Below are 178,703 nucleotides of genomic sequence, written 5' to 3'. Positions count from 1 at the left end.
TTTGTCCCAGCCTCTTTTTTATATTTAATTGTATTTCTTCCAACCCCTTCTATTACATCTTTAATTTCAAAAGAGATGAATCGTTTGATCAGTGCATAAGTATACTGGATTGATCTTCTCAATACTTCCTACTCGTCAGTGGACTTCTTAACTGTAATCACTCAACTAAGGATTTTATTCATACAAATGCAAATCATGATTTGCACTCTCTAAAAAGATATCACTCATTTAAATACTCTTTTCCTTAAATCCTATTTTACCAAAATATGCCCATGAATTCATACCAAAACAAAAAAAGAGAGCAGCAAACTGAGCTGCTCTCCATTTTGTTTATTTTTCTACCATTCCGCCCTTGATAAGACTGTCTTTCGTTACTGAATAACTAACTGTTTTGTCATCTAGGGGATTAAAGCCTGGGACGATTTCTTTTAATTTATTAAAATCGATTTTTGTGTAATCAATAGTATTGCGAATATAAAAGATTCCGTCTTTGTATTCTGATGTCAGTTCAAATCCATGGCCCATCAGATCTTTGAATTTTTCTTGGCTCTTAGCAACGGCTTCTTTCATGGTTTCAAGAGGGTTCTCACCAGGTACTTTTGAGACATCGTAATCATCAACTTTTTCTTGTACTAACAAGGTATCTCCCTTGTAATACAAGGTTACAGTGGTCTTACCTGCTTCATCACTCGTTTCAAGAACGGTTTTTTGTGCACCTGCTAGAGCATCTTCTTTTTTGCTTTCATCAGTTGATGACTCTTTTTTCTTTTCTTTAGCAGATGATTTGCTTGTTGCTTTACTGGTCGCTTTAGTGGACGATGGACTAGTAGATTTCGTACTCTCTTTTTGTCCGCAACCAGCTAAAAGAAGACCCGCTGTCAAGAAGACGGCTAACAATTTTGTGGTTTTATTCATTTTGAATCCCTCACTATTTTATGATGGTTAAGGAAATGACTGATTTCTGAAATGAGTCATTTAGCAAGATCAACTGTCGTTTTAGATGTTATTAGAAAAGCCTCAAAAATGATGTTCGCAGTCCCTCCTTATCGATCATTGTAGCCATCTGGGTGGCTGGAATGCCAAGCCCAGGCTGTTTGGATGATGGTTTCGATATTGTCAAATTTTGGTTGCCAGCCGAGAATTGCACGCGCCTTCTCAGAGGATGCGATCAGGGTATCTGGATCTCCTGGTCTGCGATCGGCCAGCTCAAGTGGGATCGGATGTCCTGTCACCTTGCGAGCTGCTTCAACAATCTGAAGATTGGAGAATCCGGTCGATGAGCCCAGATTAAAGGCAGTCGATGGGTTGCCATTTCGGAGGTACTCCACGGCTAAAAGATGGGCATCTGCCAAGTCAAATGGATGGACATAGTCCCGAACATTGGTGCCATCTGGTGTATTGTAGTCATCTCCAAAAATTGCGATCTTCTCGCGTTTGCCTTGGGCTACTTGCAAGACGATTGGCAAGAGATGGGTCTCTGGTCCGTGGTCTTCGCCAATCGAGCCGTCAGGTTTAGCACCCGCTACATTAAAGTAACGAAGGGGCACATACTTGATGCCGTATGCTTGATCGGCCCAGCGCATAATGGTTTCCATCATGAGCTTGCTTTCCCCATAGGGATTAATCGGTTTTTGTGGAGTGGTTTCAAGTATTGGAATTTCTTCTGGAATCCCGTAAGTGGCAGCAGTTGAAGAAAAGACGATGTAGTGCACCCCACATTCATGCATGACTTCCAAGAGTTTGACCATGCCAGCTGTATTGTTGTCAAAGTATTTCAATGGATCTGCCATGGACTCAGCGACCAGTGAGTAGGCCGCAAAGTGGATGACCGCATCGATATCTGCATGTTCCTTAAAAACAGTGCGCATAAAGTCTTGATCCGCCAGGTCTCCTTGGTAAAAGACGGCATCTGGATGCACCGCTGCACGGTGGCCTGTGACCAGACTATCGACCACGACGACTTTTTCCTGTCCTTCATTGACCAAACGGTCCACCATGTGGGAACCGATGTAACCAGCTCCTCCGAGTACGAGTATTGCCATTTGTTTTCCTTTCGCTTCTTGTCTTCTCTCTTATTGTACCAAATTTCTGCCACTTCTCCACACTTAAAGCGTCGCAACAAAGCGTCTAAAGGCAGCTTGTCCTTCTGCTGTTCTCTTGTAGACACCAGCATCTTCGAGCACACGCGCAAAGATCTGGCCAACTGATTCACGGACAAGGGCTTCTGCCTCTGCTTCGTCTGTGATGGCTGGGTGAGTGGCTTTCAAATCATCTGCCCAAGGCTGGTGGTAGGTCGCCACAGTATTCTCACGTCCAATCAAATAGTCTTGAACCTGCTTGAGCTCTTCCTTGAGGCGAGGTGGCAAAATGGCCAAGCCCATGACTTCGATCAGGCCGATATTTTCTTTTTTGATGTGTTGCACATCCGCATGTGGGTGATAAATGCCATCTGGATGCTCTGGTGAGGTTTGGTTGTCACGGAGCACCAAGTCCAATTCATAATGCCCATCACGAATCCGTGCAATGGGGGTAATGGTATGGTGGGGCTGACCGTCGGATGCTGCTAAGACTTGAACGGCTGGATCCGAGTAGCCTCGCCAGGCTGTGAGGATATGGTCTGCCAGGTCAATCAATTGCGCCTTGTTGTCCGATTGCAAGCGGAGAACCGACATGGGCCAATTGACAATTCCTACCGATACAGCCTCAAATCCCTCAACGCTAAAGCTTTCCTCAACAGGAGCTAGCTCCATAGGGAAGGTATGGCGTCCGCCTTGGTAATGGTCATGAGTCAGGATGGATCCCCCTACAATGGGCAGGTCTGCATTGGACCCTGCAAAATAGCCTGGGAAAGTCTCGACAATGGTCAAGAGTCGCTCAAAGGTCTTGCGGCTAATGGCCATAGGAACATGCTGGCTATCGAGGAAAATGCAGTGTTCATTGAAGTAGGCATAAGGGGAATACTGAAAGCCCCAGTCATGACCGTCCATGTCAAAACGGATAATCCGATGATTGGCCCGGGCTGGATGGTCTAGGCGACCTTGATAGCCTTCATTTTCAAAGCACAATTGGCAGGCTGGATAATGACTGGCTTTGGCAAGCTTGGTCGCTGCAATGTCTTTAGGATCTTTTTCAGGTTTTGACAGATTGATGGTGATTTCAAGAGAACCGTAGGGAGTTTGTGTCTCAAAGGCAATATTTTGCGCAATGGCTTTGACCTTGATGTAATCATTGCGCTTAGAGAGGGCATAGAAATCCGCAATCGCGTCTTCCTTGGACTGACGGTAGGTCTCCCAAAAGCGATGGTTGACTTGACTAGGACTAGGGGTGATCCAATCCATCAACTCCGCACCCAAACTGTCTTTTGCGGCCATACTATCCTGGATCTTGCTATTTGCAACAGCGATCTCTACCAGCTGATCTTTGAGTGCGATCAACTCTTCTTTTTGAGCTGGGGCGTCTAGCCCTTCTTCTCCAATGCGACTCATGATGCGATTTTTTAGATAAATCCGATCCATCTCTTCGTAGTCACTCGCCGCAATGACGGCTGTGACAAATGCATCTAATACCAGTTCTGTCATCCTATCTCCTTTTTAATCAAGTACCCGTGTCCCCGCCGCAACCTCTGCAATGTAGAAGCTTGGCGCATAGCCAACGACTTCCTCATAGCGTTTGCCGACAACTTCTTTAAATGCTTCAACCTTATCTTTGTTGACAAGGGCGATGGCGCAACCACCAAAGCCTGCTCCCGTCATACGAGCACCAAGCACTCCTTCTTGTTCCCAGGCTGTATGCACCAAGGTATCCAATTCTAGACCTGTCACTTCGTAGTCATGTTCCAAGGATACGTGGGAAGCATTCATGAGACGGCCAAAGCCTTCCAAATCCCCTGCTTCAAGGGCCTTACGAGCTTGGAGGGTCCGTTGGTTCTCAAGTACAGCATGGCGAGCTCGTTTGATGCGATTTTCATCCTTGATCAAGTAGCTGTAAGCATCAAAAGCCCAGAGATCCAATTCCCCTAAGGTTTGGATATCCAATTTTTCTTGGAGTTCAGAAACGGCAGTTTCACATTCTGCCCGACGTTCATTGTATTTTGAATCCGCTAATTCCCGGCGTTTGTTAGTATTCATGATGACTACGACATTGTCTTTGAGGTCCAGCGGTACCAGATCATATTCTAGGGTGTTGGTATCAAGATAAATAGCCCGTTGGTCAGCTCCCATACCGATGGCAAATTGGTCCATGATCCCAGAGTTGACTCCGATGAAGTGATTTTCGGTTTGTTTGCCGATCTTGACCAGATCTAGACGATCTAAGTGAAGATCATATAGTTTCTCAGCGATGACGCCAATCAAGAGCTCAAGGGAAGCTGAAGAAGAAAGACCAGATCCATTTGGAATATTACCGTAGACATAGACATCCATTCCGCTATCAATGACATGACCAGCTTCTTGCAAGAAGTGGAGCACGCCTTTTGGATAGTTGGTCCAGTTGTGCTCTTTTTCAAAGTGGAGATTTTCAAGTGGAACTTCAATGATCCCCTTGTCTTCAAAGTTTCCTGAGAAGAAACGCAAGACCTTATCCTCACGCTTTCTTGCCGCTCCGTAGGTACCAAGAGTGATGGCTGCTGGGAAGACATGCCCACCATTATAGTCAGTGTGTTCACCGATCAGATTGATCCGTCCTGGTGAAAAGAAAGTGTGGTCAGCCTTTTCCCCAAAGACAGCCTGGAATTTTGCTTGTAAATCTTGAGATGTGATTGTTGTCGTCATGAGAAACTCCTTTAGTTTTGTAAACGTTTTTATACTTGTATTATATCTGATCAGAAGTAAAACTTCAAGTGTTTTTAGTAAAATTTTATTAATTTTTTATTTTGTGTCCGAAAAGGCTATAACAAAGGGTTTTCCTCCGATTACAACTTCTATTCCACTCTTGCTATTTCGAGTTAATTTTAGTAAAAGTTTACCAAAAATCTCAATTGGGAAATCACCCAATTGAGATTCTTAATCCTTTAGTGTTTCTTTCTTGGATAGACAAAAGATCCAAGGAAGGTTAAGAGGCTGATGCCCATGAGGGAGAGGAGGTTCCCTGTTTGACCGGTTTTTGGCAATACCGATGATGCAGGACTTGCTGAAACACTTGCAGGAGCCTGATCAGTGGCTTGTTTCACAGCGATCGGAGTAACTTGTGGACCATCAAGAGTGCTAGCTTTTTCTTGCTTGCTAACAAGGACCTGTGTTCCTGTGTTACCAACCTCTACTGGTTGTGTCTGATGGGTTGGTTCTTGGACTGGTGAAGTTGGATCTTGGACTTCTGGTGTTGGCAATGGAGCAGGTGCTGGATAGAAGAGACCATGACCAATACGGTAAACGTACTCTGTTTCCGACATTTTTCCATCTACAATTTTTGGAATATCAACCGGTAAGGTACCTAGATGTTCCTTGCCATTGAAGATGACTTCCACTCCTGCAGGAATATTAGGACCAAATGCATTGTCTGGTTTGAGGGATTCCGTTGGATCCATTCCCTTATTTCCATAGACTGCTAAAATGGCTTTGGCTGCGGGATAGTTGGCTACATCATAAGGTTTAGAGATAGAAAGGACAGCTGCCTTCTTATGGTTGGTATTGGCATAATTGACGATTTCTGTTGGAATCTTGGTCCGCCAGAAATCTTTATCCAGTTGCCCTTCATAACCGATCTCTGAAATCACTACGATATGGGTGGCTTTTTCAAGGTCTTCTTTTAGACTATCAAGGGTGGATTCCTTAGTGAAGTTCTTGGCCACAAAGGAGGTATCTTTTGGAAGCACTCCATCCGCGATTAAGCGACGCATGCCCAAATTTAGTCCTGGGACTTCATTTTCAAAAGCTCCGAGTAGTAAGACATGGTCCCCTGTTTGCACCTTAAATGGCAAGGTATTGTCTTCATTTTTTACAACCGTCACCGCTGCTGCTGCAATCTTGCGTTCCAAGTCACGGTTGAGGCTAGATCCGACTGCTTCCTCTGCTTTTTCAGCTGTCCGAGCACTTGGATCAAAATTCAGGACCCCACGTTTTTCTTTGAGGGTCAGGATCCGACGAACCGACTCATTTAAGCGTTCTTCTGAGATGTCACCGGTTTGGACCGCATCTACCACTGCATTGACGATGGTATCAATCTTGGTCAAATCGGCTTTGCTGCGAAGGGTCGTTGGCATCAAAACCAGGTCAACTCCGGCTTTGATAGCCATCTTCACGGCTTCCACCTCACCGAAGTTCTTAGCGATAGCATCCATTCCCATGGCATCAGAGACAATCACGCCCTTATAGCCGTATTTCTTCCGTACCAAGCCCGTTAAAATATCATCAGAGAGAGTCGCTGGAACATAGATTTTCTCACCCGTTTCTTTTGACACGACCTGATCTTTTTCAATCTGCGGGTATTGGATATGAGCCGTCATCAAGAGGTCGACCCCTTCATCCATAGCTTTTTTGAATGGAAGGAGTTCCAATTTTTCAAGCTCAGCAAGAGATTTATCCACCAATGGCAGACCTGTATGGGAATCGACCGCTGTATCCCCATGACCTGGGAAATGCTTGGCTGCTACAGCCACATTGTAGTCCTGAATGCCTTTCATCATCGGAATACCCAAGTAGGCAACCCGGTTTGGATCAGATGAGAAGGAACGAAGCCCAATCACAGGATTTTGAGGATTGTTATTAGTATCTAGAACTGGAGCGAAGTCCACATTCAAGCCTAGCGCAGAAAGCTCTCGACCGATGATTTGACCGGCTTCTTTGGCTAGTTTGGGATCATTGGTAGCCCCAATGGCCATATTACCAGGAAGGGCTGTACCCGTACCCAAGCGGTAGACGATCCCCCCTTCTTGGTCGATGGCTAACAATAGCGGAATCTTCCCATTGTTGGCCTTGTTTTCAATTGCTGCCTTTTGCATATCTTGCGTCAGAGCTAGGGTTTGCTTGGTTTCTTTGACGTTTTCAGCAAAAAGAATGACGCCTCCAAAATCATATTTATCGATCACATCTGCTACTTCAGCATTGACCTTGGTGAGATCCTGTGGCGATTCCTGATTAGCCTCCTGCCACTTACGGAAGTCCGGCATGATCATTTGAGTCACTTTTTGTTTGAGTGGCATGTTTTCAATCAGTTTTTCCACTTCAGGAGATGCCGTCTCTGTCGATGTTACCGTTGGGGAGGCAGCAGGGACAGCTACACGGTCTGTTGTCGTCGGTGTTTCGGCCACTTCCCCCTGATTTTCTGTAGTGGTTTCTGGAGTTGGAGAAGCCACCACCTCTTCTACTGTTGCTGCCGGTTCATTGGCTTGATCCGACGCTTGAGCTGTGTCTGCTTTTGCTGTTTGAACTGATAATAGAGCAAAAGCCGTTAATAGGGCCGCAGATGGATAAATGATTTTTTTCATAAAGCGACCTCCTTTCTTTCAATAGATATTGTACCATTGTTTTATAGTTTTGTAAACGGTTGCAAGGCGCTTGGTTTAAAAAAGGATAAGCATTTTTTACTTATCCTTTAGTTCGTTCATATTTTTTTAAAACACCATTTCTTGACCATTTTCTGTCACTTGGTAAGTGCCCTCAGCAAGATCAATTCGGGCTACTGCTGTGACAGTCTGGTCTTTATTTTGGCGCGTAATGACAATGGTATGTTCATCTGGTGTTTCCACCTCAATGCTTCCTTCTAAGTCAAAAGCTTGCGAGTTGTTCCGGAAACTAAAGAGCTTGAGAAGGGATTGCACGACTGGTCGCTCTACTTCTTGAGCAATTTCTTCATTGCTGTAGTAATGACGGTTAATATTGCGGCCTTCTTTGGTGTTTTCTAAGAGTTCCAAATCATTCTTCCCAGCTAAGAATCCAACATAATAAACTTGTGGAATACCTGGTGCAAAGGCTTGAATCAAACGGGCTAGGAAGTACTTGCGATCATCATCTCCGAGCGCTGAATAGTAGGTCGAATTGATTTGGTAGATGTCCAAGTTGTTGTATTCTGCTGTTGAATATTTGCGTTTAACATTTGCTCCTACCTTATAGAGCTCATTTGAAGCATAGTCAATCTCTTCATCTGTCAAAATATCCTTGACATCGACCACGCCAATCCCGTCATGGGTATCCAGCGTCGTGAACTGCTTCATAGGACTCATCTTCAACCACTTGGCAAGGCGCTCCACTTTTGAACTATAGAGGCTATAGAGGGTTACCATGGGTAGCGCGAAGTCATAGACATAATAGTCGTGATCGGCAATCTTAAATTGGATGGAATAGTGTTCATGAATCTCTGGCAAGAGCTCAGCACCATAGCTGGCCGCCATATCGCGCACCTTATCCAACAAATCCCAAATATCTGGCTCCACGAAGAAATCATTAGTATCCAATTTCTTGACTGCATAGGCAAAGGCGTCCAAACGAATGAGGTCACAGCCATTGCTTGCCAGATGTTCGATGGTCTTGCGAATAAAGTCCATGGTCACTTCCTTGGTCACGTCTAGGTCAATCTGCTCTTCCCCAAAGGTATTCCATAGATGCTCGGTCGTCCCATCCGCAAAAGTGATAGCTTGTTTAGGAGCTCGGTCTTTCCGCTTATAAATCAAATCTACATCTGCTTGAGTCGGACGATTCTCCGGCCAGAACTTGTCCCAGTTGAGGAAGAGATCCTTGTAGGCACTTTGGTCGTGCTTTTCTTGGTAGTCTTTATAATACTTAGACTGGCGGGAAATATGATTGATCATAAAGTCAAACATGAGATAGTACTTGTCGCCCAAGCGTTTGACATCTTCCCAATCCCCAAAAGCTGGATCCACTTGGTCATAGTCTACAGGCGCAAAGCCTCGGTCACCAGTTGATGGGAAAAATGGCAAGAGGTGTACTCCACCTACTGCATCCCCAAAGTGCTTCTCCAGATTTTCATAGAGATCCTTCAGGTTATTTCCCAAGCTATCTGAGTAAGTAATTAACATGGTTTTGTTTTGAATTGGCATAATGGTCTCCTTTTCTTTATTTGAAAGCCAAGTCTGAAGAGACCTGGCTTTCTTGAGTTTATATATTTTAAGAATTGCTTCATAGGATACGATTTAAATCAGCAAGCTGAATCGTTACTTTGTGTACAGAATTGAACACGGGACTAATTTCTTAGGAAAAAAGATAAATCTTCTTGTGTGCAAGCACACTACGTCGATTTCCTATTTTTCTACAGAAATTTTCAGCAAGCTGAATCGTCCCTTTGTATCTTATTTCTTATTTCACTGCGCCGTTGCTCATTCCTGCGATGATATGGCGTTGGAAGAAGAGATAGACAATGGTGATACTGATAATGCCGACCACGTAAGAGGCAAAGCTTGGTCCGTAGTCGTTGAAATATTGGCCTGCGTAGTTGTATTGGAACAAAGGCAGGGTCCACATTTTTGAATCGCGGTTCAAAACAAGGAGTGGCAACATGAAGTCATTCCAGAACCAAAGGGCATTGATGATCATGGTTGTCGCATGCATCGGTTTCATCATTGGAAAGATGATACGGAAATAAGTTGTAAACTTATTAGCCCCATCGATCTCTGCTGCTTCATCCAGACTTTCTGGGATCGAGATTTTGATATACCCTACATAGAGAAAGAGTGTCTGTGGAATCGCATAGGTCAAGTAGAGCAAGATCAAACCAAAGGTGTTAGCCAAACCGAGTTTACTCATCATAACCGTAATCGGAATCATGATGACTTGGAAAGGTACAAAGATCCCAAGAATCAAGAGGGTGTACATGATAGTAAAGGCTTTTCTCTTACTCATATTACGTGCGATGGAGTAGGCTGCCATGGGGATAAATATCATTACTGCAAGTAAAGACAAAACAGTGATGACGACAGAGTTCCAATAATAACCACCGATTCCATCTGCCAAGAGTCGACTAAAGTTGTCCCATGTGAAATTCGTCGGGAATCCAAAGAAATTGTCTACGATATCCTTGGTGGGTTTGAAGGAACTAAAGAGGGTGGCAAGGAGCGGCACTAAAATCAGAACCGATCCTAGAATCAATAGAATGTATTTGCCAATCAAGGCTTTTCTTTCATCTTGTTTCATCGTGCTTCTCCTCTTAAATTTCAAATTTCTTAGATACTCTCAATTGGATGATCGAAATCACTACAATCAAGAAGAACAAGATTACGGCAATGGCATTGGCATAACCGAATTGGTTATTTTTAAAGGCATAGTTATAAACCAAGAGTCCAAGTGAGGTTGTGGCATTGTTTGGACCACCACCAGTCATGGCAAAGACTTGGTCAAAGGCGGTAAGCCCACCTTTTAGGGCTAGGATAAAGACCATAGAGACACTTGGTAGTAAGTAAGGCAATTCAACATTCCAGAAGACTTGCTTGCTAGTCGCGCCATCGATTCTTGCTGCTTCTGTAATTTCAGATGGGATAGATTGCAGACCAGCTAGGAAGATAATGATGGGCATAGCTACTCCTTGCCAAAGAAGGACAAAGACAGCCGCAAAGATCGCTCCCCACTTAGTCCCTAAAAGACTCGTTTGGAGAAACTCAATATGAAGGGCATTCCCAATGGCTGGTAGACCGTAGTTGAAGACTTGTTTGAAGATCAACGCCACTGTCAAACCAGACAAAACAGCTGGGAAGAAGAACCAAGCACGGAAGAAGGTTTGGCCTTTGATTTTAGAGTTCAAAACACGCGCAATGAAGATCCCAAGGGCAATCTCACCAACTACCATAGCAATCGTGATGATCGCAGTAAAGCCAATGGCATTCATGAATTTTGGATCCATAAAGAGGAGCTTAAAGTTGTTCAAGCCAACAAATTTGTAGTTATAGGTCAAACCTGTCCAGTTAGTAAAACTGTAAAAGGCTCCTTGGAACATTGGCACATAGAAGAAAATTGCTTGTAATAAGAGGGGAATGACCACAAAAGCCCATGCCCAATATTTTTGTAATACTTTTTTCATCGTCTCTCTACTCCTAATCCACATCCGCTTTCATCGGGTTAAAGAAGGCATTCAAATCATTGACCATTCCTTGTTTATCACCTGTCAAGACATAGTTCATCGTCAAGGTATGGAAGTCTGCTTCACTGGTCCAGTATTGTTGCAACCACACCAAGTGACGATCCGTAAAGGCATATTTGGTCATCCCAGCAAGCGGTGAATCCTCTCCTGCTTGTTTGACCCCTTCGATCGCTGTTGGAGATCCGTCCACATCATAGTACTTTTGCATGACTTCTGGACGGGTCATGTATTCCACAAAGGCATTGGCTTCTTTTGGATGTTTGGTAGTAGCTGAGATAGACCATGCTAAGTCTCCCGCACCAACGGTTAAGCTTTGTCCTTTTTCTTTCCCTGGAATCATGAAGGTCCCAATCTTAAATTTCGGTTTTTGTTCATTGATAGCTGTGATGGCCCAAGACCCATTTGGTGTCATGAGGACATCTCCACGCGCGAAGGCTCCGATAACGTCTGTATAACCTGCACCTTCCCAGTTCTTTTGCTTAGAACCTTTAATGCGAAGGATATCCATGACCTTGATGTCATCCTTCATAATCGGATCAGACAATTTAATGGAATTTGGCTGAGAATAACGAAGGTATTGGTTGGCTTCTTTTCCTCCACCTGCTGCTGTCGCAAAGGCTAATTGATTATACCCATTGAGCGTCCAAGCATCTGCTCCTGCAATCCCAAATGGAGTTTGTCCTTTGGCAACAATGTCTTTTACTAACTGTTCGAACTCGTCCCAAGTTTCAGGAACCTTCAAGCCCAATTCTTCGAATTTATCTTTGTTGTAGTAAATTCCATAAGCGTTGGCTGTAAAGGGAACGTTGTAGACTTTTCCATTTACAGCATATTTTTCAGCGTAGCCATTTTTCACACGTTTCAGATAGTCTTTATTGGACAAATCTTCGAAGACGCCTGCTTTTGCCCATTCTTGTAGTTCGATGGACTGTGGGTAAATATTGACCACATCTGGCACATCTCCTGCGAGGACACGTGTTTTCAATACTTCACCAGCGTTCGGTACATTGACGACTTTGACCTTGACCTTTGGGTTTTCCTTTTCAAAATCACGCGCGATTTCTTCCAAGGTTTTGGTCATTTCTTTTTTCTGGTTGAAATACTCGATAGTCACTGTGCCATCCGCAGATTTTCCATCGTTGGAGCAAGCGCCAAGCCCAAACAAGGCTAGGCCTGTAGTCGCAAGAAGTCCGATTTTTTTATACCATTTCATTTGGCTGTCTCCTTTTATTTTTTGACAAAAACATATTGTTTGCTGAGGAAATCTCCCTGAGGAAGAACGACGGTTAAGCCAGCATACATGAGCTCAGCTCCTGAATAGACTTGATCCGTCCCTTCTAAGCGATAGAGCGCATCTTCTTCCAATCCTTTGAGTTTCAGGGTCGGCTCGATCTCCTCAACCGTTGATAAGACCCGTACATAAGTTACAACCGTGCGATCTTGATAAGTGAACTGGACGGCTGCTTGATTGCTACCTTGGCTTGGATTGATCAAGCGGTAGTGTTTTCCGAATTGAACAAGTGGTCGAATCGTTTTGTAATGAGCGACTTGTGCTGCGATCCGATCCAACTCTTCTTGCGGAAGACTGGTTAAATCCAATTCATAGCCCAGATTTCCCATCATGGCCACATGACCACGCGTTTCAAGCGGTGTCATCCTTCCCATCTGGTGATTTGGAACCGCTGATACGTGAGCCCCCATAGAAATGGTAGGATAGAGGTAGCTAGAACCATACTGGATCGGAAGTCTGGCAATGGCATCCGTATTGTCACTTGCCCAGACCTGAGGGAAGTACCGCATCATACCAAGGTCGTTGCGGCCACCACCTCCAGAGCAGGACTCAAAGAGGATGTTCTCGTACTTCTCTGTTAAGTAAGAAACTACTTCATAGAGACCTAAGATATAAGCATGGGATTGCATCTTGGTTTCAAGGTAGGTTTTCCCATTTCCAAGTTTGGTGATATTACGGTTCATGTCCCATTTGATATAGTCGATCTCATGATTTCCAAGTAAGTCATCCAAGACCTGCTTGATATAAGCCACTACTTCTTTATTTGCGAAATCGAGTACTAGTTGATTCCGTGAATAAGTGTGTTCATAGCCTGGGACTTGAATAGCCCAGTCCGGATGAGCCCGATAGAGGTCGCTATCAACAGAAATCATTTCTGGCTCCACCCAAAGGCCAAATTGAAGTCCCTTGTCGTGGATGCCTTGGATCAATTCTGCTAGGCTGCCTCCTAATTTTTCTTCGTTGACAGTCCAGTCACCAAGGGCCCGATTGTCATCATAACGATTGCCAAACCAGCCATCATCCAGAACAAAGAGTTCGATCCCTACTTTTTGAGCCTCATCTGCTAGCTCCAATAATTTTTCTTTCTTGAAATCAAAGTAGGTTGCTTCCCAGTTGTTGATAAGAATTGGACGTTCTTTACGGGCAAACTGGCTAGGAATGATATGGTCTTGGACAAATGCTTGACTCTCTTGACTGAGACCGGTCAATCCCTTATGGGAGTAGCTGATCATGGCTACCGGCGTATCAAAGCTCTGATTTGGCGCTAATTCCCAGGAGAAGTTTTCTGGATTGATTCCCAATCCAACCCGAACTTCATTGAGTTGATTCTTTTGAACAAATCCTTCAAAATTTCCACTGTAGAGCAGTTGGAAGGCAAGGGCAGAACCGGCATCTTCTGTTACTTCATGGTCAGCAAGAATCAGGGCTGGAGTCTGGGCATGTCCGGAAGCACCACGGTTGGAGCTGATGGAGAAGATTCCTTGCTCTACTTGCTGACGGCGAACTGTTTTTTCTCTCGCATAGGCCCCTTGAAGGGTGATGACATCATAGTCACCTGCTGGGACATCTGCCATCACACTAAGGGCCTTGTGGATCACGACGGTTTCATCACTGCAGTTTTCAATCTTTGAAAAGCTAGTGATGGTTGCCCGGTCTTCGTAGGCTGTGTAATAGAGGGTCAAACGCAGTGCTGCTTGATCATCTTCAAAGACCAAGGCCAAGGTTTCAGCCTGATCTACTGAGTGAGGGTTCGGAAGAGCGGACGCCTCGACACTGCCAGAGTAGATATTGGCTCCGACATAGAGGAAATCCGTCACCTCTGTAACGCCGTGCTGGATTTGAATCGACGGCTTTCGGAAATCTCCAAGCCCGTGTTGTCCCAAGACCTGACGCTGGGTATCTAGACTAAAGATGCGATTGTCAGGTGTTGGATTCCCAGAGAAGGCATGATCTTTTTCATGCACAGTATTGGAAGAATGATAAGACGGGATCGGACGTCCCAAATGCTTAAGCATCAGGTAGCCATCACGATTTTCAAGGATGAGGCTCAATCCCTTACTTTCTACATAGAACAAATTTTGTTCAATACGAATTGCCATGTCTTCCTCCCATTGGATCCTAAAAATCTATTACTATGTATTTTTATTTCTAGTTCCCATATCTTTCTTTTTTAACATGTCTTTATTTTACATAATGTAAACGCTTCCGAAAATAGAATTTTGTTGGGCTTATATGGTAAAATGTTAGGTAGGAGGTTCAGCTTTGTTAGTCTTTTCTGAATACCAAACCGACACCATTGATCTATCCCTTGATTTTTACGGCTACGAAGATTGCCCCAAGAACTACGAATTCGGACCTAGCGTCCGTGACAATTTTGTTCTACATTTTATCACCAAGGGAAAAGGTGTCTTTCACATCAATAAAAATGAAATCCACTTAGAAGCTGGAGATCTCTTCCTCCTCCCTAAAAATATGGTGACCTACTACCGGGCAGATGCTGAAGATCCTTGGTCCTACTACTGGATTGGCATCAGTGGCACCAAGGTAAGTGATTTCATGCGCTTTTCAACCATACATGCCAAAGGTTTTCTAAAGAAAACAGAGGTGGACACAGAGCGGATCGGGCTGTTTATGGAGCAGCTTGTCCACAAGGCAGAGGACTCTAAGATGACCTCGCACTACCAACTCCACCTTCTCTCTCAGATCTATGAACTGCTATTTCTTATCAGTGAAGTGGCACCCGATATCCATCGGAGCCACCCATCTCCAACCTATCAACTCTACCTGACTTGCAAGCATGTGATTGAGACGCATTACGCTAAAGAACATCTCAGTATTCAAGAGATCGCTGATGACCTCAATGTCCATCGCTCCTACCTAACAACTGTTTTTAAGGAGTTTCACCAGATCTCTCCCAAGGAATTCTTGCACTCGGTCCGCATGCAACGTGCTCAGCAGTTACTGACCAATACAGACGAAAGCATCAAGATCGTGGCTTACTCGGTTGGCTTTTCAGATCCCCTCTATTTTTCAAAGGCCTTTAAGGCCTATAGCCACCTGACTCCTAGCCAATATCGCAGCAAACATAAAATTTAGTAAATATTTATTTCTTTTTACTAGTATTTAGAGTATACTGGAACTAGTAAGCAATAAAGGATGAACTATGGCAACGATTAAAGACATTGCAGAAAAAGCAGGCGTTTCTCAGGCAACGGTCTCTCGCGTCCTCAACCAAGATGTGACCTTATCGGTTGGTGAAGACACGCGCAGTCGGATTCTTCGCATCGCTGAGGACCTGCATTACCAAAAGAAAAGCCGCAAAACAGCGCCTCAACCAGTCGAAGATTCTCATAAAATCGTCATCTTTGAATGGTACACGCGCGAAGAAGAATTAGAGGACCTCTACTACTATGCCATTCGCATGGGCTTGGAGAAACAAGCCCAGGAATTAGGCTATGAGATCTTTCGTATCTTTAACAAGGACGATTGGTCTTTGATTCAGGAGGCAGACGGCATTATTGCTCTTGGAAAATTCAGTCCAAAGACCATTCAAGATCTAGAAAGCTACGGCAAACCCCTGATCTTTGTCGATAGCAATACCCTCTATCTAGGGCATTCTTGCGTGACGACAGATTTAGAAGATTCTGTTATCACCGCTCTCGAGCATTTCCTTGAGCATCATCACAAGGAGATCGGACTCTTGGTTGGTCAAGAAGAGACAGCAGATGCAACACCGCTTCAGATGGATCCTCGTCAACGAGTCTTTCAACAGTTTCTCACGGAAAAAGGGCTTTATGAGGAGCGCTTTGTCGCTGTCGGTCAGTTCTCAACTGAGTCAGGCTATCAGATGATGGAGCAGCTGATTCAAGCACTGGGCGACGACTTGCCAACTGCCTTTTTCATGGCCAGTGATGCCATAGCTGTTGGGGCCCTTCGGTCCCTTCAGGAGCACCAAATCGCTGTGCCCGATCGCGTCAGTCTCATTTCCTTCAATGATACTTCCATCGCTAAGTATGTTTTTCCTGCCCTCTCTACTGTGACCGTCTACACAGAAGAAATGGGCAAGCAAGCCATTCAGCTGTTGCGGCAGACCTTTCAGGGGGCTCAACCAAGTGTTCCCTGCATGGTCAAATTAGCCACCAAACTGACGATTCGAGACAGCAGTCGCTAGGAGGTCTTAGTCTTATGAAAACACACGAAATCCTCTTTCAAACCCTTTCTCAGGCAGATGATTACGTCAACGGGGAACAGTTGGCAAAAGAATTAGGTGTTTCTCGCACCTCCATCTGGAAGGCTATTCAGCGCCTGGAAAAAGATGGGGTCGTCATCGAATCCCTAAAAAAGAAGGGTTATAGACTGGTCTCAGGCGATATTTTGCTTCCTGAAGTCATTGCCAGCAATACCCAGTTGACCGTTACTTTGAATGAAGAATGTCATTCTACCCAATTGGACGCAAAATTAGGCATGGAAGCCCATAAAGAGGGCAGGGCTCTCTACCTGGCCAAGTCCCAATCTGCTGGAAAGGGCCGCTTTGGTCGCGACTACTACTCTCCCGATCAAGGCGGCATCTATATGTCTCTTCATCAAAAGCCCCAACTCCCACCTGCGGAGCTCCCCCCTTATACCCTCATGGTCGCAGGAGCCATCTATAAGGCTATTAAAAATCTGACCCTGATCGATGTCGATATCAAATGGGTCAATGATATTTACTATCGCCATAAAAAAATTGGAGGAATCCTAACCGAAGCTATCACATCCATCGAGACCGGCCTTGTCACGGATGTCATTATCGGAGTCGGTCTCAATTTGGCTATCTCTACTTTTCCAGATGAGCTAGAAAGCAAGGCTGGTTCCTTATTTGAAGGCCCTTGTCCCATCACCCGCAATGACCTCATCAGCGAGATTTGGAGGGAATTTCTTCATACGGATATCGATGAACTGGTCTACCTCTACAAAGAGCGCTCCCTGGTCTTAGGACGAACTGTCACCTTTGAGCAGAACCAGCATACCTATCAGGGCCTCGCCAAAGACATCTCCGATACCGGCCAACTCTTGGTCCAGTTAGAAAATCAAGAAGAAATCTGGCTCAATAGTGGCGAAATTTCCCTCAAGCAGTGGAATCTATAAAACAGAGCTCACAACTCACAAAAGAGTCTGGGACAAAACACTGTCTCAGACTCTTTTGTGTGAAGATACATCAAAACTTTTTAAACCAATTCTTGATATACTCTAAGCATATATCCAGTAAGAATTTGATAAATAATAATACAATTCCAATCTTCACAAACATGTAATATTTAAATGTGTCATCAAATGAATGCACACGGATCGGAAAGGTGAAGATATTAGACGGATTGATAAGAAAATATAGTGAGATACAAATAGATAAAACCAACGCCACTATAAAAATTTTTTTATGTATTTGCATTTTTTACCTTCCTTTTAAATGTCAGCTTTTTATAATACGATGTATATATAAAGTGCGATGATAAGGCTAATTAAGAGGATCAATAAGATGGAAATAATTATTTTTTTCATTGTTTGTACCAATAATTTTGTATTACTATTCCGTAACCGTTAGAGGCAAATACAGCATTTATAACGCCTAATTGTACGGATAACCGTCTTTAATCTATTTATAATAAGTCATATAATTTAAGGATAGCACTTCCGAATCCTAGAGAAGCTAGAATTAATAATGTGATATTGCGGAATGTGAAAGTAATATTTCTTAGTAATAGTATTAAGATTAGAAATACTATTGGATATATTATGTATTTAAGCCCACGCATTTCTTTTTTTCCTCTTTGCGATTTTTTGGTTAATAATGTTATTCAGAATTTGCGATTATCTCCATTCTAACCTAAACAACATAATCTTCATATCGTCGGACTAAACCCTCGCTTTAGCAGCCTTTATGATCGTCTTTTGAATAACCTTGATACCATGCGTTTTATTGTGGGGAGGTTTACTTTATTTTCTCCTGAAATTGAGTTTTTGCTCATCCTTGTTTTACTTCCGGCGAGAGATAATAAATTTATCAATGAATAGTAAGTGATATAATGCAAGTACAAATCCCCAGAAACTACCACGAAGAGAGAATTCTTGATGATTAAGAGGAAGCAAATCATGATTTCCTATATAGATGCATGTCAAAATCACAAATAGAATCCAAAATAAATCAGTCCATTTATATTTTGAAAAATATTTATTTAACATAATAACACCTTCTTTCTTTGCTACAATAACATTATACGATAAAATGTAAGCGAATACAAAAGAAAAGGAGAAAAGCTCATGAAAACTACTAAATTTTTTGCAGTTGTTGCTTCTGCAGGTATCTTAACTTTTAGTCTCGCTTCGCCGTCTCTTGCCTTTGCGCAAAGTGTAGCACACTCACCAAAATCTCATGATGCAAGACTCCAGACTAAGCGACTTGTTCTTGAAGAAAGTAATGAAAGAAGAGTTAGAAAGGTAGTTATAAATAAAATAAGTTTTTTCATAGCAGTTCTCCTTTATTTTTTGTATGATTATATCAGAATGTTTTTAAAAAGAAAGGGTTTTCTATGGAAAATGATGTGTTTTTTGATTATTTTTTAAGATCACTTAGGTTTCATTTTCGTGATAGGTGTAAGGATATTGGATTTATAGAGTTTTTTAAAGATGAAAATAATTGTTTTATTACTATAGAGGATTATGTTTTGGAATCATTTGTAATATTGTCAAATATTTTGAGTAAGGATAGGATTGTGTTTTCTTGTGGAATTATTTATAGTAAGGGGGAAGTTATTGGAGTAGAAGTATGTATGAATGTATTAGAGTTAGAAAGATTAAATAATTTGTACAAGATATAGTTTTGAAGAATATTAAAAAATATAATGGAAACTGTCTATGTAGGATGTGTGGAGTTTATAGCATCCTTTCTTGTTTTAATTCAGGAGAGTAGTAACGGTTTTTCCTTTTTTGACGAACTCTATTCCGTAACAATCAATCAATTTAATCATGTACCTAAGATTAGAATTGTTTATCCCAAATTTATTTGAAAGCTGCTCTAAGCTATATCCTTGTTTTCTAAGTTCATAGATCTGAACTTTATCTTTTTAAGTCAATTTCATAATAAAAACACCCCAAAAGTTAGATTTTTTTTGTCTAACTTTTGGGGTGCAGTTCATGTCTCAGACTCTTTTGTTTGAAGAGTTATCAATAATCTTTAAAACATTTCTTGATATACTCTAAGCATACATCTAGTAAGAATTTGATAAATAATAATACAATTCCAATCTTTACAAACATGTAATATTTAAATGTTATTTCATCAAATTCACTCACAAGAATCGGAAAGGTGAGAATTTTAGACGGACTGATAAGAAAATAAAGTGAGATACAAATGGATAAAACCAGCGCTACTATAAAAATTTTTTTATGTATTTGCATTTTTTACCTTTTCCTTTCTTGTTTTACAACATTAATTACCAATCACCAATTTTATATAGCCTGATTAATTCTTTCATTACCCTTTCTAACAGGCTATTTTATAGTTCTTACACCTTCATCATATACAAATTTCAAAATAATACAAGTCTGTTTTTCTAATTATTTTCATGATATAATAATAAAGTTTGCATATTAAACAAATCCGATCCTTTCATACTCTACCAAACACCATCCCCCTATTATCCCCCCACTTGTGGTATGATGGTAGAGTATGTTTAGGTGCTAGCAACCCTGCTCGAGCACCTCCGTGCTAAAAGGAGAACGAATATGAAAATCGCATGGAATGAAATGAAATACCAACCCAAGAAGTTTATCCTGATTGAACTCCTCATTACCATCCTCATGTTTATGGTGGTATTCTTGTCCGGTCTGACAAATGGACTGGGCCGGTCGGTATCGGCCCAAATCGATAACTATGGGTCGCTGCACTACATCCTTTCGACGGATTCAGAAGGGATTATCCCCTTTTCAACTATTAAGGTGAAGGATTTAGATGAGGTCCAAAAGATAGAGGGGATGGACTATTCGGGCTTGTCCATCCAGCGAGCAACCGTCTCAAAAACAGAGGATTCCAACACTCTGGATATCACCTACTTCGCGACCGATCACAATGAAGAAGAAATCCTCAATCCAATCATGGAAGATACAGACCTCAAGATCTCCGACTTAAAGAAAAACGAGGTCATTTTGGACAGTTCTTTCAAAGAGGATGAGGGAATCCAAGTCGGCGATCGCGTGATCGATAAAACCTCTAAGCAAAAACTCAAGGTCGTGGCCTTCGCGAAAAATGCCAAATACGGCTACAGCGAGATTGGCTTTATCAGCTCGGAAACCTACACAGGCATGCGACAAAAGACAGATCCAAGCTATCAATGGCAAGCCCAAACCCTTGTGACCAAGAAAAGTATCACTTCTAACGATCTAACCAGCAACTTAATGGTGGCGGATAAGAAGCAGGTGATTGATAAAATCCCTGGCTACAAGGCTCAAAACCTGACGCTAAGGATGATCACTTGGGTTCTCTTACTCGCTTCTTCTGCTATCCTTGGGGTCTTCTTCTATATCCTCACCCTGCAGAAGTTGAAACAGTTCGGCGTCTTGAAGGCCATTGGCATGTCCATGAGCCAGATTACCTATGTCCAACTATCCCAGCTCACCATCATCTCCCTCATCGGAGTACTGCTGGGGCTTGGCTTGGCAACTATGATGGCGCCATTTTTACCCAATAGCGTCCCTTCCTTTATGACCCTGAAGGACAATCTCACCATCTCGGTTAGCTTTATCCTGACCTCTATCTTGTGTGGTGCCTTGTCCCTTGTCAAAATCAAAAAAGTAGATCCAATCGAAGTCATTGGTGGAAATGGAGAATAAGATGGCCATTATCGAATTAGAAAATATCAGAAAATCCTACGCCGATGGTAGCCAGATGCACCATGTCCTCAACCAGCTTAATTTAAGCGTCGAACCCAACGAATTCGTCGCCATCTTGGGCCCTTCAGGATCTGGTAAGTCCACTCTTTTGGCCATTGCTGGCTTGCTTTTGTCAGCGGATGAGGGGCGGATTCGCATCGCTGGCCAAGACTTGACCGGTCTCAACCAAGGCCAGTGGACACAAAAACGGCTGGAATTACTCGGCTTTATCTTTCAAGATCACCAGCTCCTCTCCTATATGAAAATCGGTGACCAATTAGAACTGGTGGCCAAATTAAAAGGGGAAAAGGACAAGAAAAAACGCCAAGAGGAAGTCAAAGCCTTACTGGCAGATCTTGGCATCGAAGCTTGTTACCACCAGTATCCGAATCAGATGTCCGGTGGACAAAAACAACGGGCAGCCATCGCTCGCGCCTTCATCGGAAATCCACAGGTCATCTTAGCCGATGAACCAACCGCTAGCCTAGACCCAGATCGAGGGCAAGAAATCGCCCAATTGATCCAAAAAGAAGTCAAATCCAAAAACAAGAGCGCCATCATGGTCACCCATGACCGCTCCATCCTGACCTATGTGGATACCATTTATGAATTAAAACACGGCCAATTGCATAAGGTAGAAAAGGTTGATTAAATACAAAAAGAGGCTGGGACAAAAGTCCTAGCCTCTCAATTGTCTTTGCATTGTCGAGCAAGACGCAGTGGTTGAGTGGGCTCTACTACGCTGATTTCATCAGCTTTTACAGCCCTACTCAACTGTGCGGAGGTGGGACGACGAAATCGAATTCTAACGAATTACCGATTTCTGCCCCACTCTCTTTTTTTTATTCTTGTGGCTCCTTGGGCAGCTCCATACGGAAGCGCAAGCCCATAGCTGTTTTATCAAATTGGTAGGCCAGTTCTTCATGGTCTAGCAAGTGTTGGACCACGAAGAGTCCCAGACCTCCTTCCTTCTTCTGACGGCTAGCGGTCATTGGCAGCTCGGCGGTCTCTACCATTTCCTGGCTGGCATTTTCAATCGCCAAGTGCGTCCCTTCCTCTTCGAGACGGAGCTGGATCTCTCCACCCGCATCCGAATGCTTAACGGCATTACTGATGACATTTGAGAGAACCAATTTCAGAATCGCTGGGTCCATATAGACGGCTTTGTCAGGGATCTGATTGTCAATCGTGAGCGCGCGGGATTGAGCCAAGACCTTGTACTGGTCGAGGATCTGCTCTACGACCTGATCCAGCTGGATCCACTCCTTGTTACCGGCCAATTCTTGGACAGAGGACAGGGACAGGATTTCTAGGACGATCTGGTTCATCTCATCGACGATATCGAGGGAGACCGACAGGTAGCGGTCCCGATCCTTGTAGCGGCCAATCTTATCCCGCATATTTTCTAGGATAATCTTCAAGCTGGCTAGCGGCGTCTTGAGCTCATGCGAGGCCCCCCGTAGGAATTCGACCTTCATCTGCTCCAACTTCAGATTTTCCTGTTTCTGCTGCTCTAGATTGTCGATCACTTCTAGGAGATGGTGATAGAGGTCGTTGATCTGTTGCTTGAGGACGCCGATCTCATCCTGCGAATGAATGGGAAGACTGGCCGTCCGATCCAGTCGCTTCATCCGCTTGGTCATCTGCTTGATCTCAAGGATCGGAGCAGAAATCAGGCGGGCATAGAGATAGGAGGCAATCAGTGACAGAACAAAGGAAGCGAGGAGACTATAGGGAAGAAAGCCCAGACTGATGTCCCGCGCTTCCTTTTGGGAATCGACAGTTGCTAAGAATTGCAAGGTCAAGTCCTTCCCCTCTTTAGTCTGGATCTTTCGCTCCTCAATGACCAGGGAATTGTTCTGGCTATCCGGGTTCAGGAGCAAGTCATCCTTGACCTCTAGGGCATTTTGTTTTTCCTTGCCCTTGATCGAGACCTTGATATCATTGGTCTTAGAATAAAGGTCAATGACCGACTCAATGGTCCCTTCTTCCTGGCCTTGAAAACTTTTGGCCAAGGCCTGTGATTTCTTCAAAATCGTCTGGCGCTGAGACTCGATATAGGTCGATGGGAAAATAAAGTAAACCGAAGCGTGTAGAAGGATGACTAAGCCACTAAAAAGGGCAAAGGTGATCAGAAAGATCTTTGCAAAGATACTCCGTTTGGTCATGGTCTCTCCAATTTATAGCCGACATTGCGCACCGTAACGATACAGTCCAGCTCTAGTTTTTTTCGTAGTTCCTTGATATAGACATCGATCACCCGGTCAAAAGGAATCTCCTCTGTCTCCTTCCAGACGGCATCGAGGATCTGAGAGCGGGTCCGGGCCTTACCCTCATGCTGGAGCAAGTATTCCAAGATTTCCAACTCCTTGGCATTCATGGAGATGGCTTGCCCAGCTAGACTGGCTGTGTAGCTCTCAAAATCCACCCGTGCCTCTCCATAGGTGAAGATCCGTGAAGGCTGGAGCTTTTTAAAAATAGCTTCGATACGGACCTTCAAGAGGGACAAGGAAAAGGGTTTTTCCAGGTAGCCATCTGCCAACTCTCCAAAGGCTGTCAACTTATAGTCCTCATCATGGAAGGCCGTCAGCATGAGGACAGGGACTGAGCTGGTCTTCCGGATGGTCTTGAGCACTTCCAAGCCATTGAGGATAGGGAGCTGGATATCCAGCAAGACCAGATCTGGCGCCTCTCTGTGAAAGAGGTCCAGGGCCTCCTGCCCATCACCAGCTTCAAAGACCTCATAGCCACATTCCATGAGATAGTCGCTCATCCCTTCGCGAATCAGGACTTCATCTTCTACGATTAGTATCTTCATACACTTTCCTTTTATCTAAGAAACTTCTTCTACCTCCTATTATACCCTATTTCTATTTTAGGAAACAATCTCTTATTCGACATCCACCAAGAGATCTTTTGGTTTCTTATGCAAGAGCCATTGAGAAGAAAGGATGGATACGAGAATCAAGAGGAGGCCGCCAACCAAGACAATCACCAACAATTGGCTCGGTTGGATGTCCATATGGAGGTCTGTTAGGGTCTTACTGAAGCTTTCTGCCTCAGCTCCACCACCAAGGTTGGCTGCAGAGGATTCTTGAGCCATTTGTTTGGCAATGCCACTGGTTACGTTCTTGAGTACCGTATCTCCGACTGTTTTGGCAAGAAGTCCTGCAACTCCATAGGAGAGGAGGAAGGCGGGGATGGAAATCATGACCAATTCTGCCACGAATTGCCCTGCAATCTGCACCTTGGAGAGTCCCAGAGCTAGCAAGATACCCACTTCTCTGCGACGGGCATTGAGCCACAAGACGAGGAGAAGGGTGAGAAGCAAGCTAGCAAAGATGAGGCTGCCGATAAACAAATAGTCCGCCACTTGGAACATGCTGCTGATGGATTTTTGCAAGGCCGGGTAGTTGGACGAGCTCTTAACCAAGTCAAAGTAATTCCATGGGATATCCAAGGCTTTGATTTTTTCGATCAAGGCATCCAGGTCCTGATCCCCTTTGGCAAAGAAGGTCGCATCTTCATAGGTAGCTGTTTGAACAGTATTGCCATAGAGTTTGGCCGCTGTATCCAAGTCAGAGATCAGCGTATCTTCATACAATTCTTGGGCGTAAGTTAGAGGAGCTTGGTTTTTTCCTGAGAACAGACCCTTGATGGTCACTTCGACGGTTTCATTGGCCCCTTTTTCATTGTCAGCATCATATAGGTTGGACTTGAGGCGCACCTTATCGCCTACCTTGAGGCCATTCTTTTTCGCCAAATCTTCGTGCATGAGGATTTGGTTTTTGTCTTTATCCGTCAAATGCTCCCCTTGGACCAGCTTATAGGCTCCAGATACAAACTTATCTTCTTTTGAAGAGTCATTGACCCCTGTCACCATCAAGGTATTCTTGAAGTGCTTAGCCCGTTCTGGAGATTGATTTTGCAGGGTTTCTTCGGTCTCAATGATCTCGTGGTCTAGGATATCTGCGATGGCATTGATCCGCCTGATGGAGGAGGTGATCCCCTCTACCTGGCTGATTTTTTCGATATCTTCTCCTCTGAGATTCCCAGCTCCCCGTGGGGTTCCTGGATTGGTCCTGCGGTTGATCTGCATGGAGAAGCTATTGGTAATGGATCCCAGGCTTTCCGATGAAGCTTTTTGGGTCGCTCCCTTCATGGAGAGTCCGATCAAGCTCAAGGTCCCCATGAGGAGAATGATGGCAAAGAGCAAGAGAGACTTGGGCCATTTACGTGTGATATAAGCAAAAGCATTTCGCAACATAGCATTCCCTCCTTACTTGCTCTTCTCGACAAGGCTACGGCGACTCAATTCCAAGACCACATCGGAGGCCTCCGCCACTTCCTTACTGTGGGTGACGACGATGACACATTTTTGGCGTTCCTTGGCCAACTTCTTCAAAATGGCAATGATGTCACCGGCTGTCTGTTCGTCAAGGTTTCCTGTTGGCTCATCTGCCAAGATGACAGGTGCTTCTGAAACGAGCGCACGCGCAATGGCCACCCGCTGTTGCTGCCCTCCGGATAGTTGCAGGACATTGCGTTTGATTTGCGTTTCGTCCAATCCCAACTCCAAGAGAATGTCTTTCCCAGCTTGTTTGTTGACCAGGCGGACATTTTCCAGTGGCGTCAAATAATCAATCAGATTGTAATTCTGAAAGACCAGGGAGACATGGTGCTTGCGGTGGTAGCTAGACCCTTTGGTCTGGATGTCCTCCCCATCAAAGAGAACCTGCCCCTTCTTGGGATTGTCCAGACCAGCCAAGAGGGAGAGGAGGGTCGATTTCCCTGCTCCAGACTGACCGATAATGCTGTAAAATGTCCCATTTGCGAACTGATAGTTCACGTCTGAGAAGATCTCTTCTTGGTAGCTTTGGTAGCTATAGGATACATGTTTGAGTTCTAACATAGGTGTTATTTCTCCTTAACTCATTTTTGTTAATATTTCTTTTGGACTCTTGCGCCAGATCATGCTGGTCGTTACACCGAGTGACAGAAGGATCAAGCACAAGAGGCTAGCATAGGCGATTCCTAAGGAAAGGCCTTGAGGGATTTGGTTGAGTAATTCTAGGGTCTGCTGTTGACCGGTCTGTCCGACAAACTGCTCTAAGAAACGATGGCTGACCATCCGCCCGATGAGAAAGGCTGGGATCACCGCTAGTAAGGATACCAGCACCACTTCCAAGAGGAACTGTCTAAAGATCCGGCCCTTGCTCTTCCCAATGGATAAGAGGACGCCGATTTCATGGATCCGCTCCCGTGTCCAGAGACTCAGTAAGAGCGATAGAGCTCCGGCTCCCGTCACCAGGAGGACGATCATCATGATCCGTACCAGGCCTTCCAGGGTCTGAGAGGATTCTTTCATCTGGTCAAAGGCCTTGCGATCTTCGACCACGCGTAGCGATTGCCAGTCCAGATCCAAGCTTTTAACTTGCTTCAAGAGGGCATCGATTTTCTCAGGATCTTTGACGCCAAAGGTGACCTGGGTCACTTCTTGCTGACTGAGACCAAGGAGCTTGGTCGCATCCTCATAAGGGAGGTAGACTTGATTCTCACTCAGATCAGAGGTCATTCCTGTGAATTTTTCCTGTTTCTTACCTGAAAAGATCCCAACGATTTTAAAGGTTTGCTCTTTGGCAGGAGTCTCTCCCATCTGAAAGCTGGATAAGGTCAAGGAATCTCCGACCTTTAGCTTGTTCTTCTTAGCCAACTCTTGATGGATCAAGATCTGGCCGCGATCCTTGTCGGATAAGTGCTTGCCTTGCACCAGTTGGAAACTACCACTGCGGAAATCCAGGTGCTGGCCTGTCTTCTGGGTAAAGACAGCGCCAAGCGCTTGCTTGGCTTCCTGCCCCAGATCATCCCGCTCTACCGACTGCTGTCCCGTCACCGCTTCTTTTCCAAGAATGCGAACGGGACTTTCATATTGGGGAACCATGGATCCTATCCCAGAAAGCTGCTGCACCTTTTCAGCTTCCTTCAGTGCAAAGGGAGTAGCCCCCTGCTTACTGGTCAGGGCAAAGCTGGTCCCAGCCGACTGCTTGATATGGTCCTCCAGTCTCTCTCCCACTTGCATCAGTGAAAAACAGAAATACAAGCAAGAGAGGATCAAGAGGAGAATCAGAAAGAGAACCAGATTCCTCGTTCTTTTCCGAGAAATATAGGCGATTGCCTGTTGTAAGAGCATGAACTCACCCTCCATTTCAAGGTCCACGATAATACAATGTGGACGCTTTCATCATTTGTTATAGTTATTATAGAAAAGAAATGTGAAATGTTTATGAAATAGAAAAAGTTTCCTAGATTTTCTAGGAAACTTTATTCGATTTAAATAATATCAGTAAAACATACGTCCCACTTGCTTGACTTTATTTTTCAAAGATTCCTCCTTCTTGGATCCTTGCAAAGATCTGATCGGTCAGTCGGACATTCAAGAAGCTCCAAAGAGCGAAACCACCAAAGGTAAAGAGATAAATAGCAGTCAGCAACCGTTCAGGACTACTAAGACTGATATAAACTACTGCCAGATTGAAGAAGATAAGAAAGATGGTTTGAATAGGATTTAAGAGAGCAATGAGGAAACTATTCAAACAGACCTTTCTTGTAGGGTCTTCAAAGAGGCCAATATAAGGGAAGATCAAGGTCATCCCTCCACATAGAAGGACGATAAAGGGAAGCAAGATCCAAATCCCATACTCACTTAAGAAGGCCGTATTTGAAAAAAGACAGTAATCCAAATAAAGAAGGGATGATAAGCCTAGGCAAGTCAGCCAAATCACCGTCGCTTGCTTGAAATTAGCGCGAAAGAGACGGAAAAAATGAAAGACGAGATCCGTATCTTCCCCTTTCAACAAGCGGTGCCACATGGTTGCTAAAGCGGTAAGCGATGCACCGATCGTGAAAATTGGAAGGCAGCAAACGATAAACAAGGTGTTCAAGATAATGATGTCTGTCAACCGGGTCAAGGTCTTGACCAAGCGTCCATCCAATGAAAATAATTTTTGCATCTTCTTCTCCTTGTTCTTCATCTCAATTTCTGCTACTTCCTCCAAGGAAGCACTCAGGGGCTTTAGGCCCCTGAGTTACTTACTTGAATCCATTTAGACTCCTGTTACTTCACTTCTTTTTGGTAACGATCATAGGCATCCTGTTGAATCTTCATAAAGTCATCAATGCCCATCTTCTTCAAGGTTGCTTTGTAATCGTCCCAATCCTTTTCGACGCCCCCTTCGACTACCCATTTAGAAGCTTGTTGGGTAACATAGGAGTTGATATCGACATAAATAGAGGACAATTTGTTCAATTCTTCTTGAGAGTAGATGACATTTGGATATGCTGGCAAAGCGTACTGTTTCAATTCTTTGTCCATCTTCAATTTGAGGCCATCACCTTGCGTTTGGTCGATGTCGACATGACTATTGATATCATCTGACACATATTTTGGTCCAAAGTCACGAAGGGAATTGATCCAAGCCCATTCATCGGCAGATTTACCATCTTTTGGAGCCAAAACCTTGTACTTGTCACCATCTTTTTCAGTCGCAATGCCAAAGGATCCATAGAAGTTTTGAATGCTGGCATCATCCGTGTAGAATTTATCCAACCATTTGAGCAATTTTGCAGGGTCCTTGCACTTATTCGTGATCAAGATTTCATTGCGTCCATAGTTCAAATGATCTGGGTCAGAAATGACATATTGTTTGCCATCAGGGCCTTTCAATGCTGGAAGAGGAGCATATTCGCTGGCATGTTGGCCGAAGGTTGCATCTGCTGTCCAACCACTTGATACACCGACACGTGCCACTCCCTTGTCCATCCGTTTGGCAACAGACATGGAGGTATCTTCTGTAAAGAGTTCAGGGTCGATCAAGCCTTTCTTGTAGGCTTCATGCATCGCCGCTATTCCTTGTTTATAACTTTCTTCCGTCCGGAGGTAGACCGGTTTGCCATCTTTGACGGACATTTCATAGGTATTATCTCCACCCAGACGGTTGTTGAATGGCAAGATATAAGAGAAGGTCGGATCAAAGTTACCAGAGCCAAATGGAATTTCATCATTGACATCGCCATTGCCATTAGCATCCTTGTCCTTGAAGGCTTGTAAAACAGTCACCAATTCATCATAGGTTTCCGGCATCTTCAAGCCAAGGTTGTCCAACCATTTCTTATTAATAAAGAGCTGGTTGCCGACGATTGGCCGCATTGGCAATTTCTTAGGTAGGCTGTAAATATGACCATCTGGGTTGGTCACCATGGCTTTTAATTTCGGTTCTTTTTCAAAGGCCTTGTTCAAGTTTGGCATATTATCCTTGATCAAATCTTCCAATGGAATGAACATATTTTGGTTCTGAGCGATTTCAGAATCCGTGAAGGCATTGGATCCCAAGAAAGCGTCTGGTAAATCTCCACTGGCAACAAGAACAGATTTCTTATCAGACCAGTCTGCAGCTACCATGGTATCCCATTTGATCTTGATACCTGATTCCTTGGCTGAATCATCTAGAAAACCTTTGTGATAGTCTTCCCCCCAATCCGACCAACGAACGGTCGTGATTTTGAAGGTGTTTCCATCATTCTTGTCATTGCTTGATTTATTTGTGGAAGCTCCACAAGCCGTCAATCCAGCTAAAGCAGCTGCTCCCAGGAGCAGATAGGCAAATTTCCTGTTTTTCATGATCTTCTCCTATTCTTTCAAGGCCCCTATCATGACACCTTGATTAAAGTATTTTTGGACGAATGGATACAGCATCATAATCGGTGCTGTTGAGATAACGATGGCTGCATATTTCATCATATCAGCCTTAATACGGAGGTCAGAAGCTACCTCCCCTGTTGCTTGCGATTGCAACATTTGATTACTAATTAAGAGACGGCGCAGGATCAGTTGCAGGGGTTGAAGATTTTCATTGGTCAAATAAATCAGAGCATTGAACCAAGAATTCCAGATCCCTACTGCTGTCCAAAGTCCAATAACGGCAATAATAGCCTTGGACAAGGGGAGCACGATCTTTCTGAAGTAATGAATGGTTCCGCACCCATCGATCTGGGCAGCTTCCCACATCCCTTCTGGAATACTATTGTTAAAGAAAGTCCGAGCTACAACAATATTGTAAGGAGATACTGCAAACGGTACAACCATTACCCAGAAGGTGTCGACCAATCCCAATTGTTTCACTGTCAAATAAATGGGAATCAAGCCCCCAGAGACAAACATGGGAACGATAAAGAAGACACTGACCCATTTCTTAGCAAAGAGGTCCTTTCGCGACAAGGCGTAACCAGCTGGGATATTAATGACCAGGGCAACGATGGTCCCAACAACCGTGTAGAGGATAGTGTTGAGATAGCTCTTTAGAAACAAAGGCTGTTCAATCAAGCGTTGATAGCCATCTAGTCGCCATTCCCTCGGGATAAACCAAACCTTACCAGTTGCCACATCAGACGGATTACTAAAGGAGGCAATGATAACAAACCACAAAGGGTAGACAATCAAGAGAATCAAGCAAATCGCTAGACCATAGATAAAAACATCAAAGAGAATTTCTGACTTGGTCTTTCTCGCATGTTGAAACAATTTCACAATTTCTCCTCCTTTCTAGAACAATCCTGTCTTGGTATAGCGTTTCGCAAACCAGTTGACCGACAGTAAGATGATCAAGTTGACCAAGGTATTAAAGAGACCGATCGCTGTCGAATAACTATATTGGAAATTAATCATCCCCACTTTGTAGACATAGGTCGAAATGATTTCACTTCCTGCCAGATTAAGTGGATTTTGCAAGAGCAAGACCTTTTCAAAACCAACACTGAGTAGGCTTCCTGCTCTGAGAATCAAGAGAATCATCGCCGTTGGTAACAGTAAGGGTAAGTCAATATGACGGATCTTTTGCAATCGACTCGCCCCGTCCATAGTCGCCGCCTCATAAAAGGTCGGATCAATGGCCGATAGAGCGGCTAGATAGATGATACTATCCCAACCGATATGTTGCCAAACATCGCTCCAGACATAGACACCTGCAAAGCTACCCGGTTTGGATAAGAGGGCAGGCATCTTTAAGCCGACCAATTTGAGGACATTGGCTAACAGTCCACTACTTGGAGAGAGAAAGAGAATAATCATCCCACACATGACCATGGTCGAGATAAAATGAGGCAAATAAGTTGTTACTTGAAAGATTTTTTTGAACTTGCCCACACGAATCTGGTTGCAAATAATAGCTAGAACAATCGGCAATGGAAAACCAACCAGAATACTGTAAATAGAAATTTTCAAGGTATTCTTCATGGTTGTCGCAAATTGGAAGGATGAGAAGAACTGGTTAAAATACTTGAGACCAGCCCAAGGACTTCCAAATATCCCAGTAGCGGGAGAGTAATCTTTAAAAGCGATGACTAGACCCGCCATAGGGATATAGGCAAATAAAATTAATAAAATAATCGATGGCAGGAGCAGCACATATAAAGGAATATTTTTCTTCAATTTGCTCTGCTTCGCATTCACTTCGCTTTTCATAAGGCCCTCCTTTTCTTTCTCCTTTATTTTATAGGAATCTTTTCCATCTTTATAGAACTTTTTCGTGCATCTTCATTCACTTTTCCGTTTTCTCCACACAAAAACATGCACTATCCCGATTTTTTTTACTTTACTATCGGTTTTGTTCATGAATCCGTTTTCAAATAGTGCTATAATATATGTGAGGTGCTCATTATGAAAGCTATTCACAGAAGTACACGAGATCACTCGATTCAATTTTTTTCGCGCCTACTCTTTCTCCTCTTAGTCGTCAATACCTTGATCAACCTTTTGATTGGTGGGATTAGCCGAAATTTTATTAAACACCAAAATATGCTCCATTTAGAGGACTCGATTCATATCTATGCAGATTCCTTAAACACAGAGCTTCACTCCGTCGAGCGTTTTATGTACAGTACCATTAGTCACAATGACTATTTGACAGAGCTCAATAGCCCACTTGATTTCACGGATTTTCATGAAAATCTAAAAAAACTGCGAATTGATTTCACGGAGTTTCAGTACCAGATGGATAGCCCCATCACCTTTTTCATAGAGACAAGAGATATCCCCCATTTTTTCAATGCCTCCAGTCTTCAACTGCCCTACCTGGACTATGTACAATTGAAAGATCATCTTAAAACCTATGACAAAGAAACAGACAAGACCAATCAAAAATGGCAACGAATCAGCCTGAACCAGCATGATTATCTCTTAAAATCCCTCCATTACAAGGGCAAGGCTATCTATGCTATCATTTCTACCCAGGATATTTTAAAACCCTTGCAAAAGCTCAATATCGGGAAAAAAGGGCGCTTATCCATCGAACGCCCCAACCAGATCCATGCTACAGATTCCGTCATTCAAGCCGGTAGCAATCAAACCCACCTGCCTTTTGATCTGTATGTGACAGTTGATTACGGAGACGTTTTCCGTACAAATATCGTACTGGAAACCCTTCTTTCTTTGGTTCCTTTGATCATCGCCGTTCTCTCTACCATTCTGATCCTTTATATTCGTCAACGGATGATCCAACCGATCAAACGACTCACCCAACGCCTTTCTCAGCTAGACGCTGCTTCCACCAAGCTAGATGTGATCGAAGACCAAGGGATCTTAGAGATCGATCAAGCCAATCACAAGCTCAATCAGGTCCTGATCCATATGAAAGACCTTCAAATTCGAGCCTACCACGCGCAACTCAATCTCAAAAAAGTTGAACTCAATTACCTCAAAAATCAAATCCGACCCCATTTTTATCTCAACATGCTTTCCATGATTCACAGCATGCTCCAGACCAAGGACTATAAGGAAATCGAGGAATTGACCAAGGTGACTTCCAACTACTTGCGTCACCTCTTTCAAGCCAATCAAGATTTCAATCGCTTAGCAGATGAAATCCAACATATCCGAAATTACCTAGAAATCCAGAAAATCCGCTATGGGGACAGCATCCACTTTGATCTGGACTGGGATCCTGGTCTGAAAGATGCGGCTATTCCCCCTCTGCTGTTACAAACCTTTGTGGAAAATGCCATCAAACACGGCTTTTCTTTCCAAGATTCCTTCCACATCCAGCTTTCTATTCATGAAGAAGCAAACCAACACCTTGCCATTTGCCTTCAGGATAATGGTCCTGGTTTTAGCTCCGCTATCTTACAAGATCTAGCAGAGAAAAAATCCTTAGTCACAGAAGATGGCCACCACATTGGTTTGACCAATGCACGGGAACGACTAGATCTCCTCTATCCAGATCACTACATGCTTCAATTTTCAAATGGAACCCAGGGAGGGGCACGCATCCAACTGAGCCTTCCTTATGAACCCTACAAAGGAGACACACATGAATATCCTACTCGTTGACGATGATCGTTTTATCATTAAAGCCCTACAGGAAACCATCCATTGGGAAGCCTTGGGCATTGAGCAGGTATATACTGCCTCCAGTCTGAGCCAAGCCCAAGCCATCATTCAAAGTCACCCGATTGCCCTCATGATCAGTGATATCGAGATGCCACAAGGCAGTGGGTTAGATCTCCTAGCCTGGGTCCGGTCAGAAAAATATGACATTCAAACGATCTTCCTCACCAATTATGCTGATTTCAATTATGCCCAAAAAGCCATTGAACTCCAAAGTTTTGAATACTACCTCAAACCGATTGACCCCGACCGCTTAGAATTTATCATTCAAAAAGCCCTCAATAAGATCAAGCGCCACAAGAGTGCGACCCAATTAGCCCAGCAAGGGCAAAAAGAAGCTGAGTTTTGGCATGACTACTTGCGAAAACCGCGTCCATCTCAAGCAGAACAGCTCCTTCAAGAAGTAACAAAACTAGGCTATAGCCCCAAACCACATGAAGACTACCTCTTAGTCCTCATCACTCTCCACTTAGTTGAAGAAGACTTTCACCCCAGCGTCCCTTCTTGGCGCTTGCAGCTCCGCCATTGTATCAAGGAGCTCTCCCTGGATTTCCCTATCCACTACTGCGCCCTCAGTAAAATCGAAAGCCAGACCGATCGCTACCTCTGCCTCTTCAAAAAGAATCAGACTACAGAGTGTGCAGACTTCTTAAAAGCTATCCAGCAGAAGATCCAGCAAGACTTAGACCGATCCTCTATCCTTCTCTATTCAGACGCTATTTCCCTTGAGACGCTCTTGATGAAGGCTCTGCAACTCTGCCAATACAGTGAGGAACAAGTCTTCCATTGGGACAGTATCCAATCCTATGCTTCTTTGGCTCCACAACCTCAAAAGCCTGCTCATCGGACATCGCTCACTTTTACAAATCAGCTAGAGACAGAACAGCTCCTCCAAATCATCCATAGCTTAGAGAATCAAGATCGCATCCCGCTCTCAGCTCTGAGTGAACTCCAGCTAGACTGGACCCAGCAAATTGGGATTTATCTGGACAAGAACGGCATTCTCGCCCACAAGTTATTTCAAAACAAACACCATCAATTTCTCTTCGAACGGCGGTTTCATGCTATCGAAGCTTTTGAAGCCTATATTGGGGATTACTGGAGCTCTGCTCGCCATTATGTGATTGATCTAGAACACCAATCTAATCTCATCCAGCGGATCACCGACTACATCGACCACCATTACAAGGAGGATATCAGTCGCACCAAGCTGGCAGAGATGGTATTTCTTAGTCCAGATCATCTAGCACGGGTGTTTAAGCGCGATACCGGCGAAACCCTGGTGAAATACATCACTGATAAACGGATGGCCGCCGCAAAAGAGATGCTATCGCAAAGCGATACCCCTATTTACCAAGTTGCCCTCCAGGTGGGCTATGACAACTACTCCTACTTTACAAAGGCTTTTAAACAGAAGGTCGGCCTCTCCCCAGGAGATTACCGCAAGCAATGCCAAGAAGCCTTTTAAACAAGAAAAAAACCTTTGAAAAAGGATTTCTTTTCAAAGGTTTTATTTTCTTTTCTTTCTGATTTCTTTTTCAATGGCACTAGCAATTTTCTCCACCATATAGGCCGTCTGGAGATTGCGTAAGATCAAGAGGGCCCAAAAACATGCAAAGAGCATTTGACCCGCCATGGTCGCTTCATTGAAAAAATAAGTCTCCATAGCAGTAAAGACTGCTATCACTGCAAATTGTTTTCTATTCATAAAATTATTTTACCATGATTCAGTAAAAAATTCATGTATTAATCGTCTTGCAAAGTGATTTTATCGGATAAAAAGTGAAATTCCTCAGGAATGACACTTTCCTCTTCTTCTACCACTTCCGCTTTTTGCCCACGCGCCTTAGCCGAAAACTCTGCCCGGATTTGGGTCCATTCTTCCATCGAAACCGCTAAAATCTCTGGCGAGAAGCCAGCAGCATTGCTGAGGATATTTCCAAACATGGTATTGAGGTTGTCCCGCTTCATAGTCTGTTCAGCATTAAAGGCAGACTCAAAGGCTAAAATAGCGTGATTTTCATTGGCAGCGACCGGCTGAGATCCGATTAAGAGGGCCTTATCCGCACCTGCCAAGCTCTCGATGATTTCCCCCCAAGCGTTCTGAAGACGGATCAAGTTGGTCCGTGCCAACTCTGGGTTTTCAACCGCCTCTTGTAAAATGGCATTGACCTTGTTTCGATCTGCACGGTAGCCCTTGCTCGACTTGGTTGGACGAGTTACTGCCGGTTTTGAAGCAGGAAGACTACTACCTGATTGCGCTAACTGTTGCTTGAGTTGAGCGACTTCCTTCTTCAAGTCTTCCAGCTGAGCTAGCACATTGGAAGGAACCTCCACAGCTGCTGAGTTAGAAACTTGGTCCGTACTTTCAGCCAATTTAATGGTCATCATTTCAGTGTAAATGCGCGGTTGCAGACTATTTTTGATATCCGCTAGACTGGTTGTCGCCTGGTCAATCAGGGCAAAAAGACGGGCTTGATCGGCTTCAAGATTCGCTGCAAACAAGTCACTATTGTGGGTATTTTCTCCACCTGTCTGAACAATCAAGAGATCTCTCAAATATTGAAGTAAGTCCGTGACGAAACGGGCCATATTCTTACCGTTATCAAAGATAATCGCCAGCTGATCCAGCGCCGCTGTCGCATCATGAGCCAGGATGGCAGCCACGTACTGATCGAGCGCAGCTAGACTGATGGAACCGGTGATTTCTTCGGCGATCGCTGTCGTCAATTCACTACCCGCAGTCAGACTCAGGGCTTGGTCCAAAATGGACAAGGCATCCCGCATCCCACCTTCAGCGCGTCGAGCGATGATCTGCACAGCATCTGCTTCATAGGCAATCCCTTCTGTAGCTAGGATGCTTTCCAAATGGTGAACGATATCCGGCAGTTTGATGGATTTGAATTCAAAGCGTTGCACCCGTGACAGAATGGTCGCAGGAATCTTGTGTAACTCCGTTGTTGCAAGGATAAAGACCACATTCTCTGTCGGCTCTTCCAGCGTCTTCAACAAGGCATTAAAGGCCCCTGTTGAGAGCATATGGACCTCATCGATAATGTAGACCTTGTGCTTGGCTAGACTTGGAGCATAGGTCGACTTGTCGCGAATATCGCGAATTTCATCGACCCCATTGTTGGAGGCTGCATCGATCTCAATGACATCTTCTAGGCTCCCATTGGTAATGGATTCACAGATATAGCAGTCGTTACAAGGCTCCCCATTGACTTGATTAGGACAGTTCATAGCCTTAGCAAAGATCTTGGCCACACTGGTTTTCCCAGTACCACGAGGACCCGAAAAGAGATAGGCATGGCTGATCTTCTCCTGCTCCACTGCCTGTCTCAACGTCCGTGCCACCACTTGCTGGCCGACCAATTGGCCAAAGGTCTGGCTACGGTATTTCCGATATAAAGCTTGATACATTAGTTCTTAACTCCAAACATCTTAAAGTCCCAGTTTGTCTTATCGATCAAGATAGCGACAAACTTTTCCAAATACTCCTGATCCAGCTGATCATAGTCAGAGACACACTCCGAATCCAGATCTAAAACTCCAAGGAGCTGACCGTCCTTGACCATAGGCACCACAATCTCACTCATAGCCCGACTATCACAGGAAATATAGTTGGCATGCTGGCGCACATCATCGACAATAATGGTTTTCTGCTCTTGAGCTGCTTCTCCACAGACACCCTTTCCAAGAGCGATATGAACACAAGAAACACCTCCCTGAAAAGGTCCCAAGATCAATTCCGTTTGATCATACAAATAAAAACCTGCAAAGACCGAACGAGGCAGGGCTTGATTTAAAAGAGCACTGGCATTGGAAAGATTAGCCAAGGCATTGGTTTCTCCCATTAAGAGAGCATCTAATTGAGCCAGCAAGAGCTGGTATTGTGATTCTTTTTCCGAATGTTTCATACCTTTCATTATACCAAATCTTTGCTCAAAAATTAAGCTTCAAACAACGAAAGAAAAGAGAGTGGGACAGAAATCGATAATTCGTTAGAATTCGATTTCGTCGTCCCATCTCCGCAAAGTTGAGTAGGGCTGTAAAAGCTGATGAAATCAGCGTAGTAGAGCCCACTCAACCACTGCGTCTTGCTCGACAATCCAAAAATAATTGAGAGGCTAGGACTTTTGTCCCAGCCTCTGGAATATAGATAAAGTTATCTTAAAAACTTTCCTTAGGTGAGGACGGACGTCAGCGAACTTCAAAGAAGTTCCATGACTAATTATTGAGCCTAAGGTCTCAATAATTCCGAGTGCTAGAAACAATCGTGTTTCTAGCACTTTTCTCACGGCGGAAAGTTTCAATATATTCTTGATTCATTTTAAAAATGAAATCTCAGTTTTATTTCTTTGCAGAATCATTTAACTCATTCTTCTAAAAATGATTTTATCTATTCATGTCTCCGATTGAAGTGAAAGACCTCAAAATACTGAATGGCGCGATAGATTAAAAAGATAGTCAAGATGATGGACACCAGCCAAATGGTCTCTAACCCATAAAACTGGATCAAATAGGTCGAAAAAATGGCCCCAAAGACGAAACTCCCGATCAAGCAGGTCATAAAGATGGCTTCCCAGAGGAATTTCTTCTCCTTTTCTCTGACAAAATTCCCATAAGCCACCATGGTTTTCTTGAGATTTCCCGTCATGAAGGAATGATTATAGGCGTAGCCATCCACTTCTCCAAAAGAAGTCGCAACGATTCCTAAACTCAAGCCAAAAAAAGGCACGATGAAGACATTTTTTACCGATGCTGGCAAAAATCCTGTCACCAAGGTTGTGAGGATAAAGGGTACCAAGGTACTGAGACGCCAGACTGAATTGTCAATCAAGCGACGCAAAACCGTCATCAAAAAGATTCCCAGCATAAAGGCCAACATGGTCGCTAACTTTACTTCTACATCTGAGATCTGCTGGCCAATCAAACCAACCGATAGAAAGACCACATTTCCCGTCTGGCCTGCCGCCAAGGTCCCACCCCGACAAATAAAAGTATAAGCATCTGAAAAACCAGCACACATGGTCAATAAACAAGCGAACGCCTTGGTCCGCGAATGAAACTCCCTTTTCATTTCCACTCTCCCTAGGAAAAAGAGGGAGTGGTACAGAATGTTAAAAACCATTTCTCGTACCACCCCCGCAACATTGATTGAGAACTCTTTCGAGCTTTTAGACGAATGACGAGTCTCACCAACTACTGCGACATTCCGTAATTCCAACTATTGTTATTGGATTGGAGATCGATTTCCCTCTTTCTCCCTATTTTTATTTTCCCTCACGCGCTTCGTTGAGGATTTTTTCAATCTTGGTTGTGATCAAGTCAATCGCAACTGTGTTGGTCACTCCCTCAGGAATGATCACGTCCGCATAACGCTTGGTTGGCTCGATGAACTGGTGGTACATCGGTTTTACTACACCAAGGTATTGCTCAATGACACTATCCAGACTCCGGCCACGCTCCTCCATATCTCGCTTGATCCGGCGAATGATCCGCACATCATCATCCGTATCAACGAAAATCTTGATGTCCATCAAGTCCCGAAGACGCTTGTCTTCAAGAACTAAGATTCCTTCCACGATGAAAACATCTTGTGGTTCCTGACGATAGGTCTTGCTGCTGCGCGTATGTTCCGCATAGTCATAAGTTGGGATATCCACCGAACGACCCTCCAATAGTTCATTGATCTGCGCAATCATCAAGTCCGTATCAAAGGCAAAAGGATGGTCATAGTTGGTCTTGATCCGCTCCTCAAAGGTCAAATGACTCTGGTCCTTGTAATAAGAATCATGCTCAATCATGGCAATCTTTTCATTCGGGAAATTAGCCAAAATGGCACGAGACACACTGGTCTTTCCACCACCAGAACCACCAGTAACACCAATAATAATAGGTCTATTTTGCATTTTCTACTCCATTACCTGTAGTCGCCTGAGATATAATAGACATCTCAGACACATCTTATCCATTTTACCATATTTTTGCCTAGACATGAATAGTTTTTCAGTAAGAAGTTTGGAAACAAAAAGGACCTTGCGGTCCTTTCATTATTTCACTTTTTCTAATTTTGCGGCAAATTCATTACCACCACGTAAGACAAGTATATTTTTTCCACCGTTGACAGGTACGAAACAATAATTTGAATTAGCTTGTATATAGACTTCCTTAGCGCTCTTCACTTGATAGCCTTCTGATTTCACCGCTTCTTGAATGACTTCAAATGTGTGTTCAATTTCTTCTTTAGAAGTCGTGTCTCCATCATACTTTTCTGAATCAGCTAGAGAATAGAATGCGTAAGCCTTGCTATCGTAATACTTATCACTAATAATTCCATGATCTGAAATCTGAACAGTTGTATTATCTCCTTCTGTCACATTCTTCCATTTTCCAACCATGGCCTTAGGTGTTTCAACCTTGTGATAGACCAAATTATCTTCAAAGTTTCCTTGGTATGACTTATAAGTTTTCAAGTCGAATAAATCATTTCTTAAAATAATATTGCTTCCGTCTTTTTGGAGCAAGTTATAGCGTGTGTTCCCACCAGACTTAATAACAACTATTTCTGTCGTCTTCAGGTTAAATTTCTTATCGACATCCGCAAGTGAATGCAAGTCCGTCGCATTTAACAAAGAAAGTGCTGTATTAAATTCTTTTTTCGCTTCATTGCCTTTGAGAACCTTTTTGATGGTCTCGCCACCATTGACTTTTTGTTTCTTTCCACTTAGTTCATAAGTGACCGGACTAGAATCCGTATTTCTCAACCAAACCCCATCTAGACTTGGTCCACCTGAAAAGAAAAAGAACCAAGCAAGAGCAATTACTGCGACAAGTCCCGCAACTGCGACCCCAATCTTTGTTTGTTTATTGAAAGAAAATGTCAATTTTTTCGGTCTTGGAACAGGTTGCAAGGTTTTCGCCGATGGTTGTGGTTGTACAAAAGCCGTCGACTCTTGTGAAAGAGGTGCACTAGGTGCAACAGGCGCTTCCTGAGAAGGAGCCTGCGCTTCAGTTGCTGGAGCTGGTGCTTCTTTTCGCTCTACAACAAACTCCCCTTTTTCACGCGCTTCTTGAAATTCTTGCATACTTGGCTTGCGACCATTGACCGCTTCAAAGTATTCAACCCAATCTTTTTGATTCATCATATCCCCCTTATTGATTCATTATAAAAACTAACCATATTATACCATAAATCCATGGTAAATTTTGTGATTTTCAGAAAATAAAAGAAAAAGCCCAAGCAGTTTTTGAACTGCACCCCAAAAGTTAGACAGAAAAAAATCTAACTTTTGGGGTGTTTTTATTATGAAATTAACTTATGAAGATAAAGTTCAGATCTATGAACATAAAAAACAAGGGCGAAGCTTCAAAGAGCTTTCAAATCAATTTGGGATAAACATTTCTAATCTTAAGTACATGATTAAATTGATTGATCGTTATGGAATAGAAATCGTCAAAAAAGGAAAGAATTGTTACTATTCTCCCGAACTAAAACAAGAAATCATTGATAAAGTTCTGCTTGAAAGTCGTTCACAAATAAAGGTATCTCTAGATTATGCTCTTCCAAGTGTTGGAATGTTGCATAATTGGATAGCACAATATAAGAAAAACGGGTATACTATTGTTGAGAAAACAAGAGGAAGGATACCTAAAATGGGACGTAAGCCAAAGAAGAAACCCGAAGAGATGACAGAACTAGAACGTCTTCAAGCAGAAAATGAGTACTTGAGAGCGGAGAATGCGGTTCTAAAAAAGTTGAGAGAACTCCGATTGAGGGACGAAAAAGAGCAAGAAGAAAAACGGAAATTGTCCGAGGATTGGTAACAGAGTTTGCTTTAGAGATTCTTCTAAAGATTATTAAGCTTGCCCGTTCAACTTATTATTATCATTTAAAACAGCTCGATCAAAGCGATAAGGATTATGATGTTAAAGTTGAAATTCAATCTATTTTTACTGAGCATAAAGGGAATTACGGCTATCGTCGAATGACTCTTGAATTGAGGAATCGTGGTTTTGTAGTGAATCATAAGAAGGTCCAACGTCTGATGAAGGTCCTTGGTTTAAGTGCTCGTATTCGTCGTAAACGGAAGTATTCTTCATACCAAGGAGAGATTGGTAAGAAAGCAGATAATCTTATTCAACGCCAATTTGAAGCAACCAAGCCAATGGAAAAGTGCTACACAGATGTGACCGAGTTTGCCATTCCAGCAAGCAATCAAAAACTTTATTTATCGCCAGTTTTAGATGGTTTTAATAGCGAAATTATCGCCTATAATCTTTCGACTTCACCGAATTTAGAACAAGTGAAAGCTATGTTAGATCAGGCCTTTACTGAGAATCATTACACAAATACAATTCTTCATAGTGATCAAGGATGGCAGTATCAACACCAGTATTATCATCGTTTTTTAGAGGATAAAGGAATTCAACCGTCCATGTCACGTAAAGGAAACAGCCCAGACAACGGCATGATGGAATCCTTCTTTGGCATTTTGAAATCGGAAATGTTTTATGGTTACGAGAATACATTTAAGTCACTTAACCAATTGGAACAAGCTATTGTAAACTATATTGACTATTACAACAACAAACGAATTAAGGTAAAACTAAAAGGACTTAGTCCTGTGCAATACAGGACTAAATCCTTAACTTAAATTATTTGTCTAACTTTTTGGGGTCAGTACATTTCCACTTGGACTTTCTTTATTATTTCAAAACTTTTTGTGTTTTCGCGTAATTGGCTTCTACAGCTTCTTTTTCAGCTTTCCACCAGTCTTGGTTGTCTGTGTACCACTTGATGGTGTCTTCCAAACCTGCTTCGAAGTTTGTGAATTGTGGTTCCCAACCTAATTCTTCACGCAATTTGGTTGAATCGATGGCGTAACGCAAATCATGACCAGCACGGTCTGTTACACGGTCGTAGGCGTCTTTTGGTTGACCCATTTTTTCAAGGATCAATTCAAGCACTTCCTTATTGTTCTTTTCACCGTCAGCACCGATCAGGTAAGTTTCACCGATACGGCCTTTAGTGAGGATAGCCCAAACACCAGTTGAGTGGTCGTTGGTGTGGATCCAGTCACGGACGTTCTTCCCTTCACCATAAAGTTTTGGCTTGATGCCAGACAAGATGTTGGTGATTTGACGTGGGATGAACTTCTCGATGTGTTGGTATGGACCATAGTTGTTTGAACAGTTTGAAATCGTTGCTTTGACACCAAAGGAACGAACCCAAGCCTTCACGATCAAGTCTGAAGCAGCCTTGGTTGATGAATAAGGGGATGATGGGTTGTATTTGGTTTCTGCAGTGAATTTTTCACCAGGACCTTCCCCATGTCCAGGAAGATCTTCGCGCAATGGAAGGTCTCCATACACTTCATCTGTTGACACGTGGTGGAAACGAATATCGTACTTTCGAGCTGCTTCCAAGAGTGTGTATGTTCCAACAAAGTTTGTGTAGATAAATGGAGATGGGTCTTTGAGGGAGTTGTCATTGTGGCTTTCAGCCGCATAGTGAACAATCGCATCAGCCTTGGCAGCCAATTTGTCAACTAATTCAGCATCAGCGATGTCTCCCACAACCAACTCAACACGGTCCCCAAGGATTTCTTCGATATTGGCACGGTTTCCAGCATAAGTAAGTTTATCAAGGACAGTCACATGCACGTCTGGATGGTTGTTGTAGACATAGTGTACGAAGTTTGAACCGATGAAACCAGCTCCACCGGTTACGATGATATGTTTATATTCTGACATTTTTTCTCCAAATAATTTTTAGTTTTGATTGTTCCTTTAGCTAGTGGGGGATGCCAGCAACCCTTCGGTTTCATGGCTCAATCGGAAGCCGAAGTCTCCGGATTTCCCTACAAGATTCCCTACGGCAATCTTGTTTCCACTAGGGCAGGAACAATCCTACCAGGCTCCTTGCAGTCGCGATACTGCTCTGCAAGGTTCATTCTTACAAATCTTCTGCTTTTAGGGGTTTGACATCTTTGAGCAATGGGTGGTTCTTGTCTGCTTCTGAAACTTCTGCTTCTGCCAAGTTTTCCCATTGAATGTCTAGGCTTGGGTCTGCGTAGTTGACAAAAGCATATTTTGGCTTGAGCTCCAATGCCCAGTAGTCATTGACCAAATAGCTGTAGGCCACTTTGTCAGACAAGACTTGGAAGCCATTGGCTACGCCACGAGGTACGAAGATCCCTTTAGAGGCGTCAATCACAGTTTGGTAGGTGTTCCCAAAGCTATCGCCTTCGCGAAGGTCTACCCAAGTTCCAAGAACCTTGCCTTCATCTGCTACAGAGATGTACTTGTCCCAAGGTTCTGCATGCAGACCACGTAAGACATGCTTGCGTGAAAAAGAAACGTTGTTTTGTAACTTGCCTTCCGCAAAGAAGCTTTCAGGAAATCCAAGAGGAAGCATTTTTTCCTTTTGGAAGTTTTCCTTGAACCAACCACGGTTATCCCCATGAACTGGAATATCAAACTCCATCAAGCCTGGGATGGCTTCAATTTTGCGGGCTGCTAATTCTTTATCAAAAAATTGTTCCGTCATTATGCTTCTCCAATCAAACGGAGCAAATATTGTCCGTATTCGTTTTTCTTCAGTGATTGCGCTAATTCATGGACTTGTTCTTTGGTGATATAACCCATGCGATAGGCAATTTCCTCAAGGTTAGCTACTTGGACATTTTGCAAGCGTTGAACAGTTTCGATATATTGAGAAGCTTGCAAGAGGCTTTCGTGAGTCCCCGTATCCAACCAAGCAAAGCCACGGCCCATGAGCTCAACAGAGAGATCTCCACGCTCCAAATAAGCCTTGTTAACATCGGTGATTTCAAGCTCGCCACGAGGACTTGGTTTGATGTTTTTGGCAATCTCTACCACATCATTGTCATAGAAGTAAAGTCCTGTCACCGCAAAGTTGGATTTCGGATGTTCTGGTTTTTCTTCGATAGAGATAGCGTTCATATCCGCGTCAAACTCTACCACACCAAAGCGTTCTGGATCTTTGACTTGGTAACCAAAGACAGTCGCACCTTTTTCTTTGGCTTCTGCCCGTTGCAACATCTTGGTTAAGCCATTTCCGTGGAAGATATTATCCCCAAGGATGAGGGCAACGTGGTCGTCACCAATAAAGTCTTCTCCGATGATGAAGGCTTGCGCCAAACCATCAGGACTTGGTTGCTCTGCATAAGAGAGAGAAATTCCTAGCTCAGAACCATCTCCAAGAAGCTCTTCAAAACGAGGTAGGTCTTGAGGAGTCGAGATAATCAGGATATCTTTGATCCCAGCCAACATAAGGGTTGACAGCGGATAGTAGATCATTGGTTTGTCATAAATGGGCATCAATTGTTTAGAAGCCGCACGTGTCAATGGATACAAGCGAGTTCCTGAGCCCCCTGCTAAAATAATACCTTTCATAATGTTAGGCCTTTCTACGTAGTCATTACCCTTATTTTATCATGTTTATATAAAAAAGTCACCTTGCATTTGTGTTACAAGGTGATGACAGGATATGAGAGTTGTAGAATTGTTAGCATTGGTCTTACTCATGATTCAAATAGATTACTGCTCCTTGACTGAGCCGTCTGAAAATCTTACCTTGTAGTAGAGCCCACTCAACCACTGCGTCTTGCTCGACAATCCAAAGAAAATTGAGAGGCTAGGACTTCTGTCCCAGCCTACTTCTTCACATATTGTTCAACTGGATAATCCGCTGGATCTAAGCGCAGGTTTCCTCCTGCTACGAGTTGGGCTAGATGCCAACCAATGAGGGGACCAGTTGTGAGTCCGGACGAACCTAGTCCACTAGCGACATAGAGGCCTGCTTGATCAGGAACAGTTCCCCAGAATGGTGAAAAGTCACTGGTGTAGGCACGAGTTCCCACGCGCTCCCCGATAACTTCCGCTTGAGCGAGTTCTGGATAATAGGTCAAGGCCTCTGTTTCCATCTGATTTAGAAGAACTTGATCCACCGTCAGGTCAAAGCCCATCTCATTTTCATGGGTGGCTCCCATACTGATCTTGCCCTGCTGAAATGGAATGATATCCAGCTCTCCTTCAGGCATGACCACAGGATAATCATCAGTATCTAGGTCTAACTGATAATCCCTCAACTGTCCTTTTTGCGGACGGACATCAACCTGGTAGCCGAGTGGCTTGAGTACCTGCCCCAACCAGGCTCCTGTTGCCAGGATGACTTGTTCATAGCTTTCTCCTGCAATCTGATAGCCATCATCTGAGACTGAGAGAGCAACCTCTTCCTTGATCACTCTTGCCCCACTGGCTTTAAGAAGCGTTTCCGTTAGAAGGGCTCCCTCCACATGAGCACCACCTGATGCATAAAGGAGATTCTCAAAGCCTTGTAGACCTGGGAATTGCTGGGCTACTTCTTCCTTATTCAAAATCGCCAAGTCCCCGATTAAGGGAGATTCCTCCCGACGGCTCAGCGCCAACTGATAGAGTTCGTCTAATTTCTCCTCCTTTTTCTTGAGAAGATAGACACCCGTCTGCTGGTAAAAATCTGTATGAATACCGTCCTTGTCCAGGTCTTCTACCAATTCTTGGTAAAAATCTGCTCCCAGACGAGCCAGGCGATACCAGGCTTTATTTCTCCGCTTGGAAAACCAGGGACTGATAATGCCAGCAGCCGCCTTGGTTGCTTGGCCGACTCCATGGTCATAGACGGTCACATCCACTTGTGCTTCTTTGGATAAATAATAGGCGGCAGTGGATCCCACGATCCCTGCACCGATAATGGCAACTTTCATCATGACCCCTTAGATATGGTAAAAAGGATTGGTGCTGGCTTGACTGCCAATCACTTCAATCTCCCAGGCTTCCTCAGCCTTCCACTGATTGAGCTTTTCTACTAATTTTGACACAAAGAGAACTTCGATATGGTGACCTGGGTCCAAGGCCAAGAGGCCATCGCTCAGCATGTCCTGAGCCGTGTGGTAGTAAATATCTCCTGTGATATAGACCTCTGCTCCCTTAGCGAGAGCATCCTTGTAAAAGGACTGGCCACTTCCTCCACAGATAGCGACATGCTTGATAACCCGTTCCAAATCTGCCTGGTCATAACTGACTATGCGCAAAGCATCTAAGCCAAAGGTTTCTTTAACCTTGCTAGCCAACTGTCCAAAGGTTTGAGTAGCTACCCGACCGATGCGACCAATTCCGAGCCCTTCTCCCGTCATACTGAGGGGTTCTGTATCTTCAATGTCCAAGAGCTGGCAGAACCAATCGTTGAGACCATCTGGGACAATGTCAATATTAGTATGGCTGACGTAGACTGCTATATCATGCTTGATCAAATCGATATAAATCTGATTTTGGGCCCGATCGGCTACCAGATCCTTAATCGGACGGAAAATAGGCGCGTGCTTGACGATGATCAAGTCCACCCCATGGGCGATGGCTTCAGCCACCGTCTGCTCGCGGATATCTAAGGCAACCATGACCTTGTGGATGTCTTTTTGCAAGGTGCCGACCTGTAAGCCACGGACATCTCCCTCCATGGAAAGCTCCTGAGGACAATAGGCTTCATAGCGTTTGATGACTTCACTTGCTAACATGTAGAACCTCCTTGATTTGTGCGATGCGCTCTTCTAACGATGCTCTGGCAGATTGATTCTCAACAGGGACCTGCTCCAAGGCAAAGGCTAATTTCTCCACTTCCTTGGACCACTTTTGGACAAAGGCTGGAGCTTGTTCCCGCATCAAATAGGGACCAAAGCGTAGTTCCTTAGCTGATAACTCTTGAGAACCCTGTTCGACTACGAGGATCTCATAGAACTTCTCATTTTCTTCCAAGATGGCTTCATCGACAATACGGAAATTATGGTCTACTAACCAGCTCCGCAATTCATCCTCTCGATTATTGGGCTGGAGGACCAAGCGAGAGACATTGGCTAATTTTTCTAGACCTGCGGCTAGGATGTCTGCAATCAAGCGTCCTCCCATGCCAGCAATGGTGATACAGGAAATGCCATCTGTTGGTTCAAAGGCAGCCAAGCCATTGGCTAGGCGGACTTCAATCTTGTCCTCTAAGCCATTATCGGCGACATTTTGCAGGGCAGACTGATAGGGTCCCTCTACAACTTCACCAGCAATAGCAACCTCAATCTTACCTTCTTGTAATAGGGCGATTGGGAGATAAGCATGGTCACTCCCCACATCCAACAGACGCGCTCCAGCTGGGACGAAACTGGCCACCAAGTCCAAGCGATTTGATAATTTTGTAAATTCCATGTGCTACTTTCTAAACTTTTATTCCATCTTTTAGTATACCATGTTTGCACCATTAAAAAAAGGCGCAACGGCGCCCTTTTCTTATGCATTAATTTCCTTATACTCTACTTCCAAGCCACGTTTTACAGCTGGGCGATTGGCAATTTTCTCTGTCCAAGCTTGCAGATGCTTATATTCCTTCACATCTAAGAAAATTCCTGCACGGTCCCAGACCTTGTCTTGGGCTAGACGGCCATACCAAGACCAGATGGCAATATCTGCAATGGTATAGTCATCCCCTGCGATATAAGGTTTAGTGGCAAGTTCCTTGTCCAATAGGTCCAATTGCCGTTTGGCTTCCATGGCAAAGCGGTTGATGGCATACTCGATTTTCTCTGGTGCATAGTGGAAGAAATGACCAAAGCCTCCCCCTAAGAATGGTGCTGCACCTGTCTGCCAGAAGAGCCAGTTGAGCACCTCTGTCCGTTTAGACGGATCAGTCGGGATTAATTTGCCAAATTTCTCAGCTAGATACAAGAGAATATTAGCTGATTCAAAGACACGAATAGCTTGATCGCCTGATTGATCCAACATGGCTGGAATTTTCGAATTGGGATTGATGGCTACAAAGTCACTACCAAACTGATCTCCCTCACCAATCTTGATCCGATAAGCGTCATAGCCTGCATCCACTCCCAGATCTTTCAATTCCTCCAGCATAATGGTGGCCTTGATCCCATTGGGTGTTGGAAGGGTATAGAGTTGGAAATGCTGGTCGCCTTTTGGAAGGGTTTGTTCAAAGCGGGCACCTGCTGTTGGTTGGTTCAAGCCACCCCAGGCTCCTCCCATTTGGCTCGGTGCTTTCCATACTTCTGGTAATTGATAGTCTGACATCTTTCTTCTCCTTTATTTCGCTACTCTTAGCATATCAAATATCGGCCTCCCTTTCAAAGATCTGCTACGCGAACGCTACTTGACTTTTCTTGGCAAAATGATAGTATAGAAAAAATACAATTTTAAGGAGAAAACCATGTCCACGATCGATTTTCATAGTTTGGCAAAGACAGAACTCCACTGTCACTTAGACGGTTCCTTGTCGCTTCCGACTATTCGCCAATTGGCAGCCATGGCCAATATTGACCTCCCTGCTAGCGATGAAGAGCTCAAACACCATGTCTCTGCACCTGCCCACTGTGAGAATCTCTTGGACTATTTGGAGGCCTTTGACTACATTCGGCCGCTCCTCCAAACCAAGGAAGCCTTGACGCTTGCTGCTTACGATGTGGCCAAGCAAGCTGCTCTTGAAAATGTCGTCTACATCGAGGTCCGCTTTGCACCAGAATTGTCCATGAACCAAGGGCTAACCGTCCCAGAAACTATCGATGCTGTCTGTGAAGGACTGCGCCAAGCCAAGGAGGAATTTGGCATTGTTGCAAAAGCCTTGGTCTGTGGCATGCGACAGTCCGATCAAGAACTCACCTCTCGCATTCTAGCAGAAGCGAACCAAGTTAGTGATCAAGATTTTGTCGGTTTTGACTTTGCTGGAGATGAGCACAACTACTCTCCAGAAGATATTCGACCTTTAATCGAGCAAGTCAAAAGTTACCATCGCCCTATGACGCTTCACGCAGGTGAGTGTCATTGCCCACACTTTGTAGCCCAATCGATTGCTTTTGGCATCAAACGCAATGGCCACGTGACGGCTCTATCTCATGAACCGGCCTTACTCCAATCCTTTATTGACAACGGGGTCACTGGTGAACTCTGCTTGACCAGCAACCTCCAAACAAAAGCAGCGCCGACTATAGAAGATTTCCCTTATCTGAAGATGAAGGCAGCCGGTGCTCGGATCAGTATCAATACCGATAACCGGACAGTATCTGATACCGACCTCACCAAGGAATACACCCTCTACCATCAACATTTCCAAACCAAGGAAGCTGACTTTTACCAGCACAATGTTGATGCCATTCAGGCTTCCTTTGCCAGTGACGAGGAAAAACAAGAACTCCTTAGTAAACTAGAAAAAGCCTATGCTGATTATTTATAAACATTTTAGCTTGCATTTTAGCTTAAGATTGAAGACAGAAACTTATTAAAAACTTTCCTTATGTGAGTACGGACGTCTGCGAACTTCTCCGAAGTTCCAAGACTAATTATTGAGCCTAAGGTCTCAATAATTCCGAGCACCTGAAACAATAGTGTTTCAGGTGCTTTTCTCACAGCGGAAAGTTCCAATATTCGCTTGTCTGACGCTAAAAAAACATATATTTTTGCGCCATTTTATTTCGAAAAAATTTGTCTACATTCAAAAACTAGCACTTTTATAAAGTGCTAGTCTTTTTCTATTTAGAAACTGATTCATACAAGGCTACATCTTCAGGAGTCAACAAGCCAGTATAAAAACCGTCAACATTTACATTCGCATACTTAGTTAAATCATCATAAGTATGGATAGTATGAATGTAAATACGTTTTCCAAGTCGATGAACTGCATTTATAAAGTCTGGATTGAAGCGAGGATCAGCAAATGAAATCGTTACTGCCTCGATTTCATCATGTTTTGAAATGAAATCGATAACCTCTTCTGCACTATCTGGCGAAGAATACAAGGTATAGATAACATGCTGGAAAGGATAAATAGCTTCAATTTCTCCGAACATATCTTGATTATAGACTTGTGGAATCACACGATCCAATAGTTCCTTGTCTCGCTTTTTCGCTTCTGAAACAATATCTTGAAATTGAATGATCATATCTTCTTTGGGAATTTCCATAGATTTAGTATCTGTGATCAAAACCATATCTTTATTGATCACCATTTGATCCAAGACATCTCCCACTAACATCGTCGTGAAACGACTTGGTGTTTCTGGAGAACCATAAGCCTTAAATTTTTTCCATTCATCAGAAGAAAGAGCAACATCATTTTTGTTTCCAAACTGATTCCAATCATGAACAGCAGCCAATTTTTTATCACTTGTCAGATAAAAATCCATTTCAAACAAGCGATGTCCTAGACTATAATTCTGTTGCAAAGCTTCTAAGGAATTAGTATAAAAGGTGTTGTATTCTTTTTCTCGAATCGCACCACCCGCATGGGCTACCAATCTAGGAGAATCCTTTAGCCACTCCTTCTTTTTAGCTTTTGTGTAATGAACAAAGCCAAATTGATTCGATAATTGACCATTTGTTAGTGTTTCAAGTACTTCCTTATCAACATAATCTTTCGATAAGAAAGTCGTATCCTTGTCTACTTTAAAATGATAGTGATTCTTATCAAATTCTTTTGTTTTTTTATTCCATTTTATCTGGATCGTCACGTCAGCTTCTTTTTTTGTATAGCCATCTTTTGTTTTTGAATAGCCTGCCTGTACTAGGCTATCTTCAACCGGATACAGACCTGATGACAATATACTTGTACGCGCAAAACAATAGCTGACGACACTAAATAGTAAAATCAGCCCAACTAAAAGTATCGTAGGATATAACCATCTATATTTTCTTTTTTTATCTCCCCGTTTCATCCTTTAAGACATCTCCTCCTAATCCTTCCACAAATCCATGGCCTTCAAGAAATCGTCTGAAACTGTCACATTGCGTGGGTTGGCTTGTTCGCGTTCTTGTAGTTTCGCCTCTACTTGGGCTAGACTGTTGATGCCTTCACTGCGCCAGTTGCGTAAAATGGCTTGGATATATTTCCAGTGAGGCTTGCCGTTAAAGACAGCTTCTCGTAATGCTGCCTTGATCACATCTGGATCTGTCTGATCCTCGCGCACAGTCTTGGTCAGGTCTTCAATCTCAAAAGGTGTCAAGAGTCGTCCCAGTTCTTGTTGGAAGGTTTCCACCAAATCCTTGATGACATTTCCCTTAGCGGGCGCGCTCTGTGCCTTCCCTTGTAATTGGGATTCTAAAATCTCATCCAAGCGCTCCAGGGCAATGGTCGCATCAAAGATGGCTTCAATCTCGCCATTGAGCTCAATGGTCCGGTACTGAAGGAGTCCCTTGGTGGTCAGATTGGACATAATCCGATTGACCTCTGTCACCGTTTTTCCTAGATGACTAGCAATCTGATTGGGAGTTAAGGCCTCTTGGCCAGTCGTATTTTGAAGGAAGAAAAACTGCCAAACCAAGTAATCATCTGCTTGGTCAAACAATTCATGATAATGAAAAAGCAAGGCACTTGGAAGAACCAAGTTGCCATACTTAAATGCTTGTGAATATGTCATAATTCCCCTTTATAGGTAACCATAAAATGAAATATCTTTTTCCAATTCTTCCAAGCGGTAAGGTGTTTCTTGATAAACCGCATAGTTGATCCAATTACTAAAGAAAGTCGTCGCAGCTAGATTCCAACGAATGCGAGGTTCTGTATTGGCATCATTCTCATCAAAGTAATTTTTTGGAAGGGCTGGATCCAAGCCTGCCTTGACATCTCGGTGGTATTCTTTCGCCAGCGTATCGCGATCATACTCCAGATGGCCAAAGCTATACACCTCACGCATGTCCGGACTAGCAATGATGGACAACCCAACCTCATTTCCCTGAGCGATCACCTGAAGATTACTCTTTTCCAGAACTTCCTTCAAAGGAATATCGGTATAGCGGGAATGAGGGGCAAGGAAACGGTCGTCAAAGCCTCTCATGAGAAGACTCTCAGGACGCACCACTACCTGGTCATAGATGCCAGATAATTTGTCACAGAGCTCAACTTTTTGAATCCCGTAACGGTGGTACAGACCAGCCTGGGCTCCCCAACAGAGGTGCAGGGTAGAAAAAACATGACGCTTGGCCCATTCAAAGACCTGGGTCAACTCTTCCCAGTAGTCCACTTCCTCAAAGTCCATCTTTTCGACAGGCGCCCCCGTCACAATCAAGCCGTCATAGTAATTATCCTTGATATCCTCAAAAGTCTTGTAAAAACTCTCCATATGCTCGGCCGCTGTATTTTTAGACTTATGGCTCGCCATATAGAGGAAATCTACATTGATCTGCAAGGGCGTATTGGCCAGGAGGCGTAGCAGTTGAGTCTCAGTTGCTTCCTTAGTCGGCATGAGATTCAAAATCAGAACATTTATAGGACGAATATCCTGGTGAGTTGCTCGAACATCATCCATGACAAAAATATTTTCTGAACGAAGGATATCGACTGCTGGTAATTTTTTATCTAGAGTAATTGGCATAAAAAGCTCCCATCTTACAAGTTCTTAACTAACATTATATGATAGGAGCTTATAGTTTTCAATTATGGTTTTTCTGTAGCCAGTTATAGTATTAGACTATATTAGTAATGCATCAAGACTTTGTAGTCGTAATCGCCGATCGCTTCGCGGCCTTTAAGATCATCGAGCTCGATCAAGAAGGCACAACCTGCAACGACGCCACCGAGTTTTTCGATCATTTCGATGGTTGCTTTAACGGTACCACCCGTAGCCAAAAGGTCATCAACGATGAGGACGCGTTGGCCTGGTTTGATGGCATCTGCGTGCATGGTTAAGGTATCTACACCGTATTCTTTTTCGTAGTCAGCAGAGATGACTTCACGTGGCAATTTTCCAGGTTTACGAACAGGCGCAAATCCAATTCCCAACTCAAAAGCGACCGGACATCCAACGATGAAACCACGCGCTTCAGGACCAACGATCATGTCGATTTTCTTATCCGTCGCGTATTGAACGATTTCACGAATCGCATAACTATAAGCATTGCCATCTGCCATCAAAGGGCTGATATCACGGAAGGTAATTCCTTCTTGTGGATAGTTTTCAATGCTTGCAATGTAATCTTTTAAATTCATGGTTAACTTTCTTTCATAAAAAATTTTTACATTCCATTATACCATGAATTCTACTAACTTGCATCATTTTTGCCAAATCATTTTCCCAAGCTCTCGCGTCAAAAGCAAAAATCCCACATCCGAAAAATGATGTGGGATTGGAAACATGCTTACTATTCATCTATCAATTTATTGTACTCGATTTTCATATCACCTAGGTTCTTCAAGGAATAGCGAGAGCTTCCGTTTTTGAACCAAGTACCAAGAATATATTGTTCAGCAACCTTCTTGCTTTGGTTTCGAAGCCAAGCACGGTCTTTGCCATAGGCGGCAAGTTGATCAAGGAGTTGCTGGTCTTTATAGATTTTGTTATCTGTTTCTAGATATACTTTTTCTTGCACTATAGCTTTTTTATGAGAGTCATAAACAAATCCAAATCCAATCATGGTTTTACTATCCAACTCATGATCATACAAATATAACCAATCAGAAGTTCCCTTAAATACTGTTACAGAAAGATGTTGCTTATCATCAACAATATTTTTGGAAAAAGAGAAAGTTTTATGTCCTTCACCCTCTTGAAAAGTATCATCACTTCCAATGATCTGCGTATAAGGCTTGAACATCACGTAGCGTATCCACCCACCATTTTCAGAGTAGTTAATTTCTTCCATGGGGTTTTTGAGGCTCAGGTAGATTCCTAGCCAATAAAGAGCAAAAAGCAAGAAGGGGGTGAGCCAGAGAAACTGTTTTAGGTGTTTTTTCATGAGGCCTGACCTGTCAGATAGTCGTAGATTTCACGAACCGTTCCAAGGGCCATCAACTCCTGCTCTTTCACGGTTTGTTTGAGGTTTTGGTAGATGCTGCTTTCTGCGATTTCGCGTTTTTCTGCTTCTTTATTGACTTTCATGATGCCATTTTCAATAGTCACAAAGCCCAGCTCTTGGAAGATCTGAATCATTTTGACCAGGAGGATCTGCTGGATCTTGAGATAGGCTGCTAGGTCTTTGAGTTTATAGCGGACATCGAATTCCGGGTACTGGTAGATGGTCTTATAGAGTTTGGCATACTGGTCCCTGCTACCGTATCCTGTCAGATAGTAGGCTTTGGCGATCTCATTTTTGAAATAGACGGCTTGGAAATCATGCTCTTGGAAGATTTGCCGTAGTTGCTCTAAATCCTCAGGGATATTTCCAACTACAACAGCGGGCTCGCCTGTCAGATCTGGCAGTTCTTGGGTAAAATCAAGAACAGGAACACCTGCGGGGAGACTAGCATTTTTAGAGCGGATATTAAAGAGCTGCACGCCGTCCACACGCGCATCAACCAGCATGAGCTGCAAGGTTGTTTGGCCATTCCATTGGTTGACCGACAACTGCACAGCTAGCTCTAGGTCTTGCGCCTGTGCAAACTCTGCCTCTAAGCTTCCCAAGCCAAAGGCAACCACCTCAAAGGTCGCATCTTCTTGAGAGATCTTGAGTTTCAAGTGGGCATTGCCAGCTCCCATTGAGCGCGCCCCTTCTACCTTGAAGTTACGGACCAGAAAGACGGGCTTTTTATTGTCCATGCCAAATGGACTCAAGCGATCAAAGCTTTTCAAGGTTTCAAGCGTTAGCTCTGTTAGATGCAATTCCTCATCGATCGCTAAGCTAGACTTGCTGCTGAGATCAATCTCTTGTTCTGCAATGTAATCCGTAAGAGCCTGAGACAAGGCAGGGAGTTGGTCCACCTCGAGCGTCATCCCTGCTGCACCGGCATGTCCTCCAAAGGCGACAAAGAGCGACCGGTGAGGATCGAGGGCCTCAAAGATATTGACCGACTCAGGACTCCGAGCGCTTCCTTTAGCCCGTCCATCTTCGATACTTAAAACAACGACCGGCTGATGAAGCTCTTCTAATAGACGGCCAGCTACAATACCAAGGACCCCTGGATTCCAGCCTTCCTTGGCCAAGACTTGGGCGGACAAGCTCGGATCGACCATAGTTTTAGCTTCGTCATAGATGCTTTGGACAATTTCTTTACGTTCTTCATTCTTTTGATGAATCATGAGGGCAATCTCGTGCGCCTCTTCATCGTCAAAGCCAGTCAGTAGTTCAATGGCCGGATTGGGATCATCGAGGCGGCCAAGGGCATTGAGACGAGGAGCAATCTGAAAACCAACCGTTTCTTCATTGACATCCTCCGGACGAATCCCTGCGATCTCCAAGAGCTCCTGCAAGCCCATGCGCTGGGTATGTTGGAGAACACCCAGACCGTATTTGACCAGGATCCGATTCTCATCTGTCAGGCTGACCATGTCAGCAATGGTCCCAATTGCTACCAAGTCTAAGAGATCGACTGGTACTTCCTCTAAGAGGGCACAGGCCAACTTAAAGGCCACACCACATCCTGCTAGATAATGGAAGGGATAATCCGCATCTGGATGCTCCGGATGAATGATCGCATATGCATCCGGTAAAACCTCTGGCATAGAGTGGTGGTCGGTCACGATAACATCGACTCCCATCGCTTGGGCCATGGCAATGGCTTGATTGCCCGCGACCCCATTGTCCACCGTGACAATCAGGGAAATGCCTTGCTGCTCGATAAAGTATTTGTAGACACTCTCATTGGGACCGTAGCCGTCTGTAAAGCGGTTAGGTAAGTAGACTTGCACCTCTGCACCCATCTGCTCCAAGGTTTCCTTCATAATAGAGGCCGAGGTCATCCCGTCCGCGTCATAGTCTCCGTAGATGAGGATCTGCTCATAATCTTCGATGGCCCGTCGGATGCGCTCCACTGCCTTGTCCATATCATGGAGCAAATAAGGGTCGTGTAGCTTCTCCAGCTTGGGTTCTAAAAAGTCTTCTAAATCCTCTTTGGTCTGAATGCCACGCTCATACAGCAAGGTTGCTACGGACGCTTCCAGGCCTGCTTTTTTGGCAAGGGCTAAAAAGGCCTCATCTGCACTTGGCGAAGCTAACTGCCAATCGTATTTTGAAGTGATCATCTAGCTTTTGGTCTCCTCTTTTTCTTATCTGAATATTATAACATGAAAGGCTAAAATGGCGGGAAATAAAAGGTCGACTTATACAAAAACCAAAATCAACATTTTTCGTTATTTTTGTTGCATTTAACTTGACTTATCATACTAAAAGAATATAATAATGATGATAATAATCTTTTAAATATGCAATGGGATGATTATTCTGTTAAAATTTGCAACGTTTATTATCACTTTAACATTATGACGCTTGTCATTTCCCTTGTTTTTCTATCTAAACAAATGTAGTTAGAGGGTTTGAGCTGATTTTGTCGGTGGGTTTGTTTTCTTTTATTGCTTAAAAGGGAGCAAACATTTCATCAATCTATCTTAGACTGAGGCAGCTGGTTTCATGGAGTAGAAATTGGAAGCCTTTCTGTTTTAGGATATATCACTATATAGAAAAACCTCGGAACGGGCAGGCCGAAGAAAGGAAATGAGGCCAATTGAAATCTCTTTATAAAAAGATAGTTGCATTTGTAGCTATCATCGGTGTGGTAGCCTTGGGCTTGTCTGTGATCAAACCCGTAAGCGCGGCCACTGTTTCACCAACCGTCACCAACTTAAAGGCCCAAACAAATGGACAAAAGGTTACCTTTTCATTTGACTGGGATTTAACTGGTAAATCAGTTAAAGACGGTGATACGTTTACCATTGATGCTCCAGAAGGTGTCAATATCACTGAAGTTGCAACTCAATCACTCCAAGCAAATGGAGCTGAAGTCGCAACCATTTCGATGACAAACAAAAAGATTACTTTCACCTTTAAAAAAGCAATCGAATCCATGAACCAAAACGTTAAGGGTGGTTTCTCATACAAAGCAGAATGGGATAGCACACCAGGAAATCCTGGCAACAAAACTGCCACTTCTAAGGTTGGTTCCGAATCCGTTGTCATCACACGTCCTGATGGTCCTGGCGTATTTGAATCAGTTTTAAATAAATACAACCTTACAGGTGACTATGTAGCTAAGACATTCAAATTAGATGTATCTGAAAACTATGCTTGGATGAATGTTGGAGATGACTACTATCTAACAAAATGGTTCATCCGTATCAACGGGGATGGTAAGAAACAAGCCATCACAAACCCTGTTGTGTCAGATAAAATCCAAGCTCCAGCAGTCGATTACTCAAAAATCACTTTTGCTCCTGCTGCAAACCACGCTGCAAATGAATTCTTTGTGGGAACTTACTTGAAACCTTCCTTTACTTTGAGAAAAGGTGGACAAGTGGTTGCTTCTGGTTGGGACTTCTGGAAACATGTGAAATTCGATGCGGACGGCAATGGATTTACTGTGAATTTATCAGATGTCAGTGATGTCTTTAAAACAGCATCTAGCGATGAATTGATCGTTGAATACCAAACATTAATTCCTAAGACAACCATCCGTGTTGATAACAACGCTACATTGACAGCTGATGAAATCACAACACCTCAAACTGACCCAGCATTCTGGAACAACACTGAATTGAAATTCTGGGTGAGCGGTGACAAAACTATCACTGTTCAAAAAGAATGGGTTGGTGATGAGGAAGCTGACCGTAAAGATATTACGGTTCAATTGTATGCGGACGGCAAAGCCTTGGATGGGATGACACAAACCCTTACAAAAGCTTCTGGCTGGAAAGCAGCATTTACAAATTTGCCAGGTATCAAAGACGGTAAGAAGATTGAGTACTCAGTAGTGGAAACCAACACTCCAGAAGGTTACACTTCTAAAGTTGAGAAAATTGATGATGACAACGTGATTAAAGTGGTCAACACATCAAATAAACCAACTACAACTACAACTACAACTACAACCACAACCACTACGACTACTACAACTACGACTCAAGAGCCTACAACCACAACTACTACGACTCAAGAGCCTACAACCACTACAACTACGACTCAAGAGCCTACAACTACAACTACTACGACTCAAGAGCCTACAACTACAACTACTACGACTCAAGAGCCTACAACCACAACTACTACGACTCAAGAGCCTACAACCACAACTACTACGACTCAAGAGCCTACAACTACAACTACTACGACTCAAGAGCCTACAACCACAACTACTACGACTCAAGAGCCTACAACTACAACTACTACGACTCAAGAGCCTACAACTACAACTACTACGACTGAAGAGCCTAAGACTACTTCAACTACAACTGAAGAGCCTAAGACTACTTCAACTACAACTGAAGAGCCTAAGACTACAGTAACGACTACCGATGAACCTTCGACTACTTCAACTACTTCTGAAGAGCCTAAGACTACTTCAACTACGACTCCAGAGCCTAAGACTACTTCAACTACAACACCTGAGACTCCTCCTACTACAACACCAGAAGAACCACAAAACCAGAATAGTAGTGAAGAAGAAACAACAACAACTACTACAACTGTAGAACCTAAGACTTCTTCATCTACTACAGAAAATCCAAATAAACCTAGTCATTCTGGTACCACAACGACACCAAGTGCGCCAGGTTCAAATGGTGGAAACAATGGTGGACGTCGCAAATCGCTTCTTCCAAATACAGGGGAAGTTGTTGCATCTGGACTTGTCTTCTCAGGAATTCTTGTCTTAGCAGGTGCTGTTGGAATCAAACGGAAATTGACTGATAACTAATCGTATCATTAGGAACAGTCCTTACTTCTATCAACCCCCTAACGAAGAAACTTCTACTCTCATTCGTAGAAGTTGAAACAAATAAGAGAGAACCGAAAGGTTCTCTTTTTTATCCCGTTTTTCTTTAATAGATAACAAAAACAGCTCAGGGACCTTCATCCTGAGCTGTCGTTTTTTCTATTTTACCTTTTTTACTGATCCAATTTCACAACCTGTCCATCCTTAACGTTGAATTTATAAGTGATGGATTCATGATCTTTATTCTTGAAATCCAGATAATAGAAATCATAATCACCATCTGGAAGATCACTGGCATCCAACTTTTTAGCAGCAGCTTTTAAATCCTTTTCCTGGATGGCTTGGTCATCTTCTACTGAGATCATCATACGAACCATCCCCTTTTGAATAAGGGTGGCGTACGGAATCTGGTAATAACCCGCGAAATCATTCTTTCCTTCTTGCCTATTTTGAGCCGCCAGTTCTTCCAACTCTTCTGCAGACTCCTTTTGATAAGAAGAATCAACATTGGAGATAAAATGAAAATAAGAGAGAGTCAGGCCTAAATCCTGCTTTTTAAGCTTATCCAGTAGTTGGGCCTCTTTTTTCTGTACTATCTTCTGCTCTGTAAAAACTTCTTTATAACTTGGAGTGGTTTGTCCATAGGGATCAGACCAGTCATTTTGTAAGAAAGCATGCACCTCAAGAGGTACGGTTTGACCGTCATAGGTTTTCTCCGAATAAGTAAAATCGACATTATAACCTGGAATTTCTAAAGCCTGCCAGGAAAGACGATTAATTTTAACATTTCCATGAAGACCAACCTTAGCAAGCTCACTGCTGACAACTTCCTTCGCTTTTTTATAATCACTCGGTTTCATGATCTTACAACTGGAAAGAAATAGGCAACAAAGAATAAGTGGAATTCCTGCGAATAGTTTGAAATAGTTTGGCTTCATAGCCTGACCTCCTTGTTAAATCCGACCTAATCGATTAATTTTTTACATCATATGGGAACATTTTTTTAATATCTTCTTTCATCTTTTTATTAGGAATTTTCTCTAAATCCATATATTTGAAGAATTCTTCATCATTTTGAACGACATGAACCTTCCCATCTTTAGTATACTCATCTGGTATGGTCAGATTACCGAAGGACTGACCAAAATCTCTAGAGACCACGTAGTTCTGTACTTCATATAAGCGTCTCAGCAATGAGAACTCTGTAGTATCCTTACTTTGATTTAATTCCTTTTTAAAATATTGGAAAAATTCTTTTTTGTTATTCGCAAGATGTTCTTGCCCATCTTTTGAAAATTCTGCGGGAATAGTTAAATTTTTAAAAAGCTCTTTCCTTAGGTATCCTTCTGGGTGTTACTTCGTAAAATATATTCATAAGAGCTAACTCGAAATTAGTACTGTTTTTTTTGAGGCTGGGATTTGAAGTATCGAAGGAATTCTTCTTTATTCTGAACAAGGTGCTCTTGCTCATCTATTGAAAAATCAGCAGGAAGCGTGAAATTTTTAACGAAAGAACCATAGGAATCATGTAGTAATTCCAAAAAGGAGAGTTGAAACTCTACATCTTCCTCGCCTAAAAAATACAAAGTTGATCGATACTGATTTTTCATCATCTGATAGACCTTTGGGTAGGCTGAAGCTAAAGGTATGATATTCTTTTCAGTTTCCCTAAAACTTTGATTAAACCTAAGTTGTAAGCCTCTAGAACTTAAGTGATTTGCTCTGGGACCAAATAATCCAGTTCCTAGCATAAAGGCAAATGGATGTCTATTCTCAAATCTCTGTTTTGACTCCGTTTTAACTTCTTCAACACTTTTACCAGAGGAACTCTTTTTAGATATTTTTCCTGTTTTTGCATCGATCAGCCCCAGCTCAACCGGATACTGTGAAGTCTCGTTAAACCCCTCCGTAACAACTTTCATAGCTCCATTTTCAATCACTACGTTTGATTCCTTGGGTGCTAACATAGTAATAAGAAAGTAGGCTTCATTGTCCTCTGTTTCGTATATTTCTTCTGAAATATCGAGTGGGATATATTTCTTATTATAGTCACGTACCATTTTAAAGACATCATAGGTTTTAGGTTTTAGGTTTCGATCGTGCGTGTCGTATACATCAATCAACCAATACTCCCCTTCTTTGGGCTCATTGTAGCTTAGATAAGGCGCCGAATCTGGTGCAATTCTATAGGCTAAAAACTTATCACTACTCGCTTTTAACTTATAGCTTTCTTGCATGATATAGCGCTCACCACTTGCACCATTAGGTGTATTAAGTTGGTACGCAAATTTTGGTTTACCATTATTAACTTCTTCAATTAATTCTCTCTCATCAACATCGTCCCATTCGATGACTAGTGCTTCCCCGTTATGAATAAATTCATAGTCCTTAATTACTGGCCTCGGTTTCCATTGAACATACTGACGCAATTCTCTTTCACGAAGTTGTTCTTTGATAGAGGAGATAGAACCAATCATAACGACGAATAAAGTAAATAAAAATATCTTTGACTTAAATAACTTAGGCATAAACAGTTCCTCCTAATCACTAGCTCCTACAAACTATTTTACCATGATTCTTATAAAGTGTCAGTGGTTGAAAAAAAGGATTTCTACTCTTGGAAATCCTTGCATTATGTGAATACTGTCTGATAGAAAAACTCAAAGTAAACAAACATCAGACTAAACCTATCCTATCAAGAAGTATTCCTTATTTTGGAATCACCCATTTTGCATCACCATAAACAACCGTAAATGGTCCATCCCCATCTGTTAAATAGTTAATTTTATATATACCAGATTCTCCTGCTTCAAGGACTGTTGGCTGTTTGTAATTTAAAGTATTATTCAACATATAAGCAGATTTGCCATGGCCATCATAGAGATCTACATTTGTATAATCTGGAGTATTTTCAATACTGAGAGGTGTTGTATTCGATAGGGTGAATTCGACGATCAATCGATGTTGTTTTTTCCTTGTATCGATACGGTCTTGATCATCCTGAACATCCAAATTTGGATCGTCTGTTACACGATTCAGTGTAACTTCTAAGCCATTAGCAAATACAACTGGCTCTCCAATCGCATAGCTTTTAACAGGATTTTTTGGGTTAAAATTCTTTAATTTTTCTTTTACCTTTTGTCCATCACTATTATTTCCAGATGGGATGGTCCAAAAGATATTATTCTCATCTTGCTTACCATACTGATTATCCCCCTTCATTTGTTGAGGGATTTGTAAGAGAATAGCCAAGTTTTTTAAATCAATTCGAACATCACCTTGATTTGTCACTTCCATTTCAACCGTGAATTCCGTAGGCGAAGTTTTACTATCAGCATAACCGGATAATGAGGTTGCCTCGAAATTTTTGTTAACTAACTGTTGTAAAACTGTTGAAAGCATGATATAGGAAATATGATCATCACGATTTGTTTCTTTTTCAGCATACCTTTGATGGAATTCATCGAGCCAATCATAGAAGGCTTGATTGAAATCTGACTCATTAGGATTTTTATAATATTTATTCCCTCTCGATAAAAGCTCTGGGAAGTAAGTTGGTACCTGAATGCGAATGAATACTTTGTTTCCCTTAACTGCATAGCCCTTTAACTCATATTTTTTTCCAAAGCTCAATGCATTCGTCATGAGCTTCAAATACATCGGACCATATATTTTGAGGGGGTACTTCTCACCAAGATATTCCACATAAGTATTTGGATCAAAAGTACTACTGTTTTTTTCAATTTTAGGGATAATATAATCGTTCCAGAGTCGAGTATACATATCTTCTTGATTTTTTGCCCCATTGGCCTTGATTACTGTGTCTATTCTACTTTGATCTACATAGACTCCTTCAACGACCTGCAAAGCTTTTTGAACCCTTCCTTCCTCAGATAGAGAGGCTTCATTCGGTTGCTGTCCATATATTGAAATACCATCGCTATCATCTGACCTCATATATTGTGGAAGTTTTTCAAACGTTATGTATCTGATACTGTTCTTTGCATCCCAATCAAATGTTGCTGCAGGTCCTGTCTTGTCAAAATGAATGTTTTTTCGATCGATTTTCTTCTGTACTTCTTTATTCGAAGAACCTTGTTTTTCTACAGTTCCTTGTTTGCAGGCACTCAAACATACTGGTATAAGTACCGAACATAAGACAAGTCCCCATTTTATTTTCTTCTTCATTCCATCTCCTCCTAATCTCATCCTCATTTTACCATCAATCACCCCTTTTGTCAGTCAAATAGATAAGGCTGGGACAAAAGTCCTAGCCTCTCAATTGTTTTTGGATTGTCGAACAAGGCGCAGTGGTTGAGTGGGCTCTACTACGCTGATTTCATCAGCTTTTACAGCCCTACTCAACTGTGCGGAGGTGGGACGACGAAATCGAATTCTAACGAATTACCGATTTCTGTCCCACTCTCTATTTCATATAAATCATCCCTGTACAGGCTTGCTCTGAAAGTTCGACAAAGCCGAGAGACTGGTAAAAGGCTAGATTTTTCTCGCTACGTTCAGTGACGAGGAGCCGTTGATAGACAGTAGGGAAGGTCGCTAAAGCCTCTGTTAAGAGTTTCCTTCCGATACCTTGACGCTGGTAATCTGGTCTTACCAAAAGGTCCTGCACAAAAATAACCGAGTGGCCATCACCTACCAAGCGAATGTAGGCGACGAGCTCTTTCTCATCATAGACGGCCAACTGCCAGAGACTGGCTTTGACAGCTTGTTCCAGCATAGATGGGTTGTTGGTATAATTGGTCCAACCCACCGAGCTGTAGAGTTCGAGTAGGTCTGTCATCGCTGGAATTTCTTTTTTATAATCTAACATCTTAACTCCTTTTTAACCTATAGTGCTGGAAGAAGGCGATATCCCGGTAAGGGGACTCTTGGCAAACGGCCAGCTCCATCTTGAGCATAGACTCTCGCCAGCCTTCTTGGCCCTTGAAGCGATTGTCCTGCAAGGCATAAAAGATACGGATCCCTTGGTAGTCCTGAACTTCGAGGGCTAGATCGTCTACTGCTCTATCTAGATCATAGGCCTGTGCCAAACCCATGGAGTGGGTTTCCAGATCCTGACCTGCTAAGAGATCAAGCGCCTTTTGAGTATCATTTTCAAAAACGACGGTCTGCAGGACGCGGCCAACTTCATTGTGCTTAACGATAGAGAGCAAGCCTCCTGGTTTCAAGAGACGGATGAATTTCTTGAGAACCACCTTGCGATCCTCTACATACTCCAAGACATTATGGCAGAGGATGACATCAAAGCTGGCATCTTCAAAGCTCTCTATCTGGTCCAGACTCCCAACGAGTTGCTGGTAGGGATGGTCCTGGACCCGCAAGGCCACCATTTCCTCATTGGGTTCCACAGCAAGGACTTGATTGTCTTGCGCCAGGTGGTTGGCTACAAGGCCAAAACCACTGCCGAAATCAAGCACTCGCTTCCCCTTGATGTCCTGTAATTGTTCAAAAAGGATATCATAATAGATCTGTCCCCAGGGTTGCCGAAGGTTTTCTAAATAGGCTTGAATATTTGCGGCCATCGATCTCCTCCTATTTGAAATTGAACATCTTGCTAGCTATCTTATCCGAGATGCGTGGGAAAAGGGTATAGAGCTTGTGGGTCAGGTTCAAAAGCCAAGGAAGATTGAGCTCACGTTTTGGTTTTCCAAAGTTTTTAACAATCTTCTTAGCCACAAAGTCTGGTTCCAAAATGTAGCGATCCACAGCTTTGACATAGCTTCCGTCTGGGTCTGCCTGATCAAAGAAAGTGGTCCGGATGGGGCCTGGATTAACCGTCGTCACATGGACACCAAAAGGCATGAGTTCCAACCGCAGAGCATTGGAGAAGCCGATGGCCGCAAACTTGGTAGCCGAATAAAGGCTGGATTTGGCAGTTGCGACGAGACCCGCCATGCTGACGATGTTGACGATGTGCCCCTTTCCTGCTGCCTTCATGTGCGCACCCATCAAGCGTGAAAACTGCATGAGGGCAAAGGTATTGACCTCAAACATTTCCTGCACCTGCTGGTCAGAAATGCGATCAAAGGCCTCAAAAATCCCATAGCCTGCGTTGTTGACCAAGATATCAATCTGCCCGTAGCGCTGATAGAGCTCTTCTACCAAATCTTGGACGGCTGAGGAATCAGTGATATCAATCCCGATGCATTCAGCTTGAGGATGACTGGCATAGAGTTGTTCCAGTTTTTCTTGATTTCTACCTAGGAGAATCAGCCGATCTTCAGGGAGGAGCTTGACCATTTCTTGGGCCAAGCCTCCACTTGCTCCTGTTATGAGAATGGTTCGCATCTTAGATCTCCACTTCTTCCAAATCTTTGACGACATAGACATTTTCAAAAATGCTGGATGCATCCTTGCGCAATTGGCTGATGTCTTTTGATAAGAAGCGAGCACTGATGTGGTTCAAAAGAAGGCGCTTGGCTCCAGCTTCACGCGCCACTTCTGCCGCCTGCATATTGGTCGAGTGGCCGTGTTTCTTAGCAATCTTCTCATCGCCCTTGCCATAGGTAGACTCATGGACGAGGACATCCGCATTGACTCCAAGGCGGACGCTAGCATCAGTCTTTCTGGTATCTCCGAGGATCGTGATAATCTTACCAGGCCGAGGGGCTGAAATATAATCCGCTGCAATGATCTTAGTCCCATCTTCCAGGGTGACATCTTGGCCATTTTTAACCTGACCAAAGAGCGGCCCAAAGGGAACACCCGCTGCCTTCAGCTTATCTGCGTCCAGTGTTCCTTCGAGGTCTTTTTGCATGATCCGGTAACCCACACAGAAAATGGTGTGGTCCAAAGCCTCCGCATAAACCGTAAATTTATCGGTTTCTAAAATCTTGCCCAGAGAATGTTCATCGAATTCATGAAAATGAATGCGGTAAGGCAGGCGAGAGCCTGATACGCGAAGACTGGTCATCACAAAGGATTTGATGCCTACTGGTCCATAGATATCCAGATCCGTCTGCTCTTCATTGGCCTGAAAGGCCCGACTAGAGAGGAAACCTGGCAAACCAAAAATATGGTCTCCGTGTAGGTGAGTGATAAAGATCTTGCTAACCTTTCGCGGACGAATGGTCGTTTCTAAAATTTGATTCTGTGTCGCTTCGCCACAATCAAAGAGCCAGACTTCATTGATCTCATCCAGCAATTTGAGCGCTAGGCTCGATACATTACGGGCTTTTGAGGGTTGCCCAGCTCCCGTTCCTAAAAATTGAATGTCCATTGTCTACTTTCTATCTATATAAATCATGGCCGTCCGGTTCTCTGAACGGAAAGAAAGGTTGCCTGGGTAGGCTTGCGCTAACTCGAGGAGCTCTTCTTGGTTATATCCTGACAGTTTCAAGCGTCCATCTTCCAAGGTCATCAAGTCAGTCAGAGCTGAGAGGGCTTCTGTTTTTGTGACCACTTCTGGGCCGGCCTCTTGCAGACAGATCTTGCCATCTTTTTCAAAGACCAAACAATGTGGAAAGATCTCTGCGACTTCAAATAAAATGGCAGGGGTGATATCTTCTGCTGGATGTTCAGCAAAGACACAGGCTAGCTCTTCATTTACGTAAGCCAAGCCATAAGACTTCCCAGATAAGTTGAGGCGAATAAAGGGCTTTCGTTCATCAAAGCTTTGCTGAACTGTGAATAAGTCAAATACCCGACTTAAGTCCAAGAAATAATCCATGGCCTCCTTGGGGCTCTTCTTTTGATAGAGCTCAGCAAAATAGGCGTTGATCACACTTGGGGGAGGCGTAATCACACGGAGACGCAATTCCTCAGGGATCGTGCTTAAAAGATTGGTCAGATAGACCCGATCGAGGCTGGTATAGCCTCCATATTTTATTGCTAAATCAACGTAATCCGTCATAAAATTCTTCCAACTTCCACTTATTTTTCTCTGCGATATAGCCTTGAATGACCTCGACATCCTCTTCAAATTCCCGCTGGTCAATGATCGCAACCGTTTCTAGATCATGTGTCCGATAGGATTTTGAAAAGGGAACGCGAATGGTAAAGGGAACAAAGAGTTCTCTCAGTTTTTCTAGAAGCAAAGCCTGGAGATCTTCACGGGCTGTCTCAGAGCGTGCTGAAATCAAGCTAAAAGGTGTCTGGGTTGGTGTAAAGTCTGCTACTTTATCTGCTTTGTTGTAAAGCGTCAAGCGAGGGATCTCCAGCATATCCAGGTCCTTCATGATCGAAAGCACGGTCTTTTCATGCTCTTCAGGATTAGGATCAGACGCATCGATGACATGGACCAGGAGGTCTACATTCTTACTTTCTTCCAAGGTCGACTTAAAGCTTGATACCAACTCTGTTGGTAGATCTTGGATAAAGCCAACCGTATCGGTCAGCGTCACTTGCAGATTGCCTGTTAGATGGATGCTCTTGGTTGTGGCATCCAAGGTCGCAAAGAGTTCATCGGCTTCATACTGGCTCTTACTGGTCAGCTGATTCATAATGGTCGACTTTCCTGCATTGGTATAGCCGATCAAACCAATCTTGAAAACAGGTGATTCCAAACGTTTTTCACGAAGGGTTTCCCGGTTCTTTTCAACTGCCTTGAGCTGGCGCTCGATATCGGTGATTTGATTGCGAACGCTCCGGCGGTTCAACTCCAACTGACTTTCCCCTGGACCACGAGAACCAATTCCCCCAGCCTGACGGCTGAGCATGATTCCTTGACCGACAAGGCGTGGCAAAAGGTATTTGAGCTGGGCCAAGTGAACCTGCAGCTTCCCTTCATGACTCCTAGCCCGCATGGCAAAGATATCTAAAATCAGCTGCATCCGGTCAATGACCTTGACCCCAAGAATTTCTTCTAGGTTGACATTTTGACGGGGGGTTAGGCGATTATTGACCACCACGGTCGTAATCTCATCTGCTTCGACCATTTGAGCGATTTCTTCTAGTTTTCCTGAGCCGACAAAGGTCTTGGTGTCGTATTTCTCCCGCTTTTGTGTATAGGAACCCCGGACATCTCCACCGGCTGTTTTAGCCAGGCTCGCCAACTCCTCCATAGACATGTCAAAATTGTCCATGCCTTGAAGTTCCACACCGACCAAAAGGATGCGTTCTTGTTTTTTTTCTGTTTCAATCATGCTGTAAAAACTCCTTTACATCTGCAAGAACCTGCTCCTTGAAGTGGGGGGCAGAAATGGCGTAAAAGGTCACTTCCATTCGATTTCGAAACCAAGTCAGCTGGCGTTTGGCAAAACGACGCGTATTGCGCTTGAGGATCTCACTAGCTTCCTCTAGGCTCTGCACTCCCTTAAAGTAAGGAAAGAGTTCCTTGTAACCAATGCCTTTAGCTGCCTGAACCTCCGGATGGTCATCATAGAGCCACCGGGCTTCATCCAGCAAGCCTTCCTCTAGCATGCGATCTACTCGGCGATTGATGCGCTCATAGATCAAGGACCGTTCATCATCTAGACAGATGAGATAGGGTTCATAATCGGTCTCTTCGTTTGTGAGGTCCTGCCCAAAATGCGCAATTTCAAGAGCCCGCATGGCCCGACGGCGATTGAGCTGAGGAATCACAAGTCCTTGCTCCGCTACCCTTTGGTACAAGTCTTCGTCCGACAGCACGTCCAATTGACCACGATAGGCCAAAATCTCTTCATGAGGAACTTCACCACCTAGATGATAACCTTCGAGCAGACTTTGGATGTAAAGACCCGTCCCACCTGCAATGATAGGAAGCTTGCCTCGAGCTGTGATATCCTCAATCGCTGTCTTAGCTTCTCTTACAAAATCAAAAGCCGAGTAAGACTCGGTCACCTCCCGCACATCGATCAAATGATGGGGAGCTGCTGCTTGCTCTTCTGGTGTCGCCTTGGCTGTTCCAATATCTAGCTTGCGATAGACTTGTTGACTATCGCCACTGATAATTTCACCATTGAGGGCTTGCGCTAAATCGATCGCAAGAGCAGTTTTTCCAACAGCAGTCGGTCCCACAATCACAATTATCTTGGTTTTCATCGTTTTTCCTTGCAAAATTCACGTTTTTTCGTTACCATATATTATAACATAAATATTTAAAGTTCAGAAAAGGAGAAATTCTCATGGCTAAAGGATTTGGTAAAGGTTTTGTTACTGGTGTTGCTGGTACAGTTGCTGCTGTCGCAGGTGCAGTTTACACATTCAAGAAAAAAGTAATCGAACCAGAAGAACAAAAAGCAGCTTTCATCGAAGAAAACCGCAAAAAAGCAGCACGTCGCCGTGTCTCACACTAATCATTCAAAAAGCTCCGGGAAACCGGAGCTTTTTTTGCTGAAGAAAAAGTCCATTTTGGAAAATTTTCTCTTATTGGTAGGGTTTGTCACGATATGCTAACACAAGTAATGCTAAAAGAATTAGAATGATATATATTATGCTTATTCAAACATATACTGAAACTTTCTGCCGTGAGAAAAGTGCTAGAAACACTATGGTTTCTAGCACTCGGTAGTTTTGAGAGTAAAACAGTTCGGGGAACTGTTTTAGCCTGAGCTTAAAAATTAAAAAGCGAAGGGGTTCAAAACTAATTGAACACGGGCTGCGGATCGTGTCAAAAAGATAAGTTTTCCTAGAATCTAAAGTTTCTTCGTCAAACTTCCTATTTTGACTTTATCCGCAGGCGCCCTTTGTATCTTGATTTAGTCATGGAACTTCCTGGATTGCTGAAATCATCCACTGGATAATTTCACCTAACGTCCGTACTCACCTGAGGAAAGTTTCTATGATGACGTTTGTCTTCAATCTAAAAGCCTCGGGAAACCTGAGCTTTTAGATTGAAATTTCACCGTTCTTTGATCATTTTCGTTGCGATCTCCAAGAGTTCGACTCCCATCTGAAAATGCTCGTCTAATAAATCATAGACGGCATCTTCGGACAAGACACCACAAGGAAGATCTGCCGGAAAGTCAGCTTGATTGGACAAGTCCAAATCATCAAAATAGACCTGACTACTATAATAATCGCGCAGTTGGATATAGCTTTCCTGATGCTCTCTTAGCTGATCCACTGCTTTTTTGGTTTCTTCCAAAGTTTTGGCATAGTCATTCAAATAACCTTCCATTCTTTGGATCCGTTCGATGTTTTCCTGTGCAATTGCCATGATTTACTCCACTTTCACCACTTCTAGATGGGGGCCACCTAGAAGCACGAGGTATTTTTCTACTTGCTCTTTGCCATAAGAACGACGAAGAGCTTCTGCATAGAGATCGAGCTGATCCCGGTAGCGTTCGACCAATTGGCTAGGAACCTTGTAGTGATCCGTCTTATAATCAAAGAGCAGGATCCGGTCTTCTAGCACGATATACCCATCCAAGATTCCCCGCACGACAAAGTTCTCTCCACTAGCTGGATCTTTCTTCAACATGGCAAAGGGGGCTTCACGGTGAACACGAGGGGCTTCTCTTTGAAGCAAGGCCCCCAAAGGCGTCTCATAGAAAGCGAGAATGGCCTCTAGCTTGATGCGCGCTTTGACCGCTGGCTCTGCTTGGACTTGCTCCAAGGCTTGACGCAGTGTATCAAGAGTGATTTCTTCTTCAAGAGGCACGCGCTGCATGAGTTCATGGACAGCACTACCGACTTGTGCTCCCGTCACTGCTTTTTCTTGCCCAAAAGTCGGAAGCTCAAAGTCAGGCGTTACAGGATTTGCATCCATAATTTGAACGCCATTGGCATCCATGACCGGCTCGTAGAATTTCTTGATCTGGCTAGGGGTACGGACAATTGGCAAATGAATGGCCGGAGCATAAAGCTGATTGAGGCGATCAACATTTTCCAAGATATCCAAAGCCCGACGAATATCCTCTGACTGGCGGACATCCTTGAGCTGATCCAGGCGGGAATCCTTCTCCTTCTCTAGTGGCTCCAGCTGATCCGTTGTCAGGTCTTCGTCTGTCACAAAACGCGTGTCATAAGCCAGGGTATTCTTGGCAAACACATCTTGAATAGCAAAGAGCCAGTCCTGATAAGAGGTCCATTCTTTTCGTTTTTCCGGATCCAGCTTGCCATTGCGACTGGTCCCCCAATCGGTATCGCGCAGTTTGTCCTCACGGCCTTTTCCGACCAGATAGAGCTTGAGCTCGGCCCGTGTCATAGCAACATATAGAAGACGCATTTGCTCTGAAATCGTGGCTAATTTTGTTTCTTCCACATTGCCCTGGTAGCAAGGTGTTTCGATCTGCAGGCGGATGGTTTCAGGGGCGGCTGGATTTTCGGTCTTAACTGGCAGGTTGGCAATGTATTTAAAGCCAATCCCTTTTTGACGGCTGAGAATGATCGGTCCCGATTGATCCTTGCGGTTAAAAGCCTTGTCCATATTGAGAATAAAGACATACTTGAATTCCAGCCCCTTACTCTTATGAACCGTCATGAGCTGGACGGCATCTTTGGGTGCCGCCAGAGGAACGCTGGCCAAATCGTGTTCATTTTCGATCACCTTATCAATCATGGCAATGAAGCGCGACAAGCCCTTAAAGCTGGCCTTCTCGTAATCATTGGCCCGAAGCGTCAAGGCATAGAGGTTGGCCTGGCGCTGGGCGCCATTTGGAAGGGCGCCAACATAGTCGTAGTAATAGCGATCCTCATAGATTTTCCACAGCAAATCATAGAGCGAAGAAGTCTTGGCAGTAGCGCGCCAAGAAGATAAAACCTTGATGAAGTTCTCGATTTTAGCTAGGAGCTTGGCATCAATCAGATTGGCATGCTCTGCAGTCTGCTTAAGGGCTAACTGGACCTTGTGGTAGAAAGCCATTTGCTTTTGCTCTGGAAGCGACTGCAAGGAAATTCGTGCCAGCTCATCTTCGTCAAAGTCAAACATGGGTGATTTCATAAGGGCTACTAAGGAATAATCATGCAAGGGATTATTAATGGTCCGCAAGGTATCCAACATGACCATCACTTCCAGCGACTCTAGATAATGCGCTTGTCCGCTATCTGCCACAATCGGAATCTGGTACTGGTCAAAAGCTTCCAGAATCGCGTCATTTCGCGTTCGAGTCGCGGTCAAGAGCGTGATCTCTTTAAAAGGCACTTTTTCCACCCGATGGAGGCGTAAAATTTCTTTGATGACAAGGAGAATTTCTCCCTTGGAAACCGTCTCAAGTCCAAGGGTTGCTTCCTCATCTTCGGCCTTTTCTTCCTGGTCTTGGCTGCCATCATAGAGCAAAAATTCAGCCCGATGTTGTGGCAAGGCCATCCGCTGCTTGTCGCTTCCTGCAACTAGATAGTGGGTTTGATTGTAGTCAATCTCTCCTACCTCTTCGTCCATCAAATGGCGAAAGACATCATTGGTCGCATCCAACACTTCCACATGACTCCGGAAATTTTCCTTGAGGAGGATCAACCGCCCTTTCGCCCCTTCTTTTTGATAAGCCTTAAATTTGTCATTGAAAATCTGTGGATCTGCCTGACGGAAACGGTAAATCGATTGCTTGATATCCCCCACCATGAAGCGATTGTGACCATTTGATAGCAAGTCCAACATCCGCTCTTGGGTGTGGTTGGTATCTTGGTACTCATCGACCATGACCTCATGGTATCGCTCTTGAAAGGCTTGTCTCACCTCTGGGAATTGCTCTAAAATTTGAATCGCAAAATGACTGATGTCTCCAAATTCATAAGCCTTTTCTTGGATTTTTCGTTCCAGATAAGCGTGAGAAAAGTCTCTGATAAAGTCCCGTAGCAAGGAGAGCATGGGGCCTTCTTCTTGGTGGAAGGTTTGTTGAAATTCCAGCTGATAGAGCTGATTTTCCAAGTCTCTGAGGCGGTTGATATGTATGGTTTTATCCTGGTTATAAGCCGTGACTAACTCTTTCAACTCTTCCTTACGAGCTCTATTGGTCAAGGCTCCCCCATTTGAAGCCCGACTAATCGCCACGACTGCTTTTAGGACAGAGGTCAGTTGCTCTTTATTGGTGGGACCTGTCAGGCTTCCAATTTGATCGAGCACCTCTTCGACAGCTTCCAAATATTTGGCCTTGCCAAATGCTTGGCCCTCATTGGACAAATGAAAGGCAAAAAAGCTTTCTGCCTCATAAAGGGCCTGCTGGATGCTCTCCATCAGAGCACCTTCAACCTGTTCAAAATCAGTCTCCTCATAACCTTTTAGGAAATGCTCTTCCAGCCATTTCTCCGGATCACTGGTCGACTGAAGAAAGTCATAGATCTGGTAGATCTGTTCTTTAAACAAGGTTAAATTTTTGCGCTGTCCCGTGAAATTCTTGACCATCTGCACAAAGGCTTCTTGGTTTTCCCCCTGGTAATAGCGGTCAAAAACAGCCTGAAAGACTTCATTTTGTAAGAGGCGTTGCTCACTAGCGTTTTGTAAAATGCGAAACTGGGGTGCCAACCCAAGCAAATAGCCATAGCGCGTTAGGACCTTTTGGGTAAAAGAGTCCATGGTTCCGATATCGCTGGTGGCGACATCTGCGATTTGACGGGCCAGGTGTTGCTTGAGCTCTGGGTCATCGCTCGCTTGCAGGGCTTTTCCAAGTTCACTTTCCAAACGCTCCTTAAGCTCCCCTGCTGCCTTGACCGTAAAGGTTGAGATAAAGAGCTCCTTAATCGAAATGCCACGCTGCATCTGATCCAGTATCCGCTGCACCATGACAAAGGTCTTTCCTGATCCAGCAGAGGCCGACACCAGGATATTGGTCCCCGAACTATAGATGGCATCGATCTGTTCTGGCGTCCGCTTTTGCTCTTTGGTAGAAGCTGCCTCTTGGACCTGGAGGGCCTTGATTTCTTCTCTTGTCAAAAATGCTTGTTTGATCATTTGTTCAAGACCTCCTTCATCTTCTCGATCCAAGCGGCTTTCACCTTTTCACCGCGTATTCCTTTTTGGTCTAGTTTGGTCAAGAACCGTGCCTGACCTAGGTGACGATCCGCTTCAAATCCTGTGATGGATTTAAACTGCTCCACGAATGGTGCGATATTGCGCCCATTTTCACTATAGGGATTGATGGCAAATTGCCCCTTGAGGATCCCTTCTGCTGCTGTTTTATAGAGATAAGCGTTGTACAAGAGGAGCAAGTCCAGCTCTTCCTTACTCAGCATCATGGCCTTGTTTTTGTCATAGGCCTCGCCCAGATAAGGCGCCTGATCTGCCATAAAGAGCCCCTTGTACTGTTGACTTTTCATGGTTTGGTTGATGGCATCCTCTATTGTCTTGGTCTTTTTCAGATCCACTACAGGATCTCCCATTTCCAAATACATGGCTCCGAATATCCCTTGTTCTTCTTGGTATTCCTTCAAATCCTGAATCGCAGAAAGATAGGTCGGCAATTGAGAATTTAGTCCATTAAAGAACTTGTCATAGTGGAACTGCGTCAGACTGGACTTGTAGTCCACGACTCCGAGGGCTCCCCGATCCCTCAATTGATCAATGCGATCCACCTTGCCTCGTAGCTGCAGGAGACGGCCATCGGACAATGGATAAGAGGTGTGGGTACTTCCACCAAAGAGGGTCTCCTCACCGATGGTCTCGATACCATTTTGCTGGGCGAGGACACGCCCTGTTGTTTTCGCGGTATCAAGAAGCAAGTTGCGAATAAACTCGGTCTCTCCATTTTCTCCATACAATTGTTGGAACTCTGCTTCTTGGCTGGTTTCTCGAATCGCCTCGTTTAAACGCCGATCAAAAGCTTGATCGGAGCCATCTTTTAAGACTCGTTCAAAGGTCCGGTGCAAGAAATTCCCATGACTGCGGGCATCTGGCCGGATGGTTTCATCCTCTTGTAAGCCCAAGACATAGCGCAGATAAAAGGCATACTGGTGCTTGTAGTATTCATTCAAGGCAGAAGCGGATAAGGTCAAGGCTTTGCCCTCTGGATAGAGCGCTTGAAGCGTATCCGACTGAAGCTGACGGCTCTTTAATTCCGTTGAAATCTGAGGAATCTGGATACCTTCAGCGGCTAATTTCTTGCGCAAGACCCGTACCGCCACACCCCAAAAGCTGGCTTCTTCAGGAGACAACTCACTCGTAATTTCTTCTTGATGGAGTTCGATCACGCGCGCTAGGAGGGCCCGGTAGGTCCCGATATCATCACTCGAGGCTTGGGCTTGTTTGGTCGTCCACTCGATGGCAATAGGTTCCTTGGTCAATTCGACAAGGTAAGGAGAGACACTATCTTCCATTTCATTGACCAAGCTAGGGGCCGATAGGACCAGTTGGTTGGTCGCCGCATTGAGGAGCGAAACCGCCACAAAGCGATTCTTCTTGAGATTTTCGCTGGTCACCACCTGGAGCTCTGCTCCTTCTTGGGTGGCCTCATTCAGCTGCTGGCGCTCTTCTTCACTGAGTAGAGAGGTGTTCTGAGCGATCTTTGGAAAACGCTCCTGGGTCAGCCCGATCGCGTAAACAAAAGGCGCTGTCAAGGGTTCAATCAAGTCATAGGACTGAACCGTCACCACATCGACCGTAGCAGGAATTGTCCGGTATTGAGACAATTGCATCCCCGATAAGAGGAGAGCTAGAAAGTCATCAACTGTCAGCTCTTGGTCCTCAAAGACCACGTTCAACTCCTCTAAGACATGGAGAAAGGCCTTCCAGACCTGGTCATAGCGCTCCTGCTCCTCCAAGGCTAGATCCTTGATCAAAGCTTGGAGATTCTGAGAAAGTTGGGCCTCTTGCAGAAATTCTGTAAAGGCGGTTAAGAGATGGGTCACCTTTTGTTTGCGCTGTGAAAAGAAAGGAACTAGAGGTTCTACGACGCGTTCTCGGAGAGTATTGAGTTCTTCCAAATTAAACTTGCCCTGACGATTGCTAGTAAAAGGCTTGTGAAATTTTGTAGCACCTTTTACTTCCGCAAAACGAAGATATTGCTCAAAAGCATCGACTTCTGCTTGCGTCAGATCACTATACAGACCCGTTTTCAATAGATTGATGACATCTTCTGTCTGGTAATTGAACTGTTTGATCCGCCCTAGCGATTCAATGACCTGAATCAAGGGATGGTGGACCATAGCTTCACTTCGTCCCAAGTAAAAGGGGATCTGATACTGATCAAAAATGGTCTTGAGTTGCAGTTGATAAGCTTCCACATCGCCTAACAAGACCCGAATATCCCGATAGCGGGCCCCATCATGAAGACGCTGACGGATGGATTTGGCAACAAATTCCAACTCTTCTTTTTGCGTGTTGGTTTGCCAGAGTTGAACAGCGGTTCGATCTTGGTCCTCCAGCTCATCTTCTACTTGTGAAAAATCGTAGCGCGCTTCTAGCATGCGGGTAATGCGACTAAAAGAGTCTTCGATCGCTTGCCCACAATACTGAGGCTGTATCTCAAAAGTCTTTGCCAGCTGAAGGAGAAAGTCAACACTGGCTTGGTAAAGATTACCCTCTCTAAAGCTTGCCCGATAGGCTTTTTCACTGGCATAGACCCCGATGACAATCTCCACTCCTTTTCGGTGAAGGAGACCAATCAAGGCCTCTTCTTCTGCAGAAAAACGCGTGAAGCCATCGACAACGATCGCCACATCCTGTAATTGCTCTTCCAAGTGCCCTTCTTCGACCTGATTGAGGAAAAAGGCCATCTTGGACTGGGATTCATACTGGTGCTGGACCAGCATCTCTGAGACCGCTTCAAAAATAGCCAAGAGGTCCTCTCTTTTTTCAGCTTCCTCGAGCAACTCTAAATCGGTAAAATCCATCTGGGCCGTCTGCAATTCATGATAGAGCTGGACCAGTTGCTGGATAAACTGAGGATCCTTGCGCAGGGCCCCGTAAACTTTAAGATCCTGCTCCTTCATCTGGGAAAGAGCTTTAAAAAATAGCATGCCTAGACCGATGTCATCTAAGGGTTGCTCCTCAAATACCTGGTTCAGGATGAAATAACGGGCCATTTGGGCAAAGCGCGTTACGGTAATAGCAAAAGAAGCCTGACCTTCTAAATAGGACAAAACCTTGGCTTCTTTTTCAAAGGAAAGAGAGTTGGGCGCAATGTAAAACACACGCTTGCCCTGTTCTACTAACCCTACGGCTTCTTGTGTCAGGACCTGGGTCAAGGGGGTCCGAACATCCGTATAGAGTAATTTCATCCGATCCGTTCTCCTTTTGGCATTTTCTTGAGAGCTTGTTATCTTCTTATTATATCATTTTCACAGGAGGGACTAAAGCAAGAAGTCATGCTCCTCTAGGCCCAATATTAGGAGATTTATGCTACAATAAAAGCTGAAGAGACAGAAAGGATACCACCTATGACCAGCATTTATGATTTTTCTTTAGAAAACCAACAAGGAGAGGAGATTCCCCTTTCCCACTACCAAGGCAAGGTCCTCATCGTGGTCAATACAGCAACAGGCTGTGGCTTGACCCCGCAATACCAAGGACTGCAAGATCTCTACTTGCGCTACCAGGAAAAAGGGCTTGAAATCCTAGACATTCCCTGTAACCAATTCATGGGGCAGGCGCCAGGAACTGCAGAAGAAATCAATAGCTTCTGTAGCCTCAACTACCAGACCACCTTCCCACGATTCGCCAAAGCCAAGGTCAATGGCAAAGAAGCCCTTCCTCTCTATGACTGGCTCAAAAGTCAAGCAGCTGGACCACTGGGCAAACGCATCGAATGGAACTTCTCAAAATTTGTCATCGACCGACAAGGCCAAGTTGCCCAACGCTTCTCCTCCAAAACAGAACCAGCTGCCATGGAAGACTTGATCCAAGAATTACTTGAGAAATAAGCAAAAAAAGCCTGAGCTAATGCTCAAGCTTTTTTTCTTTAATCAATTTCAAGTCCACCGGTGTACAAGCGGTAATAGGTGCCACGTTCTGCCATCAAGGAAGCATGGTTGCCTCGCTCGATGATGCGTCCATGGTCCATGACCATGATGACATCGGAATTGACAATTGTCGACAGACGGTGGGCAATGACAAAGACAGTCCGACCTTCCATCAAGCGGTCCATCCCTTCTTGCACCATCTTCTCTGTCCGAGAGTCAATCGAAGACGTCGCTTCGTCCAGAATCAAGACTGGCGCATTGGCAAGGGCCGCACGGGCAATGGCGATCAATTGTCGTTGGCCGTTTGAAAGGCCAGCCCCATCATCCGTCAAGACCGTTTCATAGCCCTGATCCAAGTGCTTGACAAAGGAATCCACATTAGCAATTCGAGCTGCCTCAAGGATCTCCTCCCTCGTTGCATCAGCACGGCCATAAGCGATGTTTTCCGCAATCGTACCAGTGAATAAGTGGGTATCTTGAAGAACGATTCCAAGAGAACGACGAAGAGAATCTTTCTCGATCAATTTGATATCGATCCCATCATAAGTAATCATTCCGGATTGGATATCATAGAATCGGTTGATCAAGTTGGTGATGGTTGTCTTCCCTGCACCAGTCGCTCCGACAAAGGCCACTTTTTGCCCCTTATCCGCATAGAGATTGATGCCATGAAGAATTTGTTTCTTCCCATCATAAGAGAAATCAACATTATCAAAGACCACATTTCCGACCATCTTGACAAGCTGGTAATCTCCATTTGGACGAGGGTGTTTCCAAGCCCATTTGTTGGTTTTCTGATCGGTTTCGACCATTTCTCCATCGACTAGTTCATAATTGACCAGCGTCACTTTTCCTTGGTCGACTTCTTCTTCTTCGTCCAAGAGATCAAAGACACGATCTCCACCAGCCAAGGCCATGAGGACAAAGTTCAATTGTTGAGAAACTTGGGCAATGGGACCTGTGAAGGAACGGTTCAATTGCAGAAAGGCCATGAGACCACCAATGGTTAAACCACCGACGCCGTTTAGCGCAAAGAGGCCCCCGATCAAGGCTGTCAGAACAAAGGAAACATTTCCCAAGTTCCCAAGAATCGGCATGAGGACATTGGCATAGCGGTTGGCTTGGTAAGAGGATTCAAAGAGTTGATCATTGATCCGATCAAAATCCTCAATGCTTTCTCTTTCATGCACAAAGGCCTTAACCACTTTTTGACCAGACATCATTTCTTCAATAAAGCCGTTCTCAATCCCCAAGTTCTTTTGTTGGGCCCCGAAGTAACGACCTGACTTGCCAGAAACATCCTTGATGATAAAGACCATGACGATGACCATGAAAAGAACAATCAAGAACAAGAGTGGACTAACCGTCAGCATAGTAATCGTTACCCCAAGGATGGTAATCGCTGAGGATAAGAGTTGCGGAATGGATTGTTCAATCGCTTGGCGAAGGGCATCAATATCATTGGTATAGATAGACATGATGTCCCCGTGTTGGTGGGTATCAAAGTAACGAACGGGCAGTTTTTGCATGCGAGCAAACAACTGATTTCGAAGACTTCTAAGTGAGTCTTGTGAAACAGTTGCCATAATCAAGGTAAAGCCATAGTTGGCAAGGACCCCGATCAAACAGATCAAACCAACCCGTGTCAAGAAGGACAAGAGCGGTCCAAAATCATGGCTATTGCTTGTCAGCATGGGCTCCACATAGACATCGACCAAGGACTGAATCGAAGCTGTTACATTGACCGTCGCAAGAGACGATAGAATGATTAAGATAAAGGAAACAATCAAGGATACCTTGTAGTTTTTCCAAAGGAAGTCGAGCAGGCGAAGGATAGAGCCTAGATTTGCTTTTTTCTTAGTTTTCATCTGCTTCTCCTTTCCCTTGTGTTTGCATTTCATATACTTCTTGGTAGATGGCATTGGTCGCAAGCAATTCCTCGTGACGACCGATCGCATCGATTTGGCCATCATTCATCACAATAATACGATCTGCATCTTGAATAGAGGAAATCCGTTGACCAATGATGATTTTGGTCGTCTCTTTCAAGCTGGTTGCCAATCCTTGACGGATCAAACTATCTGTCTTGGTATCGACTGCCGAAGTCGAATCATCCAAGATCAAGATCTTCGGATTCATAAGAAGGGCACGCGCGATACAGAGACGCTGGCGTTGGCCACCAGAGACGTTGGATCCCCCACGCTCAATCATGGTGTCATAACCCTCTTTGAAATCTTGAATAAATTCATCGGCTTGGGCAATCTTACAAGCTGCGATGATCTCTTCATCTGTCGCATCCTTATTTCCCCAGCGCATATTTTCTTTAATCGTACCAGAGAAAAGGACATTGGTCTGAAGAACCATGGCCACTTGCTTACGAAGGGAATCAAGATCGTATTCTTTGACATCGTGGCCTGCTACTGTCACCCGACCAGACTCGACATCATAGAGACGAGGAATCAACTGCACCAAGCTTGATTTCCCTGATCCTGTTCCTCCCAAGATACCAATCACTTCTCCTGAACGAATGGAAAGATTAATCCCTTGTAAGACATGGGTCTTGTCGCCATTTTCATCGGTATAAGCAAAGGTCACATCCTCAAAGTTGATGGAGCCATCAGCAACTTCTTTGATCCCATTTTCTGGAGAGTCAATCGTCGTTTTGGACGTCAAGACTTCATTGATCCGCTCGACAGAGGCCATGGAAATCGACAACATGACAAAGATCATCATAAACATCATGAGCGACATGAGAATGGTCATGGTGTAGCTAAACATAGAAGTCAGATTCCCAGTGGAGAGTTGGCCACCAACGATCAGATGAGCCCCAATCCAAGAGATCAAAAGGAAAGAAGCATACATGGAAAGCATCATAGCTGGGCTACTCAAGACAACGACACGGATAGCCTTCATAAACATGTTATAAATTCGACGAGAAGCCTTCTTGAATTTAACCGTTTCATCTGCTTCCTTAACGTAAGACTTCACCACCCGCATATTGGTGATGTTTTCTTGGATACTGTTGTTGAGATTGTCATAAGCTTCAAATACTTCTGTGAAGAGCGGATACACAATCTTCATGATGATGCTTAAGACAGTTGCCAAAAAGATGGTCACATAGACAAAGATCATGGCCATTTCCGCATTGATCATGAAACAAGCCACAATAGCAAAGATCAAATTGAGAGGTGCCCGAACACAGATCCGAATTACCATTTGATAGGCATTTTGCACATTGGTCACATCCGTCATCATCCGAGTGACTAACCCACCTGATGAGAATTGATCAATATTCTCAAATGAGAAGGTTTGAACCTTTTTGAAAATAGCCCGACGAAGGTTTTTGGCAAAACCAGCCGATGCGTAGGCGCCATAACGGGCAGACTGCATCCCACAAAAGAGGGAGAGAAAGGCACAGACCAGCATGAGCCCACCGTAAAACAAAATATTGTTCATGTTTCTTTGTTGAACACCTTGGTCCAAAAGACTCGCCATGACAAAGGGAATCGAAATCTCAAACATGACTTCAAAGACCATGAACAAGGAAGCCAATATCGAGGGCTTCTTGAATTCTTTGATCTCGGAAATTAAGGATCGAATCATTATTACCTCCAATGTTATTCATACTTTTTCCTGCGGTAGAAGCAAAGCTTCTTTCCATCGAAAATAGGTCAAAACACACAAAATTCCCTGAGGGAAAGACCCTAGGGATTACGCGTTTTTTATAGTCTTCATTGTAACCTAAATTGCAAAAAAATGCAAGATTTTTAGACAGCATCCGTTTTTCTGTTGTTCCAGTACAAAAGAGGCTGGGACAAAAGTCCTAGCCTCACAATTATTTTTGGATTGTCGAGCAAGACGCAGTGGCTGAGTGGGCTCTACTACGCTGATTTTATCAGCTTTTACAGCCCTACTCAACTGTGCGGAGGTGGGACGACGAAATCGAATTCTAACGAATTACCGATTTCTGTCCCACTCTCTTTTCTATTTATTCAGCTAAGAGCACTTCTTTGATGGTTTGCTTTTGGAGTTTTCTGTTGGATAGATAAAAGAGGCTTTCATAAACCACAGCAAAGCCAAGCAAGGTCCAGAAGCACACATTCCCATCAAAGTGATGCTCAATCTTTTCAGGAACCGTATCTTTGATCACACCGATCAAAATTTCCATGATACCGTATTGGTAAACCGTCCCAAGAACAAATCCTAGATAAGCCCAGAAACGATAGGGAGCGAGAATATGACTTTGGCATTCACGATCGGTGTAGCCAAAAGCCTTCATAAGAGCCAAGGTTTCACGACTTTCTGAGACAACAATCCCCAATGACAAAAAGAGTACCGAGAAAGAAAGGATCAAGCCAATCATGATCATCATGGTTTGGATGATATCATCTGTGTAATCCCTGAGGCCAAAGGACAATTGAACCATGGCTGCAAAACACATAGAGCCAAAGACCACAAAAAACAAGATCGATTTTCTCCCCCAAATCAGTGACGAGGATAGCTCTTTTAGGAAGTCTTTCTCTTTCTTAGGAGCCTTCTTTCTCCTATTGACCTTGATCGGACTTGGGGACTTTTTCAATAAGCGAAGAGCCGGGGTTTGTAATTGTCTTCTAGCATAACCAATCGCGAGAAGCATAAAAAATGCCATTGGAAGGATCACCAAAGCAAGCAAGAGCTGCCAGTGAAAGTGAATGGTAATTTCTGGCAGGATCCCCTTCTCATTACGGAAGTCATAAAAATGTCCCATCATGAGAAATGAAGCAAAATAGCCAAGAAACGCTCCAACTCCAAAACTGAGTCCAAAGGCCCAAAACCGTTTCGCCAACTGGCCATTGCTGTAGCCCAAAGCCTTTAAAATTCCTAATTGTTCCTTGTGGTCATCGACAAATTGTTTGATATAAAAACACATGAGAAGGACCGACGTCAAGGACAAGACAACTCCACTGACCATGGCCACCATCCAGGAAAGCGAAACCTGGGCATCATAGTAGGTCTGAATCATGGGATTGGTTTTCGAAATCTCCAACTGCTCGATATCTAGGTAAAAATTCAAGAAGAGATTAGCCACAAAGACCGCACAGGCTCCAATGATACTGACGACAACTAATTTTCGAATATCTTTTACTGAAAACATGGCTTACCATCCAATCTCATAGGCAGTCTGAGGTTGATCATTGGTCACAACTTCGGTAATTTTGCCACTATTGACACGAATGATGGTTCTGGCCATATCCGCAATATTTTGGTTGTGCGTCACCATGATGAGGGTAAAGCCCAGCTTTTCCTTTAACTTCCAGATATAGTCGAGGATCTTGCGCCCTGTTTCTTCATCGAGAGCTCCCGTCGGCTCATCTAAGAAGAGAATCTCTGGCTTTTTGGCCAAGGCCCGAGCAATGGAGACTCTCTGCTGTTCTCCACCCGACAATTCACTCGGATATTTGTCCAGCTTATCGCCAAGTCCCAAATCCTCGATGATCTGCAAAAAATCATGATTGTCTGCCAGGTCAGCTCCCATCTTTACATTTTGTCTGACCGTTAGATTCGGCAATAGATAATACTGCTGGAAAATAAAGGCAATCTTCTCACGTCGAAAGGCTGTCAATTGAGGATCCGTGAGTTGTGATAAATCTTGTCCTTGAATGAGGATATGCCCCTCGTCTACCTTTTCTAAGCCTGATAACACATTTAAGAGAGTTGACTTTCCCGATCCAGAAGGGCCAAGGATAACCACATCATCCTGGTCTTGAATCTGCAAATCAATCCCTTTTAAAACCTTAGTTTGGCCGTAACTTTTGTGCACATTTTCTAGTTGAATCATTTCTTTCCTACCATTTCTTTGATGAGAGATTGACAAACCTCTGTCAGTAATCCAATCACCTCTTCCATGCCGAACTGATAAATACCAGAAGCAACCATAGAGGCCATCCCGTGTGAGTAAATAAATAGATGCTGGTACAAGCGACTAGCTTCCTCTACAGTCAAAGGATAGTCTGCAACAATCGAATCCAGAACCAATTGGTAACTATGATCCTTCATGGGAAGAAAATCTTGAAAGCGACGAATCGGATCTTTGCTAGGATTTTGGAAAAGCAATTGAAAGAGTTGTGGCTCTTTTGAGGCGAAAAGGATATAAGCAACCCCGACAGATCGAAAAGGTTTCTCATCTTCTAAGGCCTTGCGAATATACTCCACCACGACCATCTCCGCAGCACCAATAACCTCTGCTTGTAACTCAGCCATATTAGCAAATTGCCCAAAAATGACTCTCGGTGTAGCTCCCAGTTTCTCCGCTAAGGCTCTAGCCGTCAAACTAGCCATTCCCTCTTCTTTCACCAATTGTAAAGCTGTCCCAATGATAGCCTCTTTACTATATTTAACCTTGGGTGGCATAAGACTCCTTTCGCGCAACATCCGTTGCGCAACACTTGTTGCATAAAAGAATACCATAAAAAAGAAAGACTTGTCAAGAAAAATCTGAAAATCACAAAACAAAAAACCAGACCACCGATAAGAGTGAAATCTGGTTTACTAACAAGATTCTAAGGCAAATCATTTCCTGCAGCCAAGTAGATTTGGTACCATTCCTTGCGGGTCAAATTCACCTCTGCTGCTTTCCCTGCTTCAAGGACATGCTGTGGCTTGGTTGTTCCGATGACCGCCTGCATCTTACCAGGATAGCGGAGGACCCAGGCAAGGGCGATAGCTGTAGGTGTGACCTGGTATTTTTTCGCTAAGTCATTGAGGACATGATTGAGAGCTGCAAACTCTTCCTTGCCGACAAAATTCCCCTTGAAATAGCCATGCTGGAGGACAGACCAAGCTTGAATCACCGTATCAGTTAAACGACAATACTCAAAGACGCTGCCATCTCGCACGGCTGCTTTTGGCCCTTCCATGTTGACATGAAAACCAGCTTCAAAGCTCGGTGTAAAGGCTGCACTCAACTGCAGCTGGTTGACCTTGAGAGGTTGTTTGACAGCCGTCTTAAGCAATTCCATCATCATGGGATTTTGATTGGACACCCCAAAATGACGGACCTTGCCAGCTTGCTCCAAGTGATCAAAAGCTTCCGCTACTTCTTCCGGTTCCATGAGGGCATCCGGTCGGTGAAGGAGGAGACTATCTAAGCGCTCGATCTGCAGACGCTCGAGAATGCCATCAACTGAGTCCAAAATATAGTCCTTCGAAAAGTCAAAATAAGTAAAGCCGTCTTTGCGAATCCCGCACTTGGACTGGATCCACATCTGGTCCCGAAGATCCGGACGACGCTTGAGAACCTTACCTAGCAGTACCTCACACTGGCCATCGCCATAAATATCTGCTAGATCAAAGGTGTTGATCCCAATCGACAAGGCCGCCTCCACCAAGGCCTCCACCTCATCTTCACTCATCTGACTGATCCGCATCATCCCAAGGACAATCGTGGACAGACGCTCATTTTCATCAAACTCAATATAGTTCATGTCCGCCTCCTTTTCTGTAATTCTATTGTAGTGAAGAGGCTTGCAAAAGTCAATTTGCAATCAAAAAGCCCTCAGTTGTAACTGAGAGCTTATCTAATTAGCGATAGCTAAGAGCACGTTTAATGGTCTTCCATGGTCCGAGGTCATCGGTCTGAAGGATCAGGCTCGCATAGATACGAGCGATGAGAACTGTTCCCACGATGGTAAAGAGAACTGCAATTCCCAATGAACCCCAAGATTCAAGACCAGTCGCATAGCCATTGATGGTACGGAAAGGCATGAAGAAGGTTGAGAAGAAAGGAATGTAGGAACCGATTTTCAATAAGAAGACGTCACCGGCACTTCCCAAGGTGGTTACCCCAAGGAAGCTAAAGATAACTAACATCATCAGTGGTGAAATCGCTTTTCCTGAATCTTCTGGTCGTGCAACTGTGGAGCCTAAGAAGGCAGAGAGCACCACATACATAAAGATCCCAAGGATAATGAAGAAGACGGTATTAAGCGAGATCGCTTCTGCTAGGTGTTGGGTAATTGGAGAGTTTGGAGCAAGAATATCCTTGACAACTGGGATATCTGCTCTAAAGATCCAAACAGCTACTAGCCCAACTACATAGACAAAAATATGGGTAAAAATCACTCCGAAGAGTCCGAGCATGCGTGCGAAGAAATAGTCGGTTGCTTTAATACTAGAGAAGACCACTTCCATGATCTTAGTTCCCTTTTCACTAGCCACTTCTTGGGCTGTGATACTCGAGTAGAAGATCAAAATCATATAAAGCAACATTCCTAGACCACCTGCAACCATGGTTTGCACCATTTTCAAGCCTTCTTTTTTCTCATCAATTTTTTCTTTGAGAGAAACCTGTTGAGACAAGGCTGTCAGCTGCTCTTTGCTTAGATTGGCACGCGCTAGATTGATCCCTTGTTGGACCTGGCTTAATTTCGCAGTGACAAGCGATTTTAAATCTGTTTTCATGGCTTGGTCACCCACATAAGTCGCTTCTAGCTGGCCATCTTTTTCATCAACCATTAGGTAAGCAGCTGCTTTCTCATCCTTAATGGCTTTTTTAGCTGCAGCTTCATCCTTGTAGTCCAAGGTCAAGCCATCGGTTCCTTTGAGGCTTTCTTTGACAGCTGGCACTTCTGTCACCAAGGCCACTTGGTTTTTGGCATCTGTAGAAGAACCTGTCAGATAACCGATTCCAATGCTCAATCCTAAAAAGAGGAAGGGACCGAAGACCATGAAGAGGAAACTCCATGATTTCACTTGTCTGATATAGGTTTCTTTCATTACGACAAACATCTGTTTCATACTTCTACTCCTGATTCAAGTTTAAAGATCTCATCAATAGTTGGGGCTTGGTGGTCAAAGGTTGCAAGGTAGTGGCCCTTGGTCAAGCGGTCAAATAATTCTGGACCAGCTGATGCATCATCCAAGATCAGCTTCCAAGTCCCTTGCTTGGTCATGCTGACCTTGGTCACGTGTGGCAGAGCTTCTAACTCTTCTTTGCTAAAGTCGTTTGAGACAAAGAGGCGAGTCTTGCCATAGCTATTCCGAACCTCTTGGACAGGCCCTGAAAGGACAACCGAACCATCACGGATCATTAGGATATCATCACACAACTCTTCGACGTTGGTCATGACGTGGTCAGAAAAGATAATGGTTGCCCCACGCTCTTTTTCTTCAAAGATGACCTGCTTGAGCACTTCTGTATTGACCGGATCCAAGCCGCTAAAGGGTTCATCTAAAATGATCAATTTAGGCTCATGGATCAAGGTGATGATCAATTGCACCTTCTGTTGGTTCCCTTTTGAGAGACTCTTGATTTTATCGGTCAATTTCCCCTTCACTTGGAGTTTTTCCATCCAGGTCGGTAATTTTTCCTTGACCTCGGCGGTGCTCATTCCTTTTAAGGCAGCCAAATAGCGGACCTGCTCAAAAATCGTAAGTTTTGGCATAAGACTGCGCTCTTCAGGCAAATAGCCAATTTCCTTGTAAGTCTCTTGTGTAATGGGTTTGCCACCTAGGCGAATCTCGCCGCTGTAGTCCAAAAAGCGCAGGATGCTGTGGAAAATAGTTGTTTTCCCGGCACCATTTTTCCCAACTAAGCCAAGGATATGCCCTTGTTGAGCTGTCAGATCTACTCCGAAGAGAACCTGCTTATTCCCAAAGCTTTTTTCTAAATTTCTAATTTCTAACATGGATGACTCCTTTACTCTTTATAATAACGTTTGGTAATCTTGTATTGTGAGACCAAGATATAGAGATAAATCAGTGATACCACTACTAATGCTAACAAGATATCTGAATGGAAAGCAATGCCAACTAAGAATATCGCAATTAAGGAAATCGGTAAGATATAATTGCTTAACTTAATGATAATTTCATAGTTTTCCTCGTAGCTAATCTGCTTTTCTGCTTCATCCATCATACTCATCATAAATTCACGCACTTCCTTGGCATTGGCATTGCGGGGAATCGGTTTTCCATAAATCAGATGGAAGGTCTTGCGAAAGAAGATATCCGATAGGAAAAATAGGGCAATCAAGACAAGAAAGAGATAGAGCATGGTAAAGTCTCCAAAGATAAAAGCCATGTCCCCAGCGCCAGGTCTATCTAAGTCGACCAATTGACTATAAAAAATGACGAATAAAAAGTAGGGCAAGATCATGATGCCTTTAAAAATGGTCGCTAAGCCATATAGTTTTTTCTTTTGAATGTCATAGTGATAGGCTTCATCATCGTCTTCTATTTGGAGCATCTTTTGATGGACTTTTCTCGCGCACATCAGTAAGGTTATCGTGAGTATAAATGCGACTAAGAATAAAACTGCTGAGCCCAAAAGGAGTACTTCTTTACTAAAGAAGGATTGGATTTCTAGGGGCTTTTCGTATCCAAACATTTCTGTCAAAAATCCGATAACTCCTCCGATCAAGCCGGAAACTGTAATGATACCTACATTTCTCCAAAAACGGTAACGAGGGGTTCGTTCTTGTTGTTGCTTTTTCATTGTTATTCCTCTTCCTCCACTAGACTAAAGACATTTTCCACAGGTTCCTTGAAAATCTGGGCGATGGTGATGGCAATGATAACCGAAGGGGTGTATTCACCCCGCTCCAAGAGACTGATAGACTGGCGCGAGACTCCAGCTAGCTTGGCTAGCTCAGATTGGTTGAGACTATCACGCGCCCTCAGCTCTTTCAGTCGATTTTTTAAGATCATGGCTTTCGCCCCCTTATAGTTGAATATCTTGAATATCTTCGATACGGACTAATTTGGTTTCTTTTTGTTGTTTATTGGTCTCACGACTCAATTTGACCCAATCTTCATCAATATCCAAAATTTCATACTCGGCTCCAAAACCATCTACAGTAACAGTGGCCGTTTGGCCTTTTAATTCTTCTAAAAGTCTAGACATTTCTTGATTTCCTTTCACTTGTTTTTCTAATCTTTTAATACGTTTGTTCAACTTTTTTATCTTCTTTTCTGAGCTAGTATAAATGATAACCAGAAAAGGGATAAATAGAATCCATATAGCTCCCATAAGAAAACCTCTCCTTCTTTCAACTAAAAACATTGTAACACTTCTTTTTCTTTTTGACAAGTATATTTGTCAAATAAATAAAAATATTTGTCAATAATAGCAGGATGGTTGACATGGATATTTTGAGTACTTAAAGGAATTTCTTTATTTTTATAGGGTTTTAAGGCCTATAACTTGCAAATCCTGGAAGAAAAAAACAGTTGAGAAATTCTCAACTGTTTCATCTTTTTACATCTTAACGCACTTCTGCATTGACTTTTTCTTCAAGTGAAGCTTGGATTTTTTCCATGTAGCGTGCGACTTCTTCATCTGTCAAGCTATCTTCTGGATTTTGGAAGGTCAAGCTGTAGGCCATAGACTTCATGCCAAGTCCTAGTTTTTCACCTGAGAAAACGTCAAAGAGTTTGATATCTGTTAAGCGTTTCACGCCAGCAGCTTGAATCGCATCAACCACTTCTTGGTGGGTCACTTCTGCTTTGAGGAGAAGGGCGATATCACGGCTCACAGCTGGGAATTTGGTGATTTCCACAAAGGCTGCGGCTGGTTGAAGAGCTGCTTCAATAGCAGATAAGTTCAATTCTGCCACATAGGTTTCTGGAATGTCATAAGCCTTAGCTGTTACAGGGTGGACTTGTCCCAAGACCCCAATCACCTGGTCACCAAGTGAGAGCAAGGCTGTACGTCCTGGGTGGAGACTCTTGATTTCCTGTGTTGCTGTATAAGTCACTTCAAGACCCAAGCGAGTAAAGAGGACTTCCAAGATTCCCTTGGCATAGAAGAAGTCAACTGGAACAGCTGGAGTTTGGAAGTCTTTTTCAGCAACTAAGCCAGTCAAAGCAAAGGCAAAGCTATTGATTTCGTTTGGCAAGTCTTCTTTTGGATTGCCTGTCTGTTCAAAGACTTTTCCGATCTCATAGAGGGCCAAATCTTTGTTCTTACGAGCGACATTATAAGCTACAGTATCCAAGATTCCTGAGATCATATTTTGACGGAGGACCGAACGATCCACAGTCATTGGCCACATGAGCTCCGTTAAGTTGCTTGGTGCAGTCGTGAACTCCACTGCTTTTTCAGGAGTTGTCAGTGCATAAGTAATGATTTCAGTCAATCCAGCCCCTTCAGCGATAGTCCGAACTTGGCGACGCAATTTTTGAGTCGCTGTCAATTCACCTGCTGTCCCGTCATCTTTTGGAAGGGTTGCTGGTAATTTGTCATAACCATAAATTCGAGCAATTTCTTCAAAGAGGTCCGCTTCGATAGTGATGTCCCAACGGCGACGAGGAACGCTGACTGTGAAGCTTTCTGCATTTCCAGAAAGGCCAAAACCAAGACGACGGAAGACATCTTCGACATCCGCGTAGGAAAGTTCTGTTCCAAGGACACGGTTCACGTCTGCAAGAGTAGAAGAAACTTCTACATCAGAAGTGTCTAACTGGCCTGCTGAAACGATGCCCTTACGTACGGTTGCACCAGCCAATTCAGCAATCATACTTGCTGCGGCATCAAGGGCTTCATTAACAGTTGCCACATTGATGCCTTTTTCAAAGCGAGAAGATGATTCAGAGCGTAGGTTGAGGCGACCACTAGTCTTACGGATCGATTTGCCATTGAAAACAGCCGCTTCAAGAACTACACGAGTAGACTTTTCAGAGATTTCTGTAGCCTCTCCCCCCATGACACCTGCAAGGGCAACAGGTTTGTCAGCAACCGTAATCACGAGGTCACTTGTTTCCAACTCACGCTCTTCCCCATCCAAGGTCACTAATTTCTCACCTGCACGCGCTTCACGTACACGGATGTCATTTCCTTCAAAGGTATCCAAGTCAAAGGCATGCATGGGCTGACCAAAGTAAAGCAAGATATAGTTGGTCACGTCAACCACATTATTTATGGGACGGATGCCTTCATTCATGAGGAGGTTTTGCAACCATTGTGGACTTGGTGCGATGGTTACATTGTCCAAGATACGAGCTGCATAATAAGGAGCCTTATCTGTGTCGATGCTGACAGAAAGAGCATCCGCTGCAACTTGGTCTGTTTCTGTTAAAGTAAATTCTTTGAAGTTGACTGCCTTGTCATAGATGGCTGCTACTTCATGTGCTACCCCACGCATCGAAAGAGCATCTGCACGGTTTGGAGTGATAGAAAGCTCGATGATTTCATCATCCAAGTCTAGGTAAGAGAAGACTTCTTCTCCTGGAACAGCATCCTCTGGCAAGATTTGGATGCCATCCGCAAATTCTTTCGGTACAACTGAGTCAGAAATGCCTAACTCACCAAGTGAACAGATCATCCCAAGGGATTCCAAACCACGGATTTTCCCTTTTTTAATCTTGTAGTTATCTGCGATGCGAGCACCTGGAAGAGCCACCATCACCTTGATGCCTGCTCGCACATTTGGTGCTCCACAGACGATTTGACGCGCTTCTTCTTCCCCCACATTAACTTGGCAGACATGAAGGTGTGTCTCTGGCACATCTTCACAAGACAAGACTTCTCCGACGACAATTTTTGAGAGACCAGCAGCAGGAGATTCTACACCTTCTACTTCGATCCCTGTAGTTGACATTTTTTCAGCCAACTCTTCTGATGGCACATCCACGTCCACCAATTGTTTTAACCATTTATATGATACTAACATTATTCTGATCGTAAGATCCCACTTGGTGAGATCTTCTCAATTCCTTTCTCTCAATTTGGACCCACAATTAAGCTTGCGGATTCTCCTTCAAATGCTTGCGCAGCAACCAGTCGATATCCACAGCTTCCCCTGTGATAAAGTGGTGCTCGCTAAATCGTTCAAATCCGAATTGTTTGTAAAAGTTTTGGGCCTTAAAATTCCGTTCCCAGACACCCAGCCAGACCCAGTCAAATCCACGTTTTTGAGCCTCTTTTAAGGCAAAGGTAAACATTTCCTTGCCATAGCCCTTGCCATGATGTTCTTTTTTGACATAGATGCGCTGAATTTCAAAAGCATTGTCCATCTCTACTGGCTCCGTTTGTGCCTTGCCCCAGTTAAACTTGAGGAAACCACAAATTTCCTGATGGTGATCAAGGACAAAATAGGTCTCTGATTCCGGGTCTGCTAGGTCCTTTTGGATTTGCTCTAGCGATAAAACCATCTGGTAGTAATCTTCCATATCGGCATCAGAGTTGTAGGGACCAAAGGTATCCCCATAGGTTTCCACCTCTAATTCCCTTAAAATATGAAAATCTTTCGCCTTAACTTTTACTAACATAATTATTTAAATTGTTCTGAAAAACGGATATCCCCTTGATAGAAGCCACGGATATCATTGATTCCGTAACGAAGCATGGCCACACGCTCTTGACCAAGTCCAAAGGCAAATCCTGAATAGATTGTTGGATCAATCCCACTCATCTCAAGGACGCGTGGGTGAACCATACCGGCTCCCATGATTTCAATCCAACCAGTTTTCTTACATACGTTACATCCAGCACCACCACATTTGAAGCAAGAAACGTCCACCTCAACCGATGGCTCAGTGAATGGGAAGTAAGAAGGACGCAAACGGATTTGGCGTTCTGCACCAAACATCTTTTGCACGATCAATTGAAGCGTTCCTTGAAGATCGGCCATAGAAATGCTTTTCCCAACAACCAAACCTTCGATTTGATGGAATTGGTGGCTGTGGGTCGCATCATCCGTATCCCGACGGAAAACCCGCCCTGGAGAGATCATCTTCAATGGTCCTTTGCTAAAGTCATGCGCATCCATAGCCCGCGCCTGTACAGGTGAGGTATGGGTCCGAAGCAAGATTTCTTCTGTGATATAGAAGGTATCCTGCATATCCCGCGCTGGGTGATCTTTAGGCAGATTCATCCGTTCAAAGTTATAATAGTCTTGCTCCACTTCAAAGCCGTCTACGACTTGATAGCCCATCCCGATAAAGATATCTTCGATTTCTTCACTGGTTTGGGTCAAAATATGACGGTAACCACTAGCAACTGGACGACCTGGTAGGGTCACATCGATGCTTTCGCTAGCCAATTTGGCTTGGACTTTCTTTTCTTCCAAAAGTTTGGCCGTTTCTTCAAAGGCAGCCGTCAAGACATCACGCGCTTCATTGACGTGTTTCCCGATAACCGGACGCATCTCAGCAGAGACATCCTTCATCCCTTTAAGAATTTCCGTCAGAGATCCTTTTTTTCCAAGAACAGAGACCCGTAGTTCTTGCATCTCTTTTTTATTTTCAGCAGAAATCTGCTTCAAAGCTGCCAGCGTTTCTTCACGAAGCGCTTTTAATTGTTCTTCAATCGTTGACATATTTCCTCCATCATGGTCCCTCTACAGACATAGAAAAAACCACGCGCCAACACCCTCATTCGGAGCGTTGACACGCGGTACCATCCGTTTTTTATCCGTAAACCAGACCTTAATTTCTAAATCCTTTACGCAAGTGAATTCACTCAGCTTTCATGCAAAGAGCTTTCAGTCACGGCTCTTCTCCCTGTCGCACTTCCCTTGAGATACTAGTCTTGCAGATTTCTATTCGATTACTATCTAGTTTAGCAGATTTTTTGTTAAAAAACAAGTTAGATGAGACTAATTTCAATATACAAAGGAACAAGAGGCCGTGCATTATCTATTTGCCTTGTCTGTTTCATCTGATTGCCTTTTCAATAGAAGAGTGGCTGCTTGGTTAAAACCATCACACCAGTTATACCATTTTGCTTCATACTCATCTTGAGGTAAGATACGATGTTTTAAATCCAAAACAGAGGATATCTTTCTTTCCTCGCAAGCTTGCGCATAGAGAGCATACAATTCATCGCCACCATCTCTATCAAACTCAGCAGAAATCGTATCCCGACCTGCCAATAAAGCCTGATAAGCCCTGTGATGCCCGTCTGTAATCAAGAAGCGATTTCCAAATGCAAGAACACTAATTGGATCCACATTGATGATGTCTGCCGACTGATCCAGCATCTGGATAGCTTGTAACTTCTTTTCTGATAAATAAAGTTGGGTCGGATGAAGATCTGTTATCTTGACTTCCATTTCTTTCTCCTCTACCAAGAGTATAAAAGTTGGTTCTGGGCACTGGTAGACATTTTCAAAGGTCACGATTTAAAGACCTGCCAAAGCCAAATTCCCCCGCCATTCTTGTGATTCGTTTTCTTTTTATTTAATGACTTGTCCAGCATCTTTCAAGACAGATTCTGGAATAGTAATACCCAATTCATCTGCGACTTTTTTATTGATGACAGATTTTCCTTGGCTAAAGATTTCAACAGGTGTATCCGCAGGTTTTTGACCTTTCAAGATCTTCGCAGCCATTTTACCAGTTGCTACTCCAAGATCGTGTTGGTCGACAACGACTGAACCAAGACCACCAGCTTCTACCATAGCTGTCGCACTTGGGAAGATTGGTTTTTTAGCTGTTTTGTTGGCTTCGACAACTGTTGAGAAGGCTGAAGCGATGGTATTGTCGATTGGAACCCAGATGGCATCGACTTTGCCTGACATTACAGACACAGTGGAAGCAATTTCGTTTGTAGAAGGAACAGAATAAGGAACGACCTTGTAGCCTGCTTTTTCAGCCAATTTTGTAAATTCTTCTACTTGAGATTTTGAGTTATCTTCACTGGTTGAGTACAGGATCCCAATTGTTTTCACGTTCGGAGTCAATTCTTTGATTAATTTCAACTGTTGCACAGTTGGATTGTGGTCAGATACCCCAGTGATATTGCCACCTGGTTTTTTCAAATCTTTGACCAAGTTTGCGCCGACCGGATCAGTGACAGCTCCCATAACGATGGGTTTGTCTTTTGTTGCACTAGCCAATCCTTGAGCAGATGGAGTTGCAATTCCAATCAAGACTTGGTTATCCTTGTCTACCAATTGTTTACTCATGGTTGCAACTTTGTTTTGGTCGCCTTCAGCATTAAGGTAATCAATGTCCACTTTATCCTTATCATAACCTTCTTCAGCCAAACCATCTTGAATTCCCTTGTAGATCAAGTCAAGCGAAGGGTGGCTGACCAGCTGTAAGACCCCAACTTTAGCCTTTTCATTGCTGCTTGCTGCCTTGTTGTCTTTGCCTGCTGTAGCTGAATAGATCGCTGTCCCAATGACTGCTGCTGCAATCAAACCAATAATTCCCATTAAACGTTTATTTTTCATTTTTAATACCTCTTCTATTTTTCATTTTCTTCTTTTTTTCCATCATCTAAAGACTGCGACGCCATCGTTTCTTCATATCTTTTCTCCCTTCTCATCTAAAACAAAAAACACGCCCACACATAGCAAAAGCTATGTGAGGACGTGTCATCGCGGTGCCACCTCACTTATGGGAAAAGGATAGTCTCCCCCATATCTCTGTCTTGTCTAGCAACAAGTTGCACGATAAGGTGTGCCAACCGAATTTTTATTGTTTCAAATTCATCTCATCATTAGTCCAATTTCATAAACTGCCGCTACCCACTCTCAGCAACCGTGGGCTCTCTTGAAACTTTCATTTACTACTTTTCTAATTTCTTACATTTTAAAATTTTCTTTCAAAAATGTCAATACTTTTTCTGCATTTTTTTGAAAACGTTCGCATTTTCTATTCAACATCCTCTTGCTTCTCTCTGGGATTTCCGCACTAATTTTGATATAATTTACTAGAATAAACGCTAGAATGATGAGGAATCCCATGTCTTTTGATGGATTTTTTTTACACCATATGGTGCAAGAATTGAAGGCCGAACTCTTGAGTGGGCGCATTCAAAAAATTAACCAACCCTTCGAGCAAGAATTGGTGCTCCAAATCCGAGGCAATCGGAAAAACCAAAAGCTCCTGCTCTCTTCCCATTCTGTCTTTGGACGGATTCAACGGACCCAGACCAACTTTGAAAATCCTGCCTTTCCCAATACCTTTATTATGGTCATGCGCAAATATCTTCAAGGCGCTGTCATTGAAGGGATTGAGCAAATGGAGAACGACCGGATTCTTGAAATACGTGTCTCCAATAAAAATGAAATTGGAGATGCCATTTCTGTCAGCCTCATGATCGAAATCATGGGCAAGCACAGTAATATTATTCTCCTGGACCGCACCAGCAATAAAATCATCGAAGCTATTAAACATGTCGGCTTCTCACAAAATAGCTACCGGACCATTCTCCCTGGATCAACCTATGTAGCTCCTCCGAAAACCAACTCGGTTAATCCTTTTACAATTGGAGATGAAGCCCTTTTTGCCCTTCTTCACAAAGAAGAGTTAAGCCCAAAGAACCTTCAAAAATGTTTCCAAGGTTTGGGGCGAGATACGTCTCAAGAATTGGCCAAGCGACTTGAGACGGATGAAAAATTAAAAACCTTCCGTGCCTTTTTCCAAGCTCCAACTGAGCCACGCCTAACGACCAAATCCTTCTCGGCTATTCCCTTTGAAGATGCCACTAGTCAAACCTTTGAGACACTTTCCGATCTGCTGGATGACTATTACCGAGACAAGGCTGAGCGCGATCGGGTGCAACAACAGGCCAGTGAATTAATCCGCAAGGTTGAAAACGATCTTGAAAAGAACCGAAAAAAATTAGCCAAACAAGAAGCTGAGTTAGCGGCGACCGACAATGCGGAAGAATTCCGCCAAAAAGGAGAATTGCTGACAACCTTCCTCCATCAGGTACCAAACGACCAAGACCAGGTTGTTTTGGATAATTACTATACAAATGAACCGATCACCATCCAACTCAACAAGGCCCTGACTCCCAATCAAAATGCCCAACGCTACTTCAAGCGCTACCAGAAGTTAAAAGAAGCCGTCAAACATTTGACCATCCTCATTCAAGAAACCAAGGAAACCATTTCTTATCTTGAAACGGTTGAAACAGCCCTTTCTCAAGCGAGCCTGGCTGAGGTGGCAGAGATTCGAGAAGAGCTAATCCAGACCGGCTTTATCAAACGCCGCAACCGTGAAAAAATTCATAAACGGAAAAAACCTGAGAAATACCTGGCGAGTGATGGAAAAACCATCATTTTAGTAGGTCGCAATAATCTGCAAAACGATGAACTGACCTTTAAGATCGCTAAGAAAGATGAGCTCTGGTTCCATGCCAAAGATATCCCGGGAAGCCACGTCGTCATTACAGGAAATCTCAATCCATCGGATGAAGTGAAGACCGATGCTGCAGAGTTGGCCGCCTACTATTCCAAGGCCCGTCTCTCAAACCTGGTCCAAGTAGATATGATCGAAGCCAAGAAACTCAATAAACCAACTGGTGGAAAGCCCGGCTTTGTCACCTACACCGGCCAGAAGACTCTGCGGGTCACCCCAGAAGAAGAAAAAATCAAAGCCATGAAACTAACAGACTGATTTCAAAAATAAAAGAGAGTGGGACAGAAATCGGTAATTCGTTAGAATTCGATTTCGTCGTCCCACCTCCGCACAGTTGAGTAGGGCTGTAAAAGCTGATGAAATCAGCGTAGTAGAGCCCACTCAACCACTGCGTCTTGCTCGACAATCCAAAAATAATTGAGAGGCTAGGACTTTTGTCCCAGCCTCTTTTTATTCTGCTTTATGGATGTCTTCTTTGACCTCATCAACATTGAATTTGGCAAAGAGGTACTGACGGTCTTGAACTGGGAAACGTTGATCCAGCTGATCGATAGCCCCTACCTCTACAATCCCTTCTAAGATGACAAAATCCATGACATGGCCACCAAAGGTATGGTCATCTGAAATAAAGTGCAAATGGTAACCTGCCACACTCACGCCATGGAAAATTTCCGGTGTCCAAAAACCGACGATGGTACCTGTGACATTTTCCCGTGTATATTCTGGCTGATGGGTTGCAACCTCTGCAAACTTCATCTCTGGTGTTGATTTTGGAATCATACGGACATGCATCTTGGCAAAATCACCATGAATCTTAATAGAGCGGAACAGATTTTCCCCATCATAATAAGACTCAATACGGGCTTCCAATTCCTCGTCCGTCATTTCAAAGCGTTGGCGGAAAATCACTTCTGCTTGGTGAGGGACAACTGCTGCATAAGGAACCTTGGCATCCGGAGAAACTTCGACTATTTCAGGATGGTCCCCTGATCCTTTGGCCTGATATGCCTTACCATCTAATACGATCAACTCTCCATCGATAGAATCAAGCGTCCCAACTCCCAGATCTCCGTGTTCCAAGAGTTCTCCAATCGTAAATGAACCCCCGTACAGACCCGCCATTAGGGCACCTAAAGTATTGTATTGAAAAAGTTTCACTGGTTCCATGTTTTTCTCTCCTCATTCTATCTTCTACCAGTATACCACAAACTATTGCGAATCTTCACGATATGATTTATATTAGAGGTTATCATAGAGGGTTTGCATCTGCACATCGTCTGGTACGATCGCCAAATACTGGTTAGCCACTTCACGCGCCTTCGTCACATCTCCAGCCTCACGCAACAGATAAACATAGGCTTCGAGGAATTCTGGGTTGTCCTTTAAATCCTCATAAAGCTCTTGGTAGGCTGAGACGGCCTCTTCTGTTTTCTCCAAGGCAGCCAAGGCACGGGCAATGTTCCATCGGGTGACAACCGTTTCGACTTCTTCATTTTGCCAATCCAAGACTTGGTCAAAGCGTTCCTGTTCCAAATAAAGGGTAGTCATGCGAAGAGCAATCTCTTCGAGATCATCTGCCACTTCTTTAGCCTCTAATAGATAAGCTTCTGCCTGTTCAGGCTGGTGGAGCTCATAAGAAAGCTGAGAAGCAAGAAGCTTCAATTGGGCATCAAAGGGATTCTTCTCAATCCCGTGTTTGGCAATTTCAAGCGCTTTTTCACGGTCATTTTCAGCCTGTAAAGCTAAGGCATACCCGTACTCATACCCTTCAAACTCAGGCGACAAAGTGTCAATTTGTTTGTAGTAGATCAGGGCTTTTTGGTATTCTTCTTGGTCTGACAATAAGGTCGCTAATTCGTAAGCAATTTGGTCATCAAACTCAATCTCCAGAGCTTTCTCTAAGAAAGGAACAGCTGCTTCAAACTTACCAAGATTGGCATAGGCAAAACCAATCCGTTGATAGGTGGAAATCCCTGTCGCTTCCAAAATCTCTCGATTGTCCAACTGGGCATACTCTTGGATAGCCTCTTGATAGCGTTCCAATTCCAGATCAATTTCAGCTAACCCTAATTGAATAATCGGATCATCAGACAGATTGGCTGCTTCAACTAATTTTTCACGCGCAACATCTGCGAGTCCTTCCAGCTGATAGAGATCTGCCTTGACCAAGAGACTCGCCACATACCAGTTAGACTCAGGACCAATTTCTTCTAAATACGCAAAGGCCTCTTCCGTTTGCCCCTCCTCCGCAAGGATGGTTGCCAAACTCAGAAATACTTCTGGATAGGTTTCTGCAATCTGTTCATAAACCTCTTTTGCCTGAGGATAAAAACCGATACTTTCAAGATATTGACCCAAATCCAATAATTGCGCTTCACTATCTTCTAACAAGGCCTTTTGAAATTGAACTTCTGCTTCTTCTAGCTCTTGCTGATCAAGAGCCTCTACCATTTGTTGACTATGACTCACTCTGTGTTTCCTCTTCTATTTCATTGTGTTCTTCATACAAGCCACTAACGACCTTATACCATTCAAAGATAGCTCCGATCACCACCTTAGCAGATGCATAGACCGGAATACCAAGGAAAACTCCCCAGATTCCAAACATAGATCCTGACGTCAAGAGCACAAACAAAATGGTAATCGGATGGATATTTAACTGGCTTCCCAAAACCAAAGGTGATACGAAACGTCCTTCAATGGTTTGCTCCACTGCAAATACAATCAAGACCTTAATAAACATCTCTGGTCCTGCTACCAAGCCCAAAACTAAAGCAGGTAACATGGCTAAGAAACTACCCAAGTAAGGGATCAAATTCAAGATCCCCGCAGAGATCCCAAGTGTCACCGCATAACGTAAGCCAATGATCTTAAAGAAGAGGATAAACATAATGGCGACGACAATGGCTACCGTAATTTGCCCTCGAACATAATTGGAGAGTTGGGTGTTGACATCTGAGAGAACTTGTTCAGCCGGTTTACGAATCTTAGTCGGTAAGAAGCGAACAATGTGGCCCTTTAAATTTTTTCCATCTCGAAGAAGATAAAAGACAATAAAAGGCATGATGATCAAGGCAACAATGACTTGCGAAGCCACTCCGATCAAGTTGCTGACCCAATTGACAGCCCGCCCAGAGATCGAACTCGCCCAAGAAGTAATGTTTGCAGACAATTCCTTAGTGATCTCATCTAATTGGGGTTTGATATCTGAGGAGACGCGATTATCTAGAAAATCATCGATGGTTGCATTGGCCTTTTCCAAATAAGTTGGCAGGTTATGAAAGAAACTCACCACTTGTCGTTGGACGGATGGAATCACTACAGCTAGACCCCAAATTAAAAGCACTGCAATCAAGAAAAAGACTAAGGAAATCGCAAAAATCCGCTTGAGTCCTTTTCTTTCAAGAAAGTCAACAATAGGGTTAAGCAGGTAATAGAGCAAACCAGAAATAATGACAGGCAGCATGACGGCTCCTGCAAACTCAAAAATAGGAATAAAAATAAAGGTGATTTTACTCAAAACCAAAAGGTTCAAGCCCAACAGCAAGGTAACTAAAAATACGGTAATGGCCTTGTTGTCTAAAAACCATCTAAAAAACCAGGACAAACTAAACTGTTTTTCTTTATTATCCACAGAGAACTCCTTTTCATTTCAATCTGTTTCTATTTTAGCATTTTTTGAGCTTGAAGTTACGAAAAAACTAGCAAAATAAGAAAGAAAGGCCCTCCCCTTTTCAACTAGCAATTGCCTTCCAATAGGACCTTTGATATAATAAACCTAACAAATCATACGAGGTGACCTATGTCTCAAACCATTTATTTCGGTACCTATACCAAAAAAGAATCCAAAGGAATATACAAGGCACAATTTGACCCTGAAACAGGGACATTGAACCATCTGGAACTAGTGGCAGCTGAGCCCAATCCAACCTATATCGCCTTTTCTGAAAAAGGCAACCTCTATAGCGTCGGAGCTGAAGAGGGAAAAGGAGGAATCGCAAGCTTTACAGCTGATTTTCAGCCGCTCAATCACGTTGTTGAAGAGGGGGCTCCACTTTGCTATGTCTCTGTCGATGACAAGCGTCAACTGGTCTATGGAGCCAACTATCACAAAGGCCAAGTTCTCGTATATCAGCTAGAGGCAGATGGGCGTTTGTCCTTTGTCGATCAAGACACCCACCAAGGAAGTGGTCCTCACGCCAATCAAGCAAGTCCACATACCCACTATGCAGACCTTACACCAGATCAGTACCTGATCACGTGTGACCTAGGAACAGATAGTTTGCATGTTTATGATGTCAGTGAGGAAGGAAACCTAACCCTGATCAATCAATATCAAACAGCTCCAGGGGCAGGACCTCGTCACTTGGTCTTTCATCCTCACTATAAGACTGCTTATCTCATCAATGAATTAAATGCTACGATCGATGTGCTCTTTTATGACGGTATGGGTGAATTCGAACACTTCCAAACTGTTTCCACACTTCCATCAGACTACGATGGTCAAAAATGGGCTTCTGCGATCAAGCTCTCAGCTGATGGAAAATTCCTCTATGCATCTAACCGTGCTCACAATTCCATCGCTGTGTTTAAGGTCGTAGCTGATGGTAGCCTAGAACTGATTGAAATTGTTCCAAGTCAAGGGCTCAATCCACGTGATTTCACGCTTAGTCCTGATCAAAACCACCTAATCGCAGCCCATCAAGATTCACCTAATGCCACCGTCTTTAAACGAGATCCTGCTAGCGGAAAATTGACCCTTCTATCCGACGACTTCTATGTTCCAGAGGCCGTTTGTACGGTTTTTCATTAAGTCGTTTTAGTTGTCAAACCTCTAAAAAAATGATTAAATAGATGAGAAAAAGGCGCGAGCCTGACTTCACAACTTATATTTTAGGAGATCCTAACATGAATCCATTGGACTTATTTAACCAAGTGAAAGAGATGATCGAAAAGAAAGATTTCGACGCTGCCAAGAAATTTGTTGATGACAACAAAGACAACCTCGGTGACTACCTTGAACAAGCCAAAGGGCTTGTATCTGGAAATGAAATGGTCAGCGGTGCCTTGGACAAAATCAAAGGCTTGTTCTAATAAGACGATGAGAGTGGGACAGAAATCGGTAATTCGTTAGAATTCGATTTCGTCGTCCCACCTCCGCACAGTTGAGTAGGGCTGTAAAAGCTGTTGAAATCAGCGTAGTAGAGCCCACTCAACCACTGCGTCTTGCTCGACAATCCAAAAATAATTGAGAGGCTAGGACTTCTGTCCCAGCCTCATTTTTGTTTACCCCAATCGCAAAAAAAGATCCTTGAGAAAACTCAAGGATCTTTCTAGTCTAGTAAACTAGATTATTTTTTCAAGTTGTAGAATGATTTCAATCCACGGTATTCAGCTACTTCACCAAGTTGATCTTCGATGCGAAGCAATTGGTTGTATTTAGCGATACGGTCTGTACGTGAAAGTGAACCAGTCTTGATTTGTCCTGCGTTTGTTGCAACTGCGATGTCAGCGATTGTTGAATCTTCAGTTTCACCTGAACGGTGTGATACAACGGCAGTGTAACCAGCTTCTTTCGCCATTTCGATAGCGTCGAATGTTTCAGTAAGAGTACCGATTTGGTTAACTTTGATAAGGATTGAGTTAGCAGCACCTTCTTCGATACCACGTGAAAGGTAATCAGTGTTTGTTACGAAGAGGTCGTCACCAATCAATTGAACTTTACCACCAAGACGTTCAGTAAGAGCTTTCCAACCTTCCCAGTCGTTTTCATCCATACCATCTTCGATAAGTATGATAGGGTATTTGTCAACCAATCCTTCAAGGTAAGCGATTTGTTCTTCAGCAGTACGAACAGCAGCGCCTTCACCTTCAAATTTAGTGTAATCGTAAACTTTGCGTTCTTTATCGTAGAATTCTGATGATGCACAGTCAAATCCGATAAATACGTCTTTACCTGGAACATAACCAGCAGCTTCGATAGCAGCGATGATAGTTTCTACACCATCTTCAGTTCCGTCGAAACGAGGAGCAAATCCACCTTCGTCACCAACGGCTGTTTCAAGACCACGACCTTTAAGGATTTTCTTAAGAGCGTGGAAGATTTCAGCACCCCAACGAAGAGCTTCTTTGAATGTAGGTGCACCAGCAGGTACGATCATGAATTCTTGGAAAGCGATTGGAGCATCTGAGTGAGATCCACCATTGATGATGTTCATCATTGGAGTTGGAAGAACTTTAGTGTTGAATCCACCAAGGTAGCTGTAAAGTGGGATTTCAAGGTAGTCAGCAGCAGCACGAGCTACAGCGATAGACACACCAAGGATTGCGTTTGCTCCCAATTTACCTTTGTTAGGAGTACCGTCAAGAGCGATCATAGCACGGTCGATAGCTTGTTGATCACGTACATCATAGCCGATGATTGCTTCAGCAATGATGTTGTTTACGTTGTCAACAGCTTTTTGAGTACCAAGACCACCGTAACGAGATTTGTCACCGTCACGAAGTTCAACTGCTTCGTGTTCACCAGTAGAAGCTCCTGATGGAACCATACCACGTCCATGAGCACCTGATTCAGTATATACTTCTACTTCAAGTGTTGGGTTACCGCGTGAGTCTAGGACTTCGCGAGCGTAAACATCAGTAATAATTGACATTTCTTATTCTCCTTATTGAGTTATATTTTTTACTCCTCTATTATATCGTAATTAGGCTATTTTTTCAAGAAAAAACAAGGAAATCTACGAAAATTGAGAAGTTTTTAACAAGAAAACGGTTCCACTATCTTATTTTCTGCCATTTCCCCTCCTTATTTAATTTTTTCGCATTCTTCTACTCTTCTGCTACGCTTTATGCTATACTAAACTTATGACAGATATTAATAAAACGATTTTAGAAAAAGCTGCTGGTCCTACTCGATTCAATCCGGATGAGCAGCGTCGATTTTTGGAGACTTATGAGGAGCGGGTGATTGCTTCATGCACCTTGGAGGAGGCAAGGGACAAGATGTACCTGGAGCAGTATTCGATAATCCTCACTGATATTTCAGATCGCTTTCATCCTGTTTTGGTCAAGATCTCCCCAGCTTTAGATGAAAGCAGCCAGCTACAATATTTGAAAAAAACCAAGGATCTTGGACTTGTGGCAAGCATCGTTTCGGATGACTGCCGTCATTCTCCCTTTGGTCTCATCATCCATACTGACCACCCATCTGGAATTTCTCCAACAGATATGAGTCTCCAGTATCCAAATTTATTTGAAAAGAAAGAAGAGACTGCCAGTCCAGAAAAGAAATCATTTTGGAAACGTCTCTTTAGCTAAAGAAAAACCAATGGAAGGCAACATCTCCTTTCCATTGGTTTTTTAGTTTGCTTTTATTTTTAAAAGGTTCCCAATATTTCGAGCACAGGAAATCAGATTCCTTTCAGCATGAGCGAGTGCATCTGCTACCTCACAAGGACCAGGTACGATAGAGAAGGCAGCTTCAATGTGATGACTAGGAAAAGCAGGCAAATCCTCCTCTAAGCTACCACAAATAGCTATCACTGGGATCTTCTCTGGTGTTCGTTTGGCCACCCCGACAGGTGCCTTCCCAGAAAGGGATTGGAGGTCCATCCTACCTTCCCCAACGACGACCAGATCAGCTTTTTGTACTTTGTGATCAAAGTCAATCAAATCGAGGCTTTTTTCTATTCCTGATGAAATCTGACCTCCCGCAAAAGCAACCAAGCCAGCAGCCATGCCACCTCCAGCTCCGGCGCCAGCCATAGACAAAATTCGTGCATCAGCTAGCTGGTAAAAATCCTTCATGGCCTGATCAACAGCTGGAAACAGAAGGGGATTTAATCCCTTTTGCCCACCAAAGATATAGGTCGCTCCTTGACTGCCACAGAGAGGATTGGTTACATCCGTTAAGACTTGGAGCTCGATGTCTTCTAAAACTTTTGGAACCGCACTGGTATCTATTCTAGCCACACGACCGAGCGAAGCCCCGACAGGACGAAGCAGATGGCCTTGATCATCATAGAAGGCTACCCCTAATCCGGCTGCCATCCCAATCCCACCATCATTTGTTGCAGAACCGCCAATTCCCACACAGATCGTTTTAACCCCTTGGTCAACCAATTGCAAAATAAGTTCACCAATTCCTCGTGTTTCCAGTTCAAGAGGATTTCGTTTTTCAGCTGGAATGGAGCCTAAACCGACAAGTGAGGCCATTTCAAAAAAAGCCATCTTATCTTTTTGGTAGTAGGACATTGAAACAGGCTGTCCAAATGGTCCGGTTACTTGAGTTTGGTACTCCGTTACATCCAGAACTCCAGCTAGGGTTTCCATGGTGCCTTCGCCTCCATCCCCAATAGGAAGGAGGTCAAAAGTTGCATCTGGTAGAGCCTCTTGAAATCCTTTTTTCAAGGCTTCTGCTACTTGTTTGGCAGATAAGGATTCTTTAAACGAATCCGGGGCTAGTAGGATATGCATGCTGTTTCCTTTCTATGCTGGTCTAGAATTTCAAGAACAAGGCTTAGATCCCTCTTCTCGATACGATATGGGGCTTGCTCAGCGACGATTGGCTTGGCCATAAAGGCAATCCCGATACCGGCTGTTTCAATCATCGGAAGATCATTGGCACCATCTCCCATCGCAATCGTCTGACTTCGTAGGACATGATTTTCTTTCGCCCAGGTTAAAAGTGCCTCTTTTTTCCTTTCAGGAGTTAGAATTTCACCAAGGACTTCCCCTGTCAAACGACCATCAGAAATCCGCAAACGATTGGCAAGGACCAGATCAATTCCTAAAGACCTCGCGATGGGGTCGATGACTTCGTGAAATCCCCCCGAAACAAGACCAACCTTGTAACCTCTTTGATGCAGTCCCGTGATCAATGTTTCAGCACCCGGCGTGACTTCCATCTGCTCCAAAATTTTCGGAAAGATAGAGGTCTCTAATCCCTTCAATAAAGCGACACGCGCCTGTAAAGATGCTTTAAAATCCAACTCTCCATTCATTGCTTGTGCCGTAATCTCTGCTACTTTTTGTCCCACGCCAGCTTCTTGAGCTAGTAAATCAATTCCTTCTTGTTGGATCAAAGTTCCATCTACATCCATAACGAGGAGACCTGTTACTTCTTTCATCGCTTTCCTTTCTTATTTCTCCCTTACTATACAAAAATAGGGTTTAAATTTCAAGTTTCAATGATCAATTGAAGATAAAAAAAACGACCTCCTAAAAAGTCGTTTTTTTGTTATTAGAAGCGAATTTGCTCCCGAGTTTTTTCATACGAAGTAACAAAGCGATCTGTCACTCCAGCTTCTACCATCTCCAAAGCATCTGAGATGACCTTAAAGGAAGCTGCATAGTCATATTCTCTTTCGAAAATATAAAGGGATTCATCAAAAGCTGCTTGCACATGATCATCAAATGAACGGTAACGGTTCGAGTATTGCAACAATTGTTCTGTCAATGTCGCATTTTGAACAATTCGATACGCCGCTTCTTCCAATTCATTCATATCATTGGTCAAGATTTCCAACAAACGATTGGTTGATTCGATGTTGATTTTATCCCCTTCCAACTCATCCATCAAAGCTTCTGTATTGTTACTTGCAGTGAAGAAAATTTCTAAGAATTCTTGAGGAATTCCTGGCAAGTTCCGTTTGTCCATATAGCGTTTAATGGCATGCAAACGGTTGGCATAGATGTTGACTTTTTGGCGAGCATTGGCATCGTCTTTTTCAATTTTTGAAAGGGAATCACTTAAGGCAATTTGCTCATCTTCGATTTCTTTCAAGCGAGCTTCAATAGCTTCTAACTCTTCTTCTACGATAGAATAGGCCTTTTGTGTTTCAGATGAATCTTTCAAGGCATCTTCTACCACATTTTCTTGTGAAGATAGCTCAGCTTCCAACTCTTTTAACTGTTGGCTGAAGGCTTCATTCAAGACGAATGTTTTACCGAGACGTTCTACTTCTGCCGCAAGCTTGCTATTGTTATCTTTGGCATGTTTCAAATAGCCAGGCAGTTGTTTCACTAATTTCTTCACAACTTTTTGTGATTCAATTTCACGGGTAAAGATGTGATACAATGCATCGATTTCTTCTTGAATTTGTTCATTTTCGTAAATGGCATTGTCCAATTCAAGGGCAGATACATTTGCCATATTGTTCTTCAAGGAAGCATGCAACTGTTGGAAACGAGATTCAATATCTGTTTCAGTGAAGTGGTATCCAGATTCCAAAAGCTTGCGGTAGCCACTTTCCAAATCCTCTAATTGATCAGGAAGTTTTGCTTGAAGAGCAGTGACAATTTCTGGCACACGCTCAACAATTTGTTTTAAGGCTACAATATGATTTTCAGCTGTATCAAGGATTTCAGCCGCTTCAACAGGGTCACCTGAAGAATTCAAGGTTACAAATTGTGAAAACTCAGATTGAATATTTCCAATTTGTTTTTCAATTTCAGGAAGCGCACTGCCATAACGATCTGGGTCTGAAGTGACTTCTTTTTGAAGTTCCTCAAACATATCCAAGGCATGAACCACACGTCCGCTATTCTTTTGTTCCTGCTCTTCCAGATCAGAAAGGGCTTTGCGAATCGCCTTGATATCTTCGTCGATCAATTGGATCTGACTTTCGATATTATCAATGGCTTGTTTAGCCTTCATGAAACGGAAAGAATTGTTATAGCCTTCCGCTTCAAACAGATTGTTTTCAATATCAGCAAAGGAATTTAAGGATAAATCTACCCATTTTTGATTCCATTCACGAAATGCAATTTGACTTTGACCAATCAAATGCATGTTTTTTACGGCCTCTACTTCATCGTTGACCGGAAGGTTGTATAACTTTTCTTTTCGTTCTTCCAGTGCTGCCAGTAAGGCTTCATTTCGTTTTCTCAAAATGACTGCAACCACATATCCTACAATCAAGATAAGGGCGACAATAAAGATGAGAACAATTAGTCCACTAGACATATAAAAACTCCTTCATCGTATTACTTGAACGTAATCCTAGTAATTATACCATAAAATATCCATTAATGGAAAGCGTTCGGTGAATTTTATACATCGAGTGTACTATATTCAGCGTTTTCTTCGATAAATTCACGACGCGGTTCCACGCGGTCCCCCATCAACATATCAAAGATCTTATCTGCTTCCGCAGCATCGTCTACTGATACTCGTGCCATCAAGCGATGTTCTGGATTCATGGTTGTTTCCCATAATTGGTGATCATCCATTTCTCCAAGACCTTTATAGCGTTGGATGGTTGGTTTTGAGCGACCTTCTGAATAACGTTCCAAAGCTGCAGCTAATTCGGCTTCTTGGTTGGCACCAGGTTGGATATATTCTTTGATTTCACTACCGACTTTGACCCCATAGATTGGTGGTTGCGCAATATAAACATATCCCGCTTCCAAGACTGGTTTCATATAGCGATAGATCAAGGTCAATAGAAGGGTTCGGATATGAGCGCCATCGACATCGGCATCGGTCATGATGACTAATTTTTGATAACGCGCTTTTGTAACATCAAATTCTGCACCAAATCCAGTTCCCATAGCAGTAAATAAACTACGGATCTCTTCATTGGCTAGAATTTTGTCCATACTTGCTTTTTCAACGTTCAAGATCTTACCACGGATTGGTAAAATCGCTTGGAATTCCCGATTTCGACCAGATTTTGCAGATCCTCCGGCTGAATCCCCTTCGACGATAAAGAGTTCTGTTTCTTGTGGATTATTTGAAGAACAATCTGCCAATTTACCAGGTAGGTTGGAAATCTCAAGCCCTGATTTCTTACGGGTCACCTCACGCGCTCGCTTAGCAGCTACGCGAGCTTTCGCCGCTAAAATCCCTTTTTCAACGATTTTCTTAGCAATTTGCGGATTTTCCAAAAGGAAATCAGAAAAAGCATCACTAAAGAGTCGATTGGTAATTTTAACAACTTCTGAATTTCCAAGTTTGGTCTTGGTTTGTCCTTCAAACTGTGGATTTGGATGTTTAACTGAGATCACTGCTGTTAAGCCTTCTCGAACATCTTCCCCAGTTAGATTGTCTTCATTTTCTTTTAAGAGTTTATTTTTCTTAGCGTAATCATTGATGACACGAGTGAGAGCTGTACGGAAGCCCTGTTCGTGCGTCCCACCTTCATGAGTATGGATATTATTGGCAAAACTCATGACCGTCTCATGGTAGCCGGTGGTATATTGCATGGCTACTTCAACAGTAATATCATCCATTTCCCCATCTGTGTAGATCGGAGTTTCAAAGATGACATCTTTGTTTTCATTGATGTATTCAACGTAACTAGAAATCCCGCCTTCGTAGTGGTAATGCTTTTCTTGCTCCAGGCCTTCTCGCTTATCCGTCAAGGAGATACGCAAACCACGATTTAGAAAGGCTAATTCTTGAATCCGCTTGTTCAATTTTTCAAAATCATACTCGGTGGTTTCCGTGAAGATTTCTGGGTCTGGAATAAAGTGGACGGTTGTCCCTGTCCGATCAGTCTCCCCGATGACTTTCAAATCATCCACAACGTGTCCACGTCGATACTCTTGGTAATGGATACTGCCATTTTTATAGACACGAACATCGAGGGATGTGGAGAGGGCATTTACTACGGAAGATCCTACCCCGTGAAGACCACCAGATACCTTGTAGCCGCCTCCGCCAAATTTTCCTCCCGCGTGAAGCACTGTAAAGACAGTTTCAACGGCAGGTCGACCTGTCTTTTCTTGGATATCCACTGGGATCCCACGACCATCATCGACAACCGTGATCGAATTATCTGCTTCAATGAAAACTTCAATATGGCTAGCAAAACCAGCTAAGGCTTCGTCGATCGAGTTATCAACGATTTCCCAGACCAGATGATGAAGACCTTCTTTTGAGGTAGATCCAATATACATTCCCGGACGCATCCGAACGGCTTCTAGTCCTTCCAAGACCTGAATCTGACTGGCATCATATTCTTGTGCTTGATTTTCTTGCTGTTTATCCTCTGTCATAATTTCCCTTTTCTATTCAAATATAAACTGGTGTAAGTGTGGCATGGAATCAAATAAATAGGTCGAAAGCCCTGCAGCCTTTCCAGCTTCTATATCGATCGGACGATCTCCGATGACCAGACCGTCTTGAATACCATATTTTTCCTTCAAATAAAGCATAGAGGCTGGGTCTGGTTTTCGAGGAAAGCCCTCGTCTGCCGTTACAATCTCCGTAAAGTAGGGTGCAATGCCTGTCTGTTCAAGAAGGGTCAAAACTTGGCGATCCCGATGAGATACCAAAAAATGGCGTCCTCCATGTGCTTGGATCTCTTCTAGTAACTCTTTTGCTCCCTCAAATAAGACCGGCTCTTGCAAGCCCAAGGCTTCTTTTTTCTTGTATTCCGTACGAAAATTGGAAATATGAGGTGCAAAGGTTTGAATTGCATCCTGTGTTGAGATTTTTAATGCTGCATAAACAGAATCATGATCGGCTTGGATGTGAAAGTCCTTCAATGTCGCTACAAAGGCATTTGTGGACGTTTCGTAATTATCCAATAGCGTCCCACCAAGATCCCATATAAAATCATGATAATTCATAGTCAATATTATACCACAAATGGACAAAAAAAATAAGCTAAAACCCTCATTTAGGGGGGATTTTAGCCATTTTTTACGGTCATTTCATTTTAAATCATAGAGAAGTCATTTCCCGTCATAGAATGTAAACTTTCACCAGAAAATATGGTGCCCAAAAGAGCTCTTTTAAGCATCTCCAAAGACATCTTGATAGAGCATTCCTTGACGAAGGCTTTGGGCATCTCCTCCAAATTGCTCTACCAAGGCATAGGCTAAGGCAAGCGCAGTTGAAGGACCACGACTGGTCAAGAGATTCCCGTCTTTCACTACTGTTTCTTTCTGATAGTGTCCATCTTGAATCTCTTCTTCAAAACCATCGTAACACGTATAGTGTTTATCTTTTAAGAGGCCGGCACGCGCCAAGACAATTGGTGCTGCACAAATCGCAGAAATGATTTTTCCCTTCCTACTTTCTTCTTGAAGAGCTGCAATCAATTCCGGATTATCACGCAAATTTGCAGCTCCTGGCATCCCACCTGGCAAGAAGATTCCATCATAATCTGACAGGTCCCCATTCCAGAGGCGATCGACTTGCACTGTGATCTGGTGAGAACCTGTGACCGTTTCTTCCATGCCAATAAGGTCACAGTCGATCCCAGCGCGTCTCAAAACATCGACAATGGTCAAGGCTTCAATTTCTTCAAAACCGTTTGCTAAAATCGTTGCTACTTTTTTCATTTTCATTCCTTCTTTCTATCTATTGCGCCTTTTTAAGGACTACTTTTTTACGGATTAGAGGCACTTCTTCTGGCTCTTTCTTTTTGCTACTATGATTATATATTGAGAGGACCAGACCAATACCAATCAGATTACTTATAATAGAGGACCCACCTTGTGAGATAAAGGGGAGGGGAATCCCCGTCAAGGGGAGAAGACCCGTTACTGCTCCAACATTTTCAAAAATATGAAAGACCAGCATCATAATAAATCCAATGGAAATATAGGTATAAAATTGGTTATTGGACTGGAGGGTAATTTTTAAAATGCGGTAAATCAGGGTCACATATAAAATCAACAGCACCAGAGCTCCAACAAAACCAAAGTCCTCTGCTACGACCGTAAAAATCATATCACTCTCCCGTACGGGAACCAATAAATTGGAGACATTAAAGCCTTGCCCAAAGAGACCACCACTTGCAATGGCTAGCTGTCCCTGCGCCTGCTGGTAGGTGGTGGTTTGTGCATAGTCAAAAGGATTTAACCAGGCTAAAATACGGTTCATCTGATAGGTTGGCATCCCTACTTGCTGGTGCAGAAAAGCTCGCCCCCCTTCTGATAGAAAGAGGAAGAGAAAGCCTGCTAGCCCACCTGCTAGAAGCAAGATGACCGGCAAGATAATTTTCCAGGAAACTCCTGAAACGAGCACTAAGCCCGCAAAGATGGCCAAGAATACTAAGGCCGTTCCCAAGTCCTGCTGGAGAGCCAATAAGGCAAATACCGGAATCGTATAGATGGTCAACTCTAGAATCAAAAACCAATCTTGTCGTAATAATCTCTCACGCCCCTTATTTCTTTGCAAAAATCGGACAATAGAGCGTGACAGCATCAGGATGAAGGGGATTTTCATAAATTCTGAAGGCTGAAATAAGGTGATATTTCCATAAGCCACCCAGTTTTTAGCTCCAGTCGAAGCTACCAAGTTGGGATTATAAAACACAAGAGGAAGAACCATCAAGGCTAGGCCAAGCAGGTAAAGAAAGGGAGTGATTTTCCAAAGAAATTTCGTGCTAAAAATCGTCACAATCAGGCAAATGACGCATCCCACACCAATCCAGGCCAATTGCTGCCCTAAAAAAGGCCACACCATTTGGGGATAGTCGTGAGAAACTGCTACATAAACAGATAAGATCCCAATCATAAGAAGGGTGAAGACAATCCCAATGATGGAATAATCCAGGTGAATCGTCCAAAAATGATGTTTCTTCATTCACGTTCCTTTCTGTGAGAATCATCAAATCAATTAATAGAACAACATTTGTAGAATCAAGCTAGATCCTGCTACACAAAACCAAGCAATCAACCCTACTAAAAGAGGGGCTGCTCCTGCTGCACGGAACTGTTTCCAAGAAACCTTGCTTCCGATGCCGACCAAGGCCATGGCCATAAAGAGGTGAGAAAGGTCCTTTAGGTAAGGAAGAACCACTTTAGGTACCAAGCCGATAGATGAAAGAATAGAAGCCACAATAAACCAAATGATGAACCAAGGAATAATTTTCTTTAACATTCCTTTGTTTCTTCCTTGTTGCTTGCTCCGATACCATTTTAAACCGATCAAGCCCAAACAAACTGGTACAATCATCAGGGCGCGTGTCAACTTAACAATGGTCGCCATTTCACCCGCCGCCTTACTATAAGAAAACGCTGCTGCTACAACTGATGACGTATCGTTAATAGCTGTTCCTGACCAGAGGCCAAATTGAAAATTAGACATATGCCATACATGCCCTAATACTGGAAAGATAAAGACAGCCAGAATGTTGAAGAAGAAGATAGTTGACATAGATAAGGCAATTTCCTCTTCGTCTGCTTCAATGATCGGAGCAGCTGCTGCGATAGCTGATCCACCACAAATAGCCGTTCCAAATCCAATTAAGGTCCGTAGGTGAGATTTCAGATGGAAGACTTTCCCAAAGATCATCGCTGCAAGAAAGGCAACTGTTATCGTTGGCAGACTAATCTTCAAAGAAGACAAGCCTGTAGAGGCAACCGTCGCAATCGGCAAGCTAAATCCCATGAAGATAATCGAATACTGCAATAATTTCTTACCGGACCAGTTCAGTCCTGGTCGTGAATTCTCCGGCAAATCTACTAATTCATTGAGGACAATTCCTAAAATCAAAGCAAAGACACTGGAGCCAATGATGGGAAAGAAAGTTCCCAAAAACATGGCGCAAAGAGCCAGTACAAATGCAATTGCAAGTCCAAATCCTTTATTTTTCATTCTCTCAATTCCTTTCAAAAAAGGCAGCTGCTTGCTCAACAAGCCGCTCTCTCACTGTCGTGTGAAGGGGCAACACTTGCTGCAAACCATCTAAAATTTGTTTTCCATATCGTTTGGTCACCACCCGCTGGTCCAATAAGAGGACCAACGATTCCTGGTCTTGAAAACGGCTGGTTCTCCCAATAGCCTGTTTGAGCCTTAAAATTGCGACTGGAAGGCTATAGTCATAAAAGGGATTTTTCCCCTGTTCTCTGAGTTGGGTATTCAGCTTTTGAACCATATAATCTTTGGGGTTATCAAAAGGAAGGCGCGTGATGATTTGAATCACTTCTTTTTGTTGGGAAAAATCGACTCCCTCCCAGAAGCTTCCTGTTCCCAATAGAATGGAGCTTTCTCCTCGGTCAAATCGTCGCTTAATATTAGCTGCATCGCCATTTCGATACTGGGCCAAATGAGGAAACTTCAAGGCGTTTGACGTCTCCAGTAACAATTCTTTTGAGGTAAACAAGAGAAAAATTGGTTTTCTTAGAGGAAAAAGTTCATCGATGAGCTGACAAATCTCTCCTGCATACTCCACGGAAGATAGAGAAACGACATCTGGAAAATCTATCGGCACCAGCAATTCCTGGTGTTGTTTGACTGTTATTGGCACCCGGTAGATCTGCTGCTCTTGATATCCTAAAAGAGCAGGTAATTGCACCTTTTTACTGATCGCGATCGTCGCTGATACAAAGAGCACGGGTACTTCTTCAGGCACAAACTCCTTAAAGGATAGCAAGTCCTCAACTCCTCCATGGAGACGAAGAATCTGGTGGCTTTCGACCACTTCCTTGTCCATCCAAAAGGTTTGGTAGCGCTCATCAAACAATTCTCTTAGATTCTCTAATGATTCGTTTTTTAATTCTGAGACATCCTGTCGAATTTTTGCCACTGTTTGATCTGATAAGATCGCTGTTTTTCCTTGTACAACTTCCTTAGAGCAGGCATTTAGTTCAAATTGAATACTCTCCAGCAACCGTCGCTGCAGAAGATCTTTTTCCTCTTCGATGGCATGTTGCAAGCCTAGAAGAAGAGATTGCAAGGTTTCTTCTCTCTGTGAAAACTGCTCTAAAGCAAAGAAGAGTTTTTGCGCTTCATCCACTACCAGAACAGATTCTTGAAGTAGACTCTTATCATCCTCTAGACGAGTTAACAGATAGGCATGATTGGTCAGAATTACCCGGCTGGTTTTCACTTTTTCCTGGCCCAGGCGCCAAAAATCTTCCTGATAAAAAAGCGAACGTTTCGACAATTGGCCATCGTGGCAAATGTCAGCTACAAAATGAAGATGACGATAGAGTTGGCCAATTTCACTGAACTCTCCCGTTTCTGTCATGGTCAGCCAAACCAACAGTTGCATTTTAAAGCGTCGGATCATCCCATTATCTGACTCACTCTGTAAGGCCTGATAAAATTTATCGAGTTGGATGTAATCCTTGGGACTTTTTAGGCTATGAAAGGGAATTTGGAAAAGATCTTGGATAGTCTTTCCTTCCTTCTTCATAATTTGATCCTGAAGAATTTTAGTTGGAACACTGACAAGAATGCGCTTGGAGGGTTTCGCTAAAAGCGTTAATAGATAGGCATAGGTCTTCCCGATACCCGTTGGCGCTTCAATAAAACTCGGAAGTGGCTGTTGCAAACTATCCTCGATATAGGCAACAAATTCTCTCTGCTCCGGATAAGCCTCCATTCCCAACAGCTGCATATTGAGTTCAAACTGTTCAGACAAATGACGACTTTCTAAAAACTGCTGTGGCTTGCGCAGATAGAGACCATGAACTTCTACTAAATGAGCTGGTAAAAAAAGGCTACTGTCTTCAAGCGCATCTTCTATTAAGAGTCGTGATTCATAAATCAAACAATCTGCCATCGAAAGAAGTTTTTCGATCAATCCTCTCGGTAAGCTCGCAATTTTCTCTCTCAATTTCAACAGTAGCTGGGCTGTTGCCATAGCATCCGCTAAAGCGGAGTGAGCATGGTGCAACTCAATTTCCAGTTCAGCTGCAAGCGCTCCTAAATTGTAGCGTTCTAAAGTCGGATAGAAAATTTGAGACAATTCAACCGTATCAATCCGAGGAGTCGTTAGCTCAAATCCTTCCCAAAAGAGGGCTTCTGCTAATAAATTCGCATCAAATTTGACATTATGGGCCACAAAGACGGCATCTTCTATTAATTCAAAAATTTCTTTTGCCACTTGTGCAAACTCTGGTGCTTTTTTCAAGCGAGCATCTGTCAGGCCAGTCAATTGTTTGATATGCTCATCCAATCGTTCATGGGGATTCACATCCGTCTCATAGGATTGCGTAATCCTCCCATCTTCGATGATGACAATCCCAACCTGAATGATCTTAGCATTGCTTCCAGCACTGGTCGCTTCCAGATCCACAATGGCATATTTCCGTTTCTGTCTTGTCATAATACTTAAAATTATATCACGTTTGAGCAAGCTCTGCAGATTTTTTTCTCCTTTCATGTTGACTTCAATCCTGTTATTTTCCTTGCAATTTGATACACTATTCTAGAAAGGAGTCCTTATGAAAATCTATCGTACTGTTAATCCTGTAGCTTATGAAAACACCTACTACCTTGAAAATGACCACTCCCTCATTCTTGTCGATCCAGGTAGCGACTGGGCGACTATTCAAAAACAAATAGATCGCATCGGAAAACCAATCGTAGCGATTCTTTTAACCCATACGCATTACGATCACATTATGAGTCTTGAAAAGGTTCGTCAGACCTATCATTTCCCACCTGTTTATGTCCATTCAGCAGAAGCCAGTTGGTTGTCTTCTCCTGTCGATAATTTATCTGGTTTGGATCGTCATGCGGATTTAGAAGATGTGGTATGCAAGGAGGCCGACTTCCTTTATGACATTCGCTCCGATTACCAAATAGCCGATTTCCACTTTTATGTTCTGGAGACACCAGGCCACTCTGCAGGAGGAGTCTCTATCGTCTTTCCTGAGGATCACCTGGTTCTATCCGGTGACGCCCTTTTTCGCGAAACCATTGGACGGACCGATCTTCCGACAGGGAACGCGGCACAGATACTTAGCAGTATCAGAGAAGAACTCTTTACCCTTCCATCTTCCTACACTGTCTATCCCGGGCATGGCCCTGAGACTTCTATTGGTCACGAGAAGATGTTCAATCCCTTCTTTAGACAATCCTAAAGAATCATGTATCCTCCTTCCTGTCCTAATAAAAGATACAAAAAAAGCAAGTGTGAACTTGCTTTTTTATTATATCTTAAGAAAACGTCTCATGGAGATTGAAGAACCAATCGCCCCAATCAAAATTCCTAATCCAAAGAGGCCACCGACCATGATCGGTACCAAGAGATGAGGGCTATAGAGATACAAGTTTTGATCTGCCAAGTTATTGTTCATAGATGTATAGACAACATTATAAACATAAAAGACCAAAGCTGAAGGAACCAAGGCTCCCAAGAGACCGATCCAAGCCCCTTCTAAAAGGAATGGTGCACGAATATAACCATTTTTTGCTCCTACCAGTCGCATAATCTTAATCTCACGACTACGTGAAATGATGGTAATCCGAATGGTATTTGAAATCAAGAAGACTGCGATGAAGATCAATAAAGCTACACCAATCAAGCCCCAGTTTCGGATGAAGGTTCCAAGAGCAAACAAGCGTTGGGTATCGACCCCACCATCTTTAACCTCAGAAACTCCTTCAATTTTTTTAGCATCTGCTGAGACTTGCTTCACATATTTTGGAGCAGTCGTCTCTACATAATAAGCATCATAGAGAGGATTGGCATCTCCATCAAAAATCTTCCAGTTGTTCCCAGCCGTTTTGATCAGTTTATCATACTGTTCTTCCTTGCTAGAAAAATCAACCTTGTCGACATGCTTCATGGCTGTCAGAGCATCGTAGACCTTATGGTAGTTTTCATTGGTCACGGTTTGACCGTCTTTTTCAATCTGCTCGCTCTGATCTTGAATATCCTTGCGCATGTATACTACAACCCGCACACTGTTTTGAATATCATCTGAAAGCTTAATGGTATTGGCAATAACTGAGGCGAAAATAGCAACCAAGCTAAGGGTAATCATAACCGAGCTGACCGCTGCCATCGTCATCCAACCATTTCGTTTCAAGCTTTTAAGCGATTCGATTAAGTGTCGGAAAAATCTTCTAATCATCGTATCCGTACTCTCCTTCCGCTTCATCACGCACTACACGACCATTTTCAATCGCGATGACACGGTGACGTAAAGTATTTACAATTTGGCTATTGTGGGTCGCCATCAATACTGTGGTCCCTTGCAGATTAATCCGCTCCAAAAGATTCATAATTTCCCATGAATTATCTGGGTCCAAGTTCCCCGTTGGCTCATCCGCAATCAAGACTTTCGGATTGTTGACGATCGCACGAGCAATCGCAATCCGTTGTTGCTCCCCACCGGACAATTCATTCGGGAATGAGCGGACCTTGTGTTTCAATCCGACAAGATCCAAAACTTCCATCACACGCTTTTTAATATTGCGACGGCGCTCACCGATAACTTGCATTGCGTAGGCAATATTTTCATAAACGGTTTTCTTTGGAAGCAATTTATAATCTTGGAAGACCACTCCCACATTGCGTCGCAACATAGGAATATCGCGTTTTTTGATTTTATCCAAATCAAAATCAGCTACTTTCAAACTTCCTTTATCGTGTTTGACTTCACGGTATAAAAGTCGAATAAAGGTCGACTTCCCTGCACCAGAAGGTCCTACGATGTAGGCAAATTCTCCTGGTTCAATTTGGACAGAGACCCCGCGAAGGGCCGTCGTCCCGTTGTCATACTTTTTGACAACATCTTTCATTTCAATCATTGACATGTAATGAAATTCCTCTCATTCTTTTCTGGTTGATTCCCTCGAGGTTATTGGAGACGCCATTTAAGGTAGGCATCGATAAAGCCATCGATATCTCCATCCATCACCTTGTCCACCTGCGCTACTTCGTAGTTGGTCCGGTGGTCCTTAACCATGGTATAAGGGGTAAAAACATAGGAGCGGATTTGACTTCCCCAGGTGATTTCTTTTTTATCCCCTTTTAGAGAATCCACTTCTGCTGCTTTTTTCTCTTGCTCTAATTGGTAGAGTTTAGCTTGCAACATCTTCATCGCACGATCACGGTTCCCGTATTGGGTCCGATCCACGGTGGACGCCACTACAATCCCTGTCGGAATGTGGGTCAAGCGCACCCCTGTAGAGACCTTGTTGACGTTTTGTCCACCAGCTCCACCAGAGCGGAAGGTGTCCATCTTGATATCATCATCACGAACTTCGACTTCGATGGTATCGTCTAATTCGGGCATGACCTCAACAGATGTAAAGGAGGTATGACGACGTTTAGCGGAGTCAAATGGAGAGATCCGAACCAAACGGTGAACGCCCATTTCAGATTTCAGAAGACCGTATGCATGTGGCCCTTCAAAGGATAGGGTCACAGACTTGATTCCAGCCTCATCTCCAGCCTGATAGTCCAAGACTTCAACTTTAAATCCGTGGGCATTTCCAAAACGAGTATACATCCGAAGAAGCATGTCGCCCCAGTCCTGAGCTTCTGTTCCTCCTGAACCTGGGTGGATTTCTAGGATGGCATTATTATTGTCATAGGGTTCAGACAATAGCAAGGTCATCTCATAGCTGGTCATACGTTTATCCAGCTCCTCCAACTTCTCGATCAATTCTTCCTTGACCGAATCGTCTTCTGCCAAAAAGTCCAGTAAGATTTCTGACTCATCAAAGAGATCCACCATTTGATGGAAATTTTCATAGGTCTGCTTGAGTTCATTTAATTCTTGAGATGTCTTTTGCGCAGCAATATTATCATCCCAAAAATCAGGTTCTGTCATTTTATTTTCTAAAATGGCAATTTCTTCTTCCAATGCCTCTAAGTCAAAGAGACCCCCTGAAAGAAGCTAATTTTTCACGATTTGCGTCAATTTTTTGACGAATTTCTGAAATGTCCATAAGTACCTCTTTCTATGTATCTAGTCTATTATATCATAACCTTCACTATTTGCCCACCTTCCAATATTGGATCTGCTGGTTGACTACTGCCAAGCCAGCTAATTTTCAACATTTTTCCATTCATTTGTAACCTAATTGTTAGAAAAAAAGATCCTCTTATGCTAGACTGGTAGCATGACAATAGTAGCTTTTATGTCCGATTTACATATTGATTCGAACAACTTCGGTAAAGAAGAATTAGAGACCCTGATCACTCTTTTCAAGGACAAAAAAATTCAACATCTCCATATTGCAGGAGATATTGCCAACGGCTTTGAAAAGACCTCACAGAAATTTTTAGACCAACTTCATTGTCATCTTCCAGTGACCTTTAGCTTGGGAAATCATGATATGCTGGGCCTATCAGAAGAAGCCATGAGACCTTTTGAATTTCAAAAGATTCCTTTTTCAAAGCATACACTCCTTGCCTTTTCGGGCTGGTATGACTACAGCTTTGTTCCTACTATCTCTCCCCAAAAACATCTCCAAACCAAGAATCTGTTTTGGTTTGACAGACGTCTCCAACGAAGGGGATCTGATCCAGCCATTACCCAACGTCTGTTGCAAGAGCTCGAAACAGAACTCATGCAAGTGGATCAACCCTTGATCATCGCTATGCACTTTGTTCCTCATAGTCAGTTTCTCCTGCGCCACCCTTATTTTGAACGCTTTAATGCTTTTCTAGGGAGCCAAGCCTTTCATGAACTGTTTAGACAATATCCTGTCAGAGAAGTGATTTTTGGTCATAGCCATCACCGAATGCCAGCAACAACGATTGACACCATCACCTATCATGCCAGACCTTTAGGCTATGTCCGAGAATGGGAGCTCTGCAAGCAATTTTTCGAAGCTTTTCCTGAATATGATTTTCCAAAACGATACGATCCCTACAAACGCTATCGCAGAATCAAAGACCTCCCCGAATTTAAAGCATACAAGAAAAAACAGCTCGCTCATGAATTTTCTCAAGCCATGACGATCCTTAAACTATAAAAAAATTGGTTCCTTCGGAACCAATTTAGAATGTAGACAAACTATTTTAAAGTAAAATAAGTTAAGCGATTCTGCAAAAAATAAATAAGTTCCAATTTTTAAATCGATCGAGAAAATACCGAAACTTTCCGCTGTGAGAAAAGTGCCTGAAACAATAACATTTCAGGCACTCGGAATTATTGAGACCCTAGGCTCAATAATTAGTCATGGAACTTCGAAGAAGTTCGCTGACGTCCGTACTCACCTAAGGAAAGTTTTTTATATGACTTTGTTTTCAATCTGAATTGGTCCCTCTGGGACCAATTTTTTTACTCTTCTGTATCCAAAAGATTTTTTGCAACGATTGCAGCCAGAACACCGCCAACGATTGGAGCCAAGATAAAGATCCAAATTTGTTGAAGGGCTGCACCACCAACAAAGAGGGCAGGTGCCAAGCTACGAGCTGGGTTAACAGAAAGTCCTGTAATGTTCAAACCAACAAGAATAATCAAAGTCAAGCTCAAGCCGATCACAAGACCAGCGATCTTGCCATTACCTTTGCTAGCTGATGTCACTGTCATGATGACCAAAATAAAGATAAAGGAAGCAATTACTTCAAACAAGAATCCGCCAAATGGAGTCACACCCTTCGCTAGGGCATTTTCACCAAGACTAGCTGTTGACATACCTGAATTTGACAAGAGGAAGAGTACTGTTGCAGATGCGAGAACCGCCCCCACTACTTGAGCTGCAATATAATTAACCAAGTCCTTTGAAGACAAGCGTTTGTTCACAAACATGGCAATCGAAACAGCTGGGTTCAAGTGGGCACCAGAAACAGTCCCAATTGAGTAAGCTGCTGCAACAATGGATAAACCGAATGCCAAGGCAATTCCTAAATGTCCCAGACCTTCTGTTCCATTTCCAAAAACAACTGCGCCAGTCCCGATAAAGACAAGCATAAATGTGCCGATTACTTCAGCAAAAAACTTTTTCATAACTAAGTTTCCTTTCTTCAAACTGTTGACTAGTTTATCAAAAATCCACACGTACCTCAAGAAATATGCCCAGTCTATTTTGCCCGCAAAAAAAGCCATCCGAAGATGACTTTTTTTATGCTTAAATGGCATTTTTATCTTTTCCAAGTGCACGTTGAACGGCTTTGACAATCTCAACGAGAACAACAATCAAGAGCGAACCAATCATAACTGCTAACCATTGTGTCAAACTCAAATGAGAGACATGGAAGAGTTTGTTAAATCCAGGGACAATGATGGTCGCCATCAAGAGAACAAAGGCAACTGGAATCGACCAGTTAAAGGTCTTGTTCTTGAAGAGTCCCACTTTAAAGATCGATTGGTAAACCGATTTAACGTTAAAGGCATGGAGCAATTGGATCAAACCAAGAGTTGCAAAAGCCATGGTAAGGGCATCCGCATGGATTTCAGTATGACTTTGGTGCTCTGGGAAGAGAAGAGCCCAACCATAAACACCTAAAACTAGCATGGTTTGGAAGATCCCTTGATAAATGATTGCTCCGAAGACACCACCATTAAAGAAGTTAGACTTACGCCCACGAGGTTTGTGAGTCATAACGCCTGGCTCAGCTGGTTCCACCCCAAGAGCGATGGCTGGTAGCGTATCTGTTACCAGGTTAATCCATAGCAAATGCACTGGTTGAAGCACATCCCAACCTAACAATGTTGCAAAGAAGATGGTGAAAACTTCAGCCATATTAGCAGACAAGAGGTATTGGATTGATTTTTGGATATTTGAGAAGACCTTACGTCCTTCTTCTACCGCTACGATAATGGTTGCAAAGTTATCATCAGCAAGGACCATATCAGAAGCTCCTTTAGAAACTTCTGTACCTGTAATTCCCATACCGATACCAATATCAGCTGTCTTAAGTGAAGGCGCATCGTTGACCCCATCACCCGTCATAGCGACAACCTTACCTTCATTTTGCCAAGCTTTAACGATACGAACCTTGTGCTCAGGTGATACACGTGCATAAACAGAGTATTGCTTAAAGACTTTTTGGAATTCTTCATCAGTGAGTTCATTCAACTCAGCACCAGTGAAGACATGGTCTTCTGTGTCATTTGGATCGATGATTCCGAGACGTTTGGCAATAGCTTCCGCTGTATCTTGGTGGTCACCAGTGATCATAATCGGACGGATACCTGCTTCTTTAGCGACACGTACAGCTTCTGCAGCTTCTGGACGTTCAGGGTCAATCATTCCGACCAAACCAGAGAAGATGAGGTCAGACTCAACGATTTCAGATTCCAAGGTTGGGATTTCGTTGCTTGTCTTATAAGCCATCATCAAAACACGAAGGGCTTGTTTAGCCAAATCTTTGTTGGTTGCAAGGATAGCATTTTTATCTTCTTCTGTGATTGGGCGAACTTCCCCATTGACTTCAATACGAGTCACACGCTTGAGCAATTGATCAGGTGCACCCTTGACAGCGATAAAGTAAGAACCGTCAGATCCCTTATGGATAGTCGACATAAGCTTACGGTCTGAGTCAAATGGTAATTCAGCAACACGTGGCTCATCCTTCAAGACTTCACGAACATCAAAGTTGTGGTCCAAACCAAACTGTACAAGAGCTGTCTCCGTTGGATCACCAATCAGCTTGCCAGATGGGTCCACCTTGGTGTCATTGGCAAAGTTCATGATACGTAGGGTATTGTTGCTAGCAGCAATTTCAGATGCCGAGCTTTGCAATTGACCGTTGGTATAAACCTTTTCAACAGTCATTTGGTTCATAGTCAAGGTACCTGTTTTATCAGATGCAATGATTTCTGTTGAACCGAGAGTCTCAACCGCTGGCAATTTACGGACGATTGAATTCCGTTTTGCAAGGGTTGTAGTTCCCAATGATAGAACGATGGTTACAATGGCAGGGAGACCTTCTGGAATCGCAGCAACCGCAAGAGCAACCGCCACCATCAAGCCTTCCAACGGATGTTCACCACGAACGAATACACCAACCAAGAAAGTAATAACGGCAATCACAATAATCAAGTAAGTCAAGGCCTTAGATAATTGTTCCAAGCTTTGCTTCAATGGTGTCTCTGTCTCGTCAGCATTAGCCAACATATCTGCAATCTTACCAACTTCTGTATACATACCAGTGTTGGTCACGACACCAATACCACGACCGTATGTTACGTTTGAGTTTTGGTAACCCATGTTAACACGATCTCCGATACCAGCATCTGCTTCTACCATTTGAGTAATATCCTTTTCAACCGGTACAGACTCACCAGTAAGAGCAGCTTCTTCGATTTTAAGAGACGCCGCTTCAAGCAAACGCATATCGGCAGGCACCACATCTCCCGCTTCAAGCAAGACGATATCTCCAGGCACCAATTCTTTTGAGTCAATTTCAATAACATGACCATCACGACGAACCCGAGCCATCGGGCTAGACATATTTTTCAGAGCTTCAATGGCTGCTTCTGCTTGCCCTTCTTGGTAAACCCCAAAGGCAGCATTCAAGACAACAACGGCCAAGATGATAATGGCATCTGTTAAACCATCCATCCCTTCTGTAACCACAGAAAGTGCCGCTGCCGCGAGCAAGATGATAATCATCAAATCCTTAAATTGATCAAGGAATTTAGCTAATAGGCTACGTTTCTCTCCCTCTTCTAACTCATTTCGACCATAAGTCGCTAAGCGTTCTTGAGCTTGGGCAGTTGACAAACCTTCGATCGATGAGTCCAAGTTCTTTAGGACTTCTTCTGAGGTTTGTGTGTAAAACAAGTCTTTATTTTGTTCTTTTGACAAAACAGTCTCCTCCTTTTTGGCCTCTTTTTACAAAAAAGAGACCTGTTTTTTAAAAAAACAAGTCTCGCTGTTTAATATAGTGCCGGAAATAATTCGTAATGACGACACTATCGCGGTAAACCGCCAGCTACTCCCTTGAGTGGTTTTATTATACCATTTTTATAGAATAAAGCAAGCGGGATCTCTAATAATTTAATGAGGTCTATTCTTCCCATTCCACCAGTAATTGATAATTAGCAAATTCCTGTTCTCCATCGAGAGTTAACAAGCGATAAGAGACTTGCAAATGACCTGCTTCTAATTGAAAGAGGTCTGTTGTAATCAAAAACTGCTGAATGCCCATCGGAGTTGGGATGATTGCCCCACCATCTTCATTTTTGTAGAAACGCATGATGGATTTAGGACTTGAGAATCGTGTCATGACCAATTCATCATTGGAAAATTTCAAAGCAACCTTTTCATCTTCTTCATTGGTATACAAGAGATATTGAAAACCTGCTTTTTCCTTCCATTCACCTTGATAGTACTGATCAACGATTTCCATTTCTTCTCCAAATCGAATGGTATTTTGAATGCGAATCTGCATCTTTGTCTCCTTCTCTTCTTTTCTTGCCTTACTATTCTATCAAATTTTACGCATTTTGACTGCCCCTATTAGCCTCTAGATCGCAAAATAGGCTTTTTTTTGCTATAATAGACCCATGAATGAAAAAGTCTTTCGCGATCCCGTGCATGATTACGTTCATGTGGATCATCCCATCATTTATCAATTAATTAATAGTAAAGAATTTCAACGACTACGCCGCATCAAACAACTGGGGACATCTGGTTTTACCTTCCACGGTGGGGAGCATAGTCGTTTTTCTCACTGTCTTGGCGCCTATGAAATTTCAAGACGCATTCTGTCCATTTTTGAGGAAAAGTATGCAGAGCAATGGAATTCTGATGAAAACTTACTGACCATGACAGCCGCTCTTCTTCATGACATTGGACATGGTGCCTATTCCCATACCTTCGAAGGACTCTTTGGGACCGATCATGAAAAAATGACCCAGCTGATCATCACCAGTCCAGAGACGGAGGTCAATCAGATCCTCTTACAGGTAGCACCTGATTTCCCAAATCGTGTAGCCAGCGTCATTGATCATACCTACCCCAATAAACAAGTGGTGCAATTGATTTCTAGTCAAATTGATGTGGACCGGATGGATTATTTACTGCGGGATGCCTACTTTACGGGTGCTTCCTATGGAAAATTTGACTTGACCCGTATTTTGCGCGTCATTCGACCGATTGAAAATGGCATTGCCTTCCAACAAAATGGCATGCACGCTGTCGAGGATTACGTGGTCAGCCGTTACCAAATGTATATGCAGGTCTACTTCCACCCGGCTACTCGTGCCATGGAAGTCCTCCTTCAAAATCTACTCAAACGCGCTAGAACCATTTATCCCGATCAGAAAGAGTATTTTCAATTGACTTCACCTCGCTTGATTCCATTTTTTGAAGAAGAGGTCACCATCCAAGACTACCTAAATCTAGATGACGGTGTGATGAATACCTATTTCCAAGTCTGGATGGATAGTCCGGATACCATCTTGTCTGATCTTGCACAGCGCTATATTAATCGGAAAGTCTTTAAATCGATTCTATTTACAGAAGATAAGCGAAAAGACTTAGTAATCCTTGAAAAACTGATTAAAGAGGTTGGGTTTAATCCAACCTACTACACAGCTATTCATCAAAATTTTGACCTGCCCTACGATATTTATCGACCAGAGCTTGAAAAACCGCGGACTCAGATCGAGATGATCCGAAAAGATGGGAGTCTCGCTGAATTGTCTCAGTTGTCTCCACTCGTCGCTGCTCTTGCAGGAACTCGCTATGGGGACAACCGCTTCTATTTCCCAAAAGAAATGCTGGAGGTTAATGGACTTTTCAGTAAGCAAGTAGAGGAATTCACTTCCTATATCAACAATGATTATTTTACAGGAGAGACGGATGTCCATTAAATTAGTTGCGATCGATATCGATGGTACACTTCTCAATTCAAAAAAAGAGATCACACCTTCCGTATTTGAAGCCATTCAAGACGCTAAAGCTGCAGGCGTTAAAATCGTTATCACAACAGGTCGTCCTATCGCAGGGGTCTCAAAACTTTTAAAAGAACTCCATTTGATGGATCCTGGAGACTATGTCATTACCTTTAATGGCGGTCTGGTTCAAGAAACCGCTACTGGAAAAGAACTCATCAAGGACCTTTTAGATTATGAGGACTATCTCGATATCGAGTCTCTTGCTAACAAACTCCAAATCCACTCTCATGTGATTACTAAAGATGGCATCTATACCAGCAATCGCGATATCGGACGCTACACCATTCATGAATCTCAACTGGTCAATATGCCCCTTTATTACCGGACGCCTGAAGAAGTTCGTGAGAAAGAATTTGTCAAGGCCATGTATATCGATGAACCAGATATTCTAGATGCTGCGATTGCAAAAATCCCTAAAGAATTCAAGGATCGCTTCACTATGGTCAAATCAGCTCCTTTTTATTTAGAAATTCTAGGGAAAACAACCAATAAGGGAGCAGCTGTTCTTCATCTAGCTGAACGACTTGGAATCCAGCAAGAAGAAACCATGGCTATCGGAGATGAAGAAAATGACCGTTCCATGCTAGAAGTCGTGGAACATGCTGTCGTTATGGAAAATGGCAATCCAGCTCTTAAAAAAATTGCTACAACTATTACCAAATCAAATGATGAATCTGGCGTTGCATACGCCATTAGAAAGTGGGTATTATAAGAAATGTACCATTACCAGCTAGGAATTTCTGCTAGTGAGCATGATGACTTTGTTATTCAGAGTGACCAAACCAATCTCTTACAAAGCAGTTCATGGGCAAAAATTAAAGATAATTGGGGAAATGAACGTGTTGGTTTTTATCAAGAAGATCAATTAGTCGCTGTTGCAAGCATCTTGATTCAACCCCTGCCACTTGGCTTTTCCATGCTCTACATTCCTCGAGGCCCTATTATGGATTACCAAAACAAGGAGCTGGTTTCATATGTGATCCAATCCCTTAAAAAGATAGCCAAACAACACAAGGCCTTGTTTGTTAAATTTGATCCAAGTCTTTTCTTGAGCAAACACTTGATTGGACAAGAAAATACGGAAACCACTGATGTACAAGCGGTGATCGATACCTTAACTAAAGAAGGGGTTGAATGGACTGGCCGAACAAGTGATCTGGCAGAAAATATCCAACCACGCTTTCAAGCGAATATCCACAAAGAGTTTTTCACTGAGCAAGATCTTTCAAAATCTACTCGACAAGCCATCCGAACTGCTCGAAACAAAGGGATCCAAGTCCAATTTGGCGGAACCGAATTGTTAGAGGACTTTGCTTCTCTCATGAAAAAGACTGAGGCTCGTAAAAGCATTCATTTACGTGGAAAAGACTACTACGAAAAACTGCTCACAACCTACCAAGGACAATCCTACATTACTTTGTCTACGCTAGATCTCGAGAAACGGAAAACCTCCCTTACAAAAGATCTTGAAAAAAATAAGGCAGAGGCTGAAAAATTCACAGAAAAAACAAAGCCTGGCAAGGTTGAGAATAACCAAAAAGAAAAAGAGCGGATAGAGGAAGAACTGCAATTTCTTGAACAGCATCTCCAAGCAGGTAGACAGATCGTTCCTTTATCTGGGACCTTAAGCCTTGAATTCGGTGGGACGTCTGAAAATGTTTATGCAGGGATGGATGAAGAATTCCGCCGTTACCAACCTGCTATCCTCACCTGGTATGAAACTGCCCAACACGCTTTCGACCGTGGTGCTTCTTGGCAAAATATGGGGGGCATTGAAAATTCACTCGATGGTGGTCTCTATCATTTCAAATCTAAATTTAATCCTGTCATTGAAGAATTTGTTGGGGAATTCAACCTCCCAACCAGTCCACTTTATCCACTTGTAAACAAAGTCTACAAGATCCGGAAAAAATTAAGGAGTAAATAAGTTACATGACTCTTACGACAATTTCAAAAGAAGAATTTACCTCATTTGCAAATACTGTCTCCCATCGCTCTTTTATCCAGTCTGCTGAAATGGCAGATCTGCTTGAAAAGCGAGGAAATACCGTCCAATTTATCGCTTGGAAGCAAGAAGATCAAGTCCAAGTGGCAGCAATCTTGTACAGTCTTCCTATGACAGGTGGTCTCCATATGGAAATCAATTCTGGCCCCCTTTACCAAAAGGAAGCTATGCTAGAACCTTTCTATGCAGCTTTAAAAGACTATGCGAAAGAAAATGGGGCTATTGAACTCGTTATTAAGCCCTATGATACCTATCAAACCTTTGACAGTGACGGGAATCCAACCAGTGAAGAGCAAACTCATTTTATGGATACCCTAAAAAAATTGGGCTATCAGCATGATGGTTTAACAACAGGTTATCCAGGAGGAGAAGGTGATTGGCATTATGTGAAAGATATGGAGGGCATCACCGAAAAAAATCTTCTCAAGAGCTTCAGTAAAAAAGGAAAGCCACTTGTCAAGAAAGCTAAATCTTTCGGTATTAAACTGAAACGATTAAACCGAGATGAACTGCAACTCTTTAAGGATATTACTTCCTCAACCAGTGACCGTCGCGACTATCAGGATAAGACCTTGGATTATTACCAAACTTTCTATGACAGTTTTGGCGACAATGCAGATTTCATGATCGCAACACTGAACTTCCACCATTACTACACGAATCTTGAAAAAGACCAAGGAAAACTAGCACAGAAGATTGAGAAATTACAGAAAGATCTTGAAGTCAACCCACATTCAGAGAAAAAACAAAATCAACTTCGTGAATTCTCTAGCCAGTTTGATACCTTTGAGGTGAGAAAGAAGGACGCGAAAGAATATATTGAAAAATATGGAGATCAAGACGTCATTCTTGCAGGTAGTCTCTTTGTCTATATGCCACAAGAATCCACCTATTTATTCAGTGGCTCTTATACAGAATTTAATAAGTTCTATGCTCCTGCTGTTCTCCAGGAATATATGATGCTTGAAACCATCAAACGTGGTATCCCAAGATATAACTTCCTTGGTATTCAAGGAATCTTTGACGGGTCAGACGGTGTTCTTCGTTTCAAACAAAACTTCAACGGCTACATCGTCCGTAAGATGGGGACCTTCCGTTATTACCCAAATCCTCTGAAATACAAAATGATTTCTCTCATTAAGAAACTATTAGGACGTTCCTAACTCAAAAGACCAGCTTTGTAGCTGGTCTTTTCTACTATAAAAAAGACGAGAAATCTCTCGCCTTTTTATATATCATTATTTAACAAAGTCAAGCAATGCCAAGAAGCTTTCTGGATCAAGTGATGCACCACCCACAAGAGCTCCATCAACGTCTGGACAAGCCATGTATTCAGCAACGTTTTCAGGTTTCACTGAACCACCGTATTGAACACGTACTTTGTCAGCCACTTCTTGACCAAAGTCAGCAGCTACAACGTCACGAACAACTTTACACATTTTTTGTGCGTCGTCTTGTGAAGCTGATTTACCAGTACCGATCGCCCAGATTGGTTCGTATGCGATAACTGTTGAAGAGACTTGCTCTGCAGTCAATCCTGCAAGAGCAGCTGAAACTTGAGCCCCTACGAATTCTGCTGCTTTACCAGCTTCGTAAGTTTCAAGGCTTTCACCACAACAGATGATTGGAAGCATACCGTTCGCAAAGATTGCTTTTGCTTTTTTGTTGATATCTTCATCAGTTTCATGGAAGTAGTCACGACGTTCTGAGTGACCGATAACAACGTAGTCAGTACCGATTTCTTTCAAAACTTGTGGGCTAGTTTCACCAGTGAAGGCACCAGCATTTTCAAAGTAAGTGTTTTGGGCAGCAACTTTAAGATTTGAACCTTTAGCAGCAGCAAGTACAGCTGTCAAGTCAACTGCAGGAGCTGCGATACCAGCTTCAACAAGGTCAGCTGAAGGAAGTTTTGATGCTACAGCTTCAACGAATGCTTTTGCTTCTTCTGGATTTTTGTTCATTTTCCAGTTACCAGCGATAAATGGTTTACGTGACATTTCACATACCTCTTTTTTCTAATTTTATACTACTATTTTACCATAATTTTCGTCATAACGAAAGGTTGCACAAGCTCATTTTACTTTTTACCAAAATAAAAACCCCGTCTTCACGGGGTTTTCTGTCTGTCTATATAATTGTTAATCTGGGAACTAGATCGAATTAAGCTTCGATTTCAGTAACCATACCTGAACCAACAGTACGTCCACCTTCACGGATTGAGAATGTAGTACCTTGTTCAACGGCGATTGGGTGGATCAACTCAACGTCGATAGTCACGTTATCACCAGGCATTACCATTTCAGTTCCAGCTGGAAGTTCGATAGATCCAGTTACGTCAGTTGTACGGAAGTAGAACTGTGGACGGTAGTTGTTGAAGAATGGAGTATGACGTCCACCTTCTTCTTTAGTAAGGATGTAAACTTCACCTTTGAATTTAGTGTGTGGGTTGATTGAACCTGGTTTAGCGATAACTTGTCCACGTTCGATTTCATCACGTTGGATACCACGAAGAAGCACACCAACGTTATCCCCTGCAAGACCTTCGTCAAGTTGTTTACGGAACATTTCAACACCAGTAACAACTGCTTTTTGGATTTCGTCTTTGATACCAACGATTTCGATTTCGTCGTTGACACGAACAACACCACGGTCGATACGTCCTGAAGCAACTGTACCACGTCCAGTGATTGAGAATACGTCTTCGACTGGAAGAAGCAATGGTTTGTCAGTATCGCGTTCTGGTTCTGGGATGTACTCATCAACAGTATCCATCAATTCCATGATGATGTCTTCATATTTAGAGTCACCTTCAAGAGCTTTAAGAGCTGAACCTTGGATAACTGGAAGGTCATCACCTGGGAAATCGTATTCTGAAAGAAGGTCACGGATTTCCATTTCAACCAATTCAAGCAATTCTTCATCGTCAACCAAGTCAACTTTGTTCATGAAGACGATCAAGTGTTTAACACCAACCTGACGTGAAAGAAGGATGTGTTCACGTGTTTGTGGCATTGGTCCGTCAGTTGAAGCTACTACAAGGATAGCTCCGTCCATTTGAGCGGCACCAGTGATCATGTTTTTAACGTAGTCCGCGTGTCCTGGAGCGTCGATGTGAGCGTAGTGACGTTTTGCAGTTTCGTACTCAACGTGTGCAGTGTTGATGGTGATACCGCGTTCGCGTTCTTCTGGAGCAGCATCGATAGACGCATAGTCTTTAGGTTGGTTAACTGATGAAGGCAAGCGACGTGCCAAAACAGTTGTGATTGCTGCAGTTAGGGTAGTTTTACCGTGGTCAACGTGTCCGATTGTACCGATGTTAACGTGCGGTTTACTACGATCGTATTTTTCTTTTGCCATTTGAGTAAAAGCCTCCAATAAAATATATTTTATAGATAGACAGTAGGCAATACAGTCTAACTTTCCTTACTATTCTATCGAATTTTAGATAAAATTGCAAGCCTTTTACCTATATTTTCTTAATTATTCCTCTTCTTTTCTTTTATTTTATCAGCTTGCTGAAAGATCCTGATCTAGCTTTGAAAATTCTCATTTTAAATCTTCTATTTAAGCCATTACATACCTTTTGGTCCTTTAATATCAGGGACTAAAAAAATCGGAACAATGTTCCGATTTTTTAGCCTGAATTTCGTAATCCTGTAGCCACTCCATTGATCGTAATATGGATCAGCTTGTCTTGATCGGCTGGTAGTTGTCCAGTCCGTTGACGTCGAATCAATTCTAACTGAATATAGTTCAAGACGTTAAAGTATGGCATCCGGTAATCCAAACTTTCTTTCAGATAAGGGTTTTCAGCGAGCAACTCGTCTTGTTCCTCAATCATCAAGATGATGTCCTTAGTCAATTGCCATTCATGTAAGATAATCTGATAGATATTGCGAACTTCTTCTTCTTCACACAATTGGGCGTACTCAAAAGCAATGTCCATGTTGGCTTTGGATAAGACCATGTCCACATTTGACAAGAGAGATTGGAAGAAAGGCCAGTTTTTATACATGTATCGAAGGGTTTCAATATTCTCAGGATCCTCATCGATAAATTCCTTAAAGCTAGAACCTACTCCATACCAACCAGGGAACATTACCCGACTTTGTGACCAAGAGAAGACCCATGGGATAGCACGCAAACCACCGATTTCTGTAATGGTCTTACGAGCAGCAGGACGTGAACCAATATTAAAGCTTGAAATTGCTTTGATCGGACTTGATTCAAAGAAGTAATCATAGAAGTGCTCATTTCCAAAGACCAAATCACGATAGATATCGTAACTGCGATTCACGACTTTATCCATGACTTCCCCGAAACGATCAAACATAGAGAATGGACTCTTTTGTTCGGCAATCATTCGGTTAATGGTTGCAGAGACGAGCATCTCAAGGTTGTAGTAGGCAGCATCTTTATTTCCATATTTATTGCCGATTACTTCTCCTTGCTCAGTTAAGCGGATGCGGTCATTAATGGATTTCAACGGTTGAGACGTGATGGCTTCATAAGTAGGACCTCCACCACGACCAACAGTCCCACCACGACCATGGAAGAAGGTAATCTTCACTCCAAACTCGTCTCCGATAGCGGTCAATTGTTGTTGGGCTTTAAAGAGGGTCCAACAAGAAGACAAGTATCCACCATCTTTGTTGGAATCAGAGTATCCTAACATAATCTCTTGGTAGTTGTTCTTAGAAGCAATCCAACGTTTGGCAATCGGAAGAGACAAGTAACTTCTCATGGTTTCTTCTGAATGATCCAAATCTTCGATCGTTTCAAACAACGGTACGATTTGAACGCGAGCTTTTTCCGTATCGACTAAGCCCACTTCTTTCAACATCACAGCCAATTCCAACATATCTGACACACTGGTTGCATGAGAAATGATGTTTTGACGAATGACTTCTTCTCCTAAACGATCCTTCAATTCACGGGCCGTTTGGAAAATCGCTAATTCTTTTTCAAGCAGTTCAGATTTTTCAGCATGGGTTGCTGATAAAATACGTGGGTCTTCTAAAAGTTCTTTCAAGAGAACTTGACACTTTTCATCCTCTGATAAATCAGAATAATGGTCATTAATTCCAGCTGATTTCAGCAATTCTGCCACACAGGCTTCATGCACACTCGAATCCTGACGCATATCAATAGAGGCCAGATAGAATCCAAAAACATCGATGGCTTCTAGAAGTTCTGCAAATTCACCAGAAATCAAATACTCTGATTTGTTTTCTAACAAGGAATCTTTGATCTTTTCAAGGTCTTCTTTAAATTCTTGAGCAGAGGCATAAGCTGGTGCTTCTTTCTCAGAAATTTTCTTTAGAGCTCCAGAGATACGATTGCCGATATAATCAGAAACTGGCCCTTGTTGATGAGCATTTGCTCCTAATAACCTCTCGACAGCATAACGATCTTCTCTAGTTTCCCCAACCATAGTCCATTCTTTTAAATTGACCAAAGTCTGGATCAATTTTGACTGGATATAGTGGAAAGCTCGACGGTAAGGTTCTTTTTCACGAAAGACGGATGTATCACTGGATAGGGCTGCCATTTCAGCTACTGCTTCACTTGTTTTAGAAAGACTCGTTGAAAGGGAGAAATGACGGTATAATTTAGAAATCTTTTCGATGTAATAGTTCAAAATGACTTCGCTTTGAATAGTTGCTGAACGCTTCAAGGTCTCAGCTGTTACAAATGGATTCCCGTCCCGGTCTCCCCCAATCCACATGCCCATTGTGATCGGACGTGGTTGTTCAAGCTCTAATCCATGCGCTTTTGCCAAGCGTTTGTATTCCAACATCAGATTTGGAACAGCTTGTAAGAAAGAGCTATTGTAATATTCCATGACGTTGGTGATCTCATTGGTAACCTTCAATTTTTTGTCACGAATCATATCCGTTTGCATCATGATTTCGATATTGCAACGAAGGTTGTTATACCACTTATTCTCATTCATTAAGCCAGCTTTAACATCCCGGTGCTGACGAAGAAGAGCATGAATATGATTGGTTAAATCCAGCATGGTTTTTCGTTGCACTTGAGTTGGATGGGCTGTTAAAACAGGTACAATATTGAGATTTTCAAGAATTTCTTGTGCATTTTCATTTTTCGCAACTTCTTTGATGGTTGAAGAAAGTTTTCCGAGGTATTCACCATCCACGTTATTCAAATGATTGATTTCATAGGCCAAATCGACATCTTCTGAGATGTTAATCAAGAGTGGTAAAATCGCAAAATAACGTGAAATCACTGTCATTTCTTCATTTGTCAATTGTTCCACTAGTTGATTTAACTCACGATAGTTCTGTGTTTTTGATAGATCCTTCAACTGCCTAATTTTATCAAAGGTTTCCGGACGAACCAAATTTTTCGTAATATCATCTAATAAATTGGTTAAGATTTCGGCTTCTTCTTTGATAATATCTTTATTTGTGAAGTTCTCTAATTTTTGTAAGACCATTTTTTCTCCTTTTTGAATAGCCATTCAACAATTCCCTTTTAATAATAAGGTTTGATTTTACCTTTTTCTTCAAAAACCATGCCTTCTCGTTCCATCTTAGCCCGTTTTTCACTAGCGTCGATATTCAAAACGAAAGCAATCGCTACGGATAAGACCCATAAGCTATTTCCCCCTTGGGATAAGAAGGGGAAAGTCACTCCTGTAGACGGAATCAAACCAGAAATTCCTCCGATATTAATGAAGGTTTGCACTAAGATCATCCCACCGATCCCAATGGCCATCATCGAATTAAAAGGATTCTTTGCTCGAATACCGACTAAAATGATCCGAAGAATTAAGAAGAATAAGAGAGCAAGGATCAAACTAGCTCCAACAAAACCTAATTCTTCAATCACAATCGCAAACACAAAGTCTGTGTGCGCTTCTGGTAAGTAACCTTGTTTTTCAATGGAATTTCCTAGCCCCAAGCCAAACCAACCACCGTTACTCATGGCATAGTAGGAATTAGCTAATTGGTGACCTGCGCCAGACAAATCATTAAAGGGGTTAAAGAAGGCACTAAAGCGTTTGGCTACATAACCAAAGACTGGAATTTTAGCGACACGGTCCACACCGATAATCCAAATTGAACCAAGGACAATGGACGATACTCCAACAACTAAACCAAGTAAAGAGGTAAACCAACGGTAGCCCACTCCACTAGCCGTAATCATGATCAAGACCGTTAAGGCCAAGATCGTCGCATTTCCCAAGTCCGGCATAATCACAACGATTCCAATCAGAATCAAGGTCAGCCAACGCCAATCGTTTAAATTCCTTGGAATCCATTCATTGTGGGTCAAGGCTTGATAATCATAATCGCGTATCTCGTCTTGTCGTTTAGAAAAGATCAAGGCTAGATACCAGACTAAGATCACCTTGAGGTATTCTGCCGGCTGGATACTAAACCCTCCAGGAATCGTCAACCAACCGTGAGCTCCATTGACGGTATCTGTGATAAACCTAGACAGAATCAACAAAATCACTTCAATAAAAATGACAAAAGCCAGCACTTTTTTATTTCGAAGGAAGTTTAGGCTAAATTTATAAATCAAGGCGATGGTTAGGAGACTTAGGATAAAAAAGAGCCCCTGTGTCCGGACCATCCGAATCGAACTCACTCCACTTTGAATTGCCAAGGCACTTGTTGTCGAATAGACAACAATCAAGCCAATGATGGATAAAATCAAATAGGGAATGAGGATGGAATAATTTAAAAGATGTCTTTTTTCAATTTTCATAATTCACCATATTCCTAATATTCAACCTTCATTATATCATTTTTAAGAAGCAAAACCAAGGAAAGGCCAGAAAAGATTCGGCTTCTTCCCCATTTTCAAGAAATATTCTAATCATTCTTCTTATTTTCATATATTTTTATCCTTTTTCGATGAAAAGATTCCTTTTTTTTTTGAAAATAATGGCTGAAATCAGCATCTTTTAAGCATTAAGTTTTGCCTTTTCGTTTTTTTTACGGTAAAATGTTTCTGTATGAGAAAAAGGATAAAACCCGTTGTTCTCTTGGTCTTTTTTATCGGTATCATTTCTTTTCTCGTTCTCTCACGAACGATTGCCGATCTACAAGCCAGAGAGCGACAAGAAACAACCAAAACCATTCCGAACTCCAATACACCTCGAAAAACAACTACTGCAAGCTCTTCTTCTAAAAAAGAAGAAGACATCAATCCAGAACTGGTTGGCCGCCCGATCATTGATATCTCAGGCTGGCAATTGCCCAGTGAAATTGATTACGATGTCCTCTCCCAAAATGTGGGAGGTGTGATCGTTCGTGTCCATAGTGGGGCTCAAGCTAAAAAGGAAAATGCAGCAACCTACTTAAATGGTCTGGATAAATCTTTTAAAACCCATATCCAAGAATTCCAAAAACGAAATATCCCTGTCGCAGTCTATGCTTATGTCGCTGCTAAGGATAAAAAAGAAATGGAAAAAGAAGCAGAAGAATTTTACAAGGCTGCTTCTCCTTACAAACCGACCTACTATTGGTTAGACGTTGAGGAAAAAACCATGAAAGATATGAATGCAGGCGTTGAAGCTTTCCGAGCAAAACTACAAGCTTTGGGTGCAAAAAATATTGGACTCTATATCGGAACTTACTTCATGGAAGAACACAGTATCTCCACTGATAAATTTACGGCTCTTTGGATTCCTACTTATGGATTTGATGATGGCTACTATAATGCTGCACCAGATACCAACACGGAATACGACTTGCATCAATATACCTCTCAAGGGCAATTAAATGGATTCTCACACTACTTGGATCTCAACCAAATTGCTCCGACGCAAGACCAAGAAGCGATTTATCGGAAACTTTTCAAGGTACAAAAAGATAACTCTTCCTCATAGCCTTAAAACAGCAGATCAAGTGATCTTCACTTTTTCTGCTGTTTTCTATTTTTCAGGAGAAGACAATATTGCCGCTATTATATGTTATAATGGTCTAATGAAATCTGATTTTGTAGAGAAAAAGAGAAAAGGAGAAAGCCATGGCAAAAAAAAATAAAGTGAAAAAAACCTTGGTCGAGCAGATCTTAACAAAAGCAAAAATTGAGCACATAGGCTTACAAATCAACGCCCTTGAAGGAATCATTCCAGATGGGATTACGACCGATCAAATCTTTAAGACACTGGCTCTAACAGGCGATAAAACTGGTCCTGTCATCGGGATTGTTCCCATCTCTGCCCACTTGTCAGAAAAAAAATTGGCCAAACTCTCTGGCAATAAAAAAGTTAGTATGATTCCGCAAAAAGACTTAGAAAAGACGACGGGCTATGTCCACGGAGCCAATAATCCTGTTGGCATTCGACAAAAACACAACTACCCTATTTTTATTGACCAGTCGGCCCTTGATCTAGATCAGATGATTGTCTCTGCAGGTGAAGTTGGTCACAGTATTCAAATCAAGGCGCAAGATTTAGCTGATTTTGTCAAGGCTAGCTTCGAAGACTTAGTCGAGTAAAGGATAAAACCAATATGAAATTATATTTTGTCCGTCACGGACGTACTGAGTGGAATGAGGAGGGACGTATCCAAGGGGCAAATGGTGACTCTCCGCTTTTAGAATCTTCCGTCCAGCAGTTAAAAGCCTTGGGCCAGCATTTATCTCAAACATACTTTGATGCAGCTTATTCAAGTGACTTGCCTAGAGCCGTCCATACTGCTCAAATCATTCTCGAGCAAAATCAACATCCTATCTCCCTCCAAAAGACTCCTGCTCTACGGGAATGGCGGCTTGGTAGGTTAGAAGGTAGAAAAATTGTGGAGTTGAAGGCTCTCTATCCGGAGGAAATGAAGGCCTTTCGTCATAATTTAGCTAAGTTTCACCACGATATTTTCGGAGCAGAATCCGTTGAAGAAACCACCCAACGGACCGGAAATTTTATCAAAAGTTTAAAAGACCAGTCTGGCGAGGCCATTCTAATCGTTGGCCATGGGGCTAATTTAACCGCTTCTATTCGGAGCCTACTTGGCTATAAGCCAGAGGAACTCCGTAAAAACGGTGGCCTCAACAATGCTAGTGTGACCATTTTGACAACAGATGATTTTGAGCACTTTTACTTAGAAACTTGGAATGATACCTCTTATTTAGAGACTAAAAAACACTGATTGCAAGATAATTGTTTTAGAATAGAGGCAAAGTTCACTTAGAAACTTTCCTTAGGTGAATGCGGACGTCAGCGAACTTCGAAGAAGTTCCATGACTTAGTTTTGGACCTAAGGCTCCAAAACTCCCGAGTTCCTGAAACAATTTAGTTTCAGGAACTTTTCTCACTGCGGAAAGTTTTTAATCTTCTTAAATAACAAAAAAATAGTAGATATTTTTTGAAAATCATCTAGTTGTCTTATGTAAAACAATAGTCTGTATACATTCAAAAACACTGATCATCAGATCAGTGTTTTCTTTTAGCTTATTTCATAGTTGGGAAGAGAAGGACGTCGCGAATTGTTGTTACATTGGTCAACAACATAACGAGACGGTCAATACCAATTCCAAGTCCACCTGTTGGTGGCATACCATATTCAAGGGCTTCAACATAGTCATAGTCGATGCCTGTAGCTTCGTCATCTCCCAATTCTTTGGCACGCGCTTGCGCTTCAAAACGTTGCAATTGATCGATTGGATCATTCAATTCCGTGAAGGCATTGGCATACTCTTTGGTCATAATGAAGAGTTCGAAACGGTCAGTGAAGCGTGGGTCTTCTGGATTTTTCTTAGCCAATGGAGATACTGCTACTGGGTGACCGTAAACAAAAGTTGGTTGTGTCAAAGTTTCTTCAACGAATTCTTCGAAGAAGGCATTGATAATTTGTCCCACTTCTGTGTAGTGTTTTTCAACTGGTACATGTTTTTCGTTTGCAAGTGCTACAGCTTCTTCAAAGGTCATGTCTTGCCAGAAGTCAACACCTGTGATTTCTTTGATCGCATCAACCATGTGAACCCGTTTGAAAGGTTCATTGATTTTGATTTCTGTTCCTTGATAGTCAATTGGACCATCACCATGGACTGCTTTCGCAGCATGTTGGATAATGCCTTCTGTTAAGTCCATGATATCGTGGAAGTCAGCGTAAGCTTGATAGACTTCGATCGAAGTGAATTCAGGGTTGTGAGTGGCATCCATTCCTTCGTTACGGAAGATCCGTCCGATTTCGTAAACGCGTTCCATCCCACCAACAATCAAACGTTTCAAGTGAAGCTCCGTCGCGATACGAAGCACCATATCAATGTTTTGTGCATTGTGGTGAGTGATAAATGGTTTAGCAGCCGCACCCCCAGCTTCATTGTGAAGCACTGGTGTTTCCACTTCAAGGAATCCTTGACCATCTAAATAACGACGGATTTCAGAGATGATTTTTGAACGAGTTACAAAGCGTTCGAAGCTTTCACGGTTTGAAATCAAATCCAAATAACGTTTGCGATAGATGGTTTCAACATCTGAAAGTCCGTGGAATTTTTCAGGCAAGGGACGAAGGGCTTTTGACAAGTGAGTGATATGAGTTGCTTTGATGGAAAGCTCACCCATGTCTGTGCGCATGATTTCCCCTTCAACACCAAGGAAATCTCCAAGGTCTGCTTTTTTGAAGATCTCGTAGTTTTCTTCTCCAACTGCATCCTTACGAACGTAGATCTGAATTTGACCTTCACGGTCTTGAAGATGGGCAAAGCCAACCTTTCCTTTTCCACGTTTGGTAACAAGACGACCTGCAATAATAGCTGTTTCGTTCAAGTCGTGGAGTTGTTCTTTATCTAATTCTGAATATTTTTCTTTTAATTGACCTGAATTTGCAGTACGTTCGAATCGCTTCCCAAATGGATCGATTCCTTGTTCACGAAGGGCCGCCATTTTCTCACGACGGACAATCTGCTGGTCATTCAATTCTTCCATATGTTCAGTAGTCATTTGGAACCTCCTAAGTTATTCTCCCCTATTCTATCATATTTAGGCCAGAAATTCACTAATATTTACCAATTAAACAAAAATAAGGCAGAGGAAAAAATGCAGCTTCTTGAATGAATACTCAAAAACATCTGAAGACCGTCGTTGACTACCTAAATAGCTTGACCTGTATAAGACGAGATGATTGAAAAGGTTTCGACAAGTTATTCCACCACAGCAGCAAAAAGGAGCGTGGAGAATCTTGAACCATTCATCCTGACTCGCTCCTATTTTTCTATTCATAACGAAGGGCTTCGATCGGATTTAACTTAGATGCCTTATTCGCTGGTAAAATTCCAAAGATGATGCCTACAAAAGCAGAGAAAATAATACTGCCGATGGCGACATTTAAGGAAATAATCGGTGGTCCTTCTAGGGAGGCTGCTGCGAGTGTAGTAATCAAGCTATTCACACCATAAGCAAGGCCAAGTCCAATTAGCCCACCAATGATCGTCAAGACCATCGACTCAATCAAAAATTGAACCAGAATCTTACCTCGAGTTGCTCCCAATGCTTTGCGAAGACCAATTTCTCTCGTCCGCTCTGTCACAGAAACCAACATGATATTCATGACTCCAATCCCGCCAACCAAAAGGGAAATCCCTGCAATGGCACCGATGACTGACGTCATAATTCCTACTACTTTATTGGTTTCCTCTAGGATGCTATCCAAATTAAAGATTTGAAATTCTCCCTGGCGAACACCTGAAAGTTCTGTTAACTTTTGAGCAGCTTCGATCCCAACGGTTTTGATCTGTTTCACATCCGGTACATGGACGACAATATTTTGAATTTCATCGGTTCCGAATTCAGATGCCAGCTGGGTATTGGCCATCAAGGCACTTCCACCTGAGGAAGCTCCGTAAAGAGCTGTTCCTGCATTTGGATCCTTGAAAATACCAACGACGCGATAATTGTTATTCCCAACAGAGACCACCTGATTCAGTGGATTCTCCGTTCCAAATAATTGTTGAGCTAATCCTTCATCAAGGAGCACTACCCGGGAGAAATTACTATAGTCTGAAGGGGTTAATTTTCTCCCAGATAAGAGCTCAACCTTTTTGACAGAAAAATAGGTTTCATTTACCCCTTGGATGTTTACCCCTTCTGCTTTTTTCTTTTGAAAAGCAATGGTTGCATTGGAGGTATTGCTAACATAGTAACCATCGATGCCTTGAATCTTGGTTAATTCCTTAACCCAAGATTCTTGCACAACTGGTGGTGCTTCTTGGACTTGACCATCAACATCTTCAGCGTTTTCCCCATCCATATCCGATGGAGCAGCCATCCCTCGGTCTTCAGCTGCAGGGCCACTTTCGCCTCCGCCTTGTCCTTCTCCAGTATCATCAGAAGGGCCAATATTGATCCCAGTCACATTGCCACTCTTGTTGGGAGAATAAGAGATTTGTACATACTCTTGGTCCTTGGTGAAGGTCTTGGTAACACCAGCTTTCATACCATCTCCAAGAGCCATGATGACAACGACAGAAGCGACCCCAATAATGATCCCCACCATGGTCAAGAAAGACCGTAATTTATGGCTCATAATTGAGCTGATCGCAAATTTCCAATTTTGCATTAGGTCCCCCTTTCCAGCTTGCTATCTGAGGAGATCACTCCATCACGAATGACGATGCGACGATGCGCAAAGGCTGCAATTTCTGGCTCGTGTGTAACCATGATAATGGTTTTTCCTTCTTGGTTTAGCTTGGTTAACAAGTCCATTATTTGCTCCCCCGTCTTGGTATCTAGGGCACCAGTCGGCTCATCTGCTAAGACGATGGCTGGCTGATTGACGAGGGCTCGAGCAATCGCAACCCGCTGTTTTTGACCCCCTGAGAGCTCTGAAGGCAAATGGTGCATGCGAGAATGGAGCTCTACCTTTTCAAGGTACTGCTCAGCTAATTCCTTCCGTTTAGCAGGATGAACTCCTGCATAAATGAGAGGCAGTTCCACATTTTGAAAGGCATTGAGCTTAGAGAGAAGAAAGAATTGTTGAAAGACAAAACCGATCTGTTCATTTCGAACACGTGCTAATTTTTTCTCACTGAGATTTCCAACCTCCTGACCTTCTAGAAAATACTCTCCACTGGTCGGGCGGTCCAACAAGCCAATGACGTTCATCAAGGTCGATTTCCCTGAGCCAGATGGACCCATAATGGCCACAAATTCTCCCTCTTCGACTTCTAAATCGATGTCTTTTAAGACACGAAGTTCCTGGTCCCCGTTTTTATAGGTTTTATTGATTCCTTTTAGTTCAATCAATTTTGTCATATTTTCCGATCTCTTTTCCATCTTCCAGTTTCTCATTAGGATTCACAATAACTTGAGCATCTTTCTTCAAGCCTGACAAGATTTCCTGATTTTCAGCATCGGCGTTACCAAGCGTCACTTTTACTTTCTTAGCCTTGCCATTTTCGACCGTCCATACATAACTCGTATCCCCATCAGCCATGACACTTGTCACGGGAACAAGGGGATGTTGAGTAGAACTTTTGACTTCAATATTGACAGAAAAGCCTTGTTTGAGTTCCCCAATCTCACTGGTAATATCCACTGTGAATGGGTACTTGGCTCCACCGCTTCCTTGTGTTCCACCTGCTGCATTGGTGCCTGCTTGACCCGCGTCGGTCGGATAGTTGGCTACATAAGAAATCTTTCCTGTCCAGGTTTTATCCGGATAAACCTTGGAAGTGAGGACCACTTCCTGACCTTCAGAGATATTGGCCAAATTGTATTCAGACAATTCCCCTTTGACTTGTAAATTCCCGTTGCTCACAATGTGAACCAGAGTTTGGTTGGTCCCTGTAGTCGATTTTGAAACATCTTTATTGACTTCGACCACGGTACCATCTGTATTACTCCTAACTGTTGTCGCATCCAGAAGAGCCTTAGCCTTGTTCATATTATCGACTGCATCCGACTTAGCATCTCGTAAATCGCTAGCTTGGGAATCGACTGTTCGTTGTGTCTGCGAAGCTGATTTGGCATCTGCTTCTTCATCTCCTGTCGTATCAATGGTCACACCATTTGTCAGTAGGTCATTTAACTGACGGTCTGCCTTATTGACAGCACGAACGGCTGCATCATAAGCGGTTTGGGCCTCTGTACTGCTATACTGAACAATCGGCTGGCCGGCTGTTACTTGATCTCCTACATTGACCAAAATCGACTGCAAATCCCCTTTGGTTCCATCAAAATAGACATACTGTTCCTGGTTGGCAGTGACCTTCCCAGTTAACAAGACCGAAGAAGCGATCGAGCCATCCTTGACCGTTTGCACCATTGGAGTTTCTTTCGTGATTGCTTGATCAGGAGTACTTGGGTGCGAAAACAACATCACACTTCCTGTTCCAATCACCACAATTGCTGCACCTGCAGCTGCAAATAGTTGCCATTTTTTCAATTTCTTCATCGTTTTTCTCCATCAAAGAAAGCGTTTTATTCTATACCATAGTATACCATATTTCCTTACTTTTCTATCCAAAATTGACACGGCAAAATGAAATTTAAATGCTTGGTAACATGCTAAACCCTTGACTTTTGTAACAGTTGATATTACAATCAAACTGAAATCCCATTTAGGAGGAAAACATGAAAGAATTTGATATTATTTCAATCGGTGGAGGTAGTGGAGGAATCGCTACCATGAACCGGGCTGGGGAGCACGGAGCTCGGGCTGCCGTCATTGAAGAAAAACAACTGGGTGGCACCTGTGTCAACAGAGGATGTGTGCCTAAAAAAATTATGTGGTATGGTGCACAAATTGCAGAAGCTATTCGCGATTATGGACCAGACTATGGATTTACTTCTGAACAAACCAGATTTGATTTTGCAACCTTAAGAAAAAATCGCGAAGCCTATATTGACCGTTCCCGTAATTCCTATGATGGCAGTTTTAAACGCAATGGGGTTGAACGAATTGAAGGACGTGCCCGTTTTGTAGATGCTCATACAATTGAGGTAAATGGGGAAACCATTAAGGCCAAGCATATCGTGATTGCGACTGGTGCCCATCCCTTTATTCCTTCTGTTCCTGGAGCTGAATTTGGCGAAACTTCTGATGATGTCTTTGCTTGGGAAGAATTGCCAAGTTCCGTTGCCATTATTGGTGCTGGCTACATCGCAGTGGAACTAGCCGGTGTGCTCCATGCCCTTGGTGTTCAGACCGATCTCTTCGTTCGCGGTGATCGTCCCTTAAGAAAGTTTGATTCCTACATTGTCGATGGCTTAATGGAAGAAATGGAAAAACAAAACCTTCCGCTTCACAAACATAAGGTTCCCATGAAGCTTGAAAAATTAGAAGACGGTCGTGTGAAGATTTATTTTGAGGATATGACCAGCCACGTGGCAGATCATGTTATCTGGGCAACAGGACGAAAACCAAACGTCCAGGATCTCAATCTAGAAGCTGCAGGCGTCACCTTAAATGAAAAAGGATTCATTGCAGTAGATGAATACCAGAATACAGTTATTCCAGGAATCTATGCTCTTGGGGATGTCACAGGAGAAAAAGAATTAACCCCTGTCGCTATTAAAGCTGGACGCACTCTTTCTGAACGACTATTCAATGGAAAAGACAATGCCAAAATGGATTATACAAACATCCCAACCGTTGTCTTTTCTCACCCTGCTATTGGAACCGTTGGCCTAACGGAGGAAGAAGCCCAGCAAACTTATGGTAAAGAGAATATCAAAGTCTATACTTCTCAATTTGCTTCCATGTACACCGCTGTTACCCAACACCGCCAGCAAGCAAAATTCAAACTCATCACTGCCGGTCCCGAAGAAAGGGTCGTTGGCCTTCATGGTCTTGGCTACGGAGTCGATGAAATGATCCAAGGATTTGCAGTTGCTATCAAGATGGGAGCGACAAAAGCCGATTTCGACGCAACCGTCGCCATTCACCCAACCGGATCCGAAGAATTCGTGACAATGAGATAAAACATAAGCTTGAAGTTGTTCCACTTTAAGCTAAAAGGACTATTTAAACAAACAATAGTCCTTTTTCATTTATCTGATTTTAATAAAATCCTTAAAATTTCATAGATAAAATATTTTTATTGTTAAAATCTTACTAATTTGTGATATAATTCACTTTGTAGATGTCTTTTTTGAAAATAGACTAGTGGGGGGTGCACTTTTATTAATGTCGTCTTAAAAGACACCTATAAAAATTTCTCAATTTTGTAAGTTTTTGGCAACAACATACAAATTGATGTAGATAATTGGAGAAAAATGGGAGAAGAAAATGAAAAAAATGAATCTAAGTAGACTTGTCAAAGTCTTCTTTATTGTATTTTTACCATTATTATTCATCGTATTATCGCAATCTGATATGGTAAAAGCTGGCGATGTCAGCAACAATATTAGCTCACTTACTGTTTCATCAGAAGAAATCACAGATGGTGGACAAACAACTGTTAAGTTTACATTTGATGAGCATGCACAAAAGATTCAACCGGGGGATACATTAAAAGTTAATTGGACTAGTTCTGGAACAGTCTTTGGGATAGGATTTAAAAAGACTATTCCATTAAGTATTGACGGAACTTACGTTGGAGACATGGTCATTACAGATGGATCTGCGACAGTTACTTTCAATGAAGCTATCAAAAACCTTCAAAACATTCGCGGTTGGGGTGAGTTTGAGATTGAGGGTCATAACGATACAGCAACCGATAAGGAGCATGTTGGAAAATTCACTATTATTAGTGGAGCTAGAAAAGTAGAATTAAACGTTAAGAAAATAGCTACTGGTGTTAACAGCGCTCCATTCTATCTCAAAGCGGGAGATATGCACGCGAATGATCCTGAACATATTCTTTGGACACTAACCATTAATGCAATGAACTTAGATGTAGATGGTGATGTTCGTGTTGAAGATGACATCCAAGGTGGTCATTCACTTGTAAAAGATAGTTTTAGTATTACTACTACAGGTAACAAACCAGGATATTACGGTGGCTCAACTGCTATCGACGATTTCTTAGCAGCCTTTCCTGGATCAACATTCACAGTTGATGCTGCAGGAAAAATTACAGTTACGATTCCTCAAAGTGAAATTAATAAGACTGGTGTCCTGATCTTTTACCAGACTAAAGTAGAGAATGAAAATCAAAAGAATTTCTTAAACAATACTAAGGTATGGTATCACGTTAAAGGTGAGCAAGCAGTTGTTGCAAAGGAAGTCAATGCATCTGTTGCAAATATTAATGCAAACGGTGGAGTGGATGGCGATATGACATCAACCACTACAACTACTACAACTACTACGACTCAAGAGCCAACTACTACAACCACTACGACTCAAGAGCCAACTACTACAACCACTACGACTCAAGAGCCAACTACTACAACTACTACGACTCAAGAGCCTACAACTACAACTACTACGACTCAAGAGCCTACTACCACAACTACTACGACTCAAGAGCCTACTACCACAACTACTACGACTCAAGAGCCTACAACTACAACTACTACGACTCAAGAGCCTACAACTACAACTACTACGACTCAAGAGCCTACTACCACAACTACTACGACTCAAGAGCCTACTACCACAACTACTACGACTCAAGAGTCGACTACCACAACTACTACGACTCAAGAGTCGACTACCACAACTACTACGACTCAAGAGTCGACTACCACAACTACTACGCCTGAGACTCCTGCTACAACTGTTTCAACAGAAGAGCCTAAGACTACTGTAACTACTACGCCTGAGACTCCTACTACAACTGTTTCAACAGAGGAGCCTAAGACTACTGTAACTACTACGCCTGAGACTCCTCCAACTACAACACCAGAAGAACCAGAAAACCACAATAGTAGTGAGGAAGACACAACAACAACAACTACTACTACTGCAGAGCCTAAGACTTCTTCATCCACAACAGAAAATCCAAATAAACCTAGTCATTCTGGTACCACAACGACACCAAGTGCGCCAGGTTCAAATGGTGGAAACAATGGGGGAGGTCGCAAATCGCTTCTTCCAAACACAGGTGAAGTTGTTGCATCTGGACTCGTCTTCTCTGGAATTCTTGTCTTAGCAGGTGCTGTTGGAATCAAACGGAAATTGACTCGTCAATAATTTATTCATTAAAAATAGTCAATTTTCTAACGAAATAGATTTTCAATGCATCTTAACAAATAGTTCAACTAACAAAGAGAGAAATTTTTAGCTCTCTCTGATAGATAAAAAGAGGCTGGGACAAAAGTCCTAGCCTCTCAATTATTTTTGGATTGTCGAGCAAGACGCAGTGGTTGAGTGGGCTCTACTACGCTGATTTCATCAGCTTTTACAGCCCTACTCAACTGTGCGGAGGTGGGACGACGAAATCGAATTCTAACGAATTACCGATTTCTGTCCCACTCTCTTTTCTTTGTGTAAGCCCTATAAAAATTTGGCTTACACCGTTACGTCTACATCTCAAAAAATTGGCAAAATAATTAATGAAAATTCCTTTTTATTTTTTCTAGATCAGTTTTTTAGATGGAATATCAGATGATAACGAAAATAGTTTCGAAAATACAAAAAGACAAACGTCCAAATGCGACGTCTGTCTTCAAGCTTTTCTCTTTGTTTATGGTAAGATGGCAATGGCACGGACAGGTGAACCAGTTGCCTTGTCCCAGTGAGGGAAAGCAATCGAAATCAAAGCACCTACAGCTGGAACTTGGTCCAATTGGTTCAAAACTTCAACTTGGTAGATATTTTGTTCCAAGAGGTAGTATTCATTGACCAAGCCATGCTCTGCTGCTGGAATACCTGCATCGGTATCAAAGGTTTCATGACCAACAGCCTTGACATGGCGTTCATGAATCAAGAATTCCAAGGCTTCACGGCTCCATCCTGGACTTTGTTGAACCCCATTTTCATCTAGGTTACGCATAGCATCTTGATCTGGCCAACGTTTTGACCAATCACTACGGAAGGCAACAAAAGCACCCTCAACAATTTGTCCATGCTCTGCCTCAAAGTCTAAGATATCTTGTTTACTCAAGATAAAGTTTGGATTGGCAGCAACTTCTTTAGACTTGTCGATAACATAAAGTGGCAAGAGGAGATCTTTGAGGTCAATCTCATCCAACCAACGACCCCCTTCTACAAAGTGAATCGGTGCATCGATATGCGTTCCGTATTGACCAACCACTGTAAATTTTTGAACATGGAAACCATCTTTTAATGTAAAAAGGTCTTCTTGTTGCAAGGCAGGAAGGGCTGGGAAGTGTGGACTTTCCGCATTGATTTGGTGACTCAAGTCCACCCATTTTTTAGCTTGCAATTCTTTATAAATACTTAGTAAATCTGACATGTTTCTTCCTCCTTATTCGCCCCAAACTTCAGCGACAATTTCCTTAATCAAACCGATTTTTTTCCATTGGTCTTCTTCTGTCAAAATGTTTCCTTCTTCTGTCGAAGCAAAGCCACACTGAGTAGACAGGTAAAGATTTTCCAACGGTACATACTGACTTGCTTCTTTAATACGAGCAATCACTTCGTCCTTGTTCTCCAGTTGACCACTCTTAGATGTCAAAAGGCCTAACACCACTCCTTTACCAGGGGTTACTTCTGCAAGTGGTTCAAAACCACCAGCACGATCAGTGTCAAACTCAAGGAAGTAAGCATTGACCGCTTCTTCTCCAAGGAGTTCTTTGGCAATCGGCGCATAACCACCTGATGAAGCCCAAGTGGAATGGAAGTTCCCACGACAAACGTGCGTATTGACAGTTAAACCAGCTGGAACATGTTGGTAGACATCGTTGTTAAAAGTCAAGAAGAGATCAGCGAGTTCTCGGCGAACCTCATCTTTTGACTTGCCTTGGGCTGCTCCCCAAGCCGTCAAGAAATTATCGTCTACCAAGACACCCCACGTACAGTCATCTACTTGAAGGGTCCTAAGTCCAGCGTCATACAAATCTTGAATCACTTGAAGATAGGCTTGCTTGATGTCTTCACGAACAGCCGCAAAATCAGGATAGATGGTATTCAATTGTTCTACATGTTCTGCATCACGGATCAATTCAAAATAGAATTGCGCAGGTGCTGGAATGGTATATTTAGCCTCTACACCATCTACATCTGCTACAAGATCCCGCAAGAACTTGTAATGCTCTACAAATGGATGATTGGCTCCTGTGATTTTTCCAACTACAAGCGCTGAGTCAGCCTTGGTTGTTTCATCATGGAATTGATAGCCTTGGGCAGCTTGGACATGATCAATGCCACCAAAGCCCCAGAAGAAATCCAAATGCCAATAAGCTCGGCGGAATTCTCCATCTGTTACTGACTTCAGACCAGCAGCAATTTCTTTTTCAACGAGGTCACGAATCGCCTGATCTTCTACTTTTGTTAAGTCAGCCTGACTGATTTTTCCAGCTGCGAAATCTTCACGAGCCTGAACCAAAGTAGCTGGACGAAGAAATGAACCAACATGGTCAACGCGATAAGGTGCATGTGCATGTGTCAATATGAATCCCTCTTTCCTATAAGTTTTACATTAATTCATCAATGCAACCATTATAGCAGTCTAACACTTGATAAACAAGGTTTTGGGATAATCTAATATCTTTGATATCCATATAGCTTTAGACTATAACAAAAAAGAAGTCCTTGAAGGACCCCTTTTCTTAATTTTTAAATGCATCGAGCATGACTTGGAACTCTTCGTTCGTGAGTGTAATGCCTTTTCCCATCTTTGTATGGTCGGGACTCCAGGTCCGGATATCATACTTAGCAGGAGCACCATTAAAACTCACACGGTTCAATTCTTTGGTCCAACCCTTGTCATTTTCTGACAAGACCAGCAAATGTTCTTCGATTTGGAATGAAAATTCTGCCATTTCACGACTCCTTTCTTGCCTTCCCATCTCTAATATTCGTAAATCATTTACAAAATCGTTGAAATTATCTATAATATATTGTATCAAGTTATGGAGAATTTAGCTATGAAAAAATTTCTCGAGATCGTTAAAGACCGAGCAAATGAATTTTTCAATGGAAAAGTCAGTACCCCTGCCCCATTAGAAGATGAGAGAATTATTGAAATCATTCAACAAGCATTGCGAAAAAAACAAGGGGTACATGTTATTTTTTCAAACAAGAGTTTTACAGGCGATATTGTCAAATATGACCAAGAACGCCGACAACTGATCGTGAAAAATTTTAAAAAGAGTATGTCCACGATTATTCGGATTTCTGAGATCCAGAAAATTAGTTTAGTCCCCAATAATATTCGCATCGCCCAACAAAAAGGAGAGGTTTAACCCTCTCTTTTTTTGTTATACTCGAACAGTTTTACTTGCTCCATCTTTTGAGTAGAGATTGATTAAACCTTCCTGGCAAGAACGAATCATATCTCCTGGCTTGACTTCTTGTGGAACGGTGATCGTGAGAAGCTCCATCGGATTTGGTGCGCGATCAATCTTCACTCCATCCTTATCATGCAAGTCTTGGATCTGGCATTCAAAATGACGGAAGCCTGGTCCGTAGAATTCCACTTGGTCACCTTCATTGATGACATTCCGTTGGCGAATCGTCGCAGTCATGGTAGATGGATCAAAGTCTACCACTTCTCCTACAAATTTGTATTGAGGAATCTTACGACGTGCCCCAAACAATTGTTCATTTTCAGTCGGTGTTTGGTAGTAGAATCCAGTTGCCAATTCACGTTGAGCAACCTTCCACAATTCATTGATCAAATCATCCTTGATGGCATAAAAGGCTTCTGGACTTTCCATATAAGCATCGCAAGCAGCCTTGTAACAGTTGGCCACTGTTGAAACATAATGGACAGATTTCATCCGGCCTTCAATCTTCAAGCTATCAACTCCATTATCAATCATGTCTGGAATATTTTCGATCATACACATGTCCACGGCTGACATAGAGTATTCTTCTGGGACTTGCCCTTTGATACTCTTGCGTTCTTGGCCAAATGGCATATCGTAGAGATCGTATTTCCAACGGCAAGATTGAGAACAGCCACCACGGTTGGCATCCCGGTCAGACATGTGGTTAGAAAGGGTACAACGTCCGGAATAAGAAATACACATGGCTCCATGAACGAAGGCTTCGATCTCAAGATCGGTACGCTTACGAATCTCAGCTAACTCTTCCATGGATACTTCGCGGGCCAAGACCACACGGGTCAAGCCATATTCTTTCCAGAAATGGAAGGTCTCCACATTAGTCGCAGAAGCTTGCGTAGACAAGTGGATATTGAGGCCAGGTGCATGGGTTGCACAGATTTCAATCAAGGCCGGGTCTGAGACAATCACGGCATCAAGTCCCATATCCCGCAATTCACGGAACCACTCGCCAGCCCCTTGTTCATTTCCTTCATGAGTTACCATGTTTGAAGCGACGTGCACATCCACTCCACGGGCATGAGCATACTCAATTCCTTCACGAAGCTCATCCATGGTGAAGTTTCCGGCACGGCTACGCAAACCATAGGCTTGTCCACCAACGAACACTGCGTCTGCCCCATAATTAACGGCAACTTTTAATTTTTCTAATGTTCCAGCAGGTACCAAAACCTCTGGACGTTTTTTTGTATTTGTCATGTTTTCTCCAATTTACAAGATTGTCGATATAATGAATAGCCTCTTCGTTCCCTGAAAAAGGAAAACTCACAAACGAAGAAGCCCTAGTATTATTTGTTATTTTACACGATCTGGTTCATAATCATAGAAACCAGTATCTAAACCACGATTAGCTGGATGTAATTTGCGGATTTCTTCATCAAACAGATAGGCTTGATCCTGTGTAAATGTTCCTTTTTGAATCAAATCACGGGCCTTGATAAAGTACTCTGTAATCTTGACAAAGTTTTCACCCGGACAGTAGACACCATCGAGTTTCCAATGATCAAAGCCATGTTCTACCAACTCGGACAATTTGGTCATCATATTCAAGTCATTATTTGAAAAGATATGGGTTCCATGTTTGTCTTCGTAGACCGAATAATGAGAATTGGGATCTCCTGGTTCTGCTAAGAACAGATCGCGATCTTTGGTCACAGAGTCCTCTGTCTTGATGAAGTTGTAATAATTCTGAAGAAGAGGTCGTTTTGAATGGTGAATAATGCTAGCACCATAGACCAAGACTTCTGCTGGAATCTGAAGATTCTCAGCCATTACGAATAATTCGGCAGATGGAATCTCACGAGCCAAAACAGCTTCAGAAGCTCCTGCTTGTTTTCCCCAGAAGTTGATCTGGCGGCTAGAAGTGACCATGGTTGAGGCATCGTAAATCGTTTTGAATGGATAGCCATCTCGTTTCAAGACATAAAAAACGCCCGCATCTCCGACAGTAATATAATCAGCCTGAATTTCTTTCAAAAAGTCTAAGAAAGGCTTGATTGAATCCATCATCGATTGGTGCATGAGTGCATTTACAGCTACTGTCAATTCTTTGCCAGCAGCATGGACTAGTTGGGCAATTCGATTTATTTCGTCATAGCTTAAAGTTTGAGGCAATCGTAATCCGTAATCTTTTTCACCGACATAGATTCGGTCAACCCCTGCATCAATCAGGGCTTGCGCTTGCTCAACACTCTCTGCTGTTGCTGTAATAATAATATTTTTCATAGAACCATTATAACAAAAATTCCGATATTCTAGAAAAATTTATTCATTTTGTAAAATTTGTAACATTTTTGTAACATTTATATAGCTGAATTCATGATAGAATAATAGAGTACTGTTAGGAGAGAGAAAATGCCCGTAAGAAATTTAAGACACTATGATGAAAAATTCGATTATATCGAATTAACTAAACAAACCCAAGAATCCCCTGTTCAGGACTATGCTCCTGAAGTTGAACCCGCGCCTCAATTAAGTGAATTGCTATATTTTTTGAATATCGCTATTTTCTGTGTGTTGACAGTTGTATTTAGTTTTATCTTTTTAGCAACGAAAATGAATGCCTTCTTTGCGTTTGCCCTAGCGATTGGTTCTAGCTTTGCTAGTATTCAAGGATTCCGAATTTACTACAATAAACGAAAAAAATAAAAATCAGTTTCGCCTGATTTTTTTATTTTACTCGAATTTTTTTAATTCCTAAGTTGTCAGATTAAGTTAGACTTTTCATGTAACTCAGAAAAACTTGGTATAGTATTTAATAATTCAAAGACTTCCTAGAAATTCTATAAGAATAAAAACTTTTTATGAGTTAAAGTTATTCAATCATCTACTGAAACTTTCCGCCGTGAGAAAAGTGCCTGAAACATAATTGTTTCAGGCACTCGGGAGTTTTGAAAGTAAAACAGTTCAGGGAACTTTTTTAGCCTGAGCCTAAAAATCAAAAAGCGAAGGGGCTCAAAACTAATTGAACACGGGCTGCGGATTGTGTCAAAAAGATAAGTTTTCCTAGAATCAAAAGTTTCTGCGTCAAACTTCCTATTTTGACTTTATCCGCGAACGCCCTTTGTATCTTTGATAAGTCATGGAACTTCCTGGATTGCTGAAATCATCCACTGGATGATTTAACCTAACGTCCGTAATCACTTAAGGAAAGTTTCTAAGATGATTTTGTCTTCAATCTGAAAAGAGGCTCAGTGAGCCTCTTTTTTATGCTTCTTTTGTATCTTCTTCAGCTGCTTCTTCAGAATCTTTTTCATCCAAGTCTAACACGATGTCTTCTGATTCTGTTTGTTTGCGAATGGACTGAACCAAGTCATTGCCACTTAGATTTTCTTTTTGAAGTTTATCCTTAAATGAGTGATAGACTTCTTGAGATTTTTCAACCACATCTTGCGTCTTTTCTTTGACAGACTCCAAAACAGTTCCTGTCGTAATTTCTCCAGAACCAACTTTTTCTTTGGTTTGTTGGATCACTTCTGCTGCCTGTTTTGAAACATCCTTAGCCGTTTGTTTCACCGATTCATGTACTTCTTGAGGATCTTCTTGATAATCTTTTACGAAGCGCACCACTTTTTTAGTGACTTTCTTTCCTTGCTCTGTTGATAAATAGTAGGCTGCTGAAGCACCTGAAATCACACCAATTAATAAACTAGATAAACGTCCCATATTCTTCCTCGATTCTATTTAAATAATTTTGAAGCCATCTTAATCGCTTTTAATCCGATAGAGGCTTTCACTGTTTTTTCACCAGCTGACACCGCTTTGACACTCAATTGACGGGCTTGATCATTCAAATCTGAAACAGACTCTGAAAGATCCGCTACGGCTGTAAAGAGTGGGTCAATCGTTGCAACTTTTTGATTCAAATCATCCGTTAAAACATTGACTTTTGCCAATAGATCATTGGTTTGATGCAAGGTGACATTGACATCTGATGTCAAAACTTGGATAGCTTTTTGCGTCTCATCTACAACTTTTCCAATCTTTGAGAGGAAAAAAATCATATAAATGACAAGCGCTACTAAGGCAAGGCCTAAGAGGCCGTAGGCAATTTCAATAAACATATATTACTCCTTTGCTTCTACATAATAAGGGGCTTTTTTGCGACGTTGGTAGATGATGATGGCGAGTCCAACTAGAATCAGGATCATCGACAACCACTGGGAAACACGTAAGCCCGCAAACATCAGGCTATCTGTCCGCATTCCTTCGATGATCATCCGACCAAAACCATACCAGATAAGGTAAAAGGCTGTGATCTCACCTTGTCGCAAAAATTGGGGCTTCCTACGAAGAATCAAGATCAAGAGAAATCCTAGCAGATTCCAACTGGATTCATATAAGAAGGTTGGCTGACGGTAACTACCATCTATATACATTTGGTCTCGAATAAAAGAGGGCAGGTAGTTGAGGCTTTTAACAGCAGCTCCATAAGCTTCCTGGTTAAAGAAGTTTCCCCAGCGACCAATACTCTGTGCAATCATGACGCTTGGAGCCGCAATATCTAAGAAATCAATTGGCTCAATCAAGCGTCTACGAGAGAATAGATAGAGGACAAGGGCACCTGTCAAGAGGCCACCATAAATCGCGATTCCTCCGTTCCAGATGGCGAAAATCTCACCAAGATGCTGGCTATAATAGCCCCATTCGAAAATAACGTAATAGAGTCTGGCACCCACAATCGCAAGCGGAAAGGCGATCAAAATGAAATCAATGATATCATCTGGATCAATTTTTTTACGGGGCGCTTCTTTCATGGAAAGATAAACGGCTAGTATCAAGCCAGAGACAATACAAATTGCATACCAACGAATACTGATCGGACCTAATTGAAGGGCTACTGGATTCATTCCTTCACCTCATTTTGACTAATCAACTGGGACAAACGTTCTTCAAAAGTTTTGGTAGCATCATAGCCCATTTCTTTGGCCCGAACATTCATCGCTGCGGCTTCGATCACGACCGAAATGTTCCGACCAGTCTTCACAGGGATGCGAATCCGAGGAATGGTCACGCCACCGATTTCCAACTCTTCTGCATTATTACCAAGACGATCATAAACTTGATCCTTAGCATAATTTTCCAAGTAAACGGCGATTTGGACTTGTGAAGAATCCTTCACAGCACTCGCACCGTAGAGACTCATGACATCGATAATCCCGACACCACGGATCTCTAGTAAGTGGCGTAGGATTTCAGCTGGCTCTCCCCAAAGGGTCATCTCGTCTCTCGCATAGATATCGACTCGGTCATCTGCTACGAGGCGGTGCCCCCGCTTGACAAGTTCCAGACCTGTCTCGCTTTTTCCGATTCCGCTATCTCCTTGTATTAAGACACCCATCCCATAAATATCCATCAAGACACCGTGTACACTCGTACGTTCTGCCAGCCGACTATCCAAATAGCTAGAAAGCTCTCCAGATAAACGACTGGTCGCAACATTGCTCTTCAAAATGGCTAGTTGCTTCTCTTCAGCAGCTCGCAACATTTCTTCTGGAATTTCTAAATTCCTCGCAACAATGATGACAGGTGTCTCTGGCTGGAACATCTTGCGCAGGACCTGATGACGGTTGTGAGAGCTCATCTTTACCAGGTAGGACCATTCTTTCATTCCTACAAGCTGAATCCGCTCAGGTGTGTAATAGTCGAAATAGCCCGTCATTTCAAGACCTGGACGTGAAATGTCCGCAGTCGTAATTTCCTTGCTTAAGAGGTTATCATCCCCATAAACAACCGATAGACGAAGCTTTTCCTGTAGATCGCGAACAGTAACTGCCATATCATTCTCCCTTTTCAAATTCTCTCTCTATTATAGCAGATTTTCTCTTCAGACGAGAGACTGAAGTGTCATTTGAAAGATCCATTTTCAACTCCTTTTTAAGGCAAGCAAAAAGAGGCCAAGACAAAGGTCTCCAACCTCTAGGAAATGATGGGAACATATGAAGAATGCTCTAGCCTTGGCCTTGCAAGAAATCTTTGATCATAGATTTGATTCCGGTAGAGACTGCATAGACCACCGCATTTGAAGGAAATGCGATCAAGCCGAGCATAAAAGCGGTAGGTCCTCCACCCAATAAGGAGAAAACCAGAAACAAAACTGGAAGAAATAAAATCGAAAACCGATAAATTTGTGGTTTTCTAGCCATTTCTGTTGGCAGAAACAAGAGGTAGAAGAGACTATTCCAAATGCCCAGTGGAAAAAGGAGCATTCCGATCAAAACTGTTCCAACTCCTTCACCAAAAAAACGATTTAAAATGAAAAACTGTCCTATAAAACTGAAGAAGAGATATAGAATAAAAGCAAGGGAATAGAACTTCTGCTTCACTCAAATCTCCTTTTAGAAAAATGGACTATCATTCTGATCATGAATGGGTTCAGCCTCTTTTCTTCGACGAGGTCGAGGGCCATAGTCAAACATTTCCTGCTCCTCCTCGTCCTTATAAGGCAAGGTCGTATCTAACAGCAAGTAGATAATCACACCGATAAAGGCATGAGAGACCGTAAAAAGAATAAACAAGAAGCGTAGGAGAGTTACACTAAGACCAAATTTATCAGCTAAGCCAGCTAGCACACCTGAAACCAGGCGATGTCGTTTTAATTTGTAAAATGATGATGTCATTTGATTTTCCTCTTTCTAGTTAGACCTATTTTAGCAGAGTCGAACTGGAAAGAGATCCGCCTAAAGACCGATTCTTACTCTTGTCTCATTTCAAGAAATTGCAGGCGGCTGCGACAACGACCGCAGGCATATTTCTTCAGATCGATTTTTCGCTTTCGTCTATACTCTTGGCCACAATGGGGACATTGATAGAGATAGATCCTCTTGACTCGCCCAGTCTTTTCTGGTAGAGGTGGTGTGAAACGAAGACCGTCCACTTGCTGGAGGAGTTGCTTAAAGGCTAGATCTTTGTGGCGAAAGCCTTTACCTTGATCGTAAAGATGGTAATGGCAGAGCTCGTGGCGGACAATTTTGCGAAAGACCTCTAACCCAAAAGCTTGGTATATTTTCGGGTTGAAATCAAGGTGTCGATCCTTGGGAAAGAAACGACCCCCAGTGGTTTGAAGACGTGAATTCCACTCTGCTCGATGACGGAATTCTCTCCCAAAATCTTCTAGGGATACTTGGCGCACATACTCAGTCAGATTCATTCGGAGCTACCAAACTGAGATTAACTTTTTCGCGTTCCACATCAATCTTCTTCACCCAGACGGTTACCAAATCACCTACTGAGACGACCTGGCTTGGATGCTTGATAAACTGTTTGCTCATATGGGAGATATGAATCAAGCCATCTTCGTGAATACCAATATCGACAAAGGCTCCAAAGTCAATCACATTGCGCACAACCCCTTCTAATTTTTGGCCTATATGGAGGTCTTTAATATCCAAGACATCCTGACGGAGTACGGGTGCATCAAAGGAATCCCGCAAATCGCGACCTGGTTTTAGGAGATCGGCAATGATATCTTTCAGGGTTTCTGGTCCCAGATCCAGCTGAGTAGACATCTCCTTTATGTTCACAGCTTTTAATTTTTCCTGAGCGGATGCATCGAGTTCGGTAATTTCAAGAAGTTGAAAAAGTTTTTCAACTTCTTTGTAACTTTCAGGGTGAACCCCGGTATTGTCCAAGATATTTTTACTTTCAGGAATGCGTAAGAATCCAGCAGCTTGCTCGAAAGCCTTGGCGCCGAGACGAGGGACTTTTTTAATCTGTGCTCGTGAAAGAATCATTCCTTCTTCTTCCCGGTATTTCACAATATTTTCAGAGATGGTTTTATTGAGTCCTGCTACATGGGCTAAGAGAGAGGGACTAGCCGTATTGATATTGACCCCAACTTGGTTGACGACAGTATCTACCACGAAATCCAAGCTTTCTGTCAGTTTTTTCTGATTGACATCGTGTTGGTATTGACCGACACCGATGGATTTGGCATCGATTTTCACCAATTCTGCTAGAGGATCTTGCAAGCGACGGGCAATGGAGATGGCCGATCGTTTTTCAACGGTTAGCTCTGGGAACTCATGACGGGCCAATTCACTAGCTGAGTAGACAGAGGCTCCGCTTTCATTGACAATAACATAGCGAACTCCTGGATGGTCATGAAGCACCTCTGCGACAAAAGCCTCACTTTCACGGCTAGCTGTTCCATTCCCAATCGCAATAATTTCTACTCCAAACTCCTTGATCAAGGAGGACAGATCCTTTTTAGCCTGCTCGATCTGAGCTGGTTTTGCAGGTGCAACTGGATAGATGACCTGGGTAGCGAGCATCTTTCCTGTCTCATCGACAACAGCTAGTTTAGCACCGGTCCGAAAGGCTGGGTCAAATCCAAGGACCACGCGCCCTTTTAATGGAGGAATGAGCAATAGATTCCGTAGATTTTCAGAGAACAATTGAATGGCCCCGTCTTCTGCCACCTCCGTCAACTCTGTCCGAATCCGACGTTCAACCGCAGGTACGATTTTTTTCTTAACCGCCTGCTGAATAACCTCATCCACATAGGCATTTTTCGTTTTAAAACGAGCCTCAAAAATACGAATGATCCGATCCAGTTGATGCTCGAATCCAACTTTGAGAACGCCCAATTTTTCCCCACGATTGAGCGCCAGGGTCCGGTAGCCTTGCATACTCTTGATCTTCTCAGAAAAATCATAATAGATTTCAAAGGTTCTCTTAGGATCTAAGCTTTCATCCTTCAAAGTTGACGTCATGAGGGAATGCCCATGAATTTCTTGATAGGTGAGGGCCCGTAATTGGGTATCCTCTGAAATAGCCTCTACCAGAATATCCACTGCACCAGCTAAAGCCGCAGTTTCAGTTGGGAAGGCCTCACAGGTAAATTTCTGAGCCTCTGCTTCCAAGTCTGGACTATTTTGCAAAATGAGACGTGCCAAGGGGAAAAGTCCTGCTTCTCGGGCAATCGTCGCCTTGGTCCGCCGTTTTTCCTTATAAGGGAGATAGAGCTCTTCGACATCCGCTAATTTTTCAGCAACTTCAATAGCCTGCTTGAGCGCCTCTGTCAGTTTACCTTGTTCCTCAATCTTAGCAAGGACGGTTTCCTTTCGTTCAGCCAGAGCCGTTAACGATTTGTCCCGGTCAATAATGGCCTTGATCGCTACTTCATCTAAATTTCCCGTCATATCTTTTCGATAGCGGGCAATGAAAGGAATGGTTGAGCCTTCTGCGGTCAGACTCAATACGGTATCGATTTGTTTTAAGCTAACACCCAATTCTTGGGCTATTTTTTCATATTTATCCATAGCTTCTATTATAGCATATTTTGCTGCCATCAAGGGGTGAGATCGCCTGTTCTGGTCTCTGTTTCAGGGATTTTTCATAGAATAATTTTGACCCTATGGATCTTTCCTTTTATGCTCCATTTCCCCCTTGCTCTTTCCTTTTTGTTATAATGAAAGAAAATAAAAAGGAGGCCCAACAATGGCTATTAAATTCTCAAAAACAGATGATCTTGATAAAATGTTTGAAAACTTTGCAAGTTTTCCAGATGTAGAAAAAACAGTCGAATTCCCCGAAGAAAAAAAGAAGGCAGAAACTGCTACAACTAAAGAAGCAAAGAAGGTTAAGTAATGACATTCTTTCAACACCTTCCCTCTAGCGTCTTGCAGGCTGGGGCTATTTTTCTCTCGATTATTATCGAGGCCCTACCGTTTGTCCTAATCGGAAGTATCATTTCAGGGATTATTGAGGTCTATATCACCCCCGAGAGGGTCTACCGCTTTCTTCCCAAAAATAAATTTGGGCGGATCTTCTTTGGGACTTTTATCGGCTTTATCTTTCCTTCCTGTGAATGTGGAATTGTTCCCATTATCAATCGCTTTCTAGAAAAGAAAGTCCCAAGTTATACTGCTGTTCCCTTTCTGGTGACAGCACCGGTCATCAATCCCATCGTTCTCTTTGCGACCTACTCAGCCTTTGGGAATTCTGTTAAGATGGCCCTCTACCGCGCCCTTGGTTCCTTGCTTGTCGCAACAGTACTAGGGATCTTCCTTGGCTTTATTCAGACAGATTCGATCCAAAAAGAACATCGCAAACCTGTGCATGAACATGATTTTAGGGACTTGAGCAAAGGCCAAAAGCTCTTTCAAGTCTTGGTGCAAGCCATTGATGAATTCTTTGATACAGGACGTTACCTGGTATTTGGTTGTCTCTTTGCCAGCCTCGTCCAAGTCTATGTCCCAACACGGATCCTTACCTCGATCAGTGCGACACCGGTTATTGCTATTCTCCTCCTTATGGTCTTGTCCTTCCTCCTCTCACTTTGTAGCGAGGCGGACGCCTTTATCGGCTCTTCTCTTTTGAGTAGTTTTGGAGTAGCGCCTGTGCTTGCCTTTCTGGTGATTGGGCCTATGCTTGATGTCAAAAATCTCCTCATGATGAAAAATTATCTCAAAACCCGTTTTATCTGGCAATTTATCGGGATTGTGAGTGGAGTTGTGCTCCTTTATGCTTGGTTTGTGGGGGTAGTGCTATGATTCGTTTCTTGATATTAGCTGGCTATTTTGAGCTCACTATGTACCTGCAATTATCTGGTAAGCTCAATCAATACATCAACTTACACTATTCTTACTTGGCTTATATTTCCATGTTCTTGTCCTTTGTTTTAGCTCTTGTGCAGCTGATCATCTGGGTCAAGCAGATGAAGATCCACAGTCATCTCTCTAGCTTCTGGGCAAAAGTGGCGAGTATTTTCTTGCTCTGTATTCCTTTATTTGTCGGGCTATTTTTCCCTACAGTGACACTGGATTCCCAAACAGTCTCTGCCAAAGGCTACCACTTCCCGGTTGCTGCTGGTTCTTCCAAGGAAATCCAGCAGGACGAAGGAACAACTACCCAGTATCTCAAACCAGATACTAGTAGCTATTTTACCAAGTCAGCCTATGAGTCAGAAATGAAGCAGGCGGCAAAGAAATATGTTGATAAAAAAGTGATCCAGGTGACCACTGAGAATTACATGGAAGTCATGGAGGTCATTTATGATTATCCAGATCAATTTGCGGGGAAAACCATCGAGTTGACCGGTTTTGTATACAATGACCCCAATAACAAGGACAGCCAATTCCTCTTTCGCTTTGGGATCATCCACTGTATCGCAGATTCCGGCGTCTACGGTCTCTTAACGACGGGGGCTCCGCAGCATTTCGAAAACAATACCTGGATCCATGCTAAAGGAACCTTGTCCATTGAATACCACAAGCAGCTCAAACAAAGCTTGCCTGTCCTCCACATTAGCGATTGTAAGACCATTACAAAACCGGATAATCCTTATGTCTACCGCGTATTCTGATGGATTCACCAAGTTTCTTCGGTGGTCGATCCAAACATTTTATAACAGCTCAAGCTAGAATCCACATTGGTTCTAGCTTTTTCTATGCTTTCCTCTCAAATCCTCTAATCCAAGCGGAAAATATTCGGAACAACGATTCCATCAAAGAAATCTTGTAGATTTTATGGTAAAATATGGTTAATAAAATAGGAAATAGGTACTTAAATGTCTTCAAAAGTTATTGTAACCATTTTCGGGGCCAGTGGAGATTTAGCTAAGCGCAAACTCTACCCATCCCTTTTTAGACTCTATAAATCAGGAAATCTATCTGAACACTTTGCGGTTATCGGAACAGCTCGCAGACCATGGAGCAAGGAGTACTTTGAATCAGTCGTGGTAGAATCTATCACAGATCTGGCAGATAGCCCACAACAAGCTCAAGAATTCGCTAGTCATTTCTACTACCAAAGCCACGATGTCAATGATACCGAACATTACATCGCCCTGCGCGAATTGCAAAACAGCTTGGATGAAAAATACCAAACAGAACACAACAAGGTCTTCTTCCTGTCCATGGCTCCTCAATTTTTTGGAACTATTGCCAAACACCTCAAATCAGAAGGCATTGTGGATGGGCAAGGCTTTGAGCGCTTGATCGTTGAAAAACCTTTCGGTACAGACCTAGAAACGGCTAGTCAGCTCAACAAGGAATTGGAAGAAACCTTTGATGAAGAGCAAATCTTTCGGATCGACCATTACCTTGGAAAAGAAATGATCCAAAATATTTTTGCCATTCGTTTTGGAAATCTTATTTTTGATAATCTCTGGAACCGAGATTTTATTGACAATATCCAAATTACCTTTGCTGAACGCTTGGGGGTTGAAGAACGCGGTGGCTACTACGATCACTCGGGGGCCCTTCGAGATATGGTGCAAAACCATACCCTTCAGCTTTTGTCATTGCTTGCCATGGATAAACCAGCTACCTTTACCAAGGATGCGATTCGGTCAGAAAAAGTTAAAGTTTTTGAGCAATTGCACAATCCAACAGATGAGGAACTGAAGAAATTCTTTATCCGTGGTCAATACCATTCAGGTACGATCGAAGGGAAAAAAGATATCTCTTATCGCAGTGAGCCAAATGTCGACCCTGAATCTACTACAGAAACCTATGCTTCTGGTGCATTCTTTGTTGATAGCGATCGATTCCGTGGAGTTCCTTTCTTCTTCCGTACCGGAAAACGTTTGACCCAAAAAGGAACCATGGTCAATGTGGTCTTCAAGCAAACCGACTCCATCTTTGGACATAGCTTGCAACCAAATGTCTTGACCATTTATATCCAACCAAATGAAGGTTTCTCATTGAGCATCAACGGAAAAGAGGTCGGGGAAAAATTCAGCATCGCACCTATTTCCTTTGACTACGAAACAGATGCGACGGCAACTGGAGCTTCACCAGAGCCTTATGAAAAATTAATTTTCGACGTTTTGAACAACGACTCAACCAATTACAGCCACTGGCAAGAAGTTCGTGCTTCATGGCAATTGATTGACCGGATCGAAAAACTATGGGCCGAAAATGGAGCACCGCTCTATGAATACAAGTCTGGATCCATGGGACCAACTGCATCCGATGATCTCCTTGCAGAATACGGAGCAGAATGGGTTTGGAAACCTGAACCTAAGAATTAAGGAAAGCCACCTTCGGGTGGTTTTTTTGATAGCGCAAGGAAACAAAAAGACAAATTGTCCTTCCAACAATTTGTCTTTTTCTATTTGACTCTTAAATCAAGCCTTCCAAGAGGCCTCTCATGAAGTTTTCTGAATGGAATGGTCCGATATCATCAATCTTTTCTCCGAATCCAATCAACTTCACTGGAATGTCCAACTCTTCACGGATCGCAAGGACGACCCCACCTCGAGCTGTTCCATCGATCTTGGTCAATACAATCCCTGTCACAGGCGTAATTTTTGAAAATTCTTTAGCTTGTACCAAGGCATTTTGACCGGTTGATGCATCGAGGGCCAGCAAGGTTTCATGTGGTGCCTCTGGTACCACACGCTTGATAATTCGCCCGATTTTTTCAAGCTCGGCCATGAGGTTGTCCTTGTTTTGCAGACGACCCGCCGTATCAATCATTAGAACATCAATGTTTTCAGCGATCGCGCGTTCCATTCCATCAAAGACGACGCTAGCAGGATCTGATTTTTCAGGACCTGTTACAACTGGAACATCTACGCGGCGTCCCCATTCTGCCAGTTGAGCTACTGCTCCTGCACGGAAAGTATCTGCTGCAACCAACATGACTTTCTTGCCCTCTTGTTTATATCGGTGGGCTAACTTCCCGATAGAGGTGGTTTTCCCAACTCCATTGACCCCAACAAAGAGCATGACTGTGAGACCATCTTGAAAACGAATGGCTTCATTAAATTGGCCATCCTTTTCATACAAGTCCACCAATTTTTCAATGATCACGCGCTTGAGAGCATCTGGTTTTTTGGCATTTTCCAAACGGGCTTCATAGCGCAACTCTTCGGTTAAATTAGAGGCCACTTGAACCCCAACGTCACTCATAATCAAGAGTTCTTCCAATTCTTCAAAGAATTCTTCATCGACTGAACGGAAATTGGCAAAGAAGGCATTGAGACGTGCTCCAAATCCAGTCCGCGTCTTTTTCAAGCTACGATCGTATTTTTCCTGAATGGTTTCTTGCTGAGGCTCAATCTCGTCTGGAATTGGCTCTTCTACCTCTTCAACAGTTCTTTCCTCAACGGTTGATGCAGGTTCTCCTTGAGGAAGTCTGGACTCGGCTTCTGCCACTTCTGAAGTTTCCTCCACTTGAGCAATCGCTTCTGATACTTCAGGTTCTGAAACTTCATCCTGAGCTTCTACTAGTTCTGGAGACTCCTCTTCTGTCGTGCTCCCTTCTACTAGCTCAGCGTCAGATGATGGAAAGGCAATTGGTGGCTCTTCTTTCATTTCTGAAGTATTAGCCCCATCTGCTTCCTCACCATTTTCAGTAACTTCCGCTTCAATTTTCACTTCTTCAAGAGGCTCAGTCTCCGTGTCATCAGCTAGTGGTGAAACTTCTTCAGGACTTGCTTCTGTTTGAGCAGGTTCAAAGGCAACTGGAGACTCCTCTACCGGTTCTTGAACTTCAGGAGTCTCTGAAGTTCCTATTTCTTCAACAAGAGGTTCCTCTGCCGGCTCTTCTTGAGCAACGGTTGAAACAGGTTGATGAGTGGCTGCAATTCGCGCTTTGAGCTCTTGGTAGTAAGCCTCCATATCAGCGATTTTTTGCTCTTCCTTGTCATTTTGGGTAGCCGTCGGCTCCTCTTTGACAGTTTCTTCAACCTCCATACTTTCCGTCACTTCTTCCGAAGACGGAAGCACTTTTTCAGTTTCTTCTTTTTTTCCAAATAAACGATCAAATAATCCCATTTATTCACTCTCCTTTAGCACATAATTTTCAATCGCCCATGCGACAGCATCTTGGTCATTGGTCACAGGGGCCACAAGCGCTGCAACTTCCTTCACTGCTGGAATCGCATTGCCCATGGCAACCCCCAGTCCAGCCCACTGGATCATAGACAGGTCATTGGCTTCATCTCCACAGGCCATGACTTGATCTGCCTTAAGGCCCAAAATAGCCGCCAGAGCTGCTAAGCCCGTCGCCTTGTGAACATTTTTAGGGCACCATTCCAGCAACATTTCCCGAGATTTAAAAATTTCATAGTCTTGAAATAAGTCCGGCTTGATCTGCTTGATCGCTGCATCTAAAAAGTCTTGATCGACGGCTGTCACACACTTGTTGTAGGAAATCGTGGATGGCAGGTCTTTAAAATCTGTCTCAATAAAGTTCAGGTAGGGATTGTAAAGGGAATAGAGAGACTTTCGATCTGCATGAATCTCATAAACCGTTCCCTCACTGATAGCATCCAGCGGAAGGCCTAGACGGGCTGTTTCATCATGAATGGTTGCGACATCTTCTGGTGCCAAGACAACTTTTGAGAGGATTTCTCCATTATTTCGCTGCACTAGACCACCGTTGAAGGTAATCGTATACTCTTCTTTGAGGCCTGCTGTTCCCAATTCTTCCAAAAGAAAATCCATGGCTTTCAAGGGACGACCAGTGGTTAGAACCACCTTGACACCTTGGGCCTGCGCAGCAGCGAGGGCTGCTCTATTACGAGGGGAGATCTTTTTTTCAGAATTGAGAAGGGTCCCATCTAAATCCAGCGCAATCAAGGAAATCTGACTCATACAATTTCCTCCATGTAGCGTAGGACAGAACCAGTCGCATGGTGGCCGATGACTTTTTCAGCAATCGTCAAGATTTCAGGACGTGCATTTTCTGGCGCTACAGGATGGCCCACGACTTGCATCATATGGAGGTCATTTAAGTTATCCCCGAAAGCCATCACCTGATCCATCGAGATCCCTAGTTTATCCGCTAAGGCAGTAATGGCCACTCCCTTATCGACATAATCGAGGACAATGTCAATCGATTCAAAACCTGTCGTCATCGCTTTGACACCGGGGATATTCTCAGTGACCCATTGCTCACCTTCAAGAACAAGAGCTGCATCAAAGTTGGTGGTCAATTTGAAAATTTCATCCTGAATATCCGCTAGACTTTTCACTTTTTGAATGTTTTCATTATAGTGCTGACTCAAGGCCAGATAGTCGGGATCTACTGTTTCTAAGACATAGCTTCCTTTTTTTCCCGTCAAAAGCAGTTTATTGGGGTCTGCATAAGGTGAGGATTTCAAAGCCTCAAAAACACCCAAATAAAAGTCTTTAGACATGGTCGCTTCGTAGAGATCTTCTCCATGAAATTCTACCACACTACCATTTTCAGCAATGAAAATCATCTGGTCCTCAAATCCTTTAAAGAGGGATTTGAGAGAAAGGAGGGCACGGCCACTCGCAGCAGCAAAATAGATGCCTTTTTCTTTGCAGCTTGCTAATACCTTGCGTAAAAGGTCTTGATCATACTGATGTTGGTCATTTAGAAAGGTTCCATCCATATCCGTAGCGATCAATTTAATATCATTATTCTTCATTTTCTAAGTCTTTCAATTTTACTGAGACGATTTTAGAAACCCCAGATTCTTGCATGGTCACACCATAGATGGAATCGGCAGCTGACATGGTTCCCTTCCGGTGCGTCACGACAATAAATTGGCTTTCCTTATCAAAGCGGTTCAAATAATCCCCAAAGCGCTTAACATTGGCCTCATCTAGGGCAGCCTCTACCTCATCCAAAATGACAAATGGAATAGTCTTGACACGAATAATCGAGAACAAGAGGGCCAAAGCAGACAAGGCCTTTTCTCCACCACTCATGAGGTTTAAGGATTGGATCTTTTTACCAGGTGGCTGTACAGAAATTTCAACACCAGCTGTCAGAAGATCTGGCTCTGTCAGAATCAAATCAGCAGAACCCCCACCAAACATTTGACGGAAAGTGACTTTAAAGGATTCACGAATGGCTTCAAAGGTTGATTTAAAGCGTTCCTTGACTTCGTCATTCATATCGTTGATGGTAGACAGAAGCATGTTTTTCGCAGCCAAGACATCCTCACGCTGGCTGGAAAGGAAATCAAAGCGCCCCTTCACCTCATCGTACTGCTCGATCGCATCCACATTGACTGGACCAAGTGCCTTAATATCTTTTTCGATGCTCTTGAGCTGGTTTTCAGCTGCTGCAAGATTTTCAACAGGTTTGGCCTGCTCTTCGGCTTGGTCAAAGCTATGCATGAATTCATCGGTAATTTGCGTTAATAGCTTGTTCAAGCGATCCGCATGCTTTTCACGTGTCGCTTCAGCTTTAGCTTGTTGACGAATCCACTCTTCGTTTTTCTTGCGAGCTTGTTCCATCTGTTCTGCCACATCTTCGGCCTGGCCTTCCAAATCATCCAGCTCAAAGCGTTTCCGAATAACTCCTTGTTCCAAGTCCGTTTTCTTAGCTTGGGCCTGTGCCAATTGATTGGCTAGCTGCTCCACATCCACTGTCTGAACTTGAGCCTCGCCTTGTTCAATCAGCAATTGCAACTGATGCTCTTCTACTTCCAACTGGGAGATCGTTTCTTCCAAGCGACGAGCATCTGTTTGCTCATAGCTTTGTTGGCTCAACCATTCCGTCTGTTGAAGTCGCAATTCTGCCAATTGCTCTTGCAAGTTTTGTACTTTTTGTTGCAGGACATCTTTGTCCGACTTCATGGTTTCAATGTCGCGATTCAGATTTTCTTTTTGAAGCTCAATTTTTGCTAATTGCTCAGTAAGGGATTCCAGCTCTTCTTGGAGAGACTGGGTCGCATCTGTTGCCAATTCTGACTGCAAAGCTTCTAAGAGTTCCTGAATTTCTTTCAGTTGCTCTTGGCTTTGTTGGTAGGCCAATTGGGCCCGCTGTTGCTCTAGACGCGCTTGCTCACCTTGGCTTTGAATAGAGGCCAGGTATTCTTGCGCCTGCTTGAGCAGATTGTCCTTGGTCTCGACCTCCTGCTCTGCTTCTCTCAAACGAGCATCCAGAGCTTGCATTTCCTGCTTCAAACTATCCAATTCTGGTTTGACAAAGACCGTATTTTGGGAACGATTGGCACCACCGGCATACGATCCTCCGGTCCGCAATTCGGTCCCATCCAAGGTCACCATCCGAACTTGATAGTTGACTTTACGAGCTGCCTCACGCGCATGCTCCGTTGTATCAAAGATGGCCGTTACTCCAAGCAAGTTTTGGAAAATCTGTTCAAAACGATGCTCATAGGTCACTAAGTCACTCGCAATTCCTAGAAATCCTGCACTGGCTTGAATCAATTCTAGATTCCGAGGAGATAGTTGACGAGCTTTGATCGTCGTGAGCGGAAGGAAAGTTGCCCGTCCCAAGCGATTGCGTTTCAAGAAATCGATCGCTCGCGTTGCGGCCTTTTCATCCTCGACAATGATCTGTTGGCTGCTAGCTCCCAGAGCAATTTCAAGCGCCGTCTGATAGTCTTTTGAGAAGCTCAAATTCTCACTAACAGCCCCACAGATGCCTCCTAACCGTTCTGCTTCTTGCAAAACGCTCTTGACGCCTGCATAGAAGTTACTATGGTTCTTCTGAATGGCTTCCAAGCTATTGATCCGCGCCCGTTTGTTTTTGCTCTCATCCATCAGGTCAAACATGGCCGTTTGAGCCTCTTGGTAGGCAGCTTTGGCCTGCTCCACTTTTACCAATTGCTCTTGGTATTCTGCTAATAGGCCTTTGACCGTCGCTTGTGCCTGATCCAACTCTTCCAATTGTCGGACTTCTTTTTCCTTGGCAGCTTCAAAGTTTGTTTGTGCCTTGGTCAAATCCTCTTCACGATGGCTAGATTCTTGCAGGAGTGCCTGGATTCGGCTCTCAATCGCTGTCCGCTCATTCGATTTTTCAGCCTCTGTCTGCAAGAGTGCGACATACTGCTCGCGTAGATGCTCAATGACTTGTTCCGGATCTTCTTCGTAGTTGGCTAATTCTTTTTCCAACTCTTCTTGTTGCTGACGGTTCTCTGTCAGTCTTTGTTGGAGCACAGCTAGCGTCTCTTGTTTTTGCGCCAGCTCTTGTTTCGCTTCTTCCAGACGTGCCAAAACAGCATCCAGCCGCTCAAGATTTTCCCTGCGACTATGGGCTGCTTGACTCGATTGCAACTTAGCTACTTCGATTTGCTTTTCCAAATCACTGATCAAACGAGTGACCTCAAGTAAGCTGGCCTGGTCCTCAGCTAAGCTTTCATCCAACTGATGGCGGGCTTTCTTGATACGTACATTATCTTCTTCTAAGACCTGACGACGTTGGTAATAAGAAGCCAACTGTTCTTGAATGGCTTTTTCTTCTTGATCAGCCTTTTCATAAAGGTCCTTTGTCAAATCGACTTGAGCAACTAAAACATCCAGCAAGAGAACCTGCCGTTCTTGGTCTAATTCCAAGAAACGGCGAGCGACAGTCGCTTGCTTTTCAAGAGGTTGGATTTGTCCTTCTAATTCATAGAGGATATCCTCCAGACGGTCCAAATTCTCCTGGGTTTGGTTGAGTTTGGTCTCGGTTTCCTTGCGCCGCGTCTTAAATTTCAAGACACCTGCAGCTTCTTCAAAGATTGCCCGGCGTTCTTCCGGTTTGGAGTTAAAGATCTCCTCTACCCGACCTTGGGAGATAATGGAGAAAGAATCCCGTCCCAATCCCGTATCCATGAACAAATCATGAACATCTCTGAGACGTACTTTCTTGCCATCGATCTTGTACTCGCTGTCTCCTGAACGATAAATATGCCGTTCGACACGAATTTCTTTCCCTGCCTGTTGGATAAAACCATCTTGGTTATCTAAGACAACTGTGACACAGGCATAATTCAGCGGTTTTCGCGATTCTGTCCCTGCAAAAATGACATCGGGCATCTTGCCCCCACGTAGACTCTTGACACTGGATTCCCCCAGGGCCCAGCGCAAGCTCTCCGTGATATTTGATTTTCCAGATCCATTAGGCCCTACAACGGCAGTGACCCCTTTGTCAAATACGACTTTTGTCTTATCCGCAAAGGATTTAAAGCCTTGGATTTCAATCTCTTTTAGATACATGGCCCATCATTCCTCGTTTCAACTGCATTGCGGGCTGCTTCCTGCTCCGCTAACTTCTTGGAACGACCATGACCATGTCCCATCGTTTGACCGTTCACGAACACTTCTACTTCAAACTCTTTGGCATGAGCTGGACCGGACTCGCTAACCACTTGGTATTGGATCTCCACATCTCCGTGAACCTGCAACAGTTCTTGCAGACGGGTCTTGTAGTCAATGACTTGGGAAAATTGACCCGTTTCAACCTTAGGAATCATGACCTGATAAATGAAGCGTTTGACCGCTTCCACTCCTTGATCCAGTAAAAGAGCACCTAAAAAGGCTTCAAATAAATCGCCAAGAATCGTATCGCGGTCCCGACCACCAGATTTTTCTTCGCCCTTGCCCAGTTTGATGAAATGGTCAAATTGGCAATCCCGAGAAAAACCAGCCAGACTTTCTTCACGGACAATCATCGAACGGAATTTGGACAAATCTCCCTCCGGTCTGTTGGGGTGTTCCTTATACAAATATTCGGAAATAACTAATTGAAGAACAGCGTCTCCTAAAAATTCCAAACGTTCGTTATGTGAAATTTTTAAGAGGCGGTGCTCATTGGCATAAGAGGTGTGCGTAAAAGCTGTATCTAATAAACTGGTATCTGAAAAAACGATCTGAAACCGTTCCGATAACAGGGCTTGTAATTTCTCCATGGGAAGCCTACTTTCTAATAAATTCATACTCTTAAGTATACCAAAATTTTAATACGATTACCATTAGATATCCATTAGATACGGTTAGTTGATTCACTATGTTTTAGGTGTGTTTGGATATCGATCAAATAAGTTGAATACCACGTTTTGTAAATTTACTCCATGAATTTTAACTTTCTTCAACTGGCGCATTTCTATATATTACCAACATAATGCCCATTTCTTATAGTGAATTTTATTTCTTTACCTCGTTATTATTTCATTCCCCTTCGTTATTTGATATAATTAAAACAAAAAAGTTTGGGATTGAAATAATAATAAGGAGTGTTACTATGAAAATAGGAGTTAGAAAACCCAGTCTTTCAAAGAGTTTAAAAGCTCAGACAACATCGAAATTAAAGAGACAGGTTAAACGAGCAATTATTCCAACATACGGCCAAAAAGGGACAGGCCTTATTAAAGATCCTAAACGTGCAATATACAATAAGGTATATAACAAAACTACTGTGGATGCTTTTAGCAGTGTTAAGAAAGGAAATATAAATTACCAACGAACAAATCGTGATCTTTATACTTATAGAGGGGCAAAGGTATATCCAGCTTCTTCTTGGTATTTTCCTGTAGGATTATCTGCATTTTGTAGCCTTTTATACTTTACCATCAACCCTGTTATCGCTTGTATTTTTTTGATTATTACACTCATTCTCTTTGTTAAGAAAATAAAAAATAATCCTTTCAAGACGCAAAAGGATATACAAGAAATGTTAGAAAAGATAACTGAGTTAGAACAATGATATAATAGATACATATCACAATAAGAGATATTTAATAAAAGATGGATCAACTCTTAAATATACTTTAATCATTTTTAAGAGTTGATCCTTTTATAGAAAACTAAAAATCCTAAAGTAGATCGCTTATTAAAAATTTCCCGAAGCGTAGTCAAAAACGTATTCAGTACACGAAAGCTCTTGATACACAAGGGTTTTTATTTTTATACAAAAAAGAAGTACGAACGCACTTCTTTTCCTAGTTCTAGGGCCTGAATTCTCCAATTTTAATCAGGATTTTCTTCCGTTTGATTTTCAGGCTTATTAGGGATCACTTTTAAGAGATAATAGGTGATAAAAATCGTCAAAGCACCTAGAGCAAGCTTCACCCAAATAATCGGTGCCAGATAGATCGAAATCCCCATCAGAATGTAGATCTGAAGAAGGATCCATTTCTTCCGTTCTTTGGCAATCGATTTGGTCTCTCGGTAATCCGCTACATAGGTTTGATAAAGCTTGGTTTGGTAGAGCCAAGTTTCAAAGCGTTTGGAACTTTTAGCAAAGCAGGCCATCGATAGCAGTAAAAAGGGAGTCGTCGGTAAAATCGGCAAAGGAATCCCAATAATTCCTAATCCCAAAGACACAAAACCAACCGTAAGATAAACAAGGCGCATTTACTTCTCCTTTATATGATTCATTTTTTGATATCAGTCTGCAAGTATCATATCGGATAGTTGAAGCTTCATCTTAGATGGGTCTGACATTCCATCTACAATTCCCAATTGTTCCTCATTCAGTGGCAACAATATCAAAGTTGCTGAATGAGATGGTAATTCGCCGCTATCCTTGATGAAATAACTTACCTTTTGATTATCAAAAATAGTCTTTCCATCATAAGACCAAGAAATTGAAAAATTCAAATCTTTCTTGATATCCACATCTGTCTTATTGACCAACATGAGCGTTGCTCTTCCTTCAGATACAGCCCCAGTAAAGTAGACTACCATATGACCTTCACTACCAACTTCAGGATGTTCCTTAACCAATTTTTTTCCTAGCTCGATGAGATCAGACGTCTTTCCTTCATATTGAGGGGCCACCACAAATTTCAAACCTTTTTCTTCTTTATCTTTAGAAGACTCTGATACTTTTGTTTCCTTCGTCGTTTGATTGGAAGTCGACTCTTTCGTAGCTTGCTTAGACTGACTACAAGCAGTTAAAGCAACCAAACCAGCCAGTAATAACACCATTTTTTTCATTTATTATCTCTCCTCTACTTTCGTGATTCTCACTCAGAATTCGTTCTTTCCTATCATACACGAATTTTGGGTAAAGAGCAAATTCATTACTAGATATAGATTTCCTCAAATAGGCAGATAAAAAACCACCCGAAAGTGGTTTTCTATCTTATATCTTCGTCAAAGGGGTCGCGGTATCTGGCGAGGTATCTAACACCTCAAAATCATGGCCAACAGCTAGATCTGCTCGAGCCAGTTGATTCTCCATGGTCATATGGGCCAATTCTTTGATATTGTTCTCTTTTGACAAATGACCCAGATAAATCTTCTTGGTGCGATTTCCCAAGGTCCGGATCATGGCATCCGCCCCGTCTTCGTTAGAAAGGTGGCCTAGATCTGACAAGATCCGCTGCTTCAAGCGCCAAGCGTAAGAACCTGCTCGAAGGATCTCTACATCATGGTTGGACTCAATCAGATAGCCATCTGCATCCGCGACGATGCCTGCCAAGCGATCGCTCACATAGCCTGTATCCGTCAGCATGACGAAGCTTTTGCCATCCTTCATAAAGCGATAGAATTGAGGGGCAGCAGCATCGTGACTGACCCCAAAACTTTCGATATCGATATCGCCAAATGTCTTGGTCTTCCCCATTTCAAAAATGTGCTTTTGGGCATCATCGACCTTGCCTAGATACTTGGTGCCTTCCATAGCCTTCCAAGTTGCTTCATTAGCATATAGATCCATGCCATATTTTCGCGCTAAAACACCCACACCATGGATATGGTCTGAGTGTTCGTGCGTAATCAAAATGGCATCTAAGTCTTCTGGTTTACGATCAATTTCAGCCAATAGTCCCGTAATCTTTTTCCCTGATAGCCCTGCATCAATAAGCAGTTTTTTCTTTGGCGTCTCAAGGTAGAAAGAATTCCCACTAGAACCTGAAGCTAAAATACTATACTTAAATCCCTCTTCTGTCATTGACTCCTTATTCTTCCTCTTCTGTATCCCAGTCGTCTTTAATAGCGTCTTTGTCGTACGGCAAGACAATGGTAAAGGTAGATCCCTTGCCATATTCACTCTTGGCCCAAATAAAGCCTTTGTGTTGCTTAACGATCTCCTTAGCAATGGCTAAGCCCAGACCAGTCCCTCCTTGGGCCCGGCTACGTGCCTTATCCACTCGGTAAAAGCGATCAAAAATGCGAGGCAAGTCTTTCTTGGGAATTCCCAAGCCCTCATCTGAGATGGAGATAATCAACTGGGCATCTGTCGTTTTCATCCCTACCTTGATCTTTCCACCATCAGGTGAGTACTTGATGGCATTATTCAAGATATTGTCGATCACCTGGGTCATTTTATCCGTATCAATTTCAACCCAGATCGGGGTGATCGGGTATTCCCGGATCAGTTCATACTTCTTAGTATCTTCTTGCGATTGACTCTTGATCTTATCAAACCGGTTCAAAATAAAGGTGATAAAGGCCGTAAAGTTGGTCAACTCGATGTCCAACTGACTGGTTTCATTATCGATTCGTGACAAGCTCAATAGATCTGTGACCATGCGCATCATGCGGTTGGTTTCATTGAGTGAAACCTTGACAAAATCTGGTGCTACCGGCTCTGACAAAGCGCCATCGTCTAGGGCTTCCAGATAGGATTTCACACTGGTCAACGGTGTCCGTAATTCATGACTCACATTGGAAACAAAGAGGCGACGTTCCCGTTCTTCCTTGTCCTGCTCTGTCGTATCGTGCAAGACAGCTACCAGACCAGAGATAAAACCTGACTCGCGACGAATCAAGGCAAAGCGCACACGAAGACTTATGTATTCCCCATTTTCATCCTGGGAATCGATGGTCAACTCTGGTACTTCTGTAATCAAGCTGCGCAGATCATAGTCATCTCCAAGCGAAAGCAAATCCAGAATACTGGTATTGAGCACCTCATCCGGATTAACATTCAATTGCTTGGCGGCCATTTCATTGACCATGATGATCTGACCACGTCTATTGGTCGCAAGCACCCCATCTGTCATATAAGAAAGGATACTGGTCAAACGCTTGGTTTCTTGTTCCAAGTTTTCATGCGTCAGGCGAATAACCTCCGACAGATCATTGATACTATTGGTCATATCCGTCAGTTCTGGACTTCCTTGCATGTCGACCACTTCGGAATAGTCCCCTGCAATCAGATCCTTAATTTTGGCGTTTAATTGTCTGAGCTTGATATTGTCCCTACGGTTTTCTAGCAAAAGCAAGGCTACCACAATGATAAACCCAACCGTAATCAGAACAAAGACAAAGTTCGACGACATTACAAATTGTTTTAGTTGATCAATCATTGTTTCTCATATAATATCCGACACCACGGCGGGTCAAGATATATTCTGGACGTCCCGGTGTGTCCTCGATTTTTTCACGCAAACGACGAACTGTCACGTCCACTGTCCGAACATCACCAAAGTAATCATAGCCCCACACCGTCTCAAGAAGGTGTTCACGGGTCATCACTTGACCGACATGGGTCGCAAGGTGATAGAGCAATTCAAACTCACGATGGGTCAAGTCCAATTCTTTGTTGCCTTTTTGAACCAAGAAGGCATCTGGAAGAATGTGAAGATCACCAATGACAATTTCCGTATCGGCCTCATTTTCAAGCTGAGGATCAGCCGCAAACTCAGAACGACGCAACAGGGCTTTCACACGCGCTTGCAATTCCCGATTTGAGAAGGGTTTGGTTACATAGTCATCCGCACCGATTTCAAGCCCGATGACCTTATCAAATTCCGTATCCTTAGCGGATAGGACAATGATCGGCACATTGCTGGTCTTACGAATCGTCCGCGCCACTTCCAAACCATCAATCTCTGGTAGCATCAAATCTAGAATAATAATATCCGGATTTTCAGCCGCAAAGACCTCTAAAGCTTCCCGACCATCAAAGGCCGTCAAGACTTCATAGCCTTCTTTTGCCATGTTAAATTTGATAATATCTGAAATTGGTTTTTCATCATCAACTACTAATATTTTTTTCATCTTACATACCTGTTTCTAATGCTACTTTTCCTTATCAATCTCTATCTTCTTATTATATCAAACTTATGAAGAAATGTGGAGTCTCAATTGCTGGACTTTCCAATAAGACAAAGCAAAAAGATTGAGATCATGACATCTCAATCTTTTCTTTTTGCATTATTTTGAAACACGGGATTTGTTGGAGATATCAGCTAGGATTGCTGCTACAAACTCATACTGTTTAAACATTAAAACGGTATCTACTTTCAGAGGAGATATCGTTTTTCTTCTTCAGATAAGGAGACAAAAATTTCTTCCTTTCTCTATCTTTTAAATGAATTGATTTCTTCAGAGAAAGAATGTAAAATTTTTGATATAATATGCAGGATGGACTGATGGATATTTAAAAGATAATGTTCAAAAGAATCACAGGTAAGAATTAAAAACATGTCAGTTTGGACAGAAGTCTCTCTACCATCATCCATGCAGAAACAAGATTATATGAAATAAAAGGAGTAACCAATGTCCGGAAACTATTCAACACGTGAATTCCGCGAGAAACTATATGATGACCTTCATGTTCGATTAAGAGATACAGTGATTTTGATGTGTTCGATTTTTATTGCCTCTATAGGTCTAAATATGAATTCAACAGCTGTCATTATTGGAGCCATGCTGATTTCCCCTCTTATGACACCGATTATTGGACTGGGGTTTGGTTTAGCTATTTTTGATACGCGTTTAATCAAGCAATCTCTAGGGGTTTTATTTACTCAAGTATTGGTCAGTTTGCTTGTCTCGACTCTATATTTCTGGATTTCTCCCTTATCTTATGCAAGTAGCGAATTGATTGCACGAACCTCTCCAACCATTTGGGATGTTCTCATTGCTATTGCGGGTGGGATAGCAGGTGTCATTGGTTCAAGAAAAAAAGAAGCAAACAATATCGTGCCAGGAGTAGCTATTGCAACAGCTCTGATGCCACCTATCTGCACTGCAGGCTATGGTTTAGCTAATGGAAATGTACGATTTTTATTTGGGGCTCTCTATCTTTTCTTGATCAACTGTGTCTTTATCATGCTAATCAATATTGTTGGAACAAGAATTATGATGAGACAATCTCCCTTAAGTTCATTTAAAGAGCTAAACATGAAAATGAGAATTGGGTTGATCTCCTTGATTGTATTATTGGTTCTTCCAGCCAGCTATTCAGCAGTCACTCTGACGATGGATCAAGCACGAAAAGAAGGGATCAAACAGTTTGTAGGAAAAGAGTTTGCCAATCATACGATCATTAATCAAGTCTACAAGTCAAGTAGCAATGAATTGGTCTTGACAGTTGTTGGAGATCCGATTTCAGAAGAAGAATTAGAAACCATTCGCCAAAAACAAGCCTCTTACGGTATTGAATCTGTTCAATTGAAAGTCAATCAAGTCCATAATTCGACAAAATTAGATAGTGAGACGACCAAGGAATTTTACGAAAACATTGACAAGTATATCGATCAAAAACTCTCTGAAAAAGATTCACAAAACGATCTCGTAAAAGAAAATGAAGCAGACAAGGATTGAGGATAGTCAACTTATCTAACTCATGGGAGCAAATCTTGGGAGGATATCCTATATCCAAAAGTTCATGGATAGAAAGGATTGTTGATGAGGATACTATTTGTGGCGATTTGACCGATCACTACTAGCTCAGGTTAAACAAAATAGAAAAAGCAACAACTGAAATAGTTGTTGCTTTTTCTTACTAAAAAATATTTATCAGACTGTGATCGTTTTATTTCTCAACACGAGATTTATTTGCAATATCTGCAAGAATCAATTCTACAAATGTATCTACCGGCATGGCTTCTGTTTCTTTTTGACCATAACGGCGAACGTTTACAGCCTGCTCTTCCATTTCCTTGTCACCAACGATTAATTGGTAAGGAATTTTTTGAGTTTGAGAAGCACGAATCTTGAACTGCATTTTCTCATTGCGTTCGTCTACATCGGCACGGACACCACGGTCACGAAGTTTCTTAGCTACTTCCCAAGCGTAGTCCACGTGTTTTTCGTTCGATACTGGGATGAGAGTTACTTGGTGAGGGGCAAGCCAGGTTGGAAAAGCTCCCTTGTAGTTTTCAATCAAGAT

General features: G+C 42.9%; 156 protein-coding genes, 1 pseudogene and 1 other annotated feature (1 of these 158 cut by a window edge). Of the genes and pseudogenes, 36 read left to right on the top strand and 121 right to left on the bottom strand.

What is annotated here, in order from left to right; genetic code table 11:
* Nucleotides 1-330: 330 nt before the first annotated feature.
* The 10 genes from O3646_RS01355 to O3646_RS01310 all read right to left on the bottom strand — a co-directional run bounded on the left by O3646_RS01355 (nucleotide 331) and on the right by O3646_RS01310 (nucleotide 14,409).
* Nucleotides 331-915 (bottom strand): DUF1307 domain-containing protein, encoded by a 585-nt coding sequence (locus tag O3646_RS01355; protein WP_272111391.1) that lies wholly within the window; start codon nucleotides 913-915, stop codon nucleotides 331-333.
* Nucleotides 916-1,043: 128 nt separating this feature from the next.
* Entirely contained in the window at nucleotides 1,044-2,042 is a 999-nt protein-coding gene (galE, locus tag O3646_RS01350; RefSeq protein WP_272111392.1) for a UDP-glucose 4-epimerase GalE, read from the bottom strand.
* 63 nt (nucleotides 2,043-2,105) lie between these two features.
* Nucleotides 2,106-3,578: a UDP-glucose--hexose-1-phosphate uridylyltransferase gene (gene galT, locus O3646_RS01345; protein ID WP_272157387.1), complete on the bottom strand. Its 1,473-nt coding sequence runs from the start codon at nucleotides 3,576-3,578 to the stop codon at nucleotides 2,106-2,108.
* A 12-nt stretch (nucleotides 3,579-3,590) separates the two neighbouring features.
* Nucleotides 3,591-4,769 carry a galactokinase gene (locus O3646_RS01340; RefSeq protein WP_371610414.1) on the bottom strand — a complete coding sequence of 393 codons (1,179 nt, stop codon included), beginning with the start codon at nucleotides 4,767-4,769 and terminating at the stop codon, nucleotides 3,591-3,593.
* A gap of 239 nt (nucleotides 4,770-5,008) precedes the next feature.
* Nucleotides 5,009-7,420 carry a glycoside hydrolase family 3 N-terminal domain-containing protein gene (locus O3646_RS01335; protein WP_371610413.1) on the bottom strand — a complete coding sequence of 804 codons (2,412 nt, stop codon included), beginning with the start codon at nucleotides 7,418-7,420 and terminating at the stop codon, nucleotides 5,009-5,011.
* Nucleotides 7,421-7,546: 126 nt separating this feature from the next.
* Nucleotides 7,547-8,989 (bottom strand): sucrose phosphorylase, encoded by a 1,443-nt coding sequence (gene gtfA / locus O3646_RS01330; protein WP_223345527.1) that lies wholly within the window; start codon nucleotides 8,987-8,989, stop codon nucleotides 7,547-7,549.
* Between the two features lie 256 nt (nucleotides 8,990-9,245).
* A complete protein-coding gene (locus tag O3646_RS01325) occupies nucleotides 9,246-10,079 on the bottom strand; it encodes a carbohydrate ABC transporter permease (RefSeq protein WP_021153463.1) in 834 nt (277 codons plus the stop codon).
* A 13-nt stretch (nucleotides 10,080-10,092) separates the two neighbouring features.
* The gene (locus O3646_RS01320) at nucleotides 10,093-10,959 is read right to left on the bottom strand and encodes a carbohydrate ABC transporter permease (RefSeq protein WP_021153464.1); all 867 of its coding nucleotides are present in this window, start codon (nucleotides 10,957-10,959) and stop codon (nucleotides 10,093-10,095) included.
* Nucleotides 10,960-10,972: 13 nt separating this feature from the next.
* The gene (locus O3646_RS01315) at nucleotides 10,973-12,232 is read right to left on the bottom strand and encodes an extracellular solute-binding protein (protein ID WP_049499208.1); all 1,260 of its coding nucleotides are present in this window, start codon (nucleotides 12,230-12,232) and stop codon (nucleotides 10,973-10,975) included.
* Nucleotides 12,233-12,246: 14 nt separating this feature from the next.
* Nucleotides 12,247-14,409, bottom strand: a complete 2,163-nt coding sequence (locus tag O3646_RS01310) for an alpha-galactosidase (RefSeq protein WP_371610412.1) — start codon at nucleotides 14,407-14,409, stop codon at nucleotides 12,247-12,249.
* A 163-nt stretch (nucleotides 14,410-14,572) separates the two neighbouring features.
* Between O3646_RS01310 and O3646_RS01305 the strand changes: the two genes are divergently transcribed.
* The 3 genes from O3646_RS01305 to birA all read left to right on the top strand — a co-directional run bounded on the left by O3646_RS01305 (nucleotide 14,573) and on the right by birA (nucleotide 17,437).
* Nucleotides 14,573-15,406, top strand: a complete 834-nt coding sequence (locus O3646_RS01305; protein ID WP_371610411.1) for an AraC family ligand binding domain-containing protein — start codon at nucleotides 14,573-14,575, stop codon at nucleotides 15,404-15,406.
* 67 nt (nucleotides 15,407-15,473) lie between these two features.
* Nucleotides 15,474-16,481, top strand: a complete 1,008-nt coding sequence (locus O3646_RS01300) for a LacI family DNA-binding transcriptional regulator (protein ID WP_371610410.1) — start codon at nucleotides 15,474-15,476, stop codon at nucleotides 16,479-16,481.
* Nucleotides 16,482-16,495: 14 nt separating this feature from the next.
* Complete coding sequence (birA, locus tag O3646_RS01295) at nucleotides 16,496-17,437, top strand: bifunctional biotin--[acetyl-CoA-carboxylase] ligase/biotin operon repressor BirA (protein WP_371610409.1); 942 nt, start codon at nucleotides 16,496-16,498, stop codon at nucleotides 17,435-17,437.
* Nucleotides 17,438-18,322: 885 nt separating this feature from the next.
* On the opposite strand, the gene O3646_RS01290 is transcribed toward birA, so the two are convergent.
* Nucleotides 18,323-18,529: a hypothetical protein gene (locus tag O3646_RS01290; protein WP_371610408.1), complete on the bottom strand. Its 207-nt coding sequence runs from the start codon at nucleotides 18,527-18,529 to the stop codon at nucleotides 18,323-18,325.
* A 78-nt stretch (nucleotides 18,530-18,607) separates the two neighbouring features.
* On the opposite strand from O3646_RS01290, the gene O3646_RS01285 reads away from it, so the two are divergent.
* Nucleotides 18,608-18,910, top strand: a complete 303-nt coding sequence (locus O3646_RS01285) for a hypothetical protein (protein WP_371610407.1) — start codon at nucleotides 18,608-18,610, stop codon at nucleotides 18,908-18,910.
* 321 nt (nucleotides 18,911-19,231) lie between these two features.
* On the opposite strand, the pseudogene O3646_RS01280 reads toward O3646_RS01285, so the two are convergent.
* Nucleotides 19,232-19,395: pseudogene (locus O3646_RS01280) on the bottom strand (IS3 family transposase); the annotation flags it as partial.
* Between the two features lie 676 nt (nucleotides 19,396-20,071).
* On the opposite strand from O3646_RS01280, the gene O3646_RS01275 reads away from it, so the two are divergent.
* A complete protein-coding gene (locus tag O3646_RS01275; protein WP_371610406.1) occupies nucleotides 20,072-21,175 on the top strand; it encodes an ABC transporter permease in 1,104 nt (367 codons plus the stop codon).
* A 1-nt stretch (nucleotide 21,176) separates the two neighbouring features.
* Nucleotides 21,177-21,866, top strand: a complete 690-nt coding sequence (locus O3646_RS01270; RefSeq protein WP_070675743.1) for an ABC transporter ATP-binding protein — start codon at nucleotides 21,177-21,179, stop codon at nucleotides 21,864-21,866.
* A gap of 190 nt (nucleotides 21,867-22,056) precedes the next feature.
* On the opposite strand, the gene O3646_RS01265 is transcribed toward O3646_RS01270, so the two are convergent.
* From O3646_RS01265 to O3646_RS01225, 9 genes are all read right to left on the bottom strand, one after another.
* On the bottom strand, nucleotides 22,057-23,382 hold the full coding sequence (locus tag O3646_RS01265) for a HAMP domain-containing sensor histidine kinase (protein WP_070466193.1): 1,326 nt from the start codon (nucleotides 23,380-23,382) through the stop codon (nucleotides 22,057-22,059).
* A complete protein-coding gene (locus O3646_RS01260) occupies nucleotides 23,379-24,032 on the bottom strand; it encodes a response regulator transcription factor (RefSeq protein ID WP_070466194.1) in 654 nt (217 codons plus the stop codon). The genes O3646_RS01265 and O3646_RS01260 overlap by 4 nt, the downstream gene beginning before the upstream one ends.
* Nucleotides 24,033-24,104: 72 nt before the next feature.
* The gene (locus O3646_RS01255) at nucleotides 24,105-25,481 is read right to left on the bottom strand and encodes an ABC transporter permease (RefSeq protein ID WP_247923393.1); all 1,377 of its coding nucleotides are present in this window, start codon (nucleotides 25,479-25,481) and stop codon (nucleotides 24,105-24,107) included.
* A 12-nt stretch (nucleotides 25,482-25,493) separates the two neighbouring features.
* Nucleotides 25,494-26,126: an ABC transporter ATP-binding protein gene (locus tag O3646_RS01250; RefSeq protein WP_247923394.1), complete on the bottom strand. Its 633-nt coding sequence runs from the start codon at nucleotides 26,124-26,126 to the stop codon at nucleotides 25,494-25,496.
* A 15-nt stretch (nucleotides 26,127-26,141) separates the two neighbouring features.
* Nucleotides 26,142-27,404 carry an ABC transporter permease gene (locus O3646_RS01245; RefSeq protein WP_070675749.1) on the bottom strand — a complete coding sequence of 421 codons (1,263 nt, stop codon included), beginning with the start codon at nucleotides 27,402-27,404 and terminating at the stop codon, nucleotides 26,142-26,144.
* A 181-nt stretch (nucleotides 27,405-27,585) separates the two neighbouring features.
* Nucleotides 27,586-28,224 carry a YesL family protein gene (locus O3646_RS01240; RefSeq protein ID WP_371610405.1) on the bottom strand — a complete coding sequence of 213 codons (639 nt, stop codon included), beginning with the start codon at nucleotides 28,222-28,224 and terminating at the stop codon, nucleotides 27,586-27,588.
* A 104-nt stretch (nucleotides 28,225-28,328) separates the two neighbouring features.
* Nucleotides 28,329-29,891, bottom strand: a complete 1,563-nt coding sequence (locus O3646_RS01235) for an extracellular solute-binding protein (protein ID WP_031575601.1) — start codon at nucleotides 29,889-29,891, stop codon at nucleotides 28,329-28,331.
* 9 nt (nucleotides 29,892-29,900) lie between these two features.
* A complete protein-coding gene (locus tag O3646_RS01230) occupies nucleotides 29,901-30,797 on the bottom strand; it encodes a carbohydrate ABC transporter permease (protein WP_049475288.1) in 897 nt (298 codons plus the stop codon).
* Nucleotides 30,798-30,812: 15 nt separating this feature from the next.
* On the bottom strand, nucleotides 30,813-31,730 hold the full coding sequence (locus O3646_RS01225; RefSeq protein WP_024055802.1) for a sugar ABC transporter permease: 918 nt from the start codon (nucleotides 31,728-31,730) through the stop codon (nucleotides 30,813-30,815).
* A gap of 195 nt (nucleotides 31,731-31,925) precedes the next feature.
* Between O3646_RS01225 and O3646_RS01220 the strand changes: the two genes are divergently transcribed.
* Nucleotides 31,926-33,593, top strand: a complete 1,668-nt coding sequence (locus tag O3646_RS01220; protein WP_371610404.1) for a sensor histidine kinase — start codon at nucleotides 31,926-31,928, stop codon at nucleotides 33,591-33,593.
* Complete coding sequence (locus O3646_RS01215; RefSeq protein ID WP_371610403.1) at nucleotides 33,574-35,118, top strand: helix-turn-helix domain-containing protein; 1,545 nt, start codon at nucleotides 33,574-33,576, stop codon at nucleotides 35,116-35,118. Before O3646_RS01220 ends, O3646_RS01215 begins: the two co-directional genes overlap by 20 nt.
* A gap of 42 nt (nucleotides 35,119-35,160) precedes the next feature.
* Here the strand turns inward: O3646_RS01215 and O3646_RS01210 are convergent, their stop codons facing one another.
* The 6 genes from O3646_RS01210 to O3646_RS01185 form a co-directional block, all read right to left on the bottom strand.
* A complete protein-coding gene (locus O3646_RS01210) occupies nucleotides 35,161-35,358 on the bottom strand; it encodes a DUF3272 family protein (protein WP_003002577.1) in 198 nt (65 codons plus the stop codon).
* A gap of 38 nt (nucleotides 35,359-35,396) precedes the next feature.
* On the bottom strand, nucleotides 35,397-37,073 hold the full coding sequence (gene dnaX / locus O3646_RS01205; RefSeq protein ID WP_287316250.1) for a DNA polymerase III subunit gamma/tau: 1,677 nt from the start codon (nucleotides 37,071-37,073) through the stop codon (nucleotides 35,397-35,399).
* The gene (locus O3646_RS01200) at nucleotides 37,073-37,570 is read right to left on the bottom strand and encodes a GAF domain-containing protein (RefSeq protein ID WP_247923400.1); all 498 of its coding nucleotides are present in this window, start codon (nucleotides 37,568-37,570) and stop codon (nucleotides 37,073-37,075) included. Before O3646_RS01200 ends, dnaX begins: the two co-directional genes overlap by 1 nt.
* 482 nt (nucleotides 37,571-38,052) lie before the next feature.
* Nucleotides 38,053-38,733, bottom strand: coding sequence for a YoaK family protein (locus tag O3646_RS01195; RefSeq protein ID WP_070588872.1), 681 nt, complete (start codon nucleotides 38,731-38,733; stop codon nucleotides 38,053-38,055).
* Between the two features lie 193 nt (nucleotides 38,734-38,926).
* Nucleotides 38,927-39,565 (bottom strand): uridine kinase, encoded by a 639-nt coding sequence (udk, locus tag O3646_RS01190; protein ID WP_049488811.1) that lies wholly within the window; start codon nucleotides 39,563-39,565, stop codon nucleotides 38,927-38,929.
* A gap of 141 nt (nucleotides 39,566-39,706) precedes the next feature.
* A complete protein-coding gene (locus tag O3646_RS01185) occupies nucleotides 39,707-40,798 on the bottom strand; it encodes a hypothetical protein (protein ID WP_371610402.1) in 1,092 nt (363 codons plus the stop codon).
* A 163-nt stretch (nucleotides 40,799-40,961) separates the two neighbouring features.
* Between O3646_RS01185 and O3646_RS01180 the strand changes: the two genes are divergently transcribed.
* Nucleotides 40,962-42,310, top strand: a protein-coding gene (locus O3646_RS01180; RefSeq protein WP_118398572.1) for an IS3 family transposase whose coding sequence is annotated in 2 segments (ribosomal slippage) — nucleotides 40,962-41,403 and nucleotides 41,403-42,310 — 1,350 coding nt in all. Because the reading frame shifts where the segments join, the coding sequence is not laid out codon by codon here.
* Nucleotides 42,311-42,362: 52 nt separating this feature from the next.
* On the opposite strand, the gene rfbB is transcribed toward O3646_RS01180, so the two are convergent.
* The 7 genes from rfbB to yghU all read right to left on the bottom strand — a co-directional run bounded on the left by rfbB (nucleotide 42,363) and on the right by yghU (nucleotide 48,779).
* Complete coding sequence (rfbB, locus tag O3646_RS01175; RefSeq protein WP_195623129.1) at nucleotides 42,363-43,409, bottom strand: dTDP-glucose 4,6-dehydratase; 1,047 nt, start codon at nucleotides 43,407-43,409, stop codon at nucleotides 42,363-42,365.
* 202 nt (nucleotides 43,410-43,611) lie between these two features.
* Complete coding sequence (locus tag O3646_RS01170; RefSeq protein ID WP_155169518.1) at nucleotides 43,612-44,205, bottom strand: dTDP-4-dehydrorhamnose 3,5-epimerase family protein; 594 nt, start codon at nucleotides 44,203-44,205, stop codon at nucleotides 43,612-43,614.
* Nucleotides 44,205-45,074 (bottom strand): glucose-1-phosphate thymidylyltransferase RfbA, encoded by an 870-nt coding sequence (gene rfbA, locus O3646_RS01165; RefSeq protein ID WP_003002772.1) that lies wholly within the window; start codon nucleotides 45,072-45,074, stop codon nucleotides 44,205-44,207. Before rfbA ends, O3646_RS01170 begins: the two co-directional genes overlap by 1 nt.
* A 260-nt stretch (nucleotides 45,075-45,334) precedes the next feature.
* Nucleotides 45,335-46,426: an FAD-binding oxidoreductase gene (locus O3646_RS01160; protein WP_254733453.1), complete on the bottom strand. Its 1,092-nt coding sequence runs from the start codon at nucleotides 46,424-46,426 to the stop codon at nucleotides 45,335-45,337.
* Nucleotides 46,427-46,432: 6 nt separating this feature from the next.
* On the bottom strand, nucleotides 46,433-47,230 hold the full coding sequence (locus tag O3646_RS01155) for a Nif3-like dinuclear metal center hexameric protein (RefSeq protein WP_254733451.1): 798 nt from the start codon (nucleotides 47,228-47,230) through the stop codon (nucleotides 46,433-46,435).
* Nucleotides 47,217-47,906, bottom strand: coding sequence for a tRNA (adenine(22)-N(1))-methyltransferase TrmK (locus tag O3646_RS01150; protein ID WP_371610401.1), 690 nt, complete (start codon nucleotides 47,904-47,906; stop codon nucleotides 47,217-47,219). The genes O3646_RS01155 and O3646_RS01150 overlap by 14 nt, the downstream gene beginning before the upstream one ends.
* An 81-nt stretch (nucleotides 47,907-47,987) precedes the next feature.
* Nucleotides 47,988-48,779 carry a glutathione-dependent disulfide-bond oxidoreductase gene (yghU, locus tag O3646_RS01145; protein ID WP_371610400.1) on the bottom strand — a complete coding sequence of 264 codons (792 nt, stop codon included), beginning with the start codon at nucleotides 48,777-48,779 and terminating at the stop codon, nucleotides 47,988-47,990.
* Between the two features lie 136 nt (nucleotides 48,780-48,915).
* On the opposite strand from yghU, the gene add reads away from it, so the two are divergent.
* Complete coding sequence (gene add, locus O3646_RS01140) at nucleotides 48,916-49,935, top strand: adenosine deaminase (protein ID WP_371610399.1); 1,020 nt, start codon at nucleotides 48,916-48,918, stop codon at nucleotides 49,933-49,935.
* Nucleotides 49,936-50,230: 295 nt separating this feature from the next.
* On the opposite strand, the gene O3646_RS01135 is transcribed toward add, so the two are convergent.
* From O3646_RS01135 to recJ, 6 genes are all read right to left on the bottom strand, one after another.
* Nucleotides 50,231-51,412 (bottom strand): glycerophosphodiester phosphodiesterase family protein, encoded by a 1,182-nt coding sequence (locus tag O3646_RS01135; RefSeq protein WP_371610398.1) that lies wholly within the window; start codon nucleotides 51,410-51,412, stop codon nucleotides 50,231-50,233.
* An 18-nt stretch (nucleotides 51,413-51,430) separates the two neighbouring features.
* Nucleotides 51,431-52,114 (bottom strand): DnaD domain-containing protein, encoded by a 684-nt coding sequence (locus O3646_RS01130; RefSeq protein ID WP_049472318.1) that lies wholly within the window; start codon nucleotides 52,112-52,114, stop codon nucleotides 51,431-51,433.
* Between the two features lie 9 nt (nucleotides 52,115-52,123).
* Nucleotides 52,124-53,068: a homoserine O-succinyltransferase gene (gene metA, locus O3646_RS01125; protein ID WP_049483310.1), complete on the bottom strand. Its 945-nt coding sequence runs from the start codon at nucleotides 53,066-53,068 to the stop codon at nucleotides 52,124-52,126.
* Nucleotides 53,069-53,169: 101 nt separating this feature from the next.
* The gene (locus O3646_RS01120) at nucleotides 53,170-53,682 is read right to left on the bottom strand and encodes an adenine phosphoribosyltransferase (RefSeq protein WP_003002788.1); all 513 of its coding nucleotides are present in this window, start codon (nucleotides 53,680-53,682) and stop codon (nucleotides 53,170-53,172) included.
* A gap of 152 nt (nucleotides 53,683-53,834) precedes the next feature.
* Complete coding sequence (locus tag O3646_RS01115; protein WP_371610397.1) at nucleotides 53,835-54,428, bottom strand: TipC family immunity protein; 594 nt, start codon at nucleotides 54,426-54,428, stop codon at nucleotides 53,835-53,837.
* Nucleotides 54,425-56,650 (bottom strand): single-stranded-DNA-specific exonuclease RecJ, encoded by a 2,226-nt coding sequence (gene recJ / locus O3646_RS01110; protein WP_371610396.1) that lies wholly within the window; start codon nucleotides 56,648-56,650, stop codon nucleotides 54,425-54,427. The genes O3646_RS01115 and recJ overlap by 4 nt, the downstream gene beginning before the upstream one ends.
* A 479-nt stretch (nucleotides 56,651-57,129) precedes the next feature.
* Between recJ and O3646_RS01105 the strand changes: the two genes are divergently transcribed.
* Nucleotides 57,130-59,313, top strand: a complete 2,184-nt coding sequence (locus O3646_RS01105) for an LPXTG cell wall anchor domain-containing protein (protein ID WP_371610395.1) — start codon at nucleotides 57,130-57,132, stop codon at nucleotides 59,311-59,313.
* 191 nt (nucleotides 59,314-59,504) lie between these two features.
* Here O3646_RS01105 and O3646_RS01100 read toward each other — a convergent pair whose 3' ends face one another.
* From O3646_RS01100 to miaA, 11 genes are all read right to left on the bottom strand, one after another.
* Entirely contained in the window at nucleotides 59,505-60,269 is a 765-nt protein-coding gene (locus O3646_RS01100; protein WP_118095358.1) for a hypothetical protein, read from the bottom strand.
* Nucleotides 60,270-60,303: 34 nt separating this feature from the next.
* A complete protein-coding gene (locus O3646_RS01095) occupies nucleotides 60,304-60,492 on the bottom strand; it encodes a hypothetical protein (protein ID WP_129824098.1) in 189 nt (62 codons plus the stop codon).
* A 230-nt stretch (nucleotides 60,493-60,722) separates the two neighbouring features.
* Nucleotides 60,723-61,859 (bottom strand): hypothetical protein, encoded by a 1,137-nt coding sequence (locus tag O3646_RS01090; RefSeq protein WP_049485607.1) that lies wholly within the window; start codon nucleotides 61,857-61,859, stop codon nucleotides 60,723-60,725.
* 181 nt (nucleotides 61,860-62,040) lie between these two features.
* The gene (locus O3646_RS01085) at nucleotides 62,041-63,519 is read right to left on the bottom strand and encodes a hypothetical protein (RefSeq protein WP_371610394.1); all 1,479 of its coding nucleotides are present in this window, start codon (nucleotides 63,517-63,519) and stop codon (nucleotides 62,041-62,043) included.
* Between the two features lie 238 nt (nucleotides 63,520-63,757).
* Nucleotides 63,758-64,162 (bottom strand): GNAT family N-acetyltransferase, encoded by a 405-nt coding sequence (locus tag O3646_RS01080; protein ID WP_155124765.1) that lies wholly within the window; start codon nucleotides 64,160-64,162, stop codon nucleotides 63,758-63,760.
* Between the two features lies 1 nt (nucleotide 64,163).
* Complete coding sequence (locus tag O3646_RS01075) at nucleotides 64,164-64,874, bottom strand: methyltransferase domain-containing protein (protein ID WP_371610393.1); 711 nt, start codon at nucleotides 64,872-64,874, stop codon at nucleotides 64,164-64,166.
* A 10-nt stretch (nucleotides 64,875-64,884) separates the two neighbouring features.
* Nucleotides 64,885-65,640, bottom strand: coding sequence for an SDR family oxidoreductase (locus tag O3646_RS01070; RefSeq protein ID WP_003002681.1), 756 nt, complete (start codon nucleotides 65,638-65,640; stop codon nucleotides 64,885-64,887).
* 1 nt (nucleotide 65,641) lies between these two features.
* Nucleotides 65,642-66,571, bottom strand: a complete 930-nt coding sequence (gene rnz / locus O3646_RS01065; protein WP_003011107.1) for a ribonuclease Z — start codon at nucleotides 66,569-66,571, stop codon at nucleotides 65,642-65,644.
* 3 nt (nucleotides 66,572-66,574) lie between these two features.
* Nucleotides 66,575-67,204 carry a cystathionine beta-lyase gene (locus O3646_RS01060; RefSeq protein WP_049491458.1) on the bottom strand — a complete coding sequence of 210 codons (630 nt, stop codon included), beginning with the start codon at nucleotides 67,202-67,204 and terminating at the stop codon, nucleotides 66,575-66,577.
* Nucleotides 67,188-68,435 carry a GTPase HflX gene (gene hflX, locus O3646_RS01055; protein ID WP_371610392.1) on the bottom strand — a complete coding sequence of 416 codons (1,248 nt, stop codon included), beginning with the start codon at nucleotides 68,433-68,435 and terminating at the stop codon, nucleotides 67,188-67,190. Before hflX ends, O3646_RS01060 begins: the two co-directional genes overlap by 17 nt.
* Complete coding sequence (gene miaA, locus O3646_RS01050; protein ID WP_371610391.1) at nucleotides 68,428-69,315, bottom strand: tRNA (adenosine(37)-N6)-dimethylallyltransferase MiaA; 888 nt, start codon at nucleotides 69,313-69,315, stop codon at nucleotides 68,428-68,430. The genes hflX and miaA overlap by 8 nt, the downstream gene beginning before the upstream one ends.
* Before the next feature lie 83 nt (nucleotides 69,316-69,398).
* Here miaA and O3646_RS01045 point away from each other — a divergent pair, with 83 nt between their 5' ends.
* Nucleotides 69,399-69,569, top strand: coding sequence for a DUF3042 family protein (locus O3646_RS01045; protein WP_003002781.1), 171 nt, complete (start codon nucleotides 69,399-69,401; stop codon nucleotides 69,567-69,569).
* 545 nt (nucleotides 69,570-70,114) lie between these two features.
* Here O3646_RS01045 and O3646_RS01040 read toward each other — a convergent pair.
* Genes O3646_RS01040 through rexB form a run of 3 tightly spaced genes read right to left on the bottom strand, consistent with a single transcriptional unit; the run spans nucleotide 70,115 to nucleotide 77,364 of the window.
* Nucleotides 70,115-70,432, bottom strand: a complete 318-nt coding sequence (locus O3646_RS01040; RefSeq protein ID WP_049475317.1) for a DUF4298 domain-containing protein — start codon at nucleotides 70,430-70,432, stop codon at nucleotides 70,115-70,117.
* Between the two features lie 3 nt (nucleotides 70,433-70,435).
* The gene (addA, locus tag O3646_RS01035) at nucleotides 70,436-74,101 is read right to left on the bottom strand and encodes a helicase-exonuclease AddAB subunit AddA (protein WP_371610416.1); all 3,666 of its coding nucleotides are present in this window, start codon (nucleotides 74,099-74,101) and stop codon (nucleotides 70,436-70,438) included.
* Nucleotides 74,098-77,364, bottom strand: a complete 3,267-nt coding sequence (gene rexB / locus O3646_RS01030; protein ID WP_371610390.1) for an ATP-dependent nuclease subunit B — start codon at nucleotides 77,362-77,364, stop codon at nucleotides 74,098-74,100. The genes addA and rexB overlap by 4 nt, the downstream gene beginning before the upstream one ends.
* Nucleotides 77,365-77,523: 159 nt before the next feature.
* Between rexB and O3646_RS01025 the strand changes: the two genes are divergently transcribed.
* On the top strand, nucleotides 77,524-78,006 hold the full coding sequence (locus tag O3646_RS01025) for a glutathione peroxidase (protein WP_371610389.1): 483 nt from the start codon (nucleotides 77,524-77,526) through the stop codon (nucleotides 78,004-78,006).
* 38 nt (nucleotides 78,007-78,044) lie between these two features.
* On the opposite strand, the gene O3646_RS01020 is transcribed toward O3646_RS01025, so the two are convergent.
* The 16 genes from O3646_RS01020 to trpX form a co-directional block, all read right to left on the bottom strand.
* On the bottom strand, nucleotides 78,045-79,913 hold the full coding sequence (locus tag O3646_RS01020) for an ABC transporter ATP-binding protein (protein ID WP_041826381.1): 1,869 nt from the start codon (nucleotides 79,911-79,913) through the stop codon (nucleotides 78,045-78,047).
* A complete protein-coding gene (locus tag O3646_RS01015) occupies nucleotides 79,903-81,648 on the bottom strand; it encodes an ABC transporter ATP-binding protein (RefSeq protein ID WP_371610388.1) in 1,746 nt (581 codons plus the stop codon). The genes O3646_RS01020 and O3646_RS01015 overlap by 11 nt, the downstream gene beginning before the upstream one ends.
* A 385-nt stretch (nucleotides 81,649-82,033) precedes the next feature.
* Nucleotides 82,034-83,179 (bottom strand): FtsX-like permease family protein, encoded by a 1,146-nt coding sequence (locus O3646_RS01010; RefSeq protein ID WP_371610387.1) that lies wholly within the window; start codon nucleotides 83,177-83,179, stop codon nucleotides 82,034-82,036.
* 3 nt (nucleotides 83,180-83,182) lie between these two features.
* Nucleotides 83,183-83,863: an ABC transporter ATP-binding protein gene (locus O3646_RS01005; RefSeq protein ID WP_371610386.1), complete on the bottom strand. Its 681-nt coding sequence runs from the start codon at nucleotides 83,861-83,863 to the stop codon at nucleotides 83,183-83,185.
* Nucleotides 83,860-84,435, bottom strand: a complete 576-nt coding sequence (locus tag O3646_RS01000) for a TetR/AcrR family transcriptional regulator (protein ID WP_155169484.1) — start codon at nucleotides 84,433-84,435, stop codon at nucleotides 83,860-83,862. Before O3646_RS01000 ends, O3646_RS01005 begins: the two co-directional genes overlap by 4 nt.
* Nucleotides 84,436-84,584: 149 nt before the next feature.
* Nucleotides 84,585-85,508 carry an aldo/keto reductase family oxidoreductase gene (locus tag O3646_RS00995; protein ID WP_371610385.1) on the bottom strand — a complete coding sequence of 308 codons (924 nt, stop codon included), beginning with the start codon at nucleotides 85,506-85,508 and terminating at the stop codon, nucleotides 84,585-84,587.
* Between the two features lie 97 nt (nucleotides 85,509-85,605).
* A complete protein-coding gene (locus O3646_RS00990) occupies nucleotides 85,606-86,820 on the bottom strand; it encodes an ABC transporter permease (protein ID WP_070466250.1) in 1,215 nt (404 codons plus the stop codon).
* Complete coding sequence (locus O3646_RS00985; protein ID WP_214259848.1) at nucleotides 86,817-87,710, bottom strand: ABC transporter ATP-binding protein; 894 nt, start codon at nucleotides 87,708-87,710, stop codon at nucleotides 86,817-86,819. Before O3646_RS00985 ends, O3646_RS00990 begins: the two co-directional genes overlap by 4 nt.
* Before the next feature lie 11 nt (nucleotides 87,711-87,721).
* Nucleotides 87,722-88,519, bottom strand: a complete 798-nt coding sequence (locus O3646_RS00980; protein ID WP_371610384.1) for a DUF3169 family protein — start codon at nucleotides 88,517-88,519, stop codon at nucleotides 87,722-87,724.
* A 2-nt stretch (nucleotides 88,520-88,521) separates the two neighbouring features.
* Entirely contained in the window at nucleotides 88,522-88,731 is a 210-nt protein-coding gene (locus O3646_RS00975; RefSeq protein WP_049522589.1) for a helix-turn-helix transcriptional regulator, read from the bottom strand.
* 13 nt (nucleotides 88,732-88,744) lie between these two features.
* Entirely contained in the window at nucleotides 88,745-89,053 is a 309-nt protein-coding gene (locus O3646_RS00970; protein ID WP_371610383.1) for a hypothetical protein, read from the bottom strand.
* Between the two features lie 235 nt (nucleotides 89,054-89,288).
* The gene (gene pheT / locus O3646_RS00965; RefSeq protein WP_371610382.1) at nucleotides 89,289-91,694 is read right to left on the bottom strand and encodes a phenylalanine--tRNA ligase subunit beta; all 2,406 of its coding nucleotides are present in this window, start codon (nucleotides 91,692-91,694) and stop codon (nucleotides 89,289-89,291) included.
* A gap of 67 nt (nucleotides 91,695-91,761) precedes the next feature.
* Nucleotides 91,762-92,292, bottom strand: a complete 531-nt coding sequence (locus O3646_RS00960) for an N-acetyltransferase (RefSeq protein WP_024055668.1) — start codon at nucleotides 92,290-92,292, stop codon at nucleotides 91,762-91,764.
* Nucleotides 92,293-92,294: 2 nt separating this feature from the next.
* Nucleotides 92,295-93,341 (bottom strand): phenylalanine--tRNA ligase subunit alpha, encoded by a 1,047-nt coding sequence (pheS, locus tag O3646_RS00955; protein ID WP_155167551.1) that lies wholly within the window; start codon nucleotides 93,339-93,341, stop codon nucleotides 92,295-92,297.
* A gap of 315 nt (nucleotides 93,342-93,656) precedes the next feature.
* Nucleotides 93,657-94,076: a chromosome partitioning protein ParB gene (locus O3646_RS00950; RefSeq protein ID WP_049482289.1), complete on the bottom strand. Its 420-nt coding sequence runs from the start codon at nucleotides 94,074-94,076 to the stop codon at nucleotides 93,657-93,659.
* A 123-nt stretch (nucleotides 94,077-94,199) separates the two neighbouring features.
* A complete protein-coding gene (gene trpX, locus O3646_RS00945; RefSeq protein ID WP_371609052.1) occupies nucleotides 94,200-95,201 on the bottom strand; it encodes a tryptophan ABC transporter substrate-binding protein in 1,002 nt (333 codons plus the stop codon).
* 132 nt (nucleotides 95,202-95,333) lie between these two features.
* Nucleotides 95,334-95,565 (bottom strand) — a binding site (T-box leader).
* A gap of 150 nt (nucleotides 95,566-95,715) precedes the next feature.
* Between trpX and O3646_RS00940 the strand changes: the two genes are divergently transcribed.
* A complete protein-coding gene (locus tag O3646_RS00940) occupies nucleotides 95,716-97,377 on the top strand; it encodes an NFACT family protein (RefSeq protein WP_371610381.1) in 1,662 nt (553 codons plus the stop codon).
* Nucleotides 97,378-97,569: 192 nt separating this feature from the next.
* Here O3646_RS00940 and budA read toward each other — a convergent pair whose 3' ends face one another.
* The 3 genes from budA to O3646_RS00925 form a co-directional block, all read right to left on the bottom strand.
* Entirely contained in the window at nucleotides 97,570-98,286 is a 717-nt protein-coding gene (gene budA / locus O3646_RS00935) for an acetolactate decarboxylase (RefSeq protein ID WP_003002766.1), read from the bottom strand.
* 72 nt (nucleotides 98,287-98,358) lie between these two features.
* Complete coding sequence (locus O3646_RS00930) at nucleotides 98,359-99,588, bottom strand: tetratricopeptide repeat protein (RefSeq protein ID WP_371610380.1); 1,230 nt, start codon at nucleotides 99,586-99,588, stop codon at nucleotides 98,359-98,361.
* The gene (locus tag O3646_RS00925) at nucleotides 99,578-100,753 is read right to left on the bottom strand and encodes an AI-2E family transporter (RefSeq protein WP_070846022.1); all 1,176 of its coding nucleotides are present in this window, start codon (nucleotides 100,751-100,753) and stop codon (nucleotides 99,578-99,580) included. The genes O3646_RS00930 and O3646_RS00925 overlap by 11 nt, the downstream gene beginning before the upstream one ends.
* 168 nt (nucleotides 100,754-100,921) lie before the next feature.
* Between O3646_RS00925 and O3646_RS00920 the strand changes: the two genes are divergently transcribed.
* Together O3646_RS00920 and O3646_RS00915 are read left to right on the top strand one after the other, a co-directional pair.
* Entirely contained in the window at nucleotides 100,922-101,932 is a 1,011-nt protein-coding gene (locus O3646_RS00920) for a lactonase family protein (RefSeq protein ID WP_371610379.1), read from the top strand.
* Nucleotides 101,933-102,027: 95 nt separating this feature from the next.
* Entirely contained in the window at nucleotides 102,028-102,213 is a 186-nt protein-coding gene (locus O3646_RS00915; RefSeq protein WP_003002861.1) for a hypothetical protein, read from the top strand.
* A 257-nt stretch (nucleotides 102,214-102,470) separates the two neighbouring features.
* Here O3646_RS00915 and eno read toward each other — a convergent pair whose 3' ends face one another.
* Nucleotides 102,471-103,775: a surface-displayed alpha-enolase gene (gene eno / locus O3646_RS00910; protein ID WP_155173017.1), complete on the bottom strand. Its 1,305-nt coding sequence runs from the start codon at nucleotides 103,773-103,775 to the stop codon at nucleotides 102,471-102,473.
* A 211-nt stretch (nucleotides 103,776-103,986) separates the two neighbouring features.
* Between eno and O3646_RS00905 the strand changes: the two genes are divergently transcribed.
* Nucleotides 103,987-104,439: a DUF1694 domain-containing protein gene (locus O3646_RS00905; RefSeq protein ID WP_247919844.1), complete on the top strand. Its 453-nt coding sequence runs from the start codon at nucleotides 103,987-103,989 to the stop codon at nucleotides 104,437-104,439.
* A 42-nt stretch (nucleotides 104,440-104,481) separates the two neighbouring features.
* On the opposite strand, the gene O3646_RS00900 is transcribed toward O3646_RS00905, so the two are convergent.
* The 9 genes from O3646_RS00900 to O3646_RS00860 form a co-directional block, all read right to left on the bottom strand.
* Nucleotides 104,482-105,597 (bottom strand): glycerate kinase, encoded by a 1,116-nt coding sequence (locus tag O3646_RS00900; RefSeq protein ID WP_371610378.1) that lies wholly within the window; start codon nucleotides 105,595-105,597, stop codon nucleotides 104,482-104,484.
* The gene (serB, locus tag O3646_RS00895; protein WP_155169471.1) at nucleotides 105,582-106,250 is read right to left on the bottom strand and encodes a phosphoserine phosphatase SerB; all 669 of its coding nucleotides are present in this window, start codon (nucleotides 106,248-106,250) and stop codon (nucleotides 105,582-105,584) included. Before serB ends, O3646_RS00900 begins: the two co-directional genes overlap by 16 nt.
* 113 nt (nucleotides 106,251-106,363) lie before the next feature.
* Entirely contained in the window at nucleotides 106,364-108,088 is a 1,725-nt protein-coding gene (ezrA, locus tag O3646_RS00890; protein ID WP_371610377.1) for a septation ring formation regulator EzrA, read from the bottom strand.
* Between the two features lie 86 nt (nucleotides 108,089-108,174).
* Nucleotides 108,175-110,124 (bottom strand): DNA topoisomerase (ATP-hydrolyzing) subunit B, encoded by a 1,950-nt coding sequence (gyrB, locus tag O3646_RS00885; protein ID WP_049491085.1) that lies wholly within the window; start codon nucleotides 110,122-110,124, stop codon nucleotides 108,175-108,177.
* A 12-nt stretch (nucleotides 110,125-110,136) separates the two neighbouring features.
* A complete protein-coding gene (locus O3646_RS00880; protein ID WP_155169467.1) occupies nucleotides 110,137-110,700 on the bottom strand; it encodes an HAD-IA family hydrolase in 564 nt (187 codons plus the stop codon).
* 165 nt (nucleotides 110,701-110,865) lie between these two features.
* Nucleotides 110,866-111,417 (bottom strand): DJ-1 family glyoxalase III, encoded by a 552-nt coding sequence (locus tag O3646_RS00875; RefSeq protein ID WP_031574058.1) that lies wholly within the window; start codon nucleotides 111,415-111,417, stop codon nucleotides 110,866-110,868.
* A 19-nt stretch (nucleotides 111,418-111,436) separates the two neighbouring features.
* A complete protein-coding gene (locus O3646_RS00870; RefSeq protein ID WP_155169465.1) occupies nucleotides 111,437-112,666 on the bottom strand; it encodes an FtsW/RodA/SpoVE family cell cycle protein in 1,230 nt (409 codons plus the stop codon).
* A gap of 33 nt (nucleotides 112,667-112,699) precedes the next feature.
* A complete protein-coding gene (locus O3646_RS00865; RefSeq protein WP_061590999.1) occupies nucleotides 112,700-113,680 on the bottom strand; it encodes a YeiH family protein in 981 nt (326 codons plus the stop codon).
* 4 nt (nucleotides 113,681-113,684) lie between these two features.
* The gene (locus O3646_RS00860) at nucleotides 113,685-116,138 is read right to left on the bottom strand and encodes a bifunctional DnaQ family exonuclease/ATP-dependent helicase (RefSeq protein WP_371610415.1); all 2,454 of its coding nucleotides are present in this window, start codon (nucleotides 116,136-116,138) and stop codon (nucleotides 113,685-113,687) included.
* Between the two features lie 118 nt (nucleotides 116,139-116,256).
* Here O3646_RS00860 and O3646_RS00855 point away from each other — a divergent pair, with 118 nt between their 5' ends.
* Nucleotides 116,257-116,898 carry an MBL fold metallo-hydrolase gene (locus O3646_RS00855; protein ID WP_129824063.1) on the top strand — a complete coding sequence of 214 codons (642 nt, stop codon included), beginning with the start codon at nucleotides 116,257-116,259 and terminating at the stop codon, nucleotides 116,896-116,898.
* Nucleotides 116,899-116,967: 69 nt separating this feature from the next.
* Here the strand turns inward: O3646_RS00855 and ftsX are convergent, their stop codons facing one another.
* The 3 genes from ftsX to prfB form a co-directional block, all read right to left on the bottom strand.
* On the bottom strand, nucleotides 116,968-117,894 hold the full coding sequence (ftsX, locus tag O3646_RS00850; protein ID WP_070588819.1) for a permease-like cell division protein FtsX: 927 nt from the start codon (nucleotides 117,892-117,894) through the stop codon (nucleotides 116,968-116,970).
* Complete coding sequence (gene ftsE, locus O3646_RS00845) at nucleotides 117,887-118,579, bottom strand: cell division ATP-binding protein FtsE (RefSeq protein WP_003008021.1); 693 nt, start codon at nucleotides 118,577-118,579, stop codon at nucleotides 117,887-117,889. Before ftsE ends, ftsX begins: the two co-directional genes overlap by 8 nt.
* A gap of 44 nt (nucleotides 118,580-118,623) precedes the next feature.
* Nucleotides 118,624-119,719 (bottom strand): peptide chain release factor 2 gene (prfB, locus tag O3646_RS00840; RefSeq protein ID WP_100209015.1). Its coding sequence is split into 2 segments (ribosomal slippage): nucleotides 118,624-119,646 and nucleotides 119,648-119,719, totalling 1,095 coding nucleotides; the frame shifts between segments, so codons are not numbered across the junction.
* 174 nt (nucleotides 119,720-119,893) lie between these two features.
* Between prfB and O3646_RS00835 the strand changes: the two genes are divergently transcribed.
* A complete protein-coding gene (locus O3646_RS00835; RefSeq protein WP_070846020.1) occupies nucleotides 119,894-120,751 on the top strand; it encodes a metallophosphoesterase in 858 nt (285 codons plus the stop codon).
* A gap of 308 nt (nucleotides 120,752-121,059) precedes the next feature.
* Here the strand turns inward: O3646_RS00835 and O3646_RS00830 are convergent, their stop codons facing one another.
* The 3 genes from O3646_RS00830 to O3646_RS00820 all read right to left on the bottom strand — a co-directional run bounded on the left by O3646_RS00830 (nucleotide 121,060) and on the right by O3646_RS00820 (nucleotide 125,120).
* Nucleotides 121,060-121,728, bottom strand: coding sequence for an MIP/aquaporin family protein (locus O3646_RS00830; RefSeq protein ID WP_049514648.1), 669 nt, complete (start codon nucleotides 121,726-121,728; stop codon nucleotides 121,060-121,062).
* Nucleotides 121,729-121,849: 121 nt separating this feature from the next.
* Nucleotides 121,850-124,534 (bottom strand): calcium-translocating P-type ATPase, PMCA-type, encoded by a 2,685-nt coding sequence (locus O3646_RS00825; protein WP_371610376.1) that lies wholly within the window; start codon nucleotides 124,532-124,534, stop codon nucleotides 121,850-121,852.
* Nucleotides 124,535-124,736: 202 nt separating this feature from the next.
* On the bottom strand, nucleotides 124,737-125,120 hold the full coding sequence (locus tag O3646_RS00820) for a DUF1934 domain-containing protein (protein ID WP_003008038.1): 384 nt from the start codon (nucleotides 125,118-125,120) through the stop codon (nucleotides 124,737-124,739).
* Nucleotides 125,121-125,235: 115 nt separating this feature from the next.
* Here O3646_RS00820 and O3646_RS00815 point away from each other — a divergent pair, with 115 nt between their 5' ends.
* From O3646_RS00815 to O3646_RS00800, 4 genes are read left to right on the top strand one after another with little or no spacing between them, the layout of a single operon-like run.
* Entirely contained in the window at nucleotides 125,236-126,546 is a 1,311-nt protein-coding gene (locus tag O3646_RS00815; RefSeq protein ID WP_003013512.1) for an HD domain-containing protein, read from the top strand.
* Nucleotides 126,536-127,342, top strand: coding sequence for a sugar-phosphatase (gene yidA, locus O3646_RS00810; RefSeq protein WP_371610375.1), 807 nt, complete (start codon nucleotides 126,536-126,538; stop codon nucleotides 127,340-127,342). The genes O3646_RS00815 and yidA overlap by 11 nt, the downstream gene beginning before the upstream one ends.
* Before the next feature lie 3 nt (nucleotides 127,343-127,345).
* Nucleotides 127,346-128,557: an aminoacyltransferase gene (locus tag O3646_RS00805; RefSeq protein ID WP_155169452.1), complete on the top strand. Its 1,212-nt coding sequence runs from the start codon at nucleotides 127,346-127,348 to the stop codon at nucleotides 128,555-128,557.
* Nucleotides 128,558-128,562: 5 nt separating this feature from the next.
* The gene (locus tag O3646_RS00800) at nucleotides 128,563-129,798 is read left to right on the top strand and encodes an aminoacyltransferase (protein WP_031574023.1); all 1,236 of its coding nucleotides are present in this window, start codon (nucleotides 128,563-128,565) and stop codon (nucleotides 129,796-129,798) included.
* A 75-nt stretch (nucleotides 129,799-129,873) separates the two neighbouring features.
* Here the strand turns inward: O3646_RS00800 and tpiA are convergent, their stop codons facing one another.
* The 4 genes from tpiA to ftsW form a co-directional block, all read right to left on the bottom strand.
* Complete coding sequence (gene tpiA / locus O3646_RS00795; protein ID WP_031574020.1) at nucleotides 129,874-130,632, bottom strand: triose-phosphate isomerase; 759 nt, start codon at nucleotides 130,630-130,632, stop codon at nucleotides 129,874-129,876.
* Between the two features lie 163 nt (nucleotides 130,633-130,795).
* Nucleotides 130,796-131,992: an elongation factor Tu gene (gene tuf, locus O3646_RS00790; protein ID WP_003008055.1), complete on the bottom strand. Its 1,197-nt coding sequence runs from the start codon at nucleotides 131,990-131,992 to the stop codon at nucleotides 130,796-130,798.
* Between the two features lie 277 nt (nucleotides 131,993-132,269).
* On the bottom strand, nucleotides 132,270-135,095 hold the full coding sequence (gene ppc / locus O3646_RS00785) for a phosphoenolpyruvate carboxylase (protein ID WP_155169449.1): 2,826 nt from the start codon (nucleotides 135,093-135,095) through the stop codon (nucleotides 132,270-132,272).
* Between the two features lie 38 nt (nucleotides 135,096-135,133).
* Nucleotides 135,134-136,375: a cell division peptidoglycan polymerase FtsW gene (gene ftsW, locus O3646_RS00780; protein ID WP_155169447.1), complete on the bottom strand. Its 1,242-nt coding sequence runs from the start codon at nucleotides 136,373-136,375 to the stop codon at nucleotides 135,134-135,136.
* Between the two features lie 250 nt (nucleotides 136,376-136,625).
* On the opposite strand from ftsW, the gene O3646_RS00775 reads away from it, so the two are divergent.
* From O3646_RS00775 to O3646_RS00765, 3 genes are all read left to right on the top strand, one after another.
* On the top strand, nucleotides 136,626-137,501 hold the full coding sequence (locus O3646_RS00775) for a GH25 family lysozyme (RefSeq protein ID WP_049497418.1): 876 nt from the start codon (nucleotides 136,626-136,628) through the stop codon (nucleotides 137,499-137,501).
* A 140-nt stretch (nucleotides 137,502-137,641) separates the two neighbouring features.
* Complete coding sequence (locus O3646_RS00770) at nucleotides 137,642-138,115, top strand: aminoacyl-tRNA deacylase (protein WP_129824056.1); 474 nt, start codon at nucleotides 137,642-137,644, stop codon at nucleotides 138,113-138,115.
* 14 nt (nucleotides 138,116-138,129) lie between these two features.
* Nucleotides 138,130-138,762, top strand: a complete 633-nt coding sequence (locus tag O3646_RS00765) for a histidine phosphatase family protein (RefSeq protein ID WP_070674296.1) — start codon at nucleotides 138,130-138,132, stop codon at nucleotides 138,760-138,762.
* Between the two features lie 302 nt (nucleotides 138,763-139,064).
* On the opposite strand, the gene lysS is transcribed toward O3646_RS00765, so the two are convergent.
* The 4 genes from lysS to O3646_RS00745 form a co-directional block, all read right to left on the bottom strand.
* Nucleotides 139,065-140,555, bottom strand: coding sequence for a lysine--tRNA ligase (gene lysS, locus O3646_RS00760; RefSeq protein ID WP_003016025.1), 1,491 nt, complete (start codon nucleotides 140,553-140,555; stop codon nucleotides 139,065-139,067).
* A gap of 271 nt (nucleotides 140,556-140,826) precedes the next feature.
* On the bottom strand, nucleotides 140,827-142,170 hold the full coding sequence (locus O3646_RS00755; RefSeq protein WP_371610374.1) for an ABC transporter permease: 1,344 nt from the start codon (nucleotides 142,168-142,170) through the stop codon (nucleotides 140,827-140,829).
* Complete coding sequence (locus O3646_RS00750; RefSeq protein ID WP_003002759.1) at nucleotides 142,170-142,865, bottom strand: ABC transporter ATP-binding protein; 696 nt, start codon at nucleotides 142,863-142,865, stop codon at nucleotides 142,170-142,172. Before O3646_RS00750 ends, O3646_RS00755 begins: the two co-directional genes overlap by 1 nt.
* The gene (locus O3646_RS00745; protein WP_371610373.1) at nucleotides 142,849-144,006 is read right to left on the bottom strand and encodes an efflux RND transporter periplasmic adaptor subunit; all 1,158 of its coding nucleotides are present in this window, start codon (nucleotides 144,004-144,006) and stop codon (nucleotides 142,849-142,851) included. The genes O3646_RS00750 and O3646_RS00745 overlap by 17 nt, the downstream gene beginning before the upstream one ends.
* Nucleotides 144,007-144,185: 179 nt before the next feature.
* Here O3646_RS00745 and gorA point away from each other — a divergent pair, with 179 nt between their 5' ends.
* Nucleotides 144,186-145,535 (top strand): glutathione-disulfide reductase, encoded by a 1,350-nt coding sequence (gorA, locus tag O3646_RS00740; RefSeq protein ID WP_347112933.1) that lies wholly within the window; start codon nucleotides 144,186-144,188, stop codon nucleotides 145,533-145,535.
* A gap of 307 nt (nucleotides 145,536-145,842) precedes the next feature.
* Nucleotides 145,843-147,693 (top strand): LPXTG cell wall anchor domain-containing protein, encoded by a 1,851-nt coding sequence (locus O3646_RS00735; protein WP_371610372.1) that lies wholly within the window; start codon nucleotides 145,843-145,845, stop codon nucleotides 147,691-147,693.
* A gap of 493 nt (nucleotides 147,694-148,186) precedes the next feature.
* Here O3646_RS00735 and O3646_RS00730 read toward each other — a convergent pair whose 3' ends face one another.
* The 3 genes from O3646_RS00730 to O3646_RS00720 form a co-directional block, all read right to left on the bottom strand.
* A complete protein-coding gene (locus tag O3646_RS00730) occupies nucleotides 148,187-148,918 on the bottom strand; it encodes a cyclase family protein (RefSeq protein ID WP_013903883.1) in 732 nt (243 codons plus the stop codon).
* A 12-nt stretch (nucleotides 148,919-148,930) separates the two neighbouring features.
* Entirely contained in the window at nucleotides 148,931-150,073 is a 1,143-nt protein-coding gene (locus O3646_RS00725; RefSeq protein ID WP_049482785.1) for a 5-methyltetrahydropteroyltriglutamate--homocysteine S-methyltransferase, read from the bottom strand.
* Between the two features lie 160 nt (nucleotides 150,074-150,233).
* Nucleotides 150,234-150,446 (bottom strand): YdbC family protein, encoded by a 213-nt coding sequence (locus O3646_RS00720; RefSeq protein ID WP_003002541.1) that lies wholly within the window; start codon nucleotides 150,444-150,446, stop codon nucleotides 150,234-150,236.
* A 90-nt stretch (nucleotides 150,447-150,536) separates the two neighbouring features.
* Here O3646_RS00720 and O3646_RS00715 point away from each other — a divergent pair, with 90 nt between their 5' ends.
* Entirely contained in the window at nucleotides 150,537-150,869 is a 333-nt protein-coding gene (locus O3646_RS00715) for a hypothetical protein (RefSeq protein ID WP_013903885.1), read from the top strand.
* Between the two features lie 15 nt (nucleotides 150,870-150,884).
* Here O3646_RS00715 and O3646_RS00710 read toward each other — a convergent pair whose 3' ends face one another.
* Both O3646_RS00710 and O3646_RS00705 read right to left on the bottom strand, forming a co-directional pair.
* A complete protein-coding gene (locus O3646_RS00710; protein ID WP_347112501.1) occupies nucleotides 150,885-152,171 on the bottom strand; it encodes a U32 family peptidase in 1,287 nt (428 codons plus the stop codon).
* 96 nt (nucleotides 152,172-152,267) lie between these two features.
* Nucleotides 152,268-153,197, bottom strand: a complete 930-nt coding sequence (locus O3646_RS00705) for a peptidase U32 family protein (protein WP_156672465.1) — start codon at nucleotides 153,195-153,197, stop codon at nucleotides 152,268-152,270.
* Between the two features lie 129 nt (nucleotides 153,198-153,326).
* On the opposite strand from O3646_RS00705, the gene O3646_RS00700 reads away from it, so the two are divergent.
* Nucleotides 153,327-153,620 carry a DUF3270 family protein gene (locus tag O3646_RS00700; RefSeq protein WP_371610371.1) on the top strand — a complete coding sequence of 98 codons (294 nt, stop codon included), beginning with the start codon at nucleotides 153,327-153,329 and terminating at the stop codon, nucleotides 153,618-153,620.
* A gap of 558 nt (nucleotides 153,621-154,178) precedes the next feature.
* On the opposite strand, the gene O3646_RS00695 is transcribed toward O3646_RS00700, so the two are convergent.
* The 8 genes from O3646_RS00695 to O3646_RS00660 all read right to left on the bottom strand — a co-directional run bounded on the left by O3646_RS00695 (nucleotide 154,179) and on the right by O3646_RS00660 (nucleotide 160,264).
* A complete protein-coding gene (locus tag O3646_RS00695) occupies nucleotides 154,179-154,637 on the bottom strand; it encodes a YtxH domain-containing protein (protein WP_049490959.1) in 459 nt (152 codons plus the stop codon).
* Between the two features lie 14 nt (nucleotides 154,638-154,651).
* Complete coding sequence (locus tag O3646_RS00690) at nucleotides 154,652-155,035, bottom strand: DUF948 domain-containing protein (protein WP_371610370.1); 384 nt, start codon at nucleotides 155,033-155,035, stop codon at nucleotides 154,652-154,654.
* A 3-nt stretch (nucleotides 155,036-155,038) separates the two neighbouring features.
* The gene (gene lgt, locus O3646_RS00685) at nucleotides 155,039-155,821 is read right to left on the bottom strand and encodes a prolipoprotein diacylglyceryl transferase (RefSeq protein ID WP_049482776.1); all 783 of its coding nucleotides are present in this window, start codon (nucleotides 155,819-155,821) and stop codon (nucleotides 155,039-155,041) included.
* The gene (gene hprK / locus O3646_RS00680; protein WP_070661835.1) at nucleotides 155,818-156,750 is read right to left on the bottom strand and encodes an HPr(Ser) kinase/phosphatase; all 933 of its coding nucleotides are present in this window, start codon (nucleotides 156,748-156,750) and stop codon (nucleotides 155,818-155,820) included. Before hprK ends, lgt begins: the two co-directional genes overlap by 4 nt.
* 172 nt (nucleotides 156,751-156,922) lie before the next feature.
* A complete protein-coding gene (locus O3646_RS00675) occupies nucleotides 156,923-157,297 on the bottom strand; it encodes a hypothetical protein (protein ID WP_371610369.1) in 375 nt (124 codons plus the stop codon).
* A 12-nt stretch (nucleotides 157,298-157,309) separates the two neighbouring features.
* On the bottom strand, nucleotides 157,310-157,591 hold the full coding sequence (locus tag O3646_RS00670; protein ID WP_003005023.1) for a PspC domain-containing protein: 282 nt from the start codon (nucleotides 157,589-157,591) through the stop codon (nucleotides 157,310-157,312).
* A 74-nt stretch (nucleotides 157,592-157,665) separates the two neighbouring features.
* Nucleotides 157,666-158,121, bottom strand: a complete 456-nt coding sequence (locus tag O3646_RS00665; protein WP_368397868.1) for a SprT family protein — start codon at nucleotides 158,119-158,121, stop codon at nucleotides 157,666-157,668.
* The gene (locus tag O3646_RS00660; protein WP_371610368.1) at nucleotides 158,108-160,264 is read right to left on the bottom strand and encodes a Tex family protein; all 2,157 of its coding nucleotides are present in this window, start codon (nucleotides 160,262-160,264) and stop codon (nucleotides 158,108-158,110) included. The genes O3646_RS00665 and O3646_RS00660 overlap by 14 nt, the downstream gene beginning before the upstream one ends.
* 148 nt (nucleotides 160,265-160,412) lie before the next feature.
* Here O3646_RS00660 and O3646_RS00655 point away from each other — a divergent pair, with 148 nt between their 5' ends.
* The 4 genes from O3646_RS00655 to zwf all read left to right on the top strand — a co-directional run bounded on the left by O3646_RS00655 (nucleotide 160,413) and on the right by zwf (nucleotide 163,950).
* On the top strand, nucleotides 160,413-160,562 hold the full coding sequence (locus tag O3646_RS00655; RefSeq protein ID WP_003008123.1) for an SPJ_0845 family protein: 150 nt from the start codon (nucleotides 160,413-160,415) through the stop codon (nucleotides 160,560-160,562).
* A complete protein-coding gene (locus O3646_RS00650; RefSeq protein WP_045759689.1) occupies nucleotides 160,562-161,467 on the top strand; it encodes a permease in 906 nt (301 codons plus the stop codon). The genes O3646_RS00655 and O3646_RS00650 overlap by 1 nt, the downstream gene beginning before the upstream one ends.
* Nucleotides 161,464-162,279: a TIGR03943 family protein gene (locus O3646_RS00645; protein WP_195623457.1), complete on the top strand. Its 816-nt coding sequence runs from the start codon at nucleotides 161,464-161,466 to the stop codon at nucleotides 162,277-162,279. The genes O3646_RS00650 and O3646_RS00645 overlap by 4 nt, the downstream gene beginning before the upstream one ends.
* Before the next feature lie 204 nt (nucleotides 162,280-162,483).
* A complete protein-coding gene (gene zwf, locus O3646_RS00640; protein WP_070661819.1) occupies nucleotides 162,484-163,950 on the top strand; it encodes a glucose-6-phosphate dehydrogenase in 1,467 nt (488 codons plus the stop codon).
* A 91-nt stretch (nucleotides 163,951-164,041) separates the two neighbouring features.
* Here zwf and ftsY read toward each other — a convergent pair whose 3' ends face one another.
* From ftsY to rnc, 5 genes are read right to left on the bottom strand one after another with little or no spacing between them, the layout of a single operon-like run.
* Nucleotides 164,042-165,700 carry a signal recognition particle-docking protein FtsY gene (gene ftsY, locus O3646_RS00635; RefSeq protein ID WP_368397866.1) on the bottom strand — a complete coding sequence of 553 codons (1,659 nt, stop codon included), beginning with the start codon at nucleotides 165,698-165,700 and terminating at the stop codon, nucleotides 164,042-164,044.
* Complete coding sequence (locus O3646_RS00630) at nucleotides 165,701-166,522, bottom strand: Cof-type HAD-IIB family hydrolase (RefSeq protein WP_247923857.1); 822 nt, start codon at nucleotides 166,520-166,522, stop codon at nucleotides 165,701-165,703. It lies immediately after the preceding gene.
* A complete protein-coding gene (locus O3646_RS00625; protein ID WP_247923859.1) occupies nucleotides 166,519-167,325 on the bottom strand; it encodes a Cof-type HAD-IIB family hydrolase in 807 nt (268 codons plus the stop codon). Before O3646_RS00625 ends, O3646_RS00630 begins: the two co-directional genes overlap by 4 nt.
* Nucleotides 167,315-170,851, bottom strand: coding sequence for a chromosome segregation protein SMC (smc, locus tag O3646_RS00620; RefSeq protein ID WP_371610367.1), 3,537 nt, complete (start codon nucleotides 170,849-170,851; stop codon nucleotides 167,315-167,317). The genes O3646_RS00625 and smc overlap by 11 nt, the downstream gene beginning before the upstream one ends.
* Nucleotides 170,842-171,543, bottom strand: coding sequence for a ribonuclease III (gene rnc, locus O3646_RS00615; RefSeq protein ID WP_049483702.1), 702 nt, complete (start codon nucleotides 171,541-171,543; stop codon nucleotides 170,842-170,844). The genes smc and rnc overlap by 10 nt, the downstream gene beginning before the upstream one ends.
* A gap of 332 nt (nucleotides 171,544-171,875) precedes the next feature.
* Here rnc and O3646_RS00610 point away from each other — a divergent pair, with 332 nt between their 5' ends.
* Nucleotides 171,876-172,337: a hypothetical protein gene (locus tag O3646_RS00610; RefSeq protein ID WP_368397864.1), complete on the top strand. Its 462-nt coding sequence runs from the start codon at nucleotides 171,876-171,878 to the stop codon at nucleotides 172,335-172,337.
* Between the two features lie 263 nt (nucleotides 172,338-172,600).
* On the opposite strand, the gene O3646_RS00605 is transcribed toward O3646_RS00610, so the two are convergent.
* The 5 genes from O3646_RS00605 to yycF form a co-directional block, all read right to left on the bottom strand.
* Complete coding sequence (locus O3646_RS00605) at nucleotides 172,601-172,987, bottom strand: YbaN family protein (protein ID WP_371610366.1); 387 nt, start codon at nucleotides 172,985-172,987, stop codon at nucleotides 172,601-172,603.
* A 33-nt stretch (nucleotides 172,988-173,020) separates the two neighbouring features.
* Nucleotides 173,021-173,572, bottom strand: coding sequence for a hypothetical protein (locus tag O3646_RS00600; protein WP_371610365.1), 552 nt, complete (start codon nucleotides 173,570-173,572; stop codon nucleotides 173,021-173,023).
* A gap of 148 nt (nucleotides 173,573-173,720) precedes the next feature.
* Nucleotides 173,721-174,530 (bottom strand): MBL fold metallo-hydrolase, encoded by an 810-nt coding sequence (locus tag O3646_RS00595; protein WP_023918725.1) that lies wholly within the window; start codon nucleotides 174,528-174,530, stop codon nucleotides 173,721-173,723.
* A gap of 7 nt (nucleotides 174,531-174,537) precedes the next feature.
* Nucleotides 174,538-175,890 (bottom strand): cell wall metabolism sensor histidine kinase VicK, encoded by a 1,353-nt coding sequence (vicK, locus tag O3646_RS00590; protein WP_003008150.1) that lies wholly within the window; start codon nucleotides 175,888-175,890, stop codon nucleotides 174,538-174,540.
* Complete coding sequence (gene yycF / locus O3646_RS00585; RefSeq protein WP_003008151.1) at nucleotides 175,883-176,584, bottom strand: response regulator YycF; 702 nt, start codon at nucleotides 176,582-176,584, stop codon at nucleotides 175,883-175,885. Before yycF ends, vicK begins: the two co-directional genes overlap by 8 nt.
* A gap of 501 nt (nucleotides 176,585-177,085) precedes the next feature.
* On the opposite strand from yycF, the gene O3646_RS00580 reads away from it, so the two are divergent.
* Complete coding sequence (locus tag O3646_RS00580) at nucleotides 177,086-178,135, top strand: DUF389 domain-containing protein (protein ID WP_371610364.1); 1,050 nt, start codon at nucleotides 177,086-177,088, stop codon at nucleotides 178,133-178,135.
* A 211-nt stretch (nucleotides 178,136-178,346) separates the two neighbouring features.
* Here the strand turns inward: O3646_RS00580 and thrS are convergent, their stop codons facing one another.
* Nucleotides 178,347-178,703: the end of a threonine--tRNA ligase gene (gene thrS, locus O3646_RS00575; RefSeq protein WP_371610363.1), read on the bottom strand. It continues 1,587 nt past the right edge of the window; 357 of the gene's 1,944 nt are visible here — the last part of the coding sequence; the start codon falls outside the window, past its right edge — the gene reads right to left on this strand; the stop codon is at nucleotides 178,347-178,349.

It is taken from the genome of Streptococcus sp. 27098_8_148, from assembly GCF_041432105.1.
GTDB classification, from domain to species: Bacteria; Bacillota; Bacilli; order Lactobacillales; family Streptococcaceae; genus Streptococcus; species Streptococcus parasanguinis_AE.
This window is presented reverse-complemented; position numbering and strand designations above follow the sequence as displayed.

What these genes read in the sequence shown, in the direction of transcription:
- O3646_RS01355 (WP_272111391.1), bottom strand. Translation starts at nt 915, where the DNA reads ATGAATAAAACCACAAAATTGTTAGCCGTCTTCTTGACAGCGGGTCTT.
- galE (WP_272111392.1), bottom strand. Translation starts at nt 2,042, where the DNA reads ATGGCAATACTCGTACTCGGAGGAGCTGGTTACATCGGTTCCCACATG.
- galT (WP_272157387.1), bottom strand. Translation starts at nt 3,578, where the DNA reads ATGACAGAACTGGTATTAGATGCATTTGTCACAGCCGTCATTGCGGCG.
- O3646_RS01340 (WP_371610414.1), bottom strand. Translation starts at nt 4,769, where the DNA reads ATGACGACAACAATCACATCTCAAGATTTACAAGCAAAATTCCAGGCT.
- O3646_RS01335 (WP_371610413.1), bottom strand. Translation starts at nt 7,420, where the DNA reads ATGAAAAAAATCATTTATCCATCTGCGGCCCTATTAACGGCTTTTGCT.
- gtfA (WP_223345527.1), bottom strand. Translation starts at nt 8,989, where the DNA reads ATGCCAATTCAAAACAAAACCATGTTAATTACTTACTCAGATAGCTTG.
- O3646_RS01325 (WP_021153463.1), bottom strand. Translation starts at nt 10,079, where the DNA reads ATGAAACAAGATGAAAGAAAAGCCTTGATTGGCAAATACATTCTATTG.
- O3646_RS01320 (WP_021153464.1), bottom strand. Translation starts at nt 10,959, where the DNA reads ATGAAAAAAGTATTACAAAAATATTGGGCATGGGCTTTTGTGGTCATT.
- O3646_RS01315 (WP_049499208.1), bottom strand. Translation starts at nt 12,232, where the DNA reads ATGAAATGGTATAAAAAAATCGGACTTCTTGCGACTACAGGCCTAGCC.
- O3646_RS01310 (WP_371610412.1), bottom strand. Translation starts at nt 14,409, where the DNA reads ATGGCAATTCGTATTGAACAAAATTTGTTCTATGTAGAAAGTAAGGGA.
- O3646_RS01300 (WP_371610410.1), top strand. Translation starts at nt 15,474, where the DNA reads ATGGCAACGATTAAAGACATTGCAGAAAAAGCAGGCGTTTCTCAGGCA.
- birA (WP_371610409.1), top strand. Translation starts at nt 16,496, where the DNA reads ATGAAAACACACGAAATCCTCTTTCAAACCCTTTCTCAGGCAGATGAT.
- O3646_RS01290 (WP_371610408.1), bottom strand. Translation starts at nt 18,529, where the DNA reads ATGTTAAATAAATATTTTTCAAAATATAAATGGACTGATTTATTTTGG.
- O3646_RS01285 (WP_371610407.1), top strand. Translation starts at nt 18,608, where the DNA reads ATGAAAACTACTAAATTTTTTGCAGTTGTTGCTTCTGCAGGTATCTTA.
- O3646_RS01275 (WP_371610406.1), top strand. Translation starts at nt 20,072, where the DNA reads ATGAAAATCGCATGGAATGAAATGAAATACCAACCCAAGAAGTTTATC.
- O3646_RS01270 (WP_070675743.1), top strand. Translation starts at nt 21,177, where the DNA reads ATGGCCATTATCGAATTAGAAAATATCAGAAAATCCTACGCCGATGGT.
- O3646_RS01265 (WP_070466193.1), bottom strand. Translation starts at nt 23,382, where the DNA reads ATGACCAAACGGAGTATCTTTGCAAAGATCTTTCTGATCACCTTTGCC.
- O3646_RS01260 (WP_070466194.1), bottom strand. Translation starts at nt 24,032, where the DNA reads ATGAAGATACTAATCGTAGAAGATGAAGTCCTGATTCGCGAAGGGATG.
- O3646_RS01255 (WP_247923393.1), bottom strand. Translation starts at nt 25,481, where the DNA reads ATGTTGCGAAATGCTTTTGCTTATATCACACGTAAATGGCCCAAGTCT.
- O3646_RS01250 (WP_247923394.1), bottom strand. Translation starts at nt 26,126, where the DNA reads ATGTTAGAACTCAAACATGTATCCTATAGCTACCAAAGCTACCAAGAA.
- O3646_RS01245 (WP_070675749.1), bottom strand. Translation starts at nt 27,404, where the DNA reads ATGCTCTTACAACAGGCAATCGCCTATATTTCTCGGAAAAGAACGAGG.
- O3646_RS01240 (WP_371610405.1), bottom strand. Translation starts at nt 28,224, where the DNA reads ATGCAAAAATTATTTTCATTGGATGGACGCTTGGTCAAGACCTTGACC.
- O3646_RS01235 (WP_031575601.1), bottom strand. Translation starts at nt 29,891, where the DNA reads ATGAAAAACAGGAAATTTGCCTATCTGCTCCTGGGAGCAGCTGCTTTA.
- O3646_RS01225 (WP_024055802.1), bottom strand. Translation starts at nt 31,730, where the DNA reads ATGAAAAGCGAAGTGAATGCGAAGCAGAGCAAATTGAAGAAAAATATT.
- O3646_RS01220 (WP_371610404.1), top strand. Translation starts at nt 31,926, where the DNA reads ATGAAAGCTATTCACAGAAGTACACGAGATCACTCGATTCAATTTTTT.
- O3646_RS01215 (WP_371610403.1), top strand. Translation starts at nt 33,574, where the DNA reads ATGAATATCCTACTCGTTGACGATGATCGTTTTATCATTAAAGCCCTA.
- O3646_RS01210 (WP_003002577.1), bottom strand. Translation starts at nt 35,358, where the DNA reads ATGAATAGAAAACAATTTGCAGTGATAGCAGTCTTTACTGCTATGGAG.
- dnaX (WP_287316250.1), bottom strand. Translation starts at nt 37,073, where the DNA reads ATGTATCAAGCTTTATATCGGAAATACCGTAGCCAGACCTTTGGCCAA.
- O3646_RS01200 (WP_247923400.1), bottom strand. Translation starts at nt 37,570, where the DNA reads ATGAAACATTCGGAAAAAGAATCACAATACCAGCTCTTGCTGGCTCAA.
- O3646_RS01195 (WP_070588872.1), bottom strand. Translation starts at nt 38,733, where the DNA reads ATGAAAAGGGAGTTTCATTCGCGGACCAAGGCGTTCGCTTGTTTATTG.
- udk (WP_049488811.1), bottom strand. Translation starts at nt 39,565, where the DNA reads ATGCAAAATAGACCTATTATTATTGGTGTTACTGGTGGTTCTGGTGGT.
- O3646_RS01185 (WP_371610402.1), bottom strand. Translation starts at nt 40,798, where the DNA reads ATGAATCAAAAAGATTGGGTTGAATACTTTGAAGCGGTCAATGGTCGC.
- rfbB (WP_195623129.1), bottom strand. Translation starts at nt 43,409, where the DNA reads ATGTCAGAATATAAACATATCATCGTAACCGGTGGAGCTGGTTTCATC.
- O3646_RS01170 (WP_155169518.1), bottom strand. Translation starts at nt 44,205, where the DNA reads ATGACGGAACAATTTTTTGATAAAGAATTAGCAGCCCGCAAAATTGAA.
- rfbA (WP_003002772.1), bottom strand. Translation starts at nt 45,074, where the DNA reads ATGAAAGGTATTATTTTAGCAGGGGGCTCAGGAACTCGCTTGTATCCA.
- O3646_RS01160 (WP_254733453.1), bottom strand. Translation starts at nt 46,426, where the DNA reads ATGATGAAAGTTGCCATTATCGGTGCAGGGATCGTGGGATCCACTGCC.
- O3646_RS01155 (WP_254733451.1), bottom strand. Translation starts at nt 47,230, where the DNA reads ATGTTAGCAAGTGAAGTCATCAAACGCTATGAAGCCTATTGTCCTCAG.
- O3646_RS01150 (WP_371610401.1), bottom strand. Translation starts at nt 47,906, where the DNA reads ATGGAATTTACAAAATTATCAAATCGCTTGGACTTGGTGGCCAGTTTC.
- yghU (WP_371610400.1), bottom strand. Translation starts at nt 48,779, where the DNA reads ATGTCAGACTATCAATTACCAGAAGTATGGAAAGCACCGAGCCAAATG.
- add (WP_371610399.1), top strand. Translation starts at nt 48,916, where the DNA reads ATGTCCACGATCGATTTTCATAGTTTGGCAAAGACAGAACTCCACTGT.
- O3646_RS01135 (WP_371610398.1), bottom strand. Translation starts at nt 51,412, where the DNA reads ATGAAACGGGGAGATAAAAAAAGAAAATATAGATGGTTATATCCTACG.
- O3646_RS01130 (WP_049472318.1), bottom strand. Translation starts at nt 52,114, where the DNA reads ATGACATATTCACAAGCATTTAAGTATGGCAACTTGGTTCTTCCAAGT.
- metA (WP_049483310.1), bottom strand. Translation starts at nt 53,068, where the DNA reads ATGCCAATTACTCTAGATAAAAAATTACCAGCAGTCGATATCCTTCGT.
- O3646_RS01120 (WP_003002788.1), bottom strand. Translation starts at nt 53,682, where the DNA reads ATGAATTTAAAAGATTACATTGCAAGCATTGAAAACTATCCACAAGAA.
- O3646_RS01115 (WP_371610397.1), bottom strand. Translation starts at nt 54,428, where the DNA reads ATGAAAAAACACCTAAAACAGTTTCTCTGGCTCACCCCCTTCTTGCTT.
- recJ (WP_371610396.1), bottom strand. Translation starts at nt 56,650, where the DNA reads ATGATCACTTCAAAATACGATTGGCAGTTAGCTTCGCCAAGTGCAGAT.
- O3646_RS01100 (WP_118095358.1), bottom strand. Translation starts at nt 60,269, where the DNA reads ATGAAGCCAAACTATTTCAAACTATTCGCAGGAATTCCACTTATTCTT.
- O3646_RS01090 (WP_049485607.1), bottom strand. Translation starts at nt 61,859, where the DNA reads ATGCCTAAGTTATTTAAGTCAAAGATATTTTTATTTACTTTATTCGTC.
- O3646_RS01085 (WP_371610394.1), bottom strand. Translation starts at nt 63,519, where the DNA reads ATGAAGAAGAAAATAAAATGGGGACTTGTCTTATGTTCGGTACTTATA.
- O3646_RS01080 (WP_155124765.1), bottom strand. Translation starts at nt 64,162, where the DNA reads ATGTTAGATTATAAAAAAGAAATTCCAGCGATGACAGACCTACTCGAA.
- O3646_RS01075 (WP_371610393.1), bottom strand. Translation starts at nt 64,874, where the DNA reads ATGGCCGCAAATATTCAAGCCTATTTAGAAAACCTTCGGCAACCCTGG.
- O3646_RS01070 (WP_003002681.1), bottom strand. Translation starts at nt 65,640, where the DNA reads ATGCGAACCATTCTCATAACAGGAGCAAGTGGAGGCTTGGCCCAAGAA.
- rnz (WP_003011107.1), bottom strand. Translation starts at nt 66,571, where the DNA reads ATGGACATTCAATTTTTAGGAACGGGAGCTGGGCAACCCTCAAAAGCC.
- O3646_RS01060 (WP_049491458.1), bottom strand. Translation starts at nt 67,204, where the DNA reads ATGACGGATTACGTTGATTTAGCAATAAAATATGGAGGCTATACCAGC.
- hflX (WP_371610392.1), bottom strand. Translation starts at nt 68,435, where the DNA reads ATGATTGAAACAGAAAAAAAACAAGAACGCATCCTTTTGGTCGGTGTG.
- miaA (WP_371610391.1), bottom strand. Translation starts at nt 69,315, where the DNA reads ATGAAAACCAAGATAATTGTGATTGTGGGACCGACTGCTGTTGGAAAA.
- O3646_RS01045 (WP_003002781.1), top strand. Translation starts at nt 69,399, where the DNA reads ATGGCTAAAGGATTTGGTAAAGGTTTTGTTACTGGTGTTGCTGGTACA.
- O3646_RS01040 (WP_049475317.1), bottom strand. Translation starts at nt 70,432, where the DNA reads ATGGCAATTGCACAGGAAAACATCGAACGGATCCAAAGAATGGAAGGT.
- addA (WP_371610416.1), bottom strand. Translation starts at nt 74,101, where the DNA reads ATGATCAAACAAGCATTTTTGACAAGAGAAGAAATCAAGGCCCTCCAG.
- rexB (WP_371610390.1), bottom strand. Translation starts at nt 77,364, where the DNA reads ATGAAATTACTCTATACGGATGTTCGGACCCCCTTGACCCAGGTCCTG.
- O3646_RS01025 (WP_371610389.1), top strand. Translation starts at nt 77,524, where the DNA reads ATGACCAGCATTTATGATTTTTCTTTAGAAAACCAACAAGGAGAGGAG.
- O3646_RS01020 (WP_041826381.1), bottom strand. Translation starts at nt 79,913, where the DNA reads ATGAAAACTAAGAAAAAAGCAAATCTAGGCTCTATCCTTCGCCTGCTC.
- O3646_RS01015 (WP_371610388.1), bottom strand. Translation starts at nt 81,648, where the DNA reads ATGATTCGATCCTTAATTTCCGAGATCAAAGAATTCAAGAAGCCCTCG.
- O3646_RS01010 (WP_371610387.1), bottom strand. Translation starts at nt 83,179, where the DNA reads ATGTTTTCAGTAAAAGATATTCGAAAATTAGTTGTCGTCAGTATCATT.
- O3646_RS01005 (WP_371610386.1), bottom strand. Translation starts at nt 83,863, where the DNA reads ATGATTCAACTAGAAAATGTGCACAAAAGTTACGGCCAAACTAAGGTT.
- O3646_RS01000 (WP_155169484.1), bottom strand. Translation starts at nt 84,435, where the DNA reads ATGCCACCCAAGGTTAAATATAGTAAAGAGGCTATCATTGGGACAGCT.
- O3646_RS00995 (WP_371610385.1), bottom strand. Translation starts at nt 85,508, where the DNA reads ATGAACTATATTGAGTTTGATGAAAATGAGCGTCTGTCCACGATTGTC.
- O3646_RS00990 (WP_070466250.1), bottom strand. Translation starts at nt 86,820, where the DNA reads ATGAAACAGATGTTTGTCGTAATGAAAGAAACCTATATCAGACAAGTG.
- O3646_RS00985 (WP_214259848.1), bottom strand. Translation starts at nt 87,710, where the DNA reads ATGTTAGAAATTAGAAATTTAGAAAAAAGCTTTGGGAATAAGCAGGTT.
- O3646_RS00980 (WP_371610384.1), bottom strand. Translation starts at nt 88,519, where the DNA reads ATGAAAAAGCAACAACAAGAACGAACCCCTCGTTACCGTTTTTGGAGA.
- O3646_RS00975 (WP_049522589.1), bottom strand. Translation starts at nt 88,731, where the DNA reads ATGATCTTAAAAAATCGACTGAAAGAGCTGAGGGCGCGTGATAGTCTC.
- O3646_RS00970 (WP_371610383.1), bottom strand. Translation starts at nt 89,053, where the DNA reads ATGGGAGCTATATGGATTCTATTTATCCCTTTTCTGGTTATCATTTAT.
- pheT (WP_371610382.1), bottom strand. Translation starts at nt 91,694, where the DNA reads ATGTTAGTATCATATAAATGGTTAAAACAATTGGTGGACGTGGATGTG.
- O3646_RS00960 (WP_024055668.1), bottom strand. Translation starts at nt 92,292, where the DNA reads ATGTTAGTAAAAGTTAAGGCGAAAGATTTTCATATTTTAAGGGAATTA.
- pheS (WP_155167551.1), bottom strand. Translation starts at nt 93,341, where the DNA reads ATGTCAACGATTGAAGAACAATTAAAAGCGCTTCGTGAAGAAACGCTG.
- O3646_RS00950 (WP_049482289.1), bottom strand. Translation starts at nt 94,076, where the DNA reads ATGGAAGTCAAGATAACAGATCTTCATCCGACCCAACTTTATTTATCA.
- trpX (WP_371609052.1), bottom strand. Translation starts at nt 95,201, where the DNA reads ATGAAAAATAAACGTTTAATGGGAATTATTGGTTTGATTGCAGCAGCA.
- O3646_RS00940 (WP_371610381.1), top strand. Translation starts at nt 95,716, where the DNA reads ATGTCTTTTGATGGATTTTTTTTACACCATATGGTGCAAGAATTGAAG.
- budA (WP_003002766.1), bottom strand. Translation starts at nt 98,286, where the DNA reads ATGGAACCAGTGAAACTTTTTCAATACAATACTTTAGGTGCCCTAATG.
- O3646_RS00920 (WP_371610379.1), top strand. Translation starts at nt 100,922, where the DNA reads ATGTCTCAAACCATTTATTTCGGTACCTATACCAAAAAAGAATCCAAA.
- O3646_RS00915 (WP_003002861.1), top strand. Translation starts at nt 102,028, where the DNA reads ATGAATCCATTGGACTTATTTAACCAAGTGAAAGAGATGATCGAAAAG.
- eno (WP_155173017.1), bottom strand. Translation starts at nt 103,775, where the DNA reads ATGTCAATTATTACTGATGTTTACGCTCGCGAAGTCCTAGACTCACGC.
- O3646_RS00905 (WP_247919844.1), top strand. Translation starts at nt 103,987, where the DNA reads ATGACAGATATTAATAAAACGATTTTAGAAAAAGCTGCTGGTCCTACT.
- O3646_RS00900 (WP_371610378.1), bottom strand. Translation starts at nt 105,597, where the DNA reads ATGCATATCCTACTAGCCCCGGATTCGTTTAAAGAATCCTTATCTGCC.
- serB (WP_155169471.1), bottom strand. Translation starts at nt 106,250, where the DNA reads ATGAAAGAAGTAACAGGTCTCCTCGTTATGGATGTAGATGGAACTTTG.
- ezrA (WP_371610377.1), bottom strand. Translation starts at nt 108,088, where the DNA reads ATGTCTAGTGGACTAATTGTTCTCATCTTTATTGTCGCCCTTATCTTG.
- gyrB (WP_049491085.1), bottom strand. Translation starts at nt 110,124, where the DNA reads ATGACAGAGGATAAACAGCAAGAAAATCAAGCACAAGAATATGATGCC.
- O3646_RS00880 (WP_155169467.1), bottom strand. Translation starts at nt 110,700, where the DNA reads ATGAATTATCATGATTTTATATGGGATCTTGGTGGGACGCTATTGGAT.
- O3646_RS00875 (WP_031574058.1), bottom strand. Translation starts at nt 111,417, where the DNA reads ATGAAAAAAGTAGCAACGATTTTAGCAAACGGTTTTGAAGAAATTGAA.
- O3646_RS00870 (WP_155169465.1), bottom strand. Translation starts at nt 112,666, where the DNA reads ATGAAGAAACATCATTTTTGGACGATTCACCTGGATTATTCCATCATT.
- O3646_RS00865 (WP_061590999.1), bottom strand. Translation starts at nt 113,680, where the DNA reads ATGAAAAATAAAGGATTTGGACTTGCAATTGCATTTGTACTGGCTCTT.
- O3646_RS00860 (WP_371610415.1), bottom strand. Translation starts at nt 116,138, where the DNA reads ATGACAAGACAGAAACGGAAATATGCCATTGTGGATCTGGAAGCGACC.
- O3646_RS00855 (WP_129824063.1), top strand. Translation starts at nt 116,257, where the DNA reads ATGAAAATCTATCGTACTGTTAATCCTGTAGCTTATGAAAACACCTAC.
- ftsX (WP_070588819.1), bottom strand. Translation starts at nt 117,894, where the DNA reads ATGATTAGAAGATTTTTCCGACACTTAATCGAATCGCTTAAAAGCTTG.
- ftsE (WP_003008021.1), bottom strand. Translation starts at nt 118,579, where the DNA reads ATGTCAATGATTGAAATGAAAGATGTTGTCAAAAAGTATGACAACGGG.
- O3646_RS00835 (WP_070846020.1), top strand. Translation starts at nt 119,894, where the DNA reads ATGACAATAGTAGCTTTTATGTCCGATTTACATATTGATTCGAACAAC.
- O3646_RS00830 (WP_049514648.1), bottom strand. Translation starts at nt 121,728, where the DNA reads ATGAAAAAGTTTTTTGCTGAAGTAATCGGCACATTTATGCTTGTCTTT.
- O3646_RS00820 (WP_003008038.1), bottom strand. Translation starts at nt 125,120, where the DNA reads ATGCAGATTCGCATTCAAAATACCATTCGATTTGGAGAAGAAATGGAA.
- O3646_RS00815 (WP_003013512.1), top strand. Translation starts at nt 125,236, where the DNA reads ATGAATGAAAAAGTCTTTCGCGATCCCGTGCATGATTACGTTCATGTG.
- yidA (WP_371610375.1), top strand. Translation starts at nt 126,536, where the DNA reads ATGTCCATTAAATTAGTTGCGATCGATATCGATGGTACACTTCTCAAT.
- O3646_RS00805 (WP_155169452.1), top strand. Translation starts at nt 127,346, where the DNA reads ATGTACCATTACCAGCTAGGAATTTCTGCTAGTGAGCATGATGACTTT.
- O3646_RS00800 (WP_031574023.1), top strand. Translation starts at nt 128,563, where the DNA reads ATGACTCTTACGACAATTTCAAAAGAAGAATTTACCTCATTTGCAAAT.
- tpiA (WP_031574020.1), bottom strand. Translation starts at nt 130,632, where the DNA reads ATGTCACGTAAACCATTTATCGCTGGTAACTGGAAAATGAACAAAAAT.
- tuf (WP_003008055.1), bottom strand. Translation starts at nt 131,992, where the DNA reads ATGGCAAAAGAAAAATACGATCGTAGTAAACCGCACGTTAACATCGGT.
- ppc (WP_155169449.1), bottom strand. Translation starts at nt 135,095, where the DNA reads ATGGTCTTACAAAAATTAGAGAACTTCACAAATAAAGATATTATCAAA.
- ftsW (WP_155169447.1), bottom strand. Translation starts at nt 136,375, where the DNA reads ATGAAAATTGAAAAAAGACATCTTTTAAATTATTCCATCCTCATTCCC.
- O3646_RS00775 (WP_049497418.1), top strand. Translation starts at nt 136,626, where the DNA reads ATGAGAAAAAGGATAAAACCCGTTGTTCTCTTGGTCTTTTTTATCGGT.
- O3646_RS00770 (WP_129824056.1), top strand. Translation starts at nt 137,642, where the DNA reads ATGGCAAAAAAAAATAAAGTGAAAAAAACCTTGGTCGAGCAGATCTTA.
- O3646_RS00765 (WP_070674296.1), top strand. Translation starts at nt 138,130, where the DNA reads ATGAAATTATATTTTGTCCGTCACGGACGTACTGAGTGGAATGAGGAG.
- lysS (WP_003016025.1), bottom strand. Translation starts at nt 140,555, where the DNA reads ATGACTACTGAACATATGGAAGAATTGAATGACCAGCAGATTGTCCGT.
- O3646_RS00755 (WP_371610374.1), bottom strand. Translation starts at nt 142,170, where the DNA reads ATGCAAAATTGGAAATTTGCGATCAGCTCAATTATGAGCCATAAATTA.
- O3646_RS00750 (WP_003002759.1), bottom strand. Translation starts at nt 142,865, where the DNA reads ATGACAAAATTGATTGAACTAAAAGGAATCAATAAAACCTATAAAAAC.
- O3646_RS00745 (WP_371610373.1), bottom strand. Translation starts at nt 144,006, where the DNA reads ATGAAGAAATTGAAAAAATGGCAACTATTTGCAGCTGCAGGTGCAGCA.
- gorA (WP_347112933.1), top strand. Translation starts at nt 144,186, where the DNA reads ATGAAAGAATTTGATATTATTTCAATCGGTGGAGGTAGTGGAGGAATC.
- O3646_RS00735 (WP_371610372.1), top strand. Translation starts at nt 145,843, where the DNA reads ATGAAAAAAATGAATCTAAGTAGACTTGTCAAAGTCTTCTTTATTGTA.
- O3646_RS00730 (WP_013903883.1), bottom strand. Translation starts at nt 148,918, where the DNA reads ATGTCAGATTTACTAAGTATTTATAAAGAATTGCAAGCTAAAAAATGG.
- O3646_RS00720 (WP_003002541.1), bottom strand. Translation starts at nt 150,446, where the DNA reads ATGGCAGAATTTTCATTCCAAATCGAAGAACATTTGCTGGTCTTGTCA.
- O3646_RS00715 (WP_013903885.1), top strand. Translation starts at nt 150,537, where the DNA reads ATGGAGAATTTAGCTATGAAAAAATTTCTCGAGATCGTTAAAGACCGA.
- O3646_RS00710 (WP_347112501.1), bottom strand. Translation starts at nt 152,171, where the DNA reads ATGACAAATACAAAAAAACGTCCAGAGGTTTTGGTACCTGCTGGAACA.
- O3646_RS00705 (WP_156672465.1), bottom strand. Translation starts at nt 153,197, where the DNA reads ATGAAAAATATTATTATTACAGCAACAGCAGAGAGTGTTGAGCAAGCG.
- O3646_RS00700 (WP_371610371.1), top strand. Translation starts at nt 153,327, where the DNA reads ATGCCCGTAAGAAATTTAAGACACTATGATGAAAAATTCGATTATATC.
- O3646_RS00695 (WP_049490959.1), bottom strand. Translation starts at nt 154,637, where the DNA reads ATGGGACGTTTATCTAGTTTATTAATTGGTGTGATTTCAGGTGCTTCA.
- O3646_RS00690 (WP_371610370.1), bottom strand. Translation starts at nt 155,035, where the DNA reads ATGTTTATTGAAATTGCCTACGGCCTCTTAGGCCTTGCCTTAGTAGCG.
- lgt (WP_049482776.1), bottom strand. Translation starts at nt 155,821, where the DNA reads ATGAATCCAGTAGCCCTTCAATTAGGTCCGATCAGTATTCGTTGGTAT.
- hprK (WP_070661835.1), bottom strand. Translation starts at nt 156,750, where the DNA reads ATGGCAGTTACTGTTCGCGATCTACAGGAAAAGCTTCGTCTATCGGTT.
- O3646_RS00670 (WP_003005023.1), bottom strand. Translation starts at nt 157,591, where the DNA reads ATGACATCATCATTTTACAAATTAAAACGACATCGCCTGGTTTCAGGT.
- O3646_RS00665 (WP_368397868.1), bottom strand. Translation starts at nt 158,121, where the DNA reads ATGAATCTGACTGAGTATGTGCGCCAAGTATCCCTAGAAGATTTTGGG.
- O3646_RS00660 (WP_371610368.1), bottom strand. Translation starts at nt 160,264, where the DNA reads ATGGCAGCAAAATATGCTATAATAGAAGCTATGGATAAATATGAAAAA.
- O3646_RS00655 (WP_003008123.1), top strand. Translation starts at nt 160,413, where the DNA reads ATGGCTATTAAATTCTCAAAAACAGATGATCTTGATAAAATGTTTGAA.
- O3646_RS00650 (WP_045759689.1), top strand. Translation starts at nt 160,562, where the DNA reads ATGACATTCTTTCAACACCTTCCCTCTAGCGTCTTGCAGGCTGGGGCT.
- O3646_RS00645 (WP_195623457.1), top strand. Translation starts at nt 161,464, where the DNA reads ATGATTCGTTTCTTGATATTAGCTGGCTATTTTGAGCTCACTATGTAC.
- zwf (WP_070661819.1), top strand. Translation starts at nt 162,484, where the DNA reads ATGTCTTCAAAAGTTATTGTAACCATTTTCGGGGCCAGTGGAGATTTA.
- ftsY (WP_368397866.1), bottom strand. Translation starts at nt 165,700, where the DNA reads ATGGGATTATTTGATCGTTTATTTGGAAAAAAAGAAGAAACTGAAAAA.
- O3646_RS00630 (WP_247923857.1), bottom strand. Translation starts at nt 166,522, where the DNA reads ATGAGTCAGATTTCCTTGATTGCGCTGGATTTAGATGGGACCCTTCTC.
- O3646_RS00625 (WP_247923859.1), bottom strand. Translation starts at nt 167,325, where the DNA reads ATGAAGAATAATGATATTAAATTGATCGCTACGGATATGGATGGAACC.
- smc (WP_371610367.1), bottom strand. Translation starts at nt 170,851, where the DNA reads ATGTATCTAAAAGAGATTGAAATCCAAGGCTTTAAATCCTTTGCGGAT.
- rnc (WP_049483702.1), bottom strand. Translation starts at nt 171,543, where the DNA reads ATGGAGAAATTACAAGCCCTGTTATCGGAACGGTTTCAGATCGTTTTT.
- O3646_RS00610 (WP_368397864.1), top strand. Translation starts at nt 171,876, where the DNA reads ATGAAAATAGGAGTTAGAAAACCCAGTCTTTCAAAGAGTTTAAAAGCT.
- O3646_RS00605 (WP_371610366.1), bottom strand. Translation starts at nt 172,987, where the DNA reads ATGCGCCTTGTTTATCTTACGGTTGGTTTTGTGTCTTTGGGATTAGGA.
- O3646_RS00600 (WP_371610365.1), bottom strand. Translation starts at nt 173,572, where the DNA reads ATGAAAAAAATGGTGTTATTACTGGCTGGTTTGGTTGCTTTAACTGCT.
- O3646_RS00595 (WP_023918725.1), bottom strand. Translation starts at nt 174,530, where the DNA reads ATGACAGAAGAGGGATTTAAGTATAGTATTTTAGCTTCAGGTTCTAGT.
- vicK (WP_003008150.1), bottom strand. Translation starts at nt 175,890, where the DNA reads ATGATTGATCAACTAAAACAATTTGTAATGTCGTCGAACTTTGTCTTT.
- yycF (WP_003008151.1), bottom strand. Translation starts at nt 176,584, where the DNA reads ATGAAAAAAATATTAGTAGTTGATGATGAAAAACCAATTTCAGATATT.
- O3646_RS00580 (WP_371610364.1), top strand. Translation starts at nt 177,086, where the DNA reads ATGTCCGGAAACTATTCAACACGTGAATTCCGCGAGAAACTATATGAT.